Source organism: Streptomyces sp. NPDC051064, assembly GCF_044455985.1.
Taxonomy (GTDB): domain Bacteria; phylum Actinomycetota; class Actinomycetes; order Streptomycetales; family Streptomycetaceae; genus Streptomyces.
Genome location: NZ_JBITFK010000004.1, coordinates 392,249 through 620,970, shown reverse-complemented (window position 1 = coordinate 620,970; position 228,722 = coordinate 392,249). Strand labels below are relative to the sequence as shown.

At 70.0% G+C, this 228,722-nt stretch carries 202 protein-coding genes, 8 tRNA genes, 1 other RNA gene, 3 pseudogenes and 2 riboswitches (1 of these 216 cut by a window edge); of the genes and pseudogenes, 118 read left to right on the top strand and 96 right to left on the bottom strand.

The window, feature by feature from the left end:
- Positions 1 to 121: 121 nt before the first annotated feature.
- The 3 genes from purD to ffs form a co-directional block, all read right to left on the bottom strand.
- Complete coding sequence (purD, locus tag ACIBCU_RS17795; RefSeq protein ID WP_362943680.1) at positions 122 to 1,375, bottom strand: phosphoribosylamine--glycine ligase; 1,254 nt, start codon at positions 1,373 to 1,375, stop codon at positions 122 to 124.
- A 124-nt stretch (positions 1,376 to 1,499) separates the two neighbouring features.
- Complete coding sequence (locus ACIBCU_RS17790) at positions 1,500 to 3,752, bottom strand: DNA polymerase III subunit gamma and tau (RefSeq protein WP_399232238.1); 2,253 nt, start codon at positions 3,750 to 3,752, stop codon at positions 1,500 to 1,502.
- A gap of 79 nt (positions 3,753 to 3,831) precedes the next feature.
- Positions 3,832 to 3,928: signal recognition particle sRNA small type (gene ffs, locus ACIBCU_RS17785), an RNA gene on the bottom strand.
- Positions 3,929 to 4,060: 132 nt separating this feature from the next.
- On the opposite strand from ffs, the gene ACIBCU_RS17780 reads away from it, so the two are divergent.
- A tRNA-Ser gene (locus ACIBCU_RS17780) sits at positions 4,061 to 4,148 on the top strand.
- Positions 4,149 to 4,241: 93 nt separating this feature from the next.
- A pseudogene (locus ACIBCU_RS17775) lies at positions 4,242 to 4,811 on the top strand (mobilization protein); the annotation flags it as partial.
- 44 nt (positions 4,812 to 4,855) lie between these two features.
- Here ACIBCU_RS17775 and ACIBCU_RS17770 read toward each other — a convergent pair.
- From ACIBCU_RS17770 to ACIBCU_RS17760, 3 genes are read right to left on the bottom strand one after another with little or no spacing between them, the layout of a single operon-like run.
- Entirely contained in the window at positions 4,856 to 5,632 is a 777-nt protein-coding gene (locus tag ACIBCU_RS17770) for a WbqC family protein (RefSeq protein ID WP_399232237.1), read from the bottom strand.
- A complete protein-coding gene (locus tag ACIBCU_RS17765; protein ID WP_399232235.1) occupies positions 5,574 to 6,242 on the bottom strand; it encodes a YdcF family protein in 669 nt (222 codons plus the stop codon). Before ACIBCU_RS17765 ends, ACIBCU_RS17770 begins: the two co-directional genes overlap by 59 nt.
- A gap of 14 nt (positions 6,243 to 6,256) precedes the next feature.
- On the bottom strand, positions 6,257 to 7,357 hold the full coding sequence (locus ACIBCU_RS17760) for a helix-turn-helix domain-containing protein (protein ID WP_399232233.1): 1,101 nt from the start codon (positions 7,355 to 7,357) through the stop codon (positions 6,257 to 6,259).
- A gap of 153 nt (positions 7,358 to 7,510) precedes the next feature.
- Here ACIBCU_RS17760 and ACIBCU_RS17755 point away from each other — a divergent pair, with 153 nt between their 5' ends.
- The 9 genes from ACIBCU_RS17755 (at position 7,511) to ACIBCU_RS17715 (ending at position 15,164) form a co-directional block, all read left to right on the top strand.
- A complete protein-coding gene (locus ACIBCU_RS17755) occupies positions 7,511 to 7,939 on the top strand; it encodes a hypothetical protein (RefSeq protein ID WP_399232231.1) in 429 nt (142 codons plus the stop codon).
- 8 nt (positions 7,940 to 7,947) lie between these two features.
- On the top strand, positions 7,948 to 8,349 hold the full coding sequence (locus tag ACIBCU_RS17750) for an ATP-binding protein (protein WP_399232345.1): 402 nt from the start codon (positions 7,948 to 7,950) through the stop codon (positions 8,347 to 8,349).
- Complete coding sequence (locus ACIBCU_RS17745) at positions 8,346 to 8,816, top strand: hypothetical protein (protein ID WP_399232230.1); 471 nt, start codon at positions 8,346 to 8,348, stop codon at positions 8,814 to 8,816. The genes ACIBCU_RS17750 and ACIBCU_RS17745 overlap by 4 nt, the downstream gene beginning before the upstream one ends.
- A gap of 54 nt (positions 8,817 to 8,870) precedes the next feature.
- Positions 8,871 to 9,992 (top strand): adenosylhomocysteinase, encoded by a 1,122-nt coding sequence (locus ACIBCU_RS17740; protein WP_399232228.1) that lies wholly within the window; start codon positions 8,871 to 8,873, stop codon positions 9,990 to 9,992.
- Between the two features lie 5 nt (positions 9,993 to 9,997).
- On the top strand, positions 9,998 to 10,540 hold the full coding sequence (locus ACIBCU_RS17735; RefSeq protein WP_399232226.1) for an NUDIX hydrolase: 543 nt from the start codon (positions 9,998 to 10,000) through the stop codon (positions 10,538 to 10,540).
- 301 nt (positions 10,541 to 10,841) lie between these two features.
- Positions 10,842 to 12,341, top strand: coding sequence for an RNA-directed DNA polymerase (locus tag ACIBCU_RS17730; RefSeq protein ID WP_399232224.1), 1,500 nt, complete (start codon positions 10,842 to 10,844; stop codon positions 12,339 to 12,341).
- Positions 12,328 to 12,819, top strand: coding sequence for an SLATT domain-containing protein (locus ACIBCU_RS17725; protein ID WP_399232222.1), 492 nt, complete (start codon positions 12,328 to 12,330; stop codon positions 12,817 to 12,819). The genes ACIBCU_RS17730 and ACIBCU_RS17725 overlap by 14 nt, the downstream gene beginning before the upstream one ends.
- Positions 12,820 to 12,959: 140 nt before the next feature.
- Positions 12,960 to 13,151, top strand: a complete 192-nt coding sequence (locus ACIBCU_RS17720; protein WP_399232220.1) for a lantibiotic dehydratase C-terminal domain-containing protein — start codon at positions 12,960 to 12,962, stop codon at positions 13,149 to 13,151.
- A 540-nt stretch (positions 13,152 to 13,691) separates the two neighbouring features.
- Positions 13,692 to 15,164 (top strand): HEPN domain-containing protein, encoded by a 1,473-nt coding sequence (locus tag ACIBCU_RS17715; protein ID WP_399232218.1) that lies wholly within the window; start codon positions 13,692 to 13,694, stop codon positions 15,162 to 15,164.
- 1,008 nt (positions 15,165 to 16,172) lie between these two features.
- Here ACIBCU_RS17715 and ACIBCU_RS17710 read toward each other — a convergent pair.
- The 6 genes from ACIBCU_RS17710 to ACIBCU_RS17685 form a co-directional block, all read right to left on the bottom strand.
- Positions 16,173 to 16,721, bottom strand: coding sequence for an OsmC family protein (locus tag ACIBCU_RS17710; protein WP_399232216.1), 549 nt, complete (start codon positions 16,719 to 16,721; stop codon positions 16,173 to 16,175).
- 543 nt (positions 16,722 to 17,264) lie between these two features.
- Complete coding sequence (locus tag ACIBCU_RS17705) at positions 17,265 to 18,677, bottom strand: mycothione reductase (protein WP_362930621.1); 1,413 nt, start codon at positions 18,675 to 18,677, stop codon at positions 17,265 to 17,267.
- Between the two features lie 54 nt (positions 18,678 to 18,731).
- On the bottom strand, positions 18,732 to 19,511 hold the full coding sequence (locus tag ACIBCU_RS17700; RefSeq protein ID WP_362930623.1) for an SDR family oxidoreductase: 780 nt from the start codon (positions 19,509 to 19,511) through the stop codon (positions 18,732 to 18,734).
- A 200-nt stretch (positions 19,512 to 19,711) separates the two neighbouring features.
- Entirely contained in the window at positions 19,712 to 19,993 is a 282-nt protein-coding gene (locus tag ACIBCU_RS17695; RefSeq protein WP_362930625.1) for a hypothetical protein, read from the bottom strand.
- A gap of 128 nt (positions 19,994 to 20,121) precedes the next feature.
- The gene (locus ACIBCU_RS17690; RefSeq protein WP_362930627.1) at positions 20,122 to 21,057 is read right to left on the bottom strand and encodes a LysR family transcriptional regulator; all 936 of its coding nucleotides are present in this window, start codon (positions 21,055 to 21,057) and stop codon (positions 20,122 to 20,124) included.
- Positions 21,058 to 21,111: 54 nt separating this feature from the next.
- A complete protein-coding gene (locus tag ACIBCU_RS17685; protein ID WP_362930629.1) occupies positions 21,112 to 21,267 on the bottom strand; it encodes a hypothetical protein in 156 nt (51 codons plus the stop codon).
- Positions 21,268 to 21,289: 22 nt separating this feature from the next.
- On the opposite strand from ACIBCU_RS17685, the gene ACIBCU_RS17680 reads away from it, so the two are divergent.
- The 3 genes from ACIBCU_RS17680 to ACIBCU_RS17670 all read left to right on the top strand — a co-directional run bounded on the left by ACIBCU_RS17680 (position 21,290) and on the right by ACIBCU_RS17670 (position 24,085).
- The gene (locus ACIBCU_RS17680; RefSeq protein WP_399232213.1) at positions 21,290 to 22,324 is read left to right on the top strand and encodes an alcohol dehydrogenase catalytic domain-containing protein; all 1,035 of its coding nucleotides are present in this window, start codon (positions 21,290 to 21,292) and stop codon (positions 22,322 to 22,324) included.
- Positions 22,325 to 22,397: 73 nt separating this feature from the next.
- The gene (locus ACIBCU_RS17675) at positions 22,398 to 23,504 is read left to right on the top strand and encodes a flavin monoamine oxidase family protein (protein ID WP_399232211.1); all 1,107 of its coding nucleotides are present in this window, start codon (positions 22,398 to 22,400) and stop codon (positions 23,502 to 23,504) included.
- Between the two features lie 47 nt (positions 23,505 to 23,551).
- Positions 23,552 to 24,085, top strand: coding sequence for a DinB family protein (locus tag ACIBCU_RS17670; protein WP_362930635.1), 534 nt, complete (start codon positions 23,552 to 23,554; stop codon positions 24,083 to 24,085).
- Positions 24,086 to 24,467: 382 nt separating this feature from the next.
- Here the strand turns inward: ACIBCU_RS17670 and ACIBCU_RS17665 are convergent, their stop codons facing one another.
- Both ACIBCU_RS17665 and ACIBCU_RS17660 read right to left on the bottom strand, forming a co-directional pair.
- Positions 24,468 to 25,268: a GTP pyrophosphokinase family protein gene (locus ACIBCU_RS17665; RefSeq protein ID WP_362930637.1), complete on the bottom strand. Its 801-nt coding sequence runs from the start codon at positions 25,266 to 25,268 to the stop codon at positions 24,468 to 24,470.
- A 568-nt stretch (positions 25,269 to 25,836) separates the two neighbouring features.
- Positions 25,837 to 26,016, bottom strand: a complete 180-nt coding sequence (locus tag ACIBCU_RS17660) for a hypothetical protein (RefSeq protein ID WP_399232208.1) — start codon at positions 26,014 to 26,016, stop codon at positions 25,837 to 25,839.
- 166 nt (positions 26,017 to 26,182) lie between these two features.
- Between ACIBCU_RS17660 and ACIBCU_RS17655 the strand changes: the two genes are divergently transcribed.
- Complete coding sequence (locus ACIBCU_RS17655) at positions 26,183 to 29,077, top strand: DEAD/DEAH box helicase (protein ID WP_399232206.1); 2,895 nt, start codon at positions 26,183 to 26,185, stop codon at positions 29,075 to 29,077.
- Positions 29,074 to 30,309, top strand: coding sequence for an SWIM zinc finger family protein (locus ACIBCU_RS17650; RefSeq protein WP_399232204.1), 1,236 nt, complete (start codon positions 29,074 to 29,076; stop codon positions 30,307 to 30,309). The genes ACIBCU_RS17655 and ACIBCU_RS17650 overlap by 4 nt, the downstream gene beginning before the upstream one ends.
- A 516-nt stretch (positions 30,310 to 30,825) precedes the next feature.
- On the opposite strand, the gene ACIBCU_RS17645 is transcribed toward ACIBCU_RS17650, so the two are convergent.
- Positions 30,826 to 31,815 (bottom strand): translation initiation factor 2, encoded by a 990-nt coding sequence (locus ACIBCU_RS17645; RefSeq protein WP_362930641.1) that lies wholly within the window; start codon positions 31,813 to 31,815, stop codon positions 30,826 to 30,828.
- A 59-nt stretch (positions 31,816 to 31,874) separates the two neighbouring features.
- Between ACIBCU_RS17645 and ACIBCU_RS17640 the strand changes: the two genes are divergently transcribed.
- The 3 genes from ACIBCU_RS17640 to ACIBCU_RS17630 are packed head-to-tail and all read left to right on the top strand — an operon-like array spanning position 31,875 to position 39,717.
- Positions 31,875 to 36,380, top strand: a complete 4,506-nt coding sequence (locus ACIBCU_RS17640; protein WP_399232202.1) for a peptidase C14 caspase catalytic subunit p20 — start codon at positions 31,875 to 31,877, stop codon at positions 36,378 to 36,380.
- On the top strand, positions 36,381 to 37,760 hold the full coding sequence (locus ACIBCU_RS17635) for an esterase/lipase family protein (protein ID WP_399232200.1): 1,380 nt from the start codon (positions 36,381 to 36,383) through the stop codon (positions 37,758 to 37,760).
- Between the two features lie 13 nt (positions 37,761 to 37,773).
- On the top strand, positions 37,774 to 39,717 hold the full coding sequence (locus ACIBCU_RS17630) for a pentapeptide repeat-containing protein (protein ID WP_399232198.1): 1,944 nt from the start codon (positions 37,774 to 37,776) through the stop codon (positions 39,715 to 39,717).
- A gap of 47 nt (positions 39,718 to 39,764) precedes the next feature.
- Here the strand turns inward: ACIBCU_RS17630 and ACIBCU_RS17625 are convergent, their stop codons facing one another.
- From ACIBCU_RS17625 to ACIBCU_RS17610, 4 genes are all read right to left on the bottom strand, one after another.
- Positions 39,765 to 39,899 carry a hypothetical protein gene (locus tag ACIBCU_RS17625; protein WP_399232196.1) on the bottom strand — a complete coding sequence of 45 codons (135 nt, stop codon included), beginning with the start codon at positions 39,897 to 39,899 and terminating at the stop codon, positions 39,765 to 39,767.
- Between the two features lie 64 nt (positions 39,900 to 39,963).
- A complete protein-coding gene (locus ACIBCU_RS17620; protein ID WP_399232343.1) occupies positions 39,964 to 41,382 on the bottom strand; it encodes an oxygenase MpaB family protein in 1,419 nt (472 codons plus the stop codon).
- A 92-nt stretch (positions 41,383 to 41,474) separates the two neighbouring features.
- Positions 41,475 to 42,188 carry a polyprenyl diphosphate synthase gene (gene uppS / locus ACIBCU_RS17615; RefSeq protein ID WP_362930649.1) on the bottom strand — a complete coding sequence of 238 codons (714 nt, stop codon included), beginning with the start codon at positions 42,186 to 42,188 and terminating at the stop codon, positions 41,475 to 41,477.
- Positions 42,189 to 42,554: 366 nt separating this feature from the next.
- Positions 42,555 to 42,899 carry a hypothetical protein gene (locus tag ACIBCU_RS17610; protein WP_362930651.1) on the bottom strand — a complete coding sequence of 115 codons (345 nt, stop codon included), beginning with the start codon at positions 42,897 to 42,899 and terminating at the stop codon, positions 42,555 to 42,557.
- Between the two features lie 126 nt (positions 42,900 to 43,025).
- Here ACIBCU_RS17610 and ACIBCU_RS17605 point away from each other — a divergent pair, with 126 nt between their 5' ends.
- Entirely contained in the window at positions 43,026 to 43,670 is a 645-nt protein-coding gene (locus ACIBCU_RS17605; RefSeq protein ID WP_399232193.1) for a dihydrofolate reductase family protein, read from the top strand.
- Between the two features lie 33 nt (positions 43,671 to 43,703).
- On the opposite strand, the gene ACIBCU_RS17600 is transcribed toward ACIBCU_RS17605, so the two are convergent.
- The 3 genes from ACIBCU_RS17600 to ACIBCU_RS17590 form a co-directional block, all read right to left on the bottom strand.
- Complete coding sequence (locus tag ACIBCU_RS17600) at positions 43,704 to 44,114, bottom strand: VOC family protein (RefSeq protein WP_362930655.1); 411 nt, start codon at positions 44,112 to 44,114, stop codon at positions 43,704 to 43,706.
- Between the two features lie 5 nt (positions 44,115 to 44,119).
- A complete protein-coding gene (locus tag ACIBCU_RS17595) occupies positions 44,120 to 44,569 on the bottom strand; it encodes a helix-turn-helix transcriptional regulator (protein ID WP_399232191.1) in 450 nt (149 codons plus the stop codon).
- An 81-nt stretch (positions 44,570 to 44,650) separates the two neighbouring features.
- A complete protein-coding gene (locus ACIBCU_RS17590; protein WP_399232189.1) occupies positions 44,651 to 45,265 on the bottom strand; it encodes a glyoxalase in 615 nt (204 codons plus the stop codon).
- Positions 45,266 to 45,424: 159 nt separating this feature from the next.
- On the opposite strand from ACIBCU_RS17590, the gene ACIBCU_RS17585 reads away from it, so the two are divergent.
- The gene (locus ACIBCU_RS17585; RefSeq protein WP_362930661.1) at positions 45,425 to 45,580 is read left to right on the top strand and encodes a hypothetical protein; all 156 of its coding nucleotides are present in this window, start codon (positions 45,425 to 45,427) and stop codon (positions 45,578 to 45,580) included.
- A 6-nt stretch (positions 45,581 to 45,586) separates the two neighbouring features.
- On the opposite strand, the gene ACIBCU_RS17580 is transcribed toward ACIBCU_RS17585, so the two are convergent.
- Together ACIBCU_RS17580 and cobN are read right to left on the bottom strand one after the other, a co-directional pair.
- Positions 45,587 to 46,339 carry an IclR family transcriptional regulator C-terminal domain-containing protein gene (locus ACIBCU_RS17580; RefSeq protein ID WP_362930663.1) on the bottom strand — a complete coding sequence of 251 codons (753 nt, stop codon included), beginning with the start codon at positions 46,337 to 46,339 and terminating at the stop codon, positions 45,587 to 45,589.
- Positions 46,340 to 46,406: 67 nt separating this feature from the next.
- Positions 46,407 to 50,006: a cobaltochelatase subunit CobN gene (cobN, locus tag ACIBCU_RS17575; RefSeq protein ID WP_399232187.1), complete on the bottom strand. Its 3,600-nt coding sequence runs from the start codon at positions 50,004 to 50,006 to the stop codon at positions 46,407 to 46,409.
- 92 nt (positions 50,007 to 50,098) lie between these two features.
- Positions 50,099 to 50,173: riboswitch (cobalamin riboswitch) on the bottom strand.
- A gap of 177 nt (positions 50,174 to 50,350) precedes the next feature.
- On the opposite strand from cobN, the gene cobG reads away from it, so the two are divergent.
- From cobG to cobJ, 3 genes are read left to right on the top strand one after another with little or no spacing between them, the layout of a single operon-like run.
- On the top strand, positions 50,351 to 51,655 hold the full coding sequence (gene cobG, locus ACIBCU_RS17570; protein ID WP_399232185.1) for a precorrin-3B synthase: 1,305 nt from the start codon (positions 50,351 to 50,353) through the stop codon (positions 51,653 to 51,655).
- A gap of 55 nt (positions 51,656 to 51,710) precedes the next feature.
- On the top strand, positions 51,711 to 52,337 hold the full coding sequence (locus ACIBCU_RS17565; RefSeq protein WP_362930669.1) for a precorrin-8X methylmutase: 627 nt from the start codon (positions 51,711 to 51,713) through the stop codon (positions 52,335 to 52,337).
- Complete coding sequence (cobJ, locus tag ACIBCU_RS17560) at positions 52,334 to 53,863, top strand: precorrin-3B C(17)-methyltransferase (RefSeq protein WP_362930671.1); 1,530 nt, start codon at positions 52,334 to 52,336, stop codon at positions 53,861 to 53,863. The genes ACIBCU_RS17565 and cobJ overlap by 4 nt, the downstream gene beginning before the upstream one ends.
- Before the next feature lie 35 nt (positions 53,864 to 53,898).
- On the opposite strand, the gene ACIBCU_RS17555 is transcribed toward cobJ, so the two are convergent.
- The gene (locus tag ACIBCU_RS17555; protein ID WP_362930772.1) at positions 53,899 to 54,642 is read right to left on the bottom strand and encodes a cobalt-precorrin-6A reductase; all 744 of its coding nucleotides are present in this window, start codon (positions 54,640 to 54,642) and stop codon (positions 53,899 to 53,901) included.
- A 46-nt stretch (positions 54,643 to 54,688) separates the two neighbouring features.
- Here ACIBCU_RS17555 and ACIBCU_RS17550 point away from each other — a divergent pair, with 46 nt between their 5' ends.
- The gene (locus ACIBCU_RS17550; protein WP_362930673.1) at positions 54,689 to 55,807 is read left to right on the top strand and encodes a cobalt-precorrin-5B (C(1))-methyltransferase; all 1,119 of its coding nucleotides are present in this window, start codon (positions 54,689 to 54,691) and stop codon (positions 55,805 to 55,807) included.
- Between the two features lie 60 nt (positions 55,808 to 55,867).
- Here ACIBCU_RS17550 and cobM read toward each other — a convergent pair whose 3' ends face one another.
- Positions 55,868 to 56,617: a precorrin-4 C(11)-methyltransferase gene (gene cobM, locus ACIBCU_RS17545; protein ID WP_362930675.1), complete on the bottom strand. Its 750-nt coding sequence runs from the start codon at positions 56,615 to 56,617 to the stop codon at positions 55,868 to 55,870.
- Positions 56,614 to 57,885, bottom strand: coding sequence for a precorrin-6y C5,15-methyltransferase (decarboxylating) subunit CbiE (gene cbiE / locus ACIBCU_RS17540; protein WP_399232182.1), 1,272 nt, complete (start codon positions 57,883 to 57,885; stop codon positions 56,614 to 56,616). The genes cobM and cbiE overlap by 4 nt, the downstream gene beginning before the upstream one ends.
- Before the next feature lie 184 nt (positions 57,886 to 58,069).
- Here cbiE and ACIBCU_RS17535 point away from each other — a divergent pair, with 184 nt between their 5' ends.
- The 6 genes from ACIBCU_RS17535 (at position 58,070) to ACIBCU_RS17510 (ending at position 63,286) form a co-directional block, all read left to right on the top strand.
- Entirely contained in the window at positions 58,070 to 58,492 is a 423-nt protein-coding gene (locus ACIBCU_RS17535; RefSeq protein WP_362930679.1) for a YciI family protein, read from the top strand.
- Positions 58,493 to 58,517: 25 nt separating this feature from the next.
- Positions 58,518 to 59,774 carry an RNA polymerase sigma factor gene (locus ACIBCU_RS17530; RefSeq protein ID WP_399232179.1) on the top strand — a complete coding sequence of 419 codons (1,257 nt, stop codon included), beginning with the start codon at positions 58,518 to 58,520 and terminating at the stop codon, positions 59,772 to 59,774.
- Positions 59,775 to 59,839: 65 nt separating this feature from the next.
- Positions 59,840 to 60,448, top strand: coding sequence for an HhH-GPD-type base excision DNA repair protein (locus tag ACIBCU_RS17525; RefSeq protein WP_362930683.1), 609 nt, complete (start codon positions 59,840 to 59,842; stop codon positions 60,446 to 60,448).
- 68 nt (positions 60,449 to 60,516) lie between these two features.
- A complete protein-coding gene (locus tag ACIBCU_RS17520; protein ID WP_399232340.1) occupies positions 60,517 to 62,058 on the top strand; it encodes a M28 family metallopeptidase in 1,542 nt (513 codons plus the stop codon).
- Positions 62,059 to 62,251: 193 nt separating this feature from the next.
- Complete coding sequence (locus ACIBCU_RS17515; protein ID WP_014155093.1) at positions 62,252 to 62,548, top strand: type II toxin-antitoxin system VapB family antitoxin; 297 nt, start codon at positions 62,252 to 62,254, stop codon at positions 62,546 to 62,548.
- 141 nt (positions 62,549 to 62,689) lie between these two features.
- Positions 62,690 to 63,286, top strand: a complete 597-nt coding sequence (locus tag ACIBCU_RS17510; RefSeq protein ID WP_399232338.1) for a LytR C-terminal domain-containing protein — start codon at positions 62,690 to 62,692, stop codon at positions 63,284 to 63,286.
- Positions 63,287 to 63,370: 84 nt separating this feature from the next.
- Here the strand turns inward: ACIBCU_RS17510 and upp are convergent, their stop codons facing one another.
- Complete coding sequence (gene upp, locus ACIBCU_RS17505; protein WP_325748007.1) at positions 63,371 to 64,006, bottom strand: uracil phosphoribosyltransferase; 636 nt, start codon at positions 64,004 to 64,006, stop codon at positions 63,371 to 63,373.
- Positions 64,007 to 64,121: 115 nt separating this feature from the next.
- Between upp and ACIBCU_RS17500 the strand changes: the two genes are divergently transcribed.
- The 4 genes from ACIBCU_RS17500 (at position 64,122) to ACIBCU_RS17485 (ending at position 65,827) form a co-directional block, all read left to right on the top strand.
- Positions 64,122 to 64,358, top strand: a complete 237-nt coding sequence (locus ACIBCU_RS17500) for a hypothetical protein (protein WP_362930685.1) — start codon at positions 64,122 to 64,124, stop codon at positions 64,356 to 64,358.
- A gap of 218 nt (positions 64,359 to 64,576) precedes the next feature.
- Entirely contained in the window at positions 64,577 to 65,152 is a 576-nt protein-coding gene (locus ACIBCU_RS17495; protein ID WP_362930778.1) for a hypothetical protein, read from the top strand.
- Between the two features lie 81 nt (positions 65,153 to 65,233).
- On the top strand, positions 65,234 to 65,662 hold the full coding sequence (tadA, locus tag ACIBCU_RS17490; protein WP_362930687.1) for a tRNA adenosine(34) deaminase TadA: 429 nt from the start codon (positions 65,234 to 65,236) through the stop codon (positions 65,660 to 65,662).
- Between the two features lie 80 nt (positions 65,663 to 65,742).
- Positions 65,743 to 65,827: transfer RNA gene (locus ACIBCU_RS17485), tRNA-Ser, on the top strand.
- A 67-nt stretch (positions 65,828 to 65,894) separates the two neighbouring features.
- On the opposite strand, the gene ACIBCU_RS17480 is transcribed toward ACIBCU_RS17485, so the two are convergent.
- Positions 65,895 to 66,686: a hypothetical protein gene (locus tag ACIBCU_RS17480; RefSeq protein ID WP_362930689.1), complete on the bottom strand. Its 792-nt coding sequence runs from the start codon at positions 66,684 to 66,686 to the stop codon at positions 65,895 to 65,897.
- 328 nt (positions 66,687 to 67,014) lie between these two features.
- Here ACIBCU_RS17480 and ACIBCU_RS17475 point away from each other — a divergent pair, with 328 nt between their 5' ends.
- From ACIBCU_RS17475 to ACIBCU_RS17450, 6 genes are all read left to right on the top strand, one after another.
- Positions 67,015 to 67,662: a TetR family transcriptional regulator gene (locus ACIBCU_RS17475; protein WP_362930691.1), complete on the top strand. Its 648-nt coding sequence runs from the start codon at positions 67,015 to 67,017 to the stop codon at positions 67,660 to 67,662.
- A gap of 131 nt (positions 67,663 to 67,793) precedes the next feature.
- A complete protein-coding gene (locus ACIBCU_RS17470; protein WP_399232336.1) occupies positions 67,794 to 69,410 on the top strand; it encodes an MDR family MFS transporter in 1,617 nt (538 codons plus the stop codon).
- A gap of 384 nt (positions 69,411 to 69,794) precedes the next feature.
- Positions 69,795 to 69,959, top strand: coding sequence for a hypothetical protein (locus ACIBCU_RS17465; protein ID WP_014155101.1), 165 nt, complete (start codon positions 69,795 to 69,797; stop codon positions 69,957 to 69,959).
- Between the two features lie 10 nt (positions 69,960 to 69,969).
- Positions 69,970 to 70,263, top strand: a complete 294-nt coding sequence (locus ACIBCU_RS17460; RefSeq protein WP_104787561.1) for a Dabb family protein — start codon at positions 69,970 to 69,972, stop codon at positions 70,261 to 70,263.
- Positions 70,264 to 70,449: 186 nt separating this feature from the next.
- Complete coding sequence (locus ACIBCU_RS17455; protein ID WP_362930693.1) at positions 70,450 to 71,307, top strand: RNA polymerase sigma factor SigF; 858 nt, start codon at positions 70,450 to 70,452, stop codon at positions 71,305 to 71,307.
- 234 nt (positions 71,308 to 71,541) lie between these two features.
- Positions 71,542 to 72,408, top strand: a complete 867-nt coding sequence (locus ACIBCU_RS17450) for an RNA polymerase sigma factor SigF (RefSeq protein ID WP_399232175.1) — start codon at positions 71,542 to 71,544, stop codon at positions 72,406 to 72,408.
- Positions 72,409 to 72,671: 263 nt separating this feature from the next.
- Here the strand turns inward: ACIBCU_RS17450 and ACIBCU_RS17445 are convergent, their stop codons facing one another.
- A complete protein-coding gene (locus tag ACIBCU_RS17445) occupies positions 72,672 to 72,887 on the bottom strand; it encodes a hypothetical protein (protein WP_362930697.1) in 216 nt (71 codons plus the stop codon).
- A 326-nt stretch (positions 72,888 to 73,213) separates the two neighbouring features.
- Between ACIBCU_RS17445 and ACIBCU_RS17440 the strand changes: the two genes are divergently transcribed.
- The 5 genes from ACIBCU_RS17440 to ACIBCU_RS17420 all read left to right on the top strand — a co-directional run bounded on the left by ACIBCU_RS17440 (position 73,214) and on the right by ACIBCU_RS17420 (position 78,684).
- Positions 73,214 to 73,726 (top strand): MarR family winged helix-turn-helix transcriptional regulator, encoded by a 513-nt coding sequence (locus tag ACIBCU_RS17440; protein WP_362930699.1) that lies wholly within the window; start codon positions 73,214 to 73,216, stop codon positions 73,724 to 73,726.
- Between the two features lie 23 nt (positions 73,727 to 73,749).
- Positions 73,750 to 76,236, top strand: a complete 2,487-nt coding sequence (locus ACIBCU_RS17435) for an MFS transporter (RefSeq protein WP_362930701.1) — start codon at positions 73,750 to 73,752, stop codon at positions 76,234 to 76,236.
- A gap of 181 nt (positions 76,237 to 76,417) precedes the next feature.
- Positions 76,418 to 77,233, top strand: a complete 816-nt coding sequence (locus tag ACIBCU_RS17430; protein ID WP_399232172.1) for a YceI family protein — start codon at positions 76,418 to 76,420, stop codon at positions 77,231 to 77,233.
- Positions 77,234 to 77,262: 29 nt separating this feature from the next.
- Positions 77,263 to 77,733, top strand: coding sequence for a PPOX class F420-dependent oxidoreductase (locus tag ACIBCU_RS17425; protein WP_399232170.1), 471 nt, complete (start codon positions 77,263 to 77,265; stop codon positions 77,731 to 77,733).
- 3 nt (positions 77,734 to 77,736) lie between these two features.
- Positions 77,737 to 78,684, top strand: coding sequence for an NAD(P)-dependent oxidoreductase (locus tag ACIBCU_RS17420; protein ID WP_399232168.1), 948 nt, complete (start codon positions 77,737 to 77,739; stop codon positions 78,682 to 78,684).
- A gap of 14 nt (positions 78,685 to 78,698) precedes the next feature.
- Here the strand turns inward: ACIBCU_RS17420 and ACIBCU_RS17415 are convergent, their stop codons facing one another.
- The 7 genes and pseudogenes from ACIBCU_RS17415 to ACIBCU_RS17385 all read right to left on the bottom strand — a co-directional run bounded on the left by ACIBCU_RS17415 (position 78,699) and on the right by ACIBCU_RS17385 (position 85,116).
- The gene (locus ACIBCU_RS17415; RefSeq protein WP_362930709.1) at positions 78,699 to 79,472 is read right to left on the bottom strand and encodes a TetR/AcrR family transcriptional regulator; all 774 of its coding nucleotides are present in this window, start codon (positions 79,470 to 79,472) and stop codon (positions 78,699 to 78,701) included.
- A 79-nt stretch (positions 79,473 to 79,551) separates the two neighbouring features.
- Positions 79,552 to 81,051, bottom strand: coding sequence for a DHA2 family efflux MFS transporter permease subunit (locus tag ACIBCU_RS17410; RefSeq protein WP_399232165.1), 1,500 nt, complete (start codon positions 81,049 to 81,051; stop codon positions 79,552 to 79,554).
- A 340-nt stretch (positions 81,052 to 81,391) separates the two neighbouring features.
- Positions 81,392 to 82,209: pseudogene (locus ACIBCU_RS17405) on the bottom strand (two-component sensor histidine kinase); the annotation flags it as partial.
- 4 nt (positions 82,210 to 82,213) lie between these two features.
- Positions 82,214 to 82,951, bottom strand: coding sequence for a response regulator transcription factor (locus ACIBCU_RS17400; RefSeq protein ID WP_362930713.1), 738 nt, complete (start codon positions 82,949 to 82,951; stop codon positions 82,214 to 82,216).
- An 85-nt stretch (positions 82,952 to 83,036) separates the two neighbouring features.
- Complete coding sequence (locus ACIBCU_RS17395) at positions 83,037 to 83,918, bottom strand: amidohydrolase family protein (protein ID WP_362930715.1); 882 nt, start codon at positions 83,916 to 83,918, stop codon at positions 83,037 to 83,039.
- Positions 83,919 to 83,968: 50 nt separating this feature from the next.
- Positions 83,969 to 84,856 (bottom strand): DUF2797 domain-containing protein, encoded by an 888-nt coding sequence (locus tag ACIBCU_RS17390; protein ID WP_399232162.1) that lies wholly within the window; start codon positions 84,854 to 84,856, stop codon positions 83,969 to 83,971.
- Positions 84,853 to 85,116, bottom strand: coding sequence for a hypothetical protein (locus ACIBCU_RS17385; protein WP_399232160.1), 264 nt, complete (start codon positions 85,114 to 85,116; stop codon positions 84,853 to 84,855). The genes ACIBCU_RS17390 and ACIBCU_RS17385 overlap by 4 nt, the downstream gene beginning before the upstream one ends.
- 404 nt (positions 85,117 to 85,520) lie before the next feature.
- Between ACIBCU_RS17385 and sigJ the strand changes: the two genes are divergently transcribed.
- The 3 genes from sigJ to ACIBCU_RS17370 all read left to right on the top strand — a co-directional run bounded on the left by sigJ (position 85,521) and on the right by ACIBCU_RS17370 (position 88,600).
- Entirely contained in the window at positions 85,521 to 86,465 is a 945-nt protein-coding gene (sigJ, locus tag ACIBCU_RS17380) for an RNA polymerase sigma factor SigJ (RefSeq protein ID WP_399232158.1), read from the top strand.
- 93 nt (positions 86,466 to 86,558) lie between these two features.
- Positions 86,559 to 87,755 (top strand): NAD(P)/FAD-dependent oxidoreductase, encoded by a 1,197-nt coding sequence (locus tag ACIBCU_RS17375; RefSeq protein WP_399232156.1) that lies wholly within the window; start codon positions 86,559 to 86,561, stop codon positions 87,753 to 87,755.
- Positions 87,756 to 88,159: 404 nt separating this feature from the next.
- Positions 88,160 to 88,600 (top strand): VOC family protein, encoded by a 441-nt coding sequence (locus tag ACIBCU_RS17370; RefSeq protein WP_399232154.1) that lies wholly within the window; start codon positions 88,160 to 88,162, stop codon positions 88,598 to 88,600.
- Between the two features lie 68 nt (positions 88,601 to 88,668).
- Here the strand turns inward: ACIBCU_RS17370 and ACIBCU_RS17365 are convergent.
- A tRNA-Arg gene (locus ACIBCU_RS17365) sits at positions 88,669 to 88,741 on the bottom strand.
- Between the two features lie 217 nt (positions 88,742 to 88,958).
- Positions 88,959 to 89,049, bottom strand: a tRNA-Ser gene (locus ACIBCU_RS17360).
- A gap of 377 nt (positions 89,050 to 89,426) precedes the next feature.
- Here ACIBCU_RS17360 and ACIBCU_RS17355 point away from each other — a divergent pair.
- Positions 89,427 to 89,897, top strand: coding sequence for an SSI family serine proteinase inhibitor (locus ACIBCU_RS17355; protein ID WP_399232152.1), 471 nt, complete (start codon positions 89,427 to 89,429; stop codon positions 89,895 to 89,897).
- A gap of 344 nt (positions 89,898 to 90,241) precedes the next feature.
- Complete coding sequence (locus ACIBCU_RS17350) at positions 90,242 to 94,273, top strand: PAS domain-containing protein (protein ID WP_399232150.1); 4,032 nt, start codon at positions 90,242 to 90,244, stop codon at positions 94,271 to 94,273.
- Positions 94,274 to 94,365: 92 nt separating this feature from the next.
- Here ACIBCU_RS17350 and ACIBCU_RS17345 read toward each other — a convergent pair whose 3' ends face one another.
- The 3 genes from ACIBCU_RS17345 to ACIBCU_RS17335 all read right to left on the bottom strand — a co-directional run bounded on the left by ACIBCU_RS17345 (position 94,366) and on the right by ACIBCU_RS17335 (position 97,260).
- Entirely contained in the window at positions 94,366 to 96,012 is a 1,647-nt protein-coding gene (locus ACIBCU_RS17345) for a long-chain fatty acid--CoA ligase (RefSeq protein WP_399232148.1), read from the bottom strand.
- 164 nt (positions 96,013 to 96,176) lie between these two features.
- Entirely contained in the window at positions 96,177 to 96,731 is a 555-nt protein-coding gene (locus ACIBCU_RS17340; RefSeq protein ID WP_362930731.1) for a SigE family RNA polymerase sigma factor, read from the bottom strand.
- Positions 96,732 to 96,942: 211 nt separating this feature from the next.
- A complete protein-coding gene (locus ACIBCU_RS17335) occupies positions 96,943 to 97,260 on the bottom strand; it encodes a hypothetical protein (RefSeq protein ID WP_362930733.1) in 318 nt (105 codons plus the stop codon).
- A 252-nt stretch (positions 97,261 to 97,512) separates the two neighbouring features.
- On the opposite strand from ACIBCU_RS17335, the gene ACIBCU_RS17330 reads away from it, so the two are divergent.
- Complete coding sequence (locus ACIBCU_RS17330; RefSeq protein ID WP_362930735.1) at positions 97,513 to 98,394, top strand: bifunctional DNA primase/polymerase; 882 nt, start codon at positions 97,513 to 97,515, stop codon at positions 98,392 to 98,394.
- 393 nt (positions 98,395 to 98,787) lie between these two features.
- Here ACIBCU_RS17330 and ACIBCU_RS17325 read toward each other — a convergent pair.
- A tRNA-Ser gene (locus tag ACIBCU_RS17325) sits at positions 98,788 to 98,874 on the bottom strand.
- Positions 98,875 to 98,935: 61 nt separating this feature from the next.
- On the bottom strand, positions 98,936 to 100,429 hold the full coding sequence (locus tag ACIBCU_RS17320; RefSeq protein WP_362930736.1) for a trypsin-like peptidase domain-containing protein: 1,494 nt from the start codon (positions 100,427 to 100,429) through the stop codon (positions 98,936 to 98,938).
- Between the two features lie 197 nt (positions 100,430 to 100,626).
- Between ACIBCU_RS17320 and ACIBCU_RS17315 the strand changes: the two genes are divergently transcribed.
- From ACIBCU_RS17315 to ACIBCU_RS17305, 3 genes are all read left to right on the top strand, one after another.
- Complete coding sequence (locus tag ACIBCU_RS17315; protein WP_362930738.1) at positions 100,627 to 101,454, top strand: glycerophosphodiester phosphodiesterase; 828 nt, start codon at positions 100,627 to 100,629, stop codon at positions 101,452 to 101,454.
- A 140-nt stretch (positions 101,455 to 101,594) separates the two neighbouring features.
- Entirely contained in the window at positions 101,595 to 102,200 is a 606-nt protein-coding gene (locus tag ACIBCU_RS17310) for an ATP-binding protein (RefSeq protein ID WP_362930740.1), read from the top strand.
- A 127-nt stretch (positions 102,201 to 102,327) separates the two neighbouring features.
- Entirely contained in the window at positions 102,328 to 103,293 is a 966-nt protein-coding gene (locus ACIBCU_RS17305; RefSeq protein WP_104787506.1) for a DUF5926 family protein, read from the top strand.
- A gap of 653 nt (positions 103,294 to 103,946) precedes the next feature.
- Here ACIBCU_RS17305 and ACIBCU_RS17300 read toward each other — a convergent pair.
- Complete coding sequence (locus tag ACIBCU_RS17300; RefSeq protein WP_399232143.1) at positions 103,947 to 104,630, bottom strand: bifunctional DNA primase/polymerase; 684 nt, start codon at positions 104,628 to 104,630, stop codon at positions 103,947 to 103,949.
- A gap of 601 nt (positions 104,631 to 105,231) precedes the next feature.
- Here ACIBCU_RS17300 and ACIBCU_RS17295 point away from each other — a divergent pair.
- Together ACIBCU_RS17295 and ACIBCU_RS17290 are read left to right on the top strand one after the other, a co-directional pair.
- Positions 105,232 to 106,656: a PP2C family protein-serine/threonine phosphatase gene (locus ACIBCU_RS17295; RefSeq protein ID WP_362930746.1), complete on the top strand. Its 1,425-nt coding sequence runs from the start codon at positions 105,232 to 105,234 to the stop codon at positions 106,654 to 106,656.
- A 131-nt stretch (positions 106,657 to 106,787) separates the two neighbouring features.
- Positions 106,788 to 108,251: an aminopeptidase P family protein gene (locus ACIBCU_RS17290; protein ID WP_399232140.1), complete on the top strand. Its 1,464-nt coding sequence runs from the start codon at positions 106,788 to 106,790 to the stop codon at positions 108,249 to 108,251.
- Between the two features lie 48 nt (positions 108,252 to 108,299).
- Here the strand turns inward: ACIBCU_RS17290 and ACIBCU_RS17285 are convergent, their stop codons facing one another.
- A complete protein-coding gene (locus tag ACIBCU_RS17285) occupies positions 108,300 to 108,857 on the bottom strand; it encodes an ATP-binding protein (protein WP_399232138.1) in 558 nt (185 codons plus the stop codon).
- 271 nt (positions 108,858 to 109,128) lie between these two features.
- On the opposite strand from ACIBCU_RS17285, the gene ACIBCU_RS17280 reads away from it, so the two are divergent.
- The 9 genes from ACIBCU_RS17280 to ACIBCU_RS17240 all read left to right on the top strand — a co-directional run bounded on the left by ACIBCU_RS17280 (position 109,129) and on the right by ACIBCU_RS17240 (position 118,919).
- Entirely contained in the window at positions 109,129 to 109,938 is an 810-nt protein-coding gene (locus tag ACIBCU_RS17280; protein WP_362930752.1) for a hypothetical protein, read from the top strand.
- Between the two features lie 104 nt (positions 109,939 to 110,042).
- Positions 110,043 to 110,777: a YcnI family protein gene (locus ACIBCU_RS17275; protein ID WP_399232135.1), complete on the top strand. Its 735-nt coding sequence runs from the start codon at positions 110,043 to 110,045 to the stop codon at positions 110,775 to 110,777.
- Between the two features lie 49 nt (positions 110,778 to 110,826).
- On the top strand, positions 110,827 to 111,483 hold the full coding sequence (locus ACIBCU_RS17270) for an SCO family protein (RefSeq protein WP_362930756.1): 657 nt from the start codon (positions 110,827 to 110,829) through the stop codon (positions 111,481 to 111,483).
- Positions 111,480 to 111,926: a copper chaperone PCu(A)C gene (locus ACIBCU_RS17265; protein ID WP_362930758.1), complete on the top strand. Its 447-nt coding sequence runs from the start codon at positions 111,480 to 111,482 to the stop codon at positions 111,924 to 111,926. Before ACIBCU_RS17270 ends, ACIBCU_RS17265 begins: the two co-directional genes overlap by 4 nt.
- A gap of 14 nt (positions 111,927 to 111,940) precedes the next feature.
- On the top strand, positions 111,941 to 113,875 hold the full coding sequence (locus ACIBCU_RS17260; RefSeq protein WP_399232133.1) for a copper resistance CopC/CopD family protein: 1,935 nt from the start codon (positions 111,941 to 111,943) through the stop codon (positions 113,873 to 113,875).
- A gap of 5 nt (positions 113,876 to 113,880) precedes the next feature.
- On the top strand, positions 113,881 to 115,197 hold the full coding sequence (efeB, locus tag ACIBCU_RS17255; protein WP_399232130.1) for an iron uptake transporter deferrochelatase/peroxidase subunit: 1,317 nt from the start codon (positions 113,881 to 113,883) through the stop codon (positions 115,195 to 115,197).
- A 104-nt stretch (positions 115,198 to 115,301) separates the two neighbouring features.
- A complete protein-coding gene (gene pheA / locus ACIBCU_RS17250) occupies positions 115,302 to 116,237 on the top strand; it encodes a prephenate dehydratase (RefSeq protein ID WP_399232128.1) in 936 nt (311 codons plus the stop codon).
- Positions 116,238 to 116,829: 592 nt separating this feature from the next.
- Positions 116,830 to 118,107 (top strand): serine--tRNA ligase, encoded by a 1,278-nt coding sequence (gene serS / locus ACIBCU_RS17245; RefSeq protein WP_362927587.1) that lies wholly within the window; start codon positions 116,830 to 116,832, stop codon positions 118,105 to 118,107.
- A complete protein-coding gene (locus tag ACIBCU_RS17240) occupies positions 118,104 to 118,919 on the top strand; it encodes an HAD family hydrolase (protein WP_362927586.1) in 816 nt (271 codons plus the stop codon). The genes serS and ACIBCU_RS17240 overlap by 4 nt, the downstream gene beginning before the upstream one ends.
- A 32-nt stretch (positions 118,920 to 118,951) precedes the next feature.
- Here ACIBCU_RS17240 and ACIBCU_RS17235 read toward each other — a convergent pair.
- The 6 genes from ACIBCU_RS17235 to ACIBCU_RS17210 form a co-directional block, all read right to left on the bottom strand.
- Positions 118,952 to 119,037, bottom strand: a tRNA-Ser gene (locus tag ACIBCU_RS17235).
- 257 nt (positions 119,038 to 119,294) lie between these two features.
- A complete protein-coding gene (locus tag ACIBCU_RS17230) occupies positions 119,295 to 119,987 on the bottom strand; it encodes a hypothetical protein (RefSeq protein ID WP_362927585.1) in 693 nt (230 codons plus the stop codon).
- A gap of 289 nt (positions 119,988 to 120,276) precedes the next feature.
- A complete protein-coding gene (locus ACIBCU_RS17225; RefSeq protein ID WP_362927584.1) occupies positions 120,277 to 120,996 on the bottom strand; it encodes an ABC transporter permease in 720 nt (239 codons plus the stop codon).
- Between the two features lie 30 nt (positions 120,997 to 121,026).
- Positions 121,027 to 121,938: an ABC transporter ATP-binding protein gene (locus ACIBCU_RS17220; RefSeq protein ID WP_362927583.1), complete on the bottom strand. Its 912-nt coding sequence runs from the start codon at positions 121,936 to 121,938 to the stop codon at positions 121,027 to 121,029.
- Positions 121,935 to 122,843, bottom strand: a complete 909-nt coding sequence (locus ACIBCU_RS17215; protein WP_362927582.1) for an ABC transporter permease — start codon at positions 122,841 to 122,843, stop codon at positions 121,935 to 121,937. The genes ACIBCU_RS17220 and ACIBCU_RS17215 overlap by 4 nt, the downstream gene beginning before the upstream one ends.
- Positions 122,833 to 123,822 carry an ABC transporter ATP-binding protein gene (locus ACIBCU_RS17210; RefSeq protein ID WP_399232334.1) on the bottom strand — a complete coding sequence of 330 codons (990 nt, stop codon included), beginning with the start codon at positions 123,820 to 123,822 and terminating at the stop codon, positions 122,833 to 122,835. The genes ACIBCU_RS17215 and ACIBCU_RS17210 overlap by 11 nt, the downstream gene beginning before the upstream one ends.
- Positions 123,823 to 124,094: 272 nt before the next feature.
- Between ACIBCU_RS17210 and ACIBCU_RS17205 the strand changes: the two genes are divergently transcribed.
- Positions 124,095 to 125,885 (top strand): SDR family oxidoreductase, encoded by a 1,791-nt coding sequence (locus tag ACIBCU_RS17205; RefSeq protein ID WP_399232124.1) that lies wholly within the window; start codon positions 124,095 to 124,097, stop codon positions 125,883 to 125,885.
- 353 nt (positions 125,886 to 126,238) lie between these two features.
- On the top strand, positions 126,239 to 126,781 hold the full coding sequence (locus tag ACIBCU_RS17200; protein WP_362927580.1) for an RNA 2'-phosphotransferase: 543 nt from the start codon (positions 126,239 to 126,241) through the stop codon (positions 126,779 to 126,781).
- 460 nt (positions 126,782 to 127,241) lie between these two features.
- On the opposite strand, the gene ACIBCU_RS17195 is transcribed toward ACIBCU_RS17200, so the two are convergent.
- Positions 127,242 to 128,144, bottom strand: a complete 903-nt coding sequence (locus tag ACIBCU_RS17195) for an LLM class flavin-dependent oxidoreductase (RefSeq protein WP_399232121.1) — start codon at positions 128,142 to 128,144, stop codon at positions 127,242 to 127,244.
- Positions 128,145 to 128,334: 190 nt separating this feature from the next.
- Between ACIBCU_RS17195 and ACIBCU_RS17190 the strand changes: the two genes are divergently transcribed.
- The gene (locus ACIBCU_RS17190; RefSeq protein WP_399232119.1) at positions 128,335 to 129,177 is read left to right on the top strand and encodes a Cof-type HAD-IIB family hydrolase; all 843 of its coding nucleotides are present in this window, start codon (positions 128,335 to 128,337) and stop codon (positions 129,175 to 129,177) included.
- 57 nt (positions 129,178 to 129,234) lie between these two features.
- Here ACIBCU_RS17190 and ACIBCU_RS17185 read toward each other — a convergent pair whose 3' ends face one another.
- The 5 genes from ACIBCU_RS17185 to hisC all read right to left on the bottom strand — a co-directional run bounded on the left by ACIBCU_RS17185 (position 129,235) and on the right by hisC (position 138,558).
- Positions 129,235 to 130,938 (bottom strand): GAF domain-containing protein, encoded by a 1,704-nt coding sequence (locus ACIBCU_RS17185; RefSeq protein WP_399232117.1) that lies wholly within the window; start codon positions 130,936 to 130,938, stop codon positions 129,235 to 129,237.
- Positions 130,939 to 131,062: 124 nt separating this feature from the next.
- Positions 131,063 to 134,617, bottom strand: a complete 3,555-nt coding sequence (cydD, locus tag ACIBCU_RS17180; RefSeq protein ID WP_399232115.1) for a thiol reductant ABC exporter subunit CydD — start codon at positions 134,615 to 134,617, stop codon at positions 131,063 to 131,065.
- Positions 134,618 to 134,656: 39 nt separating this feature from the next.
- Positions 134,657 to 135,658, bottom strand: a complete 1,002-nt coding sequence (gene cydB / locus ACIBCU_RS17175; RefSeq protein ID WP_399232113.1) for a cytochrome d ubiquinol oxidase subunit II — start codon at positions 135,656 to 135,658, stop codon at positions 134,657 to 134,659.
- Positions 135,659 to 135,677: 19 nt separating this feature from the next.
- Positions 135,678 to 137,186 (bottom strand): cytochrome ubiquinol oxidase subunit I, encoded by a 1,509-nt coding sequence (locus ACIBCU_RS17170; RefSeq protein ID WP_399232111.1) that lies wholly within the window; start codon positions 137,184 to 137,186, stop codon positions 135,678 to 135,680.
- Between the two features lie 292 nt (positions 137,187 to 137,478).
- Positions 137,479 to 138,558 carry a histidinol-phosphate transaminase gene (hisC, locus tag ACIBCU_RS17165; RefSeq protein ID WP_362927572.1) on the bottom strand — a complete coding sequence of 360 codons (1,080 nt, stop codon included), beginning with the start codon at positions 138,556 to 138,558 and terminating at the stop codon, positions 137,479 to 137,481.
- 404 nt (positions 138,559 to 138,962) lie between these two features.
- On the opposite strand from hisC, the gene ACIBCU_RS17160 reads away from it, so the two are divergent.
- From ACIBCU_RS17160 to ACIBCU_RS17150, 3 genes are all read left to right on the top strand, one after another.
- Positions 138,963 to 140,075 carry a LacI family DNA-binding transcriptional regulator gene (locus ACIBCU_RS17160; RefSeq protein WP_329230827.1) on the top strand — a complete coding sequence of 371 codons (1,113 nt, stop codon included), beginning with the start codon at positions 138,963 to 138,965 and terminating at the stop codon, positions 140,073 to 140,075.
- A 173-nt stretch (positions 140,076 to 140,248) separates the two neighbouring features.
- On the top strand, positions 140,249 to 141,307 hold the full coding sequence (locus ACIBCU_RS17155) for a metallophosphoesterase (RefSeq protein WP_399232108.1): 1,059 nt from the start codon (positions 140,249 to 140,251) through the stop codon (positions 141,305 to 141,307).
- Positions 141,308 to 141,488: 181 nt separating this feature from the next.
- A complete protein-coding gene (locus ACIBCU_RS17150; protein ID WP_362927570.1) occupies positions 141,489 to 142,313 on the top strand; it encodes a hypothetical protein in 825 nt (274 codons plus the stop codon).
- Positions 142,314 to 142,394: 81 nt separating this feature from the next.
- Here ACIBCU_RS17150 and ACIBCU_RS17145 read toward each other — a convergent pair whose 3' ends face one another.
- Positions 142,395 to 142,751 carry a DUF805 domain-containing protein gene (locus ACIBCU_RS17145; protein WP_362927569.1) on the bottom strand — a complete coding sequence of 119 codons (357 nt, stop codon included), beginning with the start codon at positions 142,749 to 142,751 and terminating at the stop codon, positions 142,395 to 142,397.
- 350 nt (positions 142,752 to 143,101) lie between these two features.
- Here ACIBCU_RS17145 and ACIBCU_RS17140 point away from each other — a divergent pair, with 350 nt between their 5' ends.
- Positions 143,102 to 143,839 carry a class I SAM-dependent DNA methyltransferase gene (locus ACIBCU_RS17140; RefSeq protein ID WP_399232106.1) on the top strand — a complete coding sequence of 246 codons (738 nt, stop codon included), beginning with the start codon at positions 143,102 to 143,104 and terminating at the stop codon, positions 143,837 to 143,839.
- A 78-nt stretch (positions 143,840 to 143,917) separates the two neighbouring features.
- Here the strand turns inward: ACIBCU_RS17140 and thiC are convergent, their stop codons facing one another.
- Positions 143,918 to 145,711 carry a phosphomethylpyrimidine synthase ThiC gene (thiC, locus tag ACIBCU_RS17135; RefSeq protein WP_399232104.1) on the bottom strand — a complete coding sequence of 598 codons (1,794 nt, stop codon included), beginning with the start codon at positions 145,709 to 145,711 and terminating at the stop codon, positions 143,918 to 143,920.
- A riboswitch (TPP riboswitch) is annotated at positions 145,704 to 145,837 on the bottom strand. Its footprint overlaps the gene before it by 8 nt.
- Positions 145,838 to 145,908: 71 nt before the next feature.
- Here thiC and ACIBCU_RS17130 point away from each other — a divergent pair.
- Positions 145,909 to 147,264: a YibE/F family protein gene (locus tag ACIBCU_RS17130; protein ID WP_362927566.1), complete on the top strand. Its 1,356-nt coding sequence runs from the start codon at positions 145,909 to 145,911 to the stop codon at positions 147,262 to 147,264.
- 64 nt (positions 147,265 to 147,328) lie between these two features.
- Here ACIBCU_RS17130 and ACIBCU_RS17125 read toward each other — a convergent pair whose 3' ends face one another.
- From ACIBCU_RS17125 to ACIBCU_RS17110, 4 genes are all read right to left on the bottom strand, one after another.
- Positions 147,329 to 147,766 (bottom strand): SsgA family sporulation/cell division regulator, encoded by a 438-nt coding sequence (locus ACIBCU_RS17125; protein ID WP_073750747.1) that lies wholly within the window; start codon positions 147,764 to 147,766, stop codon positions 147,329 to 147,331.
- A 101-nt stretch (positions 147,767 to 147,867) separates the two neighbouring features.
- Entirely contained in the window at positions 147,868 to 148,635 is a 768-nt protein-coding gene (locus tag ACIBCU_RS17120; RefSeq protein WP_362927565.1) for a helix-turn-helix domain-containing protein, read from the bottom strand.
- A 288-nt stretch (positions 148,636 to 148,923) separates the two neighbouring features.
- Positions 148,924 to 149,133, bottom strand: coding sequence for a DUF5326 family protein (locus tag ACIBCU_RS17115; RefSeq protein ID WP_099173639.1), 210 nt, complete (start codon positions 149,131 to 149,133; stop codon positions 148,924 to 148,926).
- Positions 149,134 to 149,284: 151 nt separating this feature from the next.
- Positions 149,285 to 149,602 (bottom strand): cupin domain-containing protein, encoded by a 318-nt coding sequence (locus tag ACIBCU_RS17110; protein WP_362927564.1) that lies wholly within the window; start codon positions 149,600 to 149,602, stop codon positions 149,285 to 149,287.
- A 78-nt stretch (positions 149,603 to 149,680) separates the two neighbouring features.
- Between ACIBCU_RS17110 and ACIBCU_RS17105 the strand changes: the two genes are divergently transcribed.
- The 5 genes from ACIBCU_RS17105 (at position 149,681) to ACIBCU_RS17085 (ending at position 153,576) form a co-directional block, all read left to right on the top strand.
- Positions 149,681 to 150,058 carry a phage holin family protein gene (locus tag ACIBCU_RS17105; RefSeq protein ID WP_399232100.1) on the top strand — a complete coding sequence of 126 codons (378 nt, stop codon included), beginning with the start codon at positions 149,681 to 149,683 and terminating at the stop codon, positions 150,056 to 150,058.
- A gap of 64 nt (positions 150,059 to 150,122) precedes the next feature.
- On the top strand, positions 150,123 to 151,247 hold the full coding sequence (locus ACIBCU_RS17100; RefSeq protein ID WP_362927562.1) for a cystathionine gamma-lyase: 1,125 nt from the start codon (positions 150,123 to 150,125) through the stop codon (positions 151,245 to 151,247).
- Positions 151,248 to 151,516: 269 nt separating this feature from the next.
- Entirely contained in the window at positions 151,517 to 152,413 is an 897-nt protein-coding gene (locus ACIBCU_RS17095) for a LysR family transcriptional regulator (RefSeq protein ID WP_399232098.1), read from the top strand.
- A gap of 52 nt (positions 152,414 to 152,465) precedes the next feature.
- On the top strand, positions 152,466 to 152,945 hold the full coding sequence (locus tag ACIBCU_RS17090; protein ID WP_362927560.1) for an NUDIX hydrolase: 480 nt from the start codon (positions 152,466 to 152,468) through the stop codon (positions 152,943 to 152,945).
- Between the two features lie 118 nt (positions 152,946 to 153,063).
- A complete protein-coding gene (locus ACIBCU_RS17085; protein WP_399232096.1) occupies positions 153,064 to 153,576 on the top strand; it encodes a DUF2269 domain-containing protein in 513 nt (170 codons plus the stop codon).
- On the opposite strand, the gene ACIBCU_RS17080 is transcribed toward ACIBCU_RS17085, so the two are convergent.
- Positions 153,476 to 154,720, bottom strand: coding sequence for an MFS transporter (locus ACIBCU_RS17080; protein ID WP_399232093.1), 1,245 nt, complete (start codon positions 154,718 to 154,720; stop codon positions 153,476 to 153,478). The two genes, ACIBCU_RS17085 and ACIBCU_RS17080, sit on opposite strands and share 101 nt — an antisense overlap.
- Positions 154,721 to 154,872: 152 nt before the next feature.
- Here ACIBCU_RS17080 and ACIBCU_RS17075 point away from each other — a divergent pair, with 152 nt between their 5' ends.
- The 3 genes from ACIBCU_RS17075 to ACIBCU_RS17065 are packed head-to-tail and all read left to right on the top strand — an operon-like array spanning position 154,873 to position 157,016.
- On the top strand, positions 154,873 to 155,331 hold the full coding sequence (locus ACIBCU_RS17075; RefSeq protein WP_362927557.1) for a MarR family transcriptional regulator: 459 nt from the start codon (positions 154,873 to 154,875) through the stop codon (positions 155,329 to 155,331).
- Between the two features lie 28 nt (positions 155,332 to 155,359).
- Positions 155,360 to 155,812, top strand: a complete 453-nt coding sequence (locus ACIBCU_RS17070) for a GNAT family N-acetyltransferase (protein ID WP_399232091.1) — start codon at positions 155,360 to 155,362, stop codon at positions 155,810 to 155,812.
- Between the two features lie 40 nt (positions 155,813 to 155,852).
- Positions 155,853 to 157,016, top strand: a complete 1,164-nt coding sequence (locus tag ACIBCU_RS17065; protein WP_399232089.1) for a winged helix DNA-binding domain-containing protein — start codon at positions 155,853 to 155,855, stop codon at positions 157,014 to 157,016.
- A gap of 47 nt (positions 157,017 to 157,063) precedes the next feature.
- On the opposite strand, the gene ACIBCU_RS17060 is transcribed toward ACIBCU_RS17065, so the two are convergent.
- Entirely contained in the window at positions 157,064 to 158,443 is a 1,380-nt protein-coding gene (locus ACIBCU_RS17060; protein ID WP_399232087.1) for a serine hydrolase domain-containing protein, read from the bottom strand.
- A 210-nt stretch (positions 158,444 to 158,653) separates the two neighbouring features.
- Between ACIBCU_RS17060 and ACIBCU_RS17055 the strand changes: the two genes are divergently transcribed.
- Positions 158,654 to 159,667: an NADPH:quinone reductase gene (locus tag ACIBCU_RS17055; RefSeq protein WP_399232085.1), complete on the top strand. Its 1,014-nt coding sequence runs from the start codon at positions 158,654 to 158,656 to the stop codon at positions 159,665 to 159,667.
- Between the two features lie 89 nt (positions 159,668 to 159,756).
- Entirely contained in the window at positions 159,757 to 160,482 is a 726-nt protein-coding gene (locus tag ACIBCU_RS17050; protein ID WP_362927552.1) for a dienelactone hydrolase family protein, read from the top strand.
- A 9-nt stretch (positions 160,483 to 160,491) separates the two neighbouring features.
- On the opposite strand, the gene dnaB is transcribed toward ACIBCU_RS17050, so the two are convergent.
- On the bottom strand, positions 160,492 to 161,949 hold the full coding sequence (gene dnaB, locus ACIBCU_RS17045; RefSeq protein ID WP_399232332.1) for a replicative DNA helicase: 1,458 nt from the start codon (positions 161,947 to 161,949) through the stop codon (positions 160,492 to 160,494).
- 476 nt (positions 161,950 to 162,425) lie between these two features.
- On the opposite strand from dnaB, the gene ACIBCU_RS17040 reads away from it, so the two are divergent.
- Positions 162,426 to 163,763 (top strand): MATE family efflux transporter, encoded by a 1,338-nt coding sequence (locus ACIBCU_RS17040; RefSeq protein ID WP_399232082.1) that lies wholly within the window; start codon positions 162,426 to 162,428, stop codon positions 163,761 to 163,763.
- A gap of 145 nt (positions 163,764 to 163,908) precedes the next feature.
- On the opposite strand, the gene rplI is transcribed toward ACIBCU_RS17040, so the two are convergent.
- The 4 genes from rplI to rpsF all read right to left on the bottom strand — a co-directional run bounded on the left by rplI (position 163,909) and on the right by rpsF (position 165,632).
- Positions 163,909 to 164,355, bottom strand: a complete 447-nt coding sequence (rplI, locus tag ACIBCU_RS17035) for a 50S ribosomal protein L9 (protein WP_362927550.1) — start codon at positions 164,353 to 164,355, stop codon at positions 163,909 to 163,911.
- Positions 164,356 to 164,373: 18 nt separating this feature from the next.
- Positions 164,374 to 164,610: a 30S ribosomal protein S18 gene (rpsR, locus tag ACIBCU_RS17030; protein WP_003967857.1), complete on the bottom strand. Its 237-nt coding sequence runs from the start codon at positions 164,608 to 164,610 to the stop codon at positions 164,374 to 164,376.
- A 42-nt stretch (positions 164,611 to 164,652) separates the two neighbouring features.
- Complete coding sequence (locus tag ACIBCU_RS17025) at positions 164,653 to 165,270, bottom strand: single-stranded DNA-binding protein (RefSeq protein WP_362927549.1); 618 nt, start codon at positions 165,268 to 165,270, stop codon at positions 164,653 to 164,655.
- Positions 165,271 to 165,341: 71 nt separating this feature from the next.
- Positions 165,342 to 165,632 carry a 30S ribosomal protein S6 gene (rpsF, locus tag ACIBCU_RS17020; RefSeq protein ID WP_362927548.1) on the bottom strand — a complete coding sequence of 97 codons (291 nt, stop codon included), beginning with the start codon at positions 165,630 to 165,632 and terminating at the stop codon, positions 165,342 to 165,344.
- Positions 165,633 to 165,930: 298 nt separating this feature from the next.
- Between rpsF and ACIBCU_RS17015 the strand changes: the two genes are divergently transcribed.
- From ACIBCU_RS17015 to ACIBCU_RS17005, 3 genes are all read left to right on the top strand, one after another.
- Positions 165,931 to 166,287, top strand: coding sequence for a hypothetical protein (locus ACIBCU_RS17015; RefSeq protein ID WP_362927547.1), 357 nt, complete (start codon positions 165,931 to 165,933; stop codon positions 166,285 to 166,287).
- A gap of 174 nt (positions 166,288 to 166,461) precedes the next feature.
- Positions 166,462 to 167,580, top strand: coding sequence for a peptidoglycan bridge formation glycyltransferase FemA/FemB family protein (locus ACIBCU_RS17010; protein WP_356709036.1), 1,119 nt, complete (start codon positions 166,462 to 166,464; stop codon positions 167,578 to 167,580).
- Between the two features lie 78 nt (positions 167,581 to 167,658).
- Positions 167,659 to 168,690, top strand: a complete 1,032-nt coding sequence (locus ACIBCU_RS17005; protein ID WP_362927546.1) for an alanine racemase — start codon at positions 167,659 to 167,661, stop codon at positions 168,688 to 168,690.
- A 12-nt stretch (positions 168,691 to 168,702) separates the two neighbouring features.
- On the opposite strand, the gene ACIBCU_RS17000 is transcribed toward ACIBCU_RS17005, so the two are convergent.
- Both ACIBCU_RS17000 and ACIBCU_RS16995 read right to left on the bottom strand, forming a co-directional pair.
- Positions 168,703 to 170,208: a glycosyltransferase family 87 protein gene (locus ACIBCU_RS17000; protein WP_399232078.1), complete on the bottom strand. Its 1,506-nt coding sequence runs from the start codon at positions 170,206 to 170,208 to the stop codon at positions 168,703 to 168,705.
- A 169-nt stretch (positions 170,209 to 170,377) separates the two neighbouring features.
- Positions 170,378 to 173,059, bottom strand: coding sequence for a transglycosylase domain-containing protein (locus ACIBCU_RS16995; protein ID WP_399232076.1), 2,682 nt, complete (start codon positions 173,057 to 173,059; stop codon positions 170,378 to 170,380).
- Between the two features lie 386 nt (positions 173,060 to 173,445).
- On the opposite strand from ACIBCU_RS16995, the gene ACIBCU_RS16990 reads away from it, so the two are divergent.
- The 3 genes from ACIBCU_RS16990 (at position 173,446) to ACIBCU_RS16980 (ending at position 176,674) form a co-directional block, all read left to right on the top strand.
- Entirely contained in the window at positions 173,446 to 174,147 is a 702-nt protein-coding gene (locus tag ACIBCU_RS16990; RefSeq protein ID WP_362927543.1) for a helix-turn-helix transcriptional regulator, read from the top strand.
- Positions 174,148 to 174,209: 62 nt separating this feature from the next.
- Positions 174,210 to 175,292: an inositol-3-phosphate synthase gene (locus ACIBCU_RS16985; protein WP_362927542.1), complete on the top strand. Its 1,083-nt coding sequence runs from the start codon at positions 174,210 to 174,212 to the stop codon at positions 175,290 to 175,292.
- A 92-nt stretch (positions 175,293 to 175,384) separates the two neighbouring features.
- Positions 175,385 to 176,674, top strand: a complete 1,290-nt coding sequence (locus ACIBCU_RS16980) for an MFS transporter (protein WP_399232074.1) — start codon at positions 175,385 to 175,387, stop codon at positions 176,672 to 176,674.
- 96 nt (positions 176,675 to 176,770) lie between these two features.
- Here the strand turns inward: ACIBCU_RS16980 and ACIBCU_RS16975 are convergent, their stop codons facing one another.
- Positions 176,771 to 178,213 (bottom strand): CCA tRNA nucleotidyltransferase, encoded by a 1,443-nt coding sequence (locus ACIBCU_RS16975; RefSeq protein WP_362927540.1) that lies wholly within the window; start codon positions 178,211 to 178,213, stop codon positions 176,771 to 176,773.
- Positions 178,214 to 178,393: 180 nt separating this feature from the next.
- On the opposite strand from ACIBCU_RS16975, the gene ACIBCU_RS16970 reads away from it, so the two are divergent.
- From ACIBCU_RS16970 to trxA, 7 genes are all read left to right on the top strand, one after another.
- The gene (locus tag ACIBCU_RS16970) at positions 178,394 to 180,691 is read left to right on the top strand and encodes a DUF6049 family protein (protein ID WP_399232071.1); all 2,298 of its coding nucleotides are present in this window, start codon (positions 178,394 to 178,396) and stop codon (positions 180,689 to 180,691) included.
- 49 nt (positions 180,692 to 180,740) lie between these two features.
- On the top strand, positions 180,741 to 182,900 hold the full coding sequence (murJ, locus tag ACIBCU_RS16965) for a murein biosynthesis integral membrane protein MurJ (RefSeq protein ID WP_399232069.1): 2,160 nt from the start codon (positions 180,741 to 180,743) through the stop codon (positions 182,898 to 182,900).
- Positions 182,901 to 183,029: 129 nt separating this feature from the next.
- On the top strand, positions 183,030 to 184,745 hold the full coding sequence (locus tag ACIBCU_RS16960) for a serine/threonine protein kinase (protein WP_399232067.1): 1,716 nt from the start codon (positions 183,030 to 183,032) through the stop codon (positions 184,743 to 184,745).
- Between the two features lie 402 nt (positions 184,746 to 185,147).
- Positions 185,148 to 185,879, top strand: coding sequence for an RNA polymerase sigma factor SigM (gene sigM / locus ACIBCU_RS16955; RefSeq protein ID WP_399232065.1), 732 nt, complete (start codon positions 185,148 to 185,150; stop codon positions 185,877 to 185,879).
- Positions 185,876 to 186,793 (top strand): hypothetical protein, encoded by a 918-nt coding sequence (locus tag ACIBCU_RS16950; protein ID WP_362927535.1) that lies wholly within the window; start codon positions 185,876 to 185,878, stop codon positions 186,791 to 186,793. The genes sigM and ACIBCU_RS16950 overlap by 4 nt, the downstream gene beginning before the upstream one ends.
- Positions 186,794 to 186,919: 126 nt before the next feature.
- Positions 186,920 to 187,891 carry a thioredoxin-disulfide reductase gene (gene trxB, locus ACIBCU_RS16945; RefSeq protein ID WP_104787411.1) on the top strand — a complete coding sequence of 324 codons (972 nt, stop codon included), beginning with the start codon at positions 186,920 to 186,922 and terminating at the stop codon, positions 187,889 to 187,891.
- A gap of 45 nt (positions 187,892 to 187,936) precedes the next feature.
- Positions 187,937 to 188,272 (top strand): thioredoxin, encoded by a 336-nt coding sequence (gene trxA, locus ACIBCU_RS16940; protein WP_362927534.1) that lies wholly within the window; start codon positions 187,937 to 187,939, stop codon positions 188,270 to 188,272.
- 121 nt (positions 188,273 to 188,393) lie between these two features.
- Here trxA and ACIBCU_RS16935 read toward each other — a convergent pair whose 3' ends face one another.
- From ACIBCU_RS16935 to rpmH, 9 genes are all read right to left on the bottom strand, one after another.
- A complete protein-coding gene (locus tag ACIBCU_RS16935) occupies positions 188,394 to 189,011 on the bottom strand; it encodes a GNAT family N-acetyltransferase (RefSeq protein ID WP_362927533.1) in 618 nt (205 codons plus the stop codon).
- A gap of 307 nt (positions 189,012 to 189,318) precedes the next feature.
- Positions 189,319 to 190,419 carry a ParB/RepB/Spo0J family partition protein gene (locus ACIBCU_RS16930; RefSeq protein WP_362927532.1) on the bottom strand — a complete coding sequence of 367 codons (1,101 nt, stop codon included), beginning with the start codon at positions 190,417 to 190,419 and terminating at the stop codon, positions 189,319 to 189,321.
- A complete protein-coding gene (locus ACIBCU_RS16925; protein WP_362927599.1) occupies positions 190,416 to 191,510 on the bottom strand; it encodes a ParA family protein in 1,095 nt (364 codons plus the stop codon). Before ACIBCU_RS16925 ends, ACIBCU_RS16930 begins: the two co-directional genes overlap by 4 nt.
- Before the next feature lie 304 nt (positions 191,511 to 191,814).
- Positions 191,815 to 192,531, bottom strand: a complete 717-nt coding sequence (gene rsmG, locus ACIBCU_RS16920) for a 16S rRNA (guanine(527)-N(7))-methyltransferase RsmG (protein ID WP_329230755.1) — start codon at positions 192,529 to 192,531, stop codon at positions 191,815 to 191,817.
- A 100-nt stretch (positions 192,532 to 192,631) separates the two neighbouring features.
- Positions 192,632 to 193,141 (bottom strand): R3H domain-containing nucleic acid-binding protein, encoded by a 510-nt coding sequence (locus ACIBCU_RS16915; protein ID WP_362927531.1) that lies wholly within the window; start codon positions 193,139 to 193,141, stop codon positions 192,632 to 192,634.
- 14 nt (positions 193,142 to 193,155) lie between these two features.
- On the bottom strand, positions 193,156 to 194,424 hold the full coding sequence (gene yidC, locus ACIBCU_RS16910; protein ID WP_362927530.1) for a membrane protein insertase YidC: 1,269 nt from the start codon (positions 194,422 to 194,424) through the stop codon (positions 193,156 to 193,158).
- A gap of 3 nt (positions 194,425 to 194,427) precedes the next feature.
- Positions 194,428 to 194,787, bottom strand: a complete 360-nt coding sequence (gene yidD, locus ACIBCU_RS16905) for a membrane protein insertion efficiency factor YidD (RefSeq protein WP_362927529.1) — start codon at positions 194,785 to 194,787, stop codon at positions 194,428 to 194,430.
- On the bottom strand, positions 194,784 to 195,155 hold the full coding sequence (rnpA, locus tag ACIBCU_RS16900; protein WP_362927528.1) for a ribonuclease P protein component: 372 nt from the start codon (positions 195,153 to 195,155) through the stop codon (positions 194,784 to 194,786). Before rnpA ends, yidD begins: the two co-directional genes overlap by 4 nt.
- A 19-nt stretch (positions 195,156 to 195,174) precedes the next feature.
- The gene (rpmH, locus tag ACIBCU_RS16895) at positions 195,175 to 195,312 is read right to left on the bottom strand and encodes a 50S ribosomal protein L34 (RefSeq protein WP_003967884.1); all 138 of its coding nucleotides are present in this window, start codon (positions 195,310 to 195,312) and stop codon (positions 195,175 to 195,177) included.
- A gap of 380 nt (positions 195,313 to 195,692) precedes the next feature.
- Between rpmH and dnaA the strand changes: the two genes are divergently transcribed.
- From dnaA to ACIBCU_RS16850, 9 genes are all read left to right on the top strand, one after another.
- A complete protein-coding gene (dnaA, locus tag ACIBCU_RS16890) occupies positions 195,693 to 197,480 on the top strand; it encodes a chromosomal replication initiator protein DnaA (protein WP_362927527.1) in 1,788 nt (595 codons plus the stop codon).
- 981 nt (positions 197,481 to 198,461) lie between these two features.
- Entirely contained in the window at positions 198,462 to 199,592 is a 1,131-nt protein-coding gene (dnaN, locus tag ACIBCU_RS16885) for a DNA polymerase III subunit beta (RefSeq protein WP_031090399.1), read from the top strand.
- Positions 199,593 to 199,737: 145 nt separating this feature from the next.
- A complete protein-coding gene (gnd, locus tag ACIBCU_RS16880; RefSeq protein WP_362927526.1) occupies positions 199,738 to 200,616 on the top strand; it encodes a phosphogluconate dehydrogenase (NAD(+)-dependent, decarboxylating) in 879 nt (292 codons plus the stop codon).
- Between the two features lie 52 nt (positions 200,617 to 200,668).
- Entirely contained in the window at positions 200,669 to 201,799 is a 1,131-nt protein-coding gene (gene recF, locus ACIBCU_RS16875) for a DNA replication/repair protein RecF (protein WP_362927525.1), read from the top strand.
- 26 nt (positions 201,800 to 201,825) lie between these two features.
- Complete coding sequence (locus ACIBCU_RS16870; protein ID WP_362927598.1) at positions 201,826 to 202,386, top strand: DciA family protein; 561 nt, start codon at positions 201,826 to 201,828, stop codon at positions 202,384 to 202,386.
- A gap of 403 nt (positions 202,387 to 202,789) precedes the next feature.
- Entirely contained in the window at positions 202,790 to 204,859 is a 2,070-nt protein-coding gene (gene gyrB, locus ACIBCU_RS16865; RefSeq protein WP_362927524.1) for a DNA topoisomerase (ATP-hydrolyzing) subunit B, read from the top strand.
- 46 nt (positions 204,860 to 204,905) lie between these two features.
- A complete protein-coding gene (gene gyrA, locus ACIBCU_RS16860; RefSeq protein WP_362927523.1) occupies positions 204,906 to 207,533 on the top strand; it encodes a DNA gyrase subunit A in 2,628 nt (875 codons plus the stop codon).
- Positions 207,534 to 207,626: 93 nt separating this feature from the next.
- Positions 207,627 to 208,223: a DUF3566 domain-containing protein gene (locus ACIBCU_RS16855; protein WP_399232058.1), complete on the top strand. Its 597-nt coding sequence runs from the start codon at positions 207,627 to 207,629 to the stop codon at positions 208,221 to 208,223.
- A 71-nt stretch (positions 208,224 to 208,294) separates the two neighbouring features.
- Positions 208,295 to 208,371, top strand: a tRNA-Ile gene (locus ACIBCU_RS16850).
- Between the two features lie 293 nt (positions 208,372 to 208,664).
- Here the strand turns inward: ACIBCU_RS16850 and ACIBCU_RS16845 are convergent.
- Entirely contained in the window at positions 208,665 to 209,024 is a 360-nt protein-coding gene (locus ACIBCU_RS16845) for a DUF6344 domain-containing protein (RefSeq protein WP_362927521.1), read from the bottom strand.
- A 282-nt stretch (positions 209,025 to 209,306) separates the two neighbouring features.
- On the opposite strand from ACIBCU_RS16845, the gene ACIBCU_RS16840 reads away from it, so the two are divergent.
- Together ACIBCU_RS16840 and ACIBCU_RS16835 are read left to right on the top strand one after the other, a co-directional pair.
- Positions 209,307 to 209,441 (top strand): DLW-39 family protein, encoded by a 135-nt coding sequence (locus tag ACIBCU_RS16840; RefSeq protein ID WP_003958712.1) that lies wholly within the window; start codon positions 209,307 to 209,309, stop codon positions 209,439 to 209,441.
- Between the two features lie 470 nt (positions 209,442 to 209,911).
- Positions 209,912 to 211,249: a hypothetical protein gene (locus ACIBCU_RS16835; protein ID WP_399232055.1), complete on the top strand. Its 1,338-nt coding sequence runs from the start codon at positions 209,912 to 209,914 to the stop codon at positions 211,247 to 211,249.
- A 74-nt stretch (positions 211,250 to 211,323) separates the two neighbouring features.
- On the opposite strand, the gene ACIBCU_RS16830 is transcribed toward ACIBCU_RS16835, so the two are convergent.
- Positions 211,324 to 212,736 carry a serine/threonine protein kinase gene (locus tag ACIBCU_RS16830; RefSeq protein WP_399232053.1) on the bottom strand — a complete coding sequence of 471 codons (1,413 nt, stop codon included), beginning with the start codon at positions 212,734 to 212,736 and terminating at the stop codon, positions 211,324 to 211,326.
- Positions 212,737 to 212,828: 92 nt separating this feature from the next.
- Positions 212,829 to 213,377, bottom strand: coding sequence for a helix-turn-helix domain-containing protein (locus tag ACIBCU_RS16825; RefSeq protein WP_399232051.1), 549 nt, complete (start codon positions 213,375 to 213,377; stop codon positions 212,829 to 212,831).
- Positions 213,378 to 213,547: 170 nt separating this feature from the next.
- Here ACIBCU_RS16825 and ACIBCU_RS16820 point away from each other — a divergent pair.
- Positions 213,548 to 213,620, top strand: a tRNA-Ala gene (locus tag ACIBCU_RS16820).
- Positions 213,621 to 213,684: 64 nt separating this feature from the next.
- Here ACIBCU_RS16820 and ACIBCU_RS16815 read toward each other — a convergent pair.
- From ACIBCU_RS16815 to ACIBCU_RS16805, 3 genes are all read right to left on the bottom strand, one after another.
- Positions 213,685 to 214,989 carry a metallophosphoesterase gene (locus ACIBCU_RS16815; RefSeq protein ID WP_399232049.1) on the bottom strand — a complete coding sequence of 435 codons (1,305 nt, stop codon included), beginning with the start codon at positions 214,987 to 214,989 and terminating at the stop codon, positions 213,685 to 213,687.
- A complete protein-coding gene (locus ACIBCU_RS16810; RefSeq protein ID WP_399232047.1) occupies positions 214,989 to 217,226 on the bottom strand; it encodes an MMPL family transporter in 2,238 nt (745 codons plus the stop codon). Before ACIBCU_RS16810 ends, ACIBCU_RS16815 begins: the two co-directional genes overlap by 1 nt.
- 187 nt (positions 217,227 to 217,413) lie before the next feature.
- Positions 217,414 to 217,692 (bottom strand): alpha/beta hydrolase, encoded by a 279-nt coding sequence (locus ACIBCU_RS16805; RefSeq protein ID WP_362927516.1) that lies wholly within the window; start codon positions 217,690 to 217,692, stop codon positions 217,414 to 217,416.
- A 20-nt stretch (positions 217,693 to 217,712) separates the two neighbouring features.
- Between ACIBCU_RS16805 and ACIBCU_RS16800 the strand changes: the two genes are divergently transcribed.
- The gene (locus ACIBCU_RS16800) at positions 217,713 to 217,853 is read left to right on the top strand and encodes a hypothetical protein (protein ID WP_399232045.1); all 141 of its coding nucleotides are present in this window, start codon (positions 217,713 to 217,715) and stop codon (positions 217,851 to 217,853) included.
- Positions 217,854 to 217,917: 64 nt separating this feature from the next.
- Here the strand turns inward: ACIBCU_RS16800 and ACIBCU_RS16795 are convergent, their stop codons facing one another.
- The 4 genes from ACIBCU_RS16795 to ACIBCU_RS16780 all read right to left on the bottom strand — a co-directional run bounded on the left by ACIBCU_RS16795 (position 217,918) and on the right by ACIBCU_RS16780 (position 220,269).
- Positions 217,918 to 218,088, bottom strand: coding sequence for a hypothetical protein (locus ACIBCU_RS16795; protein WP_399232043.1), 171 nt, complete (start codon positions 218,086 to 218,088; stop codon positions 217,918 to 217,920).
- Between the two features lie 215 nt (positions 218,089 to 218,303).
- Positions 218,304 to 219,170 carry an FAD-dependent monooxygenase gene (locus ACIBCU_RS16790; protein ID WP_399232329.1) on the bottom strand — a complete coding sequence of 289 codons (867 nt, stop codon included), beginning with the start codon at positions 219,168 to 219,170 and terminating at the stop codon, positions 218,304 to 218,306.
- Positions 219,167 to 219,949 carry an FAD-dependent oxidoreductase gene (locus ACIBCU_RS16785; protein WP_399232041.1) on the bottom strand — a complete coding sequence of 261 codons (783 nt, stop codon included), beginning with the start codon at positions 219,947 to 219,949 and terminating at the stop codon, positions 219,167 to 219,169. The genes ACIBCU_RS16790 and ACIBCU_RS16785 overlap by 4 nt, the downstream gene beginning before the upstream one ends.
- Entirely contained in the window at positions 219,946 to 220,269 is a 324-nt protein-coding gene (locus ACIBCU_RS16780) for an HAD-IA family hydrolase (RefSeq protein ID WP_399232327.1), read from the bottom strand. The genes ACIBCU_RS16785 and ACIBCU_RS16780 overlap by 4 nt, the downstream gene beginning before the upstream one ends.
- 120 nt (positions 220,270 to 220,389) lie before the next feature.
- Here ACIBCU_RS16780 and ACIBCU_RS16775 point away from each other — a divergent pair, with 120 nt between their 5' ends.
- A complete protein-coding gene (locus ACIBCU_RS16775; protein WP_399232348.1) occupies positions 220,390 to 220,551 on the top strand; it encodes a hypothetical protein in 162 nt (53 codons plus the stop codon).
- Between the two features lie 176 nt (positions 220,552 to 220,727).
- Here ACIBCU_RS16775 and ACIBCU_RS16770 read toward each other — a convergent pair.
- Positions 220,728 to 220,967, bottom strand: a pseudogene (locus ACIBCU_RS16770) (AfsA-related hotdog domain-containing protein); the annotation flags it as partial.
- 215 nt (positions 220,968 to 221,182) lie between these two features.
- Between ACIBCU_RS16770 and ACIBCU_RS16765 the strand changes: the two are divergent.
- The gene (locus ACIBCU_RS16765) at positions 221,183 to 224,080 is read left to right on the top strand and encodes a BTAD domain-containing putative transcriptional regulator (RefSeq protein ID WP_399232039.1); all 2,898 of its coding nucleotides are present in this window, start codon (positions 221,183 to 221,185) and stop codon (positions 224,078 to 224,080) included.
- Between the two features lie 161 nt (positions 224,081 to 224,241).
- Here the strand turns inward: ACIBCU_RS16765 and ACIBCU_RS16760 are convergent, their stop codons facing one another.
- On the bottom strand, positions 224,242 to 224,958 hold the full coding sequence (locus ACIBCU_RS16760; RefSeq protein WP_362927512.1) for a DUF5324 family protein: 717 nt from the start codon (positions 224,956 to 224,958) through the stop codon (positions 224,242 to 224,244).
- A 348-nt stretch (positions 224,959 to 225,306) separates the two neighbouring features.
- Between ACIBCU_RS16760 and ACIBCU_RS16755 the strand changes: the two genes are divergently transcribed.
- Together ACIBCU_RS16755 and ACIBCU_RS16750 are read left to right on the top strand one after the other, a co-directional pair.
- Positions 225,307 to 225,834, top strand: a complete 528-nt coding sequence (locus ACIBCU_RS16755) for a peptidylprolyl isomerase (RefSeq protein ID WP_399232037.1) — start codon at positions 225,307 to 225,309, stop codon at positions 225,832 to 225,834.
- Positions 225,835 to 225,989: 155 nt separating this feature from the next.
- Positions 225,990 to 226,895, top strand: coding sequence for a rhomboid family intramembrane serine protease (locus tag ACIBCU_RS16750; RefSeq protein ID WP_362927510.1), 906 nt, complete (start codon positions 225,990 to 225,992; stop codon positions 226,893 to 226,895).
- A 242-nt stretch (positions 226,896 to 227,137) separates the two neighbouring features.
- On the opposite strand, the gene crgA is transcribed toward ACIBCU_RS16750, so the two are convergent.
- A complete protein-coding gene (gene crgA, locus ACIBCU_RS16745; protein ID WP_033296748.1) occupies positions 227,138 to 227,392 on the bottom strand; it encodes a cell division protein CrgA in 255 nt (84 codons plus the stop codon).
- A gap of 178 nt (positions 227,393 to 227,570) precedes the next feature.
- Between crgA and ACIBCU_RS16740 the strand changes: the two genes are divergently transcribed.
- From ACIBCU_RS16740 to ACIBCU_RS16730, 3 genes are all read left to right on the top strand, one after another.
- Positions 227,571 to 228,296, top strand: coding sequence for a DUF881 domain-containing protein (locus ACIBCU_RS16740; RefSeq protein ID WP_362927509.1), 726 nt, complete (start codon positions 227,571 to 227,573; stop codon positions 228,294 to 228,296).
- A gap of 117 nt (positions 228,297 to 228,413) precedes the next feature.
- Complete coding sequence (locus ACIBCU_RS16735; RefSeq protein WP_099173291.1) at positions 228,414 to 228,602, top strand: hypothetical protein; 189 nt, start codon at positions 228,414 to 228,416, stop codon at positions 228,600 to 228,602.
- On the top strand, positions 228,599 to 228,722 hold the beginning of the coding sequence (locus tag ACIBCU_RS16730) for an aminodeoxychorismate/anthranilate synthase component II (protein ID WP_362927508.1). The gene runs 515 nt beyond the window's last position; 124 of the gene's 639 nt are visible here — the first part of the coding sequence; the start codon lies at positions 228,599 to 228,601; its stop codon lies off the right edge, out of view. The genes ACIBCU_RS16735 and ACIBCU_RS16730 overlap by 4 nt, the downstream gene beginning before the upstream one ends.

Genomic DNA, 228,722 nt, shown 5'->3' with positions numbered 1-228,722 from the left:
GGTAAAGCTGCTGACGTGCCGGTGCCCAGGCGTTCGGTGATACGGCGGCCCCGCCAGGAGGCCCCTGACACGCCTGTGCCCGGCGCCTCCGTGGAGGGCCGGGCACAGGGGCGAACGGTTCTCAGGCCTCTTCGGCGGCCTTACGGGCGATGTCCGTGCGGTGCTGGGAGCCGTCGAGCCGGATCCGGCCCACGGCGGCGTAGGCACGCTCCCGGGCCTGCGTGAGGTCCTTGCCGGTCGCCGTCACGGACAGCACGCGCCCTCCGGCGCTGACGACCGCGTCGCCTTCCTGCCGGGTGCCGGCGTGCAGGACGAACGCGTGCGGTGCATCCTGTGCCACCACCTCGGCGAGGCCCTCGATCGGGTCTCCCGTGCGGGGCGTGCCCGGGTAGTTGTGCGAGGCGATGACCACGGTGACGGCGGCGTCGTCGTGCCACTTCAGCGCGGGTACGACGTCCAGGGTGCCGTTGGCCGAACCGAGCAGGAGCCCCGCGAGCGGCGTCTTCAGGCGGGCGAGGACCACCTGGGTCTCCGGGTCGCCGAAGCGGGCGTTGAACTCGATGACCCGCACGCCGCGCGAGGTGATCGCGAGGCCGGCGTACAGCAGCCCGGAGAAGGGCGTACCGCGGCGGCGGAGCTCGTCGACCGTCGGCTGCAGGACGGTCTGCATGACCTCGTCGACCAGCTTCGGGTCGGCCCACGGGAGCGGGGAGTACGCGCCCATGCCGCCGGTGTTCGGGCCCTCGTCGCCGTCCAGGGCGCGCTTGAAGTCCTGGGCCGGCTGGAGCGGCAGCACCGTCGTGCCGTCGGTGATCGCGAAGAGGCTGACCTCGGGGCCGTCGAGGAACTCCTCGATGACCACGCGGTCGCAGGCCAGGGCGTGGGCCCGCGCGGCTTCGACGTCGTCCGTGACGACGACGCCCTTGCCGGCCGCGAGACCGTCGTCCTTCACGACGTACGGGGCGCCGAAGGCGTCCAGGGCCTCGTCGATCTCGGCGGGCGTGGTGCAGACGTAGCTGCGGGCGGTCGGGACGTTGGCCCCGGCCATGACGTCCTTGGCGAACGCCTTGGAGCCCTCCAGCCGGGCAGCCTCGCCCGAGGGGCCGAAGCAGGGGATGCCGGCCGCGCGCACGGCGTCGGCGACGCCGGCGACAAGCGGTGCCTCCGGGCCGACGACCACCAGCTCGGCGCCCAGCTCGGTGGCGAGGCGCGCGACGGCGTCGCCGTCGAGTGCGTCGACCGGGTGCAGTTCGGCCACCTCTGCGATTCCGGCGTTGCCGGGGGCGCAGTACAGAGCGGTGACATCGGGGTCGAGGGAGAGAGAGCGGCACAGGGCGTGTTCGCGGGCGCCGCCGCCGATGACGAGGACCTTCACGGGGTGCAGCCTAGCCGCCGGGGACCGGACGCCTCGACGGGCGCCGCTCCGTGGACAGACCGGAGGCCGGTCCGTGGGGTGCGTGCCGTGGGTGCGTGCCGTAGGGCGCGTGCCGTGGGGCCCGCTACTCGTTGGTGAACTCCTCGACGACCGTGGCGCCCAGTTCGCGGACGATCAGGTCGTGCCCGGAGAGCGCGGAGTCGACCAGGTCGGGATCGTCCGCCTCGGCGGTGTCGTCCTCGGGCGCGACCGACCGCGGCGGCGGCTCGGGGGCCCCACGGTCGTACGAGGACTGCTCGGGGCGACCGTGCTGCTGCGCCGGGGGCTGCTGGGCGGGCGGCGGGGCCTGCTGGACGGGTGCGGCCGGCCGGGACTCGTACGACGGAGCCGGCGGCGCCGGCGGGGGCTGATACGGGGCGGCCGGAGGCCTGCCGCCACCACCGCCGCCACCGCTCTGCGCGGGCTGGCCGCCGCCGCCCGACGGGTCGACGACCGCGTCGACCTTCCACTTGGCGTTGAACTGCTCGGCGAGAGCCTGCTTGAGCACCTCCTCGCTGCCGCTGCTCGAGAAGGTGTCGCGGGCGCCGGCGTTGAGGAAGCCGATCTGCAGGGTGGCGCCGTCGAAGCCGGTGACCTGGGCGTTCTGGCTGAGCAGGATCCAGGTGAAGCGGCGGCGGTTCTTCACGGCCTCCAGGATGTCCGGCCACATGTTCCGCACCTGGGCGGCGCCCTGCGCCATGTCCTGACCGCCGCCGGGCGCGGGCGCCGGGGCGGCCGGGGCCTGGGGCGGGGCGGCGGGTGCCTGGGCGGGTGCCGGGGCCTGCGGTACGCCGCTTCCGGGCGCGGAGGCGGTCGGCCAGCCGCCGGGCCGGCGCGCCGCTTCGGCACCGCCGCCGCTGCCGGCTCCGGCCGCCGCGGGCCAGGCGCCGGGGCGCTGGCCGGCGGGCGCCGGGGCCGGGGGCTGCTGGGCCGGGGCCTGCTGAGCCTGGGTCTCGTGGACCGGAGGCGCTTCCTGCGGTGCCGCCGGAGGAGCGACGGGTTCGACGGCTGCGGGAGCGGCCCGGGGGACGTCGGCGGGGGCACTGCCCGGAGCCTCGCCCCTGGCGGCCGCACGGGCCGCGGCGGGGCCTCCTCCTGCGGGCACCCCGACACCGGCCCCATGGGCCTCAGGACCCGGCACGTACCCCATGGCGGGGCCGGCCCCGGCCGAGGCGAAGGACGCGCCGCGCTCCAGCTTGTCCAGCCGCGCCTGGAGCGAACGCTCGTCGTCGAAGGCGGCGGGCAGCAGCACCCGGGCACAGATCAGCTCCACCTGGAGCCGGGGCGAGGTCGCCCCGCGCATCTCGGTGAGCCCTTCGTTGACCAGGTCGGCGGCACGGCTCAGCTCCGCGGCCCCGAAGACGGATGCCTGGGCCTGCATCCGCTCCACCACGTCGGCGGGGGCGTCGATGAGCCCCTTCTCCCCGGCGTCCGGCACGGCGGCCAGGATCACCAGGTCACGCAGCCGCTCCAGCAGGTCCGCGACGAAGCGCCGGGGGTCGTTGCCGCCCTCGATCACCTGGTCCACGACCTCGAAGGCCGCCGCCCCGTCGCCCGCCGCGAAGGCGTCCACGATCGAGTCCAGCAGGGAGCCGTCCGTATAGCCGAGGAGCGAGGTCGCCATGGCGTATGTCACACCGTCGTCGGCGGCGGAGGCCAGCAGCTGGTCCATGACGGACATCGAGTCACGCACGGATCCCGCGCCGGCCCGCACCACGAGCGGCAGCACACCGTCCTCGACGGAGCTGTTCTCCTTGGCGCACACCTCCGCGAGATAGCCGCGCAGCGTCCCGGGCGGCACGAGCCGGAAGGGGTAGTGGTGCGTACGCGACCGGATCGTGCCGATGACCTTCTCGGGCTCGGTGGTCGCGAAGATGAACTTGAGGTGCTCCGGCGGCTCCTCGACGACCTTCAGCAGGGCGTTGAACCCGGCCGGGGTGACCATGTGCGCCTCGTCGATGATGTAGATCTTGTACCGACTCGACGCGGGCCCGAAGAACGCCTTTTCCCGCAGGTCACGGGCGTCGTCCACGCCACCGTGCGATGCGGCGTCGATCTCGATGACGTCGATCGAACCCGGCCCGTTGCGCGCGAGGTCCCGGCAGGACTGGCACTCCCCGCAGGGAGTCGGCGTAGGCCCCTGCTCGCAGTTCAGACAGCGGGCCAGGATGCGCGCACTGGTCGTCTTTCCACAGCCACGCGGCCCGCTGAACAGATACGCGTGATTGACCCGGTTGTTCCTCAGGGCCTGCTGCAACGGGTCAGTGACATGCTCCTGACCGATGACCTCGGCGAAGGACTCGGGGCGATAGCGGCGGTACAGCGCAAGGGACGACACACATACGAGGTTATCGGGGCGGACCGACAACCGGCCCCGCCCCGGACCGGGCGCCCGGCGGGACACCACACCCCGGGCACGCAAGGGCCCCCCACGCACCCGCCAGAGCCAACCTACCCTTGCTGCCTTCCGGCCCTGGGGGAGTTCAGTCAGATAGCGCCACGTGAGGGGCTGACGCCCACCTTAACCGATCCCGACCCCCCGCCGTCCACCCGCTCCCCGGTCTCGCCCCTCCCGACGGACGGTCCGGAACGATCTTCGGGGAACGTGTTCGCGAGCACCCTCCAACGTCTTGTATTGTTTGCGGCGGAGGATTCGCCTAGTGGCCTAGGGCGCACGCTTGGAAAGCGTGTTGGGGGCAACCCCTCACGAGTTCGAATCTCGTATCCTCCGCCATTGCTCTCACCGGGCAATACGTCGAAGGCCCCCGCAGCTCGCTGCGGGGGCCTTCGACGTTCGTGGTCTCATTTTTGGTCTCAGATGGCCTGCACGGGCCCCTGCCACCAGAACAGCAGGGTGGCGAGATCAGTGCCCGTCTGGGCCGTCATCGTCGCAGGACGCTGGCATGAGTCCAAGGGTCACGCCCACCAGGCCGACGCCGCACGGCAAGCCATCCAGCATTTCCAGTCGGCAGCCGACAGTGCGCTCACTCCGACGCTCACCGAACTTCAAGCCCGCCGCCCCAAGGAGGCAATCCGTCGCACCCTGGCCAATGACCTACGCGCTGCTGTCCCGGAACACGCCGAGCGGATACTCGCCGACCCCGGCTGGCCGCCCCTCGCCACCGTCCTCACCGACGCCGAAGCCGGCGGCCACGCACCCCACCAGCTCCTCGAGGGAGCCACCGCCCGCCGAGAGCTCGGCACCGCCCACAGGCCCGCCCGCGTCCTGATCACTCGCATCCAGCACACGCGCCTCGAGCCCGCGCCCAATCTCCGCGCCGAGGCAGCCCGCCTGCGAAGCACTACCGCATCAGCCTTCGGCTCCTCTTCCTCCTCCGACCAGCCGCTGACGCCGGCCGCAACTCCCACGAGCCGGCCGACCCGCGCACACCGCTGATCCGAAACAGTCGCCAACAGGCCGCGGTCAAGCGGCAGCCGCCATCAGGCGTGGTCCAAAGCGAGCCTCTGCATGATGGCGGCCACCTCCTGCGGGCCGAGTGCCGCCAATGCCCCGAGCGAACTGAGACTTCGACCGGAGGACCAGATGCCGGTCGTCGGCGGCCGGAACGGCGTGACGGCCATGTCCTCGGCGGCGAACGGTACCGGGTCGAGGTACGCCATGCCGCCGGTTCCGCAGAGATAGGCGCGGGCACCAGTGATGGCGGAGAGATCAGCGAGCCGCTGGGAGCGGCCCGGCCGTGAGGGCAGATCGCTGCTGTTGAGAATCTTGCCCTGCCAGCCGAGCAGGCCGAGCAGAACACGGGTGGAGACTTCGGCGACCGTGGCGGTCCTGCCCGTACCGAAGGCATCCAGTACTGGAGCCAGGGCCTGCCCGAGGGCGGGCCAGTAAGGGCTCGCACCGTAGTACTGCCGCAGCATCCCCGCAGTTTTGCGGCAGGCCCGGTCGGGATCGTCGATCAATGTGTCCCGGATGAGCGTCGGGCGTCCATGGGGGAGGCGGGTAGGGACGGTGAGCCACTGCCGACGACCCGGTTCGTCGAGGATCCCAAGGCGGGCTCGGTGCTGGCAATCGCGGCGGGCGAACTGCACGTCGTCCAGGACGACCCAGTAGTCCGCCGCGAAAAGCTTGGCCAGCGTCGTCAGTCTCGGAAACAGATTGGGCTGGTGGATGGCACACAGCCCGCCCGGCACCGGCAGGTCAGGAAGCGATGAGACGGCTGGTGAAGCCATCACGGATGAGGGATTCGTACGCTGCATGCACGTCCTCCGGGACCTCCTGCTCGATGGCGAAACCGAGCTTCGGATACTCGATGACCCGCTGGAGATCGCCGACGAGCATGTCCAGGACGAGCTTCTCGTCGCCGATGGACTTCACGTAGTCGTCGAACTCCAACGGCTCCGACGCGCAGAGAATCTCGACGTCGGGCCAGAGCTTGCGGGCGGTCGCGAACGACCGCCGTTCCATATAGGGCTTGGAAACCAGCAGCACTGTCGTCGGGCGGATACCGGCGGCGGCGAGGACCTCACGGGAGAGAGTGATGTTCTGCCCCGTGTTGCCGGCGTCCGGTTCCAGCAGGATCGCCTCTGCGGGTACGCCGAGGTCGATGGCGTGCTCGCGAAAGTGGACGGCCTCGCCTCGGGGGAAGACCTTGGAGGTGGTGGGGCTGTTGCCGCCGGTGAAGACCAGGGTCGAGAAGAGTCCGGCGCGGTACAGCTCGACGGAACAGGTCGCGACGCCGAGATCGTGGCTGCCCAGGCCGATCGCCACGTCGACGGGCCGCAACTGGTGGTGCATCTGGTGGTAGTCCCAGATGAGCGCGGCCCGGTGCCACTGGTCCTCAGTGATGGCCTGCTGGTTGTCGCTCACGCGTCTCTCCCTGGTCACCGTCGCCGGGGGCCGGTCGACCCCTCGTTCATGGCCTTGATGCCCTCGATACTGCGCAGTTGGTGGACAAGTCCGTACTGCGCGGCCGTGCGCGTGGCCTGATCGAGGACGAGGAGTCCATCATCCCGGGTCGCCGTGTCGGAGAGCAGGATGTGGCCATGGGCGGTGTCCAGCCGTACGCGTTGCATCGGTGAGTCGGTGGCTCCGCTGCCGCGGGCGATGTCGATGTAGTGCAGGGCCTGGGTGAGGTCGCCAGCACCTCGGCGGGCAAGGGCTAGTTTCTGGTGGGCCACCGACCAGTCGTCGGGCTCGGTGAGATCCTCGAAGTCACGGGTCGCGGCCTGCATGACGCGGGTCGCGTAGTCGTGCCGGCCGTTCTTGCTCAGCGCCGTACCCACCCATAGGCGGGCCCTGGCGCGGTCTCGGCGGGAGAGCCGGTCGTCGACGGCGAGGGTTTCGTAGTGGCGGGCGGAGACCTCCAGCTTGCCGGACATTTCCGTGATCACCGCGAGGGAAAGGTCGAGCTGCGCGACACGTCGCGGGATGTCGAGCTGGGTGAAGACCGCGCGAGCCCTGGTGTAGGAGTGCTGGGCGGAGAGTGGTCCGAGCACAGCGCCTTGGTCGCGTTTGACGTCACCGAGCAGCGCGGTCGATCGGGCGAAAAGGTACAGGCCCTTCTCGTCCATTTCCCGGGCGTCGTATCGCGTCAGCCAGCGGCTGAGCAGGCTGTCGGCGAAGGCGAAGTTCTGGCGGGAGAGCGCGACCACCACGCGGTCCAGGTCCTCGGCCCACGATTCGTACTCCCAAGCTCGCGGGCCGGCAGTGGTGACGCGCCGCCCGGCGTTCTGCACGGTGCTGGCCATCTCGGACAGGAGGGTCTCGAAACGCAGGTGGGCGGGAGCGTCAGCGCGTCCGAGGGCGGTGTCGAGGATGGCCTGGGTGTCAGGTCTTGGCTCAGTCTCGGCGCGCTTGCTCTCCCACTTCGAAACCGTCGCGACAGCCACACCGAGGTGCTCGGCAAAGGCCCGCACGCTCAGACGTAGAGCGAGACGCAGAGCCCTGGCCTCCAGGCCGGTCCAGTGGTGCACGGTTGCCACGCCTTGCTCCCTTCCACCGTCATCGAAGCAGATGCCCGGGGGCGGCGGGACGGAAGTGGAACGGAAGTAGAACGACGGTTGATTGGCCAGGAGTTCAGGGACCTCCATGCTCAGGAGCGTCACCACCCGCCGACTCCTTGGACGGTCCCCAGCATGGAACCTCTCACGGAACATCGCCTGGTCAGCGGGCCTGTCGTCTACGGATTCCTGCGTCTGGTGCGGGTCTCCGAAGCCAGGCAAGAGGCGCTGGCCGCCTCGCTCGCCGAGTACTGCCGTAGGCACGAGTTGGAGCTGTCCGGCGTCTTCACTGATCGCGAGGCGAGTGCCGACCCCCGCTCGTCGGCCTTCACCGGCCTGCTGGACGTGTTGGCACTGCCGGATGTGTACGGCGTGCTCGCCCCGGCCGCATCACACCTTGGCCCGAGGGCAATAGCCGCTGAACGCGGTCGACGGATCGAGGCTGCCGGCTCCCGGCTGCTTCTGGTCCGCCGGTCCCGCCCCGCATGCCCGCCGGCCGCCTCCACCACGGCGGCCCGCCGCCACAGCCCGGGAACCACCCGCCTCCTGGAGACCGAGTCATGAGGGCAACAATGATCGAATCGGTGCAGCGCTTCTTCGAGGCCCACCCCGAATCCGTGGGACAGGCAAGGGAATTCGCCTCCACGACCCTGGCCGGGTGGGACCTTGCGGAGCGGATCGACGACATCCGCCTCTGCGTCTCCGAGCTTGCGACGAACGCACTGGCCCACGGCACTGTCGCCGACCACGGATTCCTGGTCCGCCTCGACGCCGAGGACGACGTCGTACGCCTGGAGGTGCACGACAGCCGCCGCCGGCGCCCCGAGACTCGCCAGGCCGCCGACACCGACGTGTCCGGACGCGGTCTGGTCCTGGTGGCCGCGCTCGCCGACGGCTGGGGCGTGCAGGACCGCATACCGCTCGGAAAGATCGTCTGGTCCTGCTTCAAGACCGTAGGAAGGACGACCGCGTGAGCGCCATCCTCACTCCGACCGGCCCCGAGCTTCGGCTACTGGTCTCGCTCGCCGCCTGGAGCTGGTCGGACACCGGTCCGGACGGCCGCGAGATCGCCCACATCCTGATCGCCCACAGTCCTGCTTCCGCTCTCCCCGGCAATACTGACGCGCCCGAAGCACACGCGCTGCGTCTCGCAGACAGCCTGGGCGGACTAGGCCGGGCTGGGGACGTGGTCCGGGACGCTGGCCGCTGCCTGCACATCATCGGCGACCACGTGTTCCTGCACTTCCCAGGCGCCTCCCGCATGCTGCGGCTGCCCAGCCGCCCCGACTGGGCGGCGCTGGTCGCCCACACCGGCATAGCCGTTCTCCTGCTCGGCCTGGACCCGTTGCCGCAGTCCGCCGACGCGCCTCAGCTCGACACCTACCTGGATACCGCAAGCGGGGCCGACCGGCTGCTGTTCGGGCTTGCCCGCACCCGCTGACTCCCCCTGGAACTCCCTGCACGGCCCCGGTTATACGGATGAGAGGTAACTGCCATGGAAACCTTCGAACGCGCCAAGCTGGATGCATACTTCGCTCGGATCGCCGCCCAGTTCGCTTCCGACGAGCAGACCTCGTCGATCCTCATCACCCACCTACTGGTCGAGCGCCCCGCATTCGTCCGCGCCGTTGCCGCGATGACCCGGCTCACGGCGGTGCTGCCGAAGCCGAAATCCATCCACCCGGCTGCCCAGCGCGAGACCGAGCGGACCGTCGCCGTCGACACTCTGACCCGCGAACTGTTCACCGACCCAGACACCGCGCTGGATTACTTCGAGTCCCGGGCCGCCGGAGAACCCATCTCTCTCCTCGACGTCGGCGGCTACTTCGCCCCCACCCTCACCGACCTCCACAGCCGCTTCACCGGCCGCCTGCTCGGCGTCGTCGAAGATACCGAGAACGGCCACCGCCGCTACGAAGCCCTCGACAAACTGCCCTGCCCTGTCATCTCGGTGGCCCGCTCCCCGCTCAAGGACCCCGAGGACTACCTCGTCGGCCAGTCCGTCGTGTTCTCCACCGAGGCCGTCATACGCGGTCGCGGCGACATCCTCCACGGCCGCCCCGCCCTCGTGATCGGCTTCGGCAAGCTCGGCTCCTCGATCGCCCGGCTCCTGCACGCCAAGGGCGTCCAGGTCACCGTCTTCGACATCGACCCCGTACGCCGCACCCAGGCCCTGTCCCAGGGGTTCACCGTCGCGCGCGACCGCGAGACCGCGCTCACCGGCGCCGGCCTGGTGCTCTGCGCAACCGGCGCGGTTTCCCTGCGCGGCGAGGACTTCTCCCACCTGCGCAACGGTGCCTACGTCGCCACCGTCACCTCCAGCGAGGACGAGCTCGACCTCGCCGGCCTGCCAGACGTCTACACCCGCACGGTTGTCGGGGACCACGTCACCCGCTACCAGACCACCGGTCATTACTTCTATCTGGCGAACGGCGGCAATGCCGTCAACTTCATCCACGGCGCGAGCGTTGGACCTTTCATCTTCCTGATCCAGGCCGAGATCCTCGCCGCGATCAAGATGCTCACCCGCGGAGACCTCGCCCCTGGCGTCCACGAGGTCCCCGCACCTGACCGCGAGGCCATCGCGGCGACCTGGCTCTCCTACTTCAACAGGTGATCACCATGCCCATCACGGCCCAGCACATCCGCACCACCATCACCGCGTACCTCGACCAACACCCCGAGGACAAGAGCGAGATCGCCGTCGTCCAGGGCCTCCTCGACGACGGCGACGACCTCACCAGCCGCAAGACCCTGCCAGGACACGTCACCGCAGGCGCGATCCTCGTCGGCCGCGACGGCCGTGTCCTGCACATCCTCCACAACTCCACCGGCAAATGGCTGCTGCCCGGCGGTCACATTGAGCCCTCGGACAACACGCTCCTTCAGGCCGCCGGCCGTGAGCTCGCCGAGGAGACCGGCATCCCGCCCTACGTCGTCACCCCGCACAGCGAGATCCCACTACACATCGACGTCCACCCCATCGACGCCAACCCCGCCAAGGACGAGCCCGCCCACCAGCACTTCGACTTCCGCTTCCTCTTCCGTACGACCGCCGACATCGGCGAACTGCAGGCCGAAGAGGTCGCGGACGCCGCGTGGCGCACGGTGGAGAGCCTCACCGACGAGCAGCTGAAGCAACGGGTCGCCCACGCGCTTCTCTAAGCACCGAGGGCCAGCGACTCCCGAGCACAACTACGATGCCGCCGTGCTCGGGGCGCCCGCGCGTGCGGGCGGTGCGGTCAGCCTCTCCCGACTTGGGCCTTACTCGACAGCCAGTCGGGGCCGTACGGTCGACCGTAGCGGGCGCAGGGAACCACCCGTGGGTCACATCCCCCTCAACTGCCCGGTTTTGCCGCCTCACCGGCTGGTGGGGGACCGGTCACAAGCAAGGCAGACCGCAACCAAATCTCAGCCCCCCCAGATACCATCCGGTAAGGCGTCGTCATTCAATAAAAGGGGACCGGTGAACCTACCCAACAGGCTCACCAAAGCCAAAAACCTGCTTATATCGGGCGAACACCAGTCAGAGGTCCCCGACGTCATCGGGTACCAAGACATACAACACCAGTGGGAACGCGGATACCGCGAGACGCTGGCGCGGGCCATCGAGGACGGCGCATGCGGCCCGGAAAGTACCAGCATCATCGATTTCCCCAAGACCGATCTGACCGTACGGCCACTGGCCCGTTTCTCCACCCGAGACAGGCTTATCTACGACGCGCTGGTCTTCACCATCGCTGATCAGATCGACTGCCAGCTTCACCCCGGCGTCTCCAGCTACCGATGGGACCGTTTCAAGGGCGAGCCCATCGGATGGTGGTCCAACTGGTCCTCCTACCGGGCAAAGTCCCTTCTGGCTATCCGCTCCGATACTTCACTTAAGGTCGCCTATCTCGATATAGCAGCCTTCTACGAGCACATCGACGTAGCCATGCTCGGGGACGATCTAAAAGCCCTAAGGGGTGACGGCCGAGCCGCCGACCACATCATCGACTTTCTCACCCGGTTCCAGACCATCAACCACGCCTGGGGCCTGCCCCAAGGGCCGGACGCCTCCGGCATCCTCGCCAATCTCTACCTGGCCCCTGTCGACTCCTACCTGGCCCAGAACAGCGCCCGGTTCCTGCGCTACTCCGACGACATCAAGGTCTTCCATCCCGACTGGAGTGAGCTGCGCGATCTGTTCCTCGGCGTGAACAGCCAACTGCGCTCCAGGAGGCTCGCCATCTCCTCCAGCAAGACCGTCATCCTCGATCCCCAGGACGCCCGGGAACGCGAAACCGACATCCGGCATGACTCGCTCGCCGGCGCCATCAGAAGGGGACGCCCACGCGCTCGCGAAGATCTTGCAGCCTACTTCGAAAAGATCGTCAAAGAGGGAAAGTTTAACGGTAACCAGGTCCGCTTCGTTCTCGGCCAGCTCCGCATGATCAGAGATGATCGAGCCGTCAGCTGGTGCCTGGACAACCTCACCCGCCTCCCACACGCCATCACGCACGTGTTCAAGTACCTCAACGCAGCCAAGGGAAGAGCGTCCGAGATCGAAGTCGCCCTGGTTCGGTTTCTGCACTCCAACAACAGCGCCACACACCCACTGATTGAGCAGCGAATCCTTCGCTACCTCATCGCCATGGACATCAGGGATGAACGGGCAAAAGAAGCAGCGTGGAATATTCTCGGGGACCGCAACCGGGCCGAATACGCCCGCGAGTACGCAGCACGCTACATCGGAGAGCACGCATCCATTGCCGAGGCCCAGATGCTCCGCCACCGCTTCGAGGGGGAGACCAACGCTGCCGTCCGACGCGCCGTGCTCGTCGCACTGTACGAGGCCCGCTACCTCACAAGACGCTACCGCAACGAGATCAAATCCTCCGTGCCCGGCATGGAATGGCTGTGCAGCTTTCTTGCCACAAACCCGCACATAAGTCCGCCCCTGATTGGACCCTATGTCTACTTCTGACACGCTGTACGAGAGTATCAAGACCGAACTGGCGCGCATCCAGAGCAATTGCCTCTACGCCGCTCAAGGATACTTCGAAGCGGCCAAGAGCGCGGAGAAGTGGGGACGACTGATGGTGTTCATCCCCGCCTGCGTGACCGCAATATGCAGCCTTCTGGTTGCTGTCAAAGTCGGCCCCGCAGTCTTCTTCAGCGGGCTCGGTGCCGTCTCCGGAGCCGTTGCAGCCACTGCGGCTTTCCTGGGCTCGCCAAAGACCGCGGCTGACCATCTCGCTTCTGCCCGCGCCTACACCGCGCTCAAGCACCGCGCAGACACCGAGATCAGCTTCCTAACCGAGGCATCCGACCTCGCGGTCTTCGAAGCTCGAACCCGAGAGCTGAGCGCCGACTACGTCCGCATCACCTCTACCGACACACCGATGGCGAACAAGTTCTACGAGAAGGCCCAGCAGCGGATACAACAAGGCGCGGCCGAGTAGCCGAGTTTTGGGACCAGCAGCAGTGTCCAGGTCATTCACGCCCCGCCCCATCCTCTGGCCTGGACGGCGCCGCCTGAACTGGTGACCGTGGAGTGGTTCGACGGTGCCCTTCCTTTGGCACTCCGCCAGCCAATCCAACAATGACCGTCGGGGGCGGCTTCGACCTCCTCGTCTCCGAGGGGCACCTCCAACGCTGGTGGGCCGGCATCTACGAACCGGAGACGCCAGCGTTCGGCGGGAAAACCAACATGACGGCTACGCAGGCGCTGTTCGTCACCGACAGCCGAGAGATCCAGCAGTTGCGCCAGCGACGATCTCACCATCGGGCCTAGGGAGCGGTCCGACCTGCTGTGCACGATCATGATGGGCCGCCCGGTTGGAGTGGTAGGGCGGGGCGATGAGGGACCGCGCCGTCACGACGGAACGCCGCTCGACCATCAGCACGTTCCGACGGAACGGCTCAACGCCCGAGCCGGCGAGATTCGCCCTCTCTTACTCGTCGACAGCGACGCCCTACTGCGCTCTGCAGGCGGCCCGCCGGACCCCGTCGCCGAGTGGGCTGCCGCCTTCCGGAGCACCGGCCAAGCGCTCGCCCACGGCGTCCAGGACGGGTCTCTGGATCGCGGGCTGCGACAGGTGCTCAGGTACGGAAAGCACGGCTTGCCAGATCAATTGACGATGGGTAGCCAAGCACACGAAGCTTCTGGTGAGAAACGGTGTGCTGGTTGCGACACCTCCTACCAGGAGCGTCATCGCGCTGCGGAGCCGCCCAGCCGGCGGACATCGCGGACAGGCTGGGAAAGGCTTCTTGAGCCTCTGCTGCAGACCCAAGATACGCAATTTCTCGGAGGATATTCTTGGCGAATAACCCGTTGAACCTTGACGAAGTCGGCGAATGGTCGGGCATCTGGTGGCTGCCCGACGACCCTAACCAGCCGATACCCGGTGTCCTCCGATACTCGCCGGACGACGGCCTGGTGCTTTCGCTGATCGGTGCGTTCGAGGACCGCATCATGTCGACGCCCTCTCCTGGCCTCACCGTGTTCCACGAGGGGAGCCGGAACTGGGACGTCATCCATGGCGCTGCCGAGCAACGGGAGATCTCCCTCCTCGGCTGTTACCCGAACGGTGTGAAGCGAACCATCGGCGCACGGGTGAAGAGCCCTGACAAGCAGACCGTGGTGGCGATGACCGCCCTCGTCGGGGCGCATGTCAGCGGCGAGGACGACGCTGTCTTTTCCGCCGCGGAGATCGCCGTCGAGGACCTCGGCCTCTGGGCCGCTTCGTCGGTCTTCGAGGGGTCCCTAGGTGCTCCCGATGGCAAGATCGACGGGACTGGGAGCATCTCCGTGAAGCCGGTGGAGACGCGTTCGGTCCTAGTCGACGGGACAGAGTTCCACCTACAGCACCAGCACACGCTGCCGTTCTTCGACCAGCGCAAAGGCGGCACCGTCGGGCGCATGCGCGACACGGCGTTCGTGCGCGTTGTCCCGGCCGTCCCGTTCTCCTTGGGCCGCGCGCGGGAAGCGGCCAGCCTGGTGCAGGACCTCATCTCGCTTGCGACCCACCAAGCCGCCGGCCTGATCTGGCTCCGGCTTGAAGTGGCGGAGAAGGAGCCCGTGCTGCTGCCGGATGGCCGCCCCGCGCCAAGGCGACGCGCCAATGTGCTCTACTCGCCTACCGCGCTCGGCAGGGGAAACGCCAAGGCAGTCGACCACCACCGTGTCTTCTTCACGTGTGAATCGCTCCCGTTCGAAGAGGTCGTGCCCCGCTGGTACGAGGCACGCGGCCGGCTGCAAGCGGCTACCCGCATGATCCTGGGCCTCCGCTACGCGCCGGCCCGCTACGTGGAGAACAACCTCCTGACGGCAGTGGGAGCCGCCGAAGTGCTCCACCGCGGTCTCCGTATCGACGAGACGCCGTTCCCCAGGGCGAAATTCAAGGCGATGCGCGACGCCATGCTCGAGCAGGTCCCTGAGACGCACCGGGAGAGGTTCAAGGGAACCATCCGCAACGACCCGACGCTCCGGGACCGGCTGTACGCCCTAGCCGCGCGCCCCGACCAGGACGCGATCGCGCTTCTCATGCCAGACGTGGACCGGTGGGCAGAAAGGACCACAAAGGCCCGCAACGACCTGACGCACGAGGGAAAGACGCCGAATCACCGCATAGAGGAGCTAATTGCCGTCGTGGATGTGACCATGGCAGTCGTCATTCTCAATCTTTTGCACGAGCTCGGCCTGCCTGCTGAGCGGCAAAGCGAGATCGTGCGGGAGCATCCCCAGCTCAGAGCGACCGCCAACACTGCTCGCGAATGGCTGGTGTCGCCCGATGTCGTCTCCTGAACCGGCGCGTGGCTGACGCCCTCAATCTTGCGGAGGCTTCAGGTAGTCGCCCGCTGAACTCCTCCGACGCCGCGCTCCAGCCTTCCGGGTGGCAGGCTGTCGTACGACGTCTCCTCCTGAAAGTGGAGGTCGGCTCGTATCTCGTAGCGGATTTGAAGACGTTGAACTGGTGAAGCCAGGCCGAGCCCTCGGATCAAGCTTATGGCAGTCCCGAAGGCAGGACAGAAGGTTGCAGTTCGGGTTGCATTCAGGGGCGTTCAGGATCGTTCATACGGCCGGTCCGCTACCCCTGCACCGCAGGTCAGAACGTCGGCGAACCCGCCCGGGCCCCCAGGCGAACATTTGGAAAGCGTGTTGGGGGCAACCCCTCACGAGTTCGAATCTCGTATCCTCCGCCATTGCTCTCACCGGGCAATACGTCGAAGGGCCCCACCGCTTGCGGTGGGGCCCTTCGGCGTTCTCCTAGGCCCGCAGTCTCATCTGCAGTCTCATTAGGACGCTGCGGAGCCCTCCGCGCCGCTCTCGTCGGGCTCCTTTGCCACTTCCCAGATGAGTCCTCCGACCCGCTGCGCGACGTCGGCCAGGATGCCGCCCGTCACGTGCTGGTACCGGCAGCCGCTTCCAGGTGTCGTAGTCCGTGCTCGGCACCAGCGGCTCACCCACGGGGGACGTGAAGACGAACCCGGACTCTCGCCAGTCCTCCCCCGCTATCGCTCGCTCCCGGGCCTGCTCCCTGCGGTGGAGTTCCAGCAGCCTCACCAGTTCGTCAGGAACACCGATGACGCGTCGGCCGGCGCGCGACTTCATGTTGGCCGTGTCCTCATTCTTCCTGACCCGCTTCCTGCAGTACCCCGGCTTCGTGCCGCAGTCGCCGCCGCATCCGTGCAGGTACTTCGGCCTCAGCCGGTTCTTCCTGACGCGCAGGACTCCGCTGCTCGTATCGAGGTCTGCCCACCGGAACCCGAGCGCTTCCCCCTGCGGGGCCGTGGGCCCGATCGATGCGGACGATCAGGCGAGCGTGGTGACGACGTCGACGGGGCTGACCAAGGTGTCGCGGATGGGCGAGCGGTTCTCGACGAGGGCGACGAGTGCATCGATCTGCTCGCGGGGGGCGTCCGCGTCGATGTGCAGGCGGACACGCACCTGCTGCAGGCCCGGACGGACCGTAGGATCGAGGCCGAGGAAGCCTCGCAGGTCGATGTCGCCTTCGAGTTCGAGGCGGAAGCCCTTGAGCTCGATGCCTTGTGCGGCGGCGAGGGCGGCCAGGGTCACGGTGTAGCAGCCGGCGAGTGCCTGCAGCAGGTACTCCCCGGGCGAGACTGCGGAGTCGGTGCCCAGCAGCGCAGCGGGTTCGTCGCTGCTCATCACGTACTTCGCTACGCGGGAGTCGTCCCGCTCGCCGCCCTGGGTCAGCGCGCCGGTCTGCGCGGTGAGGCGACAGCCGCCCTGCCAGGAGCCGTCGACAGAGAAGGTGGCCTGGCCGAGGCGGGGGTTGGCCTTGACGGCGGCGGCGGTGTCCTGGAGGACCTGGACGTCGATGTCGTTGATCACGGTCATGAGTGCTGATTCCTTCTGTGAGATGGCGGAAGCGGCGCAGGCGTCGCCGCGTGCGGCGGAAAGCGGGCCTGAGACAGACGGCCGGTTCGTGGGCCGTCTGCGGGTACGTCAGATCGTCGACTCGGGGCAGTCCGGGCGGGACGCATCGCCCCGCCCGGTGCCACGGGGTGGTGCCCGTCGGCGTCCGGCCGGATCGCCGGCGGGCGGGTGTTCCCGCGCCCTGGTGGAGACTCCCAAGAGGGCGGCGGTGTCGGGGCGGTCCGATGGCGCCGTCTCCGCCGGTGCAGGAGCGGAGCAGCGCACTGGACGACTCGTCCAGCGGACGTGTGGCCGGCGCGGCGCGACCGGCCGGAGCCTCCTGGCCCGCTGCCAGGACATCATCACTGAGCACGAGGTCCTCGTCGCGCGGCTGCGCGACGAGGGCAGGGCGCGGAGGGTTTCACCAAGGTGCTGCGTTCCCACGTCGGCGACACGATCGGCTCGGGACTGCACCGGTGACGCCGGTCCCCGCGCGTGGCAGGTGCGCGGGACCGGTGTCGCAGCTCAGTCGAGCGGGAGGTTGTTGAGTGCTCCCTGGACGACCTCGGGCATGGACGGGTGGATCCAGTACTGGCCGCGCGCCATGGAGCGGGCGTCCTGGCCGAGCGACATCGCCTGGATCAGAGGCTGGATCAGAGTAGGCGCCTGCGGGCCGATGATGTGCGCCCCCAGCAGCTTCCCGGTGGCGGGGTCGGCCAGCACCTTGGCGAAGCCGGTGGTGTCCTCCATGGCCCAGCCGTAGGCGATGTCGGAGTAGTCGGTACGGCCCACTACGTACGCCGTACCGGTTTCCTTCGCCTCCTGCTCGGTCAACCCGACGGCGGCGATCTGCGGGGAGGAGAACACCGCGTGCGGGACGTAGCGGTGATCGGTGGCGATCAGGTCCTGCGGGTGGAGGACGTTGTGCATCACCGTCTCCGCCTCGGCGTTCGCCACGTGCTTGAGCATCCACTTCGAGGAGACGTCGCCCAGCGCCCACACCCCGGGCACCGAGGTGGCCTGCTGCTCGTCGACCATGATCCGGCCGTCGGGATGCGTGGCCAGACCGCCGGCCGCCGCGTCCACCAGGTCGGAGTTGGGACGCCGGCCGATCGCCATCAGCACCTCGTCGACCTCGACTTCTTCGGCACCCTGCGGGCCTTCGAGGCTCAGTACGATCCCGTTGTCGCTGCGCCGGGCGCTCACCATCTTGCGTTGCAGGCGGACGTCCCACTGCTGCTTCGCCAGTTCGGTGAAGCGCTGGGCGATCTCCGCGTCCTCGCGGGCCAGGAGCTGGTCGAGCATCTCCACCACGGTGACCTCGACACCGAACGACGAGAACACGTGCGCGAGCTCGGTGGCCACGAAGCCGCCGCCCACCACGGCCATCCGGCGCGGCAGCCGCTCCATGGTGCGGACATCGTCGCTGGTACGGAAGCCGACCTCGGCCAGCCCCGGAATCGGCGGCACCACCGGACGGCTGCCCGCCGCCACCACGACCTGGTCGGCGGTGAGTTCGACCGTTCCTTCCGCGGTCTCCACTTCGAGGCGGCGCTCACCGATGAAGCGGGCGGTGCTCTCGTAGTAGAGGGTGATGTCGGCGCGCTTCTTGTGGCCGTCCAGCCACCAGGCCGACGTGGGGTCGATGTGCCGGTTGAGGCGGTCCATGGCGGCCGTCCAGTCGACACCGCGCAGTTCCAGGTCCACGCCCAGGTGGGCGCCGTGCTGGGCGGCGCGCGCCGTGTCGGCGGTGTGGACCAGCATCTTCGTGGGGACGCAGCCGACGTTGAGGCAGGTGCCCGCGTATTTCCGCAGCGGCCCGACTCCCTTGTCGACGATGGCCACCTTGAGTCCATCGAACCGCTCGTCCAGTACGCCGACGCCTGACCCGGCGCCGATGACGACCAGGTCGAAGTGGCCGCCGGTGGTGGTATTCATGTCTGTCCCGTTCATTGTGTGTCCTGAGGGCGTTTCCGTTCCGGGGACGGGTGGTCAGTTCCGTCCGGCCATGACGCCGCCGTCGACGTCCCAGACCGCGCCGGTGACCCAGTCGGTCTGGTCGGAGAGCAGGAACACCACGGTGGCGGCGATGTCGTCGGGGGTGCCGGTGCGGCCCAGCGGGTGGAAGGAGTTGAAGCCGTCCAGCGCGCTGTCCATCTCGGCCTTCGGAATGAACTCCTCGTAGATCGGAGTGCGCACGACCGCCGGGGCGACGGCGTTGACGCGGATGCCGTACGGCGCCAGCTCCATGCCCAGGTGCTGAGTGAGGGAGTGCAGACCGGCCTTGGCCATGGAGTACGCGGAGGACGGTGTCGCGGCGACGGCCTGGTGGGCCCACATCGAGCCGACGTTGACGATGGAGCCCTTGGTGCCGCGCTCGACCATGCCCGCGGCGACGGTCTGGGTGATGAGGAAGAAGGCCCGGTTGATGGCCTGGTAGCGGTCGTAGTCCTCGGGCGTGTGCTCCAGGAACGGCTTCGGCGCGAACACGCCGGCCGCGTTGACCAAAAGGCTCGCGTCGGCGTGGTCGCGGGACAGCTCGGCACGCAGGCGCTCGACGGCCTCGGGGCCGTTCAGGTCGGCGGCGAGACCGGTCGCGTTCGGGCTGGCCAGCTCGGCGACGGCCTTCGCCGCGCTGGCATCGGAGCGGCCGGTGACGACGACTCTGCCGCCGGCGTCCAGGATGTGCCGGGCGATGGCCAGGCCCATGCCGCTGGTGCCGCCGATGACGACGGCCTTCTTGCCGGTGAGGTCGATGGTGGTGCGAGACATGTTGTGCTCCTGGTGGAAGGGGTCGGGGAGGTCCGCCTTGGCCAGCCCCGAAACATGCCCATAACTGGACAAATTACCGCCAGGGCGCGGAGTGTGCCCCTGAGGTGGGCGACCGTGGGGCCGGAAGGAAGAGGGAGTGGGGGAATCTCTGAAACCAGAGGAGGGTCGCCGCGTGACGTACGGCGGCCCGTCCGAGACCGTCAGGCGATGTCGTAGATCCGGACCTCGGGGTCGGCGGCCAGCAGCGGCGCCAGGCCGCCGACGACATCCTGCTCGAACAGGGCACTGTCGAGGTAGGCGCGGGCCTGGCCGGCGGTGGTGAAGCCGTGCAGCACCTGCACGTCCTCGTCACGGACGAGCAGTTCCTTGGACTCGGCGCCCGGGACGGTATCGAGGAACGGCTGCTTGTACTTCTGGTACACGCCGGCCGCCGCGACGCGGTTCTCCTCCGCCACCTTCAGCGTGATTTCCAGGTAAGCCATGACGCATCCTTTCCTTCGCGATTACTCGCGGGGATTTCCGTGGGGGTTCGGATGCGCCAAATGTAGGTCGGCGTGGAGGTGTCCGGTAGAGGATCATTGGTGATGCGGCTATAACCAACTTGCATCACTCACTGGGGCACCCCCGGCGAAGGGGCCTCACCGTCCGGCTCGGGGACGGGGCCCAGACAGCCGGCGGAGTCGGCGAGGAAGCCGACGAACTCCTCCAGATCGGCGCCGAGCGGATTGCCCCGCCCCCAGACGGCCTCGTAGGAGATCTCCACCGGCGTGCCTCCCCGTACCAGGGGGCGGCAGCTGGCGTGGTCCGGCGTCACCTTGGAGCGGGGCAGCAGGGCGGCGCCGACGCCGAGGCGGGCCCACTCGTCCAGGACCCGGTAGCTGGCGGCCTCGCCCGGATAGGTGCGCAGCAGCAGGTCGTTGTCCCGGAAGAGCTGCGTGGTGAACGTGGTCAGGCCGCAGCTGTTGGGGACGAGGATGAAGTCGGCGCTGGCGGCGTCGTTCAGCTCCACGGTGCCCTCGGTCCCGGGGGCGACGGCCGGGTCGATCACGACGACGGGCTCGGTGAAGATGGTGCGGTGCCGGTAGGCGGGCATGGGCTCCACCTCGGGCACCAGCAGAACGTCCAGCTCGCCGTCCTTCAGCGCGGTGCGCAACAGGTCCAGGTCGGCCTCGCGCAGTACCAGGTCACGCGGGTGGGACAGGCCGCGGGCGGCGCTGAAGGAGCAGGCCACCAAATCCGCCCCGATCAGGGGCGAGACGCCTATGCGGATCGAGCCCTCGGCGGGGCTGGTGAGCCGCTGTGCCTCAGCCGTGACCGAGTCCAGCGCCTCCAGGGCGCGGTCGATCACCGGCAGCAGGCGTGCGCCGTGTGCCGTGGGCTTGACGCCGCGCGGGGAGCGGTCGAACAGCTTGACGCCGAGCTCCTCCTCCAGGCGGGCTACCCCGTTCGACAGCGCGGGCTGGGTGACTCCGTAGTCGCGCGCCGCGGCGCTGAACGACTTGGTCCGGGACACGGCCTGCGCGTACCGCAGCCCTTCGATGTTCATCGTGAACCCCTCTCGGCTACATCCTCAGGCTATAGCCATATTCATGATCGTCGTCTACCGGGCGCCGGGCATCCGTTCTACGGTTGGTGAATCATGCTCCGCCGGATCGGCGCGGCAGACAATTTCTTCGCTCTGGTTCCGCCCGGTGATTTCACCGTACCGGGGAATTTTGCCGCGGAATCCATCCTGCGGAATCCATTCCTTCTTCATCTTCCTGTCAGGAGTGATCGCCGTGTCTCAGGACGACCGCCATGCACACCGTGCCGCTCAGGTGACCGAGTCCGGCGGCCCGGTGCACGTGGCCCCCGTGCAGTCACGCGAGCCGGGCCCGGGTGAGGTCCGCCTGGACGTCAAGGCGTCCGGCATCTGCGGGGCCGACGCAGGCATGGCCGCGAACCCGTCACCCGCCTACGGCTTCCCGATCGTCCCCGGGCATGAGGTGGCCGGAGTCGTCGCCGAGGTGGGCGAGGGAGTGGCGGGCTGGGAGGTCGGTGAACGCGCCGGGGTTGGCTGGTTCGGCGGCTCCTGCGGACACTGCACGGCCTGCCGGTCGGGCGACGTGGTCCACTGCGCCGAGCGGCAGATCCCCGGCCTCACCTACGCGGGCGGCTGGTCCACCACCATGACCGTCCCCGCCGCCGCCCTCATCCGCATCCCCGACGGGCTCTCCTTCGAGGAGGCCGCGCCGTTCGGCTGCGCGGGCGTGACCACGTTCAACGCGCTACGCAACAGCGGGGCCGAGCCGGGCGACCGGGTCGCGGTCGTCGGCGTCGGCGGCCTGGGCCACTTCGCAGTCCAGTTCGCCGCGGCCATGGGCTTCGAGACGGTCGCCGTCGGCCGCGGCGAGGACAAGCGGCAGGCCGCCCTCGATCTCGGCGCGCACCACTACATCGATGCCTCCGCCGAGGACGGCGGAAAGGCGCTGCGCGCCCTGGGCGGAACCCGGATGATCCTGTCCACGGCCTCCAGCAGCAAGCCGCTGGCTGGACTCATCGACGGCCTCACCCCGCACGGCCGCCTCACTGTCGTCGGCTTCGACGGCACCCCGCTCGACCTCCCGCTGGACAAGCTCGTGATGCACGCCCGGCACGTCACCGGGCATGTCACCGGCAGCCCGGTCGACACCGAGCAGGCCATGCGTTTCGCCCTGGCCAGCGGGGTGCGCCCGCAGGTGCAGGCCGTGCCGCTGGAACAGGCGGCCGAGGCGCTGAAGATCCAGCAGGCCGGGCAGGCCCGTTTCCGCATGGTCCTCACCACGGGTGACTGACCGCCCCTCCCTCCACCACCCCCGAGCAGTACCGGGCCGATGACACCGGTCCTGACAAGGAAGGCGTCCGCGCATGTCGCAGAACACAAGTCGCTCCGTCGTCGTGATCGGCGCGGGCGCGTCCGGCCTCACCGCGGCAAACATCCTCACGCGGGCCGGGCACGACGTCGTCGTCCTGGAGGCGCGCGACCGGACAGGGGGCCGCCTGCTGAGCGCGTCGGCCACACCGGGAGGCTCCCTCGATCTCGGGGCCACCTGGTTCTGGGACGACGAGCGGCACGTGCGCACCCTCCTGACCGATGCCGGGCTCGGCAGCTTCTCGCAGCACACCACCGGCGACGCCGTCTACCAGGATGCGGGCGGCGTACAGCGCCTCGCGGGCAACCCGATCGACGCCCGATCCAACCGCTTCACCTCCAGCGCGGCAGCTCTCACCGACGCACTGGCCGCCTCACTGCCCGCCGACACGCTCCGGCTCGGCACCCCGGTCACCGCGATCCGGACCACCCCGTCCGGCCTGGCCGTGCACACCCCCGACTCCGTCATCGAGGCCGAACACGTCGTCCTCGCCGTGCCGCCCGCCCTCGCCCTGGCCCACATCGACTTCGACGGCCTACTGCCCGCCGACCTCGTCCGCGTAGCCGAGCAGACCCCGGTGTGGATGGGCGCCGTGGTGAAGGTCGTGGCCGAGTACCCCGACGCGTTCTGGCGCGCCGACGGCCTGGCGGGCGCCGCCTTCAGCCGGACCGGCCCGCTGCAGGAGGTCCACGACATGTCCGGCCCCGACGGACAGCCGGCCGCGCTGTTCGGCTTCGCCCACGCGAGCACCGCCCGAGGCGCCGGCCCCGACTTCCGTACAGCCGTCACCGGGCAGCTGACGCAGCTCTTCGGTCCGCAGGCAGCTCAACCTCTCGCCCTGCACGTCCAGGACTGGAGCGCCGAGCAGTGGACGTCCCCCGCGCAGGTGGCGCAGCTGGCCGACTACTCCCTCTTCAGCCACCGCCTGTACCAGCGTCCGGCCCTGGACGGGCGACTGCACTGGGCCTCCACCGAGACCGCCCGCGGCTACGCCGGCCACATCGAAGGAGCCCTGGCAGGCGGCGAACGCGCCGCCCACGCGGCCCTCCACGCGCTGCCCGACCCGAACCCGCAGCCCGCGACGGCAACCTCCGCAGCCTGAACACCCTCATCCTCCACCCCGCCCCCGGCCCTGAAGAGGTGACCTTGATGCACGAGGTGACAGCCCTCCTGCGCGAGTACGACCGCGCCCGCGCCTACACCGACGACCTGTGGAAGGACCTCACCCCGGACGAGATCACCTGGCGCCCGCACGAGAACTCCAGCGCGATCGGCTGGCACCTGGGCCACCAGGCCCACGTCGCCCACTTCATGGTCCGCAACCTCACCGCCGCCGAGCCCAGCCCCGACCCCGAGCTGGACGGACTCATGGACTCGGCGAATCCGGAGAAGTTCCGCGGCGCACTGCCCACCGTCGAACGGCTCGGCGCCTTCCGCGACACCGTCGCCGAACGCGTCCACGCCCGTATGAACGACATCGCGAGCGGTCGCGTCGGCGCCCCGGACCACTTGACCGTCGTCGCCCGCCCCCTCCTGGTCGCGCTGATCAACCACGAGTACCAGCACGACCAGTGGATCGGCGAAGTCCGAGCGAACGACCTCGGCCACACCCTCCCCACCGACCCGGACACCGACCAGGTCTCCCGCCTGGACGGCTACCTCGTCCTCAACCCCCTCGCCTGAGCCGACGCCACACCCGAGCCCTCGCGCGCACGTCGAGGCTCAGGAAAGTTGACTGTCCCGGGGAGGGCGAGCGATACGGCCTTCGGCCCACTCCCCGCGGCGCCCCGACAAGCGCCCGAGTCCGCCCTTGAGGACCTGATCGAGCAGTTCCGGAAGACCGACACGGGCGGGGCGCGCAAGCAGACCGCCCATGAGCAGGGAAAGCAGGAGCTACAGCCCCGGCAGGACGACCACATCGGAACAGCCCTGTCCCGGGCCCGCCTCTGGGCCCGCAGTCCAAGCGACGCAGTCATCACGGACTGACGGGTTCCGGCCGCCTCCCACCTCGCACGGCTTCCAAACCAAGTCAGTCGGCGGCCGACTTGCCTCGTTGACAAGATGCTCAGCCCGCCGCACCCCTCGCGCTTCGGCTCGTGGCGTCGGTGTTTGCGCGAGCGCTGTCCCACAGCTGCACCAGCATTTGCTCGTCCAGCCCCAGCGTGTCGTCCTCGACGTGCTCCGTCCCTGCGCCGCGCACTTCTGTGTGCAGCTCCTCCATCCGCCGATCGAGCTGCTCAGCGACCTGCGCTGCTTCGGTCAGGCTGGTGACGAGGTCGGCGGGCACTGAACCGTCGTACTTGTAGTAGATCTTGTGCTCCAGGCTGGCCCAGAAGTCCATGGCGATTGTCCGCACTTGCACCTCGACGGTCACGGGAACCGGGCCGGTGCTGAGAAACACCGGGATCTTGATCAACGCGTGCAGGCTCTTGTAGCCGTTGGGCTTCGGGTGGGCGATGTAATCCTTGATCCGAAGCACCTGTACGTCGGTCTGGGAGGTGAGCGCCTCCAGCACCCGGTAGGTGTCGGCGATGAAACTGCACGTGATTCGCACGCCGGCGATGTCATGGATGCCTGCCCGGATCGCCTCTGGTGTGGGGTCGATTCCGAGGCGTGCGACCTTCTGCAGAATGCTCGCGGGGGACTTGGTCCGGGAGCCGACGTGCTCGATCGGGTTGTACCGGTGCAGCTGCAGGAATTCCTTGCGCAGGATCGACACCTTGGTCAGCACTTCGTCGACGGCGAATTCGTGCTCCATCTGTATGCGCTGGAAGTCCTTACGGATCTGGCGCACGAACGCCACGCGCGTCAGATACGGAGGCTCCCCGTCGGCGCTGTACTCGGGTGTCTGTGTCGGGTCGACCACCGTAGCTGCTCCTCTCCCGAGCCGGGAGGCACGGGCCGTGCCTGAAGTATCGCGGGTTTTCGGCGATGACCTTCCAGCCGCCGATCCCCACGGTTTGACGCCATTGCCGGGCGCGATACTTGATCGCACATGCAGTCACGTACAGTCATATGTTCGCACTGAGGAAATGGGTCCGGTAACTACTGTAATCGCCTCGGCGGAACTCAGGGCTGCCCCTCACTGCCCTCCTGCACCGCGACCACGACTTTGAATGCATCGCGGCCGTCATCAACCAGGCCATGCGATGGCACGGCCCGGAGCCGGTGAATGAACGCCCGCACGGTCTCATTTCTGGTCTCATCCGCCGACGTAATTCACCACAGTTCAACAAGCACGAGCCATTGAGCTTTATCCAGTAAGCGCCTGTCGCTCGCTGTGATCGCAAGGCTGGCGTTGCGGTTCCGTGTGGTCCCCACGTCCTGGCAGGCGTAAGGCCCCTGACCCCTGATAGGAACGATCTTGCGACAGATTCCGCGGTGCTCGATGTGAAGCGGTCCACCGCCGAGCACCTGGCCCGGCTGCTGCGCGATCACCGCATCGCGGGCCGCCGGAGACCGCCCTCGACGCCGAGAACAGTCGTGGTGAACGGTACGGCGGGGTTCTCCTCGATCATCGTGAAGAGGCCGGTGAGCTGCTCATCGTCGCCGTAGACGTCGATGGTGGCCTCTTCGATCAACGCCTCCAGCGAGGCTGGGTCCAAGGTGCTCATGATCTCACCGTAGCGCTGCGTCGCCGGGACAGAAGCCCCTCCCCTCAGGCTCGTTTCCGGTGGTGAAGGCCAGGCCCGAACTTGCCGATGGGTGACAGCGCTTGGTGGAGTGCAGTGGTGGGCGGGCCATGGGGAAGGCCCTCGGACAGCAGCGAGGCGGTCGAGAGTGGCACGGGTTGTCGTACGGGAGCCGGGTACGGGCGCGCGGAGCGCGCCGCCGCTGGCCGTACCGGAAGCGGTGGGCTTCGCAAGGGAGTTGCTCGATGGTGGCTGGGCGGCGGTATTCGTGCCCGGTGAGCCCGCCCGCCATGGACGGCTGGTGCTGTGGAAGCCCGCCGGAGCGGCTGCCGGGAACGGCGTGGTACCCGTAGCCGCAGGAATCGAGACCGATGCGGTGGAGCTGGTGCTGCCGCACGGCCGCTCGGTGAGGCGGCGCAGGGTGGAGGGGTACGCGCTTCCTGTCGCCGTGGCTGTTTCCGCCCTGGCGAAGGCAACGCCGAGCCATCCCTCCGGCGCCGCCTGGCAGGCCGCCGCCCGCTTCGCGCTGCGGCTGCTCGCCGACGCCCGCCTCCACCCGGCCCTTACGCCGGCGGGCTACGACACCTGGCAGGCGGGCCCCCTCACCGCCGCTCAGCGTCAGACGCTCGAAGCCCTGGCTGCCGCCTTCCCGCCCCACGCCCACTGTCTGCCCGAGCCCGGCCCGGCCCCGGTACGGATCGCCGACCCGGCCGCGCTGGTGCGCCAGTTCTGTGACGCGGTCGCCGACGACCTGGTCCGTACTCCGGCCGCCCCGCTCGCCATGGGAACGCTGCCGTACGCCTGGCGCGAGGCGCGTGCCGTGCCCGCCCTGCGTGAGTGGGCCGAGGAGACGGCCGCCGCGTTCACCGCCGAGGTTCGTGTCTCGCTGCGCGTGGAGGTACCGGAGGGGCGGCGGCGACAGTTCCAGGCCGTCCTGCAACTGCACACCGCGGCGGATCCGGCGCTCGTCGTCGAGGCCGCACGCCTGTGGAGCGAGCCGGCCGAGGTGGAGCGGCTGCTCGGCCCCCGTACCGAGACCGAGACCCTGCTCGCACTGCGCCGCGGCGCTCGTGCCTGGCCCCCGCTTCAGCGGCTGCTGAAGGACTCCGCTCCCGATCGGCTCCGGCTGACCGACGACGAAGCCTTCAACTTGCTGGGGGACGCCACCGACGCGCTGCGCGCGGCCGGTATCGACGTGCACTGGCCGCGCGAGCTGGTCAAGGCGCTCACCGCGACCGCCGAGATCGGACAGCGCACCGCCCCCGGCTCCAGCGCGGGCGGCATGCTGGACGCCGATGCCCTGCTCGACTTCCGCTGGCAGATCGCGCTCGGCGGCGAGCCGCTCACCGAAGCCGAGCTGGACGCTCTCGCCGAGACGCGCCGCCCTCTCGTCCGGCTGCGCGACCAGTGGGTGGTCGCCGACCCGAAGCTGGTGGCCCGCGCACAGCGTCGCCGGATGGAACCCCTCACCCCCATGGAGGCGCTGAGCGCCGCGCTCACCGGCGAGGTGGAACGGGACGGGGAGACGTTCGCCTGCGAGGCGTTCGGTGTGCTCGGCGATCTCGTGGCCCGTATCCGCGATCCCGAAGTCCGCATGCCCACCGCGCAGCCCGCCGCTCTCAAGGCCACCCTTCGGGACTACCAGAAACGAGGTCTTGCCTGGCTGGCCGAGATGTGCGAACTCGGCCTCGGCGGCTGCCTCGCCGACGACATGGGCCTGGGCAAGACCATCACCCTGCTCGCCCTGCACCTGCACCGCCAGGCCGACCCCGCCACCGCGGGCCCCACTCTCGTGGTCTGCCCCGCCTCCCTGCTCGGCAACTGGCAGCGTGAGGCGGCCAGATTCGCGCCGACCGTCCCCGTACGCCGGTACCACGGCGGCGACCGTCACCTCGAAGACCTGGCCGACGACGAGATCGTCCTGGTCACCTACGGGGTGCTGCGCCGCGACCGGGAAGCCCTCGCCGAGGCCGCCTGGTCGCTCGTGGCCGCCGACGAGGCCCAGCACGTCAAGAACCCCTACGCCGTCACCGCCCGCGAACTGCGCGCTCTGCCCGCCCGCGCCCGCGTCGCCCTCACCGGTACCCCCGTGGAGAACAACCTCTCCGAACTGTGGGCACTCCTCGACTGGACGACCCCCGGACTCCTCGGCTCTCTCACCACCTTCCGCGACCGGCACGCCCGCGCCGTCGAGACCGGCGAAAACCCCGAAGCCGCCGAACGCCTGTCCCGTCTCGTACGGCCCTTCCTGCTCCGCCGCAAGAAGTCCGACCCGGGCATCGCACCCGAGCTGCCGGCCAAGACCGAGACCGACCGCGTCGTCTCGCTGACCGCCGAACAGGCCGGCCTGTACGAGGCGGTGGTCCGCGAGACCCTGGCGAAGATCGAGGAATCCGAGGGCATCGCCCGGCGCGGCCTCGTGCTCAAACTGCTCACCGCGCTGAAGCAGATCTGTAATCACCCGGCCCACTATTTGAGAGAGCACAGCCTGCGCCGGTCCACGCCGCTCGGCGGCCGATCCGGCAAGCTCGACCTGCTCGACGAACTTCTCGACACCATCACCGCCGAGGGCGAATCCGTGCTGGTCTTCACCCAGTACAAACAGATGGCGGCCCTCCTGGAGAGGCACCTCACCGAGCGTGGCATCCCCTCCCTCTTTCTGCACGGCGGCACCCCCGTCGCCCGGCGCGAGGACATGGTGGAACGCTTCCAGCGCGGTGAAGTGCCGGTGTTCCTGCTGTCGTTGAAGGCAGCGGGCACCGGACTCAACCTCACCCGCGCCACCCACGTCGTGCACTACGACCGCTGGTGGAACCCGGCCGTCGAGGACCAGGCCACCGACCGCGCCTACCGCATCGGCCAGGACAGACCCGTACAGGTCCACAAGCTCATCGCGGAGGGAACCGTGGAGGACAAGGTGGCGCAGTTGCTCGCGTCCAAGCGCGCCCTCGCCGACGCCGTCGTCGGCTCCGGCGAGGCCGCCCTGACCGAGCTGTCCGACTCCGACCTCGCCGAACTCGTCACCCTGGGGAGGCAGTCATGAGTTCCTCGATCCCCGGCCCGCGCCGTGCGCCCGCCCGCGGCAAGCGCGCCTTCGCCGCGACCTGGTGGGGGCGGGCATGGGTGACCGCCCTGGAGGACTCCTCCCTGGATCCGGGGCGTCTGTCCCGCGGACGCACCTACGCCCGCAAGGGCATGGTCGGCCCGGTCACCATCGCACCCGGCCAGGTCAAAGCTGCTGTCCAGGGCAGCCGTCCCCGCCCGTACCGCTCCGCGGTCCACCTGCCCGTCCTCGCCGACGCCCAATGGGACACCCTCCTCGACACCGTCGCAGCCCGCGCCGGGCATCTCGCCGCGCTCCTGGACGGCGAGATGCCCGCCGAACTCGTCGACGACGCCCGCCGTGCCGGCGTTCCCTTCCTCCCGCAGCCCGCCGAACTCGACCCCGAGTGCTCCTGTCCCGACTGGGGCTACCCCTGCAAGCACGCCGCCGCGCTCTGCTACGCCATCGCCGCCACCATCGACCATGACCCGTTCGTGCTCTTCGCAGTGCGCGGCCGTGGCCGCGAGGAGGTCTTCGCCGAACTGCGCGCACGCCGCGCTGCATCCCACGAGACCACCGCCCCATCGGCCTCATCCGGCATCCCGGCCGCCGCCGCGTACACCCATTGGGCCGAGCACACCCCCGAGCTGCCCGAACTCTCCGAACCGGCCACCCACACCGCAGCACTCCCTGTCGCCCCGCCACCCGACACCGGCCTGGTCGCCGCAGACCTGGAACGCCTCATGGCCGACGCCGCCGCACGCGCCGCGCGGATCCTCGCGGGCGACACCGCCAGCCTGCACCTGCCCCAGTACCAGGACGCGGTCCGCATTGCCGCGAGCAGCCCCGGACCCGAGTGGTTCAACCACCTGGTCCAGAACACCGGCGCCAAACCGTCCACGTTCGCCCGCCTCACCCGTGCCTGGCGCCACGGCGGCCCCGCCGGCATCACCGTCGCCGAACAGCCCCACACCCCCGACCCGGTGGCGATGACGACCGCCCGCACCGCCCTGGCTACGGCCCTTGCCGAGATGACCGACTCCTCCGTACCCCTCAGAGCCTGGCGCAACCGCCTCACCCTCACCGCCCACGGCATCCAGCTGCGTCTGGGCCCCGACACCCGCTGGTACCCCTACCTCCGGGACGACGACGGCGAATGGTGGCCCGCGGCACCGGCCGACGCCGACCCGGTCGCGGCCCTCACCACGGCCTGGTCGCAGAACGGGGGGTGAGGAGGGCGGAGTCTGGACGCACTCACGCTCCCTCCGCTCCCGTGGTTGCAGTTCTGGTTGCGTTCACCGGCGTACGGCACCGTTCAGAAGCTCCGCCCACACCCGCTGCACCGAAGGTCAGGACCTTCCTGACCACCCCCGAACCCCCAGACGAACATTTCGGAAGCGTGTTGGGGGGCGACCCCTCACGAGTTCGGATCTCGTTTCCTCCGCCATTGCTCTCACCGGGCAATACGTCGAAGGGCCCCGCAGCTTGCTGCGGGGCCCTTCGACGTCGGTGGTCGCAGTTCGGCCCGTGCCATGGCCCCGCGGCTCGAGATCCCTCTTGCTCCTGGTCCCAGCCGGCGTGGGGGGCATCGCCGGTACCCATGTGGTGCAAGCCGCGTCGCCGCTCAGCCTTCCGGAGGCGCCGTACGCCGCGTGGGACCGGTATGAGGTCGCTCGCCCTCGGCCACGTTCCTCAAAGGGAGACGCGGGCGGGAACCCCCCTGAGACATCCCGCCCCGGCCTCCCGGCTCACAGACCGCGGTCCGACATGACCTTCTGCTCGGCCTGCTCCACGGCGAACCGGCCGGCCGGGTCACCACCGGCGCGCTCCACGGCACCGCGTACCAGTGCGAGATAGAAGAGGGCCGGCGCGCAGGGTGTCCACCGCTCTTCCGGCTCGTCCGCGATGAAGCCGAACACCGACTCCGGGTCCGCGTCCACGAACTCGAACCGATCGTGCTCCCACTTGTCGGTGACACCACGCGTCCAGCGAAGACGCAGCGCCGGCTCGTCGAGATCGACCACCACCGCGCGGAAGAACGCCGCCCACTGGTGGTTGACCAGGTCGAGCCCGAACCCGAGCAGCTCCACCTTGGTCCTGTCCCCGTCGTGGACGGCAAGCTCCTCGAAGATGGCGCGGCGGGCCACAGCGTGCAGGCTGACCGGGCTGCCGTCCCGGGGCAGGTCGTGCTGCTGGGCCAGGCCCTCGTTGGCGGAGGAGTTCCACCGCGCGCTGTTCGGCCCGGCGACCTGGGCGCTGCGCCGGGAGAACAGCATCTTGCCGTCCTTGCCGGTCTCCAGGGCCACGTTGATGCCGAAGCTGCAGTTCATCCAGGAGGGCGCGTCGACCGGGTCGCTTCCCTCCAGATACTGCTGGCGCAGCGTGAGGCCGTTCTTCTGCCGCCGGTCCAGGTTGAGCGAGGTGGTGAGGAAGTCGAAGTAGTCGGCGGCCCGCACGGTGAGTGACACCACGGGCTCCTCGGCCAGATGCGTACGGGTGACCACGACCCGCTCCACCGCGAAGCGCGCGTTGTTCCACCGGTGCGGCAGCCCGCTGGCCTCCTTGCGCTCCTCCTCCGCCTCGATGGACCGCCGCCAGGCGGCGATCTCCTCCGGGAACTGAACCCGCTTCGGTGTGTACTTCACGTGGACGTTCTCTTCGTCGATGAGCCGGGTCCCGTCCCCCTCGAAGAGATGACAGCCTGTCGCCCGGCCAACCACGGTGAATCTGTCTCGCATCGCCAACTCCACTGGTAAATAAGCTGTGATGGACAATCTCGGGGGGTGCTGTCGATCTCATGATACGAAGCGACACGGACAACCGGCTGGCGTTACTGAAGGCCGAGCGGCGATCCTCTTCCCTGGTGGGCACGATCGCCGTACCGGAGTACCTCCATCCGGACGCGGAGGAGCGGCAGAGGCTGCGCCGCCCGCAACTGGCCGAAGTCCGTGCCCGCTTCACGGAGACGGTGCAGGAGAGGCTGGGGTTCGGGGAGACCCTCCGGGCCGACCGGGGCGGAGCGACCCGGCGACAGCTGTGGGCAGGGCTGGAGGAATTCCTGGCCGACGGCGCCCAGCGGAAGATCCTCTACTGGACGGGGCACGGCGTCCAGCGCGGCGACGAGGGCTACTTCCTCGCCTGCGCCGACGCATGGCAGTCGGGCGAATTCGACCCCTCCCGGGCCGTCCCCCTGCTTGAGCTGGTGGGATTCCTGCTGCGGCCGGAGTACGAGACGGACACCCTGCTGATCATCGACGCCTGCTCCTCGCAGAGCTACAACTCCCTGGGCGAGGCGGTACGGCACGCAGTGGAGCTGGAGCGGGACTCCGCGGTGACCCGGGCACGAGAGAGCCGGCGGAAGGGCTTCGCCGTCATCGGCACCTCGGGGGCGGACGCGCAGGTACCGGCGGGCCGCTGGGTGACATGGCTGGAGGAAGCGCTGGCGAAGCCGGACTTCGTGGCGGACGACCAGGCCCGCCCGTTCGAGCCGTCCGCGCTGTATCTGCCGCTGCCGTATCTCTGCCGTGCCGTGGACGCGCGGGCAGCGGACGACGGTCTGGACGAACCCGCGCAGCGGCCGGACTGCTGGGAGGTCCGGGCGCTCCCCAACAACTTCCTCGACAACCCCTATTACCACCAGTCCGACCGGCCGGTGTACACGCCGGCCGTGCTGACGCGGAGGAAGCCCTGGATCGAGGCCGAGCAGTTCGGTCTTGAGGAAAACAGCCATCTCAGCCGCCACTTCGCGGGCCGACGAGATGCGCTGAGCCGGATCGTGCGGTGGATGGACACCCACCCGAAGGGGCTGCTCGCGGTGACGGGCCTGGCGGGCACGGGGAAGACCGCGTTGCTCGGCCGGCTGGCCCTCACCTCCCTGCCGAGCTGGCGGGAGACCCTCGGTCCGGACCTTGACCCCGCGACACTGCCCCGGGCGGGGACCATTCACGCGGCGCTGAGCTGCCGGGGGCAGTCCGCCCATTCGCTGGCCGCGCATCTGCGGGAGGTGCTGGCGGACATCGACGGGGCGCCGATGCTTCCGGTGGAGCCGGTGACGTCGGAAAAGTTCACCGAAGCGTTCGCGGAGCTGGTCAGCCGAGCGGGTTCGGTGAACCTGCTTTTCGACGCACTCGACGAGGCCCTTCCGGATCAGGCGTACGCGATCGCCCGGCACGTCCTGGGCCCCCTGGCGAACACGCCCGGGATCCGGGTGATCGTCGGTACCCGGACGCAGCCCCGCCGCCGTACCACCGCGCACGCGGAGGAGGAGTCACTCCTGGACACCCTGGAACTCAGCGTCGAACCCGTGGTCCTCGGGGACGACGGGGAGGCGCGCGCGAGCATCACCGGCATGGTGCTGTCCGTACTGGACACCGAGCACTCCCCGTACCGGGGTGACGCGCGGCAGGAGGACCGCGACTGGACGGCGGAGATCGTCGCGGCGCAGAGTCATGGCTCGTTCCTGGTGGCCCGGCTGGCCGCGACCGGGCTCACCCGGCGGACCACGGTCGCCGCCGAGGCCGAGCTCCTGGCGTGGCTGCGTGACGGCGGCATGGGACTGCACACCCGCCTGACGGAGGAGACGCGCTACCTGAGCGAGCAGCCCGGCGCACAGCGAGCGCATGAGGTGCTGCGGGCGCTGGCGGTGATCCAGGGCCCCGGGCTGTCCCCGGACCCGGTCTGGCTGACGCTCGCCAACGCACTGCGCGAGGCCGGCTCACCGGAGCTCACGCTGGAGGATCTGCGGCAGGTGTGCCGGAGCGCCGACGGCGGCATCGTCGCCACCCAGAAGGACGGCGCGCGTCATACGGCCGGGCGGACCCGTCATCAGCTGGCCCATCCGCGTTACGGCGAGTTCTTCCTCTCCGACGCCGGCCTGACCGCCCGGGAGGCACACCGCAGGGTGCTCGACGCGCTGCGCGCCCGCGCCGGCGGTGACTGGAGCGGCGCCGACGAGTACACCGTCGAATACCTGGGCGCCCACGCCGTCCAGGTGGGGCCCGACGCCCTGCGAGAGCTCTTCGAGGATGTGGGCTTCCTGCTCCGTACGGACCCCGATGTCATGCTGCCGCTCGCGGCGGGCCTGGCCCGGGACTGCGACGGCGCCGTGTTGTACGGCAGGGTCGCGGGATCGTTCCCCCGCGTGTCCGGCCCACTGTCGGCGTCGGCTCTGCTGGAGCGCAAGGCCCTGCTCAGCGCCACCGCCTTCGTCAGCCACCGCGACGCGACGTACCGGACGCTGCTGCGCACCGAGGGCTTCCTGCCCTGGCAGGAGTACTGGACCGATATCCCGCCGGACCCCCCGGAGTGGCGGCGCGCGGCCCCTTCGGGCGGCGCGCGGGCGCTGAGCTGGCGCGCCGGGACCGGGGCGGTGGGGCTGACCCACGCGGACACCCTGACCGCCGGCGGGCTGGGAGAGATCCAGATCCTGCACCCGAAGTCGGGCACCCGGCTGCTGACCCGTCGGCTGCCCCGGACCGGCGGGGAGCGCGGACGCCCGCTCAGCGAGGTGCGTGAGGTGGGCGCGGGAGCACGCTGGACCACCGTCGCCCGGGACGACCAGGCGGTGTACTTCTGGCGCGCAGGTGCCCGGCTGCCCGATCAGGAGTACCGGTGGGGCGGCAGCGTGCGCGCTCTGGCGGTGGCCGAGCTGGAGGGCGAGAGCGTGGCCCTGGCGGCCGACGGGGACCGGGTCTGGGTGTGGTTCTGGAAGAGCGGCACGAACCTGGACACGCGGCTGAAGGGGGTCCGTACGGCGGATGTGCGGCAGCTCGCGGCCCTCGCCCTGGGCACGCGGATGTTCGTCCTGACGGCGGGCGCCGAGCGGGTGGAGCTCTTCGAAGTGGGTCGCACCCGCCACGGGGGCGACGGTCTGCGGGCCTGCCGGACCGATCCCGGTGTGTCCCTGGCGGCACCCGCGATGGCCGCCACGGCGTTCGCGGTCTCACCCCGGGAGGGATTCCTCGCCGTGGCCGACGGGACCGCTGTGTATGTCTGGCGGTGCGAGGCCGTATCCGGTCCCGAGCCGGTCCTGGAATATGTGACGACGTACCCCTCGAACGCGCGCGGCCTGGCCTTCGGGCGGTACGGCGATGAAGTGCTGCTCGCCGGATACGAGGAAGTGGCCGTCCGCATCTGGTCCGTCGGGCGTTCAGGACGCGAGGCCACGCTCGTTCTGAACGCCCCCCGGGAGGGCGCCGTAGCGTTCGAACCGGGCGGTCAGGGACTGCTCGCGGTCGCCGACGGCCCGTATATCCGGGTGGTGGATGTGGTTCCCGCGATGGAGGCCGGCTACGGGATCCAGCGGCGGCCGAGCAACGAGCGCCCGGTCCTTGCCCTGGCCGGCGCACCGGGCGGTCCGCCGCTGCTGTGCCGGGCCTGGCACGACCGGATCCGGATCTCCCGACCGATGCAGGGGGATCCGGCCGCCCTTCCTGCTACGGAGCTCGCCCACGACGGGCGCACGGTGACGGCGGTGGCCGCGGTGCGGGCGGCGGACGGCTGGACGGTGGCCGCCGCGGCCGGCCGGACCGTGCGGCTGTGGCGGCTCGACGACAGCCTGTCGGTCATCACCCACCGGGACATCCCGCTCGGCGGCGACGCCGGCCAGCCGGCCCGCGCGCTGAGCCTGGTCGGCGGCCCGGCCGCCCTCACGCTGCGGCTGAGCGTGGCGGACGGTCGGCGGCTGGTACGCCACGAGGTCCCGGCCGATGTCTCGTCCGCCGGGATCACGGTGCGCGAGCTCCGGACCGACCGCGGGTTCTGCGGGATCGACACGAGGGTCCTGCGGGACGGTTCGTACTGGATGGCCGGTGATCTGAGTGACCAGCTGCGGGTCTGGACCGAGGGCGAGCACGGTCTCGAGCAGCGCGTCCTGCTCACGGCCGGCCCCTCCTGCCTGGCCCTCGGGGAGTTGTACGACGACGAGGACGACGCCTCGATGCCCGTGATGGCCTGGGCGGACCACGGCAGCGTGTACGTCAAGGACTGCTCGGGCGACGAGAGCATCCACCCCCCGGAGCGGCTGCCCGGAGATTTCCCCGACGTGACGTCCCTGGTGTTCGCCGGCCCGGTGGAACGGCCCGTGCTGCTGCTTTGTACGCCGGAGAGGGTGTCACGCGCATGGGACGTCTGGTCCCGGAAATGGCTGGACGGGCCGGGGATTCCCACGCGGGGGTACGAAGTGCACGCCGTCCGCACCGCGATGGACCCGGAGGGCCTGGTGATGGCGTTGCAGGGGGAGGACCGTTGCGATCTGATCCGGTTGCCGCACACCTTCTTCGGCGCCGGGACACGGGGAGAGTGAATGGAACACGATCTGGTGGTCTTCGTCCCGGGGTTTCTGGGCACCCGGCTGTGCCGGGACGGCCTGGACGTCTGGGCGCGATGCGGTGAGCAACTGATCCACTCGGCGGCCACGGCGCTCACCGAGGTGGCCCTCCCGCCCGGGCTGGGGGACGCGCCGCCCGAAGGCCCCTTCCGGCTGGACGCCGACGCGCTGCTGCAAGTCCCGGACTCCGTGCCCGGGCTGCTGTCCTGCATGGGCTATCCCGATATCCGTGCCGCCCTCGGCGACCCACTCGAATCGCAGTTCGTGCCGTTCGGATACGACTGGCGGCTGTCCCACCGGCTGGTGGCCCGGCAGCTGAAAGCGAGGGTGGCGCGCGAGCTCGACCGGTGGCACACGGAGGTCGACGCGTACTACCCGGACCGGACCGATGATCCCCGCGTCATTCTGGTCTGCCATGCGACGGGCGGTCTGATCGGGCGGCACTATCTGGAGTGCGAGGACGGCCGGGAGACCGCCCGGACACTGGTCACCCTCGGCACCCCGCAGCAGGGGCTGGTCCAAGCCGCCCGGCTGCTGGCCGGTCATGCGATCCCCGGCGACACGGGCCCCGGCGCGGACTCGACCGCCCGGCTGAACGAGACGCTGCGCGACTGGGCGCTCAACCTGCCGGCGGTCGTCGAGATGCTGCCGGTGTACCCCGCCGTGCGGGTCGAGGGAAAGAGCCGCGAGCGGCAGATCACCGACAACCGCTACCCGGTTCCCCTGCTGCCGGGCGACGCCGTACGTGAGGCGCTGTCCTTCCGGGAGGAGTTCCGCTCGGCATGCGACGAGCACCGGCGCGTCGGCCCCCTCCCGTACACCGTGCACTGCCTCGGCAGCGTCGACTTCCCGGGCCCCGAGGCGCTCGTGCTCTCCTCCGACGGATCGCGGATCACGGACAGCTTGCCGGGGCCGGGCGACGGGACGGTTCCGCGCCGGTCGGCCGTCGCGGACTGGACAGGTACGGACCCCATGCTGTGGACCGGCTTCCGGAACGCGGACCTGGCGAGCGGTCCCGCGCTCCGGGACGCGATGCTCGCGATCCGGGCAGGACGCCCGCCCGGCGGCACGCTCGCCGGTGATGAGGGAATCGTCCTGCACTTCCCCCGGGACCCGGTCGCCGCCGGCCGACCGTTCGTGATCGAACTGCTGGGGCACGACCTGCCGCGGCGCAACCTGCGGACGTTCATGTGGCGTTCGGGCCGTCCCGACAAACAACTCGTCGTCTTCCGGCAGTACGAGCCCGACCGCTATCGGGCGGAACTGGAAGCCGCCCCAGGACGCTGGGTGGTCGAGGCGCTGGTCGACCGGCCGAAGGGGCGGGACCGCAGGGACGTGACGGTCATGGCGGTATGAGACGGGAGCTGGGATGACCGGAAACGACGCCCCCGCGTGGCCGCAGTGCGGACACCTCGACACCGGGGAACGCTGCCGGGGGCGCAGAGTGGGCTCGTACGCGGCCTGCTTGGCGCATCTGGACAGCGCCGAACAGGCTGCCCATCTTGCCTCGCTGGCCCCCGGCGCCGACCTCGACCACCGGGGCACACCCTTCACCCAGAGCCTCCTCGACGAGCTCCTCGCGCCGCTCAGGGATCCGGGAAGCGGGCGGGCACGGGTGGGGGAGGCGTTGTTCGACGAGGTGCGGTTCACCGGAGACGCGGAGCTCGACGGGATCGACTTCGCCGGTTTCTGCTCCTTCGCGTCGGCCGTGTTCGGCGGGGGTGTGTACGTCCGTGAGGTGCACGCCGGGGGCGATTTCCGGCTCGGTGCGGCACAGGTCGCGGGAGACGTGTGGCTCGATGACACCGACGTGGGCGGTGATGCCTGGTTCTACGAGGCGCGGATCAAGGGCACGTTGCGGTTCTGTGTCCGCGAGGTCGGCCGTGGTGCGATGTTCAAGGGAATGACGTGCGGAGATGCCTACTTCTCGGGTGTCCGGGTGTGTGGATTCGCCTCTTTCGACGGGGCGGTCATCGAAGGGGAAGCCTCCTTCGACGGCGCGGTCTTCGAGGACGGTGTCGACTTCGAGAAGATCCGGATCACCGGCCGGGCCTGTTTCGACGGCACGCATTTTCACCGGAGCAGGGCCTGTTTCAACGGGGCGGACATCGGCGGGGACATGCCGTTCGCCGAGGCTCACCTCGCGGTGGAAGCCACGTTCGACGGCGCCACGATCGGCGGTGACCTGTCGTTCTCCGGGGCCCGGCTGGAGGCCGGAGTGCGTTTCCGGCGGGCGGTGTTCCGGCGCACCGCCCGGATCGGCCCGCTGGTCTGCCCGGGGACGGTGGACTTCTCCAACGCCGTGTTCGAGGCCGCGGTGACGCTGGAGGCCGCCGCTCGTGAGGTGCACTGCCGACGGACACGGTGGGCGTCCACCGCCGCGCTGCGGCTACGGTACGCCGGGGTGGATCTGAGCGACGCCGTGGTGGAGTTCCCCGTGACCGTCGTCGGCCGGCCCCGCCCCTTCGTCTCGCCGGAGGGCGAGGTGATCGCCGAACCGGGACTCACCGATGACCGGGTGCGTGTCACGTCGGTCAGGGGCGTGGACGCCGCGCACCTGGTACTGGCCGACGTCGACCTGACCAGCTGTCTCTTCGTGGAAGCGGTTCACCTGGACCAGCTACGGCTCGAAGGCCGCTGCAACCTGTCGCCACCACCCGTCGGGCGGCGCTGGATACGCCGCCGGACCCTCGCCGAGGAGCACCACTGGCGGGCGACCCGGTACGGCGACGGCTGGACGCCCGCGCCACCGGACGTCAGGACGCATGAACCCGCCGTGCTCGCCCCGGTCTACCGGCAGCTCCGCAAGGCGCTCGAGGACGGCCGGAACGAGCCGGGCGCGGCCGACTTCTACTACGGCGAGATGGAGATGCGCCGCCACGACGCCACGGCGTCCTGCGGTGAGCGGACGCTGCTGCGGCTGTACTGGGCACTCTCCGGATACGGCCTGCGCGCCGTGCGTGCCCTGGCCTGGCTGGTCCTGGCGATGACGGCCACCGTGCTCGTGATGATGCTGTGGGGGCTGCCACAGGCCGACCCGGACCCGGTGAGCGCCGGGACCACCGACGGCCGCCGAGTGACCCTGACGACCAAGAAGCCGACACCCGTCAACCCGAAAGGGCCGTACACGAGGCGCCTGTCGTCCGCGCGGTTCGAGAAGTCCGTGCGGGTGGTGACCAACTCGGTGATCTTCCGGGCCTCCGGACAGGACCTGACCACCACCGGGACGTACGCCGAGATGACCGCCCGCCTCGTCGAGCCGGCCCTGCTCGGGCTTGCCGTCCTCGCCGTGCGCAGCCGCGTGAAGCGATGACGTGCCCCGTCACCGAGCTGGAGTGCTTCTCCAGCGCCCGCTCCGCCTCAGACCGTGCGCGCGGCGTCGAGGACCTGCAGTCGCTCTTCGGCCGGGTGGCCGTCGACGACCGCGCGCACGACTTCGATTGCATCGCTGCCGTCACCGGCCAGGCCATGCAGAGGTACGGCCAAATGATTCACCGGCGTACACCACAGGGGAACACCTCACGTCACCCTGTGGTGCCGCAGCAGGCGGCCTTACGTCCTACGCGTCGGAGAGCAGCGGATCGTAGGGGGTCGAACGCCGGCGACCTGACATGAAGGACAGGAAGTCCCGCACGAACGCGCTTCGGGAGTAACGCCCGTCGGCATTGACGACGGTTCGCCCGAAGCCTCTCCTGAACAGGGCCCGGTACTCCTCGGCGTCGACGAACTGATCGCCGTCCGCGTCCGTGACGTCGAAGAGGACCTCGGCGACCCTGATCAGTGCCGGTCCTGCCAGGGACGGGACCGCGGCCACGTACTCCTCCTCGCTCACCCGTCCGTCCCCGTCACTGTCCAGGGCCGCCTGGAGCTCCCTCCACCACGCGGCGAACGCGTCGTACAGGCGGGTCTCCTCCGGCTCGTCCAGGTCGAGACGGGAGCAGAGCTCCCTGGCCATGGCGGCGAGATCGGGCCAGTCCAGAATGCCGTCCCCGGTCTGGTCCAGTACATCGCTGAAGAATTCGCGGGCCCCCCTCCGGTTCTCGTCCCCGCCCGGACCGTCCGGGGCGCCCGGTTGGGCCGGAACCGGCGTGATCAGCCGGAACAGCGCGCCGGCCCGTTTCGTCCGGGCGCGCAGCGTGGTGAGCGTCTCGGCCCAGGGGCCGTCGCTGTCCGGCGACAGGTTGAGCAGGCTGACGACGTTCTCCGTCTGGACCCAGTTGTCGGGCAGGGCGCCGGCCAGACGGGCAGCCATGTAGGCGCTCTGCATGAGGGTCTGCGCGCCCGGGACCTCCGGCAGCCCCGCCCGACGGCGGAAGACCTCGGGGAGGGACGCTACGGTGATGGTGCCGATGACCGGCCCCGCCAGCGCACGACCGGTCGCCCAGAGTGTGGGCAGCCCCGCGAACAGCGGCGGAGCCGGCAGATGCTCGAAGAGCCTGTAGAGGATGGTGCGCAGTGCCTCCGTGTTCTGCAGTTCCTCCGCGACCATGCGGTCGTAGTACTGCCAGAACTCGGGCAAGGTGGGCGGGAGGTGGCCCGCCTGGTCTCCCAAGGCGGCCAGAAAGGCCTGGAATTCGGCGTAGAGCCGTTCCATGGTGATCTGGTCCAACGGCTGTCCGCTCAGCCGGCACATGGTGACGGAGCTCTCGAAGAGCGTCGCCACCACCCACGCCCGCACCTCGGGGTCCATCGCGTCGTAAGGCTGGTTCCTCGCGTCCGTGCCGCTCAGTCGTGCGTGCATGCGGTTGAGCCGTGCCGCCTCCCGCTGCCGTGTGTCTTCGTCCGCTCCGAACATGCGCTGCAGGCTCACAAGGGTGTTGCGCAGCCGTCGCCACGGGTGCACCACGAAGGAGGAGTTGTCGGCCAGTGCCGCGCCGATCTGCGGGTGGGCGGCTTCCAGCACCGTGGCTCTGACGACGGCCAGTGCCCAGCGGGGATCGTTGAAGAAGCGGTGGAACTGCGACCCCGGGCCGAACAGGGATTCGGCCGGTGATTCGGTGGCTTCCCGGCCGAGTCCTTCGTACGGCCCACCGGGCCCGGTCCGCGTGCAGCAAGTGCTGTCCGTGTCCTTCACCTTTGAGGTCCTCCATTCGCTTGCGGTGCCACGCCGCCGAAGCGGCGGTCGCGACGCCGGTATTCGTGCAGGCACTCCAGAAGGTGCGGCGCACGGAAGTCGGGCCAGAGCACCGGAGGGAAGATCCACTCGGCGTAGGCCACCTGCCAGAGCATGAAGTTGGAGATGCGCTGTTCGCCGGAGGTACGGATGACGAGGTCCACGTCAGGCGTGTCGGGCACCGGCAGATGCGCGGCGAAGCGGGCCTGGTCGACGGCGTCGGCGGGCACCCCGGCGCGGATGAGTGACCGCGCCGCGGCGACGATGTCCTGGCGCCCGCCGTGGTCGAACGCCACGGTCAGCGTCATGCCCCGGTTGCCCTCGGTGAGTGTCATCAGGTCGGCGAAGTCCTGGGCCAGAGGGGCGGGAATCCTCGGATCCTCAGCCCCCAGCAGCCGGCACCGGATGCCACGCGCGTGCAGCAGCAGCGCGTGTTTGCGCACCACGCGGCGTACCAGGCGCATGAGGAAGTCGATCTCCTCGCCCGGGCGCCGCCAGTTCTCGGTGGAGAAGGCGTACAGGCTGAGCCATTCGACCCCGGCCGACCGCGCCGCCTCGATGACGTCGATCACCGTCGCCTCGGCCGCCCTGTGCCCGGACGTACGCGGCAGGGAGCGTTGCTGCGCCCACCGGCCGTTCCCGTCCATCACGCACGCGACGTGGCGAGGCACCGGGCGCTGCCGCTCCTCACCGGGCGAGCCGCATGGCTGTGCCGGAACCGCCGGCACGGCGGAGGCCTCAGGCTGCACGCCGACGCCGTCGGCCGACCCGCCCGTGGCATGCGTTCGACCGGCCGGCCCTGCTGTACCGAACGTCATTGAAGCGCCCCCTTCGACTCGCGTCCGCCGGGCTTCGCCGGGACCGTGACGCCGTTGCGGAGGGCGGGGGCAGCGGGCCACCGGCCTGCGCGTCCCCCGACTGCCCCTCACTCAGCAGAGTGCCGGTGCCCGGCCTTCGGCGCATCGCGATGCCCGCTTGTTCACCCGTAGCACGTCAGTCGGAGGGTCTGCCGACCGGAAGCTGCTGACCCTGCACCCTCAGGGCAGCGTGACGTCCGTCACAGTGGGACGCTTTCGCCCGTCGACAGGTTGGCGGGATGAGCGATCGACAAGGTGTGGCGACGACGCCGGACGGGCCGTGGCGCAGTGGCGGGAACTGACCGCCTGGCTGGTCGACCGGGCCCGGCGTCGGCGGCCTGTCTTCGGCCCGGTGCCGGGGAAGAGGCGCTCGTCGGTGAGGGGGGCCTGCCCGGTGACCTCGTGGGCGTCGTACTCCTTGGCGCCCTTCCAGGTCATCGAGCCGTCCCAGGCGAAGCTGGTGTCGGCGGCCGTGCAGCCGAAGTCGCACCGAGGATCGAAATCGATCTTGATGTCGTTCGTCATCGCCGGGGTGGGTCCGCGGCTCTGCGACAGTGACGGCAGCTCCCGCGCACAGCGGTGGAACGTCAGCCGATGAGTTTTCCCGGTGCGTGCGGTCTCATTACTGACATCCGACTCAGGAGGAAGCACGTGGGACAGCTGCTGAGGGTCCAGAACTTCACCGTCTCGAGCGACGGATTCGGTGCCGGTGAGCACCAGAGCCTCGAGAAACCGTTCGGCGACGCAGATCCCGGGGCCCTGATGTCCTGGGCCGGCGCCACGGCGGGCTGGCCCAATCGCACCGAGCCCGGGGGGACCCGGGGCCTCGACGACTACTTCACCCGGGACTTCGCGAACAACATCGGCGCCGAGATCATGGGCCGCAACGAGTTCGGGCCTCAGCGCGGGCCCTGGGAGAACGAGGAGTGGCGTGGCTGGTGGGGTGAGGAGCCCCCCTTCCACACCCCGGTGTTCGTCATGACCCACCACAAGCGACCCTCGTTCACCCTCTCCGACACCACGTTCCACTTCGTCGACGGCGATCCCGCCCACGTCCTCGAACAGGCACGGGAGGCCGCGCGGGGCCAGGACGTCCGGCTCGGCGGCGGGGTCACCACCGTCAGGCAGTTCCTCGACGCCGGCCTCGTCGACACCTTGCACGTGGTGGTCGCCCCGGTGAAGATCGGTGCCGGGGTACGCCTCTGGGAGTCGCCCGACGAGCTGGTCGACCGGTACCACCTCGAGGTCGTCCCCAGCCCGAGCGGTGTGACGCACCACCTGTTCTGGCGGAGGTGACACCAGGCGGTCACCGCTGCGGGCAGCCGGGGCTCAGCGCACTTCCTGGATGCGGATCTGGTTGCCCGCGGGGTCGCGGAAGGCGCAGTCGCGGACGCCGTACGGCTGCTCGGTCGGCTCCTGGATGACCTCGGCGTCGCCGGCCTGCAGCTTCTCGAAGGTGGCGTCGAGGTCCTCGGTGGCCAGGAGGATCCAGCCGTAGGTGCCCTTGGCCATCATCTCGACGACGGTGCGGCGCTCGTCCTCGGTGATGCCCGGGTCGGCGGCCGGCGGTGCCAGCAGGATGGACGTGTCGGGCCGGCCGGCGGGGCCGACCGTGATCCAGCGCATCGTGCCGGTTCCGACGTCGCTGCGCACCTCGAAACCGAGGGTGTCGCGGTAGAAGGCCAGGGCTGCGTCCGGGTCGTCGTGCGGGAGGACGCTCGTACGGATGTTGATGTCCATGGCGGTCACGCTAGCGGGGGTTCGGGGGCCCGGGCTTCTCGATTCCTGATCGGTCTGGTCACCTGTTTCGCCACGCACGGCGGCACCCCCGCGGCGTTGCTCTCCGCCTGGCGCCGGTAGGCGCTGGGCGGCATGCCGACCAGCTCCGTGAAGCGCGTGCTGAAGGTGCCCAGCGAGGAGCAGCCGACCTCGAAGCAGACCTCGGTGACGCCGAGGTCGCCTCGCCGCAGCAGCGCCATCGCCCGCTCGATACGCCGTGTCATCAGGTAGCCGTACGGCGATTCGCCGTACGCCCGCCGGAACTGGCGGCTGAGGTGCCCGGCCGACATGTTCACGCCCCGGGCGAGCGCCTCGACGTCCAGCGGCTGCGCGTACTCCCGGTCCATCCGGTCGCGGACACGGCGCAGCAGTGCCAGGTCACGCAGGTACTGCGCCTCGGTGGGTCTGCTCGTCACGTGCGTGATCGTGCCACGCCTGGTCGGAGCCGCGCACCGCGTTCAGGCAACAGGCGGGGGCGTGGCGCGGAGGTTGACGCCTCAGTGAGCTTCCTTCTCCCACTCGAAACCGTCCGGGTCGGTGAAGGGGCCGATGTCGCTGCCGAGCGCGATCCGGTGCGATCCGGTGCCGTCCGGCGGGACGCCGGCGTCCTTGGCCAGGGCCCGGCGCCCGTAGAGCGCCAGCGTGACGGGGCTCGTGGGGGTGTCGAACTCGACGTATTTGCGGCCGAAGCTCTTCCCCACGGTGAGGCCATGGCCGACGTAGAACCGCTTGCTCGCGAGCACGTCCTCGACTCCCAGCAGCAGCACGAAGCGGTCGATCTGCCGGGTGGCCGGGCCCTTGTCCTTCTTCGCGGAGGTGGCGATCTTCCAGAGCGTCCCGTCGGGAGCCCGTACGACGCCGCCGTAACCCCAGAGCGACTTCGTGGCCGGCTTCACCGCCGAGGCACCGGCGTCGAGTGCGGAGGCGACCAGGCTGTTGACCGTGGACGGCTGGGAGACCGTGAGCGACAGCGTGAAGCCGCGGAAGCCGGTCGTCGGCGCCTCAGAAGCCCGTAGGCGCAGCTCAGGGCCCAGACCGAAGGCGGCGGAGTAGAAGGGTTCGGCGGCGGTGGGGTCGGCCACCTCGAGGGTGACGGATGCGATGGAAGCCATGGAACGAAGTTATGGCGACTCCGCGCCGCGCGCTTCTCGATTCCTGACCGGTCCGGCCCGGGGCTGTCCGAGGCCCGGGGCCGGGTCCGCTGCGGCTCCCGTCTCCGGCCTTGTGGTGCCGCCCCCGGTCACGCGGCGCCGGGAGCGTACGCGGTGTCCATGAGCGGCGGCCCACGGCAGCACATCGCGGACGCCCGCTCGTTCACACAGGGGCAGTGGCACGAAATCGCCCGTGCCGTCGAGGGCCTCAACGGTGGCCGCCTCACCCTGGACATCGCCCGCCGCGATCGCCTCGACAGCCCGCGGGACACCTGATCCCCCTCAGGTGCCGAAGGAGATGTCCCTGGTCACCCGGTCCGCCGACGCCAGCAAACTCTGGCGGACCTGACTGGTGCGGTACATCCGGTCCGCCCGGAAGGAGACGCCGAGCGACCCGACCGTACCGCCGCCGCCGTACACCGGCACCGCGATGCACACCGTGCCGAGGTTGTACTCCTCCCGGTCCATCACCGCCGGTACCGAACGCGACGACTCGAGCTGCCGGATCAGCTCCTCCCGGTGCGTGATCGTGCGGGGGGTGAGGTCGGTGAGCGTGTGCCGCGTGAGGTATTCGACCCGGGCCTCGGCGTCCAGCTCACGCAGGACGCACTTGCCGAGTGCCGTGGCGTGCCCGGCGTCCTGGAAACCCACCCAGAGGTCGACCCTGGGCGTCTGCGGGCTGTCGACGATCTCGGCGATCCTGATCTCGCCCTCCTCGTAGAAGGTGAGATAGGCGGCGGCCGACACGTCGTCCCGCAACGAGGCGAGGGCGGGGCGGACCAGACCGGCCACGTCGTGCGCGAAGTGGTCGCCGTGCGGCATGTCGCCCAGGCCGAACGAACCGTCGTCGAGCCTGCGGAGGTAGCCGTCCCGCGTGAGGTCCCGCAGCAGCCCCAGGGCCGTGTCCGGCGGCAGCCCCGCCTGCCGCGCCAGCTCGTTCGCGGGCGCGCCGCCGTCGTGCGCCGCCACGGCTTCCATCAAGCGGAACGCGTACTGGACAGAAGCGATCGGCGTGTGGCCCGCTCGGTCACCCATCCCACAAGCTTGGACCTGCGGGCGGGAGGCAGCAAGGCAGGACGTGGCTCTCCGGCCGGTGGGCCGCTCAGTCCTCGCCCTCCAGGTCACCCTCGGTCTCCAGGAACACCTGGCGCAGCGCTTCGAGGACCGCCGGGTCGGGCTTCGCCCACATCCCGCGGGACTCCGCCTCCAGAAGGCGCTCCGCGATTCCGTGAAGGGCCCAGGGGTTGGCGTGCTGGAGGAACGCGCGGTTCGTCGGGTCCAGGACGTACGTCTCGGTGAGCTTGTCGTACATCCAGTCCGCGACCACGCCCGTCGTCGCGTCGTACCCGAAGAGGTAGTCGACCGTCGCGGCGAGCTCGAAGGCGCCCTTGTAGCCGTGGCGGCGCATCGCCTCGATCCACTTCGGGTTGACCACCCGGGCGCGGAACACCCGGGACGTCTCCTCGACCAGGGTGCGGGTGCGGACCGTCTCGGGGCGGGTCGAGTCGCCGATGTACGCCTCGGGGGCGGTGCCCTTCAGCGCGCGTACGGTCGCGACCATGCCGCCGTGGTACTGGAAGTAGTCGTCCGAGTCCGCGATGTCGTGCTCACGGGTGTCGGTGTTCTTCGCCGCCACCGCGATCCGCTTGTACGCGGTCTCCATCTCGTCCCGGGCCGGGCGTCCGTCCAGCTCACGGCCGTAGGCGTAGCCGCCCCACACCGTGTAGACCTCGGCGAGGTCGGCGTCCGTACGCCAGTCGCGGGAGTCGATGAGCTGGAGCAGCCCGGCGCCGTACGTCCCCGGCCGGGAGCCGAAGATGCGGGTGGTGGCGCGCCGCTCGTCGCCGTGTTCGGCCAGGTCGGCCTGGGTGTGGGCGCGTACGAAGTTCTGCTCGGCGGGCTCGTCCAGTGAGGCGGCCAGGCGGACGGCGTCGTCCAGCAGACCGATGGTGTGCGGGAACGCGTCGCGGAAGAAGCCGGAGATGCGCAGCGTGACGTCGATGCGCGGGCGGCCGAGCTCCTCGTACGGGATCGCCTCCAGGCCGGTGACGCGGCGCGAGGCGTCGTCCCAGACGGGGCGTACGCCGAGCAGGGCGAAGGCCTCGGCGATGTCGTCGCCCGCGGTGCGCATCGCGCTGGTGCCCCACAGGGACAGGCCGACGGAGGTGGGCCAGTCGCCGTTGTCCGCGCGGTAGCGCTCCAGGAGCGAGTCGGCGAGGGCCTGGCCGGTCTCCCAGGCGAGGCGGGACGGGACGGCCTTCGGGTCGACGGAGTAGAAGTTGCGGCCGGTCGGCAGGACGGTGACCAGGCCCCGGAGCGGGGAACCGGACGGGCCCGCGGGGACGAAGCCGCCGTTCAGCGCGTGGACCGCGTGGTCGAGCTCGTCGGTCGTCGCGGCGAGGCGGGGCACGACCTCCCGGGCGGCGAAATCGAGGATGTCGGCGACGGCCTGCGGGTGTCCCGCGGCCACACCGGCGACGGCGGCCGGGTCCCAGTCCTCGTCGTCCATCGCCTGGACGAGCGCCCGGGCCTGCTCCTCGGTCTCGTCGGCGGCCGTGCGGGTGGCCGCCGACTCGTCCAGGCCGAGCGCCTCGCGCAGGCCGGGCAGGGACGCCGTACCGCCCCAGATCTGGCGGGCGCGCAGGACGGCGAGGACCAGGTTGACGCGGTCCTTGCCGGCCGGAGCGGCGCCCAGGACGTGCAGGCCGTCGCGGATCTGGACGTCCTTGATCTCACAGAGCCAGCCGTCGAGATGCATGATGAACTCGTCGAAGCCCTCGTCCTCCGGCCGGTCCTCCAGCCCCAGGTCGTGGTCGAGCTTCGCGGCCTGGATGAGGGTCCAGATCTGGGCGCGGACGGCCGGGAGCTTGGCCGGGTCCATCGCGGCGATCTGGGCGTGCTCGTCCAGGAGTTGTTCGAGGCGGGCGATGTCGCCGTAGCTGTCGGCCCGCGCCATCGGCGGCACCAGGTGGTCGACGAGGGTCGCGTGCACGCGGCGCTTGGCCTGGGTGCCCTCGCCCGGGTCGTTGACCAGGAACGGGTAGACCAGCGGCAGATCGCCCAGCGCGGCGTCGGGGCCGCAGGCGGCGGAGAGGCCGGCGTTCTTGCCGGGCAGCCACTCCAGGTTGCCGTGCTTGCCGAGGTGGATCATCGCGTCGGCGCCGAAGCCGTTGTCGTCGGCGGACGCGGCGATCCAGCGGTACGCGGCCAGGTAGTGGTGCGAGGGCGGCAGATCGGGGTCGTGGTAGATCGCGATCGGGTTCTCGCCGAAGCCGCGGGGCGGCTGGATGAGGATCAGCAGATTGCCGCGGCGCAGGGCCGCGAGCACGATGTCGCCCTCGGGGTTGCGGGACCGGTCGAGGAACATCTCGCCGGGCGCCGGGCCCCAGTGCTGCTCGACCGACTCGCGCAGCTCGGCGGGAAGCGTGGCGAACCAGCGGCGGTAGTCGGCGGCGGGGATCCGGACCGGGTTGCGGGCCAGCTGCTCCTCCGTGAGCCACTCCTGGTCGTGGCCGCCGGCCTCGATGAGCGCGTAGATCAGCTCGTCGCCGTCGCCCGAGACCAGACCCGGGATCTCCTCCTCGGGGCCGAAGTCGTAACCCTCGGCGCGCAGCCGGCGCAGCAGCGCCACGGCGCTCGCGGGGGTGTCGAGGCCGACGGCGTTACCGATGCGGGAGTGCTTCGTCGGGTACGCGGACAGGACGAGCGCGATCCGCTTCTCGGCGGCCGGAATGTGGCGGAGCCGGGCGTGACGTACGGCGATCCCGGCGACGCGGGCGGCCCGCTCGGGGTCGGCGACGTAGGCGGGCAGACCGTCCTCGTCGATCTCCTTGAAGGAGAACGGCACGGTGATCAGGCGGCCGTCGAACTCGGGGACGGCGATCTGGGTCGCGGCGTCCAGCGGGGAGACGCCCTCGTCGTTCTCCTCCCAGGCCGCACGCGGGCTGGTGAGGCAGAGCGCCTGGAGGACGGGTACGTCGAGGCCGGTGAGGGCGCCCGCGTCCCAGGACTCGTCGTCGCCGCCCGCCGAAGCGGTGGCCGGCTTGGTGCCGCCCGCCGCGAGGACCGTGGTCACGATGGCGTCGGCGGCGCGGAGTTCGTCGATGAGTTCGGGCTCCGGCGTGCGCAGCGAGGCGACGTACAGCGGGAGGGGGCGGGCGCCGGCGTCCTCCACGGCGGTGCAGAGCGCCTCGATGAACGCGGTGTTCCCGCTCATGTGGTGGGCGCGGTAGTAGAGCACCGCGACGGTCGGGCCGGTGACGTCCCGGGCGGTCCGCTCCAGCGGGCCCCACGCGGGGGCCGGGGCGGGCGGCTCGAAGCCGTGGCCGGTGAGCAGCACGGTGTCGGAGAGGAAGCGGGCCAGCTGCTCCAGGTTGGCGGGGCCGCCGTGCGCGAGGTAGGCGTGCGCCTCGGCGGCGATGCCGATCGGCACGGTGGAGGCGGCCATCAGCTGTGCGTCGGGGGCCTGTTCACCGGTCAGCACGACGACGGGCCGGCCGGTGGCGAGCACCTGGTCGAGACCGTCCTGCCAGGCCCGGACACCGCCGAGGAGGCGTACGACGACGAGGTCGGTGCCGTCCAGGAGCTGGGGAAGGTCGTCGAGAGGGAGCCGGGAAGGGTTCGCGTAGCGGTAGCTGACCGGACCCTGGGAAGCGCGGGCGCTCAGCAGGTCGGTGTCGGACGTCGACAGGAGCAGGATCATGCGGCGTCAGCCCTTCCTCGGGGTGTCCACGCCCCGGGCAGTGTCGGTTGGGTCTCCCCTGCCCCGGCGCGAAGCCGGGGGTTCGGGAAAGGGAGTTCCTGACTCGCACGGCCGGTGGGCCGGGCTCACAGTGGCGGGACCGCGCCGGAATCTCACCGGGCTTCCTCCCCTGTCGCCGTCTGGCGATGGCGGACCCAACGGACCGCCGCTAGGCATAGTAGGCGCCGGGTGGGGGGTGCTGACCAGACGGCCCCCGCCCTGACCGGCGCGGCAGCGGGTGGCGCGGAGGCTACGTGTCCCGTAGGTCACAGTGACCGTAGGGGTGCGCCACGGTCACGGTCGGTATGCTCGCCGCCATGTCCGCCTCCCCCCTTCCGTCCCGGTCTCCGGGCGATGCGTGTGCCCGGAGCAGCGGCGACGCCTGCCCCGGCGCGCTGCGTCTGCACCGGGCGGACGACGGTGCGCTGGCGCGGATCCGGATACCCGGCGGGGTGCTGACACCCCGCCAGGCGGAGGCGCTGGGGCTGGCCGCCGAGCGCTTCGGCGACGGTGAGCTGCATCTCACCTCACGCGGAAACGTCCAGCTGCGCGGGCTCACCCCGGACTGCGGCGCGGAGCTGGCCGGACTGCTGGACGCGGCCGGACTGCTGCCCTCCGGACGCCACGAGCGTGTACGCAACGTGGTCGCCTCCCCGCTCTCCGGGCTCGACGGCCTCGGGAGCGCCGACGTACGCCCTTGGCTGATCGCACTGGACCGCCTTCTGTGCGGAAGCGACAACGCGACGGCGCTTTCCGGACGTTTCCTGTTCGCACTCGACGACGGCCGCGGCGACGTGGACGCTCTCGGCGCCGACCTGACCCTGCGGGGCCACGACGACGGCAGCGCGCTCCTGCGCATCGGGGACGATGACGCCGTCCTCCGCGTCCCCTACGCCGACGGCCCCCGGGCCGCGCTGACCGCAGCCGAGGTCTTCCTCGACTCCGCCCGTGACAGCGGCGCCTGGCGGGTCAAGGACCTGCCGGACGCCACGGCCGCCGCGCTGCCCCCCGAGGTCGCCCGACGGCTCGGGCAGGCCGGCGTCGCCGTCACCCCGGGGACGGCCCACCCCCGCCCCCTGGAAGCCCTGCCGCCGGCCCCCGGCCCCGTCCCGGGCGACCGCGCCGAGGCCGCGTTCTCCGTCGGCGTACCGCTGGGGCGGCTGGACCTGGACCGGTGGCGGCTGCTGTCGAGCGCCGGGGAACTGCGCCTCACCCCGTGGCGCGGGGTCGTCGTCACCGGCATCGGACCCGACCGCGCCGACAGCCTGCTGGACGGCCTCACCGGGGCCGGTCTGATCACCGGGCCCGGGTCCCCGTGGGCCGGTGTCGGGGCCTGTATCGGGCGGCCCGGCTGCGCGAAGTCGCTGGCCGACGTACGGGCCGATGCGGGGGCCGCCGTCGGACCGGCCGGACGGCTCCCTGTGTACTGGTCCGGGTGCGAACGCCGCTGCGGCCATCCGCGGGGGGAGTGGATCGACGTGGTCGCCACCCCCGGCGGACACCGGATCTCCCATGTGCGGGAGGACCGGGCCATGGAGACGGCAACGGTCCGGGACGACCCGGCCGCGCTCGCCGACGCCGTGGCAGCGGCCCGGGGCACGCACACCTGACCACGACGTACCACCACCCCTGTTCGACCTGTTCGATGAAGAAAGCGACAGCACTGTGCATCAGTACGAGAAGGACGGACCGGCGATCTACCGCCAGTCCTTCGCCACCATCCGCGCGGAGGCGGATCTGGCAGGGCTACCCGCCGATGTGAGCCAGGTCGCCGTCCGGATGATCCACGCCTGCGGCATGGTCGACCTCGTACGCGACATCGCCTTCTCACCGAACGCGGTGGCGGACGCCCGTGCGGCCCTGCGGTCCGGCGCGCCGATCCTCTGCGACGTGGCCATGGTCGCCAGCGGTGTGACGCGCAAGCGCCTGCCCGCGGACAACGACGTGGTCTGCACCCTGTCGGACCCCGCCGTCCCCGGGCTGGCGGCGAAGCTCGGCACCACGCGCAGCGCCGCCGCCCTGGAGCTGTGGCGGGACCGGATGGAGGGCGCGGTCGTCGCCGTCGGCAACGCGCCCACCGCGCTCTTCCGGCTGCTGGAGATGATCGAGGAGGGCGCCCCGCGCCCCGCCGCCGTCATCGGTGTGCCCGTCGGATTCATCGGCGCCGCCGAGTCCAAGGAGGCTCTGGCCGCCCACCCTTCGGGCCTTGAGCACCTCGTCGTGCGCGGCAGGCGCGGTGGCAGCGCCATCGCCGCCGCCGCCCTCAACGCGATCGCCAGCGAGGAGGAGTGAGCGTGCCCGAGCAGCAGCGGACGACCGGCACGGGGCGGCTGTACGGCGTCGGCCTCGGCCCGGGCGACCCTGCCCTGATGACCGTGAGGGCCGTGCAGATCATCGGTGAGGCCGACGTCGTCGCGTACCACTCCGCCCGGCACGGCCGCTCCATCGCCCGCTCGATCGCGGCGCAGCACATCCGCGCCGACCACATCGAGGAGGCACTGGTCTACCCCGTCACGACGGAGACCACGGACCACCCGGGCGGCTACCGGGGCGCGTTGGACGAGTTCTACACCGAGGCCGCGGACCGTCTCGCGGCGCACCTCGACGCCGGGCGCACCGTCGCCGTACTCGCCGAGGGCGACCCGCTCTTCTACGGCTCGTACCAGCACATGCACAAGCGGCTCGCGGACCGTTACGACACCGAGGTCATCCCCGGCGTCACCTCGGTCAGCGCCGCCGCCGCCCGTCTCGGCACCCCGCTGGTCGAGGCCGAGGAGGTGCTGACGATCCTGCCGGGCACCCTGCCCGAGGAGGAGCTGACGGCACGTCTGGCGGCCACGGACTCCGCCGTGGTGATGAAGCTGGGCCGGACGTTCCCCGCAGTGCGCCGCGCCTTCGAGGCGTCCGGCCGGCTGCCCGAGGCGCGGTACGTCGAGCGCGCCACCATGGCCGGGGAGCGGACCGGCGACCTGGCGGACACCGACGCGGACTCCGTGCCGTACTTCGCGGTCGCCGTGCTGCCCAGCCGGATCGACGCCCGCCGGCCCTCACCGGCAGCGGGCCCGCACAGCGGCGAGGTCGTCGTGGTCGGCACCGGGCCGGCCGGACCGCTGTGGCTGACGCCCGAGACACGCGGCGCGCTGGCCGCCGCCGACGACCTGGTCGGCTACACGACGTATCTGGACAGGGTGCCGGTGCGGCCCGGCCAGCAGCGCCACGGCTCCGACAACAAGGTCGAGTCCGAGCGGGCCGAATTCGCCCTCGACCTGGCCCGCCGCGGGCGCCGCGTCGCCGTGGTCTCAGGTGGCGACCCGGGGGTCTTCGCCATGGCGACGGCCGTACTGGAAGTGGCCTCGCAGGACGCGTACACGGACATCGCGGTGCGGGTGCTCCCCGGGGTGACGGCTGCCAACGCCGCCGCCGCCAGGGCGGGTGCGCCGCTGGGCCACGACTACGCCACCATCTCCCTCTCGGACCGGCTGAAGCCGTGGGAGGTCATCGCCGAGCGGCTGCGCGCGGCGGCCACGGCCGACCTCGTCATGGCGCTGTACAACCCCGGTTCCCGCAGCCGGACATGGCAGGTCGGCAAGGCCCGCGACCTGCTGCTGGAGCACCGCTCCCCGGACACGCCCGTCGTGCTCGGCCGCGATGTCGGAGGTCCGGCGGAGAGCGTGCGGACGGTGCGGCTGGCCGATCTGGACCCGGGCGAGGTGGACATGCGGACGATCCTCATCGTCGGGTCCTCCCAGACGCGCTGGGTGCGCCGGGGCGACGGACAGCAGATCGTCTGGACGCCGCGCCGCTACCCGGAGGACTGACAGCGGGCGCCTCCCGGACCGGTCCCGCTCCAGGGTCACGGCCCGGTGAGGCGCCGCAGCAGCGCGAGGGCCTCCTCGGGCGTCCCGGCCACGGGCACACCCGGGGGGACCGGCGGCCGTCCGACCACCACCACCGGGATTCCGGCCTCGCGGGCGGCGGCGAGCTTGGGGGCGGTGGCGTCACCGCCGCTGTCCTTGGTGACGAGGACTTCGACGCGATGGCGCCGGATCAGCTCCCGCTCGCCCTCCAGGGAGAACGGCCCCCGGTCCAGCAGCACCTCCATCCGAGCCGGGTGCGGGGCCTCGGGGGCGTCCACCGAACGCATCAGGAACCACAGCGAGTCCAGCCCCGCGAAAGCCGCCAGACCCATGCGTCCCGTGGTGAGGAAGACGCGTGACCCGAGCTCCGGCAGCAGCTCCGCCGCACCCGCGAGGGAGTCGGTGACGTGCCACCGGTCGCCCTCCACCGGCACCCAGCCGGGCCGTCGGAGTGCCAGCAGGGGAACATGGACAGCGGCGGCGGCCGAGGCCGCGTGGAAACTGATCGTGCCTGCGAAGGGATGGGTGGCGTCGATGACCGCATCCACATGGTGTGCGCGGAGCCACTCGGCCAGGCCCTCGGCCCCGCCGAAGCCGCCGACGCGTACCTCACCGGGCGGCAGCCTCGGCCGGGCGACGCGTCCCGCGAGTGAGCTGGTCACCCGGATCCCGTCCGCCGCCACCAGGGACTCCGCGAGCCGGCGGGCCTCCGTGGTGCCGCCGAGGACGAGTACGTGCAAGGGCATCGGATCGGTCCATCCATGAGCAGTGAGGCGCAGGCCATCCATGAGCAGTGAGGCGCAGGGCGGGCGCACCGCCCAACTCAAGCACACCGGTCTCCGGCCCGGATGGACGACCGGGGCCTGTGCGACGGCGGCGACCACGGCCGCGTACACGGCCCTCCTGACCGGCGACTTCCCCGACCCGGTGACCATCACCCTGCCCAGGGGCCAGACCCCCGCCTTCGCGCTCGCGGTGGAGGAGCTCGCCGACGGCAGGGCCACGGCGGGCGTGGTCAAGGACGCGGGCGACGACCCGGACGTCACCCACGGCGCGCTGGTGCGGTCCACCGTCCGGCTGCTGCCCGCGGGGTCCGGAGTGGTGTTCCGCGCCGGCCCGGGCGTGGGGACGGTGACCCTCCCCGGGTTGCCGCTCGACGTCGGGGAGCCCGCGATCAACCCCGTCCCCCGCCAGATGATGCGGGACCACATCGCGCGGGCGGCGGCGGAGCACGGGGGCACCGGCGACGTCGAGATCACGGTCTCGGTGGACGACGGCGAGGAGATCGCACGTTTCACGTGGAACATCCGCCTGGGCATCCTGGGCGGGATCTCGATCCTGGGCACGACAGGCATCGTGGTGCCTTACTCCTGCTCGGCCTGGATCGACTCGATCCGCCGCGGGGTGGACGTGGCACTCGCGGCCGGCCACCGGCACGTCGCGGGATGCACGGGCTCGACCTCGGAGAAGACCGTGGTGGCCGAGTACGGGCTGCCGGAGATCGCCCTGCTGGACATGGGGGACTTCGCGGGCGCGGTGCTGAAGTACGTACGCCGGCATCCGGTGGAGCGGCTGACCATCTGCGGCGGGTTCGCCAAGCTGTCCAAGCTGGCCGCCGGGCATCTGGACCTGCACTCGGGCCGCTCGCAGGTCGACAAGCCGTTCCTGGCGCGGCTGGCGCGGCAGGGCGGGGCGAGCGAGGAGCTGGCGGCGGAGATCGAGGCCGCCAACACCGGCCTCGCGGCCCTCCAGTTGTGCACGGCCGCCGGGGTACCGCTGGGCGACCTGGTCGCGGTGGGCGCACGGGACGAGGCGCTGTCGGTACTGCGGGGAGCGCCGGTGGCGGTGGATGTGATCTGCATCGACCGGGCGGGGGCCGTCGTGGGGCGCAGCGAGGCGCGGTGAGCCCAGCATGATCCGGACAACAGGCCCCTGAGGCGGGACGGCAGCCGTCCCGCCCGTCCGTCAGCAGGTGTGGCGGTCCCGCGCCGGGGAGTACAGGTGGCTGTCGCGGAACTGCTCCGCGCCCAGGGTCCTGCCGACCATGATCACGGCGGTACGGATCACCCCGGCCTCCTTCACCTGCTCCGCGATGGAGTCCAGCGTCCCGCGCAGGATGACCTCGTCCGGGCGCGAGGCCATGGCGACCACGGCGGTGGGGCAGTCCGCGCCGTAGTGCGGCAGCAGCTCGTCGACCACCCGGTCCACGTACCGCGCCGCGAGATGCAGCACGATCAGCGCGCCGCTGCGGCCCAGCGTGGCCAGGTCCTCGCCCTCGGGCATCGCGGTCGCCCGCTGGGCGATCCGGGTGAGGATCACGGTCTGGCCGACCGTGGGCACCGTCAGCTCCCGCTTGAGCGCCGCCGCGGCCGCGGCGAACGCGGGCACGCCGGGCACCACCTCGTACGGCACGCCCGCCTCGTCCAGCCGTCGCATCTGCTCGTTTACGGCGCTGAAGACCGACGGGTCGCCGGAGTGCAGCCGGGCCACGTCGTGACCCTCCTCGTGGGCCCGCACCAGCTCGGCGGTGATCTGGTCGATGTCGAGCTGGGCGGTGTCCACCAGCCGGGCGTCCGCCGGGCATTCGGCGAGGAGTTCACGCGGCACCAGGCTGCCCGCGTACAGGCAGACCGGGCTGGCGGCGAGGACACGGGCGCCGCGCACCGTGATCAGGTCGGCGGCGCCGGGGCCCGCGCCGATGAAGTACACGGTCATCTGTCGTCTCCTGGAGCGTGCGGGGTTTTCTGTACGGACCACTGCGTGACGGGCATCGCCTGACGCCAGCCGGTGAACCCGCCGACCGGCACGGCATGGGCCACCGAATGCCGGACCAGGTCGCCGCCGAGCCGCCGGTACCACTCGGCGAGCAGCGCCTCCGACTCCAGCGTGACCGTGTTGGCGACCAGCCGGCCGCCCGGGGGCAGCGCGTCCCAACAGGTGTCGAGCAGCCCCGGCGCGGTGAGCCCGCCGCCGATGAACACGGCGTGGGGCACGGGCAGTCCGGCCAGGGCGTCCGGTGCGTGGCCGGTGACCACACGCAGCCCGGGGACGCCGAGCCGGTCGGCGTTACGGGCGATGCGCCCCGCCCGCACCGGGTCGCGTTCCACGGTGACGGCACGGCAGGACGGATGGGTCCGCATCCACTCCGCCGCGATCGACCCCGAGCCGCCGCCGATGTCCCACAGAAGCTCGCCGGGGGCGGGAGCGAGTACGCCGAGGGTGGCCGCCCGGACATGGCGCTTGGTGAGCTGGCCGTCGTGCTCGTACGCCTCGTCGGGGAGCCCGGGTACGGCGCCGAGGCGCAGGGTGCCCGGGGTGCTCCGGCACTCCACCGCGATGACGTTGAGCGGGTCCCCGGCGGGATGCTCCCAGGTGCCGGCGATGCCGTCCAGGCAGTCCTCGGCCGGTGAGCCGAGCTGTTCGAGCACCCGCATCCGGCTGGGCCCGTAACCGTGGTCCCGCAGCAGGGCGGCCACGGCGGCGGGCGTGGCCGCGTCCGCGGAGAGCACCAGCAGCCGGCGCCCGTCGTACAGCGCCCCGGCCAGCCGGGCCGCGGGGCGGCCGACGAGGGTGACGGTCTCGGTGTCCTCCACCGGCCAGCCGAGCCGGGCGCAGGCATACGACACGGAGGACGGGTGCGGCAGCACCCGGAGCGCCCCGGCGCCCAGCTCCTCGGTGAGGGCCCGGCCGATGCCGTAGAACATGGGGTCGCCGCTGGCGAGGACGGCTGTCCTGCTCCCCGTGTGCGCGGCGAGCAGACCACGCACGGCGGGCCGCAGAGGCGACGGCCAGGGCACCCGCCGGCCCCGGCATTCCGGCGGGAGCAGACCCAGTTGGCGCTCGCCGCCGATCAGGACCTCCGCGTCCAGGAGCACCGCGCGGGCGCTCTCCGGGAGGCCGGCCCAGCCGTCGGCGCCGATCCCCACGACGCTCACGGCGGACGCGGGCGCCGGGACGGCGGGCGGGGGTGACACGGGTGACACAGCCGGTACCTCGGGGTTGGTGGGACGACGCAGCCGAACTCTACGGGGGCGGCTTCCGGACCCGTGCGGCGGAGTGATTCCGAAAAAACTTCCCGCGTGGTGTCGAGAACCGGTCGCCGGCTCCGACGTCCCCTGTGAGAGTTGCCCGCAAGGGGCGGCGACCGAGAAGCCGAGGAGCGACACCATGAAGTACCTCGTGATGGTTCAGGGTTCGCAGGCCGACTACGAGGCCATGAACGGCAAGCCGTCGGCCGGGAACCCGGCCTGGAGCAAGGAGGACATGCAGGCGATGTTCGCCTTCATGGGAAACCTCAACAACGACCTGGCCGAGTCCGGCGAGATGGTCGACGGCCAGGGCCTGACCGAACCCGCCAGGACCCGCTCGGTGCTGCCGGGCGCGGACGGCCGGCCGGTGATCACGGACGGACCTTACGGGGAGACCAAGGAGCAGCTCGCCGGGTACTGGGTGCTCGACTGCGCGAGCCTGGAGAGGGTCACCGAGATCGCGGCGCGCATCCAGGAGTGTCCGCAGCCGGAGGGTGCGCCGGTCTACCCGGTGCTGATCCGTCCCATCGACGAAGGCGGGGATTCGGGCGCCTGTGAGTAGGGCGCCCGCTCCGGGCGGGAGCCGTGTGAACGAAAGGCCGACCGGCGTCGAGAACCTGCTGCGCCACCACGCGCCGCAGGTCCTCGGCGCGCTCGTGCGCCGCTACGGCCACTTCGACACGGCGGAGGACGCCGTACAGGAGGCGATGTTCGCCGCCTCCCAGCAGTGGCCGGCCCACGGGCTGCCCGACAATCCGCGCGGCTGGCTGATCAGGATCGCGTCGCGGCGGCTGACGGACCAGCTGCGGGCCGACTCCGCGCGGCAGCGCCGTGAGGAGAGGGCCGCCGCGCTCACTCCCCGCGACGCGTTCACGGCCCCGCCGCCCGGGGAGAGCCCCGCTCCGGCCGCCGACGACACCCTCACCCTGCTCTTCCTCTGCTGCCACCCCGAGCTCTCCCCCGCCGCCCAGATCGCGCTGACCCTGCGTGCCGTGGGCGGCCTGACCACGGCCGAGATCGCCCGGGCCCATCTGGTGCCCGAGGCGACGATGGCCCAGAGGATCAGCCGGGCCAAGCAGAAGGTGCGGGGGGTGCCGTTCCGGCAGCCGGGCCCCGCCGACCACGACCTCCGCCTGGCCGCCGTGCTCCAGGTGCTCTACCTGATCTTCAACGAGGGGTACACCGCGACGTCCGGCCGCGAGCTTCACCGCCCCGACCTGGCCAGGGAGGCGATCCGGCTGACCCGTGCCGTCCGCGGGCTGCTGCCCCGCGACGGACGGGTGACCGGACTGCTGGCCCTGATGCTGCTCACCGAGGCCCGCAGCGCCGCCCGCAGCGGACCGCACGGTGAGCTGATCCCGCTCGACGAGCAGGACCGCACCCGGTGGGACGGAGCGGCCATCGGCGAGGGCACCGCCCTGGTGGAGGAGGCCCTGTCCCAGGCCCCGGCCGGGGCGTACCAGCTGCAGGCCGCGATCGCGGCGCTGCACGACGAGGCGGCCCGCGCCGAGGACACCGACTGGCCGCAGATCCTCGCCCTGTACGACCTCCTCGTACAGGGCGCCCCCGACCCGATGGCGGAGCTCAGCCGGGCGGTGGCTCTCGCCATGGTCAGGGGGCCCCGGGCCGGTCTGGCGGCTCTGACCGCCCTGGAGGACCGGCTGGCGGGCCACCACCGGCTGGACGCCGTGCGGGCGCACCTGCTGGAGAGGGCCGGGGACCTGGAGGCGGCACGCGCCGCCTATCTGAGGGCGGCCGACCGCACGCTCAGCGCACCCGAGGCCCGCTATCTGCGCCTCCGTGCGGCCCGGCTGCTGCCGCCGGCCGGCGGGAGCGCCGGGTAGCCGAGGCACCCGCGCCGTCGCGCACCGAGTCGCCGATCCCGGTCACTCTCGCGATCATCGAATACATGACCAAGAGCGACGACGGCAAGGCCCGCACCGTGCGGATCGCCCAGGAGCCCGACGCGGACGAGCTGCTGGGCCGCAGTCCGCTGGCCGCCCTCGTCGGCATGCTGCTGGACCAGCAGGTGCCGATGGAATGGGCGTTCACCGGCCCGTTCACGCTGGCACAGCGCATGGGGTCGGACGATCTGGACGCCCGGAGGATCGCCGCGTACGACCCGGACGCCTTCACCGAGCTGTTCACCACGAAACCGGCGCTGCACCGCTATCCGGGCTCCATGGCCAAGCGGGTCCAGCAGCTCTGCCAGTACCTGGTGACCGAGTACGACGGACGGGCGGAAGCGGTCTGGGCGGACGCCGCCACCGGGGCCGAGCTGCTGAAACGGCTCAACGCGCTGCCCGGGTTCGGCACCCAGAAGGCGCAGATCTTCCTGGCGCTGCTGGGCAAGCGGTTCGACGTACGTCCGACGGGCTGGCGGGAGGCCGCCGGGGCGTACGGCGAGGAGGGCTCGCACCGTTCGGTGGCCGACATCACCGGCCCCGACTCACTCGCCGAGGTGCGGGCGTACAAGCAGCAGGCGAAGGCGGCGGCCAGGGCGGGCCGGACCAGGTGACCGCGGAAGCCCGCCCCACGCCCGTCCACACCGGAAGGACTCCAGTGCGCACCACACGTCGCAGAGCCATGGCGGTCGTGGCCGCCGCCGCCCTGGCCACACCGCTTCTCCTCGCCGCGGCACCCGACCACGGTCAGGCGTCTCCGGCCGCCACGTCCGCGTCGCAGGACCCGGCCGAGGACGCCGCAGAGCTCGCGCGGCGGCTGGTCCGGGACGCGTCCGCCGACCACGCGTACCGCCACCTGGAGCGCTTCCAGGCCGTGGCCGACTCGGCGGACGGCCACCGCGCGGCCGGCTCACCCGGTTACGACGCCTCCGCCGCCTACGTCCACCAGCTGCTCCGGAAGGCCGGTTACAAGGTCGGCTACCAGGCGTTCGACTTCGTCTACACCGAGACGCTCGCCGAGAAGCTCTCCGTGGTCTCCCCCACGCCGCGTGACATCTCGGTCAGGGCGATGACGTACACCGCCTCCACCGGGGAGGGCGGCATCACGGCGGCCCTCGCCACCGTCCCCACCGACGCCACCACCGGCTGTGAGGCGGCCGACTACGCGTCGGGCGGCTTCAACGGGAGGATCGCCCTCATCGAGCGGGGCGGCTGCTCCTTCGCGGAGAAGCAGGCGGCGGCAGCGGTGGCGGGCGCGGACGGCGCGGTGATCTACAACAACACCGAAGGCGCCCTCGCCGGCACCCTGGGCGGTGCGGAGGCGGGGAAGATCCCCACCGGCGGAATCACCCAGGACGAGGGGAAGAAGCTGGTCGCGGAGGTGGCGAAGGGCGAGGTGAAGGTCTCCCTGGAGATCCGTGAGTTCCGGGAGGACCGCGTCACCCGCAACGTCGTCGCCGAGACCCCCGGCGGGAACGCCGCGAAGACGGTCATGCTCGGCGCACACCTCGACTCCGTCACCGACGGCCCCGGCATCAACGACAACGCGTCCGGATCGGCGGGACTCCTCGAAGTCGCCCTGGCACTGGCGGAGTCCCACCGGCCGCCCGCCAACAAGGTGCGGTTCGCCTGGTGGTCGGCGGAGGAGAACGGCCTGCTCGGCTCGGAGGCGTACGTCGCGAAGCTCTCCGGGGCACAACGCGAGAACATCGCGCTCTACCTCAACTTCGACATGATCGCCTCGCCGAACGGCGCGCAGTTCGTCTTCGACGGCGACGACTCCGACGGGGCGGGCCAGGGCCCGGGCCCCGAGGGGTCCGCCCAACTGGAGCGCGACATCAACGCGTTCCTGGACAGCGAGGGCAAGCCGCACACCGGCACGGACTTCAGCGGGCGCTCCGACTACGGGCCGTTCATCGAGGTCGGCATCCCGTCCGGCGGTACGGACACGGGCGCCGAGGGCATCAAGACGGCCGCCCAGGCCGAGACGTACGGCGGGACGGCCGGCGTCGCATACGACCCCTGCTACCACGCGGCCTGCGACGGCCTGGGAAACATCGACATGGAGCACTTCGACACCAACATCGATGTGATCGCCCACGCGGTCGGCACCTACGCCCACGATCTGAGCTCCCTGGACCGTCCGGCCCCGGCCGCGTCCGCCACCGGCGAGGAGCGCGGCGGCGGCCTGCGCCGGGGGCACGCCCACGGCGTCACCGGATAGCACGCGCCGCGAACCCGCACACCCCGGTGCGTCACCGGGCCGTCACCGCCCGGCCACCGGGGCACGCTCACAAACATGCCTCACACACATCACAGACGGTGCGCCGATTTAAGTGGCTTCATGCCGTTTCGACCGGCTTTACAGTCGTGTTCCCTGGCTGCGCCGGGACCCCCTTGCCCGGTAGGCTTTCCGTGTGATCTTCAAGCGCATCGGAAATGGGCGGCCATATCCCGACCACGGCCGGGAAAGCACCCGACAGTGGGCGGATGTCGCGCCGCGTCCGGTCCGCCTGGACCAGCTGGTGACCACCAAGGGCCAGCTGGACCTCGAGACCCTGCTCGCCGAGGACTCCACGTTCTACGGCGACCTGTTCGCCCACGTCGTGAAGTGGCAGGGCGACCTCTACCTCGAGGACGGGCTGCACCGCGCCGTGCGCGCCGCCCTGCAGCAGCGCCAGGTGCTCCACGCACGCGTGCTCGAAATGGGCTGAGCCCGCCACTCCCACCCATGGCGCATTTCGGGCCTTTCGGGTGCTTTTATGCTCGTACGGGCGCCATAGGCTGATCGTTTAGTAGGCATCATCACCAGGTCGCACTACGCTGCGCCCATGAGCATGCTGACCCCTCCCGGCATGGGCGGAAAGTACCGCATCACGGGTAACACGTACCCCCGCATGCGCCGCCCCCGCCATCGCCGCAAGCTGGTCCTCTCGGTGACCGCCGCCGTGGTGGCCCTCGGCCTCGCCGGCTGGGGCACGCTCCAGGTCATCGACGTCTTCACCGGCGGCGACGGACAGGCCAACGCCGCCGGCAAGCCGAAGGCCTGCCCCTCCCGGAGCGCCTCGACGCCGGCGAAGATACTCCCGAAGCCGGCCGCCATCAAGGTCAACATCTACAACGCGACGCCCCGCAGCGGACTGGCCAAGGCCGCCGCCGACGAGCTCAAGAAGCGCGGCTTCGCCATCGGCAAGGTGGACAACGCACCGGCCGCCTACGACAAGAAGGTGCCCGGCACCGGAATGCTGCTCGGCGGCCCGAAGGCCATGAACGACTCGTTTTCCGTGCTCGCCACACAGCTGCCGGGGGCCACACAGAAGACCGACACCCGCAAGACGGCGGACATCGATCTGATCATCGGTACGAAGTTCAAGGCGTTCAGCACGCCCGCGGCGGCGGCGACGGCCCTCACGGCCCTCACCGCGCCGTCCCCGGCGCCGTCCTCCTGCTGAGGCGTCCGGGCCCGGCCGGGCCCGGACCGGCCGGCGGGACCGGCCGGGTCAGCCGGGTCAGCCGGGTCAGCCGGGTCAGCCGGGTCAGCCGGCGGTGCCGTACATCCGGTCCCCGGCGTCGCCGAGGCCGGGCACGATGTAGCCGTGCTCGTTGAGCCGCTCGTCGACCGAGGCCGTGACCACGGTGACCGGCGTTCCGGCCAGCTCGCGCTCCATCACCTCGACACCCTCGGGCGCCGCGAGCAGCACGACGGCGGTGACATCGTCCGCGCCGCGCTTGATGAGCTCCCGGATGGCCGCGACGAGCGTGCCGCCGGTGGCCAGCATCGGGTCCAGGACATAGACCTGACGGCCGGAGAGGTCCTCGGGCATCCGCGTGGCGTACGTCTCCGCCTGGAGCGTCTCCTCGTTGCGGATCATGCCCAGGAAGCCGACCTCGGCCGTCGGGAGCAGCCGCACCATGCCGTCCAGCATGCCGAGACCGGCGCGCAGGATCGGGACGACCAAGGGGCGCGGATGCGACAGCTTCACACCGGTCGTGGGCGTCACCGGGGTCTCGATGTCGACCTGCTCGGTCCGCACATCCCTGGTGGCCTCGTACGCGAGGAGGGTGACCAGCTCGTCGGCGAGCCGCCGGAAGGTCGGGGAGTCGGTGCGCTTGTCGCGCAGCGTGGTGAGTTTGTGCGCCACCAGCGGGTGGTCGACGACGTGGATCCGCATGCCGTCAACAGTAGCCGGGCCCCGGACGGGCTTCCCGCCAGTCCGCGCTGGCATCAAGCACCTGTTCGGGGGGAAGGTGGGGGCATATGGACCCACGCTTGGGGTGGTGTGTCGATTGACCGACGGCGAGCAGCGGTATCAGCGGCAGGCCGGACGCGACGCGCGCGACCTGCCCGACGCGCAGGAGAACGTGCCGGACGCGCAGGAGAGTGACGCGGCACGCCGGAGGCGCAGGGCGCAGTTCCTCCGCGAGCTCCACGAGGCGAAGCAGCTCCGCGACCGGGTCCAGCCGCGCCGCGCCCGTGCGGCCCGTATGCGGCAACAGATGCGGATGCGTACGTTCCGCTGGTGAGGACGGTCGCCGGAGCAGCCGGACCGCCCCCGGAGGAGTCACGGAAGCACCACCGGCGGACGCGCACTCGGAACAACTGATGGCCGACGCAACGGTCGAAGAGGTCTCGCATCGCGCTCGTTTCTGCCACGATGCCGAATGGGCGGGGCCCAGAGCAGCCGGATGACCGTCTGCCCTCCCGTCGGACCGATTCACCTATGACCAGTGGGAGAGTCACGGTGTACTTCGCCGCACTGCTCGCGCGCACCGAAGACGGGTGGGAAGCGAGCGATACAGAGCTCGACGATGTGGAAACCCTGTCCGACCTGACGGATCTGGCCCGTGAGGCCTCGGTGGACGAGGAGACGGTCCTCGTCTACATCGAGCAGGAGGACGCCTGGTTCGGCGTCGTCCGGGTGGACGGTGAGGAGGACCCCCGTATCTACATCTCGGACGCGTCCGCCGCCGCCCGCTCCTCGTACGGGGAGATCCTGCTCACCGATGAACTGCTCGGCCGCGAACCGGGGGCCGAGGACGAGATCGCCGCACTCGAGGAGCTCGTCGACCTCGACGGTACGGAGGACGGCGAGCCGGATGACCCCCTGTCCGACGCCGACGGCTCCGGCAGCGCCGTCACCGAACCCGACCTGGATCAGGAGGACCCCGATGCCGTACCGGCGGGTCCGCTCGGCGATCTCGGAATCCTCGCCGACCTGGGCCTGTCCGAGAAGGATCTGCTGACCCTGCGCACCGACGCGCTGGCGGAGATCGCCGACGCGCTGGGAGCGGCCGACGTCCTGGAGGCCGTCCGTTAGGGTCCGCGGGTGAACGCACCACCACCCACCCCCTCCTCACCGCCTCCCCCCGATCCCGTGAGGGACCCGTGGCAGGCATCCATGCGCCAAGCCCTGGACGAGGCCGCGCAGGCGGCGTCGGCCGGCGATGTGCCGGTCGGCGCCGTTCTCCTGGGTCCGGACGGCGCCCTGATCGCCACCGGCCACAACGAGCGCGAGGCCGTCGGCGACCCGACGGCGCACGCCGAGGTGCTCGCCCTGCGCAGGGGCGCCGCCGCTCTCGGCTCCTGGCGGCTGACCGGCTGCACGCTGGTCGTCACCCTGGAGCCCTGCACGATGTGCGCCGGCGCGCTCGTCCAGTCCCGGATCGCCCGGGTGGTCTACGGGGCGCGGGACGAGAAGGCCGGTGCCGTGGGTTCGCTCTGGGACGTCGTACGCGACCGCAGGCTCAACCACCGCCCCGAGGTGATCCACGGAGTCCTGGAGGACCGCTGCTCGGACCTGCTGACGGCGTTCTTCCGGAAGCGCTGAGGCCGCCTCCCGGGTGCTGCGGCCCGTCGTCCGGGAATCGGATTTCGAACCAGGCCCCGGCATGGTCTAAGCTCTCTCTCGGTAGCGTGTCCGAGCGGCCGAAGGAGCTCGCCTCGAAAGCGAGTGTGGGGAAACTCACCGAGGGTTCAAATCCCTCCGCTACCGCAGGTAGATGAAGGGACCGACCCGTTTGGGTCGGTCCCTTCACTGCGTTCCGTGCCGGTCGGCCGCGTCAGCCGGCCCGGCGTGTCCTGACTCCGTTGGTCTCGAAGTCATAGATGTTCTGGTTGATGCGAAGGCCGTCGACCGCGCCGATCCACATGTGGTCGCGCCCCTTGCCCACCGCGGCCGTGTAGATGGCCGCTCCCGCGCCGCCGTCGTCGAGTGCGTCCTTGAGCTCTTCGAGGGAGCACTCCGCGGCCTGGTTGCAGGCGGGGGCCTCGTTGCCCGAGAGGTACCAGTAGCCGGTCGAGGTGGCGTCGATGAAGCCGCTCCACCGGTTCGTCACCGGGGCGGCCTCCGGCACCCACACCAGCGTGGAGTAGTTGTCGTTCGGCAGCGCGGCCAGGTTCGGATCGATCTCGAACCTGATGTTCGGCATGTTCTCGGGGCCTCCGTAGGACTCGTTCTCCCCCGTCTGGAAGACGTGGAAGCCGACCCTCTGCAAGCCCTGCACCGGATCGCCGAAGAAGTCGACCTCGTTGCCGAAGTCGACCTTCTCGCTGGGAAGGGACAGCGAGGTGGAATCGTCCGCCACCTCGATGCCCAGGCTGCCCCGTCCGTAGGGCGGGCTGGCGGAGGGGCCCGTCACACCGAACGAACCGAACGGGCCGTTCCGCAGGTCGGCGACGGGCGAGCCGATCGTGTTGCGGGTGATCACGCCCCAGTGATCCGAGCCGCGCTCGCTGTCTCCGCCGTTCCCGTCCGCGACAGCGGACGCTCCCGAGAGGGTCGAGGCGACGATCGCGGCCAGTGCTGTGACCGTGAGGGCTTTCCTCCGGGTCACGCCAAAGCGAGTGCTCACACTCACTCCTTCTGAGTAGTTGAAGGGCACCCGGCGTGCGCCGGATGCCCGATCGACGCGACGCACACCACCGGGAAGTAACCATCAGTGGCGGCATAATCACCATATGTAGGCATATTCATCTCTTACGCAACGCACGATCCGCGTCGACCAGGGCCGTGGAATCTGCGAACGGCCTTGACCCCACTGGGAGAACGGCCCCGCGCCGGGGCGCCCATTCGGGGGCCCACCGGCCATGGGGTGGGCGGAAGCCCACCACTCGGCCACACCGACCGGGCCGGCGATCACTCCGGCAAATAATTTTGCAGGATGTGCATCTTTGCCTACTATGCACGTTGTGCCGAAGACGACGACATCCGGACCCGGGCTGCGGGAGCGCAAGAAGCAGGCCACGCGCAGGGCCATCGCCGAGGCGGCCGTGCGGCTCGCCGCGGAGCACGGCGTCGAGAACGTCACCGTCGAGGCCATCAGCGAGGCCGCCGGCGTCTCACCCAGGACGTTCTTCAACTACTTCCCCAGCCACGACGACGCGTTCGTCCTGGTAGACGACGAGGTGGGCGAGCGCATCAGGGAGTCCGTGCGCCGCGCCCCCGCCGAACGGCCCCCGCTCGACGTCGTACGCGACGCCCTCGTCGCCGAACTCGACGGGTTCGAGGCCCGCCAGGAGCTGTGGGCCCTCCAGTCCAAGGTGCTCCAGCGGTCTCCCCACCTCATTCACCGCGGCCTGAAGGCCCACGTGGCAGAGGAGAAGGCCCTCGCCGGCGCCATCGCGGACTGGCTCGACGCCACCCGTGGCGGCACGGACGGGCCGCCCGGGACGGCCGTCTTCCCCCGGCTCCTCGCAGCCGTCACCCAGACCGCCCTGCGGGTCGCCATCGAGCACTGGTGCGACCACCCCGGCGAGACCGTACTCGCGGAGATCTTCCAGGACGTCTTCGCCCAGCTGGCGCAGGGCCTCCCGCGGCCCTCGGCGTAGCCCGCCCGCCGCGGCCGGGCGTAGCCCGCCCGCCGCGGCCGAAGTCCCGCACACCACCGACCTGTTCTGCTCACGTACCGAAGAAGGACACCGTGACCGCAACCGAGGCGCCCGAGCAGGCGCCCACCTCCATGTCCAACAAGCAGATACTGCAGGCGATGTCCGGCCTGATGGCGGGCATGTTCGTCGCCATCCTCGCGGGCACGGTCGTCGCCAACGCCCTGCCGCGGATCATCGCCGACCTCGGTGCGAGCCAGTCCTCGTACACCTGGGTCGTGACCTCCGAGCTGCTCGCCATGACGGCCACCGTGCCGCTGTGGGGCAAGCTCGCCGACCTGTTCAACCAGAAGCTGCTGCTCCAGCTCTCGCTCGGCCTGTTCGTGGTCGGCTCCCTGGTGGCCGGCTTCTCCCAGGACGTCGTCACCCTGATCATCAGCCGCGTCATCCAGGGCATCGGCGCCGGTGGTCTGACCGCGCTGGCCCAGATCGTCATGGCCGCCGTCATCCCGCCGCGCCGGCTCGGCAAGTACGCGGGCATCTTCGGCGCGGTCTTCGCCGTGGGCACGGTCGCGGGTCCGCTGATCGGTGGTGTCCTCGTGGACACCTCGTGGCTCGGCTGGCGCTGGTGCTTCTTCATCGGTGTGCCGTTCGCACTGGCCGGGATCGTGCTGCTCCAGCGCACCCTGAAGCTGCCGACCGTACGCCGCAAGGTCAGCATCGACTGGCTGGGCGCCTTCCTGATCGTGGCCGGCGTCTGCGCGCTGCTAATCTGGACGTCCCTCGCGGGCAACAGCTTCGACTGGGCCTCCTGGCAGACGGCCGCACTGGTGATCACCGGCGTGCTGCTCCTGGTGGCGGCGGTCTTCGTCGAGCAGAGGGCCGCGGAGCCGATCATCCCGCTGGACATCTTCCGCAACCGCACGGTGTCGCTCACGACCCTGGCGAGCTTCTTCGTCGGTGTCGCGATGTTCGCCGGGACCGTCTTCCTGTCCCAGTACTTCCAGATCTCGCTGGGCAAGTCCCCGACCGAGGCGGGGCTCATGAGCCTCCCGATGATCGGCGGTCTGCTGGTCTCCTCGACCGTCGCCGGACAGATCATCTCCGCGACCGGCAAGTGGAAGATCTACCTCGTCTCGGGCTCCGTCGTCATGATGGCCGGCCTCGGACTGCTCTCGACCATCGGCGCCGACACACACTTCGGCCTGCTCAGCCTCTACATGGCGCTCATGGGCATCGGCGTCGGCATGCTGATGCAGAACCTCGTGCTCGCCGCGCAGAACGACGTGCCGGCGCACGAACTGGGCGCCGCGACCTCCGTGCTGTCCTTCTTCCGCAGCCTCGGCGGCACCATCGGCACCAGTGTGCTCGGCGCGATCCTCGCCAACCGGGTGGCCAGTGAGATGAGCAAGGGTCTCGCGGACAGCGGGCTCCCCACGACCGGCGGGGGCCACAGCAGCGCCGTGCCCGACATGACTACGCTGCCCGAGCCGATCAAGCAGATCGTCGAGCACGCGTACGGCGTCGCGACCGGTGACCTCTTCCTCATCGCCACCCCGTTCGCCTTCCTCGCCCTGCTCTCGGTGCTCTTCATCAAGGAGAAGCCCCTCAAGACGACGAGCGGCATGGAACGCCTCGCCGCCGAGGAGGCCGCCGTGGCCACCGCGGTCACCGTCCCGGCTCCCCGGGACGGTGCGGACTCCGGCGTCCAGGACGCCGCCCCGGGCCCGGTCGGTCTGAAGAAGGACTGACCCGTACGGACGGACGACACGAAGGGCCCGGCGCGATGCGCCGGGCCCTTCGGGCGTCAGGTCGGGGGAAGCGGCATCGGGGGGACAAGCCGCTTCCCCCGGTGAGAACGGGGACCGTAGGCCCTCGCCGCGGTCGGGGGGAAGTCACGCGGTGGGGACCTCGTGGAGGTCCCGTTCCTCGGCCCGCGCATTCCTGCAGGTGCTGCGGGCTCACACCCCATACTCCTCCCTGGCGTAAGCCGCGCCCGCCGACAAAGGGCCCGAATCGACGGGTCCTTCGACCCTAAAAGCCTCATCGGTGATCGGAAACGGCCAGCGGATTCGCCCGGACGTGCGGCTAGAATCACGCGACTGCACAGGTGATCGAAGGGGAGGGGCGGGGCTGTGGTGCAAGCGAGGAAGATCGCGCTCTACATGATTGTGGTCTTCGTGCTGTACACGATCATCACCTCTCCCGAGCGGAGCGCCGACCTCGTTCAAATAGGGTTCGAGGGTGTTTCGAGCGCCGCGCAGGGCGTCGGAGACTTCATGTCCGAGCTCGTGAAGTAGGAGATCCACCATGATCCGCCACCTGGTCCTGTTCAAGCTGAACGACGGCGTCGAGCGGGACGACCCGCGGGTCGTCGCGGGCGCGGAGGCCTTCCGGGAGCTCGGCGGGAAGATCCCCGAGCTGCAGTTCTGGGAGTGCGCCTGGAACATCACCGACCGGCCGATCGCGTACGACTTCGCCATCAATTCGGCGGTCGCCGACGAGGACGCACTCAAGCGGTACGTCGAGCACCCCGAGCACCAGGCCGCGGCCGGCCAGTGGCGCGCTTTCGCCACTTGGGTGATCGCCGACTACCCCTTCTGACCCTTTCGGATCTCCGGCCCCGCCGGCCCCTCCCCTACAGGAGAGGGGCTTTTCTGCATGTTTAAACCAAAACACCCTCAACACGACTCTATGCGGTGCTTGCACACAGTGGACATGTCTTGTGATGCTATGACCGCTTTTGACGGATGAGTTGACCGTAGTTGACCGCAAAGGGGTGGCGACACCGTGCCGGCCAGTACAGCGCCTCAAGTCCCGCCCCAGAACGTCCAGACGGACGACATCCAGACCGAGACCCCCGACCCCACCGCACCGGCGAGAGCCCGGGGCGCGGACACCAGGGCGCTGACCCAGGTGCTGTTCGGACGGCTCAAGGACCTCGAACCCGGCACCCCGGAGCACCACAGGGTGCGCACCGCGCTGATCGAGGCGAACCTGCCTCTCGTGCGCTACGCGGCGGCCCGCTTCCGCAGCCGCAACGAGCCGATGGAGGACGTCGTCCAGGTCGGCACCATCGGCCTGATCAACGCCATCGACCGCTTCGACCCGGAACGCGGCGTCCAGTTCCCCACGTTCGCCATGCCCACCGTGGTCGGCGAGATCAAGCGCTACTTCCGGGACAACGTGCGGACCGTGCACGTGCCCCGGCGGCTGCACGAGCTCTGGGTCCAGGTCACCGGCGCGACGGAGGACCTGACGACCGCTCACGGCCGCTCACCGACCACCGCCGAGATCGCCGAGCGCCTGAAGATCTCCGAGGACGAGGTCCTCGCCTGCATCGAGGCGGGTCGCTCCTACCACGCGACCTCGCTGGAGGCCGCCCAGGAAGGTGACGGGCTGCCCGGACTCCTGGACCGCCTCGGCTACGAGGACCCGGCGCTGGCCGGGGTCGAGCACCGCGACCTGGTCCGGCATCTGCTCGTCCAGCTGCCCGAGCGCGAGCAGCGGATCCTGCTCCTGCGCTACTACAACAACCTGACGCAGTCACAGATCAGCGCCGAACTGGGCGTCTCCCAGATGCATGTGTCAAGGCTTCTGGCCAGAAGTTTCGCCCGACTGCGATCCGCAAACAGGATCGAAGCGTAACCGGAACGGGTAGACCCCTGGAGGGGGGTATCCGGGGGCGTAAAAGCCGCACACCCCCTGTTTCCTGCGCAGTTTCGGCGCTGACTTGTCGACATGTCACTACAGCGTGTTGCCGACATGTGACATTCTGCTGGAACCGCGTTTGCCGCAGCCCTACCTCCGGTATTCAGGTGGAGGCTGCGTTCCTCCGATGGTCGTGGCCACCGCGACCGTCCGCGACCTCAAGGGGGTGGCATGTCCGCAGAACAGGGCAGCTCGAAGGTGCTCACGCTCACGAAGAGCGTGCCGGCACCAGCCGTGCTCACCAGCCCGCCGGAAGCCATCGACACCCGCACCCTGTCCCGCTCCCTGTTCCTGCGGCTAGCCGCGCTGGGTCCCGCCTCGGGCCCCGACGGAACGGACAGCCCTGAGCGGGCCTATGTGCGGGACACACTCATCGAGCTCAACCTCCCGCTCGTGCGGTACGCGGCGGCGCGGTTCCGGAGCCGTAACGAACCCATGGAGGACATCGTCCAGGTCGGGACGATCGGCCTGATCAAGGCGATCGACCGCTTCGACTGCGAACGGGGCGTGGAATTCCCCACGTTCGCGATGCCGACCGTCGTGGGGGAGATCAAGCGCTTCTTCCGCGACACCTCGTGGTCGGTGCGGGTGCCGCGCCGGCTCCAGGAGCTGCGGCTCGCCCTCACCAAGACCAGCGACGAGCTCGCCCAGAAGCTCGACCGCTCGCCGACGGTGCCGGAGCTGGCCAAGGCGCTCGGGGTCTCCGAGGAGGACGTGGTCGACGGCCTGGCCGTGGGCAACGCCTACACGGCCTCCTCTCTGGACTCGCCGTCACCCGAGGACGACGGCGGCGAGGGCTCGCTGGCGGACCGCCTCGGATACGAGGACGCGGCGCTGGAGGGCGTCGAGTACCGCGAGTCCCTGAAGCCGCTGCTGGCCAAGCTCGCCCCCCGCGAGCGGCAGATCATCATGCTGCGCTTCTTCGCCAACATGACCCAGTCGCAGATCGGCGAGGAGGTCGGCATCTCGCAGATGCACGTCTCCCGGCTGCTGACCCGGACGCTCACCCAGCTCAGGGAGGGGCTCATCTCCGACTGACCCCTGACGGGTCCGTACGGAGCGGCTCACCGGCCGCCGGGGCACCACGCACGCCACCCCGGCGGCCTCGCCGTGTCCGGGCTTCCCGCGCCGCACGGAACCCGCGGACGCTCCCTCGCCGTGCCGCAACGCGGACCGCTCCCGCGCCGACGTGCGGTGCGGGAGCGGTGCGGAAGGACGGCGTACACGTTCACGTGGGCGCCTGGCCGGTCCACGGGCCCCGGAGAGGGTGACGGGCCGGCCGTGAAGGGGACGGGCGGTGGTCAGCCGAGCGCGAGCCAGGCGATGGCGCCGAGGACGACGATGACCGCGACGACGGCCACGATCACCCCGGTCTTCGAACCGGACGAGGTCGCGGCGGGCTGCTGCCTGCGCTGCGGCTCGCCCTCGTCGACGAAGGCGCGGAACATCTGCGTGCTGCCCGCCGGGTCGTGAGTGCCCTCGGGGCCCGGCTGCGGGGCGTGGGGGTTGTGTGCCATGGCCCAGGACACTAGCGAACGCGAGCCTTCCGCCCAACCCCCGGGTCCACAAGGGGCGATGCCCTTCCCCCGCGCACACGGCCTCTTCACCCGTCCGCCGGAGCGCTCCGCACCGCCTCCACGCGCCCCCTCGCACCACCTGACCTGTGGCGAGGAACACATCCGGCCCAGGCGCACCCCTGTGCGCTGCACGCTTGACCCGCCGCCTACACAGGCTTTTGCCTTCCTTTACTTCTGCAAGCCCCATTTCGTTTGCCTGCGGCAACCAACTGCTTCTATCGTTGCCCTAAGCAACAAGATGACCTCGCGAAACGTCTGGAGGGTCAGTGGCAGCACGGAGCCAGTACGAAGAACTGGCCCGGCAGCTCAGCGCCGTCGGAGCCGTCAAACGGGGCCTCTCCCGCATCCTGCCCGCCGAGTGTCCCGGTGGCTCGGCCGCCGTGCTGACGCTGCTGGCCAAGTACGGCGAGATGCGGATCTCCCAGCTGGCCGACCTCCTGGCCGTGAACATGTCGGTGACCAGCCGACATGTGACCCACGTGGTGGAGAACGGCTGGATCGAAAGGTCTCCGGACCCGGCGGACAAGAGGTCCCGCATCCTGCGGCTGACCCCCGCCGGCGAGGAACTGCTCGGCGAGCTGAACCGGCGGACCACCGAGATGTTCGCCCACAACCTCATCGACTGGTCCGACGAAGAGGTCGGTCAGCTCAGCACGTTGTTGTCCCGGCTGCGCGACAGCTTCGCCTGCCGCGGCTCCGGTGGGTGTGCCCCCGGAAGGCACAGCGGCGACTGCCGCGCCGGGCACTCCGACGAGGCGCACACCCGTACACCCGTGTAACAGAAGCAAAGAGAAGGAATTCAATGGCTACGACCACACCACCCGGTGTGCGGGGCGGCCACGCCAAGCACGGGGCTGCCGAAGCCCCCGCAGGCACGCCGATGACACACCGGCAGATCATGGAAGCGCTGACCGGGCTGCTGCTCGGCATGTTCGTCGCGATTCTGTCGTCGACGGTCGTTTCCAACGCCCTGCCCGAGATCATCTCCGACCTCGGTGGCGGCCAGAGCGCCTACACCTGGGTCGTGACGGCCTCGCTGCTGGCCATGACCGCCACCACCCCGCTGTGGGGCAAGCTCGCGGACCTGTTCAGCAAGAAGCTGCTGGTCCAGATCGCCCTGATCATCTACGTGGCCGGCTCCATAGTCGCCGGTCTCTCGACCAGCAGCGGCATGCTCATCATCTGCCGTGTGGTGCAGGGCATCGGCGTCGGCGGTCTCTCCGCCCTCGCCCAGATCGTGATGGCCGCGATGATCTCCCCGCGCGAGCGCGGACGGTACAGCGGCTACCTCGGCGCGGTCTTCGCCGTCGCCACCGTGGGCGGCCCGCTCCTCGGCGGTGTCATCACCGACACCAGCTGGATGGGCTGGCGCTGGTGCTTCTACGTGGGTGTGCCGTTCGCGGTCATCGCCCTGATCGTGCTCCAGAAGACCCTGAAGCTCCCCGTGGTCAAGCGCGAGGGCGTCAAGATCGACTGGACCGGCGCGTTCTTCATCAGCGCCGCGGTCTCGCTGCTGCTGCTCTGGGTGACCTTCGCGGGCGACAAGTACGACTGGGTCTCCTGGCAGACGTACACGATGCTCGCCGGCACCGTGGTCCTCGCCGCGCTGTTCCTGTTCACCGAGTCCAGGGCCCGCGAGCCGATCATCCCGCTGCGCCTCTTCCGTAACCGCACCATCACGCTGGCCTCCGCGGCCTCGCTGTTCGTCGGTATCGGGATGTTCGCGGGCACCGTCTTCTTCAGCCAGTACTTCCAGCTGGCGCGGGACAAGTCGCCGACGATGTCCGGCGTCATGACGATCCCGATGATCGCCGGGCTCTTCCTCTCCTCGACCGTGTCGGGCCAGATCATCACCAAGACCGGCCGCTGGAAGGCCTGGCTGGTCACCGGTGGCTTCCTGCTGACCGCGGGTCTCGGGCTGCTGGGCACCATCCGGTACGACACCGAGTACTGGCAGATCGCGGTCTTCATGTTCGTCATGGGTCTCGGCATCGGCATGATGATGCAGAACCTGGTGCTCGCCACGCAGAACCAGGTGGCCCCCGCCGACCTGGGTGCGGCCAGCTCCGTCGTGACGTTCTTCCGTTCCCTCGGTGGTGCGATCGGCGTCTCGGCGCTGGGTGCCGTCCTGGGCAACCGCGTCACCCACTACGTCAAGGACGGCCTCGCCGACCTCGGCCCCGAGGGCGCCGCGCTGGGCCACGGCGGAACGGGCGGCGGGGGCATCCCCGACCTGGACGCGCTCCCCGCCCCGCTCCGTACGGTCATGGAGGTCGCCTACGGCCACGGTGTCGCCGACGTCTTCCTGTTCGCCGCGCCCGCCGCGCTGGTCGCCTTCCTCCTGACCATCTTCATCAAGGAGGTCGCGCTGAAGAGCCGGGCAGGCAACGACGACACCGCCCCCGCCGAGACGACGTCCGTCGAGGCCACCACCAGCACCGTGCCGGTCGTCGAGGCTACGGGCGCACTCACCTCGGCCGCCGTCCCGGAGGGGTCGGTCGCCACGAAGGAGCTGACCATTCAGGGAACGCCCGTACGCGGTGTGGTGCGGGGCGCCGAGGGCGCACCCGTGGCCCGTGCCGCCGTCACACTCATCTCGCTGGGCGGCCGGCAGCTGGGGCGCTCCGTCGCCCAGGCCGACGGCGGCTACGTCCTGGACGCTCCGGGCTCCGGCAGTTACGTCCTGATCGCCTCCGCCGACGGCTTCCAGCCGCAGGCGTCCACCGTGGTCGTCGGCGAGGAGCCGCTGGCCTACGACATCCTGCTCGCCGGTACGAGCGGTCTCTCCGGGACCGTGCGGACCGCCGAGGGCGGCACCCCGGTCGACGGCGCCATGGTGGTCGTCACCGACGTGCGCGGCGACGTGCTGGCCACGGGCATCTCGGGCGACGCGGGTGAGTTCACCTTCGGCGAGCTGATCCCCGGCTCGGTGACCGTCGCCGTCACGGCTGCGGGCTTCCGTCCGCTGGCCCTGCCGGTGGAGGTCGGCGGCCAGGGTGTCACCCGGGTCGACGTGGCCCTGCGGTCCGGCGCGCTGGTGCGCGGGGTCGTCAAGGCCGGCTCCCGCCGGGCACCGCTGAACGACGCCCGGGTCACGCTGGTCGACGCGGCCGGCAACGTGGTCGCCACCTCGACGACCGGGGAGGACGGCGTGTACGCCTTCACCGACCTGGACGCCGGTGAGTACTCCGTGATCGCGACCGGCTACCCGCCGGTTGCGGGCTCGCTGACCGTGAGCGGCAGCGGAGTCGACGGTCACGACATCGAGCTCGCCCACCCGGGCGAGTAAGAGGGAAGATCCGCAAAGACCCCTGGCGGGACAGCACTTCGAGCGGAGAGGCTGTGGCCGCCGGTGGAAATGGGCCCCGTGGCGGGAACGGCAGGCAGGGGACGGCCTGCCGATCCCGCCCCGGGGCCCGACTCATTGAGTCGCTGCTTCACGAGTGATTTGAGCAAGGAGAGAACACGGGATGGGACTTCGCGCACAGGTACGTACGCGGGACGGCTGGGCGGTCCAGCACGCCGTCGTGACGGTGACCGACATGACGGGCACCCAGGTGCTCCGTGCCGCCGCCGACGAGAACGGGGCCGTCCGCACCGACGATCTCCTCCAGGCCGGCGCGTACACGGTGATCGTCACGGCGGTGGGTTACGCCCCCGCCGCGTCCACCGCGCTCGTCACGGCCAGCGGCCGCGTCGAGGCCGGGACCGTGGTGCTGGCCCGGCAGGGCGGCGTGGAACTGCCGCCTCCGGGCACCTGGTCGCTGGACCCGGTGCACTCCTCGGTGGCCGCGGTCGCACAGCACCTGGGGATCTCCAGCGTGCACGGCCGGTTCACCGAGTTCGGCGGCCGTATCGAGATCACCGAGGACGTCCAGAACTCCCGGGTGGAGGCCTTCATCGCCTCCAGCAGCATCGACACGGGCAACGCCATGCGGGACAAGCACCTGCGCTCGGCGGACTTCCTGGACGTGGAGGCGTTCCCTGAGCTCACCTACCGCTCCCGTGCGCTGACCCCGGCCGGGCCCGACCGCTGGACGGTGCACGGCCTGCTCACCATGCACGGCATCGCGCGGGACGTGGACCTCGACCTCAGCTACCTGGGCACCGGGCCCGACCCGTGGGGCGGGGTGCGGGCGGCCTTCCACGCCACGGCGGAGCTGCGCCGCGACGACTTCGCCATGAACTACAACCAGGTGCTGCAGGCGGGCATCTCCGCGATCGGCACGACCCTGCGCGTGGAGCTCGACATCCAGGCGGTCCAGGGCGACTCCGTCTCGGGATAAGGCGCTCCGAAGGCCCTAGGGTGGGCCGTATGGCAACCGACATCGCGACCAACACCGCCGTGGAACTCGGGGAACTGCTGGACTTCGTGCGGCCCCGGCACCGGGCGATCCTGCTGACCACCCGGTCCGACGGCCGCCCCCAGGGCTCCCCGCTCACCTGCGGCGTGGACGACGCGGGGCGGATCGTCGTCTCGACCTACCCCGAACGGGCCAAGACCCGTAACGCCAAGCGGGACGAGCGGGTCAGCGTGATCGTCCTGTCGGACGAGTGGAACGGACCCTGGGTCCAGGTCGACGGCTCGGCCGAGGTGATCGACTCACCGGATTCGGTCGAGCCCCTCGTCGAGTACTTCCGCAACATCTCCGGCGAGCACCCGGACTGGGACGAGTACCGGGCAGCGATGATCAAGCAGGGGAAGTCCATCATCCGGATCACTCCGGAGCGCTGGAGCCCGGTCGCCACCGGCGGCTTCCCCGCCCACCTGGCCGGCGGCGCCTGACCGATGACCCCGCCCCACCCGGACCCGCTCGCGCGGGCCCGGCTGCTGACCTCCCCGTCCGTCGGACCGGCCGTGGTCCGTGAGCTGGAACGGATCACCGGCCGGCCGGCCGTACCGGTGTACGCCACCGCGCCCGACGTCCCCTTCGTGTACGTGGGGGACGTGCTGCCCGAAGCGCTGCGGGTCCCCGGCCTGTCGTGGTTCCACAGCGTCAACGCGGGTACGGACGCGCTGCTCGCCGCCGGGCCCTGGCCCGAAGGGGCCCTGCTGACACGGACGGTGGGACGGATGGGCGAGCGGATCGCCCAGTACACGCTGGCCTGGATCCTCGCCGAGTGCCAGTCCGTCCCGGAGCACACCGCGCAGCACTCCAGGTCCGAGTGGCGCCGCCTCCCGTCCGAGCTCGCCGCCGGGCGGACCGCGGTCATCCACGGCACCGGTCGCATCGGCTCCGCCGTCGCCGGCCTGCTGCGCGCCTGCTCCGTACGCACGGTGGGCGTGGGCCGCACTCCCCGCGCCGCGCCCGCGGGCTTCGACCGGGTGGTCCTGGCCGGCTCGGAGGAGGAGACGGCGGCGCTGGCGGAGGCCAGGTGGGTGGTGTCGGCCCTGCCCCTGACCGGTGCCACGGAGCGCTTCTTCGACGCCGCCAGATTCACCGCGATGCGGGGCGCCACCTTCCTCAACGTGGGCCGGGGCGCGACGGTGGACATGGCGGCGCTGGAGACCGCGCTGCACGGCGGAAAGGTCCGCCGCGCCGTACTCGACGTGCTGCCCGACGAGCCCGCGGCTCCCGGCGACCGCGCCTGGCGGCTGCCGCGCACGGTGATCACGTCGCACTCGGCCGGCATCACGGCCGACGAGGACGTCGTCGCCGACTTCGAGTCCTGCTGGCAGGCGGTCGCCGAGGGGCGCACACCGGCCCTGGCCGTGGACACCCGCCGCGGCTACTGAGGGCCGGGCTCCTCCTACGGCCGGCGCGCCGCCCGTTCGCACGTCGCCTCGATGCCCGCGATCAGGAGGTCCAGCGCGAACGTGAAGTCCCGCTCGCGCATCTCCTCCACCGTCGCCCCGCCACGCGCCTCCATGAGGTTCTCCGAGGGCCGCATGGCCTGATGGATCTCAGGGTCCGCGCGGATCGTTCCCATCGCCCGCTCGAAGTACTCGTCCTGGGTGAGCCCGGCCTCCACCGTGCGCTGCACGAAGTGCCCCTCGGTGGTGCCGAATCCGTAGACGAACTGGAAGACGGCCGCCATCGCGCCCGTCTGCCGCTCCAGGGGCAGCCCGGTGGCCCGGACGACGTCCTGGACGGCGTACGAGAACAGCATCGAGTGCGGGCCGATGTTCAGGAAGCTGCCGATGAGGGCCGATACCCAGGGGTGCCGGACGAACATCTTCCGGTAGCTGGTGGCCAGTTCACGCAGGCGGTCGCGCCAGTCGATGTCCTCCGCCGTGGCCGGGATCTCGCCGAAGACGGTGTCCAGGGCGAGTTCCAGCAGGTCGTCCTTGGTGTCGACGTACCAGTAGAGGGACATCGCCGTGACGTCGAGCTCGGCGGCGAGGCGCCGCATGGAGAACTTCGCGAGGCCGTCGGCGTCCAGCAGCCGGACGCTCGCCGCCGTGATCCTGTCCCGGTCGAGGCCGGCCGGCTGATCCGCCTTGCGGGTGCGCGACGGTGTGCGCCGGTCCAGCCACACACTGACCCTGGAAGGGTTCTTCACACGGTCTGCCGCGGCCCCCATGGCGCACACTCCTCGTCTCGCGGTGGCTCTCCTGCGTACCGGCGCCCCTGTCCGATGCTATGCCCGTCACCTGGGGTTCTCAGTCGGCCTCCGTACGCTCCGCCCGCCTCAGCAGGACCGCGGCCAGCAGACCACCGGCCAGGACCGCCGCCGCTCCGACCAGTTGGCTGGTCTCCAGGCCCGAGGCGAAGGCGTCCGTGATGCGCTCGCGGTCCGCCGCCCCGTCGGCTGCGGCGAGCGTTGCGGGCAGTGAGGCGGCCCCGGCGACACCCGGTACGAGCGCGGCGAACCGGGAGTTGAGCACGGCTCCGAGCACGGCGACCCCGAGCCCGTTGCCGAACTCGGCGAGCGTGCCGTTCACCCCGGCGCCCACGCCCGCCTTCTCCGGCGGGATGGCGCTCATGATCGCGTTGGCCATCGCGGGCATGGCGAGCGCGACGCCCGCCCCCATGACGATCAGGCCGAGCAGCATGCCGCCGTAGTCCCGCCCGCCCAGCAGGGCGATGGCCCCGAGCCCGGCGGCCAGCAGACTCATCCCGGCGGCGATGACGGCGGGCGTGCCCAGCTTCCCCACGAGCCGGGCGCCGAGCCCCGTGAGGTTGAGCGCGACGACGGTGAGGGCGAGCGGAGCCGTCCGCAGTCCGGCCTCCAGCGGCTCGTACCCGAGGACGAACTGCAAGTGCTGGGTCAGCAGGAAGAGCGAACCCGTCATCCCGAAGGCGACGAGGATCGCGCCCGCGACCGCGCCGGTGAACCTCTGGTTGCGGAAGAAGCGCATGTCCAGCATCGGGTACGGGACATGGAGCTCCCACAGGACGAATCCGGTGAGGACGGCGGCCCCGGCGAAGGCCGTCAGCAGGACCGGGCCGGAGCCCCAGCCGTGCTCCGGGCCGGAGATGATCGCGTACACGACGGAGGCCATGCCGAGGGTGGAGAGCAGCGCCCCGACCAGGTCCGGGCGGTCGCCGTGGGGGTTCCTCGACTCGGGGACGAGCCGGACGACCGCGACGAGGCCGATGACCGCCACGGGGATGTTGATCAGGAAGATCGCGCCCCACCAGAAGTGGTCGAGCATCGCCCCGCCGATCAGCGGACCGGCGGCGAAGCCCAGCGAGCTCACGGTGGACCAGATGCCGATCGCCTTCACGCGCTCGGTGTCGTCGAAGATCTGCACCACGACGGCGAGGGTGGTCGTCATCAGCAGCGCGCCTCCGACACCCATCCCCGCGCGGGCGGCGATCAGTTGTCCGGAGGACTGCGCGAGCCCTGCGGCCAGCGAGCCGACGCCGAACAGCGCGAGCCCGGCGACCAGCATCTTCTTCCGGCCGTAGCGGTCGGCGGCGCTGCCCGCGGTGAGGACGAGCCCCGACTGGACGAGCGCGTAGGCGTTGATCATCCACTGCACATCGGCGGTGGAGGCGTGCAGATCCGTGGTGAGCGAGGGGATCGCGACGTTCAGGACGGTGTTGTCGAGCAGCACGGTGAGCTGGGCGAGGCAGATGACTCCGAGGATCACCCACCGCCGCGCGTGGCCGCTCCGGGGGGTGAGGTCGTTCTGCTCGGCGGTGGTCGCCGTCATGCGGGCTCCTGGTTCCGGTGCACTTGTACGGTGTACGGGAGATGCTCTTGTACACCGTATGGCATTTCCTCTACGGCGTACAACACATAGGCCTACAGCCTCCGGAGCCGCACCGGTGACGTGACAGGGCGGTGGCCCGGAGCCTGTGCTCCGGGCCACCGCCCTGTCACCGGGGTCTCAGCTCTTCGGCAGGGTGAGGTCGTAGAAGGTCGCGCTTCCCGCGGTGACCTCCTTGAAGTTCTCCTCCACCCACGTCGTGATCTGGGAGGAGGCACCTTCGCCGCCGCCCATGCCGCCGCCCGTGCCGCCCGAGATCAGGTAGTGGATCTTGCCGTCCTCCACGCACCCGCGTCTCGCTCTTCTGCCGGGCCTCCAAGGCCGAACCGACGTGCCCCAGCATCCTGTTGAGGGCGGCGCCGACCTGACCCACCTCGGTGCGCGGATCGGCCTCGGCGCCCGGCACCCGTTCGAGGAGGGCGACCTCACCGCTGTGCAGCGGGAGTTCGGAGACCGGGTCGCCGTGGCGGCCACCCTGCGCAGCGGGCGCAGGGCGACACCGACCATCGCGGCACCGGCGATACCGGCGGCGATGAGCCCGGCACAGGTGACGCAGGCCTCGACGACGATCAGAGTGTTGACGGCCTTGTCCACCTCGGCCGTGGGGATGCCGACCAGGACGGACGTACCGGCGCCCGACGGGACGACCTGCACGCGGTAGCCGCCCAGTCCGGGAAGCTCGACGTCATGGGCTTCGCCGTCCGGGGCCACGTCGGCGGCTTCCAGGGCGTCCTGCTGCGCGTCGGTCAGCTCCTCGGCGCTCTCCCGGGCGTCCGGCCCCTTGATCACCTTCGAGGCGGTGACGGAACCGCCGGAGACGACGGCGCCGAACGTGTCGGGCGTGCCCCTGCCGATGAAGGCCAGCGGCTCCTTCTCGCTCGTAGGGCCGCCCGGGGCGATCTTGCCGCTGCCCGGCGGGGGCTGCCGGGCCACTCCGGCGATGTCGCGCAGCTGGCCGTCCAGCTTCCCGGCCATGTAGCTCTGGAAGGCGATCGCGGTGACCGAACCGATCACGGCGGCGACCACCGCGATGAGCGTCACCGCGTACACGACGAGACGGGTGCGGAGCGTCCAGGGGCGGCGCGTGCTCCTCCCGCCCACGGAGTCAGTCACCCGGCTTGATGAGGTATCCCGCCCCGCGCCGCGTATGGATCATCGGGGTGCGCCCCGCGTCGATCTTCTTGCGCAGGTAGGAGATGTACAGCTCGACGACGTTGGCCTGGCCGCCGAAGTCGTAGTTCCAGACCCGGTCGAGGATCTGCGCCTTGCTCAGCACCCGGCGCGGATTGCGCATCAGGAAGCGCAGCAGCTCGAACTCGGTCGCCGTGAGATGGATCGAGTCGTCGCCCCGGCTCACCTCATGGCTGTCCTCGTCCAGCACCAGGTCACCCACGACGAGCGTCGAATCACTGCGGACCGAGGCCGTACCGGAGCGGCGGATCAGCCCGCGCAGCCGTGCCACGACCTCCTCCAGGCTGAACGGCTTGGTGACGTAGTCGTCGCCTCCCGCCGTGAGCCCCGCGATCCGGTCCTCCACCGAGTCCCGCGCGGTCAGGAACAGCACGGGCACGTCGGAGAGTTCGCGCCGCAGCCGCCCGAGCACCGCCAGGCCGTCCATGTCGGGGAGCATCACATCGAGGATCACCGCGTCGGGGCGGAAGTCGCGCGCCGTACGGACGGCACCCGCACCGTCCCCGGCGCTGCGCACCTCCCACCCCTCGTAACGCAGGGCCATGGAGAGCAGCTCGGCGAGCGGAGCCTCGTCGTCCACGACCAGTACGCGGATGGGACTGCGGTCGGGCCTGAGCAGTTCTGTACGCCCCTGGGGCGAGGTCGTCGTCATGGCTCAAGCCTGTGAGACGGCCGTGAGAGAGGCCTTTCGCCTCCCTGTGAATTTCCTGAGAAACGCGCCGGCGGGCCGCCCGGCCCTACCGGAAGAGCTCGCTCGCGTTCCCGTGGCAGACCGCCCGCAGCCAGGCGTCGCCCAGCCCCAGCCGCTCCAGGGCGTGCAGCTGGTGGGCGTACGGGTACGGGATGTTCGGGAAGTCCGTGCCGAGCAGGATCCGGTCCCCCAGATCGGCGAGGCGCCCGCGTTCCGAGGGCGGGAACGGCGTGAAGTCCTCGGTGAAGTCCGTGAACGCCATGGTCGTGTCGAGCCGCACCCCGGGGTACGCCGCCGCCAGCGCCAGGAACTCCGCGTACTCGGGCATCCCCATGTGCGCCACCACCAGCTTCAGCCGGGGGTGGCGGGACAGCAGACGGCCGATCGGCCCGGGGCCCGTGTACGCCCCGGGCGCCGGCCCGGAGCCGCAGTGCGTCACCACCGGGACCCCGGCTTCGGCCAGCAGCCCCCACACGGGCTCCAGCAGCGGATCGTTCGGATCGTAGGCACCGACCTGGAGGTGCGACTTGAAGACGCGCGCCCCCGACTCGACCGCCTCGCGCACATAGGTCCCCGCGCCCTCCTCCGGGAAGAACGTGGCGGTGTGCAGACAGTCCGGCACCCGCGCGGCGAAGTCCGCCGCCCAGCCGTTCAGCCAGGACGCCATGCCGGCCTTGTGCGGGTAGAGCATCGAGGTGAACCGGAGCACGCCGAACGAGCGCAGCAGCGCGAGGCGTTCGTCCTCGTCCCGCCGGTAGGTGATCGGCCACTCCAGCCCGGTCAGCGGGCCCGCCGAGTCGAAGTAGGCCCACACCTTGCTGAGCACCCGCTCCGGCATGAAGTGCGTGTGGACGTCGATGATCCCGGGCAGCCCGAGCCGCTGCCAGAACCGCACGACATCCTCACGGTCACGGTCGTCGCCGCTCATCCGCCCCACCCGCCTCGATACGTCACCGGGAACGATCTCCGGCGACGATCTCAGAACAGCCCGTCCTGCACGCCACCGCCCCCCAGGGCCACGGTCGGCACACCGGTACCCGCCCGCGGGTCGGCGCCCACCAGCTCCCAGCCGGTGACGAGCCGCGTGTCCAGCACGACGATCCCCTCGTCCACCGTCTCCAGGTGCAGATCGGGCCCGGCCGCGGCCACCAGCCGGCCGGCCACCACCCCGCCGTCCACCAGCCCGGTCACCGCGCGCGCCGCCGCCCCCGCGCCGTCGAGCCCGAACGCCCCGGCGTGGTCGACGGCCACGAACGGCAGCCGCTCCAGAGCCTCCGGCCAGCCGGCGCCCTCCAGGGCGGCGGCCCGCCCGTACAGCTCCTCGACCTCGGCCGCCCGTTCCGCCGCCCCCGGCAGCTCGCCCCGCACCGCACGCTTGCGCGCGTACGGGATCCGGTCGGGCACCCCGAGCGCCGAGCGCAGCAGCTCCTCCGTCCGCCGGGCGGCCATCAGCGGCCCGCGCCCCAGCCAGCTGAACACCACGGCCCCCTGCTCCCGCAGCCGTGCGGCGTCCCGCGACTCCCCCGTGATCCCGACCTTGACCATGCCCGGCCCGAACCAGGCCAGATAGACGCGGTACGTGCGCGGGTCGTCGGCGATCGTGTCGGCGGCCACCGAGTGCGCCCGGTCCAGCCGTGCGCACTCCGCGCACCGCGCCCCCGTGCTCCGCTCGGCCACCACGGCCCCGACCGGACACGGGTTGCCGCGCGCCCCCACGCAGTGCCGCTCCCCCTCGGCCCGGAACGCGAGCTCCTTCCCGTACGCCAGGACGCTCTCCCGCCCCCGCCCGGACCTGTCGCTCCGCGCCCACCCGAGCACGGGCTCGCCGTGGGGCCAGCGCAGGCCGGTGCACCGCCAGCCGCTCATGCCGCGCCCTCTCCACTCGCGCCCGGGGTGTGGACGGACGCGCGGAAGGCCTCGGTGAACCCGGACGCCCGGTACAGACGTCCGGCCGTGGAGCCGACCTCCAGGCGGAAGGTCTGATCGTCGCGCCCGTAGTCGCGCAGGGCGATGCCGCCGGAGGAGGCGACGAGCGTGCCCCGGTGCGCCTCCATGAACGCGAAGTGGTTCGCCACCAGGTCCGGGAGACCGGACAGATCAGGCGCGCCCTCGATGCGTGGGGCCATGTCGGTCTCCTCGGGACGGCCGGCGTCGACCGGGAGACCCTAACGGACGGGGCTTCTCGGCGGAGGCCGTGCCGTCACGCCCGGCAGCCGCTCTGAACCCGTTCACCGAGGACCCGTACGACGGGCCGAGCAGGAGACCTCGTCCACGCCGCTCACCTCCTGCGCGGTCGTGGAATCCGGCAGTGTGCCGTTGAGGCAGGTGCCGTTCTCGTACGGGTCGGGAGCGTCGGTCTCCGTGACGCCAACTCCGCCACGCAGTACGCGTTCTCGTACCGCTGCACCCTCAACGGGGCGACCCTCAACGAATACGTCCACTGTCTGATCGGCCTCGGTTCGTACGCACGCTGACACCGTTGCCGTACTCCGCCGATGTACGGGCGCGCGAGAGGGCTAGGATCCGAGCCATGGCTCTGACCGTGGACGACGTGGACCGGTTCGAGGGCTTCATGCCCCGGCTCGAGGCCATCGCCTACCGCCTCCTCGGCTCCGCGAGCGACGCCGAGGACGCCGTGCAGGACACGTTCCTGCGCTGGCAGGCCGCCGACAGGGACCGCATCGAGGTCCCCGCGGCCTGGCTGACGAAGGTCCTCACCAACCTGTGCCTCAACCAGCTCACCTCGGCCCGCGCCCGGCGCGAGACCTACGTGGGCCAGTGGCTGCCGGAGCCACTGCTCCCGGGGGACCCGATGCTCGGCCCCGCCGACACCGCCGAGCAGCGCGAGTCCGTGTCGTACGCCGTCCTCGCCCTCATGGAGCGCCTCTCCCCCAACGAGCGGGTGGTGTACGTGCTGCGGGAGGCCTTCGGCTACCCGCACCGGAAGATCGCGGAGATCCTCGACATCACCGAGTCCGCCGCACAGCAGATCCTCCACCGCGCCAGAAAGCACGTCGCGGAGGGCAAGGCCCGCACCGAGGTCGACGAGGCCGCCGCCCGGCGGATCGTCGAAGAGTTCATCGGGGCCGCCACCAGCGGCCGTACCGAGCCGCTCGTGCGGCTGCTCACCGCCGACGCCGTCTCGATCGGCGACGGCGGCGGGAAGGTGCCGGCCCGCACCAAGCCGTTCGAGGGCGCCGTCGCGGTCGCGACGTTCCTGCGGGGCCTGTTCAAGCCCGGCAAGGCCAAGCGCGCCATGGCCGGCGGCTCACCCGGGGTCTACGTCACGACCGCCAACAACGGCCCCGCCCTCGTGGCGGTCGTCGACGGCCGGGTCATCGGCGTCATGTGCCTGGAGATCACCTCCGACGGCATCGCCGCGATCCGCGCCCAGGCCAACCCCGACAAACTCGAACGCGCGACGCGGCGATGGGCGACCTCCGACCACGGAGAACCCCTGCTCAACCTCTACTGACCCCGGTGTGACCTGCTTCACACCACGTTCCTGTCAGGAAACGGCGGGCTGCCCGGTTCAAGGGGCAGACCCGCGCGAGACAGGAGCAGGGACATGAAGCACCGCATCATCGTTCTCGGAGCCGGATACACCGGAGCCGTCGCCGCCGGCCGCCTCGCCAGGCGACTGCGCCGCGAGGACGTCGCCATCACCCTCGTCACCGCCGAGCCCGACTTCGTCGAGCGCGTCCGGATGCACCAGCTGGCGGTCGGCCAGGAGCTCAGGCCCCGGCCCTTCAGCCAGATGTTCGCGGGCACCGGCGTCGAGCTGAAGCTCGCGAAGGTCACCGGTGTCGACGCCGACCGGGGGACCGTGGCCGTCGTCGACGCGAACGGCGCCGGGGAGCTGGAGTACGACAGCCTCGTGTACGCCCTCGGCAGCGGCTGGAACACCCAAGGCGTTCCCGGCACCGCCGAGCACGCCCACGAGATCGCGGGCCGCCCCGGGGCACTCCGGCTGCGTGAACGCCTGGCCGGCCTGGCCGCCGGACAGCCCGTGGTCGTCATCGGAGGCGGCCTCACCGGCCTGGAGGCCGCGACCGAGATCGCCGAGGCCCGCCCGGACCTCGACGTCGCGCTCGCCGCCCGGGGCGGGCTCGGCGACACGCTCTCGCCCAAGGGCCGGCAGCACCTGCGGAAGGTCTTCGACAAGCTCGGCATCACGGTGCACGAGCACACCGCCGTCACCGGCGTGGAGGCCGACCGCGTCACCACCGCCGACGGCACGTCCGTCCCGGCCGCGGTCACCGTGTGGACCGCTGGCTTCGCGGTCCACCCGATCGCGAAGGCCACCACCCTTGAAGTCTCCGACACGGGCCGGATCGTGGTCGACGGAGCCATGCGCTCGGTATCGCACCCGGACGTGTACGCCATCGGGGACGCGGCCCTGGTGAAGGGCCCCGGCGACAACCCGCTGCGGATGTCGTGCGCCTCGGGCATCCCCACCGCATGGCAGGCCGCCGACTCCATCGCGGCGGGCCTGACCGGCGGCAAGCTCCCGAACACGCCGCTCCGTTACTTCAACCAGTGCATCTCCCTCGGCCGCAGGGAGGGCCTGATCCAGTACGTCACCGCCGACGACCGGGCGGTCCGGGCGGCACTGACCGGCCGGTTCGCCGCGTTCTACAAGGAGCTGGTCTGCAAGGGCGCGGCCTGGGGCGTCGCCAACCCGACCCTCGGACTGCCGACCCGGCGCCGCCCCGTGGTGCGGGACCGGGCCCGGGCAGCGGCGCCCGTCGCGGAATCGGCCTGACCCGGCCGGACTCGCGACGCTCCGGGTGGGGTGCGGCCTGATCGGCGATGCGAGCTCTTCGCCTCGCACGACCAGGCCGCGCCGCCTGCCTCCACCGCGGCCGCCGCCTCGACCTGGCCGTGTTCTCACTGCTCCGCCCGGAATGGGAAGCGCTGAACCGGCCCCGCGCCTGGGACTCCTGAGCGGGGTGCCGGGCGCGCGCCGATGTCACCCGCCGATGCCGGAGGGCCCGATTCGTACCGGCCGGCGTCGGCCCATGGTGACCATTGCCGAACGGAGGCAGTTGCTGTGGTTGCTGCACTCCGCTGCCGCGCGGTATGCGGATGTCGAGACCGCGCCACCGGCTCCGTCCCAGGGACATCAGCGGCAACCACCTGCCGCACGAGGAAATAGGAGAGAACAGCATGGCGATCCAGCGGATGGACAACGTCGGCATCGTCGTCGAGGACATGGATGCCGCCATCGCGTTCTTCGTGGAACTCGGTATGGAACTGGAGGGCAGGGCGGAGGTCGAGGGCCCCGTGGCCGACCAGTGCACCGGACTCGACGGCGTGCACTGTGACATCGCGATGGTCCGGACCCCGGACGGCCACAGCCGGCTCGAGCTGTCGAAGTACCGCAGCCCCGCGGCGATCAGCACCGAACCGCGCACCAAGCCGCACAACATTCTGGGCACGCACCGCGTGATGTTCGCCGTCGACGACCTGGAGGACACCGTTGCCCGCCTGCGCCCCCACGGCGCCGAACTCGTCGGCGAGATCGCCCGGTTCGAGGACAGCTATCTGCTCTGCTACGTCCGCGGCCCGGAGGGCATCATCGTCGGACTGGCCGAGCAACTGCGCTGAGAACTTCGCTGCTGTACGCACAACGCGAAAGGCCCTCAGGATTTCTCCTGAGGGCCTCTCGCCTGCTGTGCACTCGGCAGGATTCGAACCTGCAACCTTCTGATCCGTAGTCAGATGCTCTATCCGTTAAGCTACGAGTGCTTGTCCTCGGCCTGAGCCTCGGTCCCGCCTCCCGGGCTTTTCTGCCCCGTCGGCGTTGCGAGAACAACATTACATGACCTGCGCCGTGACGCGAAATCCATTAGCCATACCGCACCTGAACTGCGGAAACACGGTTCTCAGGCACGTTTCCAACGGCCGCCCGGGGGCCGGATACGACCGAAGCCCCACGCCTGGGGCGTGGGGCTTCGGGTTCCTGCGGAGGCGGAGGGATTTGAACCCTCGATGGGCTTTAAGACCCAAACCGCATTAGCAGTGCGGCGCCATAGACCGGACTAGGCGACGCCTCCAGCACACCTCGCGCGAGCGCGAGTGGTGCGTGCAGATGATGACACAGTCGAGCGCGCTGTCACCAATCGCCGCCCACGGTACTAGGCAGGTGGGCGGCGAGGCAAAGCGCCCTGCGGCGGGTGTTCCGGTCCGGCGTTCCCGCCGCGCCCCCGGCCCGGGGGCTCCGCCGCTCGACCGGTCGGGTGTTCGAGTGCGTGCGGCTGTTCCGGTCGGCCCCCCATGAGTTGCGCAACGTGCGGGCTCAAGGAGCGTTAGAGAGAACGAGGGCTCCGCCCTCCGTCCGTCACCCCCGTGTGCCCGGCCCGCGCCTCCACCCGGCGCGCGTACCGGAGCAGGCCGGCGCGCTCCTGGCGCGCCAGAACAACAGGAGCCCCGCATGCTGCGCCGTCTCACCCTCACCGCCGTCGCGTCCCTCGCCGTGCTGTCCGCCGCCGCGCCCGCCGCCACCGCGGTGTCCCCCCTTGTACCGCTGCCCCCGCTCCCCGTACTCCAGGGAGACTGGCCGACGGCCCAGGACACGGAGACCCGGCTCACCGTGACCGTCTCGGAGTCCGGCAACCCGGCGGCCGACGGCGTCTTCGAGCTGGAGTGCGGCCCGTCGGGCGGCAGCCACCCGGAGGCGCAGCGTGCCTGCGACCTGCTGGACGAGGCCGCCGAGTCGGGGGACAACCCCTTCGTCGCCACGGACCGCAACGCCATGTGCACCCAGCAGGCCGGCGGGCCCGCCGCCGCCCGGGTGCAGGGCACCTGGCAGGGCGAGGACGTCGACGCGCGCTTCAGCCGGGCCAACGGCTGCGAGATCTCGCGCTGGAACAACCTCGTGCCGGTACTCCCCTCCGCGAGGTAACCGGTTCGGCGGGGCGTGCGCCGGGGACTTCAGCCGGCGGGACGGCGCACACCGGGGCGCGCGCAGGCCGCCCCGGACGCCTTGCAGACCGGGTTCCGGGGGTGTCCCGGGCAGCCTCCAGGCGCACACCGGGACACATAGGAGCACGTCAGAGGGGGCGCTCGCCGTCACACCCAGGGCCACCGGCGTACACCGTGTGCACAGAACCTTGGTGAGAGCTCCCCCTCATCCGCCGCCCGCCATGCGCTCCCTGCCTTTAGACTCCTCCAGTGACAGCCTGAGGCCCGAGGGGCAGGATGGGGCCCGCTGTCGGCAAGGTGCGGTATTCAGGGAGGAAGCGTCTCGTGAGCAGCAGGCCATCCCGAGGCACTGCTCGCCTCGCAGCCATACTCGACGCCCTCCCGGACGGGCTCCTGCTCGTCAACTGCAACGGCACGGTCGTCAACGCCAACACCATCGCCCTCGAAATGTTCGAGACCCCGGGCACCGCGCTCGTGGGCCGCGGACTGCTCGATCTGCTTCCGGAGTTCGACTCCAGGCTGATCCCGGGGTCGATGCGCAGGCCGGACGCTGCGGACGAGCAGGGCAGGACCAAGCCGACGCGCATGACCGCGCGCCGGACCGACGGCACCGAGTACCCGGTCGAGGTCACCAGTGCCTCCCTGGACAGCGGCCAGGCCGGCTACAACGACATCCACTCCAGCTACACCGGCGACGAGCTCCTCATGCTCGTCGTGCGGGACCTCTCCGGCACCGTCGACACCGAGGCCGAGCTGGCCCGTTCGCAGCGCCAGACCGAGATGATCCTGCGGGCCGCCTCCGAGGGCGTCGTCGGCACGGACACGGACGGCCGTGTCGTCCTGGTCAACCCCGCCGCCGCCCAGATCCTCGGCTTCCGGGCCAGCGACCTCGGCGGCAAGGAGCTCCACCCGCTGATCCTGCACTCGCGCGCGGAGGGCGACCCGTTCCCGTACGAGGAGTCGCCGCTCGCCGACACCCTGCGGTCCGGTCGCAAGCACCGCGTACGCGGGCAGGTGCTCTGGTCCAAGAGCGGCGGCCAGGTCCCGGTGGATCTGACGACCGCCCCCGTGCGCGACGGGGACCAGCTGGTCGGCGCCGTGATGACGTTCACCGACCGCAGGCCCTACGAGGAACTGTCGCAGCAGCACACCGACGAGGTCTCCGGGCTGACCGACCGGCACGCGGCCGAGATCGACCGGCTCACCGAGAGCCACCGGGCCGAGATCGCCGAGCTCACCGAACGGCACGCGGCGGAGTCCGCCGACCGGACCGAGCGGTACGCGTCCGAGCTGGAGGAACAGGCGGAGCGTCTCACCGGGCTCGAAGCGCGGCACACCCAGCTGACCGCCGTGCTGGGCGAGTCCCTGCGGGGTCCGCTGGAGGAGCTGCGCGGCGAGCTCTCGGCCCTCGCCGCCGACCCGGCCGGCCAGCTCTGGCCCGAGGCCAACCAGATCCTGCACCACCTCGCCGCGGGCTATGCGCGCATGACGACGCTCGTCGACAACGTGCTGAGCTATCAGCGCCTGGACACCGGCGCCGAGGAGCTCGTCAAGCAGACGGTGCTGCTCGACGCCGTGGTGACCGCGGGCATCGACGGTGCCGTCGAGCTGATCGGTCCCGGACGCGCCCAGTTCGCGGTGCACGCCCCGCCGATCGAGGCCGAGGTCGACGCGGGCCGGCTGATCACGGCGCTCGCCCATCTCGTCGCCGACGTGGCCGGTGTCGACTCGACCGGCAAGGCCCGGCCGGTGCCGGGCGGCGGCTACGTCGACTCGACCGTCGTCGTGGCCGCGGCGCAGCGCGGTGACGTCGTACGGATCGAGGTGCGCGGGCCGTTCGCCGGGGGAGACCCGGTGCACGTGCCGATCGTGCGCGGGATCGTGCGCGCGCACGGCGGTGTGCTCCAGACGCACGAGATGGCCGGGATGAGCGGCAGCGCGTACGTCCTCGAGGTGCCGCTCGGCACGGGCGCCGGGACCGTCGTGCCCGAGCCGCTCCCGGTGCCCGAGGTGGCCGCCGTACCGGAACCGGCCCCGGAGCCCGCCCCGCAGGGCGGTCGGCGCCGGGCGCGCAGGGCGTCGACCGACGCGTTCCTGGACAGCCCCGTGGACGCGGGTTCGGCCGGTACGGAGTCCGGTGACACCGTGGCCGCGGAGCCGACCGGCCGGCGCAGAGCCCGCCGTGAGTCCCCGGACCCGCAGGCGCAGCAGCAGGAACAGGACATGACCCCGCATCGGCGGAACGAGGGCTCCGGTCGCAGGCGCGGCCGTCCCAGCCCCGCGGAGACGGGTGGGGAGCCCCGGCAGGCGCTGGCGCTGCCCGCGGCGGCCTCCGCCCCGTCGGAGGGGTCCGTGGTCACCGCGGCCGAGGGGGCGCAGGGCGGTGGCGGACGCCCGCAGCGGGGGCAGACGGTGCCGCCCCAGGGCGTGCCGCAGAACGCCTCCGGCCGCCAGGGCGGCGGCCGGGCGGCGTTGCCCGCCCTCGCCTCGTCCGAGGCCCCTGGGCAGCAGGAGCAGGCACGGCCGGAGCAGCCCGCCCAGCCCGGAGGGCGACGGGCCCGCCGGGCTCTCGCCGCGGCACAGGAGCGCGCCGCCGCGGCCGAACCCTCGGGGCCGCGTACCGCGTTCGCCCTGCCGCCCGCGGCGGCGGACCGGATCCCGCCGGTGGCTCCGGGCTCGCCGGTCGTGGCACCGCCTTCCGCCGCCCCGGCCTCGCCCGCCCCGCAAGCGGTCCCGGCCGGTGCGCAGCCGGTACCGGCGGGTGCTCAGCCGCTCCCGGCCGCCGGGGAGGGCCCGCTGCCCGAGCGCCACGACGCCGTACGGAACACCCCGGACGCGGACCACACCCCGCCGCAGCCGCACCCTGTCCCGTCCGGCCGCCGGAGGGCACGGCCCTCCGAGGCGCCGGAGGCGCAGGCCCGGCCCGGCCATCCCGTTCCCGGGCAGCCGCTGCCCGCTGTTCCTCCGCAGCCGGACTGGGCGCAGAGCACCTCGGTCCAGGGCCCGGTCGCGTCGGCGCCTGAGGACGACGTGAACCCGGACGGGGACGAGTCCTGGGCGGGCCCCGGCAGCACCACCCACACCACGGGCACCGTCGCCGCCCCGGCCGGCCCCGCGCCGGAACCCGCGCCCGAGCCGGAGCCGCATCCGGCCGACGGCGACGCGCCGGCCCCCGTACCGGACGCGCGGCGCCAGCCGCTGCCCGCAGAGGCGCCCATCCCGGGACCCTCGGACTCGACCCAGGGCCGCGCCTTCAGCGTGCGGACCCTGGGGCAGGGCGTGCCCTTCGCGCAGCACCTCGCCCACCAGCAGAACCAGACGCTGGGCGGGGCCGGGCGACGCCGTAAGCTCGCCGCCCCGCCGGAGGCGGAGCGGCCTGCCCCGCCCGCCGTGGCTCCCGTACCACCGCAGCCCGCCCCGGCCCCCGTACCGCCGCAGCCCGGCGGCTCGCAGGGCAGCACCGTGCAGGGCTCCGGCTCCGGCCGGCTGCTGTCCACACCGGCGTCCGAGGGACGCTCGTACGCGATAGGGGCCCCCGACGCGGGTGCCGAGGGGCCGGAGCCGCTGGACGGCCCCGGTGGCGCCGTCGAGGTGGCGAACCGCCCGCAGCCGCAGCCCGTCGACGCCGAACTGCCCCCGGAGCCGCTGGACAACCCGCGGCGGCTGCTCGTCTGGCCCGCCCCGGACGTCTCCACCCAGCAGGCCCTCAGCGACCGTGGCTACCGTCCGGTGATCGTGCACTCCCGCGAGGAGGTGGACGCGCAGATCGCGGCGTTCCCCGCCGCGCTGTTCGTCGACCCGCTGACCGGCCCGATCACCCGTACGGCGCTGCAGTCGCTGCGTCAGGCGGCTGTCGCGGCGGAGGTCCCGGTGCTGGTGACGGCCGGTCTGGGGCAGGCGACCAGGGAAGCGGCGTACGGCGCCGACCCGGCCGTACTCCTCAAGGCGCTCGCCCCGCGCGACAGCGACCAGCATCCGCCGAGGGTCCTGGTGATCGAGGAGCACGAGGAGATCGCGCTGGCGCTGACGGAGACGCTGGAGCGGCGTGGCATGCAGGTCGCCCGGGCCTCGGGCGACAGCGAGGCGGTCGACATCGCCACCCGGATGCGGCCGAACCTGGTCGTGATGGACCTGATGCAGGTACGCCGTCGGCGCGCCGGGATCATCGACTGGCTCCGCGCGAACGGCTCGCTGAACCACACCCCGCTGGTCGTCTACACCTCGGCCGGCATGGAGGAGGCGGACCTGCCGCGGCTCGCCTCCGGTGAGACGGTGCTGTTCCTCGCCGAGCGCTCCACCAGCGACGAGGTGCAGTCCAGGATCGTGGATCTGCTGGCGAAGATAGGGACGAACTGACGCCCGGGGGCATCGGGCGCGTACGACGAGGGCGGTACGGGAAGATCCGTACCGCCCTCGTCCTACGCCGTGTTCCGGGCGGCCGGCCCGGATCAGAGCCGCGTGATGTCCAACTCGCCGTCCGCGTACTGCCTGCGGATCACCTTCTTGTCGAACTTGCCCACGCTCGTCTTCGGCACCGCCGGGACGATCGTCCAGCGCTCGGGCAGCTGCCACTTGGCGACGGACTGGGCGAGGAAGGTCCTGAGCTCCGCGTAGTCGACGGTGGCGCCCTCCTTGAGGACGACGGTCGCGAGGGGGCGCTCGCCCCACTTCTCGTCGGGGACGGCGACGACCGCGGCCTCGGCCACATCCGGGTGCGCCATGATCGCGTTCTCCAGGTCGACGCTGGAGATCCACTCCCCGCCGGACTTGATGACGTCCTTGGCCCGGTCGGTCAGCGTGAGGTAGCCCTCGTCGCTGATCACGCCGACGTCCCCGGTCTTCAGCCAGCCGTCCTCGCTGAACTTGTCCTCGGGGCGCAGTTCCCCGCCGTCCTTGCCGCCGTAGTACGCGGCGGCGATCCAGGGGCCGCGGACCTCCAGCTCACCCGCGGACTCCCCGTCCCACGGCAGGTGTTCCCCTCCGGGACCGGTCAGCCGCGCCTCGACTCCGGCCGGGAACCGGCCCTGGGTGATGCGGTACGGCCACTCCTGCTCGTCGGTCAGACCGGCGGGCGGGTTGGACATGGTCCCGAGCGGCGAGGTCTCCGTCATGCCCCAGGCGTGGCAGAGGCGGACGCCGAGCTTGTCGTACGCCTCCATCAGGGAAGGCGGACACGCGGCGCCGCCGATGGTGACGCGGGCCATGGAGGAGAGGTCGCGCGGCTTGGCGGTGACCTCGGCCAGCAGCCCCTGCCAGATGGTGGGGACGGCCGCCGCGTGCGACGGCCGCTCCTTCTCGATCATCTCGGCGAGCGGAGCCGGCTGCAGGAAGCGGTCGGGCATGAGCATGTTGACGCCGGTCATGAACGTCGCGTGCGGCAGCCCCCAGGCGTTCACGTGGAACTGCGGCACGACGATCAGCGTCGTGTCCTTGTCGGTCAGCCCCATCGACTCGGCCATGTTGATCTGCATGGAGTGCAGGTAGATGGAGCGGTGGGAGTAGACGACGCCCTTGGGGTCCCCCGTGGTGCCGGAGGTGTAGCACAGGGCGGCGGCCTGGCGTTCGTCGAGCTCGGGCCAGTCGTAGGAGGTCGGACGGCCGGCGATCAGCTCCTCGTACTCGTGCACCCGGGGCGTGGCACCGTCGAGCGCGGAGCGGTCGCCGGGCCCGGACACCACCACGTGCTCGACGGAGGGCAGGTGGGGGAGCAGCGGTGCGAGCAGCGGCAGCAGCGAACCGTTGACGAGGACGACCTTGTCGTCGGCGTGCTCGACGACCCAGATCAGCTGCTCGGCGGGGAGCCGCAGGTTGAGCGTGTGCAGCACGGCGCCCATCGAGGGGATCGCCAGATACGCCTCGACATGCTCGGCGTTGTTCCACATCAGGGTCGCGACGCGCTGGTCGCCGTCGACACCCAGCTCGTCACGGAGGGCGTGCGCCAGTTGCGCGGCACGCCTGCCGATCTCGGCGAAACTCCGCCGGTGCGGCTCCGGGTCGCCGGTCCAGGTCGTCACCTGCGACTTCCCGTGGATGGTCATCCCATGGGTCAGGATGCGGGTCACAGTCAGCGGTACGTCCTGCATGGTGCTCAGCACGGCGTCCTCCCGGTGGGCGCTACGCGGCGGTAAGGGTGCGCTGATTCTGCTCACATACCAGGCGGTATGTCACTACTCCCGGGAGTACGAATCGGTGTCGGCCCGCAGAAACGGACCGCGCGGGGCCTGCGCGAAGGGTGCGGTCACCGGCGTGGGTCCCTCGGTCAGCGGACCGGGCTGAGCTCCGGATCCTCACGGAGCTTGCGGAGCGCCCGCGACACGGCGCTCTTGACCGTACCGACGGACACGCCGAGCACCTCGGCGGTCTGGACCTCGCTGAGGTCCTCGTAGTACCTCAGCACGACCATGGCGCGCTGGCGGTCCGGCAGCTTGAGCACCGCACGCCACATCGCGTCGTGCAGCGACTGCTGCTCGGCGGGGTCCGGCGCGGGCGCGGCCTCCTTCTCCGGCAGCTCCTCGCAGGCGAACTCGTCGACCTTGCGCTTGCGCCACTGCGAGGTCCGGGTGTTCACCAGGGCGCGGCGGACGTACCCGTCGAGGGCGCGGTGGTCCTCGATCCGCTCCCAGGCGACATACGTCTTGGTGAGGGCGGTCTGCAGCAGGTCCTCGGCATCGCTCGGGTTCGCGGTGAGGGAGCGTGCGGTGCGCAGCAGCACGGGGCCCCTGGCCCGCACGTACGACGAGAACGACGGATAGCGGCGGTGTCCGGCGGAGGCGGCGACCGCTCTGGAGGCCCCGGTGCAGACTGGCGTGGTCATGACTCCACGCTAGGAGCGGGCACGGTCGAGGGGATCGGCCCCAGGTCCCGAAGCCACGTCCGCCTCAGGTTGTAGGGGTTGGACGGGCTCCACCTCCTGAAGGTGGAGGGCGGGCCCACCCGCGTCAGGGTCCTCACCCCCGGGTCCGCCCTCCGCCCGTACGGAGGCGCCCGTGCGGCAGCGGCGGCGACGCCACCGCACGGGTCCTCGGTCAGTTCACCCAGAGCGGCGTGAAGATCACATAGACGTTGTACGTGGACTGGTCGATGTAGGCGAAGGGCGATTGGCTGATCTGCACCGTGTTGCTGTGGTTGGAGGCGTTGGCGCCGACGGCCTGCTGCTGAGACGTGGACGAATTGCCGGAGTTGTTCCCGCCGACACCTCCGTTCCCGACGGTCGCCACCGCCGCGTTCGATCCGTCGTTCGCGAACGCGCCGTTGTCGGCCAGCGCCACCCCTCCGAACAGGGCGGCGGCGAGAGGCAGGGCGGCGACGACGGCGAGGGCGCGAGCGGTACGGATACGTGCCATGTCAATTCCTCCAGGAACCGGGAACGCTGCTTGATACGGCTGGTTCCGAGGCAGTTGGCCGACCGCCTCGGTGCTGGTCACGACGTCGCGGGAGCAGAACTGCCCACCGTGTCCCCGGCGAACCACCCATGACGCGCGATTCCCCCGCACGTATGAGGAACCCCCGATAAACCTCCCGCCGGAGGAAAAGCGTTCCGCCCGAGCGGATCCACCCCTCTTCCCTTCTTCGAACGCTTGTACGAAAATGGCTCCATGGCCACCACCGACCGGCAGACCGCCACCCTGGCCCTGGCCCACGCGCTCTCCGCCGCCGAGCGTGGGCTACCCGTCTTCCCGCTGTCCGCCACCAAGCTCCCCGCGCTGCGCTCACCGCACCGCGACGAGGACCCTCCCGTGCACTGCCGGGGTGCCTGCGGGCTGCCCGGCCACGGGGTGCACGACGCCACCACCGACCCGGCCGCAGTCCGCGCTCTCTTCGCCGCGGCGCCCAGGGCCACCGGGTACGGCATCGCCTGCGGGCGGGCGCCGCACCGACTCATCGGTATCGACCTCGACATCGACACCACCCACAGCAACGACTCCGTCGCCGCGCTCCAGCAGCTGGCCCTCCAGCACCTGTTCACCATCCCGGCCACCGTCACGGTGCTCACACCCAGCGGCGGCCGGCACCTCTGGCTGACGGGCCCGTCCGGCGTGTCCGTGCCCAACTCCGCCGGCCGCCTCGCTCCCGGCATCGACGTACGCGGAGCGGGCGGCTACCTGGTCGGCCCGGGCTCGGTCACGACCCACGGCAGATACCGTCTCGCCCCCGGCACGGCCCACCTCGCCCCCGCCCCCTGCCCCCGCGCCCTCCTGCGCCTGCTCACGCCCCCACCGCGCCCCCACCACACCCTCGGCCGGACCTCACCCGGCCGGCAGGGTCAGGGCCTGGTCCAGTTCGTACGGGCCGCGCACGAGGGCCAGCGCAACACCCGGCTGTTCTGGGCGGCCTGCCGGGCGTACGAACACGGCTTCGGCGACGACCTCGCGGACGCCCTCACCGACGCGGCGATCGGCACCGGCCTCACCGAACAGGAGGCCCGCGCCGCGATCGCCTCCGCCGCACGCCTGACCACCCCTCGGCGGAGCCTCTGACGATTCTCCGCCGCCCCGGGGGCCGCGTGGGCGGGACGGTCCCCCACGCACGCGACCGGCGACCACCCGCCATGAGACGGACCCCGCTCCGAGAAGGAGCTAGGCAGGCGTGGTCGCCGGTCAAGACCCCCGAGCTTGCGAGCACCTGGGGGCATGGCGAGCGTATCGGCCTCTTCCTCCCGCCGGAAGCGGATTTCGCTGCTGCCGCACCGGCGGGGCTGTCGATGGGGCCGGCGACTGACTCACCATGAACACGGCCCCCGGCCGACGCACTTGAGCTCTTCCGGTCGTCGCGGGACCCGCGCCGGGGAGCAGCCTGGGACGAGCAGTTGACGGGCCGCGCGCATGCGAACGGCCCCTGACCGATTCGCCTGGTCAGGGGCCGTTCACCTGCGGTGGGTGTGGGATTTGAACCCACGGTCACATCGCTGCGACGACGGTTTTCAAGACCGTTCCCTTAGGCCGCTCGGGCAACCCACCCCGCGTCGTCGCCGGTCCCGGTGGCCCGGAGCCGGCTCGATGCGTGGAACAGCCTAGCCGGTCAGCTGTCGCCCTTGCGCTCGCCCAGGGTGAGTTCGGCCGTGGACGTCTTGCCGTCGCGCTTGTAGGTGAGCGTGACCTTGTCGCCCGGCTTGTGGGTCCAGATCTCGCCGATCAGCGTCGGGCCGCTCTCGACCACCGTGTCGTTGAACTTGGTGATCACATCGCCGGCCTTCAGACCCGCCTGGGCCGCCGGGCCGTTCGGGGTGACGGCGGGGGTGCCGGCCGCGCCCTCGTCCGAGATGACGGCGCCGCCGGTCTTCTCCTCCATCGTCACGGTCGCGCCGATCACCGGGTAGACGGGCTGGCCCGTCTTGATCAGCTGTTCGGCGACGTTCTTGGCCTGGTTGACCGGGATGGCGAAGCCGAGGCCGATGGAGCCCGCCTGGGACTGGCCGACGCCGCCGCCGCTGGTGGACTGGATGGCCGAGTTGATGCCGATGACCGCGCCACCCGCGTCCAGGAGCGGCCCGCCCGAGTTACCCGGGTTGATCGAGGCGTCCGTCTGAAGGGCGCTCATGTACGAGTTCTTGTTGCTGGAACCGTCACCGGAGGCGACCGGCCGGTTCTTCGCGCTGATGATGCCCGTGGTGACCGTGTTGGAGAGGCCGAAGGGCGCGCCGATCGCGATGGTGGAATCGCCCACCGCGACCTTGTCGGAGTCTCCCAGGGCGAGCGGGGTCAGTCCGTCCGGAGCGTTCTTCAGTTTGAGCACGGCCACGTCGTAGCCCTGAGCCCGGCCGACGACCTCGGCGTCGTACTTCTTGCCGTTGGAGAACGTCGCGGTCAGCTGGCCGCTGTCCGCCGCGGAGGCCACCACGTGGTTGTTCGTGAGGATGTGGCCCTCCTTGTCGTACACGAAGCCGGTGCCCGTGCCGCCCTCGCCGTCGCCGGACTGCGCGTCGATGGTGACCACGCTGGGCAGCGCGCCCGCCGCTACGCCCGCGACCGTCCCCGCCTCGCGCTTGAAGTCCTTCGGGCTGTTGGAGGCGGCCACCGTGGTCGAGCCGGAGGAGGAGCTGGAGTCGTTGCTGTCCGCGGCCCAGTAGCCGAGGGCTCCGCCGACGCCGCCGGCGACCAGTGCGGCCACGGCCACGGCGGCGACCAGGCCGCTCGCACGGCGCTTGCGCGGGCGCTCGGGCTCCGAGGTCTCCGGGGCTCCCCAGGCCGGGGGGCTGCCGCCGTCGGCGTACGAGGGGATGGCGGGAGGGGGCGGCGGCCAGGCGGCCGAGCCGGCCGGAGGCTGCTGCGGTGACGGCGGCGCGTACGGGTGCTGCTCGTGCCCGGCGGCGGGCGGCTCGGCGCCTCCCTGGTGCGTCGCGGCCGGCACATGGACCGTCGGCGCGTCCGAAGGAGCGGCAGGCGGGGCCTCCGGGGCGGCAGGACCACCCTGCGGGGTGCCCTCAGGAGCGGCAGCCGGCACGGGAGGTGCGGACGGAACAGACGGTACGGACGGAACCGCGTTGCCCTCGTTGCCCTCGTTCTCGGTGCTCACAGCTCTTTACTCCTCGGTTCCACTCGGCATTCGGCAAGAGATCCGCTGTGCACGTTTCTGCGGTCAGCTTTTCCCACAGCACGTCAGGCCACTGTAAGCAGGACCTGTGCATCCGCACACCAATCTTTACATCAGGCAAAACGGTCCTACACAACAAGGTGTCAGCACCTGACGCGTCTCGGTGACACCATGACGCGGTGACCCACGCACGCCTACCCTCATCACAGCCTCCCATCCAGGTCATCGCCCACCGCGGCGCCTCGGACGACGCCCCTGAGCACACCCTGGCCGCGTACCGGAAGGCCGTCGAGGACGGGGCGGACGCTCTGGAGTGCGATGTCCGTCTCACCGCGGACGGGCAGCTCGTCTGTGTGCACGACCGCAGGGTGAACCGCACGTCGAACGGCCGGGGTGCCGTCTCCGCCCTGGAACTGGCCGATCTCGCCGCCCTCGACTTCGGCTCCTGGAAGGACCACGAGGAGTCACCGGACTGGGACCCGGTGCCGGGTGAGCTCACGTCCGTACTCACCCTGGAACGGCTCCTCGAGCTGGCCCACGACGTCCGTGCGGGCGGCCGTCCGCTCCAGCTGGCCATCGAGACCAAACACCCCACGCGCTGGGCCGGACAGGTCGAGGAGCGGCTGCTCCATCTGCTCAAGCGGTTCGGTCTGGACGCTCCGCCGGCCGACGGGCCGTCCCCGGTACGCGTCATGAGCTTCTCCGCGCGGTCCCTGTACCGCATCCGGGCCGCGGCCCCCACCCTGCCCACCGTCTTCCTGATGCAGTTCGTCTCACCGAGGCTGCGCGACGGGCGGCTCCCCGCCGGAGCCCGGATCGCCGGCCCGGGGATGCGGATCGTACGCAATCACCCCGGGTACATCGAACGGCTGCACAAGGCGGGGCACCGGGTGCACGTGTGGACCGTCAACGAGCCGGAGGATGTCGAGCTCTGCGTACGCCTGGGGGTGGAGGCAATCATCACGAACCGTCCGAAACAGGTTCTTTCGCAACTTGGCCGCTCTTAATATCAGTTACAGGGGGTGCACCGGCGCATTCGCTCCGCAATCGATCGTTACGAGTGCATCACTGACAGGGCTTTGGCCGGTTTCCGGCGCATCTCAGGGGGGCATCCAATCCGTGGCGTGGGGCAAAGGAGGTCTCGGGGGTGGCGTTTGTGGTGGCACAGGAAGTGCCCGCGTCGTCGAGCATGGCCGTACCCCATGGCCCTGCGGGCGTGGGGCGGGCGAGGCACTGTATGCGCGAGCAGCTGCGCAGCAACGGGGTCTCGGACACCGTGGTCGACGACGCTGTACTGATCCTTTCCGAACTCCTCAGCAACGCCTGCCGGCACGGCAGGCCGCTGGGTCAGCACTCAGAGGTGGGGGACGGCGACATCCGCGCCGCGTGGCGCGTGGAGAGAACGGGTGACCTGACCGTCGAGGTCACGGACGGCGGCGGGCCGACCAGGCCGGTCCCGGCCACACCGTCGGTCACCGCGCGCGGTGGGCGCGGGCTCAACATCATCAGCGCCCTCGCCCAGGAGTGGGGCGTACGGGACGACACCGTCGGCGAGGTCACCGTCTGGGCCCTCGTCTCCGCGGGCCCCGGCACGAGCGGCTTCACGACGGCGGCCCCGGGCCCCGGGAGGTCCGCACGCCGCGAACGGTCCGGTCTGAACGGACTGGACGGACTGGAGGCGATGAGTGGATTCGGCTCGCTGGACGGGCTGGAACTCGCCGACGCTCTCGAAGCCTTCGACGACGCAGGCTGAGAGCGGCTCGGCGCGCGGCACGGTGGGACAGGCCGCGAGGGCGCCACGGCGGGTGTGCCCCGGCAATCACAGGGACGGCTAGGCTCGCGCCCGAGACCGCACTGTCGCAATCGGGAGAACGCCCACCATGGCCAAGAAGCGCCCTCAGTCCAAGGCCGGGAAGCCGCAGCTCAAGGACGGTGAAATCCCGGTCGTAGGGGCTCGTGAGCCCTGCCCGTGCGGTTCGGGCCGCCGTTACAAGGCGTGTCACGGACGCGCCGCCGCCCACGCCGTGACCGAGCTGGTCCAGCGCCCCTTCGAGGGAATCTCCGGCGAGTGCGACTGGATCGCTCTGCGCGAGCTGGTCCCGGCCGCCACCGTCGAGCTGACGCTGAAGGGCGGACTCCCCGAGGGCGTGCCGTCCGTGTCGCTCGCGACCGTGCTGCCGATGGCCTGGCCGGCGCTGCGCCGCGACGACGGCTCCGTCCTCCTCGCCCTGCAGAACGACACCTCGTCCGGCGACCTCAGCCGCGATCTCGCGGACACCCTGCAGCGTGCGCTGGAGGCCGAGCCCGGTTCGCCGGTCACCGCCCGCCGGGTACCTGCCGACGGCCCGCGCCTGCAGGACGTCCTCGACCCCGACGCCGCGTTCGAGCCGGTCGTGCACTCCGGCTTCGAATTCTGGGTCCCGGACGCCGAGAACGCCACGGCGGAGGTGTCGGCATCGCTGGAGCGTGCCAACGCGGCCGCCATCCCCACCACCCGGCTCTCCGGCGTGGACGCGGCCTACTGGTGCGAGACGCCGGACAAGAACCACCTGCGCTGGGTCATGCCGCACCCCGAGGAGCAGCTCCTCGACGCCCTCGCCCGGCTGCACGCGGCGGGCACCTCCTCGCTCGGCGAGGAAACCCGTCTGGTGGGCTCGTTCCGTGCGCACGGGCTCATGGTCCCGGTCTGGGACCTGCCGAGCGCGATGGGAGCGGAGGAGTGCGAGAAGCCCGCGGCACAGTTCGCGGAGCGGCTCGCCGGGGCGCTCGCGTCGGACGCTCCTCTGACGGCCGACGAGCGCCGCGCACGCGGGGGGCTCACCAACCGCCAAGTGACGCTCAGCTGACAGTGACGAGAGCGGGGATGTGACGGTGACTCCCGTCACAACTTCCCGTACCCGTCGGTAAATCGGTGTCCGAATAGGCGAGATCGAATTTGCTAACGGCAGATCTCTTGTTACGGTTCTGGAAGTCCGGTCGCTGGTGCATCCCCCGTCGCCAGCGGCCGGGCGTCCTCGTTTCCAGGCCCGGACGGCCGGGGCGCACGCCGGAGCACTCAGCTCATCGGCAGCCTGCGGCGACTGCCTGCCCCCCACCCGCATCCCGCCCCCCTGCGGATCGACCCCTCCGCAGGCCCGCGCCCGTCAACTCCTGAGCACGGGGCCGGGACCGGCGCAGCGCCGGAGCGGCGCGCGCCCCTGGCCCCTGGCGCACCAGGCGTTCGCTTTCGGACAGAAAATCCACGATGCCGCCGGGCACCGGGAAAGAGCCCACAGCACCTGGGAAACATTCACACCGGCACCACCGCGCGCCCCGTTTCCGCAATCTGCGAAAAGACCGCCAGAAAGCATGCGGGCACCGGCTTTTGCCCGGATGCAATTACATCTTCCTGGTGCGGGCCGCCCGTCGGGCCGCCCGTCGGGCCGCAGGGAAACCGGGCGCCCCCCTGAACGAGTGATCCGCCCGCTGTTCCCGCGTCAGTCGGTCAACCGCCGCCCGCTCAGTACGCGAGCCGGCTCCCGCCGTCCGGAGCGCTGTTGCTCGCCTCGACGAGCGCGTCCAGGACGGATTCCACATCCGGGAGCCACGGCGCGGCGTCCCCCGCCTCCGGCGCGCGTTCCCAGCGCACCTGCCCGGTGCCCACCTCGGACGGGGGCAGGATGAGATAGCCGCCCTCCCCGTGGAACCGCAGGGAGCTGGGCACCCGGTCCTTGGCGTGCAGCAGTTCGCCGAGCCGTTCCAGGGTGTAGGGCTCGACCAGCAGCGACCACCTGGTGGGTGTCGCCACCACAGGGCCGAGCCGTAGCCCCATGCCGTCGAGCGCGGTCAGGGCCCGGGCGCCGGCGACGGCCGGCAGGCTCAGCGCGCAGGGCGCCTGGCCACCGGTGGCCAGTACGACGGGCGCGGTGGGCCGGTTGGTCCACCACCAGCGCACCATGCGCGCGTCGGTGGTCGCCGCGAGCAGGCCGGGGTCGAAGGGGTGTGCGCCTGGTACGGCGCACTCGGGATCGGGACAGGCGCAGCCGCGGCCGCGTTCACCGCGTACGGCTCCCGTCGCCAGCCCTGCTCCGGGGAGCACGGGCCACTTCCGGACGGTGGCACAGACCAGCGCCGCGTCGAGCTGGGCGGAACTTCCCTTGCGCCGGGGCCGGTGCCTGCGTCGCCTTCCGAGGATCTCGCGCATGAGCGCTCGTTCCTTTCCGTTGAACGCCGAGGTCCACATCACACCACGTGCTCGTTACACCACGTGTGCGTCTCTTCGCTGTGCGTGCTTGCTCATCGAGCCTGCGGTACGGACGGTCAGTCGGTGCCGAGCGTGAGCCGAGCCGAGCAGAGTGGAACCGAACAGAATGGAGCTGAGCCGAGTCGAACCGAGTTGAACCGAGCCGAGTCCAGTCAAAACATCGCGCGGTCGGCGTGCGCATCGCGCGTGCCGTCCCTTGTGCAACCCGCCACTCGGGGCGGTGGGTGGGCGGCCGTCACCTGTAAGGACGCCCGGGCTCGCTGTCGGGTTCCGGGGCGGTCACAACTGCCCCCGGCCATCCACGACTACGTACCCCGCATGACCGGGATGACGCTCCCTCCGGCATTTCACCCCGAGGGCTCTCCCTGTCGAGCACGCCCAGTCGATCGCAAAAAACCGCCCGGGGGTGCATTTTTCGGCCAAGTTGGTTGCCTCACGGACACCATAAATACCGTAAGGACAATGCTGGACATCACCTCAGTTGTGCGTGTAGATGTGGGTGCGTGTACATGTGGTTGCACCGATAGCGGCGCAGAACGACATGGGGGTTTGCGATGCTATTCGACAAAACGCACCAGTCGGAAAGCCGATTGCCATGAGCGCCCCCCACCTTCCGAAAGTGGCTGGAATCGATCCCATGGTTCCCGTTTCAACGCACACTGCCGCGCCCGCGGAAGACGTGCCCGCCGCGCCGGGAGCCTTCATCCAGGACCGGCTGGCCGGCTGGGTCTCCGACCTCACCACGCTGCACGAACTCACCGAACGGCTGGCCGGGACCAGCACCCTGGACAGCGCTCTCCATGAGCTCCTGACCGCCGGGGCGGCACTCGTCGGCGCAGGCCGGGGGCTCCTCGTCCTCGAGCCCGCCGACGGCCGCGGGCCGTCCCGCACGATCGGGCTCGGCCTCACCCACGCCGACCTGGGACACATCGAGACGGTGCCCCGCAGCGCCACCGCGTACGGCCGCTTCCTCGACGGCCTCCCGGGTACCGACGCCCCCTTGGCCAGCCCCGACATCCTCGGCGACACCGGCCTCGACCCCCGCTGCCGCGAGGTCGCCGCCCGGCTCGGCTACGCCGCCGGCTACACACAGCCCCTCTCCACCGAGACCGCCGGCCGGCTCGGTGCGGCCGTCTGGCTGTACGACGAACCGGCGGAACCGCTGGAACGCCAGTGCCATCTCGTCGGGGTGTACGCCCGCTACGCCGCGGAACACCTCGCCCGCCTCCTCGAACTCGAACGCGCCAGGGCGGATGCCGCAGTCGTCGCCGAGGAGCTCCTCCCCAGCAGGCTGCCCCGGGTCCCCGGGGTACGGCTGGCCGCCCGCCGCCGGGCCGGACCCGCGGGAGGCGGCGACTGGTACGACGCACTGCCCCTCCCGGACAACGCCCTCGGCCTGGCCGTCGGCTCGGTCGGCGGCTGCGGGCCTGCCTCCCTGGCCGCCACGGGCCGGCTCCGCGCCGGCCTGCGGGCCTACGCCGTGATGGAGGGCGAGGACCCCGTCGCCGTGCTCTCCGACCTCGAACTGCTGCTTCGGCTGACCGAACCGGCCTCCGTGGCGACCGCCCTCTACGCGTACTGCGAACCCGACCGGCGCACGATCGTGTTCGCCGGCGCCGGGCACACCCCGCCGCTGGTGACCGGCGAGCGGCGCACCGAATTCGTCGAGACGACCCTCTCCGCACCGCTCGGCATGCTGTCCTGCTGGGAGGCGCCGAGCGTGGAATTCATGCCCCGGGCCGGCGAAACGGTGCTGTTCTACACCGACGCGCTGCTGCGCCGCACCGGTGACACCCGCGACCGGGCGTTCGCACGGCTGCACTCGGCGGCGGCCGGAGTGCCGAAAGTCCTGCGCCAGGATCCCGGAGCCGTCGCGGACCACATCCTGCGGACCGTCCTGCCCGACGGCACGGACCGGAGCGACGGCTCCGAGGACGTCGCCCTGCTGGCCGCGCGCTTCGACTGAGACCACGGCCGCCGGGCCCCTGAGGACCGCCGGTGGCGGCTCCGGACGTGTAAGAGGTCTTCCGGCACTGGGCCCCCTTCCGTACGCCCGTACGATGGAGAGGGCCCAGTGTCGTACAAGGAGGACAAAACGTGTCTGAGGAGCTCGCCCCGGAGACCCCGGAAACAGCAGAAGCAGAGCCGATCAAGCAGCGGAAGAACGGCCTGTACCCGGGCATTTCCGATGAGCTCGCCGAGAACATGAAGTCCGGCTGGGCCGACACGGAGCTGCACGGCCTGGAGCCGATCGCCCAGGCCTCGTACACCGCCGCCCGCCGCGCCGCGCTCTCCGCGCGCTTCCCCGGCGAGCGTCTCGTCATTCCCGCGGGCAACCTGAAGACCCGCTCCAACGACACCGAGTACGCCTTCCGCGCCTCCACCGAGTACGCGTACCTCACCGGTGACCTGACCCAGGACGGCGTCCTGGTCCTCGAACCGTCCGAGGGCGGGCACGAGGCGACGGTCTACCTGCTGCCCCGCTCCGACCGTGAGAACGGCGAGTTCTGGCTCGACGGCCAGGGTGAGCTCTGGGTCGGCCGCCGCAACTCCCTCACCGAGGCCGAGCAGCTGCTCGGCATCCCGGCGCAGGACGTTCGCGAGCTCCCGGCCGCGCTGGCCAAGGCCACCGGCCCGGTGCGCAACGTCCGTGGGCACGACGCGGGCATCGAAGCGGCCCTCACCGACAAGGTCACCGCGGAGCGCGACGAAGAACTGCGCGTCTTCCTCTCCGAGGCCCGTCTGGTCAAGGACGCCTTCGAGATCGCCGAGCTGCAGAAGGCCTGCGACGCCACGGCGCGCGGCTTCGAGGACGTCGTCAAGGTCCTCGACAAGGCCGAGGCGACGAGCGAGCGCTACATCGAGGGCACCTTCTTCCTGCGCGCCCGCGTCGACGGCAACGACATCGGTTACGGCTCGATCTGCGCGGCCGGTCCCCACGCCACCACGCTGCACTGGGTCCGCAACGACGGCGCGGTCCGCTCCGGCGAACTCCTGCTGCTCGACGCGGGCGTGGAGACCGACGAGCTCTACACCGCCGACGTGACCCGCACGCTGCCCATCAACGGCACGTTCTCGCCGCTGCAGCGGAAGATCTACGACGCGGTGTACGAGGCCCAGGAGGCAGGCATCGCGGCCGTGAAGCCCGGCGCTTCCTTCCGCGACTTCCACGACGCCGCTCAGCGGGTCCTCGCACAGAAGCTGGTCGAGTGGGGCCTGCTGGGCGACCTGCCCGTGGAGAAGGTCCTGGAGCTGGGTCTCCAGCGCCGCTGGACGCTGCACGGCACGGGCCACATGCTCGGCATGGACGTCCACGACTGCGCCGTCGCGCGCACGGAGGCGTACGTCGACGGCACCCTGGAGCCCGGGGTCTGCCTCACGGTCGAGCCCGGACTGTACTTCCAGGCCGACGACCTGACCGTGCCCGAGGAGTACCGGGGGATCGGCGTCCGGATCGAGGACGACATCCTCGTGACCGAGGACGGCAACCGGAACCTGTCCGCCACGCTGCCGCGCCGGTCCGACGAGGTCGAGGCGTGGATGGCCCGGCTCAAGGGCTGACCCGGCCGACGCGGAGGTCCGCGTCCCGTGCGAAGGAGGGCGCGCTGCTCAGGACACCATGAGCAGCGCGCCCTCCCGCCATTTCAGGACCTTGTCGAAGCTCACCACCGCGCCGTGACCCGGCCGGTTGCCGAAATGGACGTGATCGGCGAGCTCCTCGATCAGGCAGAGCCCGCGCCCGCTCTCGGCCGTGACCGGAGGGTGCACCGCGGTGCACGTGTGCGAGGGGTCGCCCGCCGGCCGGGAGGCGGACGGCTCTGCGGCGGTGCGAAGCGTGCGCCGTGAGGGGAAACCGGGCCCCGAGTCGGCGACTTCGATACGGCATTTCTCGCCGTCCAGATACGCGGTGACCCGGTACTGCCCGCAGGCGCGTCCGGGCTGCCCGCCACCGAGGGAGGCCGTGTCGGCGTCTGTGGCCTCACCCGCGTCCCGTAGACCGCCGCCGTGCTCGACGGCGTTCGCACAGGCTTCGCTGAGCGCGACGGAGAGGTCGTAGGAGATGTCGGGATCCACCCCCGCGGTCTCCATGGTGCCGAGCAGAAAACGACGGGCGAGCGGAACGCTCGCAGCTTCGCGCCGCAAATGGAGTGACCACCACATGCTCATGCTCCAGCCTCCTGGCTGCGGCTCGACATACCGATACGTATTGCCGCGATCGGTGATTCGTAAGCACGGATCGGCCACCACGGCGCTCATTCGGCGGATGCGGAGATTCCGCCCCTCGGTGTATGCCCGGCCCGGACCACCGCCTCGGAGCGACCTCGAACCACCCATGAACAGGTGCAACACCCCCTGATCACTCCCTGATGGGGACGGATGCCGACCTTCCGGACCTGCCGTACGGAGCCGGGGGGCTCAGTGGGATGATGACCCGGCCATGTCTATGCCCGTCGCACGCGCAGGAGCCGGTATGCGGCTTTTGAGAACCGCGGTGTTCACCGCGGTCTGCGTCGTGCTCGCAGCCGCCGGACACGGCTTCGCCGCAGGCGTGGGCGTGCCCGGCTGGAGTCTGCTGACAGGCTTCGCCGGAGTCTTCGCCGTCGCGACGGCACTCGCCGGACGTGAGCGGACCCTTCTCTCGATCACCGCCGCCCTCGCGGCCGGGCAGATCGCCCTGCACATCGTCTTCGGGCTCGGGCGGCACGCGCCGGCCACCGCGGCGGGGTCCGGGGACGACTCGCTGATCCGCTTCGCCGCGGGGCTGGTGTGCGGCGCCGGACCGGCACAGCTGAGCGCCGGCGAGGCCCACCGCATCGTGACGACCGCGGGGCTGGACCCCGCGACCGTGGCCCAGGGGCACACACACCTGGCGTCCGGAGCGGCAGCCGCCCCGACGCTCCTGGACACCCTGATGTCCGGCCTGCCCAGCCTCCCCATGCTCCTGGGGCACCTGCTCGCCGCACTCGCCACCGGCTGGCTGCTGCGCCGCGGCGAGATCGCTCTCTTCCGGGTGGCCAGGCTGTCGGCGCACGGCGGCCGGCAGCTCGCGGCCGCGGCCAGGCTGCGCGCGCTGCGGGCGGCGATGGCACTCGTACGCGCACTGCGTGCGGGACTCCCGGGCCGGCCCACGACCGGGCCGCGCCCTCTCCGCAGCGCCGTCGACGCTCCCGCGCCGGCCACCGGGGACCCCCTGCAGCACATGGTGATCAGGCGCGGGCCGCCGCCCGTATACGTACGCGCAGCCTGACGCGACCCCTCGGCCGGGACTCCGGTGAAGAGGTGGTCGTGATGCCGTCGCGCCTCCGCGCGCCGGACCGCCTTTTCCTCATGACCTGTGGAGTGATCCCTGCCATGAACGTTTCCCGCATCGCCCTCGCCGGCGGCGTCGCCGCGTCCACCGTCCTGCTGCTCGCCGGCACCGCCTCCGCCCACGTCAGCGTGCAGCCCCAGGGCGAAGCCGCCAAGGGTGGTTACGCCACCGTCAACTTCAAGGTCCCCAACGAGCGCGACAACGCCTCCACCGTCAAGCTCGAGGTCAACTTCCCGACGGACCACCCGCTGGCGTCCGTCAGCCCGCAGCCGGTGCCCGGCTGGAAGATCGACGTCACCAAGAGCAAGCTGGCCAAGCCGCTCGAGGTGCACGGCAAGAAGATCAACGAGGCGGTCTCCAAGGTCACCTGGACCGCGGACGACAGCGGTATCGAGCCCGGGTTCTTCCAGCAGTTCCCGCTCTCGGTCGGGCAGCTCCCCGAGGACGCCGACCAACTCGTCTTCAAGGCCCTCCAGACGTACAGCAACAAGGAAGTCGTCCGCTGGATCGAGGAGCCCGTCGAGGGCGGCGAGGAGCCCGAGAGCCCTGCTCCCGTCCTCGCGCTGACCGCCCCGGCGGCCGACGCCCACGGCGCCACCGCCGCCGATGACAAGAGCGGCGAGACGGAGAAGGCGAAGGAGATGACCGCGTCGTCGGACGACGCGTCCTCGTCGGGCACCGACAGCACCGCCCGCGTCCTGGGCATCGTCGGCATCGTCGTCGGCGTCGCGGGTGTCGCCTTCGGCGTCCTCGCCGGCCGCCGCCGCAGCGCCTGATACCCGCCTGCCCCACCACCCGTATTCACAGATCAGGAATCAGCTCTCCATGCACAGCAAGAAGACGGTGCTGGCCGCGGCGTTCGCCGCCGCGGCCGCACTGACCCTGTCGGCCTGCGGCAGCGGAGGGGACTCGGCGGACAATTCCGTCGCCGACGTCTCCTCCTCGGCCGGGTCCAAGCCCGCGACCGTGCTCGACCAGCCGTTCACCAAGCCCGACCTCGTACTCACCGACACCCATGGCAAGAAGTACGACCTGCGCGAGAAGACCAAGGGCAAGCCGACTCTCATCTACTTCGGCTACACCAACTGCCCCGACGTGTGCCCGCTGACCATGAGCAACATCGCCATCGCCAAGCGGGCCCTGCCCAAGGCCGAACAGGACAAGCTCCAGGTCGTCTTCGTCACGACGGACCCCGAGCGTGACACCCCGGCGTCCCTGGGCAGCTGGCTCAAGGCTCAGGACCCCGACTTCACCGGTCTCACCGGCGACTTCCCGACCATCCAGGCGGGAGCGCGGCAGATCGGCATCGGCATCGACCCGCCGAAGAAGGAGAAGGACGGCACGGTCGTCTCGATGCACGGTGCCCAGGTCATCGCGTTCTCTCCGAAGACCGACAAGGGGTACGTGCTCTACAGCGAGGACACCACGGCCGAGGACTACACCGAGGACCTCCCTGAGCTCGTCAAGGGGGAGACCCCGTGAACCGCCGCACGGCCGTCGCCGGCGCACTGGCCCTCACCACCGGGCTCGCGCTGACGGCGTGTTCCTCCGACAGCGTGCCGCGGCTGGAGGTGACCGGGGCCTTCATGCCACAGCCCGTCAGCGACATGGCGGCCGGTTTCCTCCTCGTGAAGAACAGCGGCGACGCCACCGACCGGCTCACCTCGGTGACGAGCTCCCTCTCGGACCACGTCTCCATCCACGAGACGAAGAACCGGACGATGCGGATGGTCACGTCGTTCGAGGTGCCCGCCGGCGGCGAGCTCGATCTCGAACGCGGCGGGAACCACATCATGTTCACGGAGCTGAAGCAGCAGCCCAAGCGGGGAGAGACGGTCTCCGTGGAACTGCACTTCGAGAAGGCCGACCCCATCAAGGTCGACATTCCCGTGCGGGAGACCACCTACAACCCGAAGAAGCAGTGAGGTACTGACATCCCATGACGGCTACCGCCCCACGCCTCGGGCCCTCCCCGATACGACGGCCGCTCGCCGTGGCCGCGCTCCTCGCCATGCTGATCAGCCTGCTGCTCGGCCTGGTGCTGGCCGGCGCGAGCCCCGCGTCCGCGCACGCCGCTCTCACGGGGAGCGACCCGCAGGACGGGGCGGTGGTCGCCACCGCGCCCGAGGACGTCACACTCACGTTCTCCGAGCAGATCGCCATGGACGACGACTCGATCCGGGTCCTCGACCCGAACGGTGAGCGCGCCGACGAGGGCGCGCCCCGTGATCTGACGAGCGGCGGCGCCGTGCGGTACGCCGTCCAGCTCCACAGCGGTCTGCCCGACGGTACGTACACCGTGGCCTGGCAGGCCGTCTCCGCGGACAGCCATCCGGTCTCGGGAGCCTTCACCTTCTCCGTCGGCGCCCCCTCGGAGACCACCGTGGCGCTGCCCTCGGGCGGAGCCGGCGGCGGACTCGTGGGGGCGCTCTACGGCATCGCACGCTACGCCGCGTACGCCGGATTCATCCTGCTCGCGGGCGGATCGGCCTTCGTGCTCGCCTGCTGGCAGCGGGGGGCGGGCGCGCGTCCGCTGCAGCGGCTCGTCGTACGCGGCTGGGTCACGCTCACCGCGGCCACCCTGGCCATGCTGCTCCTGCGCAATCCGTACACCGGCACCGGCAAGCTCGCGGACGCCTTCGACCTCGACGGCCTCCAGTCCGTCCTCGACACCAAGCCGGGGGCCGCGCTCGTCTCCCGGCTGCTGCTCCTGGGCGCCTCCGCGCTCTTCATCGCCGTCCTCTTCGGGGCGTACGCCAAGCGCGAGGACGAGAAGGAGAAGCAGGACCTCACCTTCGGACTCGCGACGGGCGGCGCGGTCATCGCCATCGGGATCGCCGGCACGTGGGCGCTGGCCGAGCACGCCTCGACGGGGATCCAGCCGGGCATCGCCATGCCGGTCGACGTGCTCCACCTCCTCGCCGTCGCCGCCTGGCTGGGCGGACTCACCGCACTGCTGGTCGCCCTGTACCGGACGCCGGACGTCACGGGCAGCGCCGTGCGCCGGTTCTCGCGCGTGGCGTTCGGCAGCGTGATCGTGCTCGCCGCGACGGGGCTCTACCAGTCCTGGCGTCAGGTCGGATCGTGGTCCGCGCTGACCGGCACCCGTTACGGGCAGCTGCTGCTCGTGAAGGTGGCACTCGTCGCCGTGCTTCTCGGAGTCGCGTGGATATCGCGGCGTTGGACGGGGCGGCTGACCGAGCGCGCAGGATCCGTGTCCGCCACCGACGACACCGCTGCGGCCGCTGCTTCGGGATCGCCGGAACCCGGCGCCACGTCCGACGAGGATGCCGATCCGGAGCGCGCCGCCCAGCTCTCCCGGCAGCGGGCCGCCCTGACGGCGACGAAGGAGAAGCGCGCCCGCGACGCCGATCCGGACCGCTCCGGGCTGCGGCGTTCCGTGATGGTGGAGACGGGCATCGCCGTGGTGCTGCTCGTCGTCACCACGATCCTCACGTCCACCGAGCCCGGCCGCACCGAGGAGGAGGCCGCGCGAGGCAACACCACGACGGCTCCGGCGCCGGTCACCGGTGGGCAGCTGAACCTGAGCCTGCCCTTCGACACCGGCGGGCGGAACGGCAAGGGGACGGTCCGCCTGGACATCTCGCCCGGCGGGACCAGCGCGAACAGCGTGCACCTCTGGGTCGACGCGCCCGACGGACGCCCGCTGGACGTCCCCGAGGTGAAGCTCGCCTTCACCCTGGAGTCCAAGGACATCGGCCCGCTGCCGGTCGTCCCCGACCGCCTCACCGAGGGGCACTGGACCGCGAGCGGGGTGCAGATCCCGATGGCGGGCGACTGGAAGGTCGCCGTGACGGTGCGCACCTCGGACATCGACCAGACCACCATCGACAAGAACGTGAAGATCGGCTGAGCAGGGTGAGCAAGAAGAAGGACAACCCCACGGACAACGGCACATCCGCCGCCCGCCGCGACGGATCCGGTTCCGGTGGTGCGAGCGTCGTCTCCCGGCGCCGGCTGATCGGCGGCGCGGGCGCGGCCGGCGCGGCGGGCCTTGTCCTGGGCGCGGCGGGCGGTGCGGGCGGCTACGCGGCGACGCGAGGGGATGCGCCGACACCGCTGACGACGGTCGGTTCGACCCAGGCGATGTTTCACGGGAAACATCAAGCGGGGATCACCACTCCGCTTCAGGCCCGCGGGCACCTGGTCGCCTTCGATCTGACGCCCGGCGCGGGGCGCAAGGAGGCAGCCGCCCTGATGCGCCGCTGGTCGGCCGTGGCGGAACGCCTGATGGCCGGAGAGCCGGCGGACAACAGCCGGGCCCACGACACCGGGGTGTCCCTGGATGCCGGGCCGTCCTCCCTGACCGTCACCTTCGGCTTCGGGCGGACCTTCTTCACCCGCACCGGCCTGACCGACCGCCGGCCCGCTGCCCTGGATCCGCTGCCGGCCTTCTCCTCCGACCACCTCGACGCCAAACGGTCGGAGGGCGACCTCTGGGTGCAGATCGGCGCCGACGACGGGCTCGTCGCCTTCCACGCGCTGCGCGCCCTTCAGAAGGAGGCCGGCTCGACGGCCCGGGTGCGCTGGCAGATGAACGGCTTCAACCGCACCCCGGGCGCCACGGACCGTCCGATGACCGCACGCAATCTGATGGGCCAGGTCGACGGCACGAACAATCCGAAACCGGCCGAGAGCGACTTCGAGAAGCGAATCTTCGTGCCGACCGGTGGCTCATCGGCGTACGCCTGGATGGCAGGTGGTTCGTACGCCGTCGTCCGGCGGATCAGGATGCTCCTGGACGACTGGGAGGAGCTCACGGTCAAGCGGCAGGAACAGGTCATCGGGCGGCGCAAGGCGGACGGTGCCCCGCTCAGCGGCGGCTCGGAGGGCACCGAGATGGACCTGGACAAGGCGGGGCCGGACGGCAAGCTGCTGATCCCCGACAACGCACACGCCCGGATCTCCTCCCCCGAGAAGAACGGGGGTGCCGCGATGCTGCGCCGCCCGTTCTCGTACCACGACGGCATCTCCGACGACGGCACCCCGGACGCCGGTCTGCTCTTCATCTGCTGGCAGGCCGATCCGTTCAAGGGGTTCATTCCGGTCCAGCGCAAGCTCGACCGGGGAGACGCGCTCTCCCCGTTCATCCGGCACGAGGCGAGCGGCCTCTTCGCCGTACCCGGGGGCCCCGCGTCCGGGGAGTACGTGGGGCAGCGGCTGCTGGAGGCGTGAGGCCGCGCGGCCTCACGCCCGTCCGCCGGGGCCGGGCCCACGGCGCCGTACACCCGCCGGCGCGAGGCGCACGGCGCCGTCCGGCGGCCCATTAGGGTGACCGTATGTCAGCCACGCGCTACGCCTATCTCGGCCCCGAAGGCACCTTCACCGAGGTGGCCCTCCGTACGCTCCCCGAAGCCGCCACCCGTGAACTCGTCCCGATGGTCTCGGTGCCGACGGCACTGGACGCCGTGCGGAACGGGGAGGCGGCGGCGGCACTCGTCCCCATCGAGAACTCCGTGGAGGGCGGGATCACCACGACTCTCGACCAGCTGACCACGGGCGATCCGCTGATGATCTACCGGGAAGTGCTGCTCTCCATCACGTTCGCCCTGCTGGTCCGCCCCGGGACGAAGCTGTCGGACATCAAGACCGTCAGCGCCCACCCGGCCGCACAGCCGCAGGTGCGCAACTGGATGGCGGCCCATCTGCCGAACGCGGTGTGGGAGTCGGCGGCCTCGAACGCCGACGGGGCGCGGCTGGTCCAGGAGGGGCGCTACGACGCCGCCTTCGCCGGTGAGTTCGCCGCGGCGACCTACGGGCTGGAAACACTGGTCACGGAGATCCACGACGCGGAGAACGCCCAGACCCGCTTCGTCCTGGTGGGGCGCCCCGCCAGGCCCTCCGCGCCCACGGGGGCCGACAAGACCTCCGTGGTCATCTGGCTCGGCGACGACCGTCCGGGCGCCCTCCTGGAGCTGCTCCAGGAGTTCACCGTCCGAGGCGTCAACCTGATGCTGATCCAGTCCCGGCCCACCGGGGAAGGCATCGGGAACTACTGCTTCGCCGTGGACGCCGAGGGGCACATCGCGGACCGGCGCGTCGGCGAGGCGCTGATGGGGCTGAAGCGGATCTGCCCGAAGGTCCGGTTCCTGGGTTCGTATCCGCGCGCGGGGGTGACGCCCGAAGAGGTGAGTCCCTTGCGGATCGGGACGTCGGACACCGACTTCACCGAGGCCTCCGACTGGCTGGCCCGCAGCCAGGACGGCCGCGTCTGAAGCCTGTGGGAAGGGGCCGACCCGAACGCTGTCGGTCCTCCCTGCAGATTTTCATTCCACGCGCAAAGTTATCCACAGGCCGTCCCTCCGACCTGGGGACAAGTCGACACCGCAACACGACATGGTCGACAAATCACCCCAGTACCCCTGGACCCCCCACGAGGTCACAGCTCCCCCCGTGTCCCTCCAATTCCATTGATCACCTCATTGGAACGAGGAATACCCACCCGAATGAGTGCGCGGGTGAGGTTTGAGTTGCGGATCCCTGCCCCGTCATGCCGCTTTCGGAACGATCTATTCCGGCATCCACAGATCTTCTTCACAGCCTGTGGATAACTAATTGGATCAACGAGAGCCTGTGGACAACGCACCTCGCCGTCGCCCCCAACTCCCCGCCCACGCACCGGCGATGCGTCAAGCGACGGGACGCCTTGTTCCCTTTTCGTGGCAATGCGACCCTTTTATTGACGATCTTCACCCCGCCGTCGGCCCGCGACTCCCCCAGGGTTATCGATTCCGGCAATTCGGGCAAACCGCCACGCTCGTCGATATCGGTTCGAGCGGTGGATCCCCGCACCGGTAGCCTTGAGGGGTGATTGACCTTCGCCTGCTCCGTGAGGACCCCGACCGTGTTCGCGCCTCCCAGCGCGCCCGTGGAGAGGACGTCGCGCTCGTCGACGCCCTGCTCTCCGCCGACGAGCTGCGCAGGTCGTCCGGCATCCGCTTCGACGAACTCCGCTCCGAGCAGAAGTCGCTCGGAAAGCTGATCCCCAAGGCCACCCCCGAGGAGCGTGCCGAGCTCCTCAAGAAGGCCGATCAGCTGAAGTCCGAGGTGAAGGCGGCCGATGCCGCACAGGACGAGGCCGACGCCGAGGCCAAGCGGCTGCTCCTGCTGCTCGGCAACATCGTCCACGAGGACGTGCCGGTCGGCGGCGAGGAGGACTTCGTCGTCCTGGAGACGCACGGCACGATCCGTGACTTCGGCGCGGAGGGCTTCGAGCCCAAGGACCACCTGGAGCTCGGCGAGGCGCTGGGCGCCATCGACATGGAGCGCGGCGCCAAGGTGTCCGGATCGCGCTTCTACTACCTGACCGGCATCGGCGCGCTGCTCGAGCTGGCCCTGGTCAACGCGGCGATCGCCCAGGCCACCGAGGCCGGCTTCATCCCCATGCTGACCCCCGCACTGGTCCGCCCGCGGGCCATGGAGGGCACGGGCTTCCTCGGCCAGGCCGCGGAGAACGTGTACCACCTGGAGAAGGACGACTTCTACCTGGTCGGCACGTCGGAGGTCCCCCTCGCGGCGTACCACATGGACGAGATCCTCGACGCCGACAAGCTGCCGCTGCGGTACGCGGGCTTCTCGCCCTGCTTCCGCCGCGAGGCGGGCACGTACGGCAAGGACACCCGGGGCATCTTCCGTGTCCACCAGTTCGACAAGGTCGAGATGTTCTCGTACGTCGACCCGGCGGATGCCGAGGCCGAGCACCGCAGGCTCCTGGACTGGGAGAAGCAGTGGCTCACCGGCCTTGAGCTGCCGTTCCAGGTGATCGACGTCGCGACCGGCGACCTGGGGTCCTCGGCCTCGCGGAAGTTCGACTGCGAGGCGTGGATCCCGACCCAGGGCAAGTACCGCGAGCTGACCTCCGCGTCGAACTGCGACGGCTTCCAGGCACGCCGGCTCTCCGTCCGTATGCGCGACGGGAAGAAGGTCCAGCCGCTGGCCACGCTGAACGGCACGCTCTGCGCCGTACCGCGCACGATCGTGGCGCTCCTGGAGAACCACCAGCTGCCCGACGGTTCGGTGCGAGTGCCGGAGGTCCTCCGTCCGTACCTGGGCGGGCGCGAGCTGCTGGAGCCGGTCTCCAAGTGACCTTCGCGTACAAGCTCGTAGCGACCGATCTCGACGGCACCCTGCTGCGCGACGACCACACGGTCTCCGACCGCACCAGGGAGGCGCTGGCCGCGGTGACCGCGGCCGGCGCCGCGCACATCGTCGTCACCGGACGCGCCGTGCCGTGGACCCGGCACATCCTGGACGACCTGGGCTACAAGGGCCTGGCGGTGTGCGGCCAGGGCGCGCAGGTCTACCACGCGGGCGAGCACAAGCTGCTGACCTCCCTCACCCTGGACCGGCAGCTCGCGGGGCTCGCGCTGTCCAAGATCGAGGCGGAGGTCGGCCCGCTCGCGCTGGCGGCGAGCCGTGACGGACTCGAGGGCGAGGTGCTGGTCGGGCCCGGTTATCAGGTGCAGGAGGGGCCTTTGCCCGCCGTCTTCATGGCCGACCCCGCCGAGATGTGGACCGCTCCGCTGAACAAGGTCTACATACAGCACCCCGAGCTCGACGACGACGCACTGGCACAAGCCGCCCGGCAGGTCGTCGGCAGCCTGGTGAACGTCGTCATGGCGGGCCCGGGGGTCGTGGAGATCCTGCCCCTGGGGCTGAGCAAGGCGACCGGGCTCTCGCTCGCCGCCCGCCGTCTGGGACTCAAGGCGGCGGACACCGTGGCGTTCGGTGACATGCCGAACGACATCCCCATGTTCGGCTGGGCGCAGCACGGCGTGGCCATGGCCAACGCGCACGACGACCTGAAGGCCGTGGCGCACGAGATCACCGCGTCGAACGAGCACGACGGCATCGCGGTGGTGCTCGAGGAGCTGCTCCGGACGCCCACGCGCGCGTAGCTTCGGGCCCCGCTTCGGTCTTCGGTCTCCGGCGGAGGATGCGCGGATCGAACGCGCGCGGGGTCACGCCCCGACGACGGCTTAGCAAGCCGCTGCCTTACCACTCGGCCAATCCTCCGGGGGGTGGCCGCGGGCGCGACGCGCAGCGGGGGCCACCCGGGGGTCCTGCTGCGGGCGACTGCGGGCAGCTGATGAAGCTACCGCGGTGCCGGCTGCGGACCGCCCTGTCGGGAACACGACGGACTCGGACTCCTGGTCATCGCCGCGCTCCTCTCCCGGTCCTCATGAACGGCGCCTTCCCGCGCCGTCCCCCTCACTGTGCCGGAGACCGGAGTCCGGGGGCCACTCATTATCCGGTGGCCCCCGGGACGTACGTCAGCCGCTCGTGCGGCGGCCCAGATCCCTCAGCCGGTGCGCGAGTTCGTCCATGCGGGCATCGAGCCGGATGACGTCCTGCGACACGTCGGTGAGCCGGAGGCTGATCGCACCGACGACCTGATGGGTCGCATCGAGCTTCCGGTCGAGGGAGTCGAGCCGCTGCGACATCCGGCCGAGCACGGGGCCGAGCTCCTGGAGCGCGCTTCCCACGCCGGCGAGGCAGCCCTCGATGCGGGTGACGCGCCGGTCGAGCGAGACGTAGGAGGCCCTGAGGTCCTCCTCCGCGTCGAGCAGGTGGGTCCGGACGCTGCGCGCGATGTCGCTGTCGCGAAGAAGCATGGCGACGTTGAGCACGGTCCTGCGGGTGTACAGCGTGAGCTGCGTGGCCGCCTGTGGATAACTTTCCGCCGCCTCGGCACCCCATAGGGACACGATGTCCCTATGGAAGATGCGCAGCTCATCGCCGCGCAACAGCCTGAGGCCATTCTCCTCCACCTCGGCACGATGGCGTTGGGTCAGCTTCTTGACGACCTCGGTGGATACTTCGAAGTAGCGAGCCACTTCCTCTGTGCGAAGGTGAATTCCATCAGGGAGCATGACAAGGCTCTTGACCTTGTCGAGGACTTCGACGCGCCTCATCTGCTCGACCCGGAGGGCTTGGGATTCGAGCAGGGCGACTTCCGTGGGCATGGGTGTGCCTCTCGTGCGTGGGAACGGCAAGGAGAGCCCTGTCCCCGGGCTGCGAGGGCGGAGGTCGCTCACGGTTGCCACTCACTCGATGACCGGCCGGTGGGCGCTCGCCTCACCGCTGCCGGCATTCCCCGAATTCACGAAAGCTCGACGCCACAGATTCCAGTTGCCTCCACGCACCCTGTACAACGAGCCGACAACCGTACAGTCACGCGACCCGGCCGCCCCCGCACACGGAACAACCCCCGCCCGGTGGGCGGGGGTTGCAGGGGCCGCGGGGCGGCCGGTCTCACTCCTCGCCGGCGAGCTTCAGCGCCCGCAGCTTCTGACCCGCGTACCACGTGGCCACGACCGTCACGCCGATCAGCAGGAGGGTCGCGACCGGCAGGCCGACGTCCGAGGTGACCGCGCCCTCCCCTGCGACCTTCTCGGCGACCGAGAGGGACCACTGCTGCACACTGAGCGTCCTGGCCCCCGGAACCAGGCTGCCGAAGAGCGCCTCCCACACCAGCGCGTAGACCAGGCCGAACACGACCGCGTGCCGGCTGACCGTGCCGAGCAGCAGGAAGAGCGCGCTGTACGCGATCGAGGCGACCAGCGCCGCGATCGTGTAGGCCACGGCGATCTGCCCCCCGTTGCCGTTGAGGATCAGGCCCGCGACGAACGTGGGCAGCGCCGAGAACAGCATCGTCACGGCGACGGCGACGATGAGTTTGGTGAAGACGATCGTGGGCCGCTTCACCGGCTTGGCGAGCAGATAGACGATCGAGCCGTCGTCGATCTCCGGCCCGATGGCACCGGTGCCCGCGATGACACCGATGAGGGGGACCATCGTGGCGATGGCGAAACCGCCCAGCACCCCGGAGGCCACACCGTCATCGGCACCGGCGAACGCCCGTACCGCCACGGCGATGGCCACCAGCAGGACCGGCAGGACGAACAGGATGGCGGCCCGGCGCCGGCCGAGCAGGGCCCGGTAGGTGAGCCGGGCGACTGTGGGGTCGTACATGACGCTTCACAGCTCCTTTCAGGCCACTACTCAGGCCGCTACGAGATAGGAAAAGACCGATTCGAGGGACTCGTCGGACGGGGAGACGGTGAGCAGCCGGATGCCGTGTTCGCGCGCGACCTTCGGCAGCAGCGTCGTGAACCGCCCGAAGTCGACCGCCTGGATGCGCAGGGCCTTCTCCGTGACGTCGACCTCGATCCCCGCCGTCGAGGGGTCCGCGATGAGCGCGGCGGCGAGTGCCCGGTCGTCACTGGACCGGACGAGATAGCGGTGCGGCCGGTCCGTCATCAGCCGGCGGATCTTCCGGAAGTCGCCCGACGCCGCGTGGCGGCCGGCCACGATCACCTCGATGTGCGAGGCGAGTTGCTCGACCTCCTCGAGGATGTGGGAGGAGAAGAGCACCGTGCGGCCCTCCGCTCCCATCCGGCGCAGCAGCTCCATGAGCTGCATCCGCTGGCGCGGGTCCATGCCGTTGAACGGCTCGTCGAGGAGCAGCACCGAGGGGTCGTGGACCAGCGCGGACGCCATCTTCACGCGCTGGCGCATGCCCTTGCTGTACGTCGAGATCTTGCGGTCCTGCGCGTACTCCATCTCGACCGTGGCCAGCGCCTTGTGCGCGGCCGCGTCGCCCAGTCCGTGCAACTCGGCGTTGGCGACGACGAACTCGCGGCCGGTCAGGAAGTCGTACATGCCCTCCCGCTCCGGCACGATCCCGATCGCCTTGTAGACCGTCTCGTTGCGCCAGATCTGTGTGCCGTCGAGCGTGACCTTGCCGGTCGACGGCGCGAGGAATCCGGCCATCATGTTGATCAGGGTGGACTTCCCGGCCCCGTTGGGCCCGAGCAGGCCGGTGACTCCGGGGCCCACGGTCATGCTCACGTCGTTGACGGCGACCACGTTGCCGAACCAGCGGGAGGTGTGGTCGATCTCGATGGTGGTCACAGGCCGACCCTCCGGTAGCGGCGCATCAGTACGGCGTAAGAGCCGGCGACGAGCGCGAGAACAACGATCAGATAGACCACACCGGCGGCGGCTCCGGGCCCTTCACCGCCAGGGAAGGCGGAGGAGGCCCCGAGGAACGCGGTCTGCACCCCGTCGATCAGCGTGATGGGCGAGAACAGCCCGAGCCAGGTGATGGCACCGGCCGAACCCGTCTCCCAGGCGATCGCCTGGACCGTGGAGACCGCACCGTAGGTGATGGTCAGTACGGCGATCACGGCGGCGACTCCGAAGCCCCTGCGCGGCGTCAGCGCGGCGACCACGAGTCCGAGCCCGGCGAACAGCACGGAGAGCAGGGCCACCGAGACCATCCCCTGACCGAATCCCTTGGCCTGGTCGGCGAAGTCGAACTTGGCCAGCAGCGAGCCCACGAAAAGGATGACGAGGGGCAGACCGGTGAGGATCAGCAGGGCCGACGTCATGGCCGCGAACTTGGCGACCACGTAGTCGACGCGTTCGATCGGCCGCGAGAAGTACAGCGGCACGCTCTTGAAGCGAAGGTCCCTGGACACCGACTGCGGCGCCTGGGAGGCGATGAAGAGTCCGATCACTGCCTGGAGGTAGATAGCGAAGTCCGTGTACCTGATGGGGAGTTTCGTCATCCCGGGCGTGGCGATGGCGACCGCGACGAGGATCAGAGCCACCAGGCACATCACCCCGCACAGAAGCATCGGCAGCACCTTGGACTTGGCGGACCTGCCCAGTCCGAACGAGCCCCGCAGGGACTGCGAGTACAGCGATCGGCGGGCGTAGCCCCGGCCGAGCCGGGCTCCGTCGTAGGAGCGGTATCCGATGTTGTGGATCCGGGAGGTGTCGCTCCCGGCCGCGGTCCCGGTCTCAGTGCTCATCGCGACCGCTCCCCTTCTGCTGTCCGGCACCCGCTGTCGCGGCCACGGCCGCCCGCGGTGCCTCGTCGGTGCGGAAGACCTCGGCGATGTGGTGGCGCCGCTGTTCCATCCGGATGAGACCCAGCCCGAGGCCGGCGACGCTGTCGCGGACCACGTCGTACGTCTCCTCGCCCGTCGCCTCCACCAGGAGGATGTGTCCTGCGCCCGGCAGCCCTTCGGCGTCGAGGCCGTCGTGTCCGACGAGCTTGATCCCGGCCCCGGTGAGGGCCCGGCGCAGCGCGTCCGTACCGTCCGGGTGGGTGTCGCTGTCGGTGACCTCGACGGCCAGCGTCGTGGTCGTCTGGGTGAAGTCGCTGGTGGAGCTGGAGCGCAGCAGCGCGCCGCCGTCGATGACGACGACGTGGTCGCAGGTCCTCTCGAGCTCTCCGAGTAGGTGCGAGGTGACCAGCACCGAGATGCCGAAGTCGGTGTGGACACGGCGGATCAGACCGAGCATCTCGTCACGGCCGACGGGGTCCAGCCCGTTGGTCGGCTCGTCGAGGAGGACCAGCTTCGGGTCGTGGACCAGCGCTTGGGCCAGCTTCACCCGCTGCTTCATACCGGTCGAGTAGCCGCCGATGGGGCGGTAGCGCTCCTCGTACAGCCCGACGTGGCGCAGGGTGTCCGCGGTGCGTTCTCGTGCCGCGGTGGGCGGCAGCCCGGACATCCGCGCCATGTGGACGACGAACTCGGTCGCCGAGACGTCGGGGGGCAGGCAGTCGTGCTCGGGCATGTATCCGACCCGCTCCCGGATGGCGGCGCCCTCGGTGGCGACGTCGAGCCCGAGCACCGCGGCCCGGCCTTCGGTGGCGGGGGACAGACCCAGCAGGATCTTGATCAGTGTGGACTTGCCGGCTCCGTTGGAACCCACCAGGCCGGTTACACCCGGTCCGATGTCCAAGGAGAGCCGGTCAAGCGCGGTCACCCTCGGGAACCGCATGCTCAGGCTTTCGGTTGCGATCACAGTCACGTCGTCGACGGTAGTGGCGCCCGCCACAGGAGTCGTCAGACCAGGCGGCTGGATCCGCGTCAGACTCGAGGCGTACGGACCCGTAGGGGCACCGTACGCGAGGCCCCCCGGACCGGGTCGTCCACACGGTGTTGTCCACAGGTTCGGGGCATCCCTTGACGCGGCCGTCCGTCGGTTGCCACATTCAGCGGTGTCACGTTACGGGCGCGTACCGCAACGCCGGCACTGGACGAGGAGGCGGCGTGGATCTGCGAGGCGCGCGTGAGCGCTGGGTGCGTACCGGCGGGATCGAGCTGTGTGTGGCCGAGCTGGGCGATCCGGCGCTGCCGACGATCGTGCTGGTGCACGGCTATCCGGACAGCAAGGAGGTCTGGTCCGAGGTCGCGGGACGGCTGGCGGAACGGTGGCATGTGGTGCTCTACGACGTGCGGGGCCACGGCCGGTCGTCGGCGCCCGAACCGCTGCGCGGCGGCTTCACGCTGGAGAAGCTGACCGACGACTTCCTGGCCGTCGTGGACGCCGTCAGCCCGGACCGGCCCGTCCACGTCGTCGGCCACGACTGGGGTTCGGTCCAGTCCTGGGAATTCGCCACGGTGGAGCGGACCAAGGGCCGTATCGCCTCGTTCACGTCGATGTCCGGACCCTCCCTCGACCACTTCGGGCACTGGATCAAACGGCGGATGTCCCACCCGGACCCTCGCGGCGTGGGGCAGTTGCTCGGCCAGGGCGCCAAGTCCTGGTACGTGTACGCGCTGCACACACCGGTCCTGCCCGAGATGGCCTGGCGCGGGACGCTGGGCAGGCAGTGGCCGCGGATACTGCAGCGGATGGAGAAGGTGCCCGCGGACGGCTATCCGACGGCGTCGCTCCCACGGGACGCGGCGCACGGGGCCTGGCTCTACCGTGACAACATCCGGGCCCGCCTGCGCCGACCACGCCCGGACGCGTACGCACATGTGCCGGTGCAGCTGATCACGCCGACCGGGGACGCCTTCCTCTCGCCGTCGCTCTTCGACGAACTGGACGCATGGGTACCCACGTTGGTGCGGCGCACCCTGCCGGCGAAGCACTGGGTGCCGCGCACCAGGCCGGATCAGCTGGCCTCCTGGATCAGCGATTTCGTCGGCGGGGAGTCCGGCGGGGAGTCCGGCGGCCAGGACGCTCCCGCCGGGACCGGCGCTCCGAGGCCGGCAGCGACGGGCACCCATGCCGACCGCTTCGGCGGGCAGTTGGTCCTGGTGACGGGCGCCGCCTCGGGGATCGGGCGCGCCACAGCGCTGTCCTTCGCCGAGTCGGGGGCGCGGTTGGTCGCCGTGGACCGGGACGCGGAGGGCGTCGCGCGGACGGCGGAGACGGCCCGGCTGATCGGTGCGGCTGCCGCCTGGGCCGAGGTGGTGGATGTCGGGGACGAGCAGGCGATGGAGAAACTCGCGGAGAAGGTGGTGTCCGAACTCGGCGTCGTGGACGTCCTGGTGAACAACGCGGGCATCGGGCTGTCGGGTTCCTTCCTCGACACGACGAGCGAGGACTGGAGGAAGGTCCTCGACGTCAATCTGTGGGGCGTCATCCACGGCTGCCGGATCTTCGGCAGGCAGATGGCCGACCGAGGACAGGGCGGCCACATCGTCAACGTCGCCTCGGCGGCGGCCTATCAGCCGTCGCGCGCGCTGCCCGCGTACAGCACGTCCAAAGCGGCGGTGCTGATGCTCAGCGAATGCCTGCGCGCCGAACTGGCCGAGCGGTCGATCGGAGTCAGCGCCATCTGTCCGGGAATAGTGGACACGGGGATCACCGGAACCGCGCGCTTCGCGGGAGCCGACGAGGTCGAGGAGGCACGGCTCCGGAAGCGGACGGCTCGGCTGTACTCGCTCCGCAACTACCCTGCGGAGAAGGTGGCTCAGGCCGTCCTCGGGGCCGTGGTGCACAACCGGGCCGTGGTGCCGGTGACGCCCGAGGCACGCGGCGCACGGCTGCTGTCACGGTTCAGCCCTCGCCTACTGCGAGGCGTTGCCCGGATGAAGCCACCTTTGTGACGCCGGAGGGCGGTTGGGGGCGCGGGCGCCGTAACGCCCGGACGTGGTCTGATGGTTACGCCCAGGCCCTTGCTGCTGGCGTCAACAAGCAGGGTCACCGGGGCGCTTGGCCATATGGCTGCTCATGAGCGTCAGTTACCGGGCGTTCAGCATCGTATCGCCACCAAAGCGCCTCATGCGTACGACAGTTGCACAAATGCCTTATGCGGGGCGCTGCTTGTCCACAGAATGGCCAAAACCCCTGTGGATAACGCGAATTGGCTGTGGATCAAACCTGTTCACGTCCATGAGTGCTGCGAACTCCGGGTGAAATCGTGGTGCGCCGGAAGAAGTGGCGCGGGCACTCTGTCGGGATGGACGAACGTCGCACCGTCAAGGTGTCCAAGTACCTGTCGAAGCATCTGCGGCATGAGCCGGACCGGATCGGAATCAGTCTCGACCCCAACGGCTGGGTGGCCGTGGACGAGCTGCTGCGGGCCTGCGCCGAGCACGGTGTCACCATCACCCGGGATGACCTCGACCACGTCGTCGCGGTCAACGACAAGCAGCGGTTCACCGTGGAGGGCGATCGCATCCGCGCGAACCAGGGCCACTCCGTCACCGTCGACCTCGGCCTGCCCCCGGCCGAACCACCCGCGTACCTCTATCACGGCACCGTGGCACGGGCGCTCGACGCCATCCGTACCGAAGGGCTCCGGCCCATGAACCGCCACCACGTCCATCTGTCGCCCGACCGCGGGACGGCGGTCCGTGTCGGCGCCCGGCGCGGCACCCCGGTGGTCCTCGCCGTGGACGCCGGCGCCATGCACCGCGCCGGCCACCTCTTCCACGTCAGCGCCAACGGGGTCTGGCTCACCGACTCCGTACCGCCGGCCTACCTGCGCCTGCGTGAATGACGCGTCCGCGGGTCAGCGCTCCCTGCCGGCGAGGCCGCACGCAGATCGCCGAGGTTCATGACGGGCTGCAGAGCGATCTTGGAACCCGCCAGGAACAAGGGCTCCATGAGCGGTGGCATCTGGGCGGACTCCTGCATGCCGAAGACCATCAGGCAGGCCCTCCCCGTTCCGGAGGGTGAAGTACGCCGCTTCGGGCTTGAGCTGCTCGACGACCTCCTCGATGATCTTCGGCATGGTTCCGTCGGATACCGAGCGGTGAGCGGTCACGGTGTCCGCCTGCGCGGTGAGCAGCATCCTCATGACGACTCATTCCTTCCGGCGAACCGCACCTGGTGCCGTGCCCACGCGCGGGCAGGCCGACTGCGGGTTCCCCTCCGGCGTCGCCCCGCCCCGGAGACCGGCAACCACTGCCACCCCCCGTGGCGGCGTTCCTCCCGCGAACCGTCCCGCTCCGGGCCGGTCAGGCCAGTTGCCCCAGTGCCTCGGTGGCGATCGTCTCGAAGACCTCGGTGTCCGCGGCGAAGTCCGAGTCCGGGATCGGCCAGTGGAGCACGATCTCGGTGAAGCCCAGCTCCTGGTAGCGGCCGGCGAAGTCGACGAAGGCGCCGAGAGACTCCAGCGGACGGCCGCGGTCCGGGGTGAACCCGGTGAGCAGCACCTTGTCCAGCTCGGCCACGTCCCTGCCGATGCCGGCGCATGCCGTGCCGAGCTTGTCGATCTGGCCGCGGACGGCTTCCACCGACTGCTCCGGAGTGCCCTCCTCGTACAGCTTCGGGTCGCCCGTGGTCACCCACGCCTGCCCGTACCGTGCGGCAAGCTTCAAGCCGCGCGGGCCGGTTGCGGCGACGGTGAAGGGGAGCCGGGGACGCTGGACGCAGCCCGGGATGTTGCGGGCCTCGTCCGCGGAGTAGTGCGTGCCCTGCTCGCTCACGGCGTCCTCGGTGAGCAGCCGGTCGAGCAGCGGCACGAACTCCCCGAACCGGTCCGCCCGCTCCTTCGGCGTCCACGGCTCCTGCCCCAGGGCGGTCGCGTCGAAGCCGTTGCCGCCTGCTCCGATACCGAGCGTGATCCGGCCGCCTGAGATGTCGTCGAGCGAGATCAGCTCCTTGGCGAGCGTCACCGGATGCCTGAAATTCGGCGATGTGACGAGGGTGCCCAGGCGAAGCCGCTCGGTCGCCGTGGCGGCGGCGGTGAGCGTGGGGACGGCCCCGAACCACGGGCCGTCGCGGAAGGTGCGCCAGGACAGGTGGTCGTAGGTGTAGGCAGCGTGGAAGCCGAGCTCCTCGGCCTTCTGCCACTTGGCACGGCCTCCCTCGTGCCAGCGGTCGACGGGCAGGATCACGGTGCTCAGGCGCAGGCTCATGCCCCGACCCTACGTCTGCCCAGGAGTGCCTCCCTGGACGGGCGGGAGGCATCCCGTCCCTCCCCTGCGTGGGCTCCCCTTGGGGAGCCGTCGGCATATGCCGTTGCCATGTTCCGCAGTTCAAGGACTCGCGCACTCAGATGTGCGCCCCTCTGCACGCCCGTGCGACTCCGTACGGGAGAATAGGCGGGTGACCTCAGCTACCGACTCGCCTCTGCCTGCCGTGACCCGGCTGATCGCCACCGATCTGGACGGCACTCTCCTCCGCGACGACAAGACCTTGTCGGACCGTACGACCGCTGCCCTGGCAGCCGCCGAAGAGGCGGGGATCGAGGTCTTCTTCGTCACCGGAAGGCCGGCTCGCTGGATGGACGTCGTCAGCCCGCACGTGCAGGGCCACGGCATGGCCATCTGCGCGAACGGGGCCGCTGTCGCCGATCTCCACGAGGGGCAGCTGATCAAGGTCTACCCGCTGGACCGCGAGATCGCCCTGACCGTGGTCGACATTCTGCGTAAGGCGGCCCCCGGGGTCTCGTTCGCCGTCGAACTGGCCACCGGCATCCACTACGAGCCCGCCTACCCTCCGTTCCACATGGACCCGGGTGCCACAGTCGCGATCGCGGAGAAGCTGCTCCACGAGGAGGTTCCGGGCACCGGTACGCCGGTCCTGAAGATCCTCGCCCACCACCCCGAGATGGCCCCGGACGCCTTCCTCGCACTGGCCCGTGAACTCGCGGGGGAGCGGGCGTCGTTCACCCGGTCCAGCCCCACCGCGCTGCTGGAGATCAGCGGCCTGGGGGTCTCCAAGGCCGCCACGCTCGCCGCATGCTGTGCTGAGCGCGGTATCGCTCCGGCCGAGGTGGTCGCGTTCGGGGACATGCCGAACGATGTGGAGATGCTGAGCTGGGCCGGCGCCTCGTTCGCCATGGGCAACGCCCACCCGGCCGCCGTGGCCGCCGCGTCCGGTGTGACGCTCACGAACGACGAGGACGGTGTCGCGGTCGTCATCGAGCGGATCCTCGCCGCTCGCTGAGCCCGTCGGCCGAGACGGCGGGGACGACCGGGACGACCGGGACAACCGGGACGGCTGTCAGAGCGGGACCTGCCAGGTGACCGTCGTGCCGCTGCCCTCCCCGGTCCCCGGGCCGAACCAGCTCGCGCCGCCCAGCGACTCGGCGCGCCGCGCGAGATTGCGCAGACCACTGCGCCGGCCGCCTTGCGGGATCCCCACCCCGTCGTCGGCGACCGTCAGCCGCACCGCGTCCCGCCCGTCCGGCAGCACCGCCGTCGCGTCCACGCTCACCTCGACGCGCGATGCCCGCGCATGGCGGAAGGTGTTGGACAGTGCCTCCCGCAGAGCCGCGATGAGGTTCTTGCCGGCGAGCTCCCCCACCAGCGAGTCGACGGGGCCCAGAAAACGGTGCGAGGGCATGAAACCCAGGGGCACAGCGGCCATGTTGATCTCCCGCAGCACTCGGGTCCGCAGCCCCGACGGCGCCTCGGCGGGTTCCTGCTGCAGGGCGAAGATGGCGGTACGGATCTCCTGGATGGTCACATCCAGTTCGTCCACGGCCCGCCCGATACCGGCCTGCACCGCGGGCACCGGCGAGCGCCGCTGAGCGCCCTCCAGCATGATCCCGGTGGCGAACAGGCGCTGGATCACGAGGTCATGGAGGTCCCGGGCGATCCTGTCCCGGTCCTCGTAGACGGCTAGCCTCTCCCGGTCCCGCTGGGCTTCGGACAGCTTCAGAGCCAGTGCGGCCTGCGCGGCGAAGTGGGTGGCCAGCGTCCGCTCCGCACGGGTGAAGGGCCGGCCGCCCCGGACCCGTGGGATGGAGAGCGCCCCCAGCACCCGCCCACCGCTGCGCAGGGGGAGCAGCATGTGCGGGCCGAACCGATCGGCCAGTCTGGTCATCATGCGGGGGTCGGTCGCCGAATCGTCCAGGAACACCTCCTCGCCCCGCAGGAGCGCCGCCACCACAGGGCTCTGGGGCGGGATGATCACCCCGAGGGAGGCGGACGGCTTGTCCCCGGCGACGGCGACGATCTCCAGCCCTCCCTGCGCGGCCGGCAGCAGCACGATGCCGGCGGCGGCGTCGGCGAGGCGACGCGCCTGTTCGGCGACGACAGCGAGTGCCTCGTCGGCGTCCCCGGCCGAGAGCAGGGCGGTGGTGACGGCCACCGAGCCGTCGATCCACTGTTCGCGCTGTCGTGCGGCGTCGTACGTCCGCGCGTGGCCGATGGCGATGCCCGCCTCCGTGGCCAGCACGCGCAGCATGTGCAGTTCGTCGTCGCCGAACGCCTCCCCGCCGCGCTTCTCCATCACGTAGAGGTTGCCGAAGATCTTGCCCTGGACCCGGATCGGGACCCCGAGGAACGTACGCATCTTCGGGTGGGCGGCCGGGAAGCCGGCGAAGCGGGGATCCCCTTCCAGATCCTCCAGCTTAATCGGCACGCCCTCCTCGATCAGTGCGCCCAGCAGACCCGTATGCCCGTCGGGCGGCCGGCCGATCGCCCGGGCGACCTCCTTCGGCACCCCGTGGGTGATGAAGTCGCAGAGGCTTTCACCCGGCCTTTCCACGACACCGATGGCGGCATAGCGGGCATGGGCGAGTTCGGCCGCGGTCTCGCAGATGCGCTCCAGCGTGGAGTGGAGCTCGAGGCCCGTGCCGGCAGACCTCGTCGCCTCCAGCAGCTGCGGAACACGAGCGGTCAGCTCCGCGGAGAGCCCTCGCAGGCTGCCCGTGTTCTGCGGCGCGGCTCCCGGCGGGTCGTTCGCATCCTGCTCGGCCATGACCTGAGCCTAATAAGCACCGAATGGTCCGGAAAGTCGGAACCGGAGCCCGCTCGCCGCCCTCCGGCCCGTACCGGAACCCGCCAGCCGCCCTCTGGCCCGTACCGGAACCCGCCGGCCGCCCTCAGACCCGTACCGGAAGCGGTCGCGTCCGCTCCGGCTCCGTGCGCACCGACTCCTGTTCGCGTTCGAGCATCCGGCGCAGCGGGCCGTCCTGCGCGGCCAGAACGGCGTACGGCCCCTGCTGCACCACCTGCCCCCCGTCCAGCACCAGGACCTCGTCCACCGCGTCGAGCCCGGCCAGCCGATGGGTGATCAGCACGGTCGTACGCCCTTCGGTGGCAGCCAGCAGATCCGCGGTCAGCGCGTCCGCCGTCGCCAGGTCCAGATGCTCGGCGGGCTCGTCGAGCACGAGCACGGGGAAGTCGGCGAGGAGCGCACGGGCCAGCGCCAGCCGCTGACGCTGGCCGCCCGAGAGCCGGGCCCCGTGCTCACCCACCAGCGTGTCGAGGCCGTCGGGCAGCGACCGGACCCAGTCCAGCAGCCGCGCCGCGGCGAGAGCCTCCCGCAGCCGCTCGTCCGTCGCGTCCGTGCGGGCGAGCCTCAGGTTCTCGCGGATGGAGCTGTCGAACACGTGGGCATCCTGGGCGCACAGTCCGACGAAGGTCCGGGCCGTGTCGCCGTCCAGCGCGGACGCCTCGACGCCACCGAAGCGGTACGTCCCTTCCCGGGCGTCCAGGAAGCGGAGCAGGACCTGGGCGAGCGTGGTCTTTCCCGAACCGGACGGCCCCACGACGGCGACCCGCTTGCCGGGGTGGAGGGTCAGGTCGACGGAGTGCAGCGCATCCCGCTCCGCGCCCTCGTACCGGGCCGACAGCCCTCGTACGTCGAGCGGGAAGGGCGAGGCGGGCGCCTCGGCGGGGTCCGCCGGCTCCTCGACCGGGAGGGGAGCGTCCAGCACCTCGTAGACCCGCTCCGCACTCCGCTCGACCCGTTGGCGGTACTGCACCGCGAGCGGAAGTCCCGTCACGGCCTCGAACGCCGCCAGGGGCGTGAGGACGACCACGGCCAGTTCCACCCCGGCCAGCCGGCCGTCCGACACGGCGGGCAGCGCGACGATCGCCGCGCCCACCACGGTGAGCCCGCAGATCAGGGCGGACAGCCCCCCGCCCAGCGCTGTCGCGGCCGCCGCGCGTGAGGCGATCCGCGTCAGGACGCCGTCCGCCGCACGCACCTGCTCCCTACGGGCGGGCAGCGCACCCGCGACGGCCAGTTCGGCCGTCCCGCCGAGGAGATCGGCGACCCGGACGGCCAGCGTGGCCCGGGCGGGCGCGAGTTGACGCTCGGCTCGCCGAGCGCACGCACCGCTCAGCCACGGGACGCCCACGCCCGCGAGGAACAGCCCGACGGCCAGCACGGCCCCCGCCTCCGGCAGCAGCCAGCCGGTGAAGGCGACAGCCCCCGTACCGACCAGCAGCGCGGTCGCCGCGGGCAGCAGCCAGCGCAGCCAGTAGTCCTGCAACGCGTCCACGTCGGAGACCAGCCGGGACAGCAGGTCACCCCGCCGCGTGGCCCGGAGACCGGCGGGCGCGATGCGTTCGAGCCCGCGGTACACCGCCACCCTGAGCTCGGCCAGCATCCTGAGCACGGCGTCGTGCGACACCAGCCGCTCCGCGTAGCGGAAGACGGCCCGGCCCATGCCGAAGGCCCGGGTCGCGGTCACCGCCACCATCAGATACAGCACCGGGGGCTGCTCGGAGGCGCGTGAGATCAGCCATCCCGAGACGGCCATGAGGCCGACCGACGACCCCACGGCGAGGCTGCCCAGCAGCAGTGCCAGCCCCAGCTTCCCGTGCTGGGAACCCGCGGCCTCCCGCACCCGCGCCAGCGCACGGCCCCCGGCCCGGGGGGCGGTGTCCCTGAGCAGCGCGGGCTCCCCCGCGCCCAGCCGCTCGACGTCGTCCGGCCCGCCCGGAGTGCGCTGGACCTCGTCGGGCCCGCCCGAGGCGGCGGGCACACCGGAAGCCTGCGGCTCCACCCCGGACTCCCCCGGTTCCAGCGTCACCACCCGGTCGGCGACCGTGAGCAGAGCCGGCCGGTGCACGACCAGCAGCACCGTGCGTCCCGCTGCCAGCCTCCGAACCGCGTCGACGATGCCCGCCTCCGTCTCCCCGTCAAGACTCGCCGTCGGCTCGTCGAGCAGCAGCAGAGGCCGGTCGGCGAGAAAGGCCCGCGCCAGCGCGAGCCGCTGGCGCTGCCCCGCGGAGAGTCCGGAGCCGTCCTCGCCGAGGGGCGTCTCCGCACCGGCCGGCAGCGCGTCCACGAAGTCGTACGCGCCTGCGGCCCGCAGCGCGGCCATGACCGCCGCGTCGTCCGCGTCCGGCCGGGCGAGGCGTACGTTCTCCGCGATCGTCCCGGCGAAGAGGTGCGGGTGCTGGGGCACCCAGGCGATCTGCTCGCGCCAGCGTTCGGGGGAGAGGGCCGAAAGATCGGTTCCGCCGACCCGGACCCGCCCCTCGTCGGGAGCCGTGAATCCCAGCACCACGCTGAGGAGTGTGGACTTACCGACCCCGCTGGGGCCGACCAGCGCGACGGTCTCCCCCTGCTCGACCACGAGGGAAGCAGCATCCAGAGAGGGCTCGGCGCGGCCCTGGTGCCGGACGGTCACCCCCGCCAGCTCCAGCCGCAGGGACGGAGGCACATCCTGGCTGCCGCCGGCCACGGGCTCGGTCTCCAGCACGGCGAAGATCTCCTCCGCGGCCGAGAGCCCTTCCGCGGCCGCGTGGTACTGGGCACCGACCTGGCGGATGGGCAGATAGGCCTCCGGCGCCAGGATGAGAACCACCAGCCCCGTGTAGAGGTCGAGTTCTCCGTGGACCAGCCGCATCCCGATCGTCACCGCGACCAGCGCCACGGAGAGAGTCGCCAACAGCTCCAAAGCGAAGGAGGAGAGAAACGCGATCCGGAGCGTCTTCAGCGTGGCCCGGCGGTATTGCGAGGTGATGCTGCGGATCGATTCGGCCTGCGCCTTGGCCCGGCCGAAGACCTTCAGCGTCGGCAGTCCGGCCACCACGTCGAGGAAGTGACCGGAGAGCCGTGACAGCAGCCTCCACTGAAGGTCCATCCGGGACTGGGTGGCCCATCCGATCAGCACCATGAAGAGCGGGATCAGCGGCAGCGTCACCACGATGATCGCCGCCGAGACCCAGTCCTCGGTGACGATCCGGGCTAGCACGGCCACCGGAACGACGACCGCGAGGCCGAGCTGCGGAAGGTAGCGCGAGAAGTAGTCGTCCAGGGCGTCGACGCCCCGGGTGGCCAGAGCGATCAGCGACCCGGTGCGCTGCCCGCTCAGCCAGTCCGGCCCCAGACCGGAGGCGCGCTCCATGAGCCGGCCACGCAGCTCGGACTTGACCGCCGAACTCGCCCGGTACGCGGCCAGTTCGGTCAGCCAGGCCACGAACGCCCGCCCCAGCGCGACAGCGGCGAGCAGGAGCAGCGGCGTGCGGAGCCCGGTGGCGGTCAGCCCGTCCTCGAACCCGCCCACCACCACTTCGGCGACGAGCATCGCCTGGGCGATGACCAGGGCGGCTCCGACCAGGCCCAGTGCCACCACGGCGGCCAGGAAGAACCGGGTGGCCCGGGCGTACCGGAGCAGACGCGGGTCGATCGGTTTCACGTGAAACAGCTCCCCAGTGAGCTCATGTCGTTCGCTCGTTCAGTGCGCGTCGGCGATGTGGTGCGTACCGATGCGCTTGCGGAACACCCAGTACGTCCAGCCCTGGTACAGCAGCACCACCGGAGTGGCGATACCGGCGCACCAGGTCATGATCTTGAGGGTGTACGGGCTGGAGGAGGCGTTGGAGACCGTCAGGTTCCAGGCGTCGTTCAGCGAGGACGGCATCACGTTCGGGAAGAGCGTCAGGAAGAGCATGGCGACCGCCGCCGTGATGGTCACCCCGGAGAACGCGAAGGACCAGCCCTCGCGTCCCGCCGCGATGGCGCCGATGGCCACGACCAGCGACACCACGGCGGTGATCATCGCCGCCAGGCTCCAGCCGTTGCCGTTGTCCGCCTGCGTCCACGCGAGGAAGCCCAGCGCGAGCAGCGCGGTGGCCAGGCCCAGCTTGAAGGCGAGCCCGCGCGCCCGCTCCCTGATGTCCCCGACGGTCTTGAGCGCGGCGAACACCGCACCGTGGAAGGTGAAGAGGAACAACGTGACCAGCCCGCCGAGAACGGCGTACGGATTGAGCAGGTCCCAGAGATTGCCGACGTACTCCATGTCGGCATCGATCTTCACGCCGCGGACGATGTTCCCGAAGGCCACGCCCCAGAGAACGGCCGGGATCAGCGAGGTCCAGAAGATCGCGTGCTCCCAGTTGGTCTGCCACCGCTCCTCGGGCCGCTTCGCCCGGTACTCGAAGGCCACCCCGCGCACGATCAGGCAGAGCAGGATGAGCAGCAGGGGGAGGTAGAAGCCGGAGAACAGGGTGGCGTACCACTCAGGGAAAGCCGCGAAGGTCGCGCCGCCCGCGCTGAGCAGCCACACCTCGTTCCCGTCCCAGACCGGCCCGATCGTGTTGATCAGGACCCGACGCTCCTTGCGGTCCCGGGCCAGCAGCTTGGTGAGGACCCCGATACCGAAGTCGAATCCCTCCAGGAAGAAGTAGCCGGTCCACAGGACGGCGATGAGCACGAACCAGACGTCGTGGAGTTCCATCTCTCAGCTCCGCTTGATCTCAGTAGGAGAAGGCCATCGGCCGGTCGGCGTCCTGGTCGTGGCCGCCGATCCGGGTGGGCGGGTTGAGGTCGGCCTCGGTGAGCTCGGGCGGTCCGGCCTTGACGTACTTCAGGAGGAGCTTGACCTCGATGACGGCGAGCACCGCGTAGAGCGCGGTGAACCCGATCATGGAGGTGAGGATCTCCCCCTGCGAGACCCCCGGGGAGACCGCGTCGCGGGTCTGGAACACCCCGTACACCACCCAGGGCTGGCGTCCCATCTCCGTGAAGATCCAGCCCCAGGAATTGGCGATCAAGGGGAAGAGCATGGTCCAGAGGGCTGTGATCCAGTACAGCTTGGCGAGCTTCGGGCTCAGCGCCTTGTTCCTGAAGAGGACCAGATTCGGTACGTCGTCCTCACCGGTCCGCAGCGCCTCCGGCAGCATGAACTTCTTCCGCGTCAGCCAGAGCCCCAGGATCCCGAGGCTGAAGGAGGCCATGCCGAAGCCGATCATCCAGCGGAAGCTCCAGAACGCGACCGGAATGTTGGGCCGGTAGTCGCCCGGGCCGTACTTCTCCTGCTCCGCCTTGTTGATGTCGTTGATGCCAGGGATGTACGAGGTGAAGGTGTCGTCCGCGAGGAAGGACAGCACGCCCGGGATCGAGACCTCGACGGTGTTGTGCCCCTCGGCGACGTCGCCGACCGCGAAGAGCGAGAAGGGCGCCCCCTCCTCGCCCTCCCACAGCGCCTCGGCCGCGGCCATCTTCATGGGCTGCTGCTTGAACATCACCTTGCCGAGAAGGTCACCGCTGACCGCGGTCAGCAGGCCGGCGACCACCACGGTGACCAGTCCGAGCCGCAACGAGGTCCGCATCACCCGGATGTGCTTCTTGCGCGCCAGGTGGAAGGCGGCGATGCCGACCATGAAGGCGCCGCCCACGAGGAACGCGGCGGTGATCGTGTGGAAGAACTGGGCGAGCGCCGTGTTCTGGGTGAGCACATGCCAGAAGTCCGTGAGCTCGGCGCGCCCGCGTTCCTCGTTGATCCGGTAGCCGACCGGGTGCTGCATCCAGGAGTTGGCGGCCAGGATGAAGAACGTCGAGAGGATCGTGCCTATGGACACCATCCATATACAGGCGAGATGGATCTTCTTCGGCAGCTTGTCCCAGCCGAAGATCCACAGGCCGATAAACGTGGATTCGAAGAAGAACGCGATCAGCGCCTCGAAGGCGAGGGGAGCCCCGAAGACGTCACCGACGAACCGCGAGTAGTCCGACCAGTTCATGCCGAACTGGAACTCCTGGACGATGCCGGTGACCACACCCATGGCGATGTTGATCAGGAAAAGCTTGCCCCAGAACTTGGTGGCCCTGAGGTACTTCTCGTTGTCCGTGCGCACCCAGGCGGTCTGCAGGCCGGCGGTGAGCGCGGCGAGAGAGATCGTCAGGGGGACGAACAGGAAGTGGTAGACGGTGGTGATGCCGAACTGCCAGCGCGCCAGGGTCTCTGGTGCCAGAGCCAGGTCCACGACTCTTCTCCTTACGTCGCCGCGATCACGCCCCCAGGCTGCCCGTCGAACCACCCGATCACGGGAGGAAACGGGGCGCGCTTGTGAACGCGTTCACATTCACAAGCAATTATGGCGCACCTGTATTCGAAGGCGTCGGGTGGGGGGTGGTTTCCGGCCGAACGGCGCGAGCCGTCCGGACCGGGCAGGCCCCGGACCGTGTACCGGGGCCTCCGGCCCACAGAAGAACGGTGGCCCCGGACCTCGGTGATCGAGGTCCGGGGCCACCGGGGGTGCGCGGCCAGCCGCGCCGCTACAGCTCCCGGCCGAAGGACTCCGCCACCTTCAGGAACACGTCATTGGCCTCGGCCTCCCCGATCGTGACCCGCACACCCTCACCGGCGAAGGGCCGCACGACCACACCGGCCCGCTCGCAGACCCCGGCGAACTCGAGCGTGCGCTCCCCCAGCCGCAGCCAGACGAAGTTCGCCTGTGACTCCGGAACGGTCCAGCCCTGCCGCACCAGCCCCTCGTACACCCGGGCGCGCTCGCCGACCAGCGATCCGACCCTGCCCAGCAGCTCGTCCTCGGCGCGCAGCGAGGCGACCGCGGCGTCCTGGGCGACCTGGCTGACACCGAACGGGACGGCCGTCTTGCGCAGCGCCGCCGCCACGGGCTCGTGCGCCACCGCGAAACCCACCCGCAGACCGGCGAGACCGTATGCCTTGGAGAAGGTGCGGAGCACCGCGACGTTGGGCCGGTCCCGGTAGATCTCGATCCCGTCCGGCACATCGGCGTCCCGGATGAACTCCTTGTACGCCTCGTCGAGCACGACCAGGACATCGTCCGGGACACGGTCGAGGAACCGCTCCAGCTCCGCCCGGCGCACCACCGTGCCGGTCGGGTTGTTCGGATTGCAGACGAAGATCATCCGCGTCCGGTCGGTGACCGCGTCGGCCATCGCGTCGAGATCGTGCACCTCACCGTCGGTCAGCGGCACCTTGACCGACGTCGCGCCGCTGACCTGCGTGATGATCGGGTAGGCCTCGAACGAGCGCCAGGCATAGATGACCTCGTCCCCCGGCCCGGAAGTGGCCTGGAGCAGCTGCTGAGCGACACCGACCGAGCCCGTGCCGGTGGCCAGGTGGGAGACCGGCACACCGAATCTGTCGGCCAGCTCGTTCATCAGGCCGGTGCAGGCCATGTCCGGATACCTGTTGAAGTCCGCGGCCGCGGCGAGCACCGACTCCATCACGCCGGGCAACGGGGGGTACGGGTTCTCGTTGGAGGACAGCTTGAAGGCAACCGGCCCCTCCGCGGACGCCGGCTTGCCCGGTACATACGCAGGGACGCCGTCCAGCTCGGCGCGCAGCTTCGGGCTCGTCTCGCTCACCGCAGGTCCTCCTCGACCATCCGTACACATCAATACTGCTCACCTTATGAGGATTGGGCACCTGTGCGAATGGCCAGGCTCCGAAATCGCCCTCCCGGACGGGAATCTCCTGCCTTGCGCCACTCCGGCGGGCCCCGGGAGGGGGGGAGCGCCGCGCATTGCCCCGCACGCCGGTCGCTCACTCCGTGGCGCGCATCCCTCGAACAGGTGAGTTGAGACCTCTTCGAGACATGGACCATTCAGTAGGTTCCTGCGCACCGATGCATGACACATCGACACAGAAGGCGTCAACGTCTTTGCTTTGCAAGGCATTTACATCTTAATGATCATGCAGAAACGTGCCTGTCAACGTGTGCATATGCGACCGGCCTGACCGGGCTTCGGAGCCCTACTATCGGCTCGCCATGACAGCAGCAGGGAAGCACCAGGTGAGCCGGACAGAGACGCCCCGGCGCAGCGGCCGGCAAGGACGGGCGGGGATCCGGGATGTAGCCGCGGCGGCCGGCGTCTCCATCACGACCGTGTCCGACGCTCTCAACGGCAAGGGCAGGCTCCCGGATGCCACCCGCCGCCATGTCCGCGAGGTCGCCGAACGGCTGGGCTACCGCCCGTCAGCGGCTGCCCGAACCCTCCGTACCGGCAAGTCGGGGCTCATCGGCCTGACCGTGACCACGTACGGAGATGAACCTTTCACCTTCACCGAATTCGCGTACTTCGCGGAGATGGCGAGAGCCGCCACATCGGCCGCGCTCGCCCGTGGCTACGCCCTCGTGATCCTCCCTGCCACCTCGCGCCACGACGTGTGGTCGAACGTCGCGCTCGACGGCACGGTCGTCATCGACCCCTCCGACCAGGACCCGGTGGTCACCGAACTCGTGCGCCAGGGGCTTCCCGTCGTCTCCGACGGCCGCCCGGCGGGCACGCTCCCGGTCACCGCCTGGGTCGACAACGACCACCGGGCGGCCGTCCTCGACCTTTTGGACCACCTCGCGGCCGCGGGAGCCCGCCGCATCGGGCTGCTGACCGGCACCACCACCGACACGTACACCCGGCTCTCCACCACCGCCTATCTGCACTGGTGCGAGCGGGTCGGCCAGGATCCGGTCTACGAGTCCTACCCGGCCCACGACCCCTGCGCCGGCGCCGTCGCCGCGGACCGCCTCCTCGCCCGCCCCGACCGCCCCGACGCCGTCTACGGGCTCTTCGACCCCAACGGCACCGATCTGCTGGCCGCCGCGCGCCGCTACGGCCTGCGGGTCCCCGAGGACCTCCTGCTGGTCTGCTGCAGCGAATCCACGGTGTACGCGTCCACCGAGCCCCCCATCACCACGCTCTCGCTGAAGCCCCGCAGGATCGGCACGGCCGTCGTCCAACTCCTCATCGACGCCATCGAAGGGGTCGAGCACGACGGCCCGGTGGAGCAGGTGATACCGACGGAGCTCATCGTCCGGACGTCCTCGCAACGACGTCCGCCGCGCACCACCGTCAGCCCTCCGCGATCACCTGCCGGGGACTGAACGGATTAATCCGGACCAAACGGCCGATGAACCGGATGCTCGCACGGATTCAACACCCCTGGTGCGTCACACAGCACGATCCGCATTCCTATGATGGGCGCACGACACCGCGGACCCCTCTACCAGGCAGGGCCCGTCAGGTGTACGGAGGCGCGACGGTGGTGGAGGGGTCGATGACTCAGGGGGCCGGTCAGGAACCCGTGGTGCGGACAGCGACGTTGCGTGACTTCCGCGTACCGCCGTATGCGCAGGTGCCCATGCCCGCGCCCTTGCCGCACCCCGGCAACGCCGTGGTGGGCGACGAACCGCCGGAGGGGTACACCCCCACCGAGCGCGATCTTCCCGTGATCAACCGCGGCGACACCGTCCAGGTGGAGACCGTGCCGGAGGCCCGGCCCGCCGCCGACTCCGGCCGCGGTCCGCTGTACGTCGTCGGCGACGTCCACGGCTACCTGGACGAGCTCCTGGCCGCCCTGCGTGAGCAGGGACTCGTCGACGCCGACGGCCGGTGGGCGGCCGGCAACGCCAGGCTCTGGTTCCTCGGCGACTTCACCGACCGCGGTCCGGACGGCATCGGCGTCATCGATCTCGTCATGCGCCTCTCCGCGGAGGCCGCCGCTGCCGGCGGGTACTGCAAGGCGCTCATGGGCAACCACGAACTGCTGCTGCTCGGTGCGAAGAGGTTCGGCGACACCCCGGTGAACTCCGGCGCCGGAACGGCGACCTTCCAGGCCGCCTGGCTGCTCAACGGCGGCCAGAAGACGGACATGGAACGGCTCCAGGACGTCCACCTCCAGTGGATGTCCCGGCTCGACGCGGTGGTCGAGGAGGACGGGCATCTGCTGATGCACTCCGACACGACCGCCTACCTCGACTACGGATCCACCATCGAGGACGTCAACGACACGGTGCACGCCATTCTCACGCGGAACGACGCCGATGAGTGCTGGGACCTCTTCCGCAAACTCACCAAGCGGTTCGCCTTCCGCGACGAGGGCGGCGCCCAGGCCGTTCGCGAACTGATGTCGACGTACGGCGGACAGCGTGTCGTCCATGGCCACAGCCCTATCCCGTATCTCCTCGGCGAGGTCGGAACGGAGGAGGGCGAGGACGTGGCACGGCCCGTGGTGGACGGCCCGCACGTCTATGCGGAAGGGCTCGCCATCGCCATGGACGGCGGGGTGACCATGGCCGGAAAGCTGTTGGTCGTCCAACTTCCCCTGCATGACTGACGGTCGTCGGGGAAGACGCATGACGACCCGACACCGTCAGCCGCTGGGCCAATTTCCGGAAACACCCTGTCACCCCGTGCCGTAGGCGCTCTACCATCGGCGTACCAGTCGCAGGCTCTCCTCCGTTTCCGCCCGATCGCCCGGCCCGTACGGTCGGTCAGGCCCTACGGAGCATCGGGGGATGCACATGAAAAGCGCTCCGCACCTGCTGGCCGAGGACCGCCCCGAGTACGAGCGGATCCTTGCCGACGCGCTGCGTCATGCTCACGAACGACCGGATCTGGACGGAGTCGGCGACCGTCTCAACACGGAACAGCTGCGGACGATGGCGCTCAACGCCACGCCCCTGATCACCGCGGCGGCGGCCACCGAGTACGACCACTACGTGAAGGTCCGCGGTGAGCTGCGCGGCCCCGGGGACCCGGACGCCCACGCATCCGTCCTCAGCCCCGCCACGGAAGAAGCCGACCCCACGGGCGCCGGCACCCTCGCGGTGATCGCCGTGCTGGCACCGGTCCTCGCGGGTACGGCCGCGCTCATATTCCTGGCCGTCGGCTACCCGCTGAAGGCGCTCAGCCCCGCCCCGGCCTTCGCCGGAACCATGGTCGCCGCCGGGTGGTTCTTCGCCGCCGTCGCCGCCGCGGCCATCCTCGTCGCCGCGGTGGGTCTCCTCGTCACCGCCCTGCGCAACGGCGCCACCGCGCTGCCGGCCGTGGACGAGGAGGAGGAACTGCCGGAGGACGTGGCGCGTGCCCGGGAGGCATGGCGCCACGCACTGCTGGAACGCGGAATCCTGCCCTTCCTCCGGGACGCGCTGGCCGATCCGACCGCGGGGCCCGCCTCGCGCACACCGCACCGCTCGGCCAACCGGATCCCGAAGATCGGCTACAGCAGGCCGGACTTCTCCGGACCGGAGAACGGCCCCTCGGCCGGCCCACGCCCCACCTTCACCAGCCCCGACTTCACCAGCCCCGACTACGGCGGCCCGGAGCACCAGCCGGAGTGATCCGGCTGGACCCGACACGGGAGAGGCCGGAACGGCGTGCTGCCGCTCCGGCCTCTGCAGACATCACACCCGGTGAGGAGCTCAGATCCCCTGCGGGGCGAGCTTCGGGTTCGGGCCGTACTCGTTCACCTCGCGCGCACCCTCGGTGCACATGAAGACGAGCAGGATGATGCCGCCCACGAGCGGGACGAACGAGATCAGGATCCACCAGCCGGAGCGGCCGGTGTCGTGCAGGCGGCGCACGACGACGGCTATCGTCGGGATGATCACGGCCAGCAGGTAGATGATGTAAGGAATCTGCGAGTCGATGGCCAGGCCGAGCAGGCTCAGGACGACCGCGACGATGAAGTTGAAGAGTACGAACATCCAGTACTCCTTGCGGCGCGCACGCCCGCCGAAGCCCGCGTAGTTCTTGAGTACAGCCAGGTACCAGTTCACTGTGCTTCCCTCCCCAGGCGCCCCCGTTCGGGGCGCACACCAATTTCGGCCAAGCACAGCGGAAGGTAAAGCACAGATAAGGAAACGGTCAACAGCGTTCGGGCTGCCGCGGAAACTTACATCGACCTGCAGCACGGCTGTGTCCATACTGACGCCGAAAGTTCCTCGAAGGCGCGACAGGACGGTGCTGAACGGCCTGAACCAGCCATTGTGGGCACTCTTCATCCTCTATCGACGCAATCTGACGATCAGACATGCGCCGCTCCACCCCCCGCACTACGCCGCCCACCGAGCGCTCCGGGGAGAATCCGATGGCCCGTCGGCTCTGCCACGTGACAACCTCCGGGGTCATGGATACGGACCTCTGGAACACCCAGGTAGCGCAGAGCTACGACGAGTCCTCCGCCCACATGTACACGCCCGAAGTCCTGGGCCCGACGGTGGACTTCCTCGAGCGCCGTGCGCGGCACGGCCCCGCGCTGGAGTTCGCTGTGGGGACCGGCCGGGTGGCGCTTCCGCTGAGCGCGCGGGGTGTCCGTGTGGCGGGAATCGAGAAGTCAGGTCCCATGGCCCAGGAGCTCGGCAGGAAGCCCGGTGGCAGCGACATCGCCGTGACCGCCGGAGACATGGCCACCGCTCGGGCTCCGGGCACTTTCAGCCTGGTCTACGTCGTCTACAACGCCCTCACCTGCCTGCTCTCCCAGGGCGAGCAGGTCGCGTGCTTCCGCAACGCCGCGGAGCATCTGGAACCGGGCGGCCGCTTCGTGGCCGAGGTGTTCGTCCCCGAACTGCAGCGTCTGCCACCGGGCGAGACCGCCCGCCCGTTCCACGTCGGCGAGCGGCACGTCGGCTTCGACACGTACGACCTGGTGAAGCAGCAGGTGGTCTCGCACCACTACTCGATCGCCGACGGCCGGGGCTCCACGCTCCTCTCGCCCCACCGCTACGTCTGGCCCGCCGAACTCGACCTGATGGCCGAGATCGCAGGCCTGGAGCCGTCCGAGCGGTGGGCCGACTGGACCGAGGCGCCGTTCACGGCGTCCAGCAGGTCGCACGTCTCCGTGTGGAGGAAGCCGCCCACGGTGTGAAACCCGGACGGCCGGCGGCGGCTGTGCGCCACCGGGCCGTGGGGGGGGCTCTCCAGGGCCCCCGCCACGGCCATCAGGTCAGTCCGCCAGGGGCAGGTACACGCGGTTGCCGCTCGCCGCGAACTCCCTGGACTTCTCCGCCATCCCCGCCTCGATCACGGCCTGCTCGTCGCCGTGCTCCCGCCGGATGTCGTGGGAGATCTTCATCGAGCAGAACTTGGGCCCGCACATCGAGCAGAAGTGGGCCGTCTTCGCGGGCTCGGCCGGCAGCGTCTCGTCGTGGAACTCCCGCGCGGTGTCGGGGTCGAGCGCCAGGTTGAACTGGTCCTCCCAGCGGAACTCGAACCGGGCGTCCGACAGCGCGTCGTCCCACTCCTGCGCCCCGGGGTGCCCCTTGGCCAGGTCCGCCGCATGAGCGGCGATCTTGTACGTGATCACACCGGTCTTCACGTCGTCACGGTTGGGCAGCCCCAGGTGCTCCTTGGGCGTGACGTAACAGAGCATCGCCGTCCCCCACCAGGCGATCATCGCCGCGCCGATGCCCGAGGTGATGTGGTCGTACGCCGGGGCGACGTCCGTGGTGAGGGGGCCCAGGGTGTAGAAGGGCGCCTCCTCGCAGATCTCCTGCTGGAGGTCGATGTTCTCCTTGATCTTGTGCATGGGGACGTGCCCCGGGCCCTCGATCATGGTCTGTACGCCGAACCGCTTGGCGACGGTGTTGAGCTCGCCGAGCGTCCGGAGTTCGGCGAACTGGGCCTCGTCGTTGGCGTCGGCGATGGAGCCGGGACGCAGTCCGTCACCGAGCGAGTACGTCACGTCGTACGCCGCGAGGATCTCGCACAGCTCCTCGAAGTGCTCGTACAGGAACGACTCCTTGTGGTGTGCCAGGCACCAGGCGGCCATGATGGACCCGCCGCGCGAGACGATCCCGGTCTTGCGGCGGGCCGTCAACGGAACGTACGGCAGCCGCACGCCGGCGTGCACCGTCATGTAGTCGACGCCCTGCTCCGCCTGCTCGATGACGGTGTCCTTGTAGATCTCCCACGTCAGCTCCTCGGCCCGGCCGTCGACCTTCTCGAGTGCCTGGTAGAGGGGGACGGTGCCGATCGGCACGGGGGAGTTGCGCAGGACCCACTCACGGGTGGTGTGGATGTTGCGGCCGGTGGAGAGGTCCATGACCGTGTCGGCGCCCCACTTCGTGGCCCAGGTCATCTTGTCCACCTCCTCCTCGATCGAGGAGGTGACCGCGGAGTTGCCGATGTTCGCGTTGACCTTCACCAGGAAGCGCTTGCCGATGATCATCGGCTCGATCTCCGGGTGGTTGACGTTGGCCGGCAGGACCGCCCGGCCCGCCGCGATCTCCTCGCGCACCACCTCGGGTCCGACGTTCTCCCGGATCGCGACGTACTCCATCTCCGGGGTGATCTCGCCCCGGCGGGCGTACGCGAGCTGCGTGACGGGCCGGCCGTCACGGCTGCGGCGGGGCTGGCGCGGGCGGCCCGGGAAGACCGCGTCCAGGTTGCGCAGACCGCCCCTCGGCGAGGTGTGCTTCAGCCCGTCGTCCTCGGGACGCGCGGGCCGTCCCGCATACTCCTCGGTGTCCCCCCTGGCGATGATCCAGTTCTCCCGTAGGGGGGCGAGCCCCCGGCGTACGTCGGTGTCGGTGGTGGGGTCGGTGTACGGCCCGGACGTGTCGTACAGCGTCACGTCCTTGCCGGTGGTGAGGTGCACCTGACGGACCGGCACCCGGAGGTCCGGGCGTGAGCCCTGGACGTAACCCTTGTGCCAGCCGATGGACTTCCTGGCCTCGTCGCCCTCACCGTTCTGGGCGTTCTGCTTGGAGGCAGGCGTGCGTGCGTCCGCTGTGGTCATGAGACCTACTCCCTACGCCGGCATTACCCGGTAACAGGTTCGGCGGTCGGCGCAGCGTGTCCCGTACGGATATACGGAGGTCAGCGCCCTCTCAGCCCGGTGCTCCGAGCTCCCGCGTGTACAAATGCGCCTCCACGCTAACCTCCGTTCTGGTGTGCTGGCCAGAGGGCCTCCCCGGTTCTTGGGATGATCGCCGTGTGACGTCCCCCGGAAGCGCCCCCGAACCCCACGGCCCCGCATCAGGCAGCACACAGAGTCATGCGCACGGCCACACCCACAGCCACGGGCCTGCCGCACCCGTGTCCAAGCATCTGCGCAAGGTCATCGCGGCGGTACTGATCCCCTTCGCCACCGCGGTCCTGGTCGGCCTCGTGGCCTTCTGGCCCGGCGGGGCACCCGCCCATGAGCGCACAGGGGTCGGCTTCGACCGCCAGACCCAGGACGGGCAGGTCACCAAGGTCGTCTCGGTCGACTGCGCGGACGTCAACGCCTCGCAGGTGCCGCCGACCGGAGACACCTCCACCCCGTCGGGACGCGAAGCCGTCAACGAGCAGTCGGGGGAGTGCAAGAAGGCCACGGTCGAGGTGACCACCGGCAAGGACAAGGGCCGTACGTTCGTCGAGGTCGTCCAGCCCGACGCACCCCGGCAACTGCGCGAGGGCCAGGGAGTGGTCGTCGCGTACGCGCCCGACGCGCCCCGGGACCTGCAGTACTCGGTGAGCGACGTCGACCGCTCGTTCCCGATGGCGCTGCTCGCCGGGATCTTCGCCCTCGTGGTGGTCGCGGTGGGCAGGCTGCGCGGTCTGATGGCCTTGATCGCTCTCGCCGTCTCGTTCGCCGTTCTGACCCTGTTCATCCTTCCGGCGATCCTGCAGGGCTCGAATCCCCTGGTCGTCGCGGTGATCGGGGCCAGCGCCATCATGCTGATCGCCCTCTACACCTGCCACGGGCTGACGGCCCGCACCTCCGTGGCCGTCATCGGCACGCTCATCTCGCTGCTGCTGATCGGGCTGCTGGGCTCGCTCTTCATCGGCTGGGCCAGCCTGTCCGGGAACACGGATGACAACACCGGCCTGATTCACGGGCTCTACCCGGACATCGACATGAGCGGCCTGCTGCTCGCCGGTGTGATCATCGGCTCGCTCGGTGTGCTCGACGATGTGACCGTGACCCAGACGTCGGCGGTCTGGGAGCTGCACCAGGCGGACCCGACCATGGGCGTACGCCGGCTCTACCGGGCGGGTATCCGGATCGGGCGCGACCACATCGCCTCGGTCGTCAACACACTCGTACTCGCCTACGCGGGCGCGGCGCTCCCCCTGCTGCTGCTGTTCTCGATCGCACAGAGCAGCGTGGGCACGGTGGCCAACAGCGAACTGGTCGCCGTGGAGATCGTCCGCACGCTGGTCGGATCGATCGGGCTGGTCGCCTCGGTGCCGGTGACGACGGTGCTCGCGGCCCTGGTGGTCTCCGCGGACCGCACGGGGCTCGGCGCGGAAGCCGGAGCTCCTGCACCCGCACGGACCGGGAGGGGGCGACGCCGCAAGGCGTGAGCCGGGACACCGGACGCATGGGCCCGGGCCACCGGTGCTCGGTGGTCAGCCGGATCCTCCTTCTTCAGCCGGCGTTCTGTTCCTTGGCGAGGATGCGGCCCAGTGCCTCTTCCAGATTGCCGTCGAAGTCACCCAGCGTGTGCTCCTGCCCCAACGGCACCAGCTTGTCCGTCCGGTCGAGAAATGCCACAAGAGGTGCCGTGCCGGCCCGGAAGAGCGCACGGTCCGCGCCGACCTGAAGGCGGATGTGTACATCCGACAGCCCTTCGGGCTCGGTGGGGCCGATGTGCACATCGCCGTCACCACTGGGGCTGTTGAGACCGTCGAGCAGCAGCTCACGGCCGAATGCCCAGGTGACGGGGGCGTCACCTGGCAGGTGGAAGGTCATCCGGATCGCATACGGATCACTGACCTCGTACCGGAGCTCCACCGGAATACGGAAGGAGAGCTCCTCGGAGACGAGGAAGCTCATCATGACCTCTGCTTGAACCGACTCGCGCATCGTTCAACCCCGCAGTAGATGAAACTGGCCAGGAATGATCCCCCATGGCCCTATTGACGCCATCGTGGTGCACGCGATAGCGGATCACAAGGAGTGATTTTTCAGATACTGATAGAGAACACGAACGAGCGCAAGAGAGCGGTCACTTCGCAGCGTAGTTGTTCGACTGCGGGGAGCAACCGTTCTTCTTGGTGCAGTGGGAGAGAAACAGCCATGGCCGCCACGGCGGAACCGACAGTGATCGGAATGGCCGCACTGACAGTTCCCACGGCGTACTCCTGCCGTTCGACGACAGGTTCCGTACGTTTCATCGATCTCAGCCGGTTCAGCAACGCCTGACGGTCCCTTAGGGAGTAACGCGTCAGCGGCCGGACGGGGTGCCGGTCCAGATGATCCTCCCGCGCACGCTCGTCGAGCTGCCCGAGAAGGCACTGCCCGAGGGCGTGGGCATGGCCCGTCTCGCGGAACGAGGCCCACTCGTGCACCGCGGGGACGGCCGGCGTGTCCGCCACGGCGACCATCTCGATCTCGCCATCCTTGTACAGGGCGCAGTACACAGGGGCACCGATGACGTCCGCCCAGTGGGCGAGCGATTCGACGATCACTCCGGGGCGCGGCGTCGCGGGTCCTCCGCCCAGGCGCTCGGCCGCGGCTCCGAACAGGAAGACGCCGTTCTCCCTGCGGAGATACCCCTCATGGGTCAGGGTCCGCAGCAGGTGGTAAGCGGTGGGAAGGGGAAGCCCGGCCTCCCGGGCGAGCTGCTTGGCCGGCGCCCCGTCCCGGTGGGTGCCCACAGCCTCCATAAGTCTCAACGCCCGCTGAACCGAACCGATCAACGTCGGGACAGCGGTACTCGATGCCGTGGTCACAGGTCACCCCCAGGCATGGTGACGGGCTCTCAGCCCACCCGCGGGGGCCGCCCCCACGGGCCCGCCGCGAGCCTGGGGTCCGGAGACCGGACGGTCGCACAAACCACTGGGCAGGATGGTGACGGACCGTCATTTCCCAGCTGGCGGCAGCGGTACGCCACTGTATCCGCACGTTCAGTCACGAGTGAGGTTTCGACCGTGACTTAGCTCAGCTGGGCTAATCGCCGAATCCCGTTGCCGTCACCTGGTCTCCGGAACACCGCGTGACCGGGCGTCCGGCCACGCCTCCTACCAGTCGCTGCGCTCGGACGAGGACATGAACTTCCGCACGACGAAGATCAGGCCACCCACGAGGACGACGAATACCAGCGCCTTGAACAGCAGTCCGATGACGAAACCGACCACGCTGGCGATCAGCCCGCCGAACACGACGATCGCGATGAGAGGCACCGCGACCCACTTCACCCACCAGGGCATCCCCGCGAAAATCTCCCGCACCGCCATCGCCGCTACCTCGTCTCTGTGAGTTCCTGCTTCGATGCTAGAGGCGCGGGGGTGGCCGGCGGGCGCCCGGGAGCCCTTGAAGTCCCCTGAGCGATCCCCTAGGGAACATCGGGACGCGAGGGGCCCGGCCCCCGGGAGAGCCGGGTCAGCCCTCGGGCGGGGAGAAGATCACCATCACCCTGAGGTCCTCGGTGATGTGGTGGAACTTGTGAGCGGCGCCCGCCGGTACATACACGACGCTCCCCCGCGCCACCTGCGTGGTCTCCGTACCGACCGTGATCGCGGCGCGGCCGCTCACGACGAGGTAGACCTCGTCCTGCTTGTGCGGCTGCTGGGGGTCGAGGGCGCCGGCGTCCAGGGCGTACAGGCCCACGGACATGTTGCGTTCGCGGATGAACTGCAGATAAGCGCCGTCGTTGGCCGCGCGTTCCGCCTCCAGCTCGTCCAGTCTGAATGCCTTCATCGTCCGTCCGCCCCTCGCACCCGTGCTGGTCTGTCCCGGCGGTGTCCGCCACAGATCATGTCTGCCACGATCAGACACATGAAGAATTTCGTAGTCAAGACGATCGCCAACGCGGGTGCGCTGGCCGTGGCCATCTGGTTGCTCCAGGACATCACGCTGACCGGTGACAACACCGGACGCAAGGTGCTCACCCTGATCGTGGTGGCCTTGCTGTTCGGTCTGGTGAACTTCATCGTCAAGCCGGTGGTGAAGCTGCTCACCCTGCCCCTGTTCATCCTGACGCTCGGGCTGATAACGCTGGTGGTCAACGCCCTCATGCTGATGCTGACCTCGTGGCTGGCCGGCGTCATCGACGTGAACTTCCATGTCGAAGGCTTCTGGACCGCGGTCCTGGGCGGGCTCATCATCTCGGTCGTGTCCTGGGCGCTCAACGTGGTGCTCCCCGACGAGGACTGATCCACCCCTTGATGACACAGTGCAGGACGGACCGGTGGACGCCGGGGAGAAATGAGGTAGTGACATGAGCACCACGGGCGACGGGACACGGGCCGTACGGGCGGGCCTGCCCGAACCGGAGCAGTACGAGCCCACCCTTCCCGGTCCGGTCTTCGCCGCGCACTTCCATCTGTCCGGCGAGCCGGTCGGCCCCTACACCTACGGCCGGGAGACGAATCCGACCTGGACCCACCTGGAGCGCGCCATCGGCGAGCTGGAGGCGCCGGGGGAGCAGGTCGAGACCACGGTCTTCGCCTCCGGGATGGCCGCCATCTCGTCCGTGCTGCTGTCCCAGGCGCGCACGGGCGACGTCGTGGTCCTGCCGAACGACGGCTATCAGGCGCTCCCCCTGGTGCGGGAGCAGCTGGAGGCGTACGGCATCGAGGTGCGGACCGCACCGACCGGCGGCGACGCCCAGCTGGAACTGCTGGACGGAGCGAAGCTGCTGTGGATCGAGACCCCCTCCAACCCCGGCCTCGACGTCTGTGACGTGCGCAGGCTGGTGGAGGCCGCGCACGCCGCGGGTGTTCTGGTGGCGGTCGACAACACGCTGGCCACCCCTCTCGGCCAGCGTCCCCTCGAACTCGGGGCGGACTTCTCGGTGGCCAGTGACACCAAGGGCATGACCGGGCACGGGGACATCCTGCTCGGCCATGTGAGCTGCCTGGACCCGGAGCTCGCGGCCGGAGTGCGGCGCTGGCGCAAGGTGGTCGGCGCCATTCCCGGCCCCATGGAGGCCTGGCTCGCGCACCGTTCGCTGGCCACGCTGCAGCTGCGGACCGACCGCCAGTGCGCGACCGCCCTGACTCTGGCCGAGGCCCTGTCCAAGCGGGCGGACGTGGCGGGGCTCCGGTACCCGGGGCTGCCCGGGGACCCTTCGTACCCGACGGCCGTCCGGCAGATGCGGCGCTTCGGCTCCGTGGTCTCGTTCGTGCTGGCGGACAAGGGCACCGCGGAGCGCTTCCTGGCCGGGCTCCGCCTGGTCGACGACGCGACGAGCTTCGGCGGCGTACGCTCCACGGCCGAGCGCCGGGCCCGCTGGGGCGGGGACACGGTTCCGGAGGGCTTCATCCGGTTCTCGGTCGGTGCCGAGGACCCCGAGGATCTGCTGGCGGACGTGGAACGCGCGCTGGACGCCTCCGGGCGCTGACCTTTCTTCGGGCCCCTTCGGTCCCGGCAGGACCGGTCCGGGTCGGGCGTCCCCGTCAACCGGACCGGTCCTGCTCCGGACGGGTGGTCCGAGCCTCCCCCCTCGTGACTCGGACCACCCCGGTTCCTGCGCCTAGAACCGCTTGAGCAAGGCTAGTTGACTCTGCGTCAGTGTCCAATCACAGTAGCGACAGCGACCTATCGACATATTTATAGTTGGGTCCGTCCTGAGGGACGGCGCAGTGTGCGCGAGGGCGAAAGGGGCGGACCATGGACCTGGCCCTGCTGCGCACATTCGTCACGGTGCACCGGGCCGGATCGTTCACCCGGGCCGCCGCCCTGCTCGGGCTGTCCCAGCCGGCCGTCACCTCGCAGATACGCGCGCTGGAACGTCAGCTGGGCCGCCCGCTCTTCCTGCGCAGGGCCCGCGGGGTGACCCCGACCACCGTCGGCGACGAGCTGGCCCACCGGGCCGCCCCTCACCTGGACGCCCTGGTCGACATCGTAGAGGTGGAGCTCGACGCGGAGTCGGGCGCGCGCACACTGCACCTGGCGGGCCCCCCGGAGTTCACCTCCGTACGGGCCCTGCCCGCCCTCACCCCGCTGATCTCCCAGGGGCTCACACTGCGCAGCACCTTTGTCGCGAACCCCGAGGACACCCTCGAAGGACTGGCGGCAGGACATCATGATCTGGCTATCACCACCGCCCGTCCGCGCGGTGGACTGCTGACGTCGACCACCCTCTGCGACGAGGAGCACGTCCTGGTCGCCGCGCCGCGCTGGGCAGGGCGCCTGGGTCCCGGCGCGTTGCGGCACAAGGGCTCCGTACTCCTGGAGCGGTTGCCGGTGGTAGAGGTGCACGAGAGCCTCCCCCTGGTCTCCCGCTACTGGGCGACGGTCTTCGACAGCCGCCCCGCGGCGTCCGCCGCCGTGATCGCGCCGGACCTCCGTGCGGTTCTGGAGTGCGCGGCATCGGGTGCCGGCCTCGCCGTACTGCCGCGCTATCTGTGTGAGGACGCGCTGGAGCGGGGGGAGGTCGTGGCGCTGCTGGACCCTGCGATTCCACCGCTGCGCACGTACTTCCTCATCGCGAGGACCGGCACACTCGGCCTCCCGCACATCGCGCGGGCGCACGAGTGGCTGGTGCGTGCTGCCGTGGACTGGTGACCTGTCGGCCGACAGGAGTTTCAGATCGGGTTTCCTGGGCCACTCTCTTGCCATGACCGAACGTCCAGTGGTCAAGCGCACAGCACGCGCCGTCCTCCTCGACGGCGATGACCTCATCCTGATCAAGCGCACCAAGCCCGGTGTCGATCCGTACTGGCTCACGCCGGGTGGCGGGGTCGAGCCGGAGGACGCGACCGTCGTCGACGCACTGCACCGCGAGGTCGACGAGGAGCTCGGCGCCAAGATCGTCGATGTCGTGCCCTGCTTCGTGGACACCGTCGAACATATCGCCGGCGGCGGCGTCAAAGGCGTGAAAGTGCAGCACTTCTTCGTCTGCCGGCTGGCCTCGATGGACCCGTCGCGTCGCCATGGACCGGAAATCGACGAACCATGCGGTGAGTACGAGATCGTCCGGGTCCCCTTCAGTCGCATCGGCATCGCGGCCGTCCACCTCGTGCCCCTGTCACTGCGGCACTACCTGGACGGCAACATCGAGGGCGTACGGGCGATGCACGCACCCGATCTGGGCTGAGCCGGGCGGGGAGGACGTGCGGCGTAGGCGGAACACTCCCGCCTATGCCGAGACCAGTAGCCGGGGATACTCCCGCTGCCAGATGACCGCTCACTCCGCGCTTGGCACCGTGTTTCACGTGAAACCACTCAAGCGTCCTGTGCGCCGCAGCATCCTCGTCGCCCACGTAGCGGTGTCCGTGAGCTGGCTGGGCCTCACCGTGGGGCTGCTGACTCTCGGCCTCACCGCGTTCCTCACCCACGACGCGGCGATGGCTCAGGCCGCCACCCGCGCCATGAAGGTCTTCGGCGACTGGCTCGTCGTGCCGGTGGCCCTGCTGTCACTCCTCAGCGGTCTGCTGCTGGCGCTCGGCACCCCGTGGGGCCTGGCCAAGCACCGTTGGGTCTGGACGAAGTTCTGGCTGACTCTGATCACGGCGGGATTGTCGATCTTCTCGCTCCGACCGGGCATCAACGAGGCCGCGGCCCGGGGTGCAACAGACATCGATCTGGTGATCGCACCCTCGGTGGCCACGGCCACGTACCTCTTCATCACCGCGATATCGGTACTGAAGCCGTGGGGACCGACTCGCCGGGGCCGACGGCTGCGGCAGGCTCCGGAGCATGCGCGCCAACCTGCGGGCCGGGGGTGACCGAGCGCCGTTCGAGCACACCGGAGAGCACCGCCAGAAGCAGGGCGGCCGCTGCGAGGGCGGCGCCGACCCAGTTGGGTGCGGTGTAACCGAACCCGGCCGCGATCACGATGCCGCCGAGCCACGCCGAGAGCGCGTTCCCGAGGTTGAAGGCCCCGATGTTGACGGCAGAGGCCAGGGTGGGCGCACCGGCCGCCTGGTCGAGAACGCGCTTCTGGAGCGGCGGAACGGTCGCGAAGCCGAGAGCACCGATGAGGACGATCGTCACCGCGGCGGCGATCTTGTTGTGCGCGGTCAGCGTGAACAGCGCCAGGACCGCGGCCAGCGCACCGAGCGACACGTACAGCATCGGCATCAGATGGCGGTCGGCGAACTTCCCGCCGAGCAGATTCCCGCCGACCATACCGAGCCCGAAGAGGACCAGCAGCCAGGTGACGGAGGACGTCGCGAAGCCGGCGGTCTCCGTCATCATCGGGGTGATGTAGGTGATCGCAGCGAAGACGCCGCCGAAGCCCAGCACCGTCATCGCCATGGCGAGCAGCACCTGGACATTGCGGAACGCGGCCAGTTCGTGGCGGATCCGCACCCCCTGAGGCTTCGGCTGCTCAGGAACGAGCTTCGCCACGCCGAGGAAGCCCAGGACGCCGAGCCCCGCGACGACGAAGAACGTGACGCGCCAGCCGAGGGTCTGACCGATGAAGGTCCCCAACGGGACGCCTACGACGTTGGCGACCGTGAGCCCGGTGAACATCATGGCGATGGCACCGGCCTTCTTCTCCGGGGCGACCAGATCCGCCGCGACGACTGATCCGATACCGAAGAAGGCGCCATGGGCGAGTGAGGCGATCACCCGTCCGGTGAGCATCACACCGAAGGTCGGGGCGAGTGCGGACACCACGTTCCCCACGACGAAGAGCCCCATCAGGAGCATCAGCATCCGCTTTCTGGTCACCCGGGTGCCCAGAGCGGTCATCAGCGGAGCGCCGAGGACCACGCCCAAGGCGTAGCCCGTGACCAGGAAGCCTGCGGTCGGGATCGAGACGTGGAAGTCCGCCGCGACATCGGGAAGCAACCCCATGATCACGAACTCGGTGGTGCCGATACCGAATGCCCCGATGGCCAGGGCGAGGAGCGCGAGCGGCATGGATGTGACCTTCCTGAAAGATTGCGTCTGCGCCTTACGAGCGTCCACAATAATTGCATACGCGCTCTAATTGCAAGCGCGGGCTATTGCGCGTGTGCCCTATCCTGGAGGGAAGCGGCTGAGGGAAGCAGCTCCCGTACGGAGGAGAGACCATGACAGCGACAGATCCCGCACTGACGGCCCTCGCCCAGAGCTGGTGCGCCCTCTCCCTGCTCCACGGGAAGATCGAGGCCCGCATCGAACGGGCCCTGCAGACCCGCCACAGTCTCAGTGCGCGTGAGTTCTCCCTGCTCGACGTCCTGAGCCGCCAGCACAGCGGTACCGGCGGACACCTGCAGATGAAGCAGGTCGCGGACGCCGTGGTGCTGAGCCAGAGCGCCACCACGCGGCTGGTCACCCGGCTCGAGGACAGAGGGCTCCTGACCCGCTACCTCTGTGACACAGACCGGCGGGGCATCTACACGGACGTCACGGAAGCGGGTCTCACGCTGCTGAGCGAGGCGAGGCCGACCAACGACACCGCGCTCCGCGCCGCTCTCGACGAGGCTGCCGAGAACCCGGATCTCGCTCCGCTGGTCCGGACGGTCGAGGCACTGAAGGTCCCTGCCTGAACGGGCCGGTTTGCGTAGTCTGCCGATCATGAGCGATCTCGACATACGTCCCGCGGCACTCGCGGACATCCCCGCCATCGTGGCCATGCTCGCCGACGACCCGCTGGGTGCGCAGCGCGAGTCCCCGGACGACCTCACGCCGTACCACGCGGCGTTCCGGCGGCTCGCCGACGACCCGAACCAGCATCTGACCGTGGCCGTGCGCCAGGACCGCGTCGTGGGCACCCTCCAGCTCACGATCGTGCCCGGACTGTCCCGGCGTGGTGCGACCCGCTCCGTCATCGAGGGCGTCCGCGTCCACGCGGACGAGCGCGGCAGTGGCCTCGGCACGCAGTTGATCCAGTGGGCCGTCGATGAATCCAGGCGCCAGGACTGCCAGTTGGTACAGCTGACCTCGGACGCCACCCGTACGGACGCCCATCGTTTCTACGAGCGGCTCGGCTTCACCGCGAGCCACGTGGGCTTCAAGCTCACCCTCTGAACCGCAGAGTTCCGGACAGCTCGGCAGGCAGGGAGATCATGTGCACCGCATCGACGACGAGCAGCGCAGGGTCAGGCTCGGCCGGCGGCATCTGCTGTCCCCGTCCGCACGGGTCACGTCCGCCGTCGCGGTGGCGGACGCCGTCGTCGCACTGCACGCGACCGATGCCGCCACGGTCTTCCTCTCCGTCTGCGCGCGGCTGACCGACCCCGGGGTCGGGGCGGTGGAGCGGGCGCTCTACGAGGACGTCTCACTGGTGCGGCTGCTCTCCATGCGCAACACGTTGTTCACCGTGTCCGCGGAGGCCGCACCCGCCATCGACGCGTCGAGCGCACGCGCCGTAGCCGTCAAGGAGCGGCGGCGGCTTCTCAAGCAACTGCGGGAGGACGGTCAGGGGCTGGACGAGCGGTGGCTCGCCGATACCGAACTCCAGACGCTCGCCGCCCTGACCGCTCGGGGCCGCGCCACGGGGAGCGAGCTGTCGGCGGCCGTACCGGCTCTGCGTACGAAGATCACGCTCTTCCCCGGGACGAGGCAGGAGGCGGTGCAGGGAATAGCCACCCGGGTGATCCGGGTGCTGGCCGCCGAGGGGCGCATCCGGCGGGACCGGCCGCGCGGTTCATGGACGTCCAGCCAGTTCCGCTGGACGGCAGCCGAGCCATGGCCCCCCTCGGATCCCGCCGAGGCCCGGGCGGAAGTGGCCAGGCGCTGGCTCCTCTCCTACGGTCCCGCGACCGAAGGCGATCTGAAGTGGTGGACCGGCTGGGGCGTCCGTGAGACGCGCACGGCCCTGGCTGCCGTCGGCGCAGAAGAGGTCCAGCTCGACAACGGTGCCGTCGGCCGGGTCGCTCCCGGGGATCTCGCCACCGAACCTTCCCCCGAGCCCTGGGCGGCCCTGCTGCCCGGTCTGGACCCGAGCGCGATGGGCTGGGCCGACCGCGGCTTCCACCTGTCCACCGGTCATCGAGCCGCCCTCTTCGACCGCGCCGGCAACATCGGCCCCACAGTGTGGTGGAACGGCGGGATCGTGGGTGGCTGGGCCCAGCGCGCGGACGGCGAGCCGGTGTGGCGCCTGCTGTCCGACGTGGGACGGGAGGCTTCACAGCTCATCGAGGCAGAGGCGGGCCGGCTGTCGGCGTGGGCGGGCGACGCCCGGGTCACCCCACGCTTCCGTACGCCTCTGGAACGCGAACTGACGGCCTGATTCCCTGCCCCCAAGGGTGTTTCACGTGAAACACCGACCCGCGCCCCTCAGATGGCGAGCCCTCGCCAGCCGCCCGCGTCCACCCCACCGGGAATCGCCGCGCTCCGGTCGTACGGCTCCCGGGTGAAGACGAACGACCCCAGGTCGAGATGGTCCACCGTGCCGTCATCGGCGCGTACGACCCTGAGTGTCTCCCCCGCGTAGTAGCCGTTGAGGCCCGTCCAGGTCCCGTCGGGGCACGCCCGGAACCGGGCCGCGCGACCGGCGCCCCGCAACGGCTGAAACTCGACGCCCCCATCCGCGAGCAGCTTCAGGGCATGGACCTGGGTGCCCCAGTACCAGGGGCCCGTCAGCGCCAGCAGCTCTTCGTCGACCTCGGGCAGCGGGCGCCAGGGCTCCGGGATCCTCGGCTCCGCGTCCGCGACGATCTGCACGAGATCCGCGGCCACCGTACCGGTCAGAGGGCCTGAGGTGGCGTTCGAAAGCACCACGGCCGCCACGTCGTCCTCGACGCTGAACCACAGTGTGGCCAGGAAGCCGGGGAGCGATCCCGAATGGCCGAGGAGGGTGCGGTTCCCGCGCCGTACGGCCTGAAGACCGAGGCCGTACGTACCGGTCCAGTCACCCGCTTCGGGCGGAGCGGCGGGAGCGCGCATCTCCGCGACCGAGGACGCACGGAGCACCTGTTCGTCGCCCTGGGCCAGGAAGGCCGCGAAGCGGAGCAGGTCCGTGGTGGTCGACCAGAGCTGACCGGCCGGTGCCATCAGTCCGAGGTCCTCGGCCGGCTCGGGCATCATGACATCGGCCCATGGGTGGACGGCCCAGCCGCCCGCATGCGGGGCACGCGCCTCCGGGGTCGTACGGTCCATCCCCAGCGGTTCCAGAATCTCGCGGCGCAGCACCTCCGCCCAGGACTCCCCGCGCAGCCTCTCCACGAGCGAGCCGAGCAGCGTGTAACCCGGGTTGGAGTAGTGGTGCCCGTGGCCGGACGGGTGGATCAGCGGCCTCTCGCCGAGCACATCCGCCAGCTCAGGCCGCGTGGAGCCCGGGGTCCTCTCCCACCACGGGGCCGGCGTCTCGGCAGCCAGGCCCCCACTGTGGCCCAGCAGTTGGAAGACGGTCAGGTGCCCGACGTCCGTACCCGGCAGGTGCTTCTCGAGGGGATCGTCCAGATCCAGCAGCCCCTCGTCGCGCAGGCGCATGACCAGCACAGCGGTGAACGTCTTGGTGATGGAGCCGATCCTGAACTGCGTATCGCCATCCGGCTCGTGGCCGTCCACACAGCTACGGGCACCGCTCCAGGCGATCTTCCCCTCCCTCTGCACCGCGGCGACGAGGGAGGGGGTCCGGCCTTCGGACTGCGCGGTGGCGACACGGTGCAGCAGGGCACGCCGGGTGCTGGGGAGCAGAGCTTCGGAAGATGTCATGCCCAAGCATGACCCGCGCCTCATCAGCTTGACGAACCCATTTGGCGGCCGGCGGGCCGGCGCCGACCCGCGTCGCCACGGGCGAACCGTCTGTTCAGCGTCTGTGCCCGGAATAGTCGGCCCCGTGAGGAGGTTCAGCGGGGTATCCCCTGCGCAGCGACGTTCTCCCGGGCGTCGCCGTCCGAGGGGCGAACAAGGGATGGGTGAGAGATGAAGTCCGTCATCCGGACGGCTGCCGGTGGGCCCGAGGTCCTCCAACTCGTCGAGCGTCCGGTTCCCGAACCCGGCCCCGGCGAGGTACGCGTCCGTGTGCACGTCTCGGGTGTCAACCCCACCGACTGGCGCAGCCGCAGACGCGAGCTGCCGCCGGGCATGAGCGAGCAGGTGCCCCACCAGGACGGCGCCGGGGTGATCGACGCCGTCGGCCCGCAGGTCGACCCGTCGCGGGTCGGGCAGCGGGTGTGGATCTGGGAGGCCGCGTGGGGGCGGCCCTCGGGAACGGCACAGCAGTACACGCTCGTCCCCGACCGGCACGCTGTCACCCTGCCTGACCAGGCCCCGTTCGAGCTCGGTGCGGCCCTGGGTATCCCGGCGCTGACCGCCCACCGTGCGCTGACCGTTCACGACGGCGGACCGGGGAGTCTCGCGTCCGGCAGCCTTCGGGACGCGACCGTACTGGTGGCAGGAGGCGCCGGCGCTGTCGGGAACGCCGCCGTCCAGCTCGCCCGCTGGGCCGGAGCACGTGTGATCACCACGGTGAGTGGTCCGGCCAAGGCCGCCCTGGCGCGCGCGGCCGGCGCCCACCTGGTCGTCGACTACCGCACACAGGACGCGGCGGCGGAGATTCTGGCCTTCGCCCCCGAGGGCGTCGACATCGTCGTGGAGGTCGCACCGGGCACCAACTCCGCTCTCGACATCGCGGTGGCCGCCCAGGGGGCCGTGGTGGCCTATTACGCGGGCGGCGAGGACGAGCGGCTGTCCGTACCGGTGCTCTCCTCGCTGTCGGCGAACCTGCGCTGGCAGAGCGTTTTCGTCTACACCGTGCCGGCAGCGGCGAAGCAGCAGGGGCTCACCGACGTCGCGGCAGCCGTGGCAGCCGGCGCGCTGCGCGTGGGGGAAGAGGCCGGACTGCCGTTGCACCGCTTCACACTGGAGCGCGCCGCCGACGCCCACGCAGCGCTCGAACAGGGCGTGGTCGGGAAGGTTCTGCTCGACATCCCATGACCGTCTCCCGGTGCGGGCCGGTCCCGCACCGTTCTGCCCGGGGCTAAGCCCGGCCCGGCCGGGCTCGGCCGTCACTACAGTCCCGTCTCATGACGACGGTTACCACGCGCACGGTCCACTACCCCGCCGACGGCCTGACGATGATCGGGCACCTCGCGCTCCCCGCCGGTGCCGGTCGCCGGCCCGCGGTCCTGATCGGTCCGGAGGGACCGGGCCTGAACGACTTCCAGCGCCGCCGGGCGGACGCCCTCGCCGAACTGGGTTATGTGGCGCTGGCCTTCGACCTCCACGGCGGGCGCTGGTTCACCGACCCGCAGGAGATGCTGGCGCGTGTGACTCCCCTGCTCGCCGATCCCGTCCGGATGCGGGGCATCGGCCACGCGGCCCTCGATGTGCTGCGCGCCGAACCACGGACAGACCCCGACCGGATCGCCGCGGTCGGCTACGGCACCGGGGGCGCCATCGCGCTGGAACTCGGGCGTGACGGCGTCGACCTGCGCGCGATCGGGACGGTCAACGCACTGACCACGGGACGCCCGGGCGAGGCGGCGCGCATCCGTTGCCCCGTGTGGGCGGGGGTCGGATCGGAGGACCCGATCATGCCTCTTGAGCAACGGGACGCCTTCACCGCCGAGATGCAGACCGCGGGCGTCGACTGGCGGCTCGTGGTCTACGGCGGGGCCCTGCACGCCTTCCACCACCCGCCGGTGGACCAGACCGTGCTCCCCGGCGTCGGATACCACCCGCAGCACGCGCAGCGAGCCTGGCGCGACATCGTCGGCCTGCTCGCCGAGTGCCTGCCCGTTACGGAGTGAACTGGAGTGTCAGGTCTGGGCCATGTCCACGAAGCGGGAGTAGTGGCCCTGGAAGGCCACGGTGATCGTCGCCGTGGGGCCGTTACGGTGCTTCGCCACGATCAGGTCGGCCTCGCCCGCGCGCGGTGACTCCTTCTCGTACGCGTCCTCGCGGTGCAGCAGGATCACCATGTCGGCGTCCTGCTCGATGGAGCCGGACTCACGCAGGTCGGAGACCATCGGCTTCTTGTCCGTGCGCTGTTCGGGTCCACGGTTCAGCTGGGACAGCGCGATGACGGGTAGCTCCAGCTCCTTGGCGAGGAGCTTGAGGTTTCGGGACATGTCCGAGACCTCCTGCTGACGGCTCTCCGCCCGCTTGGCACCACCGGACTGCATCAGCTGCAGATAGTCGATGACCACGAGCTTGAGGTCGTTGCGCTGCTTGAGGCGACGGCACTTCGCGCGGATCTCCATCATCGAGAGGTTCGGCGAATCGTCGATGTAGAGCGGCGCGGCCGACACGTCCGGCATTCGACGGGCGAGCCGCGTCCAGTCCTCGTCGGTCATCGTCCCGGAACGCATGTGGTGGAGCGCCACCCGGGCCTCGGCCGACAGCAGACGCATCGCGATCTCGTTGCGCCCCATCTCCAGGGAGAAGATCACGCTCGGCAGGTTGCTCTTGATCGAGCAGGCCCGGGCGAAGTCCAGGGCGAGGGTGGACTTACCCATGGCGGGACGGGCAGCGATGACGATCATCTGGCCGGGGTGCAGGCCGTTGGTCAGGGAGTCGAGATCGGTGAACCCGGTCGGAACACCTGTCATCTCGCCGCTGCGGGAACCGATGGCCTCGATCTCATCGAGGGCACCTTCCATGATGTCGCCGAGCGGCAGGTAGTCCTCGCTGGTGCGCTGCTCCGTGACGGCGTAGATCTCGGCCTGCGCGGAGTTGACGATCTCGTCGACGTCGCCGTCGGCCGCGTATCCCATCTGGGTGATCTTGGTGCCGGCCTCGACGAGACGCCGGAGCACGGCCCGCTCGTGGACGATCTCCGCGTAGTACGACGCGTTGGCCGCGGTCGGCACGGACTGGACCAGTGTGTGCAGGTACGGGGCTCCGCCGACCTTGGTGATCTCGCCGCGTTTGACCAGCTCGGCCGCCACCGTGATCGGGTCGGCCGGCTCCCCCTTGGCATAGAGGTCGAGGATCGCCGTATAGACGGTCTCGTGGGCCGGGCGGTAGAAGTCGTGGCCCTTGATGATCTCCACGACGTCCGCGATGGCGTCCTTGGAGAGCAGCATGCCGCCGAGGACGGACTGCTCGGCGTCGAGATCCTGCGGAGGCACCCGCTCGAAGCCGGACGACCCGCCGCCCCAGCCGCTCTCACGGCCCCGCTCGTGCTGCTCGTCGCGCCCCTTGCCCTCTCCACGGCGCTGACGGGAAACGGGCAGACGGTCACTGGGACCGACATCGGCCCAGGGATCGTCCAAAGGCTCGGGAATGCTCACCGGGCCACCTCCTCCCGTCCGCTTCGCGGACCTAGCCGTGCCACTCTTTCTTACGGCACGGCACCGACAAACAAGACGCCCGACTCCGGTTCCGGTGCGTCAAGTTCTGCGGATTTCCATGCCGGAACGGAGTGCGGGCGCCGCACTACGGTAGGCCGGTCCGCACCGTCAGCCAATCTGGTTATCCACAGGGCATGTGGATGACGGACCAGATGCTGTGGAGAACTCATCCGATCCTGTGCACGGACCGGGGGACAGCACTGTGGACAAACTCATACCCGCCCACCAAAGAGGCCCCTGACCTGCCGTTTCTCAATCCACCGGCTGTGGGGGAGAAAAACTTTTGCCCTCAGCTCAAGATCACGGGAAACGGCCTTCCAGCGAACCCGGAAACCCGAGCAAGGTAAGGGCCTCATCTGCATTGCATCTCTTACCTGTGGAAGATTAGATTTACCCCCATGACCCAGGCGCACACGGCACAGCCGCCCTCCCGCCGCCGGCACGACCGCGAGATCATCGCACTCGCCGTCCCGGCCTTCGGCGCGCTCGTTGCCGAGCCCCTCTTCGTCATGGTCGACAGCGCCATCGTCGGCCATCTCGGCACTCCTCAGCTGGCCGGCCTGGCGGTCGCCGCTGCCCTTCTCACCACCGCTGTGAGCGTCTTCGTCTTCCTCGCCTACGCCACCACAGCCGCGGTCGCCCGTCAGGTCGGCGCGGGCGACCTGGCGTCCGCCATCCGCCAGGGCATGGACGGCATCTGGCTCGCCCTGCTGATCGGTGCCGCCGTTGTCGCTGTCACCCTCCCCCTGGCACCATGGATGGTCGACATCTTCGGGGCCTCCGACACTGCGACTCCGTACGCCACCACGTATCTGCGAATCTCCAGCCTCGGCATCCCCGCCATGCTCGTGGTGCTCGCGGCGACAGGTGTCCTGCGCGGACTGCAGGACACCCGGACACCGCTCTACGTCGCCATCGGCGGGTTCGCCGCCAATGGAGCCCTCAATGCCGGGCTCGTCTACGGGGCCGGGCTGGGGATCGCAGGATCCGCATGGGGCACCGTCATCGCCCAGGTCGGCATGGCGCTCGTCTACCTGATCGTCGTGGTCCGTGGAGCGCGTCGGCACGGGGCTTCGCTGCGCCCTGATGCGGCGGGTATCCGAGCGAGCGCCCAGGCAGGCGTGCCTCTCCTGATCCGTACGCTCTCGCTGAGGGCGGTCCTGTTGATCGCGACCGCCGTCGCCGCCCGTCTCGGCGACACGGATATCGCCGCGCATCAGATCATCCTGTCTCTCTGGAGTCTTACGGCCTTCGCACTCGACGCCATCGCCATCGCAGGGCAGGCCATCATCGGCCGCTATCTGGGGGCGGACGATGCCAAGGGCGCCCGCGAGGCCTGCCGCCGGATGGTCCAGTGGGGGATCGGCTCGGGGGTGGTCCTCGGGGTGGTCATCGTGCTCGCCCGGCCGCTCTTCGTCCCGCTGTTCACGGGCGACACATCCGTACAGGACGCCCTGCTGCCGGCGCTGCTGGTCGTGGCTCTCTCCCAGCCGATCTCCGGGGTGGTCTTCGTTCTCGACGGCGTACTCATGGGAGCAGGGGACGGCCGCTATCTCGCCTGGGCCATGGTCCTGACCCTGGCCGTCTTCGCTCCTGCCGCACTCCTCGTCCCCACCTTCGGAGGAGGCCTCACCGCTCTCTGGGGGGCGATGACGCTGATGATGACCGTCCGGCTGGTGACGCTGTGGATGCGTATGCGGTCCGGCCGCTGGATCGTGACCGGAGCCACGCGCTGAACCGCATCCGCCTGAGCAGGAACCGGGTGTGCCGTTTCACGTGAAACCGCTCCTTCACGTGAAACCGCAGCCCGGTTTCACGTGAAACGACGAAGGGCCGCACCCAGGGGTGCGGCCCTTCACCTAGCTCTACTGAGCTGTGCCCTTAGGCAGCAACGACCTCGATACCGAGCTTCGCGGCAACCTCGGGGTGCAGACGGACGGACACCTGGTATCCGCCGAGCGTCTTGATCGGCGAGCCGAGCTCGACGCGACGCTTGTCGACGTCCGGACCACCGGCGGACTTGATCGCCGAGGCGATGTCAGCCGGGGTGACGGAACCGAAGAGGCGGCCGGCGTCGCCGGAGCGAACAGCCAGACGGACCTTCACGGTCTCGAGCTTGGCCTTGATCTCGTTGGCCTGCTCGATCGTCGCGATCTCGTGGATCTTGCGGGCGCGGCGGATCTGCGCCACGTCCTTCTCGCCACCCTTGGTCCAGCGAATGGCAAAGCCACGCGGAACCAGGTAGTTACGGGCGTACCCGTCCTTGACGTCCACGACGTCGCCGGCGGCACCGAGGCCAGTGACCTCGTGGGTGAGGATGATCTTCATGATTCGGTCACCCTTCCCTTATCGCGCGGTGGACGTGTAGGGCAGCAGCGCCATCTCACGGCTGTTCTTGACTGCCGTGGCGACGTCACGCTGGTGCTGCGTGCAGTTGCCGGTGACGCGGCGGGCACGGATCTTGCCGCGGTCGGAAATGAACTTCCGCAGCATGTTCGTGTCCTTGTAGTCCACGTACTGGGTCTTGTCCTTGCAGAACGCGCAGACCTTCTTCTTAGGCTTGCGCACAGGCGGCTTCGCCATGGTGTTTCTCCTGTGTGATCAAGAAGTGGGGTACGAGCAGCCCTAGAAGGGCGGCTCGTCCGAGTAGCCGCCGCCGGAACCGCCGGAGCCTCCGGAGCTTCCGCCCCAGCTGCCCCCCCCGCCCTGCTGGCCCCCGCCCTGCTGGCCGCCGGCCGGTGCGTTGGTGGCCCACGGGTCGTCGGCGGGAGCACCGCCGCCGCCCTGCTGGCCACCGCCACCGGGACCGCCGCCCCAGTTGCCGCCACCCTGCTGGCCGCCGCCGTATCCACCCTGGCCACCGCCCTGGCCACCGCGACCTGTGGTCTTGGTGACCTTGGCCGTGGCGCTCTTCAGGCTGGGGCCGACTTCCTCGACATCCAGCTCGTAGACCGTGCGCTTGACGCCCTCACGGTCCTCGTAGGACCGCTGCTTCAGCCGGCCCTGCACGACGACGCGCATGCCTCGCGTAAGCGACTCCGCGACGTTCTCCGCCGCCTGACGCCAGACCGAGCAGGTGAGGAACAGGCCTTCGCCGTCCTTCCACTCATTGGTCTGACGGTCGAAGATGCGGGGAGTGGACGCGACACGGAACTTCGCGACCGCCGCACCGGACGGGGTGAAGCGCAGCTCGGGGTCGTCGACGAGATTGCCGACGACCGTGATGACGGTCTCGCCTGCCATGGGTGAACCTCTCGGCGGGGATTGCTTCTGGCTGCTTGCTACTCGAACCCGATGACCACTGAGCTAGATGCTCAGTGGGTCTCGGGACGGAGGACCTTGGTCCGGAGGACCGACTCGTTCAGGTTCATCTGTCGGTCGAGCTCCTTGACGACCCCAGGCTCGGCCTGCAGGTCGATGACCGAGTAGATGCCCTCAGGCTTCTTCTTGATCTCGTAAGAGAGACGACGACGGCCCCAGGTGTCGACCTTCTCGACCTTTCCGTTGCCCTCACGGACGACGGAGAGGAAGTTCTCGATCAACGGGGAGACTGCGCGCTCCTCGAGATCGGGGTCGAGGATGACCATCACCTCGTAGTGACGCATGTGGAACCCACCTCCTTTGGACTCAGCGGCCACGGTCGTTCCGTGGCAGGAGGGTCGTGATGCGTAAGCATCAGTGTCTCCGAGTAAAACAGCCGCCACTGACAACGCCCGTCTTCAAGAGTCGAGGGGAGCTGCAGTGCTGGCTCAAGGCAGACACCGGTGCAGACCGTACAGACTACCCGCAGACCGGCTTCCGGTTGAAATCCGGTGTTCAGGGCGCACAATCAAGACAGATGCGGTGTGAGAGGCGCTACATCGCACCGCACATCGCACCGCCCTTCCCGCCAGGAGGTTCTCCATGGCACAAACACTCCGACCTGCCGGCCACCGGCATCCTTCCCGGCAGACGTCCAGCGACCGCCGCCCCACCGGGTCCCTCTTCGCGACGGACGGCAAGCCGCACCCGCTCCAGGAAACGCTGATGGTGGTGACCGGGGTCCTCGGCATCCTCGCGTTCGTGACAGCGATGTTCCACAGCCTGCACCTGCTCAGCTCGTGGGCTGGGCTGATCGGCATCCTGACCGGCGCCTACGGGCAGTACATCTCCAGGACCACCTGGGAGCGATTCGGCCTGATCCTGGGGATCGGCGCGTCCGCCGTCGGCTTCTACCTCGGTATGGCGCACGGCGGCCTCTTCGGCGGCGTCATCACCTGACCGGCAGAGCCGGGCCCGACCGGCCCATGCGGTGTACGGCCAGGCGATCCCGCAGGGGTGGCGCCCGGTGCGGTCCTGACGGGCCGGACCGGGCGCCCCTCGGTCACAGTAGGCTTCGGCGCGAGAGCCGGAGCCCCTGACCGATGGGGACACACCTGCCGAGGAGCGCCCCGCATGAGCCTGACCCTGAGGACCATCAGCCGAGAACAGCATCTGGCGTACATCCAGAATCTGCCCTCGGCCAGTCACTGCCAGGTCCCGGCGTGGGCTGACGTGAAAACCGAATGGCGCTCGGAGAACCTGGGCTGGTTCGACAAGAACGGCGAGATGGTCGGTGCCGGGCTGGTGCTCTACCGCCAGCTGCCCAAGATCAAGCGCTACCTCGCGTACCTCCCCGAGGGCCCGGTCATCAACTGGTACGCCCCGAATCTGGACGAGTGGCTCCAGCCGATGCTCGCCCACCTGAAGCAGCAGGGTGCCTTCTCGGTCAAGATGGGCCCTCCCGTGGTCATCCGCCGCTGGGACTCGGCCGCCATCAAGTCCGGCATCCAGGACCCCGACGTGAAGCGGCTGCGTGACGTCGAGGCCAGCCACATCGAGCCGCGCGCCTTCGAGGTCTCGGACCGGCTGCGAAAGATGGGCTGGCAGCAGGGCGAGGACGGCGGCGCCGGCTTCGGCGACGTCCAGCCCCGCTACGTCTTCCAGGTGCCGCTGGCCAACCGCTCCCTCGAGGACGTGCTCAAGGGCTTCAACCAGCTCTGGCGACGCAACATCAAGAAGGCCGACAAGGCCGGCGTCGAAGTGGTCCAGGGCGGCTACGAGGACCTCGCCGAATGGCAGCGGCTGTACGAGATCACCGCCGTGCGCGACCACTTCCGGCCGCGCCCGCTCTCGTACTTCCAGCGCATGTGGTCGGTGCTCAACTCCGAGGACCCCAACCGCATGCGGCTCTACTTCGCCCGGCACAACGGCGTGAACCTGTCGGCTGCCACGATGCTCGTCGTCGGCGGGCACGTCTGGTACTCCTACGGCGCCTCGGACAACATCGGCCGCGAGGTCCGCCCCTCCAACGCCATGCAGTGGCGGATGCTCCGCGACTCGTACGCGATGGGCGCGACCGTCTACGACCTGCGCGGCATCAGCGACTCGCTGGACGAGACCGACCACCTCTTCGGCCTGATCCAGTTCAAGGTCGGCACGGGCGGGGAAGCCGTCGAGTACGTCGGCGAGTGGGACTTCCCCCTCAACAAGCTGCTGCACAAGGCGCTCGATATGTACATGTCGCGCCGCTGAGCGCAACCTGACCACCATCCATCAGCTCCTCCCCTCTCTCACCCACACCGCAGCCACCAGAAAGGTTCCGGGCCGGCCATGGCGCTCTCCCTCTACGTCGACACCGCGCGCTGGCGGGCGCACCAGAAGTCCGTCCTGGACCAGTTCCCGGGCCTCGTGCCCGTCTGCAAGGGCAACGGCTACGGCTTCGGACACGAGCGCCTGGCCGACGAGGCGATCCGCTTCGGCTCCGACACGCTGGCCGTCGGGACCACGTACGAGGCCGCTCGCATCAAGGACTGGTTCAGCGGCGACCTGCTGGTGCTCACGCCCTTCCGCCGGGGCGAGGAGCCGGTACCGCTGCCCGACCGCGTGATCCGTTCCGTCTCCTCCGTGGACGGTGTGCACGCCCTGGTGGGCGCGCGCGTCGTCATCGAGTGCATGAGCTCGATGAAGCGCCACGGTGTGAAGGAGGAGGAGCTCGGCCAGCTGCACGCGGCCATCGAGGACGTACGCCTCGAAGGCTTCGCGCTGCACCTGCCGCTCGACCGCACGGACGGGTCGGACGCGGTCGAGGAGGTCATCACCTGGATGGACCGCCTGCGCGCCGCCCGGCTGCCGCTGCACACGATGTTCGTCAGCCATCTGCGGGCCGAGGAGCTGGCGCGGCTGCGCCAGCAGTTCCCCCAGACCCTCTTCCGCGCGCGCATCGGCACACGGCTCTGGCTCGGCGACCACGAGGCGACGGAGTACCGCGGCGCGGTACTCGACGTCACACGCGTGGTCAAGGGGGACCGTTTCGGCTACCGCCAGCAGAAGGCCGCGTCCGACGGATGGCTGGTGGTCGTCGCCGGCGGAACCTCCCACGGGGTCGGCCTGGAGGCACCGAAGGCCCTGCACGGAGTGATGCCGCGCGCCAAGGGCGTCGCGCGAGCCGGGCTGGCCACGGTCAACCGCAACCTGTCGCCGTTCGTCTGGGCGGGCAAGCAGCGCTGGTTCGCCGAGCCGCCGCACATGCAGGTGTCGATCCTCTTCGTGCCCTCGGACGCCCAGGAGCCGAGGGTCGGCGACGAACTGGTGGCCCACCTGCGCCACACCACCACCCAGTTCGACCGCCTCGTGGACCGGTAGCCCGGACCTCCCTCAGTCGGAGGCCGCTCTTCCGGCGGTACCCCACTCCACCCGCGGTCCTTCGACCGCGGGTGCTGTGTTCCGGTCCGGGTGAGGGCGCACCTGCGGGAATGCCTTCCGGTCCGGCGCCCCGTCGAGCACCCCGCCCGACGGATCGTCGGACCCGTCGAGCCTTACGGGATCCCGCTCCGGCCTCAGGATGTCCCTGACGATCAGGGCGCAGAGGTAGAGCGTTCCCGCCAGGTGCAGGGCGATCGCGACCTGGTAGCCGTCCTGCGGCAGCCCCTGGTGCTTGTCTCCGCTCGTCGTGTACGCGAGGTAGAACCAGATCCCCAGGAAGTACATGACCTCGCAGGCCTGCCAGACGAGGAAGTCCCGCCACCGAGGCCTGGCGAGCGCGGCCAGAGGGATCAGCCAGAGCACGTACTGCGGTGAGTAGACCTTGTTCGTCAGGATGAAAGCGGCCACCACGAGGAACGCCAGCTGGGCGAAGCGCGGCCGGTGCCGCGCGGTCAGTGCCAGCCCCGCGATCCCCGCGCACAGCACGGCCATCAGCAGCACCGAGGCCGTGTTCACCGTGCCCACGTCGATGGGCCGGCCGGTGCGCTGGGTGATGATCAGCCAGAACGAGCCGTAGTCGATCTGCCGTTCCTGGCTGAACGTGTAGAACTTCTTCCACCCCTCGGGGGCGTAGAGCATCACCGGCAGGTTGACCACCAGCCAGGCCGCGGCCGCGCCGAGGAGCGCCGTTCCGTACGCCCGCCACTTCCCGGCCCTCCAGCACAGCACCAGGAGGGGCCCCAGGAGCAGCACGGGGTAGAGCTTCGCGGCGGTGGCGAGGCCGATGAGGATCCCGAAGGCCACGCTCCTGCCGCGCGACCACATGAGCATCGCCGCGGCGGTCAGCGCGACGGCGAGCAGATCCCAGTTGATCGTCGCGGTGAGCGCAAGCGCGGGTGCGAGCGCCACCAGCAGACCGTCCCAGGGGCGGCGCCTGTGCGTACGGGCTACGCACACCGCGATGATCACGGCGCAGATCATCAGCATGCCCGCGTTGACCATCCAGTACATCTGCTCGCGCTGCTGTGCGGGGTCCGAGGACGGCGTGAGCGTCAGCCAGGACGCGACCTGCATGAAGAGGCCGGTCAGGACGGGGTACTCGAGGTACGCCATGTCGCCGTTCAGCCGGTCGAAGTACGGCACGAGGCCGTCGGCGAAGCCGCGTCCGATGTAGAGGTGCGGGATGTCCGAGTAGCACGCGTGCGCGTACTGCGAGCTGGTTCCGCGGAACCACGCCCAGTCGTAGCAGGGGATCTTCTGCACCATGCCGAGCGCGAACATCCCGATCGCCACGAGCGCGATGACGCGCACCGGTGTGAGCGGTCCCGATCCGAACCGTGCCCAGCGGCCCGCGGGCCCGCCGATCAGCTCGCTGCCCGCCGCGGCGATCTCGTCCTGTCGCGTGGGCGGTACGACGGACGGCTCCTGGTGCACGCTCGTGTCTTCTGCGCTTGGCATGCCGCACATCCTGCCGTACGGGGCTGTGTGCGGGCGTTGCCCGCGTCCGGGACACACGAAGGGCCGTCGGCACCTGCCAGGTGCCGACGGCCCTCTTGTACGTGCCCGGAAGGCCCCTCATAGGGCTCCCGGAGGGCGCGTGGTGTCATCCACGCCGCCCTGAGGGGTGCTAACCGCCGCCGCCGAAGATCCCCCCGCGGCCGTTCTCCTCGCCCTGGGTCGTGCCGTCGGTCGTGCCGTCGGTCGTCCCGGTGTCCGTCCCACCGTCGGTGGCACCGGCGTCCGTCCCACCGTCGGTCGACCCGTCGGTGGTCCCTTCGTTGCCGTTGGCGTTGCCGTTGGTGGTCCCGCCGTCCTGGTTGCACTCCCAGTCGAGCGGCGCGCACGTCTCGCTCGGCGAGGGGGGCGGGGACGACGGAGTGGAAGACGGCGTCGGCTCTTCGCTGGACTCCGAAGGCGAAGGCGTCAGGCTCGGCGTCGGGCTGGGGCTGACCGCGCCGCCGCCGTAGAGCTTCTCGCCGATCGGTTCCGGCTTCGGGAAGTTCACGACCTTCGTGCCCTTCACCGCGTCGGTCATGTAGTCCTGCCAGATCTGCGCCGGGAACGAGGCACCGTGGATCGACTTCTCGCCACCCGTGCCGTACATCTCCAGGAACTTACGGTCCTTCTTCGTCTCGTCGTCGTCCATCCGGAACATGCTGACGGCCGTCGAGATCTGCGGGGTGTAGCCGACGAACCAGGCAGACTTGTTGCCGTCCGTGGTACCGGTCTTGCCGGCCACGTCCCGCCCGGGGATCTGGGCCGGACGGCCTGTCCCCTTGTCGACGACGTTCTTCAGCACGTCGGTGACGTTGTCAGCGACGACGCTGGGGAAGGCGGTCTTGGTCACCGTGTCGTGCTGGTAGATGACCTCGCCCCCGTGCTTGACCTCGGTGACCGAGAAGGGCTCACGCTGCTTGCCACTGGTGGCGAAGGTGGAGTAGGCGCCGGCCATCCGGATGGCGCTCGGCGAGGAGGTCCCGATGGAGAACGAAGGGACGCTCGAGTCCGCCAAGTACTCGTCGTCGCGCAGCCCTGCGGCCAGGGCGGCCTCCTTCACCTTGTCGGTGCCCACGTCCATGCCGAGCTGGACGTAGGGGGAGTTGGCGGACTCCTGCATGGCGTAGCGGAGGGTGATGTCTCCGTAGTCGTGGTCTCCGTCGTTGGTCTGGAGCCACTCCTTGCCTTCCTTGTTCTGCCAGACCTGACCGTTGTACAGGTTGATCTTCAGTTTGTTGTCGCCGTTGTAGATGCTCTTGGGGGAGACGGGCGTCCGCTCCGAGTCGCTCTGGTCCGGGTCACCTTCGGGATCGCGCTTCCCGTGCTCCATGGCGGCCGCCAGCACGAACGGCTTGAACGTCGAACCGACCTGCGCGCCCGTCGCGTCCGCGTTGTTGGTGTAGTGCTGCGTCGCGTCCTGACCGCCGTACGTGGCGATGATGGCGCCCGTCTTGGTGTCCACCGACGCGCCGCCGAACTCGACGTGGGTGTCCTTGTCGGGCCGCTTCTCGGGCTCGATCTTGGCGTCGTACACCTTCTTGATCGCCTTCTCGAGATCCGAGACCTTCTTCTTGTTGAAGGTTGTGTGGATCTCGTAGCCACCCTGGGCCAGTTCCTTCTCGGTGACGCCCTGGTCGTTGTGCGCGAGGAAGTACTTCGTGGCGAGGTCGACCAGGTATCCGGTCTGGCCGCCCAGCTTGGCGTCCTTCTTCGGCGGATCCGGCATGGGGAACTCGGTGAACGTCGCGCGCTTCGCCGCGCTCAGCCGGCCGTCCTTGACCTCCTCGTCGAGGATCCAGCTCCAGCGCCTCTTGGCCCGCTCGGTGTTCTTCTCCGCCGTGGCGTTCACCCGGTCGACGTCGGGGGCACCCGCGGGATCGTAGTAGCTCGCACCCTTGAGGAGCGTCGCCAGGAAGGCGCACTCGCTCTCGTTCAGCTTCTCGGCGTCCTTGCCGTAGTACGTACGTGCCGCCGCCTGAAGCCCCGACGCACCCCGGCCGTAGTAGGAGACGTTGAGGTACCCCGCCATGACCTCCTTCTTGCCCACGGTCTCGCCGACCTTGAGCGTGATGAAGAGCTCCTTGAACTTCCGGCTCAGGGTCTGGTCCTGGGAAAGCATGGAGTTCTTCACGTACTGCTGCGTGATCGTGGAACCGCCCTGGGTGTCACCTCCCCGCGCCATGTTGTAGAAGGCGCGGGCGATACCCATGGGGTCGATGCCCCTGTCGGACTCGAACGACTTGTTCTCGGCCGAGATGACGGCGTTCCGCATCGCTACGGGGATCTGGGCGTAATCGATCTCCTGGCGGTTGACGGAACCGCCCGTGGCGACCATCTGTGTGTTGTCGGCCCAGTAGTAGACGTTGTTCTGCGCGGTGGCCAGGTCCTTGATCTCGGGTGGCACCACCAGCGCGTACGCGAGGCCGGCCGCTCCCATCATCAGGCCCAGGAAGCCCAGGCACAGGCCGGAGACGAGCCTCCACGACGGAACCCAGCGGCGGAAGCCGTACTTGCCGGCCCGCGGGTAGTCGATGAAGCGCTTCTTGCCGGAGTCGGCGCGACCCCGGCCACGGCCCTCGTGACCACTGCTGTCGCCACCTCCCCGCCGCCTGCTCCCGCCTCGCTGGGCGGCTCGACGGGCCTCGGCACGGCCGCCGTACGACGACTCCTCGCCGTGCGCTCCGGACGGTGATGCTGACATAGCTCTGCGTGACGAATCGGTGCGACGTCCAGCAGGCTGTTGGGCGGCTCGTCTGGCCGCTGCGCGCCCGCCACCTTGCGGTTGCGACGTTTTGCGACGGTGCTCGCTCATCGAACGACTACTCCTCGGGCAGGCGAGAGCGCCTGGAAGCGGCAGTTGAGATCCGGTCCCCCCGAATTACGGACAAGCCATGCGGAAGGCTCACCCGCAGTACATCCGACAGTCCGCGATAACTGACGCTCGGCGGCGTCTCACGGTTCCCGGTGGTCTGCATGCCGCACAGACTACGCACGGTCAAAAACCTCCGGGGACCGAACTTCACCCCAAATTACGCAAGTCACTCCCTATGAATCGGGGATGTGACGCCGCTCACGACCCCCCCTCTTGTCGAACATCACGGGCCGATCTATCGTGCTGATGTATCGAGTCGATACATCAGCACGGCATAAGGTGGGTCCGACGGCCCGTGGAAGCACCTGGCGGAGGAGGAGGCGAAGATGAGCAGACGCTCCGGCATTCTCGAATTCGCCGTACTCGGCCTGCTCCGCGAGTCACCCATGCACGGGTACGAGCTGCGCAAGCGCCTCAACACGTCGCTGGGGATCTTCCGCGCCTTCAGCTACGGCACCCTCTACCCCTGCCTCAAGACGCTGGTCGCCAACGGCTGGTTGATCGAGGAACCGGGAAGTGTTCCGGCACTGCCACCTGCCACAGGCCGTGGGGTCACCCCCTCGTCCTCGCTGGCCGGGCGCCGCGCCAAGATCGTCTACCGGTTGACGGCAGAAGGTAAGGAGCACTTCGAGGAGCTGCTCTCGCACACCGGTCCGGACTCCTGGGAGGACGAGCACTTCGCGGCTCGTTTCGCCTTCTTCGGACAGACGGAGCGCGAGGTGCGGATGCGCGTGCTCGAAGGACGCCGCAGCAGGCTGGAGGAGCGCCTCGAAAAGATGCGCGCCTCTCTCGCCCGCACCCGTGAACGACTCGACGACTACACGCTAGAGCTGCAGCGGCACGGCATGGAGTCTGTGGAGCGCGAAGTGCGCTGGCTGAACGAGCTCATCGAGAGCGAGCGGTCGGGACGGGATCAGCGACGATCCTCGCCCGAGGGCTCCACTCAGCACGACACATCAGGAGAGACGGGCGGCCTGCCCCGGCACCGGGACGACACCCGGCCGGATCCGTCCGACGACACCAAGTGATATCCCCGCAGATCCGCAAGGCGTCATCGGGGAACACCGAGAACACACAGGGAGCAATCGGCATGGGTTCGGTTCGCGTAGCCATCGTCGGCGTGGGCAACTGCGCCGCCTCGCTGGTGCAGGGCGTCGAGTACTACAAGGACGCCGATCCGGCCGGCAAGGTGCCCGGTCTGATGCACGTTCAGTTCGGCGAGTATCACGTGAGCGACGTCGAGTTCGTCGCCGCCTTCGACGTCGACGCGAAGAAGGTCGGCCTCGACCTCGCGGACGCCATCGGCGCCAGCGAGAACAACACCATCAAGATCGCCGACGTGCCGAACACCGGCGTGACCGTTCAGCGCGGCCACACCCACGACGGCCTGGGCAAGTACTACCGCGAGACGATCGAGGAGTCGGCCGACGCCCCCGTCGACATCGTCCAGGTCCTCAAGGACAAGCAGGTCGACGTCCTCGTCTGCTACCTGCCCGTCGGTTCCGAAGTGGCTGCGAAGTTCTACGCGCAGTGCGCCATCGACGCCAAGGTCGCGTTCGTCAACGCTCTCCCGGTGTTCATCGCCGGCACCAAGGAGTGGGCCGACAAGTTCACCGAGGCCGGTGTCCCGATCGTCGGCGACGACATCAAGTCCCAGGTCGGCGCCACCATCACGCACCGCGTGATGGCGAAGCTCTTCGAGGACCGGGGCGTCGTCCTGGACCGCACGATGCAGCTGAACGTCGGCGGCAACATGGACTTCAAGAACATGCTCGAGCGTGAGCGCCTGGAGTCCAAGAAGATCTCGAAGACGCAGGCCGTCACCTCGCAGATCCGCGACCGCGAGCTCGGTGCGGACAACGTCCACATCGGCCCCTCGGACTATGTGGCCTGGCTGGACGACCGCAAGTGGGCGTATGTGCGCCTCGAGGGCCGCGCCTTCGGTGACGTTCCGCTGAACCTGGAGTACAAGCTCGAGGTCTGGGACTCCCCGAACTCCGCCGGTGTCATCATCGACGCCGTGCGCGCTGCGAAGATCGCCAAGGACCGCGGCATCGGCGGCCCGATCCTCTCGGCCTCCTCGTACTTCATGAAGTCGCCGCCGGTCCAGTACTTCGACGACGAGGCCCGCGAGAACGTCGAGAAGTTCATCGCCGGCGACGTCGAGCGCTGATCCAGCGGATCACTGCTGCACGCTTCTCCATGTCGGGGGGGGTCCCCGGGCAATCCGCCCGGAGGCCCCCCGCATGTGTGACCCTTGCACACATGCCTGTCGTGCGTGATCTGGGCGTACTCCTGCGCCTTCGGAACTTCCGTCGCCTGCTCGCCGTACGACTTCTCTCCCAGTCGGCCGACGGCATCTATCAGGTCGCGCTCGCCACGTACGTCGTCTTCTCTCCGGAGAACCAGACCACGCCGGGCGCCATCGCCTCCGCCATGGCTGTGCTGCTGCTCCCGTACTCGCTGATCGGCCCGTTCGCGGGAGTCCTGCTCGACCGCTGGCCCCGCCGCCAGGTCTTCCTGTACGGGAACCTGCTGCGTGCCGCACTGGCTTGCTGCACGGCCCTGCTGCTCCTGAGTTCCGTACCGGACTGGCTCTTCTACGTCTCCGCGCTCTGCGTCACCGCCGTCAATCGTTTCGTGCTGGCCGGGCTTTCGGCAGCCCTCCCTCGCGTCGTCGACACCGAGCGGCTCGTCCTCGCCAACTCCCTGTCCCCGACGGCCGGCACGCTGTCCGCCACTGCCGGCGGGGGCCTCGCTCTGGGCATCCGGCTACTGACGGACGGCTCCGATGCAGCCGTGGTCCTGCTGGGTGCGGTCCTCTACCTCCTCTCGGCTCTGGCCTCCCTGTCCTTGCCCCGCACGCTCCTCGGACCGGATCGGGACCTGCACCATGTGCCACTGCGCGAGGCACTCGGCACCACCGCCCGGGGGCTCGTCGCGGGGTTGCGCCATCTGGCCGAGCGAAGGGACGCGGCGCACGCGCTCGCGGCCATAACGGTGCTCCGCTTCTGCTACGGAGCGCTGACAGTGATGGTGCTGATGCTGTGCCGCTACGCCTGGTCCGACAGCGAGTCCGACGGCCTCGCCCTCCTCGGACTCGTGCTCGGCGCCTCGGCGGCGGGGTACTTCGTCGCCGCCCTCATGTCCCCGTGGGCGGTCGGACGCTTCGGGCGGTACGGATGGCTGGCGGCGTGCGCCGGTGCAGCCGCAGTCCTGGAGCCTGCATTGGGGCTCCCGTTCACCCCCGGCCCGATGCTCGTGGCGGCATTCGTACTGGGGCTGGTGACCCAGGGAGCGAAGATCGCAACGGATACCGAGGTGCAGACCTCCGTGGATGACGCCTATCGCGGCCGGATCTTCTCGCTCTATGACGTGCTGTTCAACGTCGCCTTCGTCGCCGCCGCCGGAGTGTCCGCCCTCGCGCTTCCCCCTGACGGGCGGTCCGTCGCCCTGGTGCTGAGCGTCGCCGTGCTCTACGCCATCGTCTCGATGGCCATGATTCACCGGCGACGGGTGAGCATCGCGCTCCAGCGCGCACAGGTCAAGGAGTGAGGGGCGATGTTTCACGTGAAACATCGCCCCTCACCGACTGCCTTGGCTCACCCTTTGCGCCCGGCGCCATGTTTCACGTGAAACACGACGGGCTCCTCAGCTCTGTGCGGCCCACCACTCCTTGAGGGCGGCGACTGCGGCATCGCGTTCCATCGGGCCGTTCTCCAGCCTCAACTCCAGCAGGAACGAGTAGGCCTTGCCGATCACCGGACCGGGTCCCACGCCCAGGATCTGCATGATCTCGTTGCCGTCCAGGTCGGGCCGGATCGCCTCCAGCTCCTCCCGCTCCTGCAGTTGAGCGATGCGCTCCTCGAGCCCGTCGTAAGTGCGCGACAGAGCGTTCGCCTTGCGCTTGTTCCGCGTCGTGCAGTCGGAGCGCGTCAGTTTGTGCAGACGGCCCAGCAGCGGCCCCGCATCCCGCACATACCTGCGCACCGCGGAGTCGGTCCATTCCCCGTCGCCGTATCCGTGGAAGCGCAGATGCAGCTCCACGAGCTTGGAGACGTCCTTGACCATGTCGTTGGAGTACTTGAGCTCGGTCATCCGCTTCTTGGTCATCTTGGCCCCCACCACCTCATGGTGGTGGAAGGAGACGCGGCCGTCCTTCTCGAAGCGCCGCGTCCTCGGCTTCCCGATGTCGTGGAGCAGGGCCGCGAGGCGCAGCACGAGATCCGCACCGTCCTCCTCCAGATCGATGGCCTGCTCCAGGACGGTCAGGGAGTGCTCATAGACATCCTTGTGGCGGTGATGCTCATCACTTTCCAGGCGCAGGGCAGGGAGCTCGGGCAGCACCCGGTCGGCCAGACCTGTGTCCACGAGGAGTCCCAGCCCCTTACGGGGGTGGCCGGAGAGCAGCAGTTTGTTGAGTTCTTCACGGACCCGCTCGGCCGAGACGATCTCGATTCGCCCCGCCATGTCCGTCATGGCCTTGACGACGTCGGGAGCCACCTCGAAGTCCAGCTGCGCGGCAAAGCGAGCGGCGCGCAGCATGCGCAGCGGATCGTCGGAGAAGGACGCCTCAGGTGTGCCCGGAGTACGCAGCACGCGCTGAGCCAAGTCGTCGAGACCGCCGTGCGGGTCGATGAACTCCTTCTGCGGCAAGGCGACGGCCATGGCGTTGACCGTGAAGTCACGGCGTACGAGGTCTTCCTCGATCGAGTCGCCGTAGGAGACCTCGGGCTTGCGTGAGGTCCTGTCGTACGCCTCCGACCTGTAGGTCGTCACCTCGATCTGGTAGCCGTCCTTCTGCGAGCCGACGGTGCCGAACGCGATTCCGACCTCCCAGACCGAGTCGGCCCACGGACGGACGATCTTGAGTACGTCCTCCGGGCGGGCGTCGGTCGTGAAGTCCAGGTCGTTTCCGAGCCTGCCGAGCAACGCATCGCGGACGGATCCGCCGACCAGGGCGAGGCCGAATCCGGCCTCCTGGAATCGGAGAGCGAGGTCATCGGCGACGGGGGACACCCGCAGCAGTTCGCTGACTGCGCGGTGCTGCACCTGACTCAGTGCACGGGGGCTGTCTTCATTGGCGTTCGGCACAACAGAAAAGGGTACGTGCACCGACCGGCCCGGGCGTCATCGTTTCTTGCGTCCCTGCGAGACTCTGCCGATCATGTGGCACGGTCCCCGGCACTCAGGCGTCGGGCGCATCGTTACCATGCGAGGACGCAGAGACCGGCAGAGCCGGCACCAGCTGACGACGACGAGGGACGGATACGCGTGGCCGAGGCGGCAGACTTTCAGGGGATGAATCCCTCCCCTGCCCGCCGGTGGCTCCGGCGCACAGCCTCCTTGATCGTCGGGGCACCACTGATCGCCGGCCTACTGGCCGGTCCCGCAGCGCCCTCGGCTCAGGCCGAGGAGGCCACGAAGGCCCCGACCGGTTCGCGCACCGTCGATGTGTCCCTGGACACGCTCGCGCCCAGCGCACCGGTCGAGGGCGACACGCTCACCGTCTCCGGCACCCTCACGAACAGAGGGAAGAAGACGGTCACGGACTCGGAGGTCGACCTCCGCGTCGGGCCTAGGCTGTCCGGCAGGGGCGCGGTAGACGAAGCCGCCAAGCGCACCGGGTACCTGCCCGGGAGCGACCCGGCAAAGCTCGGCGGTGCGTACACGCTGAAGGTCCCGGAGCTCGCGGCCGGGGTCAGCCGGGACTTCACCCTCGCCGTGCCGGTGGACAAGCTGGACCTGGGTACGGAGGGCGTCTATCAGCTCGGGGTGTCCCTCACGGGCCGTACCACCGACTACGCCTACGACCAGGTGCTCGGCATCCAGCGGACCTTCCTGCCGTGGCAGCCGGAGGACGCCGAGGGCAAGACCAAGCTGACCTTCCTCTGGCCGCTGATCGCATCGGCACATGTCACTGCGGAGACGGGGTCCGACGAACAGCAGACCCCCGTTTTCGCCAATGACGATCTGGCTCTCGAACTCGCTCCGGGCGGCCGCCTGGAACAGCTGGTCTCGCTGGGCCGACAGCTCCCCGTCACCTGGGTGATCGACCCGGACCTGCTGGCCTCCGTCGATGCGATGACGAAGAATTACCGCGTCAAGGTGGGCGACACCACGGTCGCGGGGACGAACCAGGCCATCGCCAAGAAGTGGCTCACGGACCTGCAAGCGGCGGTGAAGGACGGGAAGGTGGTGGCCCTGCCGTTCGCCGACCCCGATCTCGCGTCCATCGCCCACCGTGGAAAGAACGTCTCGGGTGCCCTCGGCCATCTGCAGACCGCGACCGAAGTCGCGGGCACGACGGTGGAGACCGTCCTTCATGTGAAGCCGTCCACGGACTTCGCCTGGCCCGTCGACGGTGCGATCGATCCCTCCGTCGTCGACGTCGCCACCTCCGCCGGGGCGCACAAGGTGATCGCCCGCAGCGACAGCCTCCAGGAGACCGGCGGGCTCCCCTACACGCCGACGTCGGCGCGGCCGATCGGTGGTGGCACCACCGCCGTCGTCTCCGACCACCGGCTCTCCACCGCGTTCACCGGCGACATGTCCAAGGCCGGCGCCTCGACCCTGGCCGTCCAGACATTTCTGGCCCAGACGCTGGCGGTGACGGAGCAGGCCCCTGACAAGGAGCGCAGCATCGTCGTCGCCCCTCAGCGGACTCCCACCGCTGCTCAGGCTCAGAGCATGGCGCGAGCGCTGCAGGCGCTCACGGTCGAGCACTGGACAGAGCCACTCGACCTGACGGCGGCGGCGGAGCAGAAGCCCGACGCGCAGGCCATCACCAAGGTCCCCAGTGCCTCCCGGTACCCGAAGAGGCTGCGAAGCCAGGAGCTGCCTACCCAGGCGTTCCAGGACATCAGGACGACGCAGGAATCGCTCGACAGTTTCCAGGTCATCCTGACGCAGCCCGACCGGGTGGTGACCCCCTTCGGGAACGCGATCAACCGCTCCGTGTCGACGTCGTGGCGCGGCAGGCCGCTGGAGGCGCAGCGGTACCGTGACGACGTCCGCACCTATCTGCAGGGCCTCAGCAACGAGGTCCAGCTGATCACGAAGTCGGATGTGACCCTGTCCGGGCGCAGCGCCACGATTCCTGTGACCGTGCAGAACAAACTGGTCCAGGGTGTCGATCACCTCGTCCTCCGTCTGACATCGGGCAACGCCACACGGCTCAAGCTCAACGACGGCGGAGCGGTCGCCGAAAAGCCCGTCGAGATCGCGGGGGGGCACAGCCAGTCCGTGAAGTTCGACGCCTCGGCCAATGCCAACGGGCAGGCCCAGGTCACGGCGCGGCTCTTCACCGCGGACGGCGTGCCCTACGGCGAGGAGATGACCTTCACCGTGAAGGTCTCGGAAGTCACTCCGACCGTGCTCCTGGTGATCGCCGGCGGACTGCTGCTGCTGGTCCTGGCGGGCATCAGGATGTACACCCACCGCAAGCGCAGCGTCGCGGGCGGCGCAGTGGAGAACAACGGCGGCGAACCCGAGCAGCCGAGTGACCCGACGCCGGACACCGGTCCGGAAAGCGGGAACCCGTCGGGCCCGGGTGAGAAAGTGGACCGTTGAGCGATGTCTGTCGGGGCCTGTCGGCCGGGGACAATGAGGTGGGGTTTCGATGAACGCGCCGTACGACGGTGACCGCGGCCAGGGCGCGGGCGGAGCTGGGTCTTCCAGCGGTCCGCCGGTGCCACCGGGCGCCGGGCAGGACGGAGAGGCACCCGATCCGTACCTGCAGCACGCGTACGACCACGACCCGTACCGTGCCCAGGACCTCGCCGCGCAGGACCCGGTGGCCGAGGCGCTCTACGACCGCGCCTCGCATCCTCCGCCTCCTCCGGGCACCTACCAGGAGCCGCAAGCCCTCTACCAGCAGCCTCCCGCTGCCCAGCACGCCCCCGACCCCCGGATCTGGGCCCAGACGCCCCCACCGGAGCCCGCAGGCCCCTCCCGGCACCTTCCGTACGGCGACCACGCAGCGACCACGCAGTACGTAGGTGTGGACGACCTGGTCACGCAGGCCTCCGGCGACCGTGGGGAGCAGGACGCCTTCGCACACCTCTTCCGCGACCAGGAGGGGTCGGGCCGGCCTCCCGGCCCTCCCGCCGAGCCCGAGCCGGCTCCGGCACCCGTGCCGCCGAAGTCCGGAGGCCGTGCCGCCGGGATACTGAAGTCCAGTGCGGTGATGGCAGCCGGCACCCTGGTGTCCCGGCTCACCGGCTTCGTCCGCAGCCTCGTGATCACCGCGGCGCTGGGTGCTGCCCTGCTCGGTGACAGCTTCACCATCGCGTACACCCTGCCGACGATGATCTACATCCTCACCGTGGGCGGCGGGCTGAACTCCGTCTTCGTTCCCCAGCTCGTCCGGTCCATGAAGGACGACGAGGACGGCGGCGAGGCCTTCGCCAACCGGCTGCTGACGCTGGTCATGGTCGCCCTCGCTGTGATCGTCGCCCTGGCCGTCTTCGCTGCGCCATGGCTCATCCACATGATGTCGCCGACCATCGCGAACAAGGAGGCCGCCAACAGCGTCGCGGTCACCTTCGCCCGCTACTGCCTGCCGACCATCTTCTTCATGGGCATCCATGTGGTCATGGGCCAGATCCTCAATGCCCGCGGCCGGTTCGGCGCGATGATGTGGACCCCGGTCCTGAACAACATCGTCATGATCTTCACCTTCGGCCTGTTCATCTGGGTCTACGGCACCTCGGCCGAGTCCCGGATGGGCGTGGAGACGATCCCGCCGGAGGGCGTCCAGCTCCTGGGCATCGGCACCCTGCTCGGTCTGGTCGTGCAGGCCCTGGCCATGATCCCGTACCTCCGCGAGGCCGGGTTCCGCTTCCGTCCCCGCTTCGACTGGAAGGGCCACGGACTCGGGAAGACGATCAAGCTCGCCAAGTGGACCGTCCTGTTCGTGCTGGCCAACCAGGCAGGCGTCATCGTCGTCACCCAGCTGGCGACCTCGGCGGGCAGCCTCTCCGGCAAGGACGGCACGGGCTTCCTCGCCTACTCGAACGCCCAGCTGATCTGGGGCATGCCGCAGGCCATCATCACCGTCTCGGTCATGGCGGCCCTGCTGCCCCGCATCTCCCGCGCCGCCCATGACAACGACCCGGGAGCCGTCCGAGACGACATCTCGCAGGGTCTGCGCAACTCGGCGGTGGCCATCGTTCCGGTCGCCTTCACCTTCCTCGCGCTCGGCCTGCCGATGTGCACCCTGCTCTACGCCTCCAGCGGCACCGAGGCCGCACGGTCGATGGGCTTCATCCTGATGGCGTTCGGCCTCGGCCTCATCCCGTACTCCGTGCAGTACGTCGTACTGCGCGGGTTCTACGCGTACGAGGACACCCGCACCCCCTTCTACAACACGGTGATCGTGGCAGCGGTCAATGCCGCGGCTTCCGCCCTCTGCTACGTGATTCTTCCGGCGCAGTGGGCAGTCGTGGGGATGGCGGCCTCCTACGGGCTGGCCTACGCGGTCGGTGTCGGCATCGCCTGGCGACGGCTCAGCAGCCGCCTCGGCGGGGACCTCGACGGAGCCCGAGTGGTGCGGACCTACGCCCGTCTCTGCCTGGCCGCGATCCCCGCGGCGGTGATCGGCGGCGGCGTGGGCTTCGCTCTTCTGAAGGCCCTCGGCGACGGAGCCGGTGGCTCCGTGGTGGCATTGGTCTGTGGGAGCGTCATCCTGCTGGGCATCTTCTTCGTCGCTGCGAAGAAGATGCGTATCGAGGAGCTCAACGGCATGGTCGGCATGGTCCGAGGCCGGCTCGGACGCTGAATGCGCTCCGATCCGCACAACCATCGCTGGACACCGCGTGTCGTGCATAGCGCCGGAGTGTGGGCACAATTGACGTGACTGTGCAGAGCTGGCTGGCATCGCGCAACGAATGGGGAGGCAGGAACGACGGTGGCGGAACGTAGCACGGCTGCCGTCGACGTGGCCGACAACGGCGGCGACGAGCCGCCGTCCGCCAAGGCGGACGCGGCCACGACCGACGGGACGGCACAAACCCAGGACTCAGAGGGCGCGGGCCCGCAGGACGCGGAGAGCGGGCGCGACAGCTCAGACACCGTGCCGGCGTCGCCCGACCTGCACAGCGGTCACAAGCTGGCCGGACGGTACCGCCTCGAGGAGTGCGTCACCCGACTGGACGGATTCAGCAGCTGGCGTGCCGTCGACGAGAAGTTGCGGCGCGCGGTAGGCGTACACCTCCTGCCCGCCGATCATCCGCGTGCCCGCTCGGTGCTGGCCGCGGCCCGCTCCTCGGCGCTGCTCGGTGACCCGCGTTTCGTCCAGGTCCTGGACGCCGTGGAGGAGGACGACCTCGTCTACGTCGTCCACGAATGGCTCCCCGATGCCACCGAGCTCACGGCGCTGCTGGCCGCAGGCCCCTTCGAGGCCCACGACGCCTACCAGCTCGTGAGCCAGATCTCCCAGGCCATGGCCGCCGCCCACCGCGAAGGGCTCGCGCATCTGCGCCTCACCCCCGGCGCCGTACTGCGCAGCTCGACAGGCCAGTACCGGATCCGCGGCCTGGCCGTGAACGCCGCACTGCGCGGCATCACCGCCGATCAGCCGCTGCGCACCGACACCGAGGCCATCGGCGCGCTGCTCTACGCCGCCCTCACCCGGCGCTGGCCCTACGAGAGCGACGCCTACGGTCTCACCGGGCTCCCCAAGGACCTGGGCCTGATTCCCCCGGACCAGGTGCGGGCCGGCGTCCACCGAGGTCTGTCCGAACTGGCCATGCGCGCTCTCGCCAACGACGGCGCGACCGCGTCGCGCCAGGAACAGCCGTGCACCACCCCGGACGAGCTGGCGAAGGCCGTCGCGGCCATGCCCCGCATCCTGCCGCCGGAACCCGCCTTCACGGCGCCGCCGGAGTACCAGCGCACGACGTACCAGCAGGGCACCTACGGGCGCCCGTCGGTACGGCCCACCTCGGCGGCCCAGCCTGTCATCGCAGCTCCTCCGCCTCCCCTCCAGAGCCGCACGGGCAGGGCGCTCAAGTGGGCTGTCTCCGCGCTGCTCATCGCCGCTCTGGGACTCGGCAGCTGGCAGCTGGCAGAGACCGTGCTCAACCGGGACAACGACTCCGGGGAACCGGCCCCGACACAGACCGCAGAGGACGGGGCCGACGACAAGGTGCCGGCCGACCTCAAGGACCTCCGCATCGTCGACGCGGAAGAATTCACTCCCAGCGGTTCGGGAATTCAGCAGCAGGACGTTCCGAACACCATCGACGGCAAGTCGGACACCGCTTGGGTCACTCCCCGGTACGTGGGTTACGCCAACTTCGGCAACCTTGCGAACCGCAAGCAGGGCAGCGGCATAATCGTTGACCTCGGCAGCGCACAGGACGTCGCCGGCATCGACATCAAGATGTACCGCAGCCAGCAGAAGGCCGAAGTGCTGGCAGCAGACGAATCTGCTTCCCAGCCCACGTCACTGTCCGACTTCCCTCATCGCCTCACGAACCTGGAGACGACGGGGAGCACCGTGCGCAAGACCCTCACCGAGCCGGTCCGGACCCGCTACATTCTGGTCCGCATCGCGGAGCTGCCTCCGGACGGCTCATCAGGCTTCCGGGGCGGCATCTCGGAGATCTCGGTACTCGGATGAAGGAACGGGCCGGCGAGGACAACTCCTCACCGGCCCGTTTCGCGCCTCCGCCTGCGTGACCTGCCCCCGCGACAGGTCCTGCGTACTGGCTGTAGAGACCGTAGTCGGATACCTGGTGTGTCACCGTTCACCTCGATGAAGACCCCTCGATCCTGTCTACCAGGACACCACGCAGCTGCACTTGCCGTACCTGCTCCTTCAACAACGCCCACACCAGCAAGCGTTGCGACTGAGATACTCATGGCCGCAGCCTTCTTTAATAGCTAGGCTTCTTCATCTCCATGCTCTCCTCGGTCGAACCGTGATAGACAGGCCGGCACTCTGACCAGGTCGGCCCGACCATGATCAAATACGTGCGGTCGGACTGTCCGCAGCAAGATCAAGAAGAGTGCTACCGATCACATGCAGGCAGGGCTCAGAAGGAGGGAGGGGACCGTGCATCAATCCGACCCGCCCAGCGACAAGGATCTCCTGGCCCAACACGTCGCAGGCGACCCTGACGCCTTCGGTGAGCTCGTGCGACGACACCGTGACCGCCTCTGGGCCGTGGCCCTGCGCACACTGGGCGACCGTGAGGAAGCAGCCGACGCCGTGCAGGATGCCCTTGTCTCCGCATTCCGTGCCGCCCATACCTTTCGCGGCCAGTCCGCCGTGACCACATGGCTGCACAGGATCACCGTCAACGCCTGCCTGGACCGTGCCCGCAAGGCCGCCTCCCGGAAGACCGCACCGGTCGACGACACCGAGCGGCTCGACCAACTCATGGAGCCTCACGAATCCGCCGAGGCTCCCGCTGAGCGGCAGGACCTGCACCGAGAGCTCCTGGCCGCACTGGCCACCCTGCCCGCCGAGCAGCGCGCCGCGCTCGTCCTTGTGGATATGCAGGCTTACCCCGTCGCCGAGGCTGCCCGCATCCTCGACGTACCCACCGGCACCGTGAAGAGCCGCTGTGCGCGTGGCCGGGCCAGACTCCTCCCACTGCTGACCCATCTGCGCACCAACAGAGAGGACGGCAAGGACGTTCCCATGAAAAGGAACCGGACGCGGGGGCCATCCGTCCCACCGGCGTCAGGACCAAGAGACGCAGGCGATGGTGATCCTGCCGGTGTAAAGGGTGGAGGTGGGATCGCATGACATCCACAGCCGACACGGCTCAGCACCCGGACGTCTCCGAGATCTCCGACCTCACCGAAGGTCTCCTCCAGCCGTCCCGCGAGGCAGAACTCCGCCGCCACATCGACGCCTGCGAAGAGTGCGCCGACATCCACTCCTCGCTGGAAGAGATCCGCGCGCTGCTGGGGGAGGGAGCGCCCCTCCCTGAGCGCATGCCCGACGACGTAGCCGACCGGATCGACGCGGCGCTGGCATCGGAAGCTGCGAACGCCGCTGAGGCACCCACCGCCGGGACTCCTGTTTCACGTGAAACAGGGGCAGACGGCAGCACGGCAGCCCCTCGGCCCGCGGGCCGCCCTCGTGGCGCCACAGGTCCCGGCCGGAGTCCGGCCCGTCGTCGGCGCCGCACCGTGATCCTGGGCACCGCCTTCGGTGCTGCCGCAGTCGGCATGAGTGTCTTCCTGTTCCAGTCCGTCCAGGTGTCCCAGGACTCAGCCGGCAACAGCGCTGACAGCGGAGTCAGCGCTGCGGAGAGGCGAGAAGACTTCTCGGAGGGCACTCTGCAAGGCCGCGTCCATACGCTTCTGAGCGAGGCGGGGGCGTCCGAGGCTGCCGGCGAGGGCTCGGGCAAGCCGTCGGTGGATACCAAGTCCTCCCCGGGGGATCTGTCCCCCGGCGCCGCGTCCCCCCGTACCCCCCTGCGCGCACCGATCGTGGATGTTCCGCCCTGCGTCCAGCAGGGCACCGGCCGGGACGCGCCTGCTCTGGCTGTGGAAGAGGGCAGCTACGAAGGGACGGCCGCCTTCCTCGTCGTGCTGCCCGATGCGACTGACTCCACTCGCGTCCAGGCCTATGTGGTCGACGCAGCCTGTGTGGATTCCACGCCCGCGGCAAAGGGACAGCTGCTGCTCACACACTCCTACGCACGCCCCTGAGGACCTTGCCGGGAGCCGGACCGGTATTTCGGGAATGCATGCCCCGTAGGATCCGTTGGGTGGGGTGAGAGTCGTGGAACCGACCCCAGTAGGCAGTAGGCAGTCTGCAGAGACGAGGAAGAACCCGTGAGCGACGTCCGTAATGTGATCATCATCGGCTCCGGGCCGGCTGGTTACACCGCCGCCCTGTACACCGCTCGCGCGTCGCTGAAGCCGCTGGTGTTCGAGGGCGCCGTCACCGCCGGCGGTGCACTGATGAACACCACCGACGTGGAGAACTTCCCGGGCTTCCAGGACGGAATCATGGGCCCTGAGCTCATGGACAACATGCGCGCCCAGGCGGAGCGCTTCGGCGCCGAGCTCATCCCCGACGATGTCGTCTCCGTCGACCTCTCCGGAGACGTCAAGACCGTCACTGACACCGCAGGCACCGTGCACCGCGCCAAGGCCGTCATCGTCACCACGGGATCCCAGCACCGCAAGCTCGGCCTGCCCAACGAGGACGCGCTCTCCGGACGCGGTGTCTCCTGGTGCGCGACCTGCGATGGCTTCTTCTTCAAGGACCAGGACATCGCCGTGGTCGGTGGCGGCGACACCGCCATGGAAGAGGCGACCTTCCTCTCCCGGTTCGCCAAGTCCGTCACGATCGTGCACCGCCGCGACTCCCTGCGCGCCTCCAAGGCCATGCAGGAACGCGCCTTCGCCGACCCGAAGATCAAGTTCGCTTGGGACAGCGAGGTGGCCACGGTCCACGGGGACCAGAAGCTTTCCAGCCTCACCCTGCGCAACACCAAGACCGGTGAGACCTCCGAGCTTCCGGTGACCGGCCTGTTCATCGCTGTCGGCCACGACCCCCGCACGGAGCTCTTCAAGGGCCAGCTCGACCTTGACGACGAGGGCTACCTCAAGGTCGAGGCTCCCTCGACGCGCACCAACCTGAAGGGTGTCTTCGGCGCCGGCGACGTCGTCGACCACACCTACCGACAGGCCATCACAGCAGCCGGTACCGGCTGCTCGGCCGCTCTCGACGCTGAGCGCTTCCTCGCCGCGCTCTCCGACGAGCAGCTCGCCGAGCCGGAGAAGACCCCGGCAGTCTGACTGCATCCCCCGAACCCCACACCCCGCGAAGTTAAGGAGGCCGCCGTGGCCGGCGCCCTGAAGAACGTGACCGACGACTCCTTCGATGAGGACGTCCTGAAGAACGACAAGCCCGTGCTGGTGGACTTCTGGGCCGCTTGGTGCGGCCCGTGCCGCCAGATCGCGCCTTCGCTGGAGGCCATCGCGGCTGAGCACGGCGATGAGATCGAGATCGTCAAGCTCAACATCGACGAGAACCCGGCCACCGCGGCGAAGTACGGCGTGATGTCGATCCCGACGCTGAACGTGTACCAGGGTGGCGAGGTCGCCAAGACCATCGTCGGCGCCAAGCCGAAGGCCGCGATTCTCCGCGACCTCGAGGGCTTCATCGTCCAGAAGTAGCGCCTGACTGTTTCACGTGAAACGGGCCCACCCCTCGGGGTGGGCCCGTTCTGCATGCCCGGCCCGTTCCGCACGCCTGGGCGCTCTGCACGCTCCTCGGCCACAGATCGGATCGCCCGAGTCAGAGGGGGCGCAACGCCGGCTCCTTCTGCACCGCGCCCAGCAGCCTGTCCAGCGCCAGCTCGACGTCTTCCTTCCAGGAGAGCGTCGTACGCAGCTCAAGCCTCAGCCGTGGATGCACAGGGTGAGGACGCACCGTCTTGAAGCCCACCGCGAGCAGGTGATCCGCAGGCAGCACACATGCCGGCTCCTTCCAGCGAGCATCGCCAAACGCCTCGATCGCTTTGAAGCCGCGTCGCAGTAAGTCCTTGGCGACCGTCTGCACCATCACGCGCCCCAGCCCTTGTCCCTGGAAGCCCGGCACGATCAACGCGGTCATCAGTTGCACGGCATCGGGGGAGACAGGACTGGTGGGAAACGCCGTGGAACGGGGAACGTACGCAGGCGGCGCATAGAGAACAAAGCCGGCCGCGACATCGTCCACGTAGACGACCCGGCCGCAGGATCCCCACTCCAGCAGCACGGCGGAGATCCAGGCTTCCTTCTCGAGTTCAGGCCTGCCCGCCTTTACCGCAGCTTCCCCGCTGACCGGATCAAGTTCCCAGAAGACACACGAGCGGCAGCGCCTGGGGAGATCCGGAAGGTTGTCCAGTGTGAGCGGTACGAGCCGTCGCCCCATGTAGGCGGTTCCTCACTTCCTTCGCCCACCGCATGACGTGCGGATGCCAGCGCACTCCGTTCTCGGAACAGGCTGCCGACGAACCCCCCGACAGCACCAAGCCCCAAACCAACTGTCACCAGGTGGCTGCGATTCACTGATCGCACGGCCCCCGCCTCCTCTGAGGTGGATCACGGTGGTGGATATGCCATACCAGAACGCATCGTATACACCCAGAGGTGATGGGGATACCGAGAGACGGCAAAGGGCGGGCCGAGATCCGGAGAACTCCCCCGGAGCTCGGCCCGCCCTTGACTGTCCTGCCGGCTCAGGCCTCGTCGGCCTCGGACTGCTCTTCCTCGATGCTGCGTTCCAGCACCCGTCCCTCGCCCGGAGCAAGGCTGCCGAGAATGCGGTCCAGGTCCTCCATCGAGGCGAACTCGACGACGATCTTCCCCTTCTTCTGCCCGAGGTCGACCTTCACCCGCGTCTCGAACCGGTCGGAGAGGCGGGAGGCAAGGTCAGTCAGAGCCGGCGAGACCCGGGCCCCGGCCCTGGGCCCCCGAGGCTTCGCGGAACTCGTCGGCTCGGAACCCAGAAGGTTCACAATCTCCTCGACCGCACGCACCGACAGCCCCTCGGCCACGATGCGGTGCGCCAGCCGGTCCTGTTCCTCGGAGTCGTCCACCGAAAGCAAGGCCCTCGCGTGGCCGGCCGAGAGGACTCCCGCCGCGACCCGGCGCTGTACCGGCGGGGAGAGCCGCAACAGACGGAGCGTGTTCGACACCTGCGGACGGGACCGGCCGATCCGGTCCGCCAGCTGATCATGCGTGCACTTGAAGTCCTTCAGGAGCTGGTCGTACGCAGCCGCCTCCTCCAAGGGATTCAGCTGAGCCCGGTGCAGGTTCTCCAGGAGCGCGTCGAGCAGCAGCTTCTCGTCGTCGGTCGCACGGACGATGGCCGGGATGCGTTCCAGACCGGCTTCGCCGCACGCCCTCCAACGGCGCTCACCCATGATGAGCTCGTAGCGGTCCTCGTCGACCTTGCGTACGACGACGGGCTGGAGGAGACCGACCTCCTTGATGGAGGTGACCAGCTCAGCCAGAGCATCCTCGTCGAAGACCTCACGAGGCTGCCTGGGGTTGGGCGTGATCAAAGGCAGGGGGATCTCAGCGAAGTACGCCCCGGCCGAGTCGGCCTGCTCGGTGGCGGGCTCCTGCTCGCCAACAGGAGAACTCGGCTCCGGCACCAACGTGCCGGACGGGAGTGCCGCCAGTTTCGCGGCAGCCACCCCACGCTCGGCGGTCAGGATGGGCGACGCGCCCCCAGCATTCGTACCGGAAGCAGGGCTCGCGACCTGCTTCTCCTGCGGGGCTGCGGGAATCAGCGCACCGAGCCCACGCCCCAGCCCTCTACGACGCTCACTCACTGCATGCCCTCCGAATGACTCTGCTGACTGTTCTGGACGCCCGTGTGGGCAGGCTCGCCCGCCGGTGCGTGCTGGGCCTCGTAATGCACTCCGGCGCCTCTCAGCGCGATCTCGCGGGCCGCCTCGAGGTAGGACAGGGATCCGCTGGAGCCCGGATCGTATGTCAGGACGGTCTGCCCGTAGCTGGGCGCCTCCGAGATGCGCACAGAACGCGGGATGCTGGTCCGCAAGACCTCCTTGCCGAAGTGGCTGCGCACCTCCTCCGCAACCTGTGAAGCAAGCCTGGTCCTGCCGTCGTACATGGTGAGCAGGATCGTCGAGACGTGGAGATCGGGATTCAGATGCCCCCGGACCAGGTCGACGTTGCGAAGCAGCTGTCCGAGACCCTCCAGTGCGTAGTACTCGCACTGAATCGGGATGAGCACCTCTGCCCCGGCCACGAGCGCGTTGACCGTCAGCAGACCGAGTGAGGGCGGGCAGTCGATGAGGATGTAGTCCAGCGGCTGGTCATACGCCTGGATGGCCCGCTGTAGCCGGCTCTCCCGCGCCACCAGCGATACCAGCTCGATCTCCGCACCGGCGAGATCGATGGTCGCGGGCGCACAGAAGAGGCCTTCGACGTCCGGAACCGGCTGAACCACCTCGGAGAGCGGCATGCTCTCCACCAGTACGTCGTAGATGGAGGGGACTTCCGCGTGATGGTCGATCCCCAGAGCCGTGGAGGCGTTCCCCTGCGGATCGAGGTCCACCACCAGGACGCGTGCGCCATGCAGCGCGAGCGAAGCGGCGAGGTTGACCGTCGAGGTCGTCTTCCCCACACCGCCCTTCTGGTTGGCCACGACCATGACGCGTGTCCGGTCAGGTCGTGGCAGCCCCTCGCCGGCGCGGCCGAGGGCCTCGACCGCCAGCTGAGCCGCACGACCAATGGGTGTGTCGTCCATCGGCGGAGGTGTTTCACGTGAAACACCGTCCCCTAGGGACTCGGTACGGGGACCGGGGACCGGATCGGTCATCGGTCCCGCGATGTTGGCGTCGGACCGCAAGGATTCACTCTCCTCGACTTCAGGCTCGCAATGAACAGAGCCTGCCATGCTTTCGGGGTCGTGAACCAGCGAGGCCGACTCTTCTGTGGATGAATCCGGTTCTGTGGACAACTCGGTAGCCCGTAGGGGCTTGCGGTCGCGCGGCGCGGCAGCCGCACGACCGCGACCGATGATTCCCTGCAGCAGAGAGCGACGTTTCACGTGAAACACGATGCCTGTGCAGCACAGTGGCGGGCTCCCGACACTCCGCAGGCTACGCATATCACTGCTTTCATGGGGCATCAGCGCAAAAAGGCCAGAAGCCCGCTAAAGGCAACAAATCAGGATGGCCGGACAATCGCCCCGCCCGCGCTCATCGGCGCCGTCGCGTCCGGCCCACCCGTGCGGCCTTGGCCCGCTTTGCGGCGAACCTCACACCGCCCGGGCTCTCTCCGACCACCACACGCACCACCGTGGACGCCGGATCGACCAAACCCTCACCGACCTGCAGCACCTCGGTCTCCACCACTCCGAGCTTACTCAGAGCGGCCCGAGCCCCCTGGATCTCTTCCTCAGCCGTGCCCCCCTTGAGCGCCAGCATCTCTCCGTAGGGGCGCAGCAAGGGCACTCCCCATCCGGCGAGCCTGTCGAGCGGGGCGACCGCCCGGGCCGTCACCACGTGAACCGGCTGGAGCGTCCCCAGCACTTCCTCGGCCCGGCCGCGGACGACCGTCACATGATCCAGTCCCAGGAGCTCGACGACTTCCTGAAGGAAATTCGTGCGCCGCAGCAGCGGCTCCAGCAGCGTGATCTTGAGGTCGGGGCGTACCAAGGCGAGCGGGATACCGGGAAGGCCGGCCCCCGATCCCACGTCGCAGACCGTGACACCCTCGGGGACCACTTCGGAGAGCACCGCACAGTTCAGCAGGTGGCGTTCCCACAGGCGCGGCACCTCACGCGGGCCGATCAGCCCGCGCTTGACGCCTGCGTCCGCGAGGAGCTCCGCATACCTGACAGCCTCTGGGAAGAACTCACCGAATACCGCCTGCGCCTCCTTGGGCGCCTGAGGGAGCTCTGCTTCCTCCGTCACGGGGGACCGTCCTTCCGTACCGCTCTAGCACGCTGACTATCAGGCTGACAAAGATCGGCCCCGCCTGCGAACAGACGGGGCCGACAGTACAAGGATCCGGTCAGGCCGGGAGAACGACGACGAAGCGCTGGGGCTCCTCGCCCTCGGACTCGCTGCGCAGACCGGCGGCCGCAACCGCGTCGTGCACGACCTTGCGCTCGAACGGCGTCATCGGCTCGAGCTTCACCGGCTCGCCCGAGCTCTTGACCTCATCCGCGGCCTTGGCACCGAGGGCGGCCAGGACCTCACGCTTCTTGGCACGGAAACCGCCGATGTCCAGCATCAGGCGGCTGCGGTCACCGGTCTCGCGGTGAACGGCCAGGCGCGTCAGCTCCTGGAGTGCCTCCAGCACCTCACCATCGCGGCCCACAAGCTTCTCCAGGTCGCGCGCCGAGTCGCTGATGATCGAGACCGCGGCCCGGTCCGCCTCCACGTCCATGTCGATGTCACCGTCGAGGTCGGCGATGTCGAGCAGGCCTTCGAGGTAGTCAGCCGCGATCTCCCCCTCCTGCTCGAGGCGGGTCAGAGTGTCGCTGCCCTCAGCGGCCGTGGTGGTGGTGCCTTCCGTCACGGATGGACTCCTTCTTACTTCTTGGACGGGTGCTTGGGCCGCTGCGGGCCCTTGCGCTGTCCGGACTTGGCTTGGCGTGAGGAGCCGGACGCGGCGCGCTTGGCCGCCGGCTTCGGCTTGTCGTCCTGCGGTGCGTCCTGCTTCTCCAGCGAGGTCTTGGATTCCGAGCCTGTGGAGTCGGTCCCCTTGTCCGTGCCGGGATGCGTGGCGGCGGTGTGGCGCTTCGCCTTGGTCTGGCGCTTGGGCTGCTGCCGCTTGGGCGCAGCACCACCCTCGGCCTCGAGAACGGCGGCTTCGCTCTTCGCGACCGTCCCGTCCTCCTGGGCCGCGAGGCCGAGCTTGCCCAGACCGGTGATGAACTTGCGCTCGATGTCGTTGCGGTCGGGACCCTTGGCGACGATCCGCTTGACGGTGTTGCGCCGCGTCCGGCCACGCACCTCACCATGTGCGGTCACGCTCTTCAGCACACGGTTCAAGTACTGGTCCTGCGCCTTGCTGCCCGGAGTCGGGTTCTGGTTGATCACGTACATCTGCTGACCCATGGTCCAGACGTTGGTGGTCAGCCAGTACACGAGGACACCGACGGGGAAGTTGATGCCCATGACGGCGAAGATCAGCGGGAAGATGTACATCAGCATCTTCTGCTGCTGCATGTACGGGGTCTTCACCGTCAGGTCGACGTTCTTCGTCATCAGCTGGCGCTGCGTGAAGAACTGCGACGCGGACATCATCACGATCATGATCGCGGTCACGACACGGACGTCGGTCAGGGAGGCGCCGAGCGCCTGCACCTTCTCCTCGCTGTCCATGAACTTCGCGGCCAGTGGAGCGCCGAAGATGTGTGCCTGACGGGCACTGTCCAGCAGGGGCTGGTCGATGACACCGATCGTCTTGCCCGAGGCGATGGCCGAGAGCACGTGATACAGGGCGAAGAAGAACGGGGACTGCGCCAGGATCGGAAGGCACGAGGAGAGCGGGTTGGTGCCCGTCTCCTTGTACAGCTTCATCATCTCTTCGGACTGACGCTGTTTGTCGTTCTTGTAGCGCTCCTGGATCGCCTTCATCTTCGGCTGGAGCACCTGCATGTTCCGGGTCGACTTGATCTGCTTGACGAAAAGCGGGATCAGACAGATCCGGATCAGGATCACCAGGGACACGATGGACAGGCCCCAGGCCCACCCCGTGTCATCGCCGAACAGCGCTCCGTAGAGCTTGTGGAACTGGACGATGACCCATGAAACAGGTGTGGTGATAAAGCTGAACAGACTGGCAATCGTGTCCACTAATCAGGCTCCTTGAGCTTTGGGCGAGGTCTCTGTGGCCGGGCTCAGGGGTTCGGAGACCGACCCCCCGGAAGGCACATCGGCGGCGGAGTCCCCGCCCTTGCCGCCACGCACACAGTTGCGCAGCATTTCGTGCCAACGCGGACGTTTGCGTGGCGGTACGTGATCCACGCCGCCGGGTGACCACGGATTGCAACGCAGGATGCGCCATGCGGTCAGCGCTGTTCCCTTGATCGCACCGTGCCGGTCGATCGCCGTATATCCATAGTGGGAACACGACGGGTAGTAGCGGCAGACGGGCCCGAGGAGCGGGCTGATCGTCCACTGGTACAGCTTGATGAGAGCCAGCAGCGGGTACTTCATCGCGCACCCCCTCCCAGCAGCCGCTGAAGGGCGGCGTCCAGGTCTCGGGCCAGCTGTGCATGGTCGGCGTCACCCGATCCGGGCAACGCTCGTACGACAACAAGGCTACCGGGGGGCAGCTGAGCAAGCCGATCGCGGACCAGATGGCGAAGCTTCCGCTTCACCGCGGTGCGGACGACTGCTCCTCCCACTGCTTTGCTGACAACGAAACCCGCACGCGGCGGGGGAACACTCTCCCCTGTCACGTGCGGGTCCGTAACACCGCTGCGTAGGTGCACGACGAGTAGCGGACGCCCGGCTCGGCGTCCTCGTCGTACCGCGGTCGCGAAGTCCTCGCGCCGCCTCAGCCGATTCTCGGTAGGCAGCACGTCATGGACCTGTTAGCGATCAGGCGGACAGGCTGCTGCGGCCCTTGCCACGGCGGTTCGCGAGAATCGCGCGGCCGGCACGGGTACGCATACGCAGCCGGAAGCCATGGGTCTTGGCGCGACGACGGTTGTTCGGCTGGAAGGTGCGCTTGCTCACTCGGGGGCTCCAGAAATGATTCGTGTGTTGGCGGGACATCGCCTGGCTGTCACCGTGCGCCCACGAGGAACTCGCGTAAACGCCTTAGTGCACCGCTTCACAATCACAGATCGTGATGTTTGCCCATCGGAGGCAGGCGGCAGCAGCCATCGACAACTCGACCTGGTCACGGTACGCGCGGCTACGCCATCCGGTCAAACCGGCCCCGCGCCGCCCCCTGCTGTACACAGCCTGTGGACAACAACTTGAACCGTGCGGGTCGGCCTGACTACCGTGGCTGAACTCCGGTTCTTTTCCTTCCTGCCTGCCGGGCCTCACCCGACCCGACCCATCCGTCCCGAGAAGCACACATTCGTGGGACATGCGAGAGAGCGTGCCTTGTGGCTGACGTACCTGCCGATCTTGCCGCAGTGTGGCCGCGAGTGCTGGAACAACTCCTCGGGGAGGGCCAGCAGGGCATCGAGCCGAAGGACAAGCAGTGGATCGAGCGCTGCCAGCCCCTGGCACTCGTCGCCGACACCGCACTGCTGGCCGTACCCAACGAATGGGGCAAGCGCGTCCTGGAGGGCCGGCTCGCCCCGCTGATCAGCGAGACGCTCACCCGTGAGTGCGGACGGCCGATCCGGATCGCGATCACCGTCGACGATTCCGCGGGCGAGCCCCCCGCTCCGCCGGCGCCCCCGATGCACCAGTCCCACCAAGGACAGCAGTCCCACCGCTACCAGGGACCGCAGCACGACGAGCCCTCGCGCAACGACGGGTACGACAGCTACGGCCCCAGGTCCTCCGACGACGGCATGCCGACGGCCCGCCCCGCCTATCCGGACTATCAGCAGCACCGCCCCGAGCCCGGCGCCTGGCCCCGGGTCCAGGACGACCTCTCCTGGCAGCCCCGGCACGGCGGCTACCAGGACCGCGACCCGTACGCGAGCCCGCGCCCCCAGCAGCCGCAGCACGACTACCGCCCGCAGCCGCCCGAGCACCAGGGTTACGAGCAGCAGCGGGACAGCCGAGACCGCCACGAGCTGCAGGACCAGCAGCCCCAACACCGCCAGGGCGGCCCCGGGACCGGAAGGGCCGGCGGCGGCGGCCACATGGGCACGCAGTCCGCACCTCCGCCCGGGACCGGTGAGCCGCACGCCCGGCTGAATCCGAAGTACCTCTTCGACACCTTCGTGATCGGGGCGTCCAACCGCTTCGCGCACGCGGCCGCGGTCGCCGTCGCCGAGGCACCCGCGAAGGCGTACAACCCCCTCTTCATCTATGGGGAGTCGGGGCTCGGCAAGACCCACCTGCTGCACGCGATCGGGCACTACGCGCGGAGCCTCTACCCGGGCACCCGGGTGCGGTACGTGAGCTCGGAGGAGTTCACCAACGAGTTCATCAACTCGATCCGTGACGGCAAGGGCGACACCTTCCGCAAGCGCTACCGCGACGTGGACATCCTCCTGGTCGACGACATCCAGTTCCTGGCGAGCAAGGAGTCGACACAGGAGGAGTTCTTCCACACCTTCAATACGCTTCACAACGCCAACAAGCAGATCGTGCTCTCCTCCGACCGGCCGCCCAAGCAGCTGGTGACGCTGGAGGACCGGCTCCGCAACCGGTTCGAGTGGGGCCTCACCACCGATGTGCAGCCACCGGAGCTGGAGACGCGGATCGCGATCCTCCGTAAGAAAGCGGTGCAGGAGCAGCTCAACGCGCCGCCGGAGGTACTGGAGTTCATCGCGTCCCGCATCTCGCGCAACATCCGCGAGCTCGAGGGCGCGCTGATCCGTGTGACGGCGTTCGCCAGCCTCAACCGGCAGCCTGTGGACCTCGGTCTGACCGAGATCGTGCTGAAGGACCTGATCCCCGGCGGGGAGGACTCGGCGCCCGAGATCACCGCGCCGGCGATCATGGCGGCGACGGCGGACTACTTCGGCCTGACGGTCGAGGACCTCTGCGGATCGTCGCGTAGCCGGGTGCTGGTGACGGCACGCCAGATCGCCATGTATCTCTGTCGCGAGCTGACGGATCTCTCCCTGCCCAAGATCGGCGCCCAGTTCGGCGGGCGGGACCACACCACGGTGATGCACGCCGACCGGAAGATCCGGGCACTGATGGCGGAGCGCCGCTCCATCTACAACCAGGTCACCGAGCTCACCAACCGCATCAAGAACGGCTGACAAGCCGGCGGCGGCCGGACCGCCGCGCAGCGCGCCCCGGGGCGCCCCGCCAGGACCTTACGACGTCCTGGCGGGGCGCCCTTCTTCGTCACAGGCTGCTGAGAGCGGGCTCCAGAATCCGGCGTGCAGCATCCCCGGGACGGCCTTCGGTGCCACTGGGCACACGCGATCCGCCTCGACTCCATGGCCTCCGAAACGGCTCCGGCCCTCTGAAGTGTTCGAATACGGGCCGCGGACCAGCGGTTCTCCACAGAAGGACGAGGAATCCGGCGTCCACAGCCTGGGGACTGCGAAGTTGTCCATATTGCGTCCACAGGGTCTGCTGTCGATACTCCATCAGGCCAGGTCACATGCCTGGGGATTTGTGGTCAACGATGATCCACAGCCTGTGGACAAAGATTTCGTCCACAGGGTCCCGATCATGTTGTCCACCGGCGGCCCACAGGCGCGACCCTGTTGTCCCCAGCTTCTCCACACCCCTGTCCACTGTTCGGCAACCCGACACCCGCTTTCACTGCCGAGAGTGAAAGGCGTCACACGAGGACCCTCGGTTGAGCTGTGGGGAACGTGGGTAAAGCTGGGGACAGCCCTGGGGAGAAGTCACCCCGCCCTGTGCATCGGGTGTGCAGAACTTTCGCGTGTCCACAGAAACGCCTGGTTGTCCACCGGTGCCGCCCACAGGGTCGGTGGACAAAAAATGGCTCCTGACCTGCAGAAACGACGTTATCCACGGTTTCCACAGGGCCTACTACTACTACCACTCAGAGTTAGCCAGGAATCCGCTTCGAAGTGGGGCCTGTGCACAACTTGAGTGGCGAGCTCCGCGAACCTCTTGGTGCGACTTGACCCCGAGCAGCAACGAGTGCCGGTGCCGTACGTCAGACTGGACCCCGGCGGCCTCCCCCAGCCCTTGGGCAGGGAGACCCCGACCAGACGACGAAGGCCAGCAGGGCGAGCGAGCAACAGCAGGAGGCGGTTCCGGTGAAGATCCGGGTGGAGCGCGATGTACTCGCGGAGGCGGTGGCCTGGGTGGCCCGTAGCCTCCCGGCCCGTCCGCCGGCGCCCGTTCTCGCGGGCCTTCTGCTGAAGGCTGAGGACGGAGCTCTCAGCTTCTCGAGCTTCGACTACGAGGTCTCGGCCAAGGTCTCGGTGGACGCCGAGATCGAGGAGGACGGCACGGTGCTCGTCTCCGGCCGCCTGCTCGCTGACATCTGCCGCGCCCTGCCGAACAGGCCGGTGGAGATCTCCACCGACGGTGTGCGCGCCACGGTGGTCTGCGGTTCCTCGCGGTTCACACTCCACACACTGCCTGTGGAGGAGTACCCGGCACTGCCGCAGATGCCGACCGCCACGGGCACCGTCCCCGGGGAGGTCTTCGCCTCCGCGGCGGCCCAGGTCGCCATCGCGGCCGGGCGCGACGACACCCTGCCCGTCCTGACCGGCGTCCGGATCGAGATCGAGGGCGACACCGTCACCCTCGCGTCGACCGACCGCTACCGCTTCGCGGTCCGCGAGTTCCTGTGGAAGCCGGAGAACCCCGACGCTTCCGCAGTGGCCCTGGTGCCCGCCAAGACGCTCCTGGACACCGCCAAGGCACTGACCAGCGGTGACACGGTGACGCTGGCGCTGTCCGGCTCGGGTGCGGGTGAAGGGCTCATCGGTTTCGAGGGCGCCGGCCGCCGTACGACCACGCGGCTGCTCGAGGGCGACCTCCCGAAGTACCGGACGCTCTTCCCCACCGAGTTCAACTCGGTCGCGGTCATCGAGACCGCCCCGTTCGTCGAGGCCGTCAAGCGTGTTGCGCTCGTCGCCGAGCGCAACACCCCGGTGCGCCTCAGCTTCGAGCAGGGTGTGCTCATCCTCGAGGCGGGTTCCAGCGACGACGCACAGGCTGTGGAACGCGTCGACGCCGTGCTGGAGGGCGACGACATCTCGATCGCCTTCAACCCGACCTTCCTGCTGGACGGGCTCAGCGCGATCGACTCCCCGGTCGCGCAGCTCTCCTTCACGACGTCGACCAAGCCCGCCCTGCTCAGCGGCCGGCCGGCCGTCGACGCCGAGGCCGACGACGCGTACAAGTACCTGATCATGCCGGTCCGCCTCTCCGGCTGATCCGGCGGTCGTCCCTGTCACGGCAGTTTCCGGCGGGCAGGCTCAGCGCAGAGCGGGCCCTCCGTGCTGCACCCCGCCGTGCTGTCCCGGCCGGGCGTAGGCTCGGTCCTGGGTACGAATCGGCACAACGCTTAAGGAATCTCTGATGGAGCTCGGTCTCGTCGGCCTCGGCAAGATGGGCGGCAACATGCGCGAGCGCATCCGCCGCGCAGGCCACACCGTCATCGGTTACGACCGCAACCCGGACGTCGCCGATGTCCACAGCCTCGAAGAGCTTGTGGGCAAGCTCAAGGGCCCGCGCGTCGTGTGGGTGATGGTCCCGGCGGGTGCCGCGACCCAGTCGACCATCGACGAGCTGGCCGACCTGCTGTCCCCGGGTGACGTCGTCGTGGACGGCGGGAACTCCCGCTGGACCGACGACGAGAAGCACGCCGTCGAGCTGGGCATCAAGGAGATCGGCTTCGTCGACTGCGGTGTCTCCGGTGGTGTCTGGGGCCTGGAGAACGGCTACGCCCTGATGTACGGCGGCACCGAGGAGAACGTCGCGAAGGTCCAGCCGATCTTCGACGCGCTCAAGCCCGAGGGCGAATTCGGTTCCGTCCACGCGGGCAAGGTCGGCGCCGGCCACTTCGCCAAGATGGTCCACAACGGCATCGAGTACGCCATGATGCAGGCCTACGCCGAGGGCTGGGAGCTCCTGGAGAAGGTCGACTCCGTCACCGACGTCCGCGAGGTCTTCCGCTCCTGGCAGGAGGGCACGGTCATCCGTTCCTGGCTGCTCGACCTCGCCGTGAACGCGCTGGACGACGACGAGCACCTCGAGCAGCTTCGCGGCTACGCCGCGGACTCCGGCGAGGGCCGGTGGACCGTCGAGGCCGCCATCGACAACGCCGTGCCGCTGCCCGCGATCACCGCGTCCCTGTTCGCACGCTTCGGCTCGCGGCAGGACGACTCGCCGCAGATGAAGATGATCGCCGCGCTGCGCAACCAGTTCGGCGGCCACGCGGTCGAGAACAAGAAGTAGCCGGCGCCACAGCAGCACACAGCAGAGCACTCAGTCGGAAGGGTCGGCGACCATGCACGTCACGCATCTCTCGCTGGCCGACTTCCGCTCGTACGCCCGGGTCGAGGTTCCTCTCGACCCGGGCGTCACCGCGTTCGTGGGGGCCAACGGACAGGGCAAGACCAATCTGGTGGAGGCGGTCGGCTATCTGGCGACGCTCGGCAGCCACCGGGTGTCGTCGGATGCCCCCCTGGTGCGCATGGGTGCGGAGCGCGCCGTCGTACGGGCCGCGGTCACCCAGGGGGAGCGTTCGCAGCTGATCGAGCTGGAGCTCAATCCGGGCCGTGCCAACCGGGCCCGTATCAACAGGTCGTCGCAGGTCAGGCCGCGTGACGTACTGGGCATAGTGCGGACGGTGCTCTTCGCCCCGGAGGACCTGGCCCTGGTGAAGGGTGACCCGGGCGAGCGCAGACGCTTCCTGGACGAGCTGATCACGGCGCGGTCCCCCCGCATGGCCGGGGTCCGCTCCGACTACGAGCGGGTGCTGAAGCAGCGCAACACCCTGCTGAAGTCCGCCGCCATGGCCCGCAGACACGGTGGCCGGTCGATGGATCTGTCCACCCTGGACGTGTGGGACCAGCACCTGGGCAGGGTGGCGGCGGAGCTGCTGGCGCAGCGGCTGGACCTGATCGCGACCCTGCAGCCACTGGCGGACAAGGCGTACGCGGACGTGGCCCCCGGCGGTGGCCCCGTCACCCTGGAGTACCGCAGCTCGGTCGGTGCCGACGTGGAGCCCGCGCGCACCCGCGAGGAGCTGTACGAGCAGGTGATGGCGGCCCTGGCCGAGGCGCGCAAGCAGGAGATCGAGCGCGGTGTGACCCTGGTCGGTCCGCACCGCGACGACCTGGTGCTCGGCCTGCGCGGCATGCCGGCGAAGGGGTACGCGAGCCACGGCGAGTCCTGGTCGTACGCCCTGGCCCTGCGGCTGGCCTCGTACGATCTGCTCCGCACCGAGGGCAACGAGCCGGTGCTGGTGCTCGACGACGTGTTCGCCGAGCTGGACGCGCGCCGTCGCGAGCGGCTGGCCGAGCTGGTGGCCCCCGGTGAGCAGGTGCTGGTGACGGCGGCCGTGGACGACGACGTCCCGGGTGTCCTGGCGGGTGCCCGGTACGCCGTGTCCGCCGGTGCGGTGGAGCGGCTGTGAGCGGCCCGGACGAGCAGGGCGGTCCCCTGCCGGGGCAGGCCAAGCCGGCCGGAGCCGGGCCGGATCCGGTGAAGCCGCCGGAGGTGTCCGGCGTGGATCTGGCACGTGTGGCCCTGCGCGCCGCGAAGGAACAGGCCCGTGCCCGGGGCGCCGCGGCGCAGCAGAAGAATCAGGCGAGGCGGGGCGGCGGCCTGCGGTCGGGCGCCCGGTCCGACGGGCGCGACCCGCTGCCTCTGGGGTCGGCGATCAACCGGCTGATCACCGAGCGGGGTTGGGAGACACCGGCGGCCGTCGGCGGTGTGATGGGCCGCTGGCCGCAGATCGTCGGTGACGATCTGGCCAACCACTGCGTCCCCGTGCGGTACGACGAGGATCCGGCCGAGCGGGTGCTGACCGTGCAGTGCGACTCGACGGCGTGGGCGACGCAGCTCCGGCTGCTGGCCCCGCAGCTCGTGGCCCGGCTGAACACGGACCTGGGCCACGGCACCGTGCGGATGATCAAAGTGCTCGGTCCGGGCGGTCCACCGCGCAGATTCGGCCCTCTCCGGACTCCCGGGAGCAAGGGACCTGGCGACACCTACGGCTGAGCAGGCCTTTTCCCCCTCCGGAGCCTTCGGGCACCGGCCTGCGCCTAGGAAGGCGCGAGCTGCGCTTCACCCGCGTATGTCCTGCTTCGCCGAAGACCCGGCGTTTCCGGTCTGCCCGGCTATGTGGTGATTTGGTTCGCGCGGGGAGAGTGGAGCGTCCCTCACCGTAGCGGGAGGTTGACAGCCCGAAGCGCGCAAAGCCCTCGTGAGCCCCCCAGGGCCCCTTCCTGAATATGGGGAGTCGTCAGCCGCTCATTCAGGGCGGCACATGCGTACTCAGGCACCGGCAAACCCCCATTCATGTCGGCGCTACCGGTAGACTGGTGGACAATCCCGCTTCCTCGCGGGAGTCGTCGATACAAGCCGAACGACGCAGCCGCTCCCGCCTGCCGGAGAACGGCCTGTGCTGTGCCAGAAAGGGCGCTTCGTGGCCGATTCCGGCAACCCCAACGAGAACATCCCGTCCACAGCCGGTGAGCACGGCGAGGTCACCGCCTCGTACGACGCCAGCGCGATCACCGTGCTCGAAGGCCTGGACGCGGTCCGCAAGCGACCCGGCATGTACATCGGGTCCACCGGTGAGCGCGGTCTCCACCACCTCGTGCAAGAGGTTGTCGACAACTCGGTCGACGAGGCCATGGCCGGGCACGCGGACACCATCGACGTCACGATCCTCGCCGACGGCGGGGTTCGTGTGATCGACAACGGCCGCGGTATCCCGGTCGGCATCGTGCCGTCCGAGGGCAAGCCGGCCGTTGAGGTCGTCCTCACCGTGCTGCACGCCGGCGGCAAGTTCGGCGGCGGCGGCTACGCCGTCTCCGGCGGTCTGCACGGCGTCGGTGTCTCCGTCGTCAACGCCCTCTCCACACGCGTGGCCGTGGAGGTCAAGACCGACGGCTACCGCTGGACCCAGGACTACAAGCTCGGTGTCCCGACAGCCCCGCTGGCCCGTAACGAGGCCACCGAGGAGACGGGGACGACCGTCACCTTCTGGGCCGACGGAGACGTCTTCGAGACCACCGACTACTCCTTCGAGACCCTCTCCCGCCGCTTCCAGGAGATGGCGTTCCTCAACAAGGGACTCACTCTCAAGCTCACCGACGAGCGTGCGGCGGCGAAGGCCACGGCGGGCGCGGACAGCGCCGAGGTGGTCGACGTCCCCGACGAGGAGTCGACCCGCACGGTCACGTATCACTACGAGAACGGCATCGTCGACTTCGTCAAGTACCTCAACTCCCGCAAGGGCGAGCTCATTCACCAGTCGGTGATCGACGTCGAGGCCGAGGACAAGGAGCGACTCCTCTCGGTCGAGATCGCCATGCAGTGGAACACGCAGTACACCGAGGGGGTCTACTCCTTCGCCAACGCGATCCACACGCACGAGGGCGGTACGCACGAGGAGGGCTTCCGTGCGGCGCTGACCTCGCTGGTCAACCGCTACGCGCGGGACAAGAAGCTGCTGCGCGAGAAGGACGACAACCTCACCGGTGAGGACGTCCGCGAGGGCCTGACGGCGATCATCTCGGTGAAGCTGGGCGAGCCCCAGTTCGAGGGTCAGACGAAGACCAAGCTGGGCAACACCGAGGCGAAGACCTTCGTGCAGAAGGTCGTCCACGAGCAGCTGACGGACTGGTTCGACCGGAACCCCAACGAGGCCGCCGACATCATCCGCAAGGGCATCGCGGCGTCCACGGCCCGTGTCGCGGCCCGCAAGGCGCGTGACCTGACGCGGCGCAAGGGGCTCCTGGAGAGCGCCTCGTTGCCCGGCAAGCTGAGCGACTGCCAGTCCAACGACCCGACGAAGTGCGAGATCTTCATCGTCGAGGGTGACTCCGCCGGTGGTTCGGCGAAGTCCGGCCGTAACCCGATGTACCAGGCCATCCTGCCGATCCGAGGCAAGATCCTGAACGTCGAGAAGGCCAGGATCGACAAGATCCTGCAGAACACCGAGGTCCAGGCGCTGATCTCGGCCTTCGGCACCGGGGTCCACGAGGACTTCGACATCGAGAAGCTCCGCTATCACAAGATCATCCTGATGGCGGACGCCGACGTCGACGGCCAGCACATCAACACCCTGCTGCTGACCTTCCTGTTCCGCTTCATGCGGCCGCTGGTCGAGTCCGGGCACGTGTACCTCTCGCGCCCGCCGCTCTACAAGATCAAGTGGGGCCGTGACGACTTCGAGTACGCGTACTCGGACCGTGAGCGCGACGCCCTGGTGGCGCTCGGAAAGCAGAACGGCAAGCGGATCAAGGAAGACTCGATCCAGCGCTTCAAGGGTCTCGGTGAGATGAACGCCGAGGAGCTGCGCGTCACCACGATGGACGTCGACCACCGTGTGCTGGGCCAGGTCACGCTGGACGACGCGGCGCAGGCGGACGACCTGTTCTCGGTGCTGATGGGCGAGGACGTCGAGGCGCGGCGCTCGTTCATCCAGCGCAACGCCAAGGACGTCCGCTTCCTCGACATCTGAGTCGGCCGTACAAGCAAGCCGCAGCGCGAAAGGACTTTGACCAGCAATGGCCGACGAGAACACCCCTGTGATGCCCGAAGAGGAGCCCGCCGTCCCGGGCGTGGGTATGCGTGTCGAGCCCGTGGGGCTCGAGACGGAGATGCAGCGCTCCTACCTCGACTACGCGATGTCCGTCATCGTGTCGCGTGCCCTGCCCGACGTGCGGGACGGTCTGAAGCCCGTCCACCGCCGGGTGCTGTACGCGATGTACGACGGCGGCTACCGGCCCGAGAAGGGCTTCTACAAGTGCGCCCGTGTCGTCGGTGACGTCATGGGTACGTACCACCCGCACGGCGACTCCTCGATCTACGACGCGCTCGTGCGACTGGCGCAGCACTGGTCGATGCGCATGCCGCTGGTGGACTCCAACGGCAACTTCGGTTCCCCGGGCAACGACCCGGCCGCGGCCATGCGGTACACCGAGTGCAAGATGATGCCGCTGTCCATGGAGATGGTCCGGGACATCGACGAGGAGACCGTCGACTTCCAGGACAACTACGACGGCCGCAACCAGGAGCCGACGGTTCTGCCGGCGCGCTTCCCGAACCTCCTGGTGAACGGTTCCGCGGGCATCGCGGTCGGTATGGCGACCAACATCCCGCCGCACAACCTGCGTGAGGTCGCCGCCGGCGCGCAGTGGTACCTGGAGCACCCGGAGGCCTCGCACGAGGAGCTCCTGGACGCCCTCATCGAGCGGATCAAGGGCCCGGACTTCCCGACCGGCGCGCTGGTCGTGGGCCGTAAGGGCATCGAGGAGGCGTACCGCACGGGCCGTGGCTCGATCACGATGCGCGCGGTCGTCGCGGTCGAGGAGATCCAGAACAGGCAGTGCCTGGTCGTCACGGAGCTCCCGTACCAGACCAACCCCGACAACCTCGCGCAGAAGATCGCCGACCTGGTGAAGGACGGCAAGGTCGGCGGCATCGCGGACGTCCGGGACGAGACCTCCTCGCGTACGGGCCAGCGCCTGGTCGTCGTGCTGAAGCGTGACGCGGTCGCCAAGGTCGTGCTCAACAACCTCTACAAGCACACCGACCTGCAGTCGAACTTCGGCGCGAACATGCTGGCGCTCGTCGACGGGGTGCCGCGCACGCTGTCGATCGACGCGTTCATCCGCCACTGGGTGACGCACCAGATCGAGGTCATCGTCCGGCGTACGAAGTTCCGGCTGCGCAAGGCCGAGGAGCGGGCGCACATCCTGCGCGGCCTGCTCAAGGCGCTGGACGCGATCGACGAGGTCATCGCACTCATCCGGCGCAGCAACACCGTGGAGATCGCGCGCGAGGGCCTGATGGGCCTGCTGGAGATCGACGAGCTCCAGGCGAACGCGATCCTGGAGATGCAGCTGCGCCGCCTGGCCGCGCTGGAGCACCAGAAGATCACCGCCGAGCACGACGAGCTCCAGGCGAAGATCAACGAGTACAACGAGATCCTGGCCTCGCCCGCGAAGCAGCGTCAGATCGTCAGCGAGGAGCTGGCGGCGATCGTCGACAAGTTCGGTGACGACCGGCGCTCCAAGCTGGTCCCGTTCGACGGCGACATGTCCATCGAGGACCTGATCGCCGAGGAAGACATCGTCGTCACCATCTCGCGCGGCGGCTACGTCAAGCGCACGAAGACGGACGACTACCGTTCGCAGAAGCGCGGCGGCAAGGGCGTGCGGGGCACGAAGCTCAGGGAAGACGACATCGTCGACCACTTCTTCGTGTCGACGACCCATCACTGGCTGCTGTTCTTCACGAACAAGGGCCGGGTCTACCGGGCCAAGGCGTACGAACTGCCGGATGCCGGCCGGGACGCGCGTGGCCAGCACGTCGCGAACCTGCTGGCGTTCCAGCCGGACGAGCAGATCGCCCAGATCCTGGCGATCCGCGACTACGAGGCCGCGCCCTATCTGATCCTGGCCACGAAGGGCGGTCTGGTGAAGAAGACCGCGCTGAAGGACTACGACTCCCCGCGTTCGGGCGGTGTCATCGCGATCAACCTGCGGGAGACCCAGGACGGCAGCGACGACGAACTCATCGGCGCCGAGCTGGTGTCGGCCGAGGACGACCTGCTGCTCATCAGCAGGAAGGCCCAGTCGATCAGGTTCACCGCGACCGACGACGCGCTGCGCCCGATGGGCCGCGCCACCTCGGGCGTGAAGGGCATGAGTTTCCGCGAGGGCGACGAACTGCTCTCGATGAATGTTGTCCGGCCCGGTACGTTCGTGTTCACTGCCACCGACGGCGGGTACGCGAAGCGGACCGCGGTGGACGAGTACCGCGTCCAGGGTCGTGGTGGTCTGGGCATCAAGGCCGCCAAGATCGTCGAGGACCGCGGATCGCTCGTCGGCGCGCTGGTGGTGGAGGAAGCGGACGAGATCCTCGCCATCACGCTCGGAGGCGGTGTGATTCGTACGCGAGTCAATGAAGTCAGGGAGACGGGCCGTGACACCATGGGCGTCCAACTGATCAATCTGGGCAAGCGTGATGCCGTCGTCGGCATCGCGCGCAACGCCGAGGCCGGTCGTGAGGCCGAAGAGGTCGACGGGACCGATGAGGCCGAAGGCGCCACGGTCGAGGCCGATGCCGCGAGCGTGGTCGAGGGCACAGTCGAGGGCACGGCGCCCTCGGCCGGGGAGCACGAGGAGTAGAGCGTGAGTGGAGCCACGGGCGCCGGTTCGGCCGCTTCCGGAGCAGGCGCGCACGGCGCCCGTGGCCCTGCCACGGACTCCCAAGGGGGCACTGTGACGGACACTCGGGGACCTCAGCCGCAGTACGAGGGTTACGCGACCGGGCCGTTGCCCGGCGAGCGTGAGCCCGCGGCGGGACAGGCGGGTCCTTACCACCCGCCGCAGGCGTACCAGTCCCCTGCGGGCGGTACGAAGGGCGGCGGAACTCAGGGCGGTGTACAGGGCGTGGGCGGAGCGCAGGCGACCCGGCTGCCCCGGACCGGGGCGCGGACCACTCCGCGTACCCGTAAGGCGCGACTGCGGGTGGCGAAGGCCGATCCGTGGTCGGTGATGAAGGTCAGCTTCCTGCTCTCCATCGCGCTCGGCATCTGCACGGTGGTCGCGGCCGCCGTGCTGTGGATGGTGATGGACGCCATGGGCGTCTTCGAGACGGTGGGCGGCACGATCAGCGAGGCCACCGGATCGAACGAGAGCAACGGCTTCGATCTGCAGTCGTTCCTCTCGCTGCCGCGCGTCCTCATCTTCACGTCGGTCATCGCCGTGATCGATGTGGTGCTGGCCACCGCGCTGGCGACGCTGGGCGCGTTCATCTACAACCTGTCGGCCGGCTTCGTCGGTGGTGTGGAGCTCACTCTCGCCGAGGACGAGTAGGGCGCCGGGTATCGATTTTGGGACTGGCCCCGACGTGCGCTAATCTTCAGAAGTCAGCGCAGCAGCGCGGCGGGGCTATAGCTCAGTTGGTTAGAGCGCATCCCTGATAAGGATGAGGCCACAGGTTCAAATCCTGTTAGCCCCACCAGCAGGAAGGCCCCCCACCGGAAACGGTGGGGGGCCTTCTGCATGTCCGGGGGGAGGCCGGGGGCCGGCGGTGGATGTGACCTGACCGCCGCCCGGCGTCGCCCCCGGGGAGCCGGACGCGGGCCGGGCCCTCCGGGAGAGAAGCGGGACGCCCTCCGGCACAGCCCGGGAGAGAGGCCGGACGCCGTCCGGGGTCTCCCCCGGCCGGCTTCGGCGGGGGCGCGTACGGAGGCACGGAAAAGGCCCCCGCCGGTGTGAACCGGACCAGGGGCCTGGGTGGCGTACGCGGCGCCCTCAGGGTGGCAGCGGGGCCGAGTCCCCGGCAGGTGTGGCGCTGTGGGCGGAGCGGGTGCTGTTCGTCGCCTCGGGTGCGTCCGTGGTGTCGGCGGACAGCTGGCGGGTGGCGGGCGAGGAGCCGTGCGCCTCGGCGCGGATGCGCTGCTTCATCGTGGGTGGCAGCGCCCTGTCACGCGGAAGGGTCCATCGCACCGACGGCGTGGTCGCGGTTGCCGGGTTCGCACCCGTGTGCTCGTGGCTCGTGGCCGTCGGCTCCGCGGCCGTGGCCTGGGCGGTGGCGAGGCCCAGCGACGCGAGAAGCGCGAAGAAGGCGGTGATGAAGGCGGTCCAGATGCTCTTGACCCTGAAGGTGCTCATGGCCCCTCGCTTTCAGGTGGTCCGGTTTGCTTACCTTTCCGATGATGTGGATCCGGGCCCTGGAAACCGGGACCGACGCCCCCGGTGCGCCGATCTTCTGATGAACACCACTCTTATGGTTCAACCGGCTCGGAAAACCCGCTTCGGGGGGTCCCGAGGGGCCTCGGCAGGGGTCCGGAGCAGGCGGCGACGGGGTGCCGGGGAGGTCACCGATCGGTATCGGTCGGTGTGTATAGTCGGGCGGCAGAAGTCCCTTACGTCAAGGAAAGACGAGGTCGCGCGGTGAAGAAGCTTCTCCTGGTCGCACTGGCCGCCATCGGCGGGCTCCTCGTGTACCGCCAGATCCAGGCGGATCGCGCCGAGCAGGATCTGTGGACGGAGGCGACCGACTCCGTGCCCGCAGGTTCAGGTGTGTGAGACGGAACAGTCTGCTAGAAGCCCCGGTCGCCCAGCGGCCGGGGCTTTCTGCTGCCCGGGTCCGCTGGTGCGCGACCGTGACGACCGCACCCTTGAATTCACCTAAGCAAATCACTATGTTGCATGAGCAAAACGATGGTGATGACGGGTGACCGAGGGGGGTTCGGTGAACGCACGCACGAGAGCGGCCACGTGACGCCGCAGGGTGAGGACGGCGGTCATGACCGGCGGGGCGCTGTTCGCCCTGGTGGCGGCGGTGCTGCCCGCCGGGGCGTCCGTACCGGCACGGTACGAAGGCGGGCAATGGCGGCAGTACGGCGGGGGCCGCAGACAGCGGTGGTACGGGCGGGGCAGGATGGACCGGCATCGCGGCCGCCGCCGGAGCGGGCGCCGCGGTCGCTCTGACCGCCGGGTTTCCTGCTCGTACGCGGCCGGCGCAGGGCAGGTACGCAGACGACGAGGGGAAGCGCGTGAACAGGCAGCGCAACAGGGGCCGGGTGACGCTCGCGACGATCGCGGCGGTGTGCGCGGTGGCGGCGCTGCCGGGGCAGGCGCACGCGGCCGACGGCCCTGCGGCGTACACCTTCGACCCCGCGGCGGAGGCGGTCCAGGGCGCGGAGTCCAACGCCGACGCGGCGGAGCTGAAGCCGGGGTCGGTCTACAAGAGCTCCATCGGGCAGGGGCAGAAGCTCTACTACCGTCTGGAGCTCGACGACAGGACGGATGCCTACGTCTCCGCCGTGGCGGTGCCGAAGGCCGGTGGGAAGGTCGCCTACGGCGACGGCATCACGATCAGCATGAGGGACCTCGACGACAACCTGTGCAGTTCCGAGGACGCGGACTTCGAGTCGGCGGAGTTCCCCCGTCCGATCGCCGCCTACGCCCGTCGGACCGTGGAGAAGGACAGCACGACGTGCGCGGCGGGTGGCACGTACAACGTCCTGATCGAGCGGGAGAGCAAGGCGACGTCGTCCCCCGAAGCCTGGGACCTGGAGCTGCGCTTCGAGAACGAACCGGCGCTCAAGGACAAGAAGTCCATGCCGACCGAGGCGCCGGAGAACTGGTCCTCCGCCTCGCCGACGCCGCCCGCCGGCAAGCAGAAGCGGTCCGGCGGCAGCGGTTTCTACGACGCCACCAGCCTGGACACCGGTGAATGGGCCGACACGATCGCGCCGGGGCAGACACGCTTCTACCGGGTTCCTGTGGACTGGGGGCAGCAGCTCTTCGCCACGGCCGCGCTGAGCAACAGCGGCAAGTCGACGGAGTATCTCGGAAACGCCCTGGCGCTGGCCCTGGACAACCCGGCGCGTGGCCATGTGGACGACGCGACGCTGTCGTACTCCGGGACGCCCAACTCGGTGGCCCTGGACCCGCTTCCCCCGGTGGCGTACGAGAACCGCTACGACTCGGCGGCCGACGTCAGCGCCATGCGCTTCGCGGGCTGGTACTACCTGTCGGTGACGCTCTCGCCCGAGGTCGCCGAGCACTACGGGGACGGGGCCCTCGGGCTGACACTCAAGGTGAAGGTCGTCAACGACAGTGAGCCGTCGCCCTACCAGGGGGACGCCGGGATCTTCGGGGTCACGGACGACGACAGGGACATGGCCAAGAGCGGCCGGAGCGCGCCCGAGGCCGGTGAGAGCGACACGATGAAGACGGTCGCCGCGGCGGGCATCGGCGCGGGTTCCGTGCTGCTGCTGGGGCTCGGGGCGTGGACCCTGCTGGCCAGGCGCCGGGCGGCTCCGGCCGCCGTGCCGCCGGGTGCGGGCGGTCAGCCGCCGTTCGGCGGCCCGCCGCAGGCCTGGTAGGCGGTTCGGACGTCCGGGAGGGCGCTCAACCGGGTGAGGGCCCAGATCCTCAGGCCTGGGTGAGCGCTGGTCCCTCAGGCTTGGGTGAGGGCCCAGATCCCCACCGCGAAGCAGATCAGCGCCACCACCAGCACCGGGACCGCCACCTTCGGGGACGGTCCCGGCCGCTTCGCGGGGGCGGGCCGCGGGGCGGCCGGTGCGACGTGCTGGGGAGCCTGCGGGTGCTGAGTGGTGTACGGGCGCGTGGGCGTGGTCCCGTACGGCACGGCGGCCGTGGCGGCCTGGGCGAGATCCGGGCCGGCGTCGGAGGCGTAGGGGGACGCCGCGTGCGTCGGCAGCGGTGCGGACGACGGCGTCCGCGGCTGCGCCGGGTGCGGGATCGGGGCGGGCTGCTGCGGGGGCGGCGCGAGATGGAAGCTGCCCGTCTCCGACATCGACGAGGGAGGGGCGTACGGCTGCTGCCCCGGCGTGCCCTGCGGAGGGGCGTAGGGCTGCTGTCCCTGGCCCTCCGGCGCGTACGGCTGCTGCGAGGGCTGGGGTGCGGGCGGCGGCGCCCCGACGGCCTGTGCGGGCGTCTGCGGCCCGTTGCCGGGTGTCTCGGGGCCGGTGGCGGGTCCTTCGGGGCCGAACCCCGCGGGAAGCGGGCCGATCTGGTCGAACACTTCGACCCGCTCGTCGTCCGGGCCGGCCTCCGGCAGCATCTCGACCGCCGCGGTCAGCGCCTTGCGCGCACCTGTGGCCGTACGGAATCGGGCGTGCGGGTCCGGCTGCAGCAGGCCGGCGAGGACCTGCCACAAGGGCTCCGGCACACCCTGGGGCGCGCCCGGGGTGCCGTGCGCGACGAAGTACTCGATCAGCGCCTTGGAGTCCGGCTTCTGGCCCTGCAGCAGATAGAGCGCGACGAGCCCGACGGCGAAGAGGTCCGCCGGGAAGTCGGGCTCCGCTCCCATCATCTGCTCGGGAGCGAAGTAACCGGGCGTGCCCACCACGTAGTTGGTCTCCGTCAGCCGCGGCTCACCCTTCCGCATCGAGATGCCGAAGTCGGAGAGCCGCAGATGCGGCCGGCCCGTACCGGTGGCCTCCATAAGGATGTTGGCCGGTTTGATGTCGCGATGCACGACTCCCTCGGCGTGCACCGTGGACAGCCCGGACAACAGCTGATCGAGCAGGAGACAGACGAACCGCGGGGGCAACGGGCCGTAGTCGCCGATGACATGGGCCAGCGAACCACCGCTGACCAGATCCATCGTGAACAGGACCTTGTCGTCGTCGGCGGCCCAGCTGGCCGGCGCGAGAACGTGCGGATGCTCGATCCGCAGCGCCTGCTCACGGACGAAGCGCAGCAGCGTGTGCGCGTCGCTCTGCTGCAGGACCTTGGCCGCCACGTACCGGCGGCGCCGGTGGTCCCACGCGCGCCAGACGGCGCCGACCCCACCACGTCCGATCGGATCGACCAGCTCGTACCGACCAGCGAAGACCTCACCCATTGCGCTGCGCCCGCTCCCGTTCCCGTTTCGGTTCGTGCCCCGGCTGTCGGGATACTGCCACGGCCGGCCGCCCCGGGGGGCGGCCCCGGGCCTTAGCTCTGGTGGCCTTCGTAGTGCGCGACCGCGTCCGCGGTGCGTCCCGCTCCGTACACCCTGAGGAACTCTGCCAGCTCGGGGTGGGCCGGGGCGAGGGAGTCCGCCGCATCGATGATGTCGCCGGCCGCGGCGACCGACCGCAGCAGCGACTGGATCTCACGGACCACGCGCCGCACGGTGGGGGCACCACCCGTGGTGGAGGTCTGGCCGGTGTTGGTCAGGACCGAGCCGCCCTGCGACTTCTTGATCTCTTCCATCCGGTCGGTGGCCTCTCCCGCGCTGACGCTGCCGTCCGCCACGTGGCTGGCGAGCTCCTGAAGTGCCTGGACCCGCTGGACGACCGCGGGATTGCCGATCTTGGCCCGCTGCCCGCTCATCAACTGAGAGAGCATGGGGGCGGACAGCCCGAGCACCGCCGCGAGGCGTGCCTGGTTGAGGCCGAGGTCGTCGATCAGCCTGCGGAAGAGCGCCCCCAGCGGCTCTCCGTACCAGCTGCGCTGGAGCTCCCGGGCTCTAGCCGTCGCCTCTTGCTGCGCTGCGTCCATTGCGTCTCCCCTTCGCTGCGGCTTCGCTGCTGCGAACCTCGTCGTGCATCTTACGGAGAGCCGTTGCGGGCCGGGAGCCCCAATCCTTTTGCAGGATTCGGGGGGTCACCCGGTACTCTGTTCTGCGACGGACGTCGCGGCGTGGTTTTGTTCCGTGGTGTCCGGCTTTCGGGGCCTTAGCTCAGTTGGTAGAGCGCTGCCTTTGCAAGGCAGATGTCAGGAGTTCGAATCTCCTAGGCTCCACAACCCGATGCCCCCTGATCGCCGTAGGCGCAGATCAGGGGGCATTTTTACGATCGGGCGGCCTTCAGGCACGCAGTTCGATCACGGTGATCTCGGGATCTGCGCCGACCCGTACCGGCGGGCCGAAGAATCCGGCGCCGTTGGTGACGTACAGCTGGGTGTCGTCGACCTTTCCGAGGCCGGAGACGACGGGGTTGGCGAGCTTGGTCAGTTCTGTGAGCGGGAACATCTGGCCGCCGTGGGTGTGGCCGGAGAGCTGGAGGTCGACCCCGTGCCGGGCCGCCTCCTCGATCATCACGGGCTGATGTGCCATGAGGACGACCGGCCGGCTGGTGTCCCGCCCGCCGAGAGCCCGTGCGTAGTCCGGCCCGCGCCCGTGCTCGGCAGCGGACAGGTCCTCCACACCGGCCAGATCGAGCACGGCCCCGTGGTGGCGGATCTCCCTCCGTTCGTTGAGGAGCGTGGTGACTCCGAGATCGTGCAGTTCCTCGACCCAGGCCTCTGCCCCGTCGAACATGTACTCGTGGTTGCCCGTCACGAAGAACGCGCCGTGCGTGGATTCCAGATGGCGCAACGGGCGGGCGGCCGGAGCCAGTTCGGAGCGTGTCCCGTCCGCCAGGTCGCCGACGACCGTCACGACGTCGGCCTCCAGACCGTTGATCATCCGGACGATTCGCTCGGTGTGGGAGCGCCCCAGGAGCGGACCGAGGTGCAGATCGCTGACGACCGCGATCCGCAGCCCGGAGAGCGGCCGGGCCAGGCCGGCGATGCGGATGGGCACCCGGTTGACCACCGGGTCGCCGAGCGCCGTACGCATGCCGAATCCGGTGGTGGTGGCGGCTATGGCGCCCGCGGTGAGTGCGCCCGCGCGGCTGAGGAAGAGGCGCCGGTCCGGACGCGCGGGCCCGGTATCCCGCCCGCAGCCGGTGGCGTCGCCCACTTCTCCGGGTGCCTGGCCGGCCCCCGGAGAAGCTTCCCCTGTTTCACGTGAAACGGTCGTCGCCGGGACCCTCACGGGCTCCGGGACCGCCGCCGGGCGCGCCGCGCCGTTCCGTCGCCGCGCGAGCGCCCGGATCCCGAGGACCGCACGCGGGATCTCCAGCACCAGCAGGACCAGGATCAGGTACAGCAGCACACCCAGCCAGACGTAACCCGTCCAGGCCAGCGGCCTTCCCGTGTCCGGGCCGAGGGCCGGGACGAGGATGCGCGGGGCGGCCGCGAGCGCCGCTGAGGCGACGATCGCGACGGTCCCCACCCGGCGGGCCGTGCCGCCCGGCCGGGTGGTGTCGCGCACCAGCCGGACCCACAGCCACCGGTGGATGAGCGCGGAGGCCACGACGATGAGCAGGTTCACCAGGGGTGCGAGCATTACTTCGCCTCGATCAGGTCCTGGCGGGGCGTCTCGGCGGCGGGCGCTTCACTGATTCCGTACCGGGCGTGCAGACGGCGCAGCGGGGCCGGTGCCCACCAGTTGGCCTTGCCCGCCAGTCCCATGAAGGCCGGGACGAGGAGAGTGCGGATCAGCAGGGCGTCGACGAGGACCGCCAGTGCCATGCCGATGCCCAGCTCCTTCAGGAAGACCACGCCCCCCGTGGCGTAGGCCGCGAAGGTGAGGGCGAGGATCGCGGCGGCCGAGGTGACGAGTGGGGCGCTGCGCTGGATGCCTTCGGCGACCGCGCTCGTGTTGTCCCCGGTCCGGTCGTACGCCTCCTTGATCCGGGCCATGATGAAGACCTCGTAGTCCATGGACAGCCCGTAGGCGATGCAGAACATCAGGATGGGGATGCTCGGCTCCATACGGCCGCTCGCGGTGAAGCCGAGGAGACCGGAGAGGTTGCCGTCCTGGAAGACCCAGACCAGCACGCCGAACATCACGCTGAGGCTGAGGATGTTGGCGATCGTGGCCTTGGCCGGAATGAGCAGACTGCCCGTCATCAGGAAGAGGATGACGAAGGTGACCAGCAGGATCAGGGCGACGACGTACGGCAGGCGGTCGAGAAGCTCTCCGCGGAAGTCCGTCATCGCGGCGGGGAACCCGCCCACGTGTACTTCGGTGTACGGGGCTTCCACCGCGCGTACCCGTTCCACGAACTGCGCCATGTCGCCGGCCAGCGCCTCCTGGTCGGGGACGACCGTCAGACGGGTGTGCTCACCGGCCTCGAAGCGGCCGGGATCGGAGGTCGCGCCCGCCCGGTCGCCGTCGCGGTACGTGCCGCTCCCGGTGTCCACCTGGAAGACCCCGGGGACCTGCGACAGCCGCTCCGGGTAGTCCGAGCCGGACGTGTTCCCCGTCGCCTCGCCGGTCGTGACGATCTGCAGCGCGTCGGTCTCCTCGGCCGCGAAGCCGGTGCGGATCTCCTCCTGCACGACGCGGCTGGACGCGCTCGCGGGAAGCACGCGCTCGTCGGGCAGGCCGAACCGGGCGCCGAGGAAGGGCGCGCCCAGGGCGAGCAGGGCGATCAGTACGGGAAGGCCGTAGAGGAGCGGTCTGCGCATGACCTTCAGGGTGTTGCGGTACCAGCGACCGGACTCCACGGCGGGTGCGGTCCTGCCCGGCCGCAGGGTGCGCCGGCCGACCGCCGCCAGGGCGGCCGGCAGCAGGACGACCGCGCCGAACGCCGCGGACCCGACCACCGCGATGCCGGCCCATGCGAAGGACTGGAGGAACGGGAAGGGGAAGAGGAACAGTGCCGCCAGCGAGGCGGCGACGGTGAAGCCGCTGAACAGGACGGTCCGGCCGGCGCTGGCTACCGTGCGGACGACCGCCGCGTGCCGGTCCGCGTCGGTGGATCCCGGAGTGGCGGCCATCTCCTCACGGAATCGGGAGATGATGAACAGGCTGTAGTCCAGGCCGAGTCCGAGGCCGAGGACGAGTGCCAGGTTGGCGGCGAAGGTCGATACCTCGGTGAACGCGGTGACGCCGCGCAGCATCGCGAGCGTGGCCAGTACGGAGAAGAAGCCGACACCGAGCGTCAGTCCTGCGGCGGACCAGCGCCGGTAGACCCAGAGGAGCAGCAGGAGCACGGCGGGGACGACGACGGCCTCCGCGCGCAGGAAGTCCCGCCGGGTCTCCTCGCCGACCTGCCGGAAGACCTCGTCCTGGCCGCCGGGGCGCACGGTGAGGAGCTCGGTGTCCTTGGTGAAGTCAGGGGTGATGGTGGCCAGGTCGGTCCGGACCTCGGTGGCCGTTCCCCGGAGCCAGGCCACCACGAGTGCCTGCGAGCGGTCCTCGCTGACCAGGGCGCTGTTCTCACCGCGCGACCAGTAGGAGCCGGCCGTGTCGACGCCCTCGCGTCCGGCCAGGTCCTCGGTCAGCTTCCGGCCCTCGGCGGCCACCTCGGGGTCGTCGACCGTCCCGCCGTCCTTGGCGGTGACCAGGAGGACGTAGTTCGGGGAGCCGTCCTTGAACTCCTCGTGAAGGATCTGCTCCGCGGTGTCCGACTGGGAGCCGGGCGCCTCGAAGCGCGACAGCGACAGGGCGGCCTGCGCCCCCGCGCCGAATGCCCCGGCGAGCAGGAAGAGGACCGCACCGGCGATCAGGACGGTGCGCCGCCGGGCTGCGGCGAAGGCGCCGAGCCGGTGGAGCGTGGACGGTGTGGCTGACATGGGGTGAGCTCCCTGGGTATCGGGGTGGGAGGAAGGCAGGACGGCTCCGCACGGTCGACGATGAACGCCGCCGCTGACCACTCGCTGGAAGATTCGCTGAAGTCCGGCGGGGCGTGCGGCGGTGGTTGGGCGAGGGCGCGTGAGGCACGGGCGGGCCCCCCTTGCGTGCGGGAGATTTCGAGCCGGTTCAGCGCCGGTCGAGCCACTCGGCGAGGGTGTCGTGGACCAGCGGGGCCCGGCGGGCCATACCCATGTAGTGGCCGGCGTCCGGGATGTCGATCAGCTGGGTGTCCTCGGCGCCGGTGAAGAGCGCACGGTGCTCCTCGCCACCCTCCACGCGCGCGTCCTTCTCGCCGTACATGAAGAGGACGGGCACGGTGATGGTCTTCAGCTCGCGCAGGTCGACGAGCACCGCGCCGAGCTGGGAGACCATGTCGCCGCAGGGGTGGCGGTTCTGGTGCGGCACCGCCGAAGACGAGCACCAGGATGATCAGCGTCAGCGGCAGCGCGATGAGTTCGGCCGTGAGCAGGTCGGCCGCGATGGTCGTCTCGATCTCTTCCTGCACGGCGACGCTGCCGCCCAGCGAGACGTCCAGCGCGTCCGCGTCGGGTGGGCTGCCCCGGTAGCGCGGGGCCGGCCGGTCGTAGGTCCTGGCGGCCGTGTCGTCGTCGCCTTCGAGGTGCGCGAGGATCAGCGCCTCGGAACGGTCGCGGACCGCAGACGCTCCGAGCCGGTCTGCCAGTAGGAGACCACGCCGGAGACCCGGGGCTCGAAGGCAAGGCGTTCGGCCAGCCGGGCGCCCTGCGCGGCCACCTGTTCGCTGTCGACGCCCGCACCGTCCTCACCACGGACCAGCAGCACCAGATCGGGGGCGCTCGACGGGAAGTGCTGCTCCAGCAGTGCACCGGCGCGCGAGGAGGTGGAGGACGGGTCGTCCGTGCCACCGCCCAGCAGCCGGTCGCCGACATCCGCACCGATGACGACGGAGTTCGCCGCGAAGAGGAGGGTGAACAGGAGGACGGACCAGGAACCGAGGCGCCGGCCCGCGGAACGGGTCTCAGGAGATGTAACGGGTCTCAGGAGATGTACGGGACACGGCCCTGCTCACCGCCGACCGGGATCCTGGCGAGCAGCTCGGCGATGCGGCCCGGATGGTCGAGGGGCACCAGGGCGCCGACGACGCCGTCGGGGCGGACGTACATGGCCTGGGTGGTGGTGCCGTACCGGCCGGCGGCGACGTCGTGGGCGGGCAGCGCGCTGGGCACGGAGAAGGTGTCGCCGCGGTCGGTCGGGCGGATCAGCAGTACGTCGACGTTGCTGCCCGCCGTGCCGGCGTGACGCCGCGCCGCCGTCTCGGCCGCCCGCACCGCGGCGGTGTCGGTGCCGGAGACGCCGAGCACGACGACGGTGTGCCGGCCGGAGGCTATATAGCCGTGGAGGCTGTCCGCTTCCCGTCCGTACACCATGGACAGCGCGGTGTCGGGGACCCGGCGGCCCGGCCGGACGCCGTCCGAGGGGGCTCCCGAGACGATCGGACTGGCGGTCAGGTCCAGGTCGACCTGCGCGAGTTCGGGCACGAGACGCTTCTCCAGCGCGCCACTCGCCGAGAGCCTGCGGAGCAGGGTGTCCCGGAGGAAGCGGGAGACCGTCGAGCGCAGCAGCCAGAGCTTCGTCTGCCGGTCGGCGTTGCCCACGGCCCGGACCGCGCTGGGCCGCCGCTCGGCCTCGTAGCTGTCGAGGAGGCCGGGTTCCGCGCCCGCGCAGACCGCCGCGAGTTTCCAGCCCAGGTCGTAGCCGTCCTGGACCCCGGTGTTGAGACCCTGGCCGCCCGCCGGGCTGTGGCAGTGCGCGGCGTCACCCGCGAGGAAGACCGGACCCGATCTGAAGGCCGCGGCGACCTTGGTGTGCACCCGGAACCTGCTGGTCCACGCGGTGCTGGTCAGGGTCCAGCCCCCGGGACCGCGGGCGTCGAGCAGCCTCTGGAGCTCGGCGTCGTCCGGGGGCCCTCGCCGCTTCCGGCCGGCAGGTCGAAGAAGACCCGGTGGCCGCCCTCCGGAAGCGCGACCACGACCAGCACACCGTCGGGCGTGAGGTGGTACTGCGCCTCGGCGGCGGGCAGCCGGGTGGGGCCTTCGGCCTTCAGCAGCCCGTCTCCGAGGAGGAAGTCCCGGGCGTACGTGCTGCCTTCGAAGGGGATGCCGAGAACAGCCCGCACCTTGCTGTGCGCGCCGTCGGCGGCGATCAGCCAACGGGCCCGTGCCGTGCTGGGGTTCCCGCCGGGGCCCTTCAGCACGACGGTGGCCTCCTCGGCCGCCACGGTGACCGACTCGGCCTCCGTCGACCATTCGACGGCGCCGCCCAGTTGGATCAGCCGCTCGTACAGCAGCTCCTCCGTCACGGGCTGCGGCACGCACAGCGGGCCGGGGAAGCGGGTGCCGCGCAGAGCACCGAAGCCGAGTCCGGCGATCCTCCTGCCACGTGACCAGTACGAAGCGCCGCTGAGAGGCAGCGACCGCTCACCGATCGCGACCGCCGTTTCCAGCCGGTCGAGCACCTCCAGGGCTCCGCTCCACAGGATCAGCGCCTTGGGAGCGCCGGTGGGTCCGTGCCGGCGGTCCACGACCCTGACCTTGACACCGTGCCGCAGCAGGGTGCAGGCCGCGGTGAGACCGGTCGGCCCGGCTCCGACGATCAGCACCTGAGGGGTGGGCGAACGGGTCATGAGGTACCTCCGGAAGGTTCGTCGACGAGAGCGGGCAGGCGCATCAGACGGCCCACGTCCCGGACGGCCTGGTCCGTCGTGTCGAAGCGGATCGCGTGCATTCCGTGCGCCCGGGCGGCGGCGCAGTTCTCCTCCAGGTCGTCCAGGAGGAGCACGGTGGCGGGGTCGGCGCCGAGCCGGGCGACGAGCCTCCGGTAGATCTCGGGATCGGGCTTGCGCACGCCCTCCCGGGAGGAGTCGACGACGATGTCGAACAGCTCCGCGACGGGGAGCGTCGCGCGCCAGCGCGGTTCCCACTCCCGGACGTTGTTGGTGAACAGACCGACCTGGTGGCCGGCCGCCGGACGGTGCGGAGGAAGGCGGTGAGTTCCTCGTTGGTGTGCCTGCCGCGGAACCAGACCTCGCCGAACGGGCGGCCCCGGAGGACGTCTCCGGGATCCGTGTCCAGCTCGGACAGCACACGGCGTACGAGTTCGTCCTCGGCGATGGCGCCGGTCTCCAGCTCCGCCATGGGGCTCACCCCGTACCGCCGGGTGGACCGGCCGAAGGCCACCTGGAGGTCCTCGACCGGGATGCCGGTGCTGTCGCAGAGGACCGCGTAGGTCTCGGCGAGCGGGTTCGTCAGGACGCCCCCGTAGTCGCAGACCAGCGCTGTGACCGCGGGAGCGTCGGCGAACGCGGCCGCGGTCGCCCGGGTCTCGTCGGTCACGCCCACTGGGCCACCTCCACATTGACCTCGCTCACCGAGGAGCCGCCCTGGCCGAGGCGCACTTACGTCGAAATTCAGCGCGCTGAAGATGAACGCGCTGTCTGTCGCCACATCGAGATGGCGGTGCGCGACACACACCCCGGACTGCCGCAGGACCTCGACGAGCAGGAGGGTGACGAAGACCTCTGCCACGGCGGCCCGATGGACCACCGAGCGGGGGAGGGTGGAGTCGAAGCTGAGGGGCACAGGCGCCGGGGCGCCGACGGGGGCCGGTTCGGGTGCTGACGAGCGGCTGACGGGCAGTGCCATGCCTGGAGTCCTCCTGGACCTGTCTGCGTGATGTCTCGTTCGGGGTCGGTTCCTGGGACGGAACCTTCGCCGGAGGTGCTGACGGGCCGCTGGAAGGGACGCTGAACTGCTTCGGAAGGCCGGTGCGGGGCGGCCTGGCGTGAAACAGCCTGTTAATACCAGAAGATCTGATCAGCAGGAGCCTTACGCTCTCTTTACCGTTAGCCGGGGGGAAGATGATTGACTCGCACGTACGTTTCGAAGTGATGGGCTCCTTAAGAGCGTTGGTCGGCGGACGATTACTGCCGCTCGGACCGCCCCGCCAGCGCGCGGTGCTGGTAGCTCTGCTGCTCGGCGGTCCGCGCCCCGTTCCCGCCGACCGGATCATCGCGATGGTCTGGGGTGACGACGCGTCGGCCCACGCCCTCAATCTCGTCCAGAAGTACATATCGGGCCTTCGGCGCTGCCTGCCGGACTCCCTGCCGCTCACCCATTCAGAAGCCGGTTACGTGCTCGGCACGCCCGGCGGGTTCGACTGCGATCTCCTGGAGTTCGAGGAGCTGTTCGCCGCTTCCCGCGCCCTGAGCGAGTCGGGCCGGCGGGCGGATGCCGCCGAAACCTTGGCCAGAGCGATCGCCCTGGCCCGCGGCCCGCTCGCCGAGGGAACCGAGAGCCGCGGTATCGAACTGGAGCGCGAGAGATTCCAGGAGCGCTGGTTCTCCGCCCAGGAGGAGCTGTACGCCCTGGAGGTCTCGCTGGGGCAGGGCGAACGCCACCTGCCCGAACTCGTGCGCCTCATCAACGAGCACCCGCTCCGAGAGCGCCTGCACGCCCTGCTGATGCGGACGCTCGCCGACAGCGGCCGCCAGGTGGAGGCACTCGACGCCTACGCGCGGATCCGTGAGCGGCTGGTCGAGGAGTACGGCGTGGAGCCGGGCGCCGAGCTCAGGGACGCGCACCAGTTCGTCCTGAACGCTGTGCTTCCGGTGGAGCGGCCGCCGGAAGCACCCCTCACGCCGCACCAATTGCCGAACGCGGTGAGGGACTTCACAGGGCGCGCAGGGGAGATCGAGCACATCACGAAGCTGCTGCGGTCCGGAAAGATGCCTGTGGTCTGCGTGGAGGGCACCGCGGGGATCGGCAAGACCGCTCTGGCCGTGCACTGTGCCCACCAGGTGGCCGACGACTTCCCCGACGGCCAGCTCTTCATCGATCTGAGGGGGTTCGACCGTCTCGGCGCAGCCGACTCGTCCGAGGTTCTCGGCTCCTTCCTGCGCGCGATGGGGGTGGCGGCCCAGCACGTCCCGACGGACTGCCTCGAACGCGGCGCGCTCTTCCGGTCGGTCCTCGCCGCCCGTCGCACCCTGATCGTCCTGGACAATGCGGCCGACGCCGACCACGTACGGCATCTGCTGCCCAGCGCGCCGGGCTGCGCCGTCCTCGTCACCAGCCGCCGTGCCCTGGTCAGCCTGGCCGTGCACGAGGACGCGCAACGCATCGCGTTGCCTGTGCTGAGCCCCCAGGAGTCGGCGGAGCTACTGAGAAGCGCGCTGGGCGGCCGGCGTTCCACCGGCGAACCGGACGCCGCGGTCGCCGAGATCTCCCGGCTGTGCGGCTACCTTCCGCTGGCCCTGCGCGTGGTGGCGGCCGGATCCGCGGTCACACCGCACTTCGACCTCAGGTCCGTGGCCAGGGAACTCGCCGCCGCCGGACCGCTGGCCGGAGCCTCCGTGGCGGACGACGAGCGGGCGTCCGTGGGTGCCTCACTCGATCTGTCCTACCAGCGGCTCGACGACCGCGGCCGGCGCGCCCTGCGGCTCCTCGGCCTTCTCCCCGGGCCCGATCTGACCTATGCGGCCGCAGCCGCCCTGACCGGCGCGGACGAGGCCGCCGTCCGCCCGGCCCTCCACGCGCTCACCACGGCGAACCTCCTGGTCCAGCACGCGCCCGGCCGCTTCGGCTTCCCGCACGACCTGCTACGCGAGTACGCCTGGAAGCGGGCCGGCGACGAGGAGCCGGCCGAGTCCCGGCAGGAAGCGTTGCACCGACTCATGGGCTGGTACACACAGGTCGCGACCGTGCTCGACGGCCGCGTCGGCCGGATACACGTGGTGGGTCAGGAATCCCGTGCCACCGAGCACGCGCCGGTCTCGGAGGAGGACGCGGAGGCCGAGCTGCGCAATCTCACCGCCGCCGTGGAGCACACCGCGGAGCACGGCCCGTACGTCGCCGCCTGGACACTCGCGGGCATGCTGCGCGAGACCTGCAAGCGCCGTTCCCGGGTCCCCGAGTGGCTCACCGTCGCGAGGGCCGGGCTGCGGGCCGCACAACGCGGGGCGAACCCGCGCGCGGAGACCGAGCTCTCCCTCAGCCTTGTCGACGCCTCTCTCACCGCGGGTCTCGTCGACGCCGCGGAGCAGCACGTGCAGCGCGCCCTGCGGCTCAGCGAGCTCCACGACTGGCCGGATCTGCTGGCCGCCGCCCGCGAGGAGCTGGGGCGGGCCCGCTGGACCACGGGCGCGCTGGACGAGGCGCGCCGACACCTCACGGAATCCATCCGGCTCTACTCGTCGGGCACCGACCATCTGCGGACCGCCCTCGCGTACGGCGCGCTGGCCCGGGTCGAGCTCGACTCGGGGGCGCCGGACATCGCCTACCGTCTCTACTCCCGCTGCCTGCGGCTGATCCGGTCGCAGTCGCACCGCAGGGCCGAGGCGATGACCCTCGTCGAGCTGGGGCTGGTCCACGAGGCCCTGGGGCACCCGCACACCGCGTCGCTCTCCCTCGAGGCGGGCCTCGCCCTCAGCAGGGACCACCGCGGCCTCCAGCGGCCCGAAGCCCTGTCCCAGGCCTATTTGGGCGTCTTGAAGGCGAAGGCGGGCGACCGTGATGCTGCCCGCTCCCTGTGCCTGGAAGGCATCAGGGTCGCGGAGGAGCTCGGCGATCTCTGGGCCCAGGCGGAGTGCCGCAACGCGGCGGGACGTGCGATGACCGCACTCCTCTGCCCCCGTGAGGCTGCGGAACACCACCGCGAGGCCCTCCGGATCGCGCGGGGACTTCACTTCCACCGCGCTGAGCAGCATGCCCTGGAGGGCCTTCGCAGCAACCACCCCGAGCCGTGGCGGGCGGGGTGAGGACGTTAATGCCCATCCACTGAGAGCAAGGCCCAGGTCTCCGTCGGAGGGAGTCCGTGGACCGGGTGTACGCCTGTCGGTTTCACGTGAAACGAGACAGGGGCGCCGGAAGACCGTGAGGTCTTCCGGCGCCCCTGTGTCACACGAGGTGCGCCGTGTTCTCAGCGGCGGTCGTCGCGGTCGCCTTCCGCCGTGTCCGATCCGGCCTCGTCCTGCTTGGCACGGACCTCCGGGTCGACCACGGTCGAGCCGCTTCCGTCGACCGATGTAAGGGGGGCGCGGTCGTCGCCCACCTCGGTGGGGGCGGGCGGCTCGACCAGCCAGTCCGGGTTGGCCTGCTTGTCCCACCACTTCCAGGCGGCGAAGGCCCCTCCGGCCAGGGCGCCCAGGACGAGGAAGCCCTTGACCGCCCGGCCCGCCTTGGCCCGCCGCTCGTGCTTCCTGACGAGCTTCTGGATCTCCTTGGTCGTCACCTGGCCACGGAGAGCAGCCAGTGCGGCGGTGCTGCGGGCGGTGGCCTCCTCGGCCATGGGGCGACTCGCGGCCACCGCGTACTCGACGCGCGGCACGGTGTAGTCCGCTGCCGTGCGGGCGGCGTTGCGCGTCCGGGTCGCGGCCTTCTGCGCGGCCTCGTCGACCTTGGGGGGTACATGGGTGAGCGCCTGTTCGATACGCGGTGCGAGGTGTGCGCCGTACTGGACGCGGGCCTGCGCCGCTGCCTTCGACACCTTGGGCGCGAGCCGCGCACGAGCCTCGTGCGCGTAGTGCGTGGCCTGTTCCTTGGCCGTGTCGGCGTAAGGCGCCACCACTTCCGCGGCGTGCTGCGCGCTGTCCTTCGCCGAGTAGGTTGCGGCGCGCACGCTGTCGATGCGGGTCACGGGATCCTCCTCATTGGTGGCGGGTAGGTACTCCGCCTATCCACCCAATTCGAAATCATGCCCGCTGACGCCTTGGGCGCCATGCGGGGCGGGCATCCGGGTCATGAACGTCATTCTCTGGCAATACGGTGCAAGGGGAGCGTGTCGCCGACGATGCCACGGTTCGTGTCCGCGCGCTCCGTGTCGTCGGGCACTTGGCCGCATTTATCCCGCAGGAAGTGTGGGAAAGGTGCAGGAAAGCGAGCAACAAGGTGAGTGCCGCCCTTCCCGGTGCTGTGACCGCGCTGTGGACCGGGTTCCCCGTGCGAGGATCGGTGGTCATCAGCGGAGACTTACGGAAGGCAGACCGTGGCCGAGCAGCTTTACGCCACTTTGAAGACCAGTCTGGGCGACATCGAGATCCGGCTGCTGCCGAACCATGCCCCCAAGACGGTCAAGAACTTCGTCGATCTCGCCCAGGGCGAGCGCGAGTGGACCAACCCGGAGACCGGCCGGAAGTCCACCGACAAGCTGTACGACGGCACTGTCTTCCACCGTGTCATCAGCGGTTTCATGATCCAGGGCGGCGACCCGCTGGGCAACGGGACGGGCGGCCCCGGCTACGAGTTCGGCGACGAGTTCCACCCCGACCTCGCGTTCGACAAGCCGTACCTGCTGGCGATGGCCAACGCCGGACCGGGCACCAACGGGTCGCAGTTCTTCGTGACCGTGTCGCCCACCGCCTGGCTGACCGGGAAGCACACGATCTTCGGCGAGGTCGCCGGGGAGGCGGGCAAGAAGGTCGTGGACGCCATCGCGGCGGCTCCGACCAATCCGCGCACCGACCGTCCGCTCCAGGACGTGGTGATCGAGTCGGTCGTCATCGAGACCCGGTGATCCGCGGGGTGGCCGGCCTCCCGGGCCGCTGACCCGGCCGGCCGCCGCCCTGCGGGAACCAACCGCCCTGCTCATCCGTACTGTTACATAACGGGCGAGCGGGGCGGTCGCATGTGTGCCCCCTGCACGGACGAGGACCGAAGGGGCCGTGACCGATGGACCAGCAGCCGCCGGAAGACCAGGACAGGTCCGCGGCCGCGGGCGGTCCCCCCACGTGTTACCGGCACCCGGGCAGGGAGACGGGAATCCGCTGCACGCGGTGCGAGAGGCCGATCTGTACGGACTGCATGATCGAGGCGTCGGTGGGCTTCCACTGCCCGGAGTGCGTCCGTCAAGGATCGGGTACGGGTCACCACCCCGCGGCGAACCGGCCGCGGACGCTGGCGGGCGGGAGCGTGGCCGCCGACCCCAGGCTGGTCACCAAGATCCTGCTCTCCATCAACCTCGCCGTCTTCATCGCGGTCTCGGTCGGTGGCCGTTCACTGCTCGACGATCTGCTGCTGTTCGGCCGTGCCTACTCGGGCGATCCGTCGGCCGGCATCGAAGGTGTGGCGGAGGGGCAGTGGTACCGGCTGGTGACGTCGATGTTCCTGCACCAGGAGGTGTGGCACATCGCGTTCAACATGCTGGGGCTGTGGTGGCTCGGCGGACCCCTGGAGGCCGCGCTGGGCCGTGCCCGGTACCTCGCGCTCTACCTGCTGTCGGGGCTGGCGGGCAGCGCGCTCACCTATGCGGTCGAGGACCCCGGCCAGGGCTCGCTCGGCGCCTCAGGGGCGGTCTTCGGACTGCTGGGTGCCACGGCCGTGCTGATGCGCCGGATGAACTACGACATGCGGCCGGTGATCGCGCTGCTCGTGGTCAACCTGATCTTCACCTTCAACCCGTGGGGCGGGATCGCCTGGCAGGCGCACGTCGGTGGGCTGGTCGCCGGGGCGCTGATCGCGATCGCCATGGTCCACGCACCCCGGGAGCGCCGGAATCTCGTGCAGTACGGGGCCTGCGGGCTGGTCCTCGTGGCGGTCGTGGTGACCGTCCTCGTCAGGACGGCTGTGCTCACCTGAGCGGAATCCGTTGCTCCAGGGGTGCGGTTGTCCACAGAGTGTGCCGGATCTTGTGCATGACGTGGGGAACAGGTGTGCCCCTTGTCGCTGGACCGAGTTTTACCAGTCAGGACAAGGGGCGTACCCTCGCGCGACGCGTAAGTGTGTAGTCACACCGGCGTCAACTTCGAGGGAAGTTATCCACAGATCGTCTGACCTTTTCCCCTACCTGTGGATAACTCTGTGGGTAACTCAGGGCAGAGCTACTTCCACTGCGTGGAGACTCCGAAGCCACCGGCGATGAAGCCGAAGCCCACCACGATGTTCCAGTTGCCGAGAGCGTCGACCGGCAGGTCGCCCTCGGTGACGTAGAAGACCACGATCCAGGCCAGACCGATCAGGAAGAGCGCCAGCATCACCGGCGCCACCCAACTGCGATTGGTCAGCTTTATGCTCGTCGACTGCTTGGCCGGCGGAGGCGTGAAATCTGCCTTCTTGCGGATACGTGACTTCGGCACGAGGGACTCTCCTGTCGATGCGCTGCGTGACCGCGCAGGGATCTGTGGCTGGCGCCGGGGCGCGAGGGGGAATGCTGCCTCCCCGGGGCGTCCGTTAGCGTAGTGCTTCCGTGGCGCCTAAGGAGATAAGGGTACGTTGAGCAATTCTGCCGACTCTCCTCGAGACCCGGCCGGGCGCATGTCCCGATGGCCGGTCCAAGGCCTCACCGCTGCCGTTTTCGCACTGGCCGGGCTGATCTTCGTCACCAGCGCCAATACGGCCAAGGGGACCGATATCCGGACCGACTCCTCTCTGCTGAAGCTCTCCGACCTCATTCAGCAGCGCAGCGAGAACAACGCGGAGCTGGACGAATCGACCGCTTCCGTGCGCGCGGACATCGACACCCTCGCCCGGCGCGACGACGGCAGCACCCGCGCCGAGGACGCCGAGCTCGACGCGCTGGAGAAGGCCGCGGGCACCACGGAGGTCACCGGTGAGGCGCTCTCCGTCACGCTGAACGACGCCCCTGCCGACGCCACCGCCAACCCCGGGTACCCCGAGCCGCAACCCAACGACCTGGTGATCCACCAGCAGGACCTGCAGGCCGTCGTCAACGCCCTCTGGGAAGGCGGCGCCCGCGGGATCCGGGTGATGGACCAGCGGCTGATCTCCACCAGCGCGGTGCGCTGCGTCGGCAACACGCTGATCCTGCAGGGCCGGGTCTACTCGCCTCCGTACAAGGTCACCGCCGTCGGTGACCCCGGGAAGCTGCGGCAGGCGATCGACGACTCCACGGCCATCCAGAACTACCAGCTGTACGTGAAGGCGTACGGGCTGGGATGGAAGGTCGAGGAGGACGACAAGCTGACGCTTCCCGGCTATTCGGGCACCGTCGATCTCCACTACGCACAGCCTGTCGAGTAGCCCGCGGAAGGCCCGCACGGGACTGCGACGCACGTCCGCACGAGCGGCTTTCCACAGCTGACCCACGCCTGTGCCCCGGCCGTTTAGTCTGGTGCCGTACCGAATGGAGGCAACAGCATGTACGGCTGGATCTGGCGGCACCTGCCGGGCAACGCATGGGTGCGGGGCTTCATCTCGCTCGTGCTGGTCCTGGCCGTTGTCTACGCGCTCTTCCAGTACGTCTTCCCCTGGGCGGAGCCTCTGCTCCCGTTCGGTGATGTGACGGTGGACGGCGAAGGCACCAGCGGAGCGGGGTCCGGTCAGTGAGCGCACGCATTCTCGTCGTCGACAACTACGACAGCTTCGTCTTCAACATCGTCCAGTACCTCTACCAGCTCGGCGCCGAGTGCGAGGTGGTGCGCAACGACGAGGTGACCACGGCGCACG

Coding starts and splice junctions, on each gene's coding strand:
- ACIBCU_RS16735 (WP_099173291.1), top strand. CDS start 228,414: ATGTACGGCTGGATCTGGCGGCACCTGCCGGGCAACGCATGGGTGCGG.
- ACIBCU_RS17055 (WP_399232085.1), top strand. CDS start 158,654: ATGAAGTCCGTCATCCGGACGGCTGCCGGTGGGCCCGAGGTCCTCCAA.
- ACIBCU_RS17305 (WP_104787506.1), top strand. CDS start 102,328: ATGGCCAAGAAGCGCCCTCAGTCCAAGGCCGGGAAGCCGCAGCTCAAG.
- ACIBCU_RS17435 (WP_362930701.1), top strand. CDS start 73,750: ATGGCTACGACCACACCACCCGGTGTGCGGGGCGGCCACGCCAAGCAC.
- ACIBCU_RS17185 (WP_399232117.1), bottom strand. CDS start 130,938: ATGGCCGAGCAGGATGCGAACGACCCGCCGGGAGCCGCGCCGCAGAAC.
- ACIBCU_RS16950 (WP_362927535.1), top strand. CDS start 185,876: ATGACATCCACAGCCGACACGGCTCAGCACCCGGACGTCTCCGAGATC.
- pheA (WP_399232128.1), top strand. CDS start 115,302: ATGTCAGCCACGCGCTACGCCTATCTCGGCCCCGAAGGCACCTTCACC.
- ACIBCU_RS16935 (WP_362927533.1), bottom strand. CDS start 189,011: ATGGGGCGACGGCTCGTACCGCTCACACTGGACAACCTTCCGGATCTC.
- ACIBCU_RS17535 (WP_362930679.1), top strand. CDS start 58,070: ATGAAGTACCTCGTGATGGTTCAGGGTTCGCAGGCCGACTACGAGGCC.
- ACIBCU_RS17215 (WP_362927582.1), bottom strand. CDS start 122,843: ATGAGCACTGAGACCGGGACCGCGGCCGGGAGCGACACCTCCCGGATC.
- ACIBCU_RS16980 (WP_399232074.1), top strand. CDS start 175,385: ATGCCTGTCGTGCGTGATCTGGGCGTACTCCTGCGCCTTCGGAACTTC.
- ACIBCU_RS17330 (WP_362930735.1), top strand. CDS start 97,513: ATGGCCACCACCGACCGGCAGACCGCCACCCTGGCCCTGGCCCACGCG.
- ACIBCU_RS17445 (WP_362930697.1), bottom strand. CDS start 72,887: ATGGCACACAACCCCCACGCCCCGCAGCCGGGCCCCGAGGGCACTCAC.
- ACIBCU_RS17410 (WP_399232165.1), bottom strand. CDS start 81,051: ATGACGGCGACCACCGCCGAGCAGAACGACCTCACCCCCCGGAGCGGC.
- ACIBCU_RS17110 (WP_362927564.1), bottom strand. CDS start 149,602: ATGAAGGCATTCAGACTGGACGAGCTGGAGGCGGAACGCGCGGCCAAC.
- murJ (WP_399232069.1), top strand. CDS start 180,741: ATGAACGCGCCGTACGACGGTGACCGCGGCCAGGGCGCGGGCGGAGCT.
- ACIBCU_RS17590 (WP_399232189.1), bottom strand. CDS start 45,265: ATGGCTTCCATCGCATCCGTCACCCTCGAGGTGGCCGACCCCACCGCC.
- ACIBCU_RS17075 (WP_362927557.1), top strand. CDS start 154,873: ATGACAGCGACAGATCCCGCACTGACGGCCCTCGCCCAGAGCTGGTGC.
- ACIBCU_RS16830 (WP_399232053.1), bottom strand. CDS start 212,736: ATGGGTGAGGTCTTCGCTGGTCGGTACGAGCTGGTCGATCCGATCGGA.
- ACIBCU_RS17450 (WP_399232175.1), top strand. CDS start 71,542: ATGTCCGCAGAACAGGGCAGCTCGAAGGTGCTCACGCTCACGAAGAGC.
- ACIBCU_RS16815 (WP_399232049.1), bottom strand. CDS start 214,989: ATGCTCGCACCCCTGGTGAACCTGCTCATCGTCGTGGCCTCCGCGCTC.
- ACIBCU_RS17070 (WP_399232091.1), top strand. CDS start 155,360: ATGAGCGATCTCGACATACGTCCCGCGGCACTCGCGGACATCCCCGCC.
- gyrA (WP_362927523.1), top strand. CDS start 204,906: ATGGCCGACGAGAACACCCCTGTGATGCCCGAAGAGGAGCCCGCCGTC.
- ACIBCU_RS17395 (WP_362930715.1), bottom strand. CDS start 83,918: ATGAGCGGCGACGACCGTGACCGTGAGGATGTCGTGCGGTTCTGGCAG.
- ACIBCU_RS17460 (WP_104787561.1), top strand. CDS start 69,970: ATGATCCGCCACCTGGTCCTGTTCAAGCTGAACGACGGCGTCGAGCGG.
- ACIBCU_RS16810 (WP_399232047.1), bottom strand. CDS start 217,226: ATGTCAGCCACACCGTCCACGCTCCACCGGCTCGGCGCCTTCGCCGCA.
- ACIBCU_RS17600 (WP_362930655.1), bottom strand. CDS start 44,114: ATGGACATCAACATCCGTACGAGCGTCCTCCCGCACGACGACCCGGAC.
- ACIBCU_RS17390 (WP_399232162.1), bottom strand. CDS start 84,856: ATGAGCGGCTGGCGGTGCACCGGCCTGCGCTGGCCCCACGGCGAGCCC.
- ACIBCU_RS17155 (WP_399232108.1), top strand. CDS start 140,249: ATGACTCAGGGGGCCGGTCAGGAACCCGTGGTGCGGACAGCGACGTTG.
- ACIBCU_RS17510 (WP_399232338.1), top strand. CDS start 62,690: ATGGGCGGAAAGTACCGCATCACGGGTAACACGTACCCCCGCATGCGC.
- ACIBCU_RS17630 (WP_399232198.1), top strand. CDS start 37,774: ATGACCGGAAACGACGCCCCCGCGTGGCCGCAGTGCGGACACCTCGAC.
- ACIBCU_RS17040 (WP_399232082.1), top strand. CDS start 162,426: ATGACCCAGGCGCACACGGCACAGCCGCCCTCCCGCCGCCGGCACGAC.
- ACIBCU_RS17710 (WP_399232216.1), bottom strand. CDS start 16,721: ATGACCGTGATCAACGACATCGACGTCCAGGTCCTCCAGGACACCGCC.
- ACIBCU_RS17015 (WP_362927547.1), top strand. CDS start 165,931: ATGGCACAAACACTCCGACCTGCCGGCCACCGGCATCCTTCCCGGCAG.
- sigM (WP_399232065.1), top strand. CDS start 185,148: ATGCAGGCAGGGCTCAGAAGGAGGGAGGGGACCGTGCATCAATCCGAC.
- ACIBCU_RS17705 (WP_362930621.1), bottom strand. CDS start 18,677: ATGAATACCACCACCGGCGGCCACTTCGACCTGGTCGTCATCGGCGCC.
- ACIBCU_RS17095 (WP_399232098.1), top strand. CDS start 151,517: ATGGACCTGGCCCTGCTGCGCACATTCGTCACGGTGCACCGGGCCGGA.
- ACIBCU_RS17670 (WP_362930635.1), top strand. CDS start 23,552: ATGCACGAGGTGACAGCCCTCCTGCGCGAGTACGACCGCGCCCGCGCC.
- ACIBCU_RS17740 (WP_399232228.1), top strand. CDS start 8,871: ATGGAAACCTTCGAACGCGCCAAGCTGGATGCATACTTCGCTCGGATC.
- ACIBCU_RS17285 (WP_399232138.1), bottom strand. CDS start 108,857: ATGAGCATGTGGTGGTCACTCCATTTGCGGCGCGAAGCTGCGAGCGTT.
- ACIBCU_RS17400 (WP_362930713.1), bottom strand. CDS start 82,951: ATGACGACGACCTCGCCCCAGGGGCGTACAGAACTGCTCAGGCCCGAC.
- ACIBCU_RS17005 (WP_362927546.1), top strand. CDS start 167,659: ATGGCGCTCTCCCTCTACGTCGACACCGCGCGCTGGCGGGCGCACCAG.
- ACIBCU_RS17340 (WP_362930731.1), bottom strand. CDS start 96,731: ATGACCACGCCAGTCTGCACCGGGGCCTCCAGAGCGGTCGCCGCCTCC.
- ACIBCU_RS17280 (WP_362930752.1), top strand. CDS start 109,129: ATGTCTATGCCCGTCGCACGCGCAGGAGCCGGTATGCGGCTTTTGAGA.
- thiC (WP_399232104.1), bottom strand. CDS start 145,711: ATGACCACAGCGGACGCACGCACGCCTGCCTCCAAGCAGAACGCCCAG.
- ACIBCU_RS17725 (WP_399232222.1), top strand. CDS start 12,328: ATGTCTACTTCTGACACGCTGTACGAGAGTATCAAGACCGAACTGGCG.
- ACIBCU_RS17720 (WP_399232220.1), top strand. CDS start 12,960: ATGACCGTCGGGGGCGGCTTCGACCTCCTCGTCTCCGAGGGGCACCTC.
- cydB (WP_399232113.1), bottom strand. CDS start 135,658: ATGGAACTCCACGACGTCTGGTTCGTGCTCATCGCCGTCCTGTGGACC.
- ACIBCU_RS17150 (WP_362927570.1), top strand. CDS start 141,489: ATGCACATGAAAAGCGCTCCGCACCTGCTGGCCGAGGACCGCCCCGAG.
- ACIBCU_RS17770 (WP_399232237.1), bottom strand. CDS start 5,632: ATGCAGCGTACGAATCCCTCATCCGTGATGGCTTCACCAGCCGTCTCA.
- ACIBCU_RS17370 (WP_399232154.1), top strand. CDS start 88,160: ATGGCGATCCAGCGGATGGACAACGTCGGCATCGTCGTCGAGGACATG.
- ACIBCU_RS17585 (WP_362930661.1), top strand. CDS start 45,425: ATGAGCGGCGGCCCACGGCAGCACATCGCGGACGCCCGCTCGTTCACA.
- ACIBCU_RS17415 (WP_362930709.1), bottom strand. CDS start 79,472: ATGGGGGCCGCGGCAGACCGTGTGAAGAACCCTTCCAGGGTCAGTGTG.
- ACIBCU_RS17295 (WP_362930746.1), top strand. CDS start 105,232: ATGGGGGTTTGCGATGCTATTCGACAAAACGCACCAGTCGGAAAGCCG.
- ACIBCU_RS16740 (WP_362927509.1), top strand. CDS start 227,571: ATGTCCCGATGGCCGGTCCAAGGCCTCACCGCTGCCGTTTTCGCACTG.
- ACIBCU_RS17520 (WP_399232340.1), top strand. CDS start 60,517: ATGGCGGTCGTGGCCGCCGCCGCCCTGGCCACACCGCTTCTCCTCGCC.
- ACIBCU_RS17125 (WP_073750747.1), bottom strand. CDS start 147,766: ATGCGCGAGTCGGTTCAAGCAGAGGTCATGATGAGCTTCCTCGTCTCC.
- ACIBCU_RS17645 (WP_362930641.1), bottom strand. CDS start 31,815: ATGCGAGACAGATTCACCGTGGTTGGCCGGGCGACAGGCTGTCATCTC.
- ACIBCU_RS16765 (WP_399232039.1), top strand. CDS start 221,183: ATGATTGACTCGCACGTACGTTTCGAAGTGATGGGCTCCTTAAGAGCG.
- upp (WP_325748007.1), bottom strand. CDS start 64,006: ATGCGGATCCACGTCGTCGACCACCCGCTGGTGGCGCACAAACTCACC.
- rpsF (WP_362927548.1), bottom strand. CDS start 165,632: ATGCGTCACTACGAGGTGATGGTCATCCTCGACCCCGATCTCGAGGAG.
- ACIBCU_RS16925 (WP_362927599.1), bottom strand. CDS start 191,510: ATGGCAGGCTCTGTTCATTGCGAGCCTGAAGTCGAGGAGAGTGAATCC.
- rplI (WP_362927550.1), bottom strand. CDS start 164,355: ATGAAGATCATCCTCACCCACGAGGTCACTGGCCTCGGTGCCGCCGGC.
- ACIBCU_RS17660 (WP_399232208.1), bottom strand. CDS start 26,016: ATGAGCACCTTGGACCCAGCCTCGCTGGAGGCGTTGATCGAAGAGGCC.
- ACIBCU_RS17140 (WP_399232106.1), top strand. CDS start 143,102: ATGGATACGGACCTCTGGAACACCCAGGTAGCGCAGAGCTACGACGAG.
- cobM (WP_362930675.1), bottom strand. CDS start 56,617: ATGACCGTGTACTTCATCGGCGCGGGCCCCGGCGCCGCCGACCTGATC.
- ACIBCU_RS17105 (WP_399232100.1), top strand. CDS start 149,681: ATGAAGAATTTCGTAGTCAAGACGATCGCCAACGCGGGTGCGCTGGCC.
- ACIBCU_RS17000 (WP_399232078.1), bottom strand. CDS start 170,208: ATGCCAAGCGCAGAAGACACGAGCGTGCACCAGGAGCCGTCCGTCGTA.
- ACIBCU_RS17610 (WP_362930651.1), bottom strand. CDS start 42,899: ATGACGAACGACATCAAGATCGATTTCGATCCTCGGTGCGACTTCGGC.
- ACIBCU_RS16800 (WP_399232045.1), top strand. CDS start 217,713: ATGATCAGCGTCAGCGGCAGCGCGATGAGTTCGGCCGTGAGCAGGTCG.
- ACIBCU_RS17385 (WP_399232160.1), bottom strand. CDS start 85,116: ATGGCCCCACGCATCGAGGGCGCGCCTGATCTGTCCGGTCTCCCGGAC.
- ACIBCU_RS17635 (WP_399232200.1), top strand. CDS start 36,381: ATGGAACACGATCTGGTGGTCTTCGTCCCGGGGTTTCTGGGCACCCGG.
- ACIBCU_RS16845 (WP_362927521.1), bottom strand. CDS start 209,024: ATGAGCACCTTCAGGGTCAAGAGCATCTGGACCGCCTTCATCACCGCC.
- ACIBCU_RS17735 (WP_399232226.1), top strand. CDS start 9,998: ATGCCCATCACGGCCCAGCACATCCGCACCACCATCACCGCGTACCTC.
- ACIBCU_RS17100 (WP_362927562.1), top strand. CDS start 150,123: ATGAGCACCACGGGCGACGGGACACGGGCCGTACGGGCGGGCCTGCCC.
- ACIBCU_RS16985 (WP_362927542.1), top strand. CDS start 174,210: ATGGGTTCGGTTCGCGTAGCCATCGTCGGCGTGGGCAACTGCGCCGCC.
- ACIBCU_RS17200 (WP_362927580.1), top strand. CDS start 126,239: ATGGACGAACGTCGCACCGTCAAGGTGTCCAAGTACCTGTCGAAGCAT.
- ACIBCU_RS16825 (WP_399232051.1), bottom strand. CDS start 213,377: ATGGACGCAGCGCAGCAAGAGGCGACGGCTAGAGCCCGGGAGCTCCAG.
- ACIBCU_RS17225 (WP_362927584.1), bottom strand. CDS start 120,996: ATGTACGACCCCACAGTCGCCCGGCTCACCTACCGGGCCCTGCTCGGC.
- ACIBCU_RS17050 (WP_362927552.1), top strand. CDS start 159,757: ATGACGACGGTTACCACGCGCACGGTCCACTACCCCGCCGACGGCCTG.
- ACIBCU_RS17090 (WP_362927560.1), top strand. CDS start 152,466: ATGACCGAACGTCCAGTGGTCAAGCGCACAGCACGCGCCGTCCTCCTC.
- ACIBCU_RS17335 (WP_362930733.1), bottom strand. CDS start 97,260: ATGGCACGTATCCGTACCGCTCGCGCCCTCGCCGTCGTCGCCGCCCTG.
- ACIBCU_RS17695 (WP_362930625.1), bottom strand. CDS start 19,993: ATGGCTTACCTGGAAATCACGCTGAAGGTGGCGGAGGAGAACCGCGTC.
- ACIBCU_RS17685 (WP_362930629.1), bottom strand. CDS start 21,267: ATGAAGAAGGAATGGATTCCGCAGGATGGATTCCGCGGCAAAATTCCC.
- sigJ (WP_399232158.1), top strand. CDS start 85,521: ATGGCTCTGACCGTGGACGACGTGGACCGGTTCGAGGGCTTCATGCCC.
- rpsR (WP_003967857.1), bottom strand. CDS start 164,610: ATGGCGAAGCCGCCTGTGCGCAAGCCTAAGAAGAAGGTCTGCGCGTTC.
- cobG (WP_399232185.1), top strand. CDS start 50,351: ATGCTCGCCGCCATGTCCGCCTCCCCCCTTCCGTCCCGGTCTCCGGGC.
- ACIBCU_RS17700 (WP_362930623.1), bottom strand. CDS start 19,511: ATGTCTCGCACCACCATCGACCTCACCGGCAAGAAGGCCGTCGTCATC.
- ACIBCU_RS17475 (WP_362930691.1), top strand. CDS start 67,015: ATGCACGTTGTGCCGAAGACGACGACATCCGGACCCGGGCTGCGGGAG.
- ACIBCU_RS16990 (WP_362927543.1), top strand. CDS start 173,446: ATGAGCAGACGCTCCGGCATTCTCGAATTCGCCGTACTCGGCCTGCTC.
- ACIBCU_RS17425 (WP_399232170.1), top strand. CDS start 77,263: ATGGCAACCGACATCGCGACCAACACCGCCGTGGAACTCGGGGAACTG.
- ACIBCU_RS17675 (WP_399232211.1), top strand. CDS start 22,398: ATGTCGCAGAACACAAGTCGCTCCGTCGTCGTGATCGGCGCGGGCGCG.
- ACIBCU_RS17430 (WP_399232172.1), top strand. CDS start 76,418: ATGGGACTTCGCGCACAGGTACGTACGCGGGACGGCTGGGCGGTCCAG.
- ACIBCU_RS17210 (WP_399232334.1), bottom strand. CDS start 123,822: ATGCGGTTCCCGAGGGTGACCGCGCTTGACCGGCTCTCCTTGGACATC.
- gnd (WP_362927526.1), top strand. CDS start 199,738: ATGGAGCTCGGTCTCGTCGGCCTCGGCAAGATGGGCGGCAACATGCGC.
- ACIBCU_RS16750 (WP_362927510.1), top strand. CDS start 225,990: ATGGACCAGCAGCCGCCGGAAGACCAGGACAGGTCCGCGGCCGCGGGC.
- ACIBCU_RS17195 (WP_399232121.1), bottom strand. CDS start 128,144: ATGAGCCTGCGCCTGAGCACCGTGATCCTGCCCGTCGACCGCTGGCAC.
- ACIBCU_RS17010 (WP_356709036.1), top strand. CDS start 166,462: ATGAGCCTGACCCTGAGGACCATCAGCCGAGAACAGCATCTGGCGTAC.
- ACIBCU_RS17270 (WP_362930756.1), top strand. CDS start 110,827: ATGCACAGCAAGAAGACGGTGCTGGCCGCGGCGTTCGCCGCCGCGGCC.
- ACIBCU_RS17275 (WP_399232135.1), top strand. CDS start 110,043: ATGAACGTTTCCCGCATCGCCCTCGCCGGCGGCGTCGCCGCGTCCACC.
- ACIBCU_RS17260 (WP_399232133.1), top strand. CDS start 111,941: ATGACGGCTACCGCCCCACGCCTCGGGCCCTCCCCGATACGACGGCCG.
- ACIBCU_RS17550 (WP_362930673.1), top strand. CDS start 54,689: ATGAGCAGTGAGGCGCAGGGCGGGCGCACCGCCCAACTCAAGCACACC.
- ACIBCU_RS17060 (WP_399232087.1), bottom strand. CDS start 158,443: ATGACATCTTCCGAAGCTCTGCTCCCCAGCACCCGGCGTGCCCTGCTG.
- ACIBCU_RS17080 (WP_399232093.1), bottom strand. CDS start 154,720: ATGCCGCTCGCGCTCCTCGCCCTGGCCATCGGGGCATTCGGTATCGGC.
- ACIBCU_RS17300 (WP_399232143.1), bottom strand. CDS start 104,630: ATGCGCGAGATCCTCGGAAGGCGACGCAGGCACCGGCCCCGGCGCAAG.
- ACIBCU_RS17160 (WP_329230827.1), top strand. CDS start 138,963: ATGACAGCAGCAGGGAAGCACCAGGTGAGCCGGACAGAGACGCCCCGG.
- ACIBCU_RS17580 (WP_362930663.1), bottom strand. CDS start 46,339: ATGGGTGACCGAGCGGGCCACACGCCGATCGCTTCTGTCCAGTACGCG.
- ACIBCU_RS16785 (WP_399232041.1), bottom strand. CDS start 219,949: ATGACCCGTTCGCCCACCCCTCAGGTGCTGATCGTCGGAGCCGGGCCG.
- tadA (WP_362930687.1), top strand. CDS start 65,234: ATGCGCCAAGCCCTGGACGAGGCCGCGCAGGCGGCGTCGGCCGGCGAT.
- ACIBCU_RS17525 (WP_362930683.1), top strand. CDS start 59,840: ATGACCAAGAGCGACGACGGCAAGGCCCGCACCGTGCGGATCGCCCAG.
- ACIBCU_RS17690 (WP_362930627.1), bottom strand. CDS start 21,057: ATGAACATCGAAGGGCTGCGGTACGCGCAGGCCGTGTCCCGGACCAAG.
- ACIBCU_RS17230 (WP_362927585.1), bottom strand. CDS start 119,987: ATGCCCACGGAAGTCGCCCTGCTCGAATCCCAAGCCCTCCGGGTCGAG.
- ACIBCU_RS17755 (WP_399232231.1), top strand. CDS start 7,511: ATGGAACCTCTCACGGAACATCGCCTGGTCAGCGGGCCTGTCGTCTAC.
- recF (WP_362927525.1), top strand. CDS start 200,669: ATGCACGTCACGCATCTCTCGCTGGCCGACTTCCGCTCGTACGCCCGG.
- ACIBCU_RS17025 (WP_362927549.1), bottom strand. CDS start 165,270: ATGGCAGGCGAGACCGTCATCACGGTCGTCGGCAATCTCGTCGACGAC.
- ACIBCU_RS17420 (WP_399232168.1), top strand. CDS start 77,737: ATGACCCCGCCCCACCCGGACCCGCTCGCGCGGGCCCGGCTGCTGACC.
- ACIBCU_RS17355 (WP_399232152.1), top strand. CDS start 89,427: ATGCTGCGCCGTCTCACCCTCACCGCCGTCGCGTCCCTCGCCGTGCTG.
- ACIBCU_RS17650 (WP_399232204.1), top strand. CDS start 29,074: ATGAGTTCCTCGATCCCCGGCCCGCGCCGTGCGCCCGCCCGCGGCAAG.
- ACIBCU_RS17750 (WP_399232345.1), top strand. CDS start 7,948: ATGATCGAATCGGTGCAGCGCTTCTTCGAGGCCCACCCCGAATCCGTG.
- ACIBCU_RS16995 (WP_399232076.1), bottom strand. CDS start 173,059: ATGAGCGAGCACCGTCGCAAAACGTCGCAACCGCAAGGTGGCGGGCGC.
- cobN (WP_399232187.1), bottom strand. CDS start 50,006: ATGATCCTGCTCCTGTCGACGTCCGACACCGACCTGCTGAGCGCCCGC.
- yidD (WP_362927529.1), bottom strand. CDS start 194,787: ATGAAGTACCCGCTGCTGGCTCTCATCAAGCTGTACCAGTGGACGATC.
- ACIBCU_RS17640 (WP_399232202.1), top strand. CDS start 31,875: ATGATACGAAGCGACACGGACAACCGGCTGGCGTTACTGAAGGCCGAG.
- ACIBCU_RS17470 (WP_399232336.1), top strand. CDS start 67,794: ATGTCCAACAAGCAGATACTGCAGGCGATGTCCGGCCTGATGGCGGGC.
- ACIBCU_RS17375 (WP_399232156.1), top strand. CDS start 86,559: ATGAAGCACCGCATCATCGTTCTCGGAGCCGGATACACCGGAGCCGTC.